Annotated in this window: 194 protein-coding genes and 3 riboswitches (2 of these 197 cut by a window edge); of the genes, 102 read left to right on the forward strand and 92 right to left on the reverse strand. The window is 61.9% G+C overall.

Annotated features, from left to right (window positions below; all coding sequences use genetic code 11):
- Positions 1-236, reverse strand: the start of a protein-coding gene (locus AB4Z25_RS16125; RefSeq protein ID WP_442208491.1) for a LysR substrate-binding domain-containing protein. The gene continues 715 nt to the left of window position 1, outside the view; the window shows 236 of its 951 coding nt (coding positions 1-236); its start codon is at positions 234-236; the stop codon falls past the left edge of the window.
- Positions 237-376: 140 nt separating this feature from the next.
- Here AB4Z25_RS16125 and AB4Z25_RS16130 point away from each other — a divergent pair, with 140 nt between their 5' ends.
- Positions 377-2,545 (forward strand): TonB-dependent siderophore receptor, encoded by a 2,169-nt coding sequence (locus AB4Z25_RS16130; RefSeq protein WP_442208492.1) that lies wholly within the window; start codon positions 377-379, stop codon positions 2,543-2,545.
- Between the two features lie 27 nt (positions 2,546-2,572).
- Here the strand turns inward: AB4Z25_RS16130 and AB4Z25_RS16135 are convergent, their stop codons facing one another.
- The gene (locus tag AB4Z25_RS16135) at positions 2,573-2,734 is read right to left on the reverse strand and encodes a hypothetical protein (RefSeq protein WP_410704644.1); all 162 of its coding nucleotides are present in this window, start codon (positions 2,732-2,734) and stop codon (positions 2,573-2,575) included.
- 43 nt (positions 2,735-2,777) lie between these two features.
- Positions 2,778-3,935, reverse strand: coding sequence for a fumarylacetoacetate hydrolase family protein (locus tag AB4Z25_RS16140; protein ID WP_442208493.1), 1,158 nt, complete (start codon positions 3,933-3,935; stop codon positions 2,778-2,780).
- Positions 3,936-4,169: 234 nt separating this feature from the next.
- On the opposite strand from AB4Z25_RS16140, the gene AB4Z25_RS16145 reads away from it, so the two are divergent.
- On the forward strand, positions 4,170-4,568 hold the full coding sequence (locus AB4Z25_RS16145) for a VOC family protein (protein WP_442208494.1): 399 nt from the start codon (positions 4,170-4,172) through the stop codon (positions 4,566-4,568).
- A gap of 143 nt (positions 4,569-4,711) precedes the next feature.
- On the forward strand, positions 4,712-4,981 hold the full coding sequence (locus AB4Z25_RS16150) for a DUF2934 domain-containing protein (protein WP_442208495.1): 270 nt from the start codon (positions 4,712-4,714) through the stop codon (positions 4,979-4,981).
- Between the two features lie 2 nt (positions 4,982-4,983).
- Here the strand turns inward: AB4Z25_RS16150 and AB4Z25_RS16155 are convergent, their stop codons facing one another.
- The 3 genes from AB4Z25_RS16155 to AB4Z25_RS16165 are packed head-to-tail and all read right to left on the reverse strand — an operon-like array spanning position 4,984 to position 6,791.
- Positions 4,984-5,706, reverse strand: a complete 723-nt coding sequence (locus AB4Z25_RS16155) for a metallophosphoesterase family protein (protein WP_442208496.1) — start codon at positions 5,704-5,706, stop codon at positions 4,984-4,986.
- Positions 5,699-6,529 carry a hypothetical protein gene (locus AB4Z25_RS16160; protein ID WP_442208497.1) on the reverse strand — a complete coding sequence of 277 codons (831 nt, stop codon included), beginning with the start codon at positions 6,527-6,529 and terminating at the stop codon, positions 5,699-5,701. The genes AB4Z25_RS16155 and AB4Z25_RS16160 overlap by 8 nt, the downstream gene beginning before the upstream one ends.
- A 58-nt stretch (positions 6,530-6,587) precedes the next feature.
- Complete coding sequence (locus AB4Z25_RS16165) at positions 6,588-6,791, reverse strand: hypothetical protein (RefSeq protein WP_112388708.1); 204 nt, start codon at positions 6,789-6,791, stop codon at positions 6,588-6,590.
- A gap of 249 nt (positions 6,792-7,040) precedes the next feature.
- Between AB4Z25_RS16165 and AB4Z25_RS16170 the strand changes: the two genes are divergently transcribed.
- The 5 genes from AB4Z25_RS16170 (at position 7,041) to AB4Z25_RS16190 (ending at position 11,072) form a co-directional block, all read left to right on the forward strand.
- Complete coding sequence (locus AB4Z25_RS16170; protein ID WP_442208498.1) at positions 7,041-8,342, forward strand: hemolysin family protein; 1,302 nt, start codon at positions 7,041-7,043, stop codon at positions 8,340-8,342.
- Between the two features lie 108 nt (positions 8,343-8,450).
- A complete protein-coding gene (locus AB4Z25_RS16175) occupies positions 8,451-9,095 on the forward strand; it encodes a lysophospholipid acyltransferase family protein (RefSeq protein WP_442208775.1) in 645 nt (214 codons plus the stop codon).
- Positions 9,092-10,042: a phosphatidate cytidylyltransferase gene (locus AB4Z25_RS16180; RefSeq protein WP_442208499.1), complete on the forward strand. Its 951-nt coding sequence runs from the start codon at positions 9,092-9,094 to the stop codon at positions 10,040-10,042. Before AB4Z25_RS16175 ends, AB4Z25_RS16180 begins: the two co-directional genes overlap by 4 nt.
- The gene (locus tag AB4Z25_RS16185; protein ID WP_442208500.1) at positions 10,039-10,431 is read left to right on the forward strand and encodes a hypothetical protein; all 393 of its coding nucleotides are present in this window, start codon (positions 10,039-10,041) and stop codon (positions 10,429-10,431) included. The genes AB4Z25_RS16180 and AB4Z25_RS16185 overlap by 4 nt, the downstream gene beginning before the upstream one ends.
- Positions 10,428-11,072 (forward strand): CDP-alcohol phosphatidyltransferase family protein, encoded by a 645-nt coding sequence (locus AB4Z25_RS16190; RefSeq protein ID WP_442208501.1) that lies wholly within the window; start codon positions 10,428-10,430, stop codon positions 11,070-11,072. The genes AB4Z25_RS16185 and AB4Z25_RS16190 overlap by 4 nt, the downstream gene beginning before the upstream one ends.
- A gap of 4 nt (positions 11,073-11,076) precedes the next feature.
- Here AB4Z25_RS16190 and AB4Z25_RS16195 read toward each other — a convergent pair whose 3' ends face one another.
- Genes AB4Z25_RS16195 through AB4Z25_RS16220 form a run of 6 tightly spaced genes read right to left on the reverse strand, consistent with a single transcriptional unit; the run spans position 11,077 to position 16,755 of the window.
- Positions 11,077-12,024: a sugar kinase gene (locus AB4Z25_RS16195; RefSeq protein WP_442208502.1), complete on the reverse strand. Its 948-nt coding sequence runs from the start codon at positions 12,022-12,024 to the stop codon at positions 11,077-11,079.
- Positions 12,025-12,046: 22 nt separating this feature from the next.
- On the reverse strand, positions 12,047-12,868 hold the full coding sequence (locus tag AB4Z25_RS16200) for a carbohydrate ABC transporter permease (protein WP_442208776.1): 822 nt from the start codon (positions 12,866-12,868) through the stop codon (positions 12,047-12,049).
- Positions 12,868-13,806, reverse strand: a complete 939-nt coding sequence (locus AB4Z25_RS16205; RefSeq protein WP_112388703.1) for a carbohydrate ABC transporter permease — start codon at positions 13,804-13,806, stop codon at positions 12,868-12,870. Before AB4Z25_RS16205 ends, AB4Z25_RS16200 begins: the two co-directional genes overlap by 1 nt.
- Positions 13,806-15,137 (reverse strand): ABC transporter substrate-binding protein, encoded by a 1,332-nt coding sequence (locus AB4Z25_RS16210; protein WP_442208503.1) that lies wholly within the window; start codon positions 15,135-15,137, stop codon positions 13,806-13,808. Before AB4Z25_RS16210 ends, AB4Z25_RS16205 begins: the two co-directional genes overlap by 1 nt.
- A 53-nt stretch (positions 15,138-15,190) precedes the next feature.
- The gene (locus tag AB4Z25_RS16215; protein WP_442208504.1) at positions 15,191-15,850 is read right to left on the reverse strand and encodes a GntR family transcriptional regulator; all 660 of its coding nucleotides are present in this window, start codon (positions 15,848-15,850) and stop codon (positions 15,191-15,193) included.
- Between the two features lie 23 nt (positions 15,851-15,873).
- Complete coding sequence (locus AB4Z25_RS16220; protein ID WP_442208505.1) at positions 15,874-16,755, reverse strand: dihydrodipicolinate synthase family protein; 882 nt, start codon at positions 16,753-16,755, stop codon at positions 15,874-15,876.
- A gap of 185 nt (positions 16,756-16,940) precedes the next feature.
- On the opposite strand from AB4Z25_RS16220, the gene AB4Z25_RS16225 reads away from it, so the two are divergent.
- Both AB4Z25_RS16225 and AB4Z25_RS16230 read left to right on the forward strand, forming a co-directional pair.
- Complete coding sequence (locus AB4Z25_RS16225; protein ID WP_112388699.1) at positions 16,941-17,645, forward strand: GntR family transcriptional regulator; 705 nt, start codon at positions 16,941-16,943, stop codon at positions 17,643-17,645.
- 125 nt (positions 17,646-17,770) lie between these two features.
- Positions 17,771-18,733 (forward strand): dihydrodipicolinate synthase family protein, encoded by a 963-nt coding sequence (locus tag AB4Z25_RS16230; protein WP_442208506.1) that lies wholly within the window; start codon positions 17,771-17,773, stop codon positions 18,731-18,733.
- A gap of 268 nt (positions 18,734-19,001) precedes the next feature.
- On the opposite strand, the gene AB4Z25_RS16235 is transcribed toward AB4Z25_RS16230, so the two are convergent.
- The gene (locus AB4Z25_RS16235; protein WP_442208507.1) at positions 19,002-20,042 is read right to left on the reverse strand and encodes an Ldh family oxidoreductase; all 1,041 of its coding nucleotides are present in this window, start codon (positions 20,040-20,042) and stop codon (positions 19,002-19,004) included.
- A gap of 12 nt (positions 20,043-20,054) precedes the next feature.
- A complete protein-coding gene (locus tag AB4Z25_RS16240; RefSeq protein ID WP_442208508.1) occupies positions 20,055-21,230 on the reverse strand; it encodes a M20 aminoacylase family protein in 1,176 nt (391 codons plus the stop codon).
- A 174-nt stretch (positions 21,231-21,404) separates the two neighbouring features.
- Between AB4Z25_RS16240 and AB4Z25_RS16245 the strand changes: the two genes are divergently transcribed.
- Positions 21,405-21,749, forward strand: a complete 345-nt coding sequence (locus AB4Z25_RS16245; RefSeq protein WP_442208509.1) for a hypothetical protein — start codon at positions 21,405-21,407, stop codon at positions 21,747-21,749.
- Positions 21,750-21,865: 116 nt separating this feature from the next.
- A complete protein-coding gene (locus AB4Z25_RS16250; protein ID WP_442208510.1) occupies positions 21,866-22,789 on the forward strand; it encodes a DMT family transporter in 924 nt (307 codons plus the stop codon).
- A gap of 3 nt (positions 22,790-22,792) precedes the next feature.
- Here AB4Z25_RS16250 and AB4Z25_RS16255 read toward each other — a convergent pair whose 3' ends face one another.
- Together AB4Z25_RS16255 and AB4Z25_RS16260 are read right to left on the reverse strand one after the other, a co-directional pair.
- Entirely contained in the window at positions 22,793-24,403 is a 1,611-nt protein-coding gene (locus AB4Z25_RS16255) for a DHA2 family efflux MFS transporter permease subunit (protein ID WP_442208511.1), read from the reverse strand.
- 1 nt (position 24,404) lies between these two features.
- Positions 24,405-25,544, reverse strand: coding sequence for an HlyD family secretion protein (locus AB4Z25_RS16260; protein WP_442208512.1), 1,140 nt, complete (start codon positions 25,542-25,544; stop codon positions 24,405-24,407).
- Positions 25,545-25,778: 234 nt separating this feature from the next.
- Between AB4Z25_RS16260 and AB4Z25_RS16265 the strand changes: the two genes are divergently transcribed.
- A complete protein-coding gene (locus AB4Z25_RS16265) occupies positions 25,779-26,789 on the forward strand; it encodes a Gfo/Idh/MocA family protein (protein WP_442208513.1) in 1,011 nt (336 codons plus the stop codon).
- Positions 26,790-26,800: 11 nt separating this feature from the next.
- A complete protein-coding gene (locus tag AB4Z25_RS16270; protein WP_442208514.1) occupies positions 26,801-27,874 on the forward strand; it encodes a Gfo/Idh/MocA family protein in 1,074 nt (357 codons plus the stop codon).
- 104 nt (positions 27,875-27,978) lie between these two features.
- On the opposite strand, the gene uxuA is transcribed toward AB4Z25_RS16270, so the two are convergent.
- A complete protein-coding gene (uxuA, locus tag AB4Z25_RS16275) occupies positions 27,979-29,166 on the reverse strand; it encodes a mannonate dehydratase (RefSeq protein ID WP_442208516.1) in 1,188 nt (395 codons plus the stop codon).
- Positions 29,167-29,205: 39 nt separating this feature from the next.
- Positions 29,206-29,928, reverse strand: a complete 723-nt coding sequence (locus AB4Z25_RS16280; RefSeq protein WP_112597203.1) for a GntR family transcriptional regulator — start codon at positions 29,926-29,928, stop codon at positions 29,206-29,208.
- A gap of 207 nt (positions 29,929-30,135) precedes the next feature.
- Here AB4Z25_RS16280 and AB4Z25_RS16285 point away from each other — a divergent pair, with 207 nt between their 5' ends.
- The 4 genes from AB4Z25_RS16285 to AB4Z25_RS16300 are packed head-to-tail and all read left to right on the forward strand — an operon-like array spanning position 30,136 to position 34,192.
- Positions 30,136-31,311: an extracellular solute-binding protein gene (locus AB4Z25_RS16285; RefSeq protein ID WP_442208517.1), complete on the forward strand. Its 1,176-nt coding sequence runs from the start codon at positions 30,136-30,138 to the stop codon at positions 31,309-31,311.
- A 53-nt stretch (positions 31,312-31,364) separates the two neighbouring features.
- Positions 31,365-32,468: an ABC transporter ATP-binding protein gene (locus AB4Z25_RS16290; RefSeq protein ID WP_442208518.1), complete on the forward strand. Its 1,104-nt coding sequence runs from the start codon at positions 31,365-31,367 to the stop codon at positions 32,466-32,468.
- Positions 32,465-33,346 (forward strand): ABC transporter permease, encoded by an 882-nt coding sequence (locus AB4Z25_RS16295; protein WP_442208519.1) that lies wholly within the window; start codon positions 32,465-32,467, stop codon positions 33,344-33,346. Before AB4Z25_RS16290 ends, AB4Z25_RS16295 begins: the two co-directional genes overlap by 4 nt.
- Before the next feature lie 3 nt (positions 33,347-33,349).
- The gene (locus AB4Z25_RS16300; protein ID WP_112597194.1) at positions 33,350-34,192 is read left to right on the forward strand and encodes an ABC transporter permease subunit; all 843 of its coding nucleotides are present in this window, start codon (positions 33,350-33,352) and stop codon (positions 34,190-34,192) included.
- Here the strand turns inward: AB4Z25_RS16300 and AB4Z25_RS16305 are convergent.
- Positions 34,189-35,550 carry an APC family permease gene (locus tag AB4Z25_RS16305; protein ID WP_442208520.1) on the reverse strand — a complete coding sequence of 454 codons (1,362 nt, stop codon included), beginning with the start codon at positions 35,548-35,550 and terminating at the stop codon, positions 34,189-34,191. The two genes, AB4Z25_RS16300 and AB4Z25_RS16305, sit on opposite strands and share 4 nt — an antisense overlap.
- A gap of 147 nt (positions 35,551-35,697) precedes the next feature.
- Positions 35,698-36,411, reverse strand: coding sequence for a GntR family transcriptional regulator (locus AB4Z25_RS16310; RefSeq protein ID WP_442208521.1), 714 nt, complete (start codon positions 36,409-36,411; stop codon positions 35,698-35,700).
- A 269-nt stretch (positions 36,412-36,680) separates the two neighbouring features.
- On the opposite strand from AB4Z25_RS16310, the gene AB4Z25_RS16315 reads away from it, so the two are divergent.
- The 7 genes from AB4Z25_RS16315 (at position 36,681) to AB4Z25_RS16345 (ending at position 45,146) form a co-directional block, all read left to right on the forward strand.
- A complete protein-coding gene (locus AB4Z25_RS16315) occupies positions 36,681-37,763 on the forward strand; it encodes an ABC transporter ATP-binding protein (RefSeq protein ID WP_442208777.1) in 1,083 nt (360 codons plus the stop codon).
- A gap of 29 nt (positions 37,764-37,792) precedes the next feature.
- Positions 37,793-39,091, forward strand: coding sequence for an ABC transporter substrate-binding protein (locus AB4Z25_RS16320; protein ID WP_442208522.1), 1,299 nt, complete (start codon positions 37,793-37,795; stop codon positions 39,089-39,091).
- A gap of 241 nt (positions 39,092-39,332) precedes the next feature.
- Positions 39,333-40,247: an ABC transporter permease gene (locus AB4Z25_RS16325; RefSeq protein WP_442208523.1), complete on the forward strand. Its 915-nt coding sequence runs from the start codon at positions 39,333-39,335 to the stop codon at positions 40,245-40,247.
- A 1-nt stretch (position 40,248) separates the two neighbouring features.
- Positions 40,249-41,070 (forward strand): ABC transporter permease, encoded by an 822-nt coding sequence (locus tag AB4Z25_RS16330; RefSeq protein ID WP_112514511.1) that lies wholly within the window; start codon positions 40,249-40,251, stop codon positions 41,068-41,070.
- 1 nt (position 41,071) lies between these two features.
- On the forward strand, positions 41,072-41,806 hold the full coding sequence (locus AB4Z25_RS16335; RefSeq protein WP_442208525.1) for an aspartate/glutamate racemase family protein: 735 nt from the start codon (positions 41,072-41,074) through the stop codon (positions 41,804-41,806).
- A 109-nt stretch (positions 41,807-41,915) separates the two neighbouring features.
- Complete coding sequence (locus tag AB4Z25_RS16340; protein ID WP_442208526.1) at positions 41,916-44,360, forward strand: glucan 1,4-alpha-glucosidase; 2,445 nt, start codon at positions 41,916-41,918, stop codon at positions 44,358-44,360.
- Positions 44,361-44,423: 63 nt separating this feature from the next.
- Positions 44,424-45,146: an ROK family protein gene (locus AB4Z25_RS16345; protein WP_442208527.1), complete on the forward strand. Its 723-nt coding sequence runs from the start codon at positions 44,424-44,426 to the stop codon at positions 45,144-45,146.
- A 72-nt stretch (positions 45,147-45,218) separates the two neighbouring features.
- Here the strand turns inward: AB4Z25_RS16345 and AB4Z25_RS16350 are convergent, their stop codons facing one another.
- From AB4Z25_RS16350 to AB4Z25_RS16385, 8 genes are all read right to left on the reverse strand, one after another.
- Positions 45,219-45,599 (reverse strand): hypothetical protein, encoded by a 381-nt coding sequence (locus tag AB4Z25_RS16350; protein WP_442208528.1) that lies wholly within the window; start codon positions 45,597-45,599, stop codon positions 45,219-45,221.
- Between the two features lie 18 nt (positions 45,600-45,617).
- Positions 45,618-46,091, reverse strand: a complete 474-nt coding sequence (locus AB4Z25_RS16355; RefSeq protein WP_442208529.1) for a hypothetical protein — start codon at positions 46,089-46,091, stop codon at positions 45,618-45,620.
- Between the two features lie 21 nt (positions 46,092-46,112).
- Positions 46,113-47,321: a hypothetical protein gene (locus AB4Z25_RS16360; RefSeq protein ID WP_442208530.1), complete on the reverse strand. Its 1,209-nt coding sequence runs from the start codon at positions 47,319-47,321 to the stop codon at positions 46,113-46,115.
- Between the two features lie 48 nt (positions 47,322-47,369).
- The gene (locus AB4Z25_RS16365) at positions 47,370-48,143 is read right to left on the reverse strand and encodes a TfuA-like protein (protein ID WP_442208531.1); all 774 of its coding nucleotides are present in this window, start codon (positions 48,141-48,143) and stop codon (positions 47,370-47,372) included.
- A complete protein-coding gene (locus AB4Z25_RS16370; RefSeq protein WP_442208532.1) occupies positions 48,130-49,287 on the reverse strand; it encodes a YcaO-like family protein in 1,158 nt (385 codons plus the stop codon). The genes AB4Z25_RS16365 and AB4Z25_RS16370 overlap by 14 nt, the downstream gene beginning before the upstream one ends.
- 3 nt (positions 49,288-49,290) lie before the next feature.
- On the reverse strand, positions 49,291-52,278 hold the full coding sequence (locus AB4Z25_RS16375) for an ATP-binding protein (RefSeq protein WP_442208533.1): 2,988 nt from the start codon (positions 52,276-52,278) through the stop codon (positions 49,291-49,293).
- 224 nt (positions 52,279-52,502) lie between these two features.
- Positions 52,503-53,252, reverse strand: coding sequence for an SDR family oxidoreductase (locus tag AB4Z25_RS16380; RefSeq protein ID WP_442208534.1), 750 nt, complete (start codon positions 53,250-53,252; stop codon positions 52,503-52,505).
- A gap of 184 nt (positions 53,253-53,436) precedes the next feature.
- A complete protein-coding gene (locus AB4Z25_RS16385; protein ID WP_442208535.1) occupies positions 53,437-56,271 on the reverse strand; it encodes a M16 family metallopeptidase in 2,835 nt (944 codons plus the stop codon).
- A gap of 240 nt (positions 56,272-56,511) precedes the next feature.
- On the opposite strand from AB4Z25_RS16385, the gene arfA reads away from it, so the two are divergent.
- From arfA to AB4Z25_RS16415, 6 genes are all read left to right on the forward strand, one after another.
- Positions 56,512-58,032, forward strand: coding sequence for an arabinosylfuranosidase ArfA (gene arfA, locus AB4Z25_RS16390; protein ID WP_112514521.1), 1,521 nt, complete (start codon positions 56,512-56,514; stop codon positions 58,030-58,032).
- A 62-nt stretch (positions 58,033-58,094) separates the two neighbouring features.
- Complete coding sequence (locus AB4Z25_RS16395; protein ID WP_442208536.1) at positions 58,095-59,180, forward strand: ABC transporter ATP-binding protein; 1,086 nt, start codon at positions 58,095-58,097, stop codon at positions 59,178-59,180.
- 139 nt (positions 59,181-59,319) lie between these two features.
- Positions 59,320-60,588, forward strand: a complete 1,269-nt coding sequence (locus AB4Z25_RS16400) for an ABC transporter substrate-binding protein (RefSeq protein ID WP_442208537.1) — start codon at positions 59,320-59,322, stop codon at positions 60,586-60,588.
- 50 nt (positions 60,589-60,638) lie between these two features.
- Positions 60,639-61,523 carry a carbohydrate ABC transporter permease gene (locus AB4Z25_RS16405; protein WP_442208538.1) on the forward strand — a complete coding sequence of 295 codons (885 nt, stop codon included), beginning with the start codon at positions 60,639-60,641 and terminating at the stop codon, positions 61,521-61,523.
- 1 nt (position 61,524) lies between these two features.
- Positions 61,525-62,349: a carbohydrate ABC transporter permease gene (locus AB4Z25_RS16410; protein ID WP_442208539.1), complete on the forward strand. Its 825-nt coding sequence runs from the start codon at positions 61,525-61,527 to the stop codon at positions 62,347-62,349.
- Between the two features lie 167 nt (positions 62,350-62,516).
- Complete coding sequence (locus AB4Z25_RS16415) at positions 62,517-63,440, forward strand: ArsR/SmtB family transcription factor (protein WP_112388666.1); 924 nt, start codon at positions 62,517-62,519, stop codon at positions 63,438-63,440.
- A gap of 30 nt (positions 63,441-63,470) precedes the next feature.
- On the opposite strand, the gene AB4Z25_RS16420 is transcribed toward AB4Z25_RS16415, so the two are convergent.
- Positions 63,471-63,770 carry a YkgJ family cysteine cluster protein gene (locus AB4Z25_RS16420; RefSeq protein WP_112444142.1) on the reverse strand — a complete coding sequence of 100 codons (300 nt, stop codon included), beginning with the start codon at positions 63,768-63,770 and terminating at the stop codon, positions 63,471-63,473.
- 67 nt (positions 63,771-63,837) lie between these two features.
- Positions 63,838-64,713, reverse strand: a complete 876-nt coding sequence (locus AB4Z25_RS16425; RefSeq protein ID WP_442208540.1) for a helix-turn-helix domain-containing protein — start codon at positions 64,711-64,713, stop codon at positions 63,838-63,840.
- A 213-nt stretch (positions 64,714-64,926) separates the two neighbouring features.
- Between AB4Z25_RS16425 and AB4Z25_RS16430 the strand changes: the two genes are divergently transcribed.
- The 14 genes from AB4Z25_RS16430 (at position 64,927) to AB4Z25_RS16495 (ending at position 81,759) form a co-directional block, all read left to right on the forward strand.
- Positions 64,927-66,393 (forward strand): alpha-glucosidase/alpha-galactosidase, encoded by a 1,467-nt coding sequence (locus AB4Z25_RS16430; RefSeq protein WP_442208541.1) that lies wholly within the window; start codon positions 64,927-64,929, stop codon positions 66,391-66,393.
- 124 nt (positions 66,394-66,517) lie between these two features.
- A complete protein-coding gene (locus AB4Z25_RS16435) occupies positions 66,518-68,605 on the forward strand; it encodes an ABC transporter substrate-binding protein (RefSeq protein WP_442208542.1) in 2,088 nt (695 codons plus the stop codon).
- A 118-nt stretch (positions 68,606-68,723) separates the two neighbouring features.
- Positions 68,724-69,731: an ABC transporter permease gene (locus AB4Z25_RS16440; protein ID WP_112514527.1), complete on the forward strand. Its 1,008-nt coding sequence runs from the start codon at positions 68,724-68,726 to the stop codon at positions 69,729-69,731.
- A 1-nt stretch (position 69,732) separates the two neighbouring features.
- Positions 69,733-70,863 carry an ABC transporter permease gene (locus AB4Z25_RS16445; RefSeq protein ID WP_442208543.1) on the forward strand — a complete coding sequence of 377 codons (1,131 nt, stop codon included), beginning with the start codon at positions 69,733-69,735 and terminating at the stop codon, positions 70,861-70,863.
- Positions 70,864-70,873: 10 nt separating this feature from the next.
- Positions 70,874-72,541 carry an ABC transporter ATP-binding protein gene (locus tag AB4Z25_RS16450; RefSeq protein WP_442208544.1) on the forward strand — a complete coding sequence of 556 codons (1,668 nt, stop codon included), beginning with the start codon at positions 70,874-70,876 and terminating at the stop codon, positions 72,539-72,541.
- A 22-nt stretch (positions 72,542-72,563) separates the two neighbouring features.
- Positions 72,564-73,931: an alpha-glucosidase/alpha-galactosidase gene (locus AB4Z25_RS16455; protein WP_442208545.1), complete on the forward strand. Its 1,368-nt coding sequence runs from the start codon at positions 72,564-72,566 to the stop codon at positions 73,929-73,931.
- Between the two features lie 125 nt (positions 73,932-74,056).
- Entirely contained in the window at positions 74,057-75,004 is a 948-nt protein-coding gene (locus AB4Z25_RS16460) for a lytic transglycosylase domain-containing protein (protein ID WP_442208546.1), read from the forward strand.
- 226 nt (positions 75,005-75,230) lie between these two features.
- Positions 75,231-75,722 (forward strand): peptide-methionine (R)-S-oxide reductase MsrB, encoded by a 492-nt coding sequence (gene msrB, locus AB4Z25_RS16465; protein ID WP_442208547.1) that lies wholly within the window; start codon positions 75,231-75,233, stop codon positions 75,720-75,722.
- A gap of 15 nt (positions 75,723-75,737) precedes the next feature.
- A complete protein-coding gene (locus AB4Z25_RS16470; RefSeq protein WP_442208548.1) occupies positions 75,738-77,594 on the forward strand; it encodes a cytochrome c biogenesis protein DipZ in 1,857 nt (618 codons plus the stop codon).
- 12 nt (positions 77,595-77,606) lie between these two features.
- Positions 77,607-78,341, forward strand: a complete 735-nt coding sequence (msrA, locus tag AB4Z25_RS16475) for a peptide-methionine (S)-S-oxide reductase MsrA (RefSeq protein ID WP_442208549.1) — start codon at positions 77,607-77,609, stop codon at positions 78,339-78,341.
- Positions 78,342-78,369: 28 nt separating this feature from the next.
- Positions 78,370-78,819: a peptide-methionine (R)-S-oxide reductase MsrB gene (gene msrB, locus AB4Z25_RS16480; RefSeq protein WP_442208550.1), complete on the forward strand. Its 450-nt coding sequence runs from the start codon at positions 78,370-78,372 to the stop codon at positions 78,817-78,819.
- The gene (gene msrA / locus AB4Z25_RS16485; protein WP_112388653.1) at positions 78,816-79,322 is read left to right on the forward strand and encodes a peptide-methionine (S)-S-oxide reductase MsrA; all 507 of its coding nucleotides are present in this window, start codon (positions 78,816-78,818) and stop codon (positions 79,320-79,322) included. The genes msrB (AB4Z25_RS16480) and msrA (AB4Z25_RS16485) overlap by 4 nt, the downstream gene beginning before the upstream one ends.
- 142 nt (positions 79,323-79,464) lie before the next feature.
- Positions 79,465-79,761, forward strand: coding sequence for a hypothetical protein (locus tag AB4Z25_RS16490; RefSeq protein ID WP_112388652.1), 297 nt, complete (start codon positions 79,465-79,467; stop codon positions 79,759-79,761).
- Between the two features lie 198 nt (positions 79,762-79,959).
- The gene (locus tag AB4Z25_RS16495) at positions 79,960-81,759 is read left to right on the forward strand and encodes a diguanylate cyclase (RefSeq protein ID WP_442208551.1); all 1,800 of its coding nucleotides are present in this window, start codon (positions 79,960-79,962) and stop codon (positions 81,757-81,759) included.
- Between the two features lie 17 nt (positions 81,760-81,776).
- Here the strand turns inward: AB4Z25_RS16495 and AB4Z25_RS16500 are convergent, their stop codons facing one another.
- The gene (locus tag AB4Z25_RS16500) at positions 81,777-82,952 is read right to left on the reverse strand and encodes a vWA domain-containing protein (protein ID WP_442208552.1); all 1,176 of its coding nucleotides are present in this window, start codon (positions 82,950-82,952) and stop codon (positions 81,777-81,779) included.
- Between the two features lie 204 nt (positions 82,953-83,156).
- Here AB4Z25_RS16500 and AB4Z25_RS16505 point away from each other — a divergent pair, with 204 nt between their 5' ends.
- Positions 83,157-83,933, forward strand: a complete 777-nt coding sequence (locus AB4Z25_RS16505; RefSeq protein ID WP_442208553.1) for a DUF1194 domain-containing protein — start codon at positions 83,157-83,159, stop codon at positions 83,931-83,933.
- A gap of 3 nt (positions 83,934-83,936) precedes the next feature.
- On the opposite strand, the gene AB4Z25_RS16510 is transcribed toward AB4Z25_RS16505, so the two are convergent.
- The 5 genes from AB4Z25_RS16510 to AB4Z25_RS16530 form a co-directional block, all read right to left on the reverse strand.
- Positions 83,937-84,209: a hypothetical protein gene (locus AB4Z25_RS16510; protein WP_442208554.1), complete on the reverse strand. Its 273-nt coding sequence runs from the start codon at positions 84,207-84,209 to the stop codon at positions 83,937-83,939.
- Positions 84,210-84,364: 155 nt separating this feature from the next.
- Entirely contained in the window at positions 84,365-85,651 is a 1,287-nt protein-coding gene (locus AB4Z25_RS16515; RefSeq protein WP_442208555.1) for an HlyD family type I secretion periplasmic adaptor subunit, read from the reverse strand.
- Positions 85,652-85,682: 31 nt separating this feature from the next.
- Positions 85,683-88,310 carry a cadherin-like domain-containing protein gene (locus tag AB4Z25_RS16520; RefSeq protein WP_442208556.1) on the reverse strand — a complete coding sequence of 876 codons (2,628 nt, stop codon included), beginning with the start codon at positions 88,308-88,310 and terminating at the stop codon, positions 85,683-85,685.
- A 12-nt stretch (positions 88,311-88,322) separates the two neighbouring features.
- Complete coding sequence (locus AB4Z25_RS16525) at positions 88,323-90,059, reverse strand: type I secretion system permease/ATPase (protein WP_442208557.1); 1,737 nt, start codon at positions 90,057-90,059, stop codon at positions 88,323-88,325.
- 69 nt (positions 90,060-90,128) lie between these two features.
- Positions 90,129-97,193 carry a peroxidase family protein gene (locus AB4Z25_RS16530; RefSeq protein ID WP_442208558.1) on the reverse strand — a complete coding sequence of 2,355 codons (7,065 nt, stop codon included), beginning with the start codon at positions 97,191-97,193 and terminating at the stop codon, positions 90,129-90,131.
- A gap of 428 nt (positions 97,194-97,621) precedes the next feature.
- Between AB4Z25_RS16530 and AB4Z25_RS16535 the strand changes: the two genes are divergently transcribed.
- From AB4Z25_RS16535 to nrdF, 7 genes are all read left to right on the forward strand, one after another.
- A complete protein-coding gene (locus AB4Z25_RS16535; protein WP_442208559.1) occupies positions 97,622-99,031 on the forward strand; it encodes a sensor histidine kinase in 1,410 nt (469 codons plus the stop codon).
- Between the two features lie 156 nt (positions 99,032-99,187).
- Positions 99,188-99,862, forward strand: coding sequence for a response regulator (locus tag AB4Z25_RS16540; protein ID WP_442208560.1), 675 nt, complete (start codon positions 99,188-99,190; stop codon positions 99,860-99,862).
- 76 nt (positions 99,863-99,938) lie between these two features.
- Positions 99,939-100,134: riboswitch (cobalamin riboswitch) on the forward strand.
- A gap of 102 nt (positions 100,135-100,236) precedes the next feature.
- A complete protein-coding gene (gene metE / locus AB4Z25_RS16545; protein WP_442208561.1) occupies positions 100,237-102,564 on the forward strand; it encodes a 5-methyltetrahydropteroyltriglutamate--homocysteine S-methyltransferase in 2,328 nt (775 codons plus the stop codon).
- Between the two features lie 150 nt (positions 102,565-102,714).
- Positions 102,715-102,938: riboswitch (cobalamin riboswitch) on the forward strand.
- 252 nt (positions 102,939-103,190) lie between these two features.
- Entirely contained in the window at positions 103,191-103,412 is a 222-nt protein-coding gene (gene nrdH / locus AB4Z25_RS16550) for a glutaredoxin-like protein NrdH (RefSeq protein ID WP_112388640.1), read from the forward strand.
- Positions 103,413-103,424: 12 nt separating this feature from the next.
- Positions 103,425-103,835, forward strand: coding sequence for a class Ib ribonucleoside-diphosphate reductase assembly flavoprotein NrdI (gene nrdI / locus AB4Z25_RS16555; RefSeq protein ID WP_442208562.1), 411 nt, complete (start codon positions 103,425-103,427; stop codon positions 103,833-103,835).
- A complete protein-coding gene (nrdE, locus tag AB4Z25_RS16560) occupies positions 103,805-105,964 on the forward strand; it encodes a class 1b ribonucleoside-diphosphate reductase subunit alpha (protein WP_442208563.1) in 2,160 nt (719 codons plus the stop codon). Before nrdI ends, nrdE begins: the two co-directional genes overlap by 31 nt.
- 229 nt (positions 105,965-106,193) lie before the next feature.
- On the forward strand, positions 106,194-107,168 hold the full coding sequence (gene nrdF, locus AB4Z25_RS16565) for a class 1b ribonucleoside-diphosphate reductase subunit beta (protein ID WP_442208564.1): 975 nt from the start codon (positions 106,194-106,196) through the stop codon (positions 107,166-107,168).
- 6 nt (positions 107,169-107,174) lie between these two features.
- Here nrdF and AB4Z25_RS16570 read toward each other — a convergent pair whose 3' ends face one another.
- The 7 genes from AB4Z25_RS16570 to AB4Z25_RS16600 all read right to left on the reverse strand — a co-directional run bounded on the left by AB4Z25_RS16570 (position 107,175) and on the right by AB4Z25_RS16600 (position 114,273).
- Positions 107,175-108,062 carry an efflux RND transporter periplasmic adaptor subunit gene (locus AB4Z25_RS16570; protein ID WP_442208565.1) on the reverse strand — a complete coding sequence of 296 codons (888 nt, stop codon included), beginning with the start codon at positions 108,060-108,062 and terminating at the stop codon, positions 107,175-107,177.
- A complete protein-coding gene (locus tag AB4Z25_RS16575; RefSeq protein ID WP_442208566.1) occupies positions 108,059-108,268 on the reverse strand; it encodes a DUF1656 domain-containing protein in 210 nt (69 codons plus the stop codon). The genes AB4Z25_RS16570 and AB4Z25_RS16575 overlap by 4 nt, the downstream gene beginning before the upstream one ends.
- Before the next feature lie 6 nt (positions 108,269-108,274).
- Entirely contained in the window at positions 108,275-110,284 is a 2,010-nt protein-coding gene (locus AB4Z25_RS16580) for an FUSC family protein (RefSeq protein WP_442208778.1), read from the reverse strand.
- Positions 110,285-110,334: 50 nt separating this feature from the next.
- Positions 110,335-110,811 (reverse strand): MarR family winged helix-turn-helix transcriptional regulator, encoded by a 477-nt coding sequence (locus AB4Z25_RS16585; RefSeq protein ID WP_112388633.1) that lies wholly within the window; start codon positions 110,809-110,811, stop codon positions 110,335-110,337.
- A gap of 94 nt (positions 110,812-110,905) precedes the next feature.
- A complete protein-coding gene (locus AB4Z25_RS16590; protein WP_442208567.1) occupies positions 110,906-112,525 on the reverse strand; it encodes a GMC family oxidoreductase in 1,620 nt (539 codons plus the stop codon).
- 34 nt (positions 112,526-112,559) lie between these two features.
- Entirely contained in the window at positions 112,560-113,327 is a 768-nt protein-coding gene (locus AB4Z25_RS16595; protein ID WP_442208568.1) for an SDR family NAD(P)-dependent oxidoreductase, read from the reverse strand.
- Positions 113,328-113,367: 40 nt separating this feature from the next.
- Entirely contained in the window at positions 113,368-114,273 is a 906-nt protein-coding gene (locus AB4Z25_RS16600) for a helix-turn-helix domain-containing protein (protein ID WP_442208569.1), read from the reverse strand.
- Positions 114,274-114,359: 86 nt separating this feature from the next.
- Between AB4Z25_RS16600 and AB4Z25_RS16605 the strand changes: the two genes are divergently transcribed.
- The 5 genes from AB4Z25_RS16605 (at position 114,360) to AB4Z25_RS16625 (ending at position 120,547) form a co-directional block, all read left to right on the forward strand.
- Positions 114,360-115,634 carry an ABC transporter substrate-binding protein gene (locus tag AB4Z25_RS16605; RefSeq protein WP_112388629.1) on the forward strand — a complete coding sequence of 425 codons (1,275 nt, stop codon included), beginning with the start codon at positions 114,360-114,362 and terminating at the stop codon, positions 115,632-115,634.
- 77 nt (positions 115,635-115,711) lie between these two features.
- Positions 115,712-116,572 (forward strand): carbohydrate ABC transporter permease, encoded by an 861-nt coding sequence (locus AB4Z25_RS16610; protein WP_112388628.1) that lies wholly within the window; start codon positions 115,712-115,714, stop codon positions 116,570-116,572.
- The gene (locus AB4Z25_RS16615; RefSeq protein WP_112514553.1) at positions 116,569-117,405 is read left to right on the forward strand and encodes a carbohydrate ABC transporter permease; all 837 of its coding nucleotides are present in this window, start codon (positions 116,569-116,571) and stop codon (positions 117,403-117,405) included. The genes AB4Z25_RS16610 and AB4Z25_RS16615 overlap by 4 nt, the downstream gene beginning before the upstream one ends.
- A gap of 12 nt (positions 117,406-117,417) precedes the next feature.
- Entirely contained in the window at positions 117,418-118,500 is a 1,083-nt protein-coding gene (locus tag AB4Z25_RS16620) for an ABC transporter ATP-binding protein (protein ID WP_442208570.1), read from the forward strand.
- A 43-nt stretch (positions 118,501-118,543) separates the two neighbouring features.
- A complete protein-coding gene (locus AB4Z25_RS16625; protein ID WP_442208571.1) occupies positions 118,544-120,547 on the forward strand; it encodes an aldo/keto reductase in 2,004 nt (667 codons plus the stop codon).
- Positions 120,548-120,596: 49 nt separating this feature from the next.
- On the opposite strand, the gene AB4Z25_RS16630 is transcribed toward AB4Z25_RS16625, so the two are convergent.
- From AB4Z25_RS16630 to AB4Z25_RS16645, 4 genes are all read right to left on the reverse strand, one after another.
- A complete protein-coding gene (locus AB4Z25_RS16630; RefSeq protein ID WP_442208572.1) occupies positions 120,597-121,919 on the reverse strand; it encodes an HlyD family type I secretion periplasmic adaptor subunit in 1,323 nt (440 codons plus the stop codon).
- A gap of 11 nt (positions 121,920-121,930) precedes the next feature.
- The gene (locus tag AB4Z25_RS16635) at positions 121,931-124,432 is read right to left on the reverse strand and encodes a calcium-binding protein (protein ID WP_442208573.1); all 2,502 of its coding nucleotides are present in this window, start codon (positions 124,430-124,432) and stop codon (positions 121,931-121,933) included.
- A complete protein-coding gene (locus tag AB4Z25_RS16640; RefSeq protein WP_442208574.1) occupies positions 124,429-126,192 on the reverse strand; it encodes a type I secretion system permease/ATPase in 1,764 nt (587 codons plus the stop codon). Before AB4Z25_RS16640 ends, AB4Z25_RS16635 begins: the two co-directional genes overlap by 4 nt.
- A 72-nt stretch (positions 126,193-126,264) precedes the next feature.
- On the reverse strand, positions 126,265-135,192 hold the full coding sequence (locus tag AB4Z25_RS16645; RefSeq protein ID WP_442208575.1) for a peroxidase family protein: 8,928 nt from the start codon (positions 135,190-135,192) through the stop codon (positions 126,265-126,267).
- Between the two features lie 320 nt (positions 135,193-135,512).
- Between AB4Z25_RS16645 and AB4Z25_RS16650 the strand changes: the two genes are divergently transcribed.
- On the forward strand, positions 135,513-136,919 hold the full coding sequence (locus AB4Z25_RS16650) for a sensor histidine kinase (protein WP_442208576.1): 1,407 nt from the start codon (positions 135,513-135,515) through the stop codon (positions 136,917-136,919).
- Here the strand turns inward: AB4Z25_RS16650 and AB4Z25_RS16655 are convergent.
- Positions 136,916-137,575 carry a response regulator gene (locus tag AB4Z25_RS16655; RefSeq protein ID WP_112388619.1) on the reverse strand — a complete coding sequence of 220 codons (660 nt, stop codon included), beginning with the start codon at positions 137,573-137,575 and terminating at the stop codon, positions 136,916-136,918. The two genes, AB4Z25_RS16650 and AB4Z25_RS16655, sit on opposite strands and share 4 nt — an antisense overlap.
- A gap of 340 nt (positions 137,576-137,915) precedes the next feature.
- A complete protein-coding gene (putA, locus tag AB4Z25_RS16660; RefSeq protein ID WP_442208577.1) occupies positions 137,916-141,614 on the reverse strand; it encodes a trifunctional transcriptional regulator/proline dehydrogenase/L-glutamate gamma-semialdehyde dehydrogenase in 3,699 nt (1,232 codons plus the stop codon).
- Between the two features lie 189 nt (positions 141,615-141,803).
- Between putA and AB4Z25_RS16665 the strand changes: the two genes are divergently transcribed.
- Positions 141,804-142,295: an Lrp/AsnC family transcriptional regulator gene (locus AB4Z25_RS16665; protein ID WP_442208578.1), complete on the forward strand. Its 492-nt coding sequence runs from the start codon at positions 141,804-141,806 to the stop codon at positions 142,293-142,295.
- Between the two features lie 43 nt (positions 142,296-142,338).
- Here the strand turns inward: AB4Z25_RS16665 and AB4Z25_RS16670 are convergent, their stop codons facing one another.
- Complete coding sequence (locus AB4Z25_RS16670) at positions 142,339-143,442, reverse strand: saccharopine dehydrogenase C-terminal domain-containing protein (protein ID WP_442208579.1); 1,104 nt, start codon at positions 143,440-143,442, stop codon at positions 142,339-142,341.
- 132 nt (positions 143,443-143,574) lie between these two features.
- Between AB4Z25_RS16670 and AB4Z25_RS16675 the strand changes: the two genes are divergently transcribed.
- The 3 genes from AB4Z25_RS16675 to AB4Z25_RS16685 all read left to right on the forward strand — a co-directional run bounded on the left by AB4Z25_RS16675 (position 143,575) and on the right by AB4Z25_RS16685 (position 146,431).
- The gene (locus AB4Z25_RS16675) at positions 143,575-144,006 is read left to right on the forward strand and encodes an Lrp/AsnC family transcriptional regulator (protein WP_442208580.1); all 432 of its coding nucleotides are present in this window, start codon (positions 143,575-143,577) and stop codon (positions 144,004-144,006) included.
- Between the two features lie 143 nt (positions 144,007-144,149).
- Positions 144,150-145,577, forward strand: a complete 1,428-nt coding sequence (locus AB4Z25_RS16680; RefSeq protein WP_442208581.1) for an aldehyde dehydrogenase family protein — start codon at positions 144,150-144,152, stop codon at positions 145,575-145,577.
- 50 nt (positions 145,578-145,627) lie between these two features.
- On the forward strand, positions 145,628-146,431 hold the full coding sequence (locus AB4Z25_RS16685) for a PIG-L deacetylase family protein (protein WP_442208582.1): 804 nt from the start codon (positions 145,628-145,630) through the stop codon (positions 146,429-146,431).
- A 25-nt stretch (positions 146,432-146,456) separates the two neighbouring features.
- Here AB4Z25_RS16685 and AB4Z25_RS16690 read toward each other — a convergent pair whose 3' ends face one another.
- From AB4Z25_RS16690 to AB4Z25_RS16715, 6 genes are all read right to left on the reverse strand, one after another.
- Entirely contained in the window at positions 146,457-146,891 is a 435-nt protein-coding gene (locus AB4Z25_RS16690; RefSeq protein WP_442208779.1) for a response regulator, read from the reverse strand.
- 58 nt (positions 146,892-146,949) lie between these two features.
- Positions 146,950-147,720, reverse strand: a complete 771-nt coding sequence (locus tag AB4Z25_RS16695) for an SDR family NAD(P)-dependent oxidoreductase (protein WP_442208583.1) — start codon at positions 147,718-147,720, stop codon at positions 146,950-146,952.
- The gene (locus AB4Z25_RS16700) at positions 147,717-148,712 is read right to left on the reverse strand and encodes an ABC transporter permease (RefSeq protein ID WP_442208584.1); all 996 of its coding nucleotides are present in this window, start codon (positions 148,710-148,712) and stop codon (positions 147,717-147,719) included. Before AB4Z25_RS16700 ends, AB4Z25_RS16695 begins: the two co-directional genes overlap by 4 nt.
- A gap of 62 nt (positions 148,713-148,774) precedes the next feature.
- Positions 148,775-149,815, reverse strand: a complete 1,041-nt coding sequence (locus AB4Z25_RS16705) for a sugar ABC transporter substrate-binding protein (protein ID WP_442208585.1) — start codon at positions 149,813-149,815, stop codon at positions 148,775-148,777.
- A gap of 34 nt (positions 149,816-149,849) precedes the next feature.
- On the reverse strand, positions 149,850-150,617 hold the full coding sequence (locus AB4Z25_RS16710; protein ID WP_112388610.1) for an ATP-binding cassette domain-containing protein: 768 nt from the start codon (positions 150,615-150,617) through the stop codon (positions 149,850-149,852).
- On the reverse strand, positions 150,614-151,750 hold the full coding sequence (locus tag AB4Z25_RS16715; RefSeq protein ID WP_442208586.1) for an ROK family transcriptional regulator: 1,137 nt from the start codon (positions 151,748-151,750) through the stop codon (positions 150,614-150,616). Before AB4Z25_RS16715 ends, AB4Z25_RS16710 begins: the two co-directional genes overlap by 4 nt.
- A gap of 206 nt (positions 151,751-151,956) precedes the next feature.
- Between AB4Z25_RS16715 and AB4Z25_RS16720 the strand changes: the two genes are divergently transcribed.
- The 3 genes from AB4Z25_RS16720 to AB4Z25_RS16730 are packed head-to-tail and all read left to right on the forward strand — an operon-like array spanning position 151,957 to position 154,537.
- Positions 151,957-152,271 (forward strand): MocE family 2Fe-2S type ferredoxin, encoded by a 315-nt coding sequence (locus AB4Z25_RS16720; RefSeq protein ID WP_442208587.1) that lies wholly within the window; start codon positions 151,957-151,959, stop codon positions 152,269-152,271.
- 5 nt (positions 152,272-152,276) lie between these two features.
- A complete protein-coding gene (locus AB4Z25_RS16725) occupies positions 152,277-153,500 on the forward strand; it encodes an NAD(P)/FAD-dependent oxidoreductase (protein ID WP_442208588.1) in 1,224 nt (407 codons plus the stop codon).
- A 38-nt stretch (positions 153,501-153,538) separates the two neighbouring features.
- Positions 153,539-154,537: a Gfo/Idh/MocA family oxidoreductase gene (locus tag AB4Z25_RS16730; protein ID WP_442208589.1), complete on the forward strand. Its 999-nt coding sequence runs from the start codon at positions 153,539-153,541 to the stop codon at positions 154,535-154,537.
- On the opposite strand, the gene AB4Z25_RS16735 is transcribed toward AB4Z25_RS16730, so the two are convergent.
- Both AB4Z25_RS16735 and AB4Z25_RS16740 read right to left on the reverse strand, forming a co-directional pair.
- Positions 154,538-155,371 carry a sugar phosphate isomerase/epimerase family protein gene (locus AB4Z25_RS16735; protein WP_442208590.1) on the reverse strand — a complete coding sequence of 278 codons (834 nt, stop codon included), beginning with the start codon at positions 155,369-155,371 and terminating at the stop codon, positions 154,538-154,540.
- An 18-nt stretch (positions 155,372-155,389) separates the two neighbouring features.
- Positions 155,390-156,400, reverse strand: a complete 1,011-nt coding sequence (locus AB4Z25_RS16740; protein WP_442208591.1) for a LacI family DNA-binding transcriptional regulator — start codon at positions 156,398-156,400, stop codon at positions 155,390-155,392.
- A gap of 145 nt (positions 156,401-156,545) precedes the next feature.
- Between AB4Z25_RS16740 and AB4Z25_RS16745 the strand changes: the two genes are divergently transcribed.
- Entirely contained in the window at positions 156,546-157,580 is a 1,035-nt protein-coding gene (locus tag AB4Z25_RS16745) for a sterol desaturase family protein (RefSeq protein WP_442208592.1), read from the forward strand.
- A gap of 170 nt (positions 157,581-157,750) precedes the next feature.
- Entirely contained in the window at positions 157,751-158,680 is a 930-nt protein-coding gene (locus tag AB4Z25_RS16750; protein ID WP_442208593.1) for a sugar ABC transporter substrate-binding protein, read from the forward strand.
- Between the two features lie 74 nt (positions 158,681-158,754).
- Here AB4Z25_RS16750 and AB4Z25_RS16755 read toward each other — a convergent pair whose 3' ends face one another.
- Together AB4Z25_RS16755 and AB4Z25_RS16760 are read right to left on the reverse strand one after the other, a co-directional pair.
- Positions 158,755-159,000, reverse strand: a complete 246-nt coding sequence (locus tag AB4Z25_RS16755) for a hypothetical protein (protein ID WP_112388602.1) — start codon at positions 158,998-159,000, stop codon at positions 158,755-158,757.
- Between the two features lie 179 nt (positions 159,001-159,179).
- Entirely contained in the window at positions 159,180-159,812 is a 633-nt protein-coding gene (locus AB4Z25_RS16760; protein ID WP_112388601.1) for an outer membrane protein, read from the reverse strand.
- 141 nt (positions 159,813-159,953) lie between these two features.
- Positions 159,954-160,056: riboswitch (TPP riboswitch) on the forward strand.
- A gap of 111 nt (positions 160,057-160,167) precedes the next feature.
- Between AB4Z25_RS16760 and AB4Z25_RS16765 the strand changes: the two genes are divergently transcribed.
- From AB4Z25_RS16765 to minE, 5 genes are all read left to right on the forward strand, one after another.
- Positions 160,168-160,908, forward strand: coding sequence for an ABC transporter permease (locus AB4Z25_RS16765; RefSeq protein WP_442208594.1), 741 nt, complete (start codon positions 160,168-160,170; stop codon positions 160,906-160,908).
- 33 nt (positions 160,909-160,941) lie between these two features.
- Positions 160,942-161,880, forward strand: a complete 939-nt coding sequence (locus tag AB4Z25_RS16770; protein WP_442208595.1) for an ABC transporter substrate-binding protein — start codon at positions 160,942-160,944, stop codon at positions 161,878-161,880.
- Between the two features lie 131 nt (positions 161,881-162,011).
- A complete protein-coding gene (gene minC, locus AB4Z25_RS16775; protein ID WP_442208780.1) occupies positions 162,012-162,758 on the forward strand; it encodes a septum site-determining protein MinC in 747 nt (248 codons plus the stop codon).
- Positions 162,759-162,788: 30 nt separating this feature from the next.
- Positions 162,789-163,604 carry a septum site-determining protein MinD gene (gene minD / locus AB4Z25_RS16780; RefSeq protein ID WP_112388598.1) on the forward strand — a complete coding sequence of 272 codons (816 nt, stop codon included), beginning with the start codon at positions 162,789-162,791 and terminating at the stop codon, positions 163,602-163,604.
- Complete coding sequence (gene minE, locus AB4Z25_RS16785; protein WP_112388597.1) at positions 163,601-163,858, forward strand: cell division topological specificity factor MinE; 258 nt, start codon at positions 163,601-163,603, stop codon at positions 163,856-163,858. The genes minD and minE overlap by 4 nt, the downstream gene beginning before the upstream one ends.
- On the opposite strand, the gene AB4Z25_RS16790 is transcribed toward minE, so the two are convergent.
- From AB4Z25_RS16790 to AB4Z25_RS16810, 5 genes are all read right to left on the reverse strand, one after another.
- Positions 163,855-165,096, reverse strand: coding sequence for an amidohydrolase family protein (locus AB4Z25_RS16790; RefSeq protein WP_442208596.1), 1,242 nt, complete (start codon positions 165,094-165,096; stop codon positions 163,855-163,857). The genes minE and AB4Z25_RS16790 overlap by 4 nt on opposite strands.
- Positions 165,096-166,676: a gamma-glutamyltransferase family protein gene (locus AB4Z25_RS16795; RefSeq protein WP_442208597.1), complete on the reverse strand. Its 1,581-nt coding sequence runs from the start codon at positions 166,674-166,676 to the stop codon at positions 165,096-165,098. The genes AB4Z25_RS16790 and AB4Z25_RS16795 overlap by 1 nt, the downstream gene beginning before the upstream one ends.
- Positions 166,676-167,875, reverse strand: a complete 1,200-nt coding sequence (locus AB4Z25_RS16800) for an amidohydrolase family protein (RefSeq protein WP_442208598.1) — start codon at positions 167,873-167,875, stop codon at positions 166,676-166,678. Before AB4Z25_RS16800 ends, AB4Z25_RS16795 begins: the two co-directional genes overlap by 1 nt.
- A gap of 182 nt (positions 167,876-168,057) precedes the next feature.
- A complete protein-coding gene (locus tag AB4Z25_RS16805) occupies positions 168,058-168,756 on the reverse strand; it encodes a GntR family transcriptional regulator (protein WP_442208599.1) in 699 nt (232 codons plus the stop codon).
- Positions 168,757-168,900: 144 nt separating this feature from the next.
- Positions 168,901-171,462, reverse strand: a complete 2,562-nt coding sequence (locus tag AB4Z25_RS16810; protein ID WP_442208600.1) for a GcvT family protein — start codon at positions 171,460-171,462, stop codon at positions 168,901-168,903.
- Positions 171,463-171,710: 248 nt separating this feature from the next.
- Here AB4Z25_RS16810 and AB4Z25_RS16815 point away from each other — a divergent pair, with 248 nt between their 5' ends.
- Together AB4Z25_RS16815 and AB4Z25_RS16820 are read left to right on the forward strand one after the other, a co-directional pair.
- The gene (locus AB4Z25_RS16815) at positions 171,711-172,898 is read left to right on the forward strand and encodes an acetyl-CoA C-acyltransferase (protein ID WP_442208601.1); all 1,188 of its coding nucleotides are present in this window, start codon (positions 171,711-171,713) and stop codon (positions 172,896-172,898) included.
- Positions 172,899-172,909: 11 nt separating this feature from the next.
- Positions 172,910-174,037, forward strand: coding sequence for an acyl-CoA dehydrogenase family protein (locus AB4Z25_RS16820; protein WP_442208602.1), 1,128 nt, complete (start codon positions 172,910-172,912; stop codon positions 174,035-174,037).
- Between the two features lie 24 nt (positions 174,038-174,061).
- Here AB4Z25_RS16820 and AB4Z25_RS16825 read toward each other — a convergent pair whose 3' ends face one another.
- Entirely contained in the window at positions 174,062-174,655 is a 594-nt protein-coding gene (locus AB4Z25_RS16825) for an IMPACT family protein (RefSeq protein WP_442208603.1), read from the reverse strand.
- Between the two features lie 145 nt (positions 174,656-174,800).
- Between AB4Z25_RS16825 and AB4Z25_RS16830 the strand changes: the two genes are divergently transcribed.
- The 12 genes from AB4Z25_RS16830 to AB4Z25_RS16885 all read left to right on the forward strand — a co-directional run bounded on the left by AB4Z25_RS16830 (position 174,801) and on the right by AB4Z25_RS16885 (position 184,811).
- Positions 174,801-175,700, forward strand: coding sequence for an NUDIX hydrolase (locus AB4Z25_RS16830; protein WP_442208604.1), 900 nt, complete (start codon positions 174,801-174,803; stop codon positions 175,698-175,700).
- A gap of 67 nt (positions 175,701-175,767) precedes the next feature.
- Complete coding sequence (nadA, locus tag AB4Z25_RS16835) at positions 175,768-176,739, forward strand: quinolinate synthase NadA (RefSeq protein ID WP_442208605.1); 972 nt, start codon at positions 175,768-175,770, stop codon at positions 176,737-176,739.
- Complete coding sequence (locus AB4Z25_RS16840) at positions 176,736-178,274, forward strand: L-aspartate oxidase (RefSeq protein ID WP_442208606.1); 1,539 nt, start codon at positions 176,736-176,738, stop codon at positions 178,272-178,274. Before nadA ends, AB4Z25_RS16840 begins: the two co-directional genes overlap by 4 nt.
- Positions 178,252-179,133, forward strand: coding sequence for a carboxylating nicotinate-nucleotide diphosphorylase (gene nadC, locus AB4Z25_RS16845; RefSeq protein WP_442208607.1), 882 nt, complete (start codon positions 178,252-178,254; stop codon positions 179,131-179,133). The genes AB4Z25_RS16840 and nadC overlap by 23 nt, the downstream gene beginning before the upstream one ends.
- 219 nt (positions 179,134-179,352) lie before the next feature.
- On the forward strand, positions 179,353-180,195 hold the full coding sequence (locus AB4Z25_RS16850) for an alpha/beta fold hydrolase (RefSeq protein ID WP_442208608.1): 843 nt from the start codon (positions 179,353-179,355) through the stop codon (positions 180,193-180,195).
- A 225-nt stretch (positions 180,196-180,420) separates the two neighbouring features.
- Entirely contained in the window at positions 180,421-180,573 is a 153-nt protein-coding gene (locus AB4Z25_RS16855; protein ID WP_310290866.1) for a hypothetical protein, read from the forward strand.
- A gap of 28 nt (positions 180,574-180,601) precedes the next feature.
- Positions 180,602-180,838 (forward strand): 30S ribosomal protein S21, encoded by a 237-nt coding sequence (rpsU, locus tag AB4Z25_RS16860; RefSeq protein WP_112444127.1) that lies wholly within the window; start codon positions 180,602-180,604, stop codon positions 180,836-180,838.
- Between the two features lie 53 nt (positions 180,839-180,891).
- Positions 180,892-181,086 carry a hypothetical protein gene (locus AB4Z25_RS16865; RefSeq protein WP_112388587.1) on the forward strand — a complete coding sequence of 65 codons (195 nt, stop codon included), beginning with the start codon at positions 180,892-180,894 and terminating at the stop codon, positions 181,084-181,086.
- 158 nt (positions 181,087-181,244) lie between these two features.
- Positions 181,245-181,391 carry a DUF1127 domain-containing protein gene (locus tag AB4Z25_RS16870; RefSeq protein ID WP_112514601.1) on the forward strand — a complete coding sequence of 49 codons (147 nt, stop codon included), beginning with the start codon at positions 181,245-181,247 and terminating at the stop codon, positions 181,389-181,391.
- A gap of 245 nt (positions 181,392-181,636) precedes the next feature.
- On the forward strand, positions 181,637-182,659 hold the full coding sequence (locus AB4Z25_RS16875; protein ID WP_112514603.1) for an LLM class flavin-dependent oxidoreductase: 1,023 nt from the start codon (positions 181,637-181,639) through the stop codon (positions 182,657-182,659).
- Between the two features lie 156 nt (positions 182,660-182,815).
- Positions 182,816-184,219, forward strand: coding sequence for an aminotransferase-like domain-containing protein (locus tag AB4Z25_RS16880; protein WP_442208609.1), 1,404 nt, complete (start codon positions 182,816-182,818; stop codon positions 184,217-184,219).
- A gap of 199 nt (positions 184,220-184,418) precedes the next feature.
- Positions 184,419-184,811 carry a DUF983 domain-containing protein gene (locus AB4Z25_RS16885; protein ID WP_112389017.1) on the forward strand — a complete coding sequence of 131 codons (393 nt, stop codon included), beginning with the start codon at positions 184,419-184,421 and terminating at the stop codon, positions 184,809-184,811.
- Between the two features lie 73 nt (positions 184,812-184,884).
- On the opposite strand, the gene AB4Z25_RS16890 is transcribed toward AB4Z25_RS16885, so the two are convergent.
- The 18 genes from AB4Z25_RS16890 to AB4Z25_RS16975 all read right to left on the reverse strand — a co-directional run bounded on the left by AB4Z25_RS16890 (position 184,885) and on the right by AB4Z25_RS16975 (position 204,226).
- Positions 184,885-186,027 (reverse strand): M24 family metallopeptidase, encoded by a 1,143-nt coding sequence (locus tag AB4Z25_RS16890; RefSeq protein ID WP_442208610.1) that lies wholly within the window; start codon positions 186,025-186,027, stop codon positions 184,885-184,887.
- Positions 186,028-186,140: 113 nt separating this feature from the next.
- Positions 186,141-186,902, reverse strand: a complete 762-nt coding sequence (locus tag AB4Z25_RS16895; protein ID WP_442208611.1) for an iron ABC transporter ATP-binding protein — start codon at positions 186,900-186,902, stop codon at positions 186,141-186,143.
- Positions 186,899-187,840, reverse strand: a complete 942-nt coding sequence (locus AB4Z25_RS16900) for an iron chelate uptake ABC transporter family permease subunit (RefSeq protein WP_442208612.1) — start codon at positions 187,838-187,840, stop codon at positions 186,899-186,901. The genes AB4Z25_RS16895 and AB4Z25_RS16900 overlap by 4 nt, the downstream gene beginning before the upstream one ends.
- The gene (locus AB4Z25_RS16905) at positions 187,833-188,789 is read right to left on the reverse strand and encodes an ABC transporter permease (protein ID WP_442208614.1); all 957 of its coding nucleotides are present in this window, start codon (positions 188,787-188,789) and stop codon (positions 187,833-187,835) included. Before AB4Z25_RS16905 ends, AB4Z25_RS16900 begins: the two co-directional genes overlap by 8 nt.
- On the reverse strand, positions 188,789-189,691 hold the full coding sequence (locus AB4Z25_RS16910) for a siderophore ABC transporter substrate-binding protein (RefSeq protein WP_442208615.1): 903 nt from the start codon (positions 189,689-189,691) through the stop codon (positions 188,789-188,791). The genes AB4Z25_RS16905 and AB4Z25_RS16910 overlap by 1 nt, the downstream gene beginning before the upstream one ends.
- Positions 189,692-189,901: 210 nt before the next feature.
- A complete protein-coding gene (locus AB4Z25_RS16915) occupies positions 189,902-190,201 on the reverse strand; it encodes a DUF2218 domain-containing protein (protein WP_442208616.1) in 300 nt (99 codons plus the stop codon).
- Between the two features lie 43 nt (positions 190,202-190,244).
- Positions 190,245-192,569, reverse strand: a complete 2,325-nt coding sequence (locus AB4Z25_RS16920; protein ID WP_442208617.1) for a TonB-dependent receptor domain-containing protein — start codon at positions 192,567-192,569, stop codon at positions 190,245-190,247.
- A 125-nt stretch (positions 192,570-192,694) separates the two neighbouring features.
- The gene (locus tag AB4Z25_RS16925) at positions 192,695-193,678 is read right to left on the reverse strand and encodes a FecR family protein (RefSeq protein WP_442208618.1); all 984 of its coding nucleotides are present in this window, start codon (positions 193,676-193,678) and stop codon (positions 192,695-192,697) included.
- 102 nt (positions 193,679-193,780) lie between these two features.
- Positions 193,781-194,296, reverse strand: a complete 516-nt coding sequence (locus AB4Z25_RS16930) for a sigma-70 family RNA polymerase sigma factor (protein ID WP_112388573.1) — start codon at positions 194,294-194,296, stop codon at positions 193,781-193,783.
- A gap of 343 nt (positions 194,297-194,639) precedes the next feature.
- Positions 194,640-195,788, reverse strand: a complete 1,149-nt coding sequence (locus AB4Z25_RS16935) for a serine hydrolase domain-containing protein (protein WP_442208619.1) — start codon at positions 195,786-195,788, stop codon at positions 194,640-194,642.
- On the reverse strand, positions 195,785-196,672 hold the full coding sequence (gene aguB / locus AB4Z25_RS16940; protein WP_442208620.1) for an N-carbamoylputrescine amidase: 888 nt from the start codon (positions 196,670-196,672) through the stop codon (positions 195,785-195,787). Before aguB ends, AB4Z25_RS16935 begins: the two co-directional genes overlap by 4 nt.
- Positions 196,673-196,674: 2 nt before the next feature.
- Entirely contained in the window at positions 196,675-197,706 is a 1,032-nt protein-coding gene (locus tag AB4Z25_RS16945) for a histone deacetylase family protein (RefSeq protein WP_442208621.1), read from the reverse strand.
- 72 nt (positions 197,707-197,778) lie between these two features.
- Positions 197,779-198,813 carry an ABC transporter substrate-binding protein gene (locus AB4Z25_RS16950; protein ID WP_112388569.1) on the reverse strand — a complete coding sequence of 345 codons (1,035 nt, stop codon included), beginning with the start codon at positions 198,811-198,813 and terminating at the stop codon, positions 197,779-197,781.
- A gap of 23 nt (positions 198,814-198,836) precedes the next feature.
- The gene (locus AB4Z25_RS16955) at positions 198,837-199,634 is read right to left on the reverse strand and encodes an ABC transporter permease (RefSeq protein ID WP_442208622.1); all 798 of its coding nucleotides are present in this window, start codon (positions 199,632-199,634) and stop codon (positions 198,837-198,839) included.
- On the reverse strand, positions 199,627-200,547 hold the full coding sequence (locus tag AB4Z25_RS16960; RefSeq protein ID WP_112514628.1) for an ABC transporter permease: 921 nt from the start codon (positions 200,545-200,547) through the stop codon (positions 199,627-199,629). The genes AB4Z25_RS16955 and AB4Z25_RS16960 overlap by 8 nt, the downstream gene beginning before the upstream one ends.
- 1 nt (position 200,548) lies before the next feature.
- Positions 200,549-201,658, reverse strand: coding sequence for an ABC transporter ATP-binding protein (locus tag AB4Z25_RS16965; protein WP_442208781.1), 1,110 nt, complete (start codon positions 201,656-201,658; stop codon positions 200,549-200,551).
- A gap of 109 nt (positions 201,659-201,767) precedes the next feature.
- Entirely contained in the window at positions 201,768-203,438 is a 1,671-nt protein-coding gene (locus AB4Z25_RS16970; protein WP_442208623.1) for an amidohydrolase, read from the reverse strand.
- Between the two features lie 98 nt (positions 203,439-203,536).
- Positions 203,537-204,226, reverse strand: a complete 690-nt coding sequence (locus tag AB4Z25_RS16975; RefSeq protein WP_112388564.1) for a FadR/GntR family transcriptional regulator — start codon at positions 204,224-204,226, stop codon at positions 203,537-203,539.
- Positions 204,227-204,390: 164 nt separating this feature from the next.
- Between AB4Z25_RS16975 and AB4Z25_RS16980 the strand changes: the two genes are divergently transcribed.
- The 5 genes from AB4Z25_RS16980 (at position 204,391) to hydA (ending at position 209,359) form a co-directional block, all read left to right on the forward strand.
- A complete protein-coding gene (locus AB4Z25_RS16980; RefSeq protein WP_442208624.1) occupies positions 204,391-205,185 on the forward strand; it encodes a transporter substrate-binding domain-containing protein in 795 nt (264 codons plus the stop codon).
- A 70-nt stretch (positions 205,186-205,255) separates the two neighbouring features.
- Positions 205,256-205,930 carry an amino acid ABC transporter permease gene (locus tag AB4Z25_RS16985; RefSeq protein ID WP_442208625.1) on the forward strand — a complete coding sequence of 225 codons (675 nt, stop codon included), beginning with the start codon at positions 205,256-205,258 and terminating at the stop codon, positions 205,928-205,930.
- A complete protein-coding gene (locus AB4Z25_RS16990; protein ID WP_442208626.1) occupies positions 205,927-206,664 on the forward strand; it encodes an amino acid ABC transporter ATP-binding protein in 738 nt (245 codons plus the stop codon). Before AB4Z25_RS16985 ends, AB4Z25_RS16990 begins: the two co-directional genes overlap by 4 nt.
- 28 nt (positions 206,665-206,692) lie before the next feature.
- Entirely contained in the window at positions 206,693-207,964 is a 1,272-nt protein-coding gene (locus AB4Z25_RS16995; RefSeq protein ID WP_442208627.1) for a cysteine desulfurase-like protein, read from the forward strand.
- Positions 207,965-209,359, forward strand: coding sequence for a dihydropyrimidinase (gene hydA / locus AB4Z25_RS17000; RefSeq protein WP_442208628.1), 1,395 nt, complete (start codon positions 207,965-207,967; stop codon positions 209,357-209,359).
- A gap of 11 nt (positions 209,360-209,370) precedes the next feature.
- Here the strand turns inward: hydA and AB4Z25_RS17005 are convergent, their stop codons facing one another.
- On the reverse strand, positions 209,371-209,721 hold the full coding sequence (locus AB4Z25_RS17005) for a hypothetical protein (protein ID WP_112388558.1): 351 nt from the start codon (positions 209,719-209,721) through the stop codon (positions 209,371-209,373).
- Positions 209,722-209,868: 147 nt separating this feature from the next.
- Between AB4Z25_RS17005 and AB4Z25_RS17010 the strand changes: the two genes are divergently transcribed.
- Positions 209,869-210,792: an MYG1 family protein gene (locus tag AB4Z25_RS17010; RefSeq protein WP_442208629.1), complete on the forward strand. Its 924-nt coding sequence runs from the start codon at positions 209,869-209,871 to the stop codon at positions 210,790-210,792.
- A gap of 279 nt (positions 210,793-211,071) precedes the next feature.
- Positions 211,072-211,854, forward strand: coding sequence for a phosphodiester glycosidase family protein (locus AB4Z25_RS17015; protein WP_442208782.1), 783 nt, complete (start codon positions 211,072-211,074; stop codon positions 211,852-211,854).
- Positions 211,855-211,864: 10 nt separating this feature from the next.
- On the opposite strand, the gene AB4Z25_RS17020 is transcribed toward AB4Z25_RS17015, so the two are convergent.
- The 3 genes from AB4Z25_RS17020 to AB4Z25_RS17030 all read right to left on the reverse strand — a co-directional run bounded on the left by AB4Z25_RS17020 (position 211,865) and on the right by AB4Z25_RS17030 (position 216,275).
- The gene (locus AB4Z25_RS17020) at positions 211,865-213,955 is read right to left on the reverse strand and encodes a putative bifunctional diguanylate cyclase/phosphodiesterase (protein WP_442208630.1); all 2,091 of its coding nucleotides are present in this window, start codon (positions 213,953-213,955) and stop codon (positions 211,865-211,867) included.
- 175 nt (positions 213,956-214,130) lie between these two features.
- Positions 214,131-215,303, reverse strand: a complete 1,173-nt coding sequence (locus AB4Z25_RS17025) for an MFS transporter (protein ID WP_442208631.1) — start codon at positions 215,301-215,303, stop codon at positions 214,131-214,133.
- 150 nt (positions 215,304-215,453) lie between these two features.
- On the reverse strand, positions 215,454-216,275 hold the full coding sequence (locus AB4Z25_RS17030) for a helix-turn-helix domain-containing protein (RefSeq protein ID WP_442208632.1): 822 nt from the start codon (positions 216,273-216,275) through the stop codon (positions 215,454-215,456).
- Between the two features lie 192 nt (positions 216,276-216,467).
- Here AB4Z25_RS17030 and AB4Z25_RS17035 point away from each other — a divergent pair, with 192 nt between their 5' ends.
- The 5 genes from AB4Z25_RS17035 (at position 216,468) to AB4Z25_RS17055 (ending at position 221,285) form a co-directional block, all read left to right on the forward strand.
- Entirely contained in the window at positions 216,468-217,559 is a 1,092-nt protein-coding gene (locus tag AB4Z25_RS17035; RefSeq protein WP_442208633.1) for an ABC transporter ATP-binding protein, read from the forward strand.
- A gap of 22 nt (positions 217,560-217,581) precedes the next feature.
- Entirely contained in the window at positions 217,582-218,745 is a 1,164-nt protein-coding gene (locus tag AB4Z25_RS17040) for a polyamine ABC transporter substrate-binding protein (protein WP_112388553.1), read from the forward strand.
- Positions 218,746-218,831: 86 nt separating this feature from the next.
- On the forward strand, positions 218,832-219,698 hold the full coding sequence (locus tag AB4Z25_RS17045) for an ABC transporter permease (protein ID WP_112388552.1): 867 nt from the start codon (positions 218,832-218,834) through the stop codon (positions 219,696-219,698).
- Positions 219,698-220,510, forward strand: a complete 813-nt coding sequence (locus tag AB4Z25_RS17050; RefSeq protein WP_112597001.1) for an ABC transporter permease — start codon at positions 219,698-219,700, stop codon at positions 220,508-220,510. The genes AB4Z25_RS17045 and AB4Z25_RS17050 overlap by 1 nt, the downstream gene beginning before the upstream one ends.
- A 13-nt stretch (positions 220,511-220,523) precedes the next feature.
- Entirely contained in the window at positions 220,524-221,285 is a 762-nt protein-coding gene (locus tag AB4Z25_RS17055; RefSeq protein ID WP_112388550.1) for an SDR family NAD(P)-dependent oxidoreductase, read from the forward strand.
- A 1-nt stretch (position 221,286) separates the two neighbouring features.
- On the opposite strand, the gene AB4Z25_RS17060 is transcribed toward AB4Z25_RS17055, so the two are convergent.
- Positions 221,287-222,717, reverse strand: a complete 1,431-nt coding sequence (locus AB4Z25_RS17060; protein WP_442208634.1) for a family 16 glycosylhydrolase — start codon at positions 222,715-222,717, stop codon at positions 221,287-221,289.
- A gap of 377 nt (positions 222,718-223,094) precedes the next feature.
- On the opposite strand from AB4Z25_RS17060, the gene AB4Z25_RS17065 reads away from it, so the two are divergent.
- The 3 genes from AB4Z25_RS17065 (at position 223,095) to AB4Z25_RS17075 (ending at position 225,113) form a co-directional block, all read left to right on the forward strand.
- Positions 223,095-223,331 (forward strand): hypothetical protein, encoded by a 237-nt coding sequence (locus AB4Z25_RS17065; RefSeq protein WP_442208635.1) that lies wholly within the window; start codon positions 223,095-223,097, stop codon positions 223,329-223,331.
- A 226-nt stretch (positions 223,332-223,557) separates the two neighbouring features.
- Entirely contained in the window at positions 223,558-224,328 is a 771-nt protein-coding gene (locus tag AB4Z25_RS17070) for a 2-keto-4-pentenoate hydratase (RefSeq protein ID WP_442208636.1), read from the forward strand.
- Between the two features lie 50 nt (positions 224,329-224,378).
- Positions 224,379-225,113, forward strand: coding sequence for an SDR family oxidoreductase (locus tag AB4Z25_RS17075; RefSeq protein ID WP_442208638.1), 735 nt, complete (start codon positions 224,379-224,381; stop codon positions 225,111-225,113).
- A 45-nt stretch (positions 225,114-225,158) separates the two neighbouring features.
- On the opposite strand, the gene ydiJ is transcribed toward AB4Z25_RS17075, so the two are convergent.
- The 3 genes in view from ydiJ to amaB are tightly spaced (at most 33 nt apart) and all read right to left on the reverse strand, a layout consistent with a single transcriptional unit that may run on beyond the window.
- Complete coding sequence (gene ydiJ, locus AB4Z25_RS17080; RefSeq protein ID WP_442208639.1) at positions 225,159-228,188, reverse strand: D-2-hydroxyglutarate dehydrogenase YdiJ; 3,030 nt, start codon at positions 228,186-228,188, stop codon at positions 225,159-225,161.
- 33 nt (positions 228,189-228,221) lie between these two features.
- The gene (locus tag AB4Z25_RS17085) at positions 228,222-229,457 is read right to left on the reverse strand and encodes a pyridoxal phosphate-dependent aminotransferase (protein WP_442208640.1); all 1,236 of its coding nucleotides are present in this window, start codon (positions 229,455-229,457) and stop codon (positions 228,222-228,224) included.
- A gap of 12 nt (positions 229,458-229,469) precedes the next feature.
- Positions 229,470-230,686, reverse strand: the 3' portion of a protein-coding gene (gene amaB / locus AB4Z25_RS17090) for an L-piperidine-6-carboxylate dehydrogenase (protein ID WP_442208641.1). It continues 316 nt past the right edge of the window; the window shows 1,217 of its 1,533 coding nt (coding positions 317-1,533); its start codon lies beyond the right edge, outside the window — the gene reads right to left on this strand; it ends in the stop codon at positions 229,470-229,472.

A 230,686-nucleotide genomic window follows, 5' to 3' on the forward strand; every position in this document is an offset into this window, starting at 1 on the left:
CCGAGGACGCGGCGGCCCTGTTCGGCGAGCTCAAGTCCCGGCCGCGTCAGCCGCACCGAGCGGCGGCTGCGATCGAGCAGGGCTACGCCGAGCAGGGCTTCGAGCTTGATGATCTGCTGGCTGAGGCCGGGCTGGGCAATACCCAGCCGGGCCGCCGCACGCTCGAAATTCTGCTCTTCGGCAAGGGCAACAAAATATCGGAGATGCCTGAGCTCGAGCGCGGAGCTATTCGCCAATTGCCACCTGTTTTCATAACCAGCGCTTATGAAAAACGCTCGTTGCCTTATTGGATCAAAAAAACGAAAGCGTCTAGTAACGTGACTGAAATTGTCAAGTTTTAGACGGGTCGTCCCGTCCTCGTCTCCGTGAGGTTGCCGTGCGCGTGAAGAATCTATCGCTTGTCCTGTTGTCCACGGTTTGCGGGGCAGCGCTTCTTCCGGCAGCCGCGGCCGCGCAGGATGCGCAGACCGTGACCGAGCTCGCGCCGATCACCGTCAAGGGGCAGGCGAAGCAGTACCCGAAGGCGCCGGTGAAGGGTTTCGTCGCCAGAACGAGTTCGACGGCGACCAAGACCGGAACGCCGATTCTCGAAACCCAGCAGTCGATCTCCGTCATCACCGCCGATCAGCTGAAGGCGCAGGATGCCGAAACCGTCGGCCAGGCCCTCGATTACACGCCCGGTGTCGTCAGCCAGCCGGGCGGGTCCGATCCGCGTTTCGATGCGCCGCGCATCCGTGGGTTCGATGGCCGTCAGTCGCAATATCTGAACGGCCTGAGACTGATGCGGACGGCAGGCGCGCCGGCGATCGATCCCTACCAGCTCGAGCGTATCGAGGTGCTGCGCGGCCCGGCCTCCGTGATGTTCGGCCAGGGCAATCCGGGCGGCATCATCAACCTGATCAGCAAGCGGCCGACCTTCGACCGCTTCGGCGAGGTGGGCCTGCAGATTGGCAGCTACGATACCTATGGCACCTATTTCGATGCCGGCGGCCCGGTCAGCGACGGGTCGGATTTCGCCTACCGTGTGACCGGCCTGGCAAGAACCGCGAGCGCCCAGGTCGATCAGCTCGACAACGACCGTTATTTCATCGCCCCTGCCGTCACCTGGCAGCCCGATGAAGACACCAAGCTGACGATCCTGACCAGCGTGCAGCACGACAATCCGAGCACGCCGTCGGGCGTGCCTGCGCTGTTTGCCAATACGCTCAGCCCGGACTTCTATGTCGGCGACAAGAGCTTCGACCATTCCAACCGGACGCTGACCAATCTCGGCTATGAGTTCGAGCACAAGCTGAACGACACCTGGACCTTCCGCCAGAATGTCCGCTACTCGAATTTCGATTGGGATTATCAGGCGCTGGGGATGTCAACGACCGTCGCGAACGTAGCCTATGGTCCGGGTGTCGGCGCCGATGGTCACTCAATCCTGCGCAATGCGACTTTCCAGGACGAACTGTTCAACACCTTCAATGTGGACAATAGTCTGCTGGGAGAATTCGAGACCGGTGATCTGGAGCACAAGCTTCTGATCGGCTTGGACTATCGCTATTTCAGCAACAATGCGCGCACCCGGTTCTTCCGGGCAACGCCGCTCGATATCCTGAATCCCGCCTATGGTGGACCGATCAGCCTGCTGTCCCGTACGACGGACACGCTGGTGGACACGGACCTCAGTCAAGTCGGTATCTATGTTCAGGACGAGATGGCCTACAACAATTGGCGGGCGACATTTGGCGTGAGGCAGGATTGGGCAAGTACGGATGGCACCACGACGAATTTCCTGCCTGCAACGCCGGCGGTCAGATCTCTCGATCGCGATGACCAAAAGCTGACGGGACGTGTCGGGCTGGGCTATGTCTTCGACAATGGTATTGCGCCATATGTCAGCTACAGCACTTCGTTTGAGCCGGTTGCGCCCACGGCAACCTTTTCCGATGTCCGTCCCACGGAAGGCAAGCAGGTCGAAATCGGCGTGAAGTATCAGCCCGAAGGCTGGGACGGATTTTTCTCTGCGGCGGTCTACGATCTGCGTCAGCAAAATGTCCTGCAGACAGTTGGCGGCATTACCAGTCAGATCGGCGAAGTTCATGCCAAAGGCGTCGAGCTCGAAGGAGTGACGAGTTTGGCGGATGGCCTCAATCTCAGAGCGGCCTACACCTATACGGATACCGACACGATTGCCCCCGGAATGCTGACGAACCGCCTTCCACTGGACGGTGTTCCGGAGCATGCCGCCAGCCTCTGGATGGATTACAGCTTCGCAGAAGGCTCCCCGCTTGAAGGCGTCGGCATCGGCGCGGGTGTTCGTTATGTAGGCCAGCGCTATGGATACGCAAGCTATGGTACGCCCGCGGCCCTGCACACCTACGACCTCGACGCAGTCACACTCTTCGACGCGGCACTGACCTACAAGAAGGAAGGCGTCACCGCCTCGCTTAACGTTCGAAATCTGGCTGACAAGGAATATATCGCCAGCTGCAGCTCGTTCGGCTGCACCTATGGCGATGGCCGGACGGTGATGGGCAAGCTGACCTTCAACTGGTGAGGAAACGGCGGAACCGCGTCCGCATCCTTACGGCGCGGGCTGGCCGCCGAAGAAGTTGAAATAGCCCCAGGCGGCCGCAAAAAGCACCAGGATGGTCAGGACCACGATGAGCTTGCGCAGCGCCGGATTGATCTGGCGCGGTGGCTTCGGCTTGTTCGGTTTCTTAAACTTGATGACGTTGTCGTTCATGCTGCTCTTCTAACCCGATTGCGGCGCCAAGCACAATTGCCGCTCACAACAAGCCGCGCCTTGCGAGACTTTTGAAGAGGGCAGAGATGCCGAATGTCCAGGGCGGGCATTGCGTCGACAGGCGCACGGTGTTGCTAAGCGTTCCAAGCCCTGCCGAAGAGATCTCCACGACATCGCCGAGCTTGTGGGTGAAGCCCTGGTTCTTGGCGTCGCGGTCCTGGGTCGGGGCAAACAGGGTGCCGAGAAATAGCATGAAGCCATCGGGGTACTGGTGGTGCGCGCCGCAGGTCTGCCTGACGAGATCAGTCGGATCGCGGCTGATCTTCGACATTGAGCTCTTGCCGTGCAGAACGAAGCCGTCCTCGCCTGTTACCTTGAGGTCAAGCTCGGCTTTGCGCATGTCGTCGAGCGTGTAGCTGTCGTCGAACAGGCGGATGAAAGGGCCGATCGAGCAGGATGCGTTGTTGTCCTTCGCCTTGCCGAGCAGCAGCGCCGAGCGGCCCTCGACATCGCGCAGGTTGACGTCGTTGCCGAGTGTTGCGCCTTTGATCTCGGCGCGGCTGTTGACCGCCAGCACGATCTCGGGCTCCGGATTGTTCCAGGTGGAGATCGGGTGCAAACCGACATCGGCGCCCCAGCCGACCGACGACAGAACCGGTGCCTTGGTGAACACCTCGGCATCGGGGCCGATGCCGACTTCGAGATATTGTGACCACATGCCTTCATCGATCAGCGCCTGCTTGACCTTGGCGGCCTCGGGCGAGCCCGCCTTGATATTCGCAAGGCTGCCGCCGATCAGTGCGCCAACGCGATCGCGGATCGAAGCGGCGCGGTCAGGGTTGCCGGCCGCCTTCTCCTCGATGACGCGCTCGATCATCGACTGGGCGAAGGTGACACCGCAGGCCTTGATCGCCTGGAGATCGGCGGGCGCCAGCAGATAGGGCTTGCTCGTATCCGGAGCGCCGGTGCTGTTTGCGGCGATTGCCTCCAGCGTCCCGGCAGGCGTCCCGGCGGCCGCGCGGACGAAACCTGCAGGATCGGCCAGTTCCAGCAGCGCGCTCAGCGTCGGCACGTCTTTGGAAGTGATATCGATGAGCTGCCCGTCGCGGATCGTCACGATCGACGGGCCACCGGCCTCAGGGTTCCAGATGCGGCCGACGAAGAGGCCGTTTGCGGAAGCGGCGTCGAGAAGCTGGGACATGGTAACCCCTCCAATGCTGATGAGCGATTGCTCATGGAAATCGCGGAAAATTGCCGCCCTCCAGCAGCGCCGGAAATCGATCACATTCGGCCAGCGCGGGCAAGGCTGATCACCGGAAAAACTGACTGCACGTTTCGTTGAAGGCTAGATTTCGGACTTGCGGCGCGGTTGCAGAGGCGTAGGTTCGGCAGCGATTTTTCATCCGCCTGCCGGGGAGAGGAGGCCCCGCCTGCAATGCTGAAATCCTTCGAACACGTCGGCATGACGGTCAGCAACATGGATCGCACCGTCGATTTCTACTGTGGTCTGCTCGGCCTCAGGCTTCATCTTCGCAAGAAGCAGCCGGATGGCTCCGATCTCGTATTTCTGGATGCAGGCGGCGGCATGCTGGAGATCGTCGCGCCGTCCGGCGGCGCAGCCAGAGCCGCGGATGTGCCTGACGGCACCGCGGGGATGCGCCATCTGACCTTCCTGTTCGACAGCGTCGACGAGACTTTTGCAAAGCTCGAAGCCGCCGGCGTCGAGGTGAAGGAGCGGCCGCGTCTCGCCTTCAATTCCGAGGTGCTGCACAAGATCGCCTTCCTGCGCGACCCCGACGGCATCATCATCGAGCTTGCCGAGCGCAAGGAGTAGAACACGCACATTCTTCTGGCCTGATCTTGCTGCTGATAGTGCAAGTAAATCCGCTCAAATTTCGTCCATGCAAGTAACGACTCCGTAAGTCCGCTCTGGCAGTCTTCCCGGAGATTATTTTGCTTATTTCAGTTGGACATATCATGAGCCGTACGAAGGACGATTGGATCAATCAGCGTGCCTATGCCATCTGGGAGGAGGAGAGTCGCCCGCACGATCGGGGCGGCGCTCACTGGCAGCAGGCGATGGCAGAATACGAACAGCTCGAACGAACGCGCGCATCGGCCGACGGCAGTGAGCTGATCGACATGTTGCGCCGCACCGGCCGCCTGATGCGGGCTGCTGAAAACGACGCGTTTCGTGTCGTCCGGCCGGAACAGAAGCCGGTCCGGAAGATTGGTAAACGCGCCTAGATTTACAGCTCCAGCAGTGCGTAGGCCTTGCCGGTCGGTTTTTCGATATGGGCGGCAACATTATAGACTGGCGCTCCGCCAGGTGTGCGGCCCTCGTATGTGCCGCGATGGGCATGGCCGTGGACGACCGCGTTGACCTTGAAGCGGTCGATGGTTTCCGCCAGACGCGAGGATCCGAGAAACGGGTAGATCTCCAGCGGCTCGCCGACGACGGTCTCGGCGATCGGCGCATAGTGGAGGATCACCATCGATCTGTCGGCGCGCACCTGGCGCATGGCATTTTCAAGCCGCATCGATTCCTCGACGCTTTCGGCGACCATCGCCTTGATGGCGTTCTCGCCGAAGGAGCCGAGCATATGCCGGCCGAAGCCGCCGGCAAAACCTTTGACCCCGACGAAACCGACGCCTGCTATCTCCGCTGCCTGGCCGTTCAGCAGTTTCACCCCGGCATCGGTCAGGATCTGGGTCACGTCCTCGACAGATCCGCTTTCGTGGTCATGGTTCCCGAGAACGGCAATGACGGGAACCGTGCAGCTGCGCAGATCGGCAGCGAGAAGCTCGGCTTCCTTGGGCTTGCCGAGATCGGTGAGGTCTCCTGCCATGACGAGAACATCGGCGACACCGGAGACTTCGGCAAAAAGCTCCTTGTAGGATTTGGCGCCGTCTTCCTTCACATGCAAGTCGGCGACGGCGGCGACGCGGATCTTCTTTCTCGTCTCAGCCATCAGCTTCCTCCCATTCGCCGCGCGGCTGCCCCTCGCCGCCGACATCGGCAAAACCCCATTCCTTGACGTCGATTTCGAAATCGACGCGCGAATACATCCGTCCGCGGCAGATGCGCATCTGCGGCAGCGGCAGCTCGCGCTGGGCCGCAAGGCGCTCCAGTAGCTCGTCGATCAGCCATTGCGGGATCTTGTCGCGCTCGGTCGGGTAGATCCAGCGGAAGTTCAGGATAGCGATCAGCAGCACTTCCCAGTGCACTTCCATGTAGCCGAGCAGCTTGCGCCAATCGACCTTGTCATGGGCGCGCAGGATCACATGGGCAATATCGGCGCCGTCATAGCGGTGGCGCAGCTGGACGAAGAATTTCGACCAGAGCAGCTCTGTCGGGCTGATGATCCAGACCGGACAACCGCACATCTCCACCTGGCGCGCATCCTTGAACCAGTCGTCGCCGACAGGCATCGTGCCGTTGGACGATGCAAAAATGACATCAAAGAAATGCTTGCCCTTGAAGACCTTGCCGAGCCAGCGCTCATCCTCGACTTCGACGGCGTAACCCTTGTCTTTGAAATGCCCAAGGATGCGGCCGTAGTCGCCGGCCTTGCAGAAGATGTCGAAATCCTTCGTCTGCCGCTGGATGCCGGTATAGGCGCAGACAGCATAGGTACCGGCGACCAGAAACGGGATCTTGCAATCGACAAGCTCACGCACGGCTTCGGCGACGAACGGTTCCGCATCCGGGTCGATCAGCTGCGGAACCGCCCGCGCTTTCATCATCGCGGCGTTGGGCTTGGACTTCTTGCTGGCTGCGGTCGTGGCGTTCATCGTCCATTCTTTCGTCAGAGACTGCCGTTCGCGAGCCGCGTAGCCGGGCCGGGATCGATTACATCACCTGCTCGAGACGCACAGGCGGACGGCGCTTGGCGGCCATCAGCAGATCGAGTTCGATCGAGGACGGGCCGAAGCGCACGAAGAGATCTTCAGCCTGATCGTCTTCAAGGCCGTATTTCTTGGCAAATTCCGGAAGGCTATACGGGCGGCCGCGCAAAGTACGGCCACGGCGCTCGGTTTCTCGGATCTGTGTCATAAGGTATTCTCCCCAGGCTCGTTGAGCATGAAGAACCGATAGAACGCTTAAAAGTTCCGCTTTTCGGAAACGTGAAGGTTTTGGTTGTGCCGCGGAGATGATGCCCTGCGGCGTTCCGAAACATGCCAGATATCGCCATAGAAACGCTCCGGTCACGAAAAAATATCCGCCATTCAACGGATCGTTTGCTTTCAATGTCAGCGCTTTACCCTTATCTTGGGGCATCCTTGTCGATATCATAGGCTCCTTTTGTTAGTCGAAATCATTATCGTGGTCCTGCTTACCGTTCTGAACGGTGTGCTCGCCATGTCCGAACTCGCTGTCGTTTCTTCCCGTCCCGCCCGTCTTAAAGTTCTCGCCGATCACGGCAGCCTGGGGGCTACCCAGGCAATCAGACTTGCCGAAAATCCCGGACGCTTCCTGTCCACCGTGCAGATCGGCATCACCCTCGTCGGCGTACTCTCGGGCGCCTTTTCCGGCGCCACGCTCGGGGGACGCCTGACGCAGTGGCTGTCGGAGCAGGGCGTTGGCTCGGCGCTGTCGGATGCGCTCGGCGTCGGCACCGTGGTCGTCGCCATCACCTACCTGTCGCTGATCGTCGGCGAACTTGTGCCGAAGCAGATTGCGCTGCGCGAACCGGAAGCGGTTGCCGCCAAGGTGGCGCCTGCGATGGTCGTGCTGTCGAAGTTCGCGCTGCCGCTCGTCTGGCTGCTCGATGCATCGGGCAAGCTGGTGCTGAAGCTGCTTGGCCAATCCGGTAAGGTCAGCGACGGCGTGACCGACGAAGAGATCAAGACGGTTCTTGCCGAAGCGCAGAGTGCCGGCGTGATCGAAAGCGAAGAATCGGCGATGATTTCGGGGGTCATGCGCCTTGCCGACCGCACGGCCCGCGCCCTGATGACGCCGCGCCGCGATGTCGAGGTCGTCGATGTCGATGACACTCCGGAAGAAATCCGCACCCTGCTGCATGCGACGCGCCGCTCGCGGCTGCCGGTTCGCCGTGGCAGCTCGGACGAAGTCTTCGGTGTCCTGTTCGTCAAGGACTATTACGACGCGATGAATGCTAATGGCCATGCCGATATCCAGGCGCTGGCCCATGAAGTTCCGGTGATCTCGGATTTGTCGACCGCAACCCATGCGATCCAGGCGATCCGCAAGTCGCCGGTTCACATGGTTCTCGTCTATGACGAATACGGCCATTTCGAAGGCGTCATCTCGTCCGGCGACATCATGGAAGCAATCATGGGCGCGCTGCTGGAAGGTCCTTCGGAAGAGCAGGCAATCGTTCGCCGCACCGATGGCTCCTATCTGGTATCCGGCTGGACGCCGATCGACGAATTCGCCGAGTTCATGAGCTTCAAGCTCGACGACGACATCGAGTTCCAGACTGTCGCCGGTCTCATTCTCGAAGAGCTGAAGCACCTGCCGGAGCTCGGTGAGAGTTTCGTCAAGAATGGCTGGCGCTTCGAGGTCATCGACCTGGACGGTCGCCGCGTCGACAAGATTCTCGTGTCGGCGGAGGCCGACGAGGGCGAGGCACGGTCGGCGTGATGCCGGCCGCCTGTGGAAATCTTACCCGGCTTACGGCGCTGCTTCCCGTCTGCGCAAAAGGCAGCTAGGTTCCTGCAACCCTGAATGCAGGAAGCCTTGATGCAGGACATGCGGACATTGATTGCAAAGCCCGCCGCGGTGGCGATCGTGCTGTTTGCACGCGCCATTACCGCGGTGCGTGCCATCTGGTCGGGCGAAGGTCTGCCGCCGCGGCGCTGCGTCTATTTTGCCAATCACTCCAGCCATGGCGATTTCATTCTCGTCTGGGCGGTCCTGCCGCCCAGAATGCGCGCCGAAACCCGCCCGGTGGCCGGTGCCGAATATTGGCTGAAGTCCAAGCTCAGCACCTTCATCGGCCGCGATGTCTTCAATTCGGTGCTGATCCAGCGAGACCGCGAGCACCGCACGCAGGATCCGATTGTGCAGATGGCCGACGCCATCGACAGCGGCTCGTCGCTGATCGTCTTCCCCGAGGGCACGCGAAACCAGACCGAAGAGCCGTTGCTGCCGTTCAAGAGCGGCATCTTTCATCTGGCCGAAGCGCGGCCGGATATCGATTTCGTGCCGGTCTGGATCAACAATCTGAATCGCGTCATGCCGAAGGGAGAAATCGTGCCGATACCGCTGATCTGCACCGTGACGTTCGGCAGCCCGATGCAGCTGGAGAGCGGCGAGGCGAAGAAAGATTTTCTTGAGCGTCTGCGCGCCGCGATGCTGGCGCTGTCGCCGAAAACGGCCGGAGCTGGCGAATGAACGGGGCGCAACACGATCTGATCACCCTGGTTCTCGGCATTTTCGGTGTGCTGATCCTGGCATCCGCCATCGGCTATGTGCTGCACCGCAAGCTGTCGCCCGACGGTTCCAATAGCGCCATCGAAAACCTTAATGCCCGCATCAAGGCCTGGTGGATCATGGTGATCTTCATCGGCGTCGCCTTTCTGGCCGGGCGGGCAGGGGTCATCATTCTCTTCGCCTTCTGCTCCTTTGCGGCGCTGCGCGAATTCATCACGCTGACCAATACCAAGCGGGCCGATCACTGGGCGCTCGCCTCGGCCTTCTTCGTCGTTCTGCCGATCCAGTATTACCTGCTCTGGGCCGAGGAATACGGCATCTATTCGATCTTCGTGCCGGTTTACGCCTTCCTGCTGATGCCAATCATCTCGGTGCTGCGCGGCGATACCGAGCGCTTCCTGATCCGCATTGCCGAAGTCCAATGGGCGCTGATGATCTGCGTCTTCTGCGCCTCGCATGTGCCGGCGCTGCTGACGCTGACGATCCCGGGATATGAGGGCCGGAACGTCCTGCTGATCGCCTTCCTCGTTATCGTCGTGCAGCTGTCCGACGTGCTGCAATATGTCTGGGGCAAGCTCTTTGGCCGCACCAAGATTGCGCCGAAACTCTCGCCCTCAAAGACCGTCGAAGGCTTCATCGGCGGCATTGCCAGCGCCACGCTGATCGGTGCTTCGCTCTGGTGGATCACCCCGTTCACGCCGTTTCAGGCCGGCCTCCTGTCGCTCATCATCACCCTGATGGGCTTCTTCGGCGGGTTGGTGATGTCGGCGATCAAGCGTGATCGCGGCGTCAAGGATTGGGGCCACATCATCGAGGGCCACGGCGGTCTTATCGACCGGCTCGATTCCGTCGTTTTCTCGGCGCCGATCTTCTTCCATCTCGTTCGTTACTGGTGGTCGCTGACATGAGCGGCCTTGTCGCGCGGCTTGGCCGAAGCAGCGCCGTGCATGTCGCCTTCGCCTTTCTCGCCATGGGCGGCTGGGCGCTTTTCGCCAACCGAGATTATCCGCTGCCGCGTATGCTGATGGCAGGCGCCGTGCAGGGCATGCTCTCCGCCTGTCTGACGCTATTTCTGAAGCGGGCGGTCGAGGCTCTGTCCAATCTGTTTTCCGGTGGCGTCCGTCTCGTCGCGCCGCCGCTGATTGCCTGCCTGGGATCGGCGACCATTCTCGTCGTCTTCCATATGCTGAGCGGCACGCCCGAAATCCTGAAGACCATCGCCGTGCCGCTTGCCGTTTCCACCAGCTATGCGGCGATCTACAATTATTCGATCTCAAGAGGGAGAACTGCGCCGTGACCGAGGCCGGAGACCGCCGTCCGCTGACGAGCCGCAATACATGGTGGGCGCAGGCGATTGCCCGCTGGCTGGCGCAAAAGTCGGTGACGCCGAACCAGATCTCGCAGGCAAGCATCGCGGCTGCGGCGCTGGCCGGACTGTTCTTCTATTTCGCCGGACAGGATACCGGTACGGCCCGGATCATCTTCCTGCTCCTCGCAGCGCTTTCCTGCCAGCTGCGTCTGCTCTGCAATCTGTTCGACGGCATGGTCGCGGTCGAGGGCGGCAAGGCTGCGGCCGACGGTCCCTTCTGGAACGAGTTTCCGGATCGCGCCGCTGATATACTGATTTTCGCAGGCATTGGCCTCGGCATCGGCTTTGCCGGGCTTGGCTGGGCGGCGGCGGCCTTTGCGGTTCTCACCGCCTATGTCCGCGAGCTCGGACGGGCAACTGGGCAAGGCGCCGATTTCTCCGGGCCGATGGCCAAGCAGCACCGCATGGCAACCGTCACGGCGGCAGCCGTCTTGTCGATCTTCGAACCACTACTCGGCCTGCACAACGATGTTCTGTGGGCCGCGCTCTGGATCGTGGCTGTTGGCGCGGCCATCACCGCGTTGCGGCGCGGCCGCAACCTCGTTCAGGCAATGAAGCGCGGCGGTTGACGCGTCAGTCCTTTGACAGCAAGGTCATGACAGCAGCGCGATCAGGTGCGCCGAGGCGACCGCCGAAGACCGTGCATTTGAGCGCGGCGGCAGCCGAACCCAGCCGGATCGCATCTTCTGGCCCGGCGCCCTCGGCAATCGCCAGGGCATAGCTTCCGTGGAAAACATCGCCCGCCGCCAGCGTATCGACGGCCTTCACCCGAAAGGCTGGAACATGAGCGACGGCGTCTTCCTGCTGGTTCCACCAATAGCAGCCGCGTTCTCCTGCGGTCACGGCGATCAGGGCATGCGGATAGCGCTCGCGAAGGATCGGTACCATTGCAGCAGGGTCGTCGCATGCGCAGAGCAGACGCGCGGCGGGTTCCGAAAAAAGCAGATGATCGCCCTCTTTCGCCAGCATATCCAGTGTCTCTGCAGGCGCGACGTCGCCGTCAAGGATGGCGGGTTTGCCGGCCTGGCGGGCTGCCTGAAGTACCTTTTTGGCCAGCCCGGGCCAACGCACATCCACCATGACCGCATCGAAGATTGAGAGATCGGCGGGCGTCACATCCCGCACTATGTCGTGCAGCTGCTTGTCGTAGAAGGGAACGATGAGCCGCTCGCCATCATCGTCGATGAGAATACTTGAGACTGCGGAGCGTGCTCCCGGTACGAGCGTCATCGCTTCCACGTCTATGCCTGCCTGCTGCAGATCGGAGATGATCTGATGCCCGGCGGGGTCATCGCCAGCGGCGGCCCAGAGGCTTGCCATGCCGCCCAGCCTGACAATCGCATAGGCGGCGCTCGAGGCCATACCCTCGGCAACCTGCAGCATTTCGTAGGGAAGCACCTTGCCCGGCTTTTCCGGGATCGATCGCACCCTGAACAGCGTGTCGAGCACGGCTGCGCCAACGCAAAGCACATGGCGGCGGCCGATGGATGGAGGAGATGACAGGTTCAAGGCTGCGGTCACTCGTTTGGTTGAATTGTCCTGCCTAGCCGCCCTTGACCGCGCCTGAGGTCAATCCGGCAACGATCTGTCTCTGCGCAAACATCGTCAGCACCAGCACCGGCAAGGTGACGATCAGCGCGGCCGCGGCCAGCGGCCCCCAGCTCACCTGCTCGAAGGACAGCATGTTATAGACCGCAACCGGCAGCGTGCGCGTCTCGCGGCTTGCGAGCACGATGCCGAAGACGAAGTTGTTCCACGAGAAGATCACGGACAGGATGAAGGCGACGACGATGCCGGGCCTGGCGATCGGCAGCGCCACCAGGCGGAACACCTGCCAGGCTGTCGCGCCATCGATGCTGGCTGCCTCCTCCAGCTCCTTTGGCGTCGTCTCGAAATAGCCGATCATGATCCAGACAACGATCGGCACGGTGACCACGAGATGGATGATGATCTGCGGCCAGAGCGTCCCGAGCAGGTTCAGCCATTGAAACAGCAGGAACAGTGGGATGAGGAAGGAAAGACCCGGCGTCATGCGGGCGATCATGATCACCATCGCCGAGCGCTCTGCCTTGAGCCGGGCGATGCCGTAGCCGGCGGGAACGCCGATCAGAAGGGCCAGCAATGTCGCGCCGCCGGTGACCAGGATCGAATTCCAGAAATACAGGAAGAAATTGTTCTCCTGAAACACCTGAAGATAGTTCGACCAGGCGAAGCGTTCCGGGATCAGGATCGGCGGATAGGCGCCGTTGTCGATTTCGTATTTCAGCGATAGCGAGATCATCCAGAGGAAGAAAAGGACGACCGGCGAGACCATCACCAGGGCGACGAAGAAAAGGCCGATGCGGTCGAGCGTCTTGCGCTTCATCATCGTGTCTCCGTATCCGACCAGTTGGCGCGCTGACGGACCATCATCAAAACGAAGGACAGGACGACGATGATGACGAAGAAGATCACGGCCATCGCCGAGGCGTATCCGATGTCGTAGTAGGAGAAGGCGGTGTTGTAGAGATAGATGTTGATCGTCTCCGACGCCGTGCCGGGCCCGCCCTGCGTCATCGCATAGATGATGTCGAAGCTCTTGACGGCGTCGATAGAGCGGATGATGACGCCGATCATCAGGAAGGGCGCAATCATCGGAAGCGTCAGATAGCGGAATTTCTGCCAGACATTGGCGCCGTCGATCTCGGCACTTTCATAGGGTTCGCGCGGCACGGCGGCCAGACCACCAAGCACGATCAGCATGATCAGCGGCGTCCACTGCCAGGTCTCGACCAGCACCAGCGAAGGAATGACGCTCTTCTGGTTGTAGATCCATTCCTGCGGGCCGATGCCAGCGAGCGACAGAAGATAATTGAGCACACCGAGCTGCGGATGGAACATCATGGTCCAGACGAGCGCAATGGCAACAGGCGTCGCCATCATCGGCATGACGAAAATGCCGCGCAGCAGGCCTCGGAGCGGAAATTGCGCGTCGAAGATCAGTGCGGCCAGTGTTCCGAAGAACAGCGGGGCGACAACGGCAAGCAGCGTGTAGACAGCCGTGTGCCAGAGCGACTCCCAGAAACGGAAGTCGGTGAACAGCCGGATATAATTGTCCAAGCCGGCAAAGACGACGGCCTGGCCAAGTGTCCAGCTATTCACGCTCATCCACAGCGTGAAAACCCACGGAAAGACGATGACCGCGGCAATAACGATCAGTGCCGGGATCACGAAGGGCCAATAGTTCGGAGCAAGCCTGTTCGGCTTGCTCCTCGCTTTTGCGTCACGTCCGCTCCGCGCGGTTTCCATGCTCACGGATGCCATTATCCCTCGCTTCGTGCCAGGACCGGTTCGAACTGAGCGGTTGCCGTCTTCAGCTCGGCCGCCGGATCGGCGCCGCCGATCATGTTGGTGAGGCCGACGCCATAGATGTCGCGGAACTCGGTGACCGGAATGATGACCGGCAGGGCGAGCTGCGAAACCTTGGCGGAGCCTGCAACGGCATCGACCCAGGCGCTCGGCATCTTGACGCCTTCGCGAACCTTCGGATCCTCGAGCACGGAGTTGCGGAACGGAACGCCGGCACCAGCCTGGAGCAGGCGGGCACCCATTTCCTTGGAGATCACCCACTGGCAGAAGAGGTAGGCGGCTTCCTTGTTCTTGCTGGCGGCAACAACACCGATGCCGTCGCCCGTCGTCGCGGCTGCCTGCGCCTTCGGGCCTTTCGGCATGACCCCGTAGCCGACCTTGCCGACGACGCGCGACTTTTCCGGGTTTTCGATCGGCGGTGCGAAGCCGACGCCATCGAGCCACATGCCGATCTTGCCCTGCAGGAAGGCAGACTGCGCTTCCGCCCAGTTGAAGCCCGAGACGCCGACCGGCGCTGCGTTCGTCATCAGCTGCTGGTACATCTTGGCGGCAGCCACGGCATCATCGGAGGTCGTCCGCAGCTTGCCGTCCGGGCCGAGCGGCGTCGTGCCGTAGCCCAGCATCAGTGTCGTCCAGACCGGTACGTTGGCATTCTTCAAGCCGCGGGCGACGAAACCATAAGTGTTGCTGCTCTTGTCGGTCAGGGCTTCGGCAGCGCTGACCATCTCCTCGAAGGTCGCCGGATAGGACAGGCCCTTCTTCTCGAAAAGTTCCTTGTTCCAATAGACGATCCAGTAGTCGACCGAGAAGGGAAGCGAGCGCAGCTTGCCCTCGGAATCCTTGGCGAAGGTCATGCCGGCCTCGGCAAAATCGCTCTCCACCAGCGATGGGTCGGTAAGCGAGGGATCCTTGAGGAAGCCGCTGATATCGGCCAGCCAGCCGCCCTTTTCGAACTGGCGCTTCTGGACATGGTAGCTGAGGTGCACGACGTCAAAGCTCGGCTTGCCGGAGCTGAGTTCGATGGTGGTCTTCTGGCGTTGCTGCTGTTCGGGCGTCGCCTCGGCATTCACCTTGATGCCGGTCAGTGTCTCGAATTCGCTGAGGTATTTGAGGATCGTTTCACTGCGCGGGCTCTTGACCAGATTGACCTCGAGCGTCGTTCCCGCGAAGCGTTTCCAGTCGACCGCCGCCGATGCCGGCTTGACGCCCAGGATGCCGGCTGCCCCGACCGCGGCAGATCCCGCCAGAAAGCCCCGGCGGGTGGGATTGATGAATGAAGATGCCATGCTGTTTCTCCTCCTCCTTTGTGCCCTGCGATCTCCTCACCGCGGGCGGTCGTCTATAGTCTCAGCGCACGGCTTCGCGCGTGATTGATATGTGCGGCGAGGGCATTGACCGCCTCGTCCACATTGCGCCGTTCGATGGCCTCCAGCACCTTGAGGTGCTCGCCCATGACAGGACCGACGCGGCCGTCGATGCGGAAGCGCTCCTGGCTGATCAAGCGCATCTTGATCGAGTTGACGCGGTAGGCGTTGGAAATGATCGTGTTGCCGAGCGCGTCGATAAAGGCGTCGTGCATGCCCCAGTCGACCGCCTGGGCACGGACTTCGAGCTCATGCGATGCGTTGCCGCCCTCGATCGCCGCGACGATGTCGCGATGCTCGGCGAGCATAGCCGCAACGGTCGCGTCGGTGGCCGTCTGCGTGAACAGGGCGACGGCCTCCTTCTCGAGAAACAGGCGAAGCTGGAAGGCTTCGCGGATCAGGTTGAGGTCGATATGGGCAATCTGCAAACCGCGCTGCGGCACCGTCTTGATCAGCCCCTCCGCCTCCAGACGCGGGATGAGCTCCCTGATGGCGCCGAGCGTCAGTCCCGTGAGTTCGACCAGCCGGCGTTGGGAAACGAATTGCCCGGGACGAACGTCGCGCGCCAGCAGATGCCGGGTGAAGCTCTCATAGGCTTTCTCCCGTAGCGTCGGCTGCTCGTCGGCTCCATCCATGGGCTTCTCCTCGTACATTTCGCTCAGGCCGCCTTGGTGCGAAACAGGCTTTCGAAGGCAGAAGCGAGTTCGCGTCTGCCGCCGGCGGAGATTGACGTCAAAGGCGGACGGACTGCAAGCCATGTTTCATCGTTCGTCATGGTTGCCACCATGACTTTTACGGCGGGTGTCACGGGATGCTTCAGGAGCTCTGCAACGAAACGTTCGACGCGCGTATCGTCCTTGCCATCGACCGCCATGGCGCGGACCTCGAGCGGGGCGAAATTCGCCATGCCCGAAATCGCTCCCTGGCCGCCCAGGCGCACGCCCTTGGCGAGATGGCGCTCGTCGCCGATCAGGATGATCAGGTCGCCATGGGTCTTCAGCAGCGTTTCGGTATAGGGCCAGTCGCCGGATGAATCCTTGACGCCGGTGACGATCGCCGGGAAGGCCGTCTTGAGACGGCCGATCAGATCGATGCTGAGGGCAACCATCGTCACCGAAGGAATGTTGTAGACCAGCACATCGCGGGCTTTATCGCCCACCTGCGCGAAGACGTCGGCATACCAGGCAAAAAGCCCGTCGTCGCTGACGTTCTTGAAATAGGACGGCGGGGCAAGCAGGATGTTGCGCACGCCTTTCGAGAGTGCCTGCGCCATCTGATGGGCAGCATCCTCGGCGGCATCGACAAGCACACCGGCAACGATCTGCGACGGTTCGATCCCTGCTTCGATGAAGGCGTCGAGGATCCGTGCGCGCTCATGGGTGCCGATCGAGGCGCCTTCGCCGGTCGTGCCGAACAGCGTGACGCTGGCGCAGCCGGCTGCGAGGCTCCGCCTTGCCTGCTTCACCATGACATCGGCCGCAATCGCGCCACTGCTTTTGAAAGGCGTCGCCAGAGCGACCGACAAACCAAATCCCGCCACCGTTTTCTCTCCTGAAGTCAGCAATCAGAGAGCTAACATGTTAGTAATTTACTGTAAACCTGTTTGTTGTGGATGGGTGCCGGGCGTGAAGCGGCTTTGACGGGCCGATAGGGCGCCTGCGGAAAAAAGATTGATCCGGTGCGCGTGCCCCCTTACTCGATAGGTGAGAGACAAGGATTTCCGCGATGACCGAAACAGACCCGGCCTCCGTTCCCGAGCGCAAGCGCGGCTCAGGCGTGAAGATGGTCTACGAACTGCTGCGCGACGAGATCCTCGATCTGGTGCTGCCGCCGGGTAGCCCGATCGACGAAGTGCAGCTTGCCGAGCGCTTCAAGATGTCGCGCACGCCGATCCGCGAGGCGCTTGTCCGACTCTCGGGAGAGGGGTTGATCGATACGCTGCCGAACCGCTCGACGATGGTGGCGAATATCGATTTCCTCAATCTGCACACCTTCTTCGATGCGCTTGTCTTGATGTACCGGGTGACGACGCGGCTCGCGGCTCAATATCAACGCCCCGAAGACCTTGTGGCGATCCGCGCCGCGCAGGCGCGCTTCACCGCCGCCGCAGAGGCCGGCGATGCGCTGGCGATGATCGCCACCAACGCGGCGTTGCACGCGGCAATCGCCGAGGCCGGACGCAACCCCTATTATATCAGCCTCTTCAACCGGCTGCTCGACGAGGGCCGCCGTATCCTGAGGCTCTACTACCAATCCTACGGCGATCGTCTGCCGCAGCAGTTCGTCGATGAACATGAGGATATGATCGCCGCCATCGAAGCACGCGATATCGATGCCGCCGACAGGCTCGCCAAGGCGCATGCCGAACAGATCGTCGCGCAGATCCAGGCGCTGTTCTCGCGAAACCAGAGGCACGATATCGATTTGTGAGACGTTGGCGATTTCTTGTCGACAAATAAAATACAAAGTGCTAGATGATATATCAGAGCTTGAGGCGCTGATACGTCAGCGCCCGCGCTGCCCCGATCATTCGCTATCCGCTGAAGGAGTTTGACATGAAGGCCAAGATCTTTTCCGGCGTCATCCCGGCGCTCATGACCCCCTGCAAGAAGGACCGGACCCCGGACTTCGACGCGCTGGTGCGCAAGGGCAAGCAGCTGATCGCCGACGGCATGTCGGCCGTCGTCTATTGCGGCTCTATGGGTGACTGGCCGCTGCTCAGCGACGCGCAGCGCATGGAAGGCGTCGAGCGCCTGGTCAAGGCCGGCATTCCCGTCATCGTCGGCACCGGTGCGGTGAACACAGCCTCCGCCGTTGCCCATGCGGCGCACGCGCAAAAAGTCGGCGCCCATGGCCTGATGGTCATCCCGCGCGTGCTCTCGCGCGGTTCGGTCATCGCTGCCCAGAAGTCGCATTTCAAGGCGATCCTCTCGGCAGCCCCGGATCTCCCGGCTGTCATCTACAACAGCCCCTACTACGGCTTCGCCACCCGCGCCGACCTGTTCTTCGCGCTGCGCGCCGAGCATTCCAACCTCGTCGGCTTCAAGGAGTTCGGCGGCCCGGCAGACATGCGCTATGCGGCCGAGAACATCACCAGCCGCGATGACGGCGTTTCGCTGATGATCGGTGTCGACACCGCCGTCTTCCACGGCTTCGTCAACTGCGGCGCCACCGGCGCCATCACCGGCATCGGCAACGTCCTGCCGAAGGAAGTCATCACGCTGTGCAACCTGTCGCAGGCGGCTGCGAAGGGCGACGTCGATGCGCGTCAGCGGGCTCTGGAGCTGGAACAGGCTCTCGCCGTCCTCTCCTCCTTCGATGAAGGCCCGGATCTCGTGCTGTTCTTCAAGCACATGATGGTGCTGAAGGGCGACGAGGAATACACGCTGCATTTCAACGAAAGCGACGTGCTGAGCGAGAGCCAGCGTGGCTATGTCGAGAGCCAGTTCAAGCTGTTCAACAGCTGGTACGGCGAGTGGAGCAAGCTTCCGGGCGCGGTTGCGAAGTATAAGGCTTGAGACTTTTCTAGGTCTTGAGTTTTGAGGCGGCTGGAGGCAACTCCGGCCGCATTTGTTTTGAGCGGTTGTCTTTACGTCTCCCTCATTCCTGTGCTCGTCACAGGAATCCAGTCACCGCGCGTCTGCGCGGTGGGAAGAGTCTTTTAGGCCCAAGGGCTTGGGCCGGCTGGATCCTTGTGACAAGCACAGGGATGAGGGGAGTTTGCGGAGCGCTGCCCGCTTCAATATGCCAAGTCCGCGTTGGCGGTGAAGTACAGGCGTTGCCTACTTAACCAACAGAATCCAAACCCAGCGCAAGCTGCCGGTCCAGCTGCTCTATCTCCGCCTTCGTCAACACAATCCCCTCAGCAAGCGACTTGGCGCGCGCGCTATAGCGGCGTTGCGAGGGAAGGCGGGCGCCCTGGCCGGCGATGGCTTCGAAGAGAACTTCGGCGCGGGCGAACGGGTCTCCGGCGCGGCCTGATGCAAAGGCCTGTGGCGAGAACGCAAGAACCAGTTCGCCGTGGCGCGGCGCCAGCGTCGTGGTGCCGAGATAGTCGAGCACTTCGGGGCTGATGAGGTCGCCGATCATGATACCGGCCAGCAGTTCGACCATCGTGCTGATCGCCGAACCCTTGTGGCCGCCGAAGGGCAGCATGGCGCCGGCGAGTGCGGCTTCGGGCTCGATCGTCGGTTCGCCATTGGCGTCGATCGCCCATCCCTCCGGCAGTTTCTTGCCAGCGCGGCGATGAAGCTCGATCTCACCGCGGGCGGCGACAGAGGTGGCGAAGTCATAAACATAGGGCGTCTTGTCCGGGCGCGGCCAGCCGAAGGCGAGAGGGTTGGTGCCAAGCAGTGGCTTGTTGCCGCCAGCCGGTGCCACCGTCGCGTAGCTCGGGCACATGACGATTGCTGCCAGGCCTTCGGCGGCCACCGCCTCGACCTCCGGCCACAGAGCCGAGAAATGAGTGCAATCGTTGATGACGAGGGCCGCGAGGCCTGAGGTCCGGGCGCGCTCGGCAAGCAGCGGCAGACCAAGCTCGAAAGCCGGATTGGCAAAGCCGCCCTTTGCGTCCACCTTGACGATCGCCGAGCCATCGGGCTGGGCGAGCACTTCAGGCACGGCATCGGGTGTCACCTTGCCCGCCTTGATGGTGCGCAGCACGCCCTCGATACGATAGATCCCGTGCGACTTGCAGGCGTCGCGTTCGCCTGCGGCGATGACGCGGGCGACCGCCTCGGCCTGGACGCCGTTCATGCCGGCCTTCTTGAAGATTGCGACGACGCGTGCCTGCAGTTCGCCGGCCGTGAAAATCGAAGTGTCAGTCATCAATGCGGCTCCTCAGCCCTTGGCCCCGAGTTGCTGATCGACCAGCGTCAGCCAATAGTTGACCCCGTGGATGATCGCCTCGTCGTTGAAATCATAGGCGGGGTTGTGCAGGTCCGCACTATCGCCGTTGCCGAGCCAGATGAAGGCGCCGGGGCGCTTCTCCAGCATGTAGGAGAAATCTTCCGAGCCCATGGTCTGCGGGTAGTCGTCGTTCACGCGCCCCTTGCCGGCCACGCGTTCGGCTGCGGCGACTGCGACCCTGGTCTTTGCCACATCGTTGACGGTGACCGGGTAGCCGGGGCGCCAGTCAATCTGGGCCTCGGCGGAAAACACCTTGGCGGTCATCGTCACCACCTCGCGGAAGCGCGCTTCGACGGCCTTGCGCGTCTGCGGCTGCATCGTGCGGATGGTGCCGCCGATCTGGACGGCCGCCGGGATGACGTTGAGCGCCCGGTCGTTGCCGCCGTTAACATAGGTGATCGACAGAACCACCGGATCGAACGGATCGATGAAGCGCGAGGTTATCGACTGCAGCGCGGTGATCATATGCGCCATGACGATAACCGGGTCGTGGCTGAGATGCGGCGAGGCTGCGTGGCCACCTTTGCCGTTGATGGTGATGATGAAACGGTCGCCGCCTGCCATGATCGGGCCGCTGCGGATGGCAAAGGAGCCGACCGCAAGCCCGGGCTCATTATGCATGCCGTAGACTTCCTCGATGCCGAAGCGTTCGAGCACGCCTTCCTCGATCATCACCCGGCCGCCGCCGCCGCCCTCTTCTGCCGGCTGGAAGATCAGCACTGCCTTGCCGGCGAAGTTACGCGTTTCGGCAAGGTGCTTGGCGGTGGCGAGCAGCATGGCAGTGTGACCGTCGTGGCCGCAGGCATGCATCATGTTCTCGACCTTGGAGGCATGCGGCAGGTTGGTCTGTTCGGACATCGGCAGCGCATCCATGTCGCAGCGCAACGCGATCGTCTTGCCGGCGCCGAGCTTGCCGTTGATGACGGCGACAACGCCGGATTTCGCCAGGCCACTGACCACCTCGTCGCAGCCGAAGGATGTCAGCTTGTCGATGACGAGCGCTGATGTCACGGGCAGGTCGAAAAGCAGCTCCGGATGCTGATGAATGGTGCGGCGCCAGCCCTTTGCCTCATCGGCAAGGGCGGCGAGGGACGGATCGGATGTCATGGAGCCTCCAGGAAACGCATTCGCTTGACTGTCAGCAAGGGCATAGCCCGGCATCAGGCCGTTTTCCAGAACGCAGTCAATTAAAGCTGGACTTTTTCGCCATCTCACCCAATTGGGGGCGGCAGAATCGTTATGAATAATCAATTCTATTCTGATCGGCGGATGGGACAATCGATGTATCGCGAAGAAACAATTCCGGGACTTGTCATAAAGCTCGTCTCGGTTGCCAATAAAGTGACCGATCTTTCCGATGTGGGAAAGAGAAATCTGGTGAAGGATGCCGTCTCCCGGATCGAGACCATCTGCGAATTGCTTGATGACGACCAGGACAATCTCCGCGTGATCGCGGATGAGTTGTGGGATGCTGTGGTCGATCTTGGTGCCGGCAAGAGCACAAACGCCCAGCTGCGCGCAGCACTCCTTGGCCTCGCCGCCGCTGCCGCGGATCTGCATGGCGCCTCCAGGGATGGCGCTGCGCTATCACCCGCGCAGGATGTGCCGGTTCGCATCATTCATTAGTCCTGGCTGCGCTCGCCTGCATAAATTAGCGCCACCGAACGCTTGACATCGCGGCCGTTAAGGCCGAAGCCGCGAGCGGCATCGATCATGCCGCAGGCGCGAGGAAATATCCGACAATGAAACCGAATTCAGCCACGGCGGCCGCCGGCAATATCGTCATGACCGGCATCGTCTTCATGCTGATCGGCGATCTGCTTTTCGCTCTCAATGACGCGATGGGCAAATGGCTGGTGGCGAGCTTTGCCGTCGGTCAGGTCTTGGTCATCCGCTCGCTCGGCGCTTTCTTCGTGCTCGGCCCGATGATCGTCCGCCAGGGTCCGCGGGCGCTTTTCAATGTGGAGCAGAAACGCCTGCAGCTGATGCGCGTCTGCATGGCCACATTTGACGTCGGGCTCTTCTATGCCGCCGTCGCCTATCTGCCGCTGGCCGACGTCATGACCTTCTATATGGCCGGGCCGATCTATGTTGCCGCACTTTCGCATTTCTTCCTCGGCGAGAAGATCGGCTGGCGGCGCTGGCTTGCTGTTTTCATCGGTTTCGTCGGTGTCGTAATCGCGCTGCGGCCGTCGACGGCGATGCTCTCACTGCCATCGATCTTCGGCCTCGTCGGCAGCTTGGCCTTCGCGCTGACCCTCGTTATGAACCGCTATCTGCGCTCCACCAGCGATACGACCCTGGTGACGTGGCAGACGATCGCTGCTCTTGCGACCGGTATCTTGCTGGTCGTGCTAACCGGCGACTGGGGAAACGTGACGCTTATCGATCTCGGCGGCATGCTGCTTCTCGGCGTTGTCGCCACCTGCGCGCATCTGCTGATTACCCGCGCGTTGAAGCTGGCGCCCGCCTCGCTGCTGGCGCCGCTGCAATATACTCTGCTGCTCTGGGCGATCGTGCTCGGCTACGTCTTTTTCAACGATGTGCCGGATACGCAGATCATTGTCGGCGCCGCCATCATCGTCTTCGCCGGGCTGTTCATCTTCCACCGCAAGAATATCAAGGGCACCGTGCCGGCCGAAGCCGTGCCGCCGGATGGCCACTAGCTCTCAGTGCCCTCCGGGTGCCGCATCCTGCTTGAGATCGATGCGCCGAAGGATCAGCGCTAGCGGCACCATCAGCGCTGAGATCACCATCAGCACATGGAAGACATCGATATAGGCGAGATAGCTGGCCTGGGTCTGCACCTGCGTTCCGATCCAGCCCATCGCCTGCGATTGCGCATCGAGCAGGTTTGAGCCGCGATCGACGAAGAACTGCGTCGCTTGATTGAACGCGTTCGTATAGCCGGGTTCCGACGGAATGACGTGCTCGACCAGCCGGCTCTGGTGCCATTGCTCGCGGTGGGCTAGAACATTGGAGGCGATCGAGACGCCGATCGAGCCGCCGGTATTGCGCGCCGCGTTGATCAGCGCTGAGGCCTGGTCAGTCTGATCGGGCCGCAGGCCGTCATAGGATGCGGCGGTGATTGGGATGAAGATCAACGGCAGGCCGAGGCCGAGATAGAGGCGCGACCAGACGAAGAAGCCGAAGTTCAGATCGGCGTTCAGTCGCGTCATGTCCCACATGGCGAGCGCGATGATCGCCATGCCGATGGCAATCAGATATTTCGGCTGGACCATCGATGTCAGGCGTCCGGCCGCAAACATCATCATCATCGTCACAAGGCCGCCGGGCGACAGGGCAAAGCCGGCCCAGGTCGCGGTGTAACCGAAATTGGTCTGCAGCACCTGCGGCACGAATTGCGTCGTGGCAATCAGGATCGCGCCGGTTGCCAGCATGACGATGACGCAGGCGCCGAATTGGCGGCTGGCAAGCAGCCGGACATCGATCACAGGATTTCGATGGGTCATCAGCCACGGGATGGCAAAGGCAAGGGCCAGTAGGCAGACTGCGGCCGTGGCGATGATGAAGTTCGAGCCGAACCAATCCTCCGTCTGCCCGCGGTCGAGCGCCAGTTCCAGCGCGCCGAGGAAAGTTGCGACCAGTAGGAAGCCGGTAATGTCGAAGCGCGTGCCTTTGCTGCGCATTTCCGCGCGCTCCTTGCGAAGCGATTCCGGCTCCTGCACCAGCATGTACACAAGGATGAAGGCGAAGACGCCGACAGGTCCGTTGATCAGAAAGCACCAGTGCCAGGAGAAATTGTCGGAGAGATAGCCGCCGAGCGTCGGGCCGATCACCGGGGCGACGACGACGGCGACACCGAACATGGCGAATGCCTGTCCGCGCTTGGAGGGCGGGAAGGAGTCGGCGAGGATCGACTGCGATATCGGCACCATGCCGCCGCCGGCAAAGCCCTGGATCATCCGGAAAACCAGCAGCGACTCGAGATTCCAGGCAAGGCCGCAGCAGATCGAGGCGACGGTGAAGGTGGCAAGGCAGAGCAGATAGAAGCGCCTGCGGCCATAGCGCTTGGCGATGAAGCTGGAGGCGACCAGAATGATGGCATTGGAAACCAGATAGGTGGTGACCACCCAGGACGCTTCATCCGCGCTGACGGCGAGGCCGCCGGAAATATAGCGCAACGCCACGTTGGCGATCGTCGTGTCGAGCACTTCCATGAAGGTCGCGAGCGATACGACCATCGCGATCAGCCATGGGTTCGATGCCCCGGACGCGGCTACGGGCGCGCTTCCGGCCGTGGTTGCGGCGCCGCTCATCTTAGTTCCCCGGCCGGACCGTCACGGTGGGGATCACCGACATGCCGGGGCCGATGGCGATGTCCTTCGGCCAGTTGTCGACCACGATCTTAACCGGCACGCGCTGGGTGACCTTTACATAGTTGCCGGTGGCATTTTCAGCCGGCAGCAGCGAGAAGGCGGTGCCGGAGCCGGGCTGCACGGAATCCACCTTGCCCTTCAGCAGATGATCCGGGTAGGCGTCGATCGTCACATCGACCGGCTGACCGGGACGCATGTCGGTGAGCTGCGTTTCCTTGAAATTGGCGGTGATCCAGATCTCGTCTGGAACGAACATGGCGATTGCCTGACCCGCCTGCACATACTGGCCCTTCGAGCCGCTGAGCTTGACGACCCGGCCGGGCTGAGCCGCAGTGATGGTCGTGTAGTCGAGGTCCTGCTGCGCCGCTTCGACCTGCGCCTCAGCTTGGTGAAGGGTGGCGATCGCGCTCGCCTTCTGCGCTTCGGCGGCGGCCTGGTTCTTCACCGCGGAGGTGACGCTTGCCTGCGACTGGGCGAAATTCGCCTGGTTCTGCCGCAGCGTCGATGCTGCCTGCTGGGCGGACTGTTCGGAACCGGCGCCGCTCTTGACCAATTGCTGCTGCCGGCTGTTTTCATCATTGGCATATTGGAGGGCTGCGGCGGCCGAGGTCTGCTGCGCCTTTGCCTCATCGATCGCCGCACCGGCGGCGGCGATCTGCGCTTCGGCACTCGATATCGCGGCCTTGGCGACGCCGATCTGGCCGTTCGATTGATCGAGGGCAATCTGGTAGTCGCGTGGATCGATCTTGACGATGACGGCACCGGCATCGACATGCTGGTTGTCGGAGACGGGAACATCGGCAACATAGCCGGAAATCTTGGCAGCGACCGAGAAACTGCGCGCATCGATGAAGGCGTCATCGGTGCTCTCATAGGGATGGAAATAGACCAGCCAGACGAAGTAGCCGAGGACCGCGACGGCCGCGATCACGGCAACGATGAGGAGTGCCGCCAGAGGATGGCGCCGGACAATCGAAGGCTTCTTTTCCTCTTTGCCGGTGGGCTCAGCGTCTGCGCTGTCCTTCGGTTCCTCGCGTTGATCTTCGTCCAGTTGCGGTGCGGTGCGCTGTTTCTGGTCCACGGCGAATCTCGGTCGTTGATGGAGGAATAGCGCCAAAACGCATCAACCGGGCTTTCAGTTCCTAGTCCCAGGCTGCCGTCCCTGCGGCTTTTTGGGCACTGCAATTGCGCCAGAGAATTTGTCGCATTCTGCGGCTAAACATTGCTTGACACAGAATTGGCGCAAGTATCTGAATGGTTACAAGAGGAACGGGCGGGTCGCGGCGCGCCGTGCAAGCAGGAGGATTATTTCGAGATGTTGAGATTTGCGGTCATCGGGATCGATCATGGGCACACGTTCGATCACGTCAAAGGATTGCTTGCGGCCGGCGGAGAATTCGTTGGCTACTGCCCGAAAACCTCGGTTCTGGCGCTGCGCGAAAACTTCGAGAAAACCTACCCGGATACCCCGCAGATCGATCGCGAACAGCTGTTTGCCGATCCGTCGATCGATGTCATCTGCATCGCCGCCATCCCGCGTGACCGTGCAGGCCTTGCGATCCGCGCCATGAAGGCGGGGAAGGACGTCATGACCGACAAGCCGGGCGTCACCACCTTCGCGCAGCTTGAAGAGGTGAAGAAGACGGTTGCCGAGACCGGCCGCATCTTCTCGATCTGCTTTTCCGAGCGCCATTGCGTGCGTTCCGCCGTCAAGGCTGGAAAGCTGGTCAAGGAAGGCCGGATCGGCAAGGTCATTCAGACGATTGGCATGGGACCGCACAAGCTGCAGCTGCCGACACGGCCGGACTGGTTCTTCGATCCGGAAGCCTTTGGCGGCATCATCGTCGATATCGCCTCGCATCAGGTCGATCAATTCCTGTTCTATACAGGCTCGACGAAGGGCGAGGTCGTCGCCAGCTCGATCGGCAATTTCGGCATGCCCGATAAGCCGAAATTCGAGGATTTCGGCGAAGTGCTGCTGCGCTCCGACCGGGCGTCAGGGTATGTCCGCGTCGATTGGTTCACACCCGAAGGGCTCGGCACGTGGGGCGATGGGCGTCTGACCATCCTCGGCACCGAAGGCTATATCGAGCTGCGCAAGTACATCGATATTTCCGGGCGTCCCGGCAAGGACCATCTCTTCCTGGTCAACGGCAAGGAAAACATCCACATCGACTGCAGCGATGAGAAACTCGACTATTTCGATGCCTTCACCGCCGATGTGCGCGATCGCAGCGAGACCGCGATGCTGCAGACCCATGTCTATGAAGTGTGCCGGCTTTCGCTGGAAGCCCAGACTAATGCCGTCAGGCTCGGCGGACGATAGGAGAGCCTGCCATGACACAGAAATTGCGCGTCGGCGTCATCGGAGCCGGTATTGCCGCCCGGCATCTTGCGGGCTTTGACTGGAACAAGGATTTGTTCGAAGTGCCTGTCCTCTGCTCGCTGGACGAGGAGCGCGGACGGGAGCTCTGTGCGAGCCACGGCATCGGCGAATATACGCAGGATGTCGATACGCTTTTTGCCCGCGATAATCTCGATGTCATCGACATCTGCACGCCGCCGGATACGCATTTCGCGCTCTGCAAGAAGGCGATAGAGTCAGGCAAGCATGTGATCTGCGAGAAGCCACTGTTCGGCTCGATCGCCGAGGTCGACGAGATGGCCGGGATCGTCGCGCGCGCCGGCGGCAAGATGCTGATGCCGATCTTCCAGTATCGCTACGGTTCCGGCCTGCAGAAGCTGAAGCGGTTGATCGAACTCGGCCTTACCGGGCGCCCGTTCCTGACGACGATCGAAACGCATTGGTGGCGCGGCCCGGATTATTATGCCGTGCCATGGCGCGGCAAATGGAAAAGCGAGCTCGGCGGCGGGCTGCTCGGCCACGCCATCCACGCGCACGATATGCTGAACTATGTGCACGGCGCTTGCGCCGAGGTGTTTTCCTATGGGGCGACGCTGGTCAATCCGATCGAGGTCGAGGACACGTCGGCGATCTCGGTGAAGATGCAGAACGGCTCGCTGGCGGCGCTGTCGATGACGCTGGGGTCGCGCAAGGAAATCTCGCGGCTGCGCTTCTGCTTCCACGATGTCGTCGCCGAAAGCATTCTGGAGCCCTATACGATGGGCCGCGATCCCTGGACTTTCATCGCCGGGACCGAGGAACATCAGAAGCGTGTCGATGACGCCCTTGCAGGTTACGAGGTCAAGGAAGACGGCTATACCCGCCAGTTCGAGCTGTTCCATCAGGCAATCACTGATGGCACCGAGCCGCCGGTGACGCTGCAGGACGCGCGCAATTCTCTGGAACTGGTGACAGCAGCCTATCACTCGCAACGAACCGGCAAGCCGACTCCGCTGCCGATCACTGCGGAGCATCCGCTTTATCGTTCGTGGCTGCCGGAAGGGTAGCTCAATCCACCCCCATCTCTGTGACATCCCGTGGGCGCAGCCCCGAGGCAAAGAGATGAGGGTATTGGAGAGGGAAAGATCGCAAGATGCGGCCCTCGCAAGTCTTACGACGGGATAGACCCCAGCGCGTAGAGGATCCCGCGCAGCTCTGCCAGGCCGCGCATGCGGCCGATCGCCGGATAGCCGGGCGTGACGGTCTTGTTGAGGTCGTCGAGCATGCGGTGGCCATGGTCGGAGCGGAAGACGATCTCGTCCTTGGCGCCGCGCTTGCTGTCTTCGGCAACGAGTTCCTTCAGCACTGCGACCATGTCGACATCGCCCTCCAGATGGGCGCTTTCGTGGAAGGTGCGGCCGTCTCCTTCGCGCTTGGTGGCGCGCAGATGGGCGAAATAGATGCGCGAGGCGAAACGCCGTGCGATCGCGGGCATATCGTTTTCGGCGCGGACGCCGAGGCTGCCGGTGCAATAGCACATGCCGTTGGCAGGCGAGGGAACGGCATCGAAGAGCGCCGCATAATCCTCGGCATTCGAGGCGATACGCGGCAGGCCGAAGAGCGAGCGTGGCGGATCATCCGGATGCAGCGTCAGCTTGACGCCACGCGCTTCGGCTGCCGGCGTCACGGCCTGCAGGAATTCGATCAGATGCTGGCGAAGCTTTGCCGCATCGATGCCGGCATAGCTCGATAGCTTGTCGCGAAAGCCGGGGATGGTCAGCGGTTCGGTGGTCGAGCCGGGCAGGGCCGAGGTGATGATGCGGGTAATCTCGGAGATCTCTTCCTCGCTCATCTCGTCATAGACCTCGCGTGCCCGCTGCTGGTCTTCAGCCGAGTAATCGTTTCCGGCGCTCTGGCGCTGCAGGACGAAGAGATCGAAGGCCGCGAAGCGCTCGTGGTCGAAGCGCATTGCCGTCGCACCCGTCGGGGTGACGTAGTCGAGCTCGGTGCGGGTCCAGTCGACCACCGGCATGAAATTGTAGCAGACGATCGGGATATCGTTGGCTGCGACCGCTTCGAGACTGGCGATCCAGGCCTCTATCTCGGCCTTCGCCTTGCCGCCCTTGCGCTTGACGGCATCGGGGATCGGGATGCTTTCGACGACGGACCAGACGAGCGGCGAACGCCCGGCGGGTGTCGTCTCGATCATCGACTTGCGCTCGGAGACTTCCTTTTCCGTCCAGGCGCGGCCGATCGGGACCTGGTGCAGCGAAGAGACAATGTTGGTGGCGCCGGTCTGGCGCACCTCGTCCAGTGTCACCGGGGCCTCGGGCCCAAACCATCTCCATCCTTGCCGCATCGGGTTCCTCCTCGTCAGTCGTTTCTATATTTTTGGCTTCTAGCAGAAATAATCGGGATAGCGGGTGCGCAGCTCCGCCACGTCCGGGATGACGGCGCTGAGGTGATGCAGGATCGCCTCGCGGGCAGCATCGACGTCATGACTGGCGATCGCATCGCGGATGACGATATGCTCGCGCACCACATTGTCCATGCGCCCGAGCGCCGGCAGCGTCAGGCGGCGGGCGCGGTCGATCTGCACTTTCACGGTTTTCAGGATCGCCCAGATACCGGGATAGCCGGCAATCCGGGTGATCGCTTCGTGGAAGGCTTCGTCTTCCTCGTGAAAACCCGATGTGTCGCCCAGCGAAGCCAACGATTTCTGCCTGCTGATGATCATATCGAGCCGCTCGATATCTGCGGGTGTTGCGATGCGCGCTGCGGCCTCGATGGTCGTCGTTTCCAGCGCCTTGCGCACGACAACGGCTTCGGGAATGGCCGAAACGGGAACCCGGGAAACGACAGTGCCCGACTGCGGGTAGATATCGACGAGCCCGCCTTCGGCAAGCCGCAGCAGTGCCTCGCGCACCGGGGTACGGCTGACACCGAATTCTTCGGCGATCTTCTTTTCCTGGAGGGCCATGCCGGGCGGCATGCGCAGCGAGACGATATCGGCGTAGAGCTGGTTGAAAATGGCATCGGCCGTTGTCACACGGCGCAGCTTCGCCGGTCTTTCCACTGCGGGCGGAAAGTCGATCGCTTCGGAGCCGGATGCCTGCCGCATGCTATTTCCTGCACGTTGACTCTGTTGTGCATACTAGTATATCAATCCTCATCCATTGCCAAGGCTTGCCGATGAGGAGCGGTCCCTTTGCAAGGCTTTCAACCGCTTTTCGGCGGTTGGCCGGCGTTTTGATCTCGCCTGGCAGATCACGGGAGAGCAGGCTGTCTGGGCTCGTCCGCAGACGCCGCACAAGAGGAGGAGAGACCCATGAACATTACGCGCAGAACATTCGTGAGCACCGCCGCGGGCGTTGCCGTTGCCGGCATGCTGCCCAGCCATCTGTTTGCCCAGGCGAAGAAGCCGGCGAGCCCGGTGACGATCACCATCGCCGACGTTGCCGGCAATCTTGCGCTGACGCAGGGCATGTTCGAAGCCTATGCCGCCGAAAAGGCCGACTGGGTGTCGAGCTTCGCCTTCACCAAGGCGCCGGCCCCGGAACTGCCCGGCAAGATCAAGGCGCAGCAGGCGGCAGGCAAGGTCGATATCGATCTTGTGCTGACCGGCACCGACGCGCTTTCGGCTGGTGTCGACCAGGGTCTCTGGATCGATCTCGGCGCGCATAAATCCGAGCTTCCCAATCTTGAAAGCATCCTGCAGCCGCAGGCCTTCAAGATGCAGAGCCTCGCCAAGGATCAGGGCGTCGTCGTCACCTATTATCCGTCCGGTCCGCTGATCGAATACATGCCGGACAAGGTAGCGACGCCGCCGAAGACGGCGCAGGAGCTGCTCGACTGGACGAAGCAGAACAAGAACAAGTTCCTCTACGCCCGCCCCGCCAATTCCGGCCCCGGCCGCACGCTGCTGATGGGTCTTCCGTACCTTCTCGGCGACAGCGATCCGCGCGATCCGGCCAAGGGCTGGACGAAGACCTGGGAATATCTGGCCGCTCTCGGCGAGAATATCGAATATTACCCGACCGGTACCGCCGTGGTCTTCAAGGAACTCGGCGAAGGCACACGTGACATCGTGGCCACGACGACGGGCTGGGACATCAACCCGCGCGCCCTCGGCATCGTTCCGGCCGAGGCCAAGGTGCAGAAGCTCGACGGCTTCCATTGGGTCACAGACGCGCATTATGCGGTCATCCCGAAGGGCGTATCGGACGAGAAGATCGCGGTGCTGATGGATGTGCTGAACTACATCCTGCAGCCGAAGCAGCAGGCGATCGCCTATGACGCCGGCTATTTCTATCCGGGTCCGGCCGTCAAGGATGTCACCATCGACATGGCGCCGCAGGAAAGCCAGGACGTGATCAAGGAATTCGGCCGTCCTGAATATGCCGACTGGATCGCCAGCAACCCGCTGGAAGTGCCGCTGGAGCCCAAGCAGCTCGTCGAAGCCTTCCGCATCTGGGACGAAAAGATCGGCGCCAAGAAGGGCTGATCGCAATCCATGGCGCCGGTCATAGGGCCGGCGCCCTCATTGCCTCGATATATATGGAGTTTCGATTGAACGCGCCCGCCCAGACCGCAGCGCCGTCGTCGCGCAACAAGGCCCGTCTCGAACTGGACGGCCTTCGCCGCTCGTTCGGCGCCTACAACGCGCTCGACGGTATCGATCTTGCGATCGAACCCGGCGAGTTCATCGCTTTGCTCGGCCCATCCGGCTGCGGCAAGTCGACGGCGCTCAATTGTATCGCGGGATTGCTGGCGCTTTCGGGCGGGGAGATCCGTCTCGGCGGCAGCCGTATCGACCAGCTGGAGCCCGAAAAGCGCGGCTTCGGCATGGTGTTCCAGAGCTACGCGCTCTTCCCGCATATGAGCGTGCGCAAGAATGTCGGCTTCGGTCTGGCGATGCAGGGCATCAAGGGGCCGGAAGCGGACAAGCGGATCAACGATGCGCTGGCACTCGTCCGGCTCGAAAGCCAGGCCGACAAGTTGCCCGGTCAGCTTTCGGGCGGCCAGCAGCAGCGTGTTGCGATTGCGCGCGCCGTCGTCATCCGTCCGCCGATCGTCTTGATGGACGAGCCGCTATCCAATCTCGACGCCAAGCTCCGTCTTGAAATGCGCGCCGAAATCCGCGGCATTCACGACCAGATCGGCTCGACGACAATTTACGTGACGCATGACCAGGATGAGGCGCTGTCGCTGGCAGACCGCATCGTCGTCATGAGCCAGGGCCATATCGAGCAGATCGGTACGCCGCAAGACCTCTACCAGCGCCCGGTCAATCTGAACGTCGCCGATTTCATGGGCTTCCGCACCCGCATCCGTGGCCGCATCGCCTCGGTGTCCGGTGACGAAGCGCAGATCGAGGTTGGTCCGGCGCGGCTGACCGGCACGATGCGCACGCCGCTTCAGGTGGGCGATGCCGCAGTTCTCTCCGTGCGCCCCGAAGATCTGGTCGCGGTCAGCGGCGATGGCATTCCCGCCACCGTCAGCAGCATGGAATATCGCGGCCGCGCTTTCTTCGGCCTGGCTAACTCCGCTGACGGCTCCGATCTTTATTTCCGCTCAGACGATGTGCTGCCGCGCGGCGCGGCGACCTTCCTGCAACCGGCTGCAGGGCGGGCGCTGCTCTTCAAGGAAACGGCTGCATGAGCGGGCCATCGCTTCGCACCCGGCTTGCGGTCCGCGGGCTCGACGGCACGACGATGCTGGTGCTGCCCGGCCTGATCTTCATGCTCGCGTTGTTCGTCTATCCCTTCTTCTATGGCGTGGTGGATTCGCTGACGCCGAAGGATGGCGGCGCGTGGTATGCGAATTACGCCAAGTTCTTCAGCGATCCCTTCCAGTACAACACCATCGGCGCGACGATGTGGCTGGCGTTGCCTGTCACCATCCTCAATCTGGCGCTCGCCGTGCCGATTGCGTTCCGCGTCCGGCTGATGCGGCGCCAGCGCCTGCTGACGACGATCCTGGTGCTGCCGATCACGCTTGGAACGGTCTTTGTCGCCGATGGTCTCTTGACGTTCCTCGGCCCGCGCGGCTGGTTCAATCAGACGCTGCTGCTGATCGGCATTCTCGATGCGCCAGTGAAGCTGACCAACAATTATTGGGGCGTCTTTGCCTCGCTGCTGATCACCGGCTTTCCCTTCGCCTTCCTGCTGACGCTCTCCTACATCACCGGCATCGACCCGGCGATCGAGCAGGCGGCGGCGACGCTGGGTGCCAGTCCGCGCAAGCGCTTCTTCCGGGTCTTCCTGCCGCTTCTGGTGCCGGGTCTCGCCGTCACCTTTTGCCTGGCATTCGTGCAGGCTTTTGCAGTCTTCCCATCAGCGGTGCTGCTCGGCGCGCCAGCCGGTCCGACGCGCGTCATATCGATCGCGGCCTATCAGGCTGCCTTCGAGCAATATGACCATTCACTGGGCTCGGCGATCGCGCTCATCATGGGTGCCGTCGAGCTTGTCGTCGTGGTGGCGGTTCTCGCCGGCCGCTCGTTCTTCTATCGCGGCCCTGCCGGCGGCACGAAAGGCTGAGCCATGATCCGTGACCAGGGCCTCACATCGAAAATCTGGCGCTTCGCCGTCTGGGCCGTTGCAGGACTTTTCATCCTCAACCTCTTGGCCGTCATCGCCGTCGTCATCATCAATTCCTTCTCGACCCGCTGGCTCGGCACCTGGCTGCCGGCCGGCTGGACGACGCGCTGGTATTTCAGCGCCTGGAAGGAATTCCAGCTGTCGAGCGTCGTGCTCGTCACCTTCCAGATCGTCTTCACGGTCACGGTGATCTCGGGCATTCTCGGGGTGCTGACGGCCTATGCGCTGGCGCGTCGCGACTTCCCCGGCAAGAAGCTGATCGTTCTGCTCTTCCTGCTGCCTCTGCTGATCCCGCCTTTGACCTACGGCATTCCGCTTGCGACCGTGCTCTATCAGCTCGGCCTCGGCGGTACGTTCTGGGGCGTCGTGCTGATCAACCTCGTGCCGTCCTTCCCCTTCGTGGTGCTGGTGATGATCCCGTTCATCGAACAGATCGATCCGCGCATCGAGGCGGCGGCCCGGGTGTTCGGTGCCGGGACCACGAGCCTCTTCATCCGCATCCTGCTGCCGTTGCTTCTGCCCGGCATGCTGGCGGCGCTGCTTCTGGTTCTGGTTCGCACCATCGCGATGTTCGAGCTGACCTTCCTGATCTCGGGGCCGACGACGCAGACGCTGGTTGTCTCGCTCTATTACGCGGTCTTTGCCTCCGGCGTTCGTGCCGCGCAGTCGATCGATGCGATGGCGGTGATCTACATGATCACGACGCTCTTCTGGTTGGTGATCGCCCTGCAGTTCGTCAACCCGACGCAGATCGTCGCCCGCGCCAAGCAGCAGTCGTCACATTAGGCATTCTGGTTCCCGCTTCGCATGAAGCCGATCGTCGCGAACCAGAGGACCACGCCGATGCCGATCAGGCAGGCGGCGATGACGTACTGGATCGGGTCGCGGCCGGTCCAGGGGCCGACGAGGAACAGGCAGGTCGCCGCGCCGAGGATTGGCACGATGGTCGGCGTGCGGAAATGCGGGTGGTCGACCTTGTCGCGGCGTAGCACCAGCACGGCGATATTGACGACGGCAAAGACGCCGAGCAGCAGCAGAGCCGTGGTTCCGCCGAGCGCCGGCACGCCGCCGGCAAACAGGATCAGACCGACGGCGAGCAATGATGTAAAGCCGATGGCGATATAGGGCGTCTGGCGCGCGGCATGAACCTTGCCAAGCACTTCGGGCAGCACCTGCTCCCGGCTCATCCCATAGATCAGCCGGCTCGCCATCATCATGTTGATCAGCGCCGAATTGGCGACGGCGAACATGGTGATGATGCCGAAAACGCCGATCGGGAAGTTCGGCGCGCCCGCCTGCACTACCTTCAGCAGCGGCGTCTCGCCTTCACCTAGTTCTGCGGCGGGTACCAGCGTGATCGCCGAGATGGCAACCAGGACGTAGATGACGCCTGTAATCAGCAGTCCGCCGAGCAGCACTTTTGGAAAGATCCGGCTTGGCTCCTTGCATTCCTCGGCCATGTTGACGGAATCCTCAAAGCCGACCATGGCGAAGAAGGCGAGCGTTGTGGCGGCGATGACCGACCAGAACACGCCGTGCTCGCCGCTCGGCTGGAAGGTCCAGGCGCGCGACACGTCGCCCTCACCACCGGCAATCGCCCAGAATCCGATGCCGATAATGATCAGCAGTCCGGTCAGCTCGACCATCGTCAGGACAACGTTGAGCTTCACGCTTTCGCCGACGCCGCGGAAGTTGATTGCGGCGATCAGCGCGATGAAGGCGACGGCAATGAAGGTGACTCCATAGTCACCGAATTCGAAACCGAAGGCCTCGGAAAAATTGGCGGCAAAGGCGCGCGATGCGGTCGATGCCGAGGTGATGCCTGAGGACATGACGGCAAAGGCGATCAGGAATGTCAGGAAGTGAACGCCGAACGCCTTGTGCGTGTAGAGCGCCGCGCCCGCGGCGCGCGGATATTTGGTGACCAGTTCGAGGTAGCTCAGTGCTGTCAGCAGCGCCACGACGAAAGCGATCAGGAATGGCAGCCAGACGACCCCGCCGACTTCGGCTGCAACCTGCCCTGTCAGCGCATAGATGCCGGTGCCGAGAATATCGCCGACGATGAAGAGCAGCAGCAGGCCCGGTCCCATCACCCGTTTCAGTTCCGGCTGCTCCGGCAGGCTTTTCAACGGCGCTCCGCTCATCAGTTGCTCCTCGTCATTCCCGCCGCAAGCGGCTCCTCTTTTTGGAACTAGAGCGGGAATTCCGGAAGAAAAGCAGGGATTTGCTCGGAGAGCGTGCTGCATCCGCCCGACCGGTTAGAGCGGCCGACGGCGCCGAAGCGCGTTTGGCTAGATCGAAAAAGCTTCCTTCAGGCCGAAGCTCTTGCGCTCGCGAAGATCGAGGTCGGCCTCGATATGGGAGATGTGGTGGACCATCAGATGGCAGGCGCGGTCGAGGTCACCGGCCTCGATGGCGGTGACGATATCGCCGTGTTCGGAATGGCCGCAGCTGGAAACGGCGGACTGGCCGTAAAGGGCGATGACCAGCGAGGAGCGGGCGACAAGCTCCTCCATGAAGCGCTGCATGATGGCGTTGCCCGAGATCGACGCCAGCGTCAGGTGGAAGTCTCCGGAAGCCTTGATTTCCGCCCGGCGCGCCGTCTGTCCGCGCTCGCTGATCAGGCGTCCTTCTTCCTGCAGCAGCTGGCGGAGATGCTGGATCTGCGATGGCGTGATGCGGGCGGCTGCCTCGCGCAGGATGCCCGGTTCGACGAGCCGGCGAGCGGCGAAAATCTGTCGTGCCTCATCGGGCGAGGGATAGGCGACGAAGGCGCCGCGGTTTTTCTCGACGCTGACAAGGCCCTCGTAAGAGAGCGCCTGAAGCGCGGCGCGGGCCAGGGTGCGGCTGACATTGAAGAGATTGCCGACATCGGCTTCCGACAGTTTCGTTCCAGGCGCGAGCCGGCGTTCGACGATCGCGTCGCGGATTGCATCGCGGATCTGCTGGGTGCCGGTGTCGGCTGAATCGTCTGCCTGCAAAAGCGCGTTGGCTGAAGGAGTCATGAAAACGGGTACCTGATTGCAACCGCAATGATAGCCAGCTTTGGATCAAAAGTTAAACGAATTTTGCGCGCAAAGTGGCGCTCAAATTGTATACGATCGCTTGCGCAAATTGCAGACGAAAGCCTATTTCCTGTGCAAAGTTTTCGCTGCTTTTAATTTGCGCTTAAGTCACTCTAATCCTGTTTTCCGTTGAATCCCATGGCTTTGACGCAGTGCAGCAGAAACTGGCACGGCAGATGCATTGTCTTACTCGAACAGGGGAAGACATGATGTCGAAAGCGGCAGAGATCGATATTGCATCCGTTTCCAAGGTCTATGGCAGCACGACGGCCGTGCATGCTATCAGCCTCAAGATCCCGGCGGGATCCTACTGCTGCTTCCTCGGCCCATCCGGTTGCGGCAAGACCTCGACATTGCGGATGATCGCCGGTCACGAGAGCATATCCTCCGGCGATGTCCGCCTCGGCAATACTGTTGTTACCGACTTTCCGCCCGCCAAGCGCGGCACGGCGATGATGTTCCAGTCCTACGCACTGTTCCCGCATCTCGACCTGATCGACAACGTTGCCTTCAGCCTCAAGATGAAGGGCGTAGAGAAGGAAGAGCGCCGCGCCAAGGCGCTCGAGATGCTGAAGCTGATGCAGATGGAGGCCTATGCGACGCGCCGTCCGGCGCAGCTCTCCGGTGGTCAGCAGCAGCGCGTGGCGCTGGCCCGCGCGCTGATCACCGATCCGGAAGCGCTGCTGCTCGACGAGCCGCTGTCGGCGCTCGACCCGTTCCTGAAGATCCGCATGCGTGCCGAACTGAAGAAGCTGCAAAAGACACTCGGCATCACCTTCGTGCATGTGACGCACAGCCAGGAAGAGGCGATGGCGCTCGCCGATGTGATCGTCATCATGAACGATGGCAAGATCGAGCAGGCGGCGCCTCCGCGCGAGGTCTTCGAGCGTCCGGCGACAGCCTTCGTCGCCCGCTTCATGGGCGACCACAATGTTCTCTCGGGCCGCGTGACCTCCGTCAAGGACGACATGCTGGTGCTCGAGGCGCCAGAGGGGCAGACCTTCTCGGTGCGCGGCGGCGGCAGGCTTGCGGGCGAAGCTGTCGATATCGGCATCCGTACCGATCGCGTTCGTCTCGAGGCGGCCAGCGACAAGACGCTCGGCTTCGGCGGCGTCGTTTCCAACATCGAATATCGCGGCGCGACGGTGAAGCTCACCGTCATCGGCGCGGGCAGTGACGACTTCACGGTCATCGCGAGCGACGGCGATTATTTCGCCAAACCCGTATCGGTCGGCGATGCGGTGTCTCTGAGTTGGGCCATCGAGGACGCCGTCCTCCTTGGCCGTGCATGAACCTTGCCATCAAAAAAAGGGGAACTGACATGACGACTGAAAAGACGACAACCAAGACGGAGACCGGGATTTCCCGCCGTTCGCTTCTGAAGACCGGCGCTGCGGCGATCGGTGCCGCTGCAGGCTCCGGCCTGATCACCGGCTTCCCGACGATCTGGGCGCAGTCCAACATCACGCTGCGCCAGTTCGGTACCGGCGTTTCGAACCTCAACGACATCGCCGAGAAGTGCAAGGCCGATCTCGGCATCACGCTGGAGATGACGGCGACCGATTCCGATGCGGCGGCGCAGCGCGCCGTCACCCAGCCTGACAGCTACGATATCGCCGACATCGAATACTGGATCCTGAAGAAGGTCTATCCGACAGGCGTCATCCAGCCGATGGAAACCAAGAAGCTGAAATATTACGACCAGGTCGTACCGCTCTTCAAGACCGGCAAGCTGAAGGCCGACAGCGTCATCGCACAGGGCACGGCGCCGCACACCGTTGGCTATGTCGAGGCCAAGGACGCCAAGACCTTTGCCAAGAGCGAGACCGAATTCTTCACGATGATGCCGACGATCTACAATGCCGACACGCTCGGCATCCGCCCCGATCTCGTCGGCCGTGACATCACCAGCTGGGCCGACATCCTCGATCCTGCTTTCAAGGGCAAGACCTCGATCCTCAACATCCCGTCGATCGGCATCATGGATGCCGCGATGATCATGGAAGCCGCCGGCAACATCAAATATGCCGACAAGGGCAACATGACCAAGGAAGAGATCGACAAGACGATCGACTTCCTGATCAAGACCAAGGGCGACGGCCAGTTCCGCGCCTTCTGGAAGAGCTTCGATGAATCCGTCAACTTGATGGCCTCGGGCGAAGTGGTGATCCAGTCCATGTGGTCGCCGGCCGTCGCCGCCGTCCGCTCGAAGGGCATCGCCTGCAAGTTCCAGCCGCTCAAGGAAGGCTACCGCTCGTGGGGCGGCGGTCTCGGCCTTGCCTCGCATCTGAAGGGCAAGGAACTCGACGCCGCCTACGAATACATCAACTGGTACACGTCCGGCTGGGTCGGCGGCTACCTCAACCGCCAGGGCTACTATTCCGCCTGCATGGACACCGCCAAGAAGTTCATGTCGGAAGACGAATGGGGCTACTGGATCGAGGGCAAGGCCGCAAAGGGCGACATCAAGGGCCCGGATGGCAAGGTCATGGAAAAGGCCGGTGCGGTGCGCGATGGCGGCTCCTTCGAGGAGCGCATGGGCCACGTTGCCTGCTGGAACTCGGTGATGGACGAGGACCGCTACATGGTCCGCCGCTGGAACGAGTTCATCGCTGCCTAAGGTGGATGCGGCTTTCCCCTCCCGTTTCGGGAGGGGAAGTCTTGCCGCGTGACACCCCCCTCTGCCCTGCCGGGCATCTCCCCCTCAAGGGGGGAGATCGGCTCGCGGTAACGGAATCGCCAAACAGCCGGGGTTGGAGCGATCGAGCGCGCCCAGCCAATCTCCCCACCTGTGGGGGAGATGCCCGGCAGGGCAGAGGGGGGCGCCACGAGTGCAACGCTAACTGAAAAGGAGATCAACGATGGCGACGGTCGCTTCTGCAGAGACAAACGAGAAAATCGACCGCGTCCGCAGTGGCAGCTTCCGCCTGCCGCTTGCCGCCATCTCCTATCTGCAGGCGGTGCCACTCTTCATCATCCTCGGCATCTTCTTCATCCTGCCGATCGCCATGATCGGTGTCGTCAGCTTCTGGGACTACGACTTCGCCGGGCTCTATCCGGCCTTCCTGACCATGAACTACACCGATACGCTCGGCTCGTGGGTCACCTGGAAGACCTATCTCAACACCCTCAAATTCACCGTCATCGTCTGGGCGCTGACGCTGTTCATCGGCTTCTGGGTTGCCTATTTCCTCGCCTTCCACATCCGCAAGACCTCGACGCAGATGATCCTCTTCCTCGTCTGCACCGTGCCGTTCATGACGTCCAACATCATCCGCATGATCTCCTGGATCCCGGTGCTCGGCCGCAACGGCCTCGTCAATTCCGCCCTCGTCTCCGCCGGCATCGTGCCGCAGCCGATCGAGTGGCTGCTCTATTCCGATTTCGCCGTGGTGCTCGCCATGGTCCATCTCTACACGCTGTTCATGGTGACGCCGATCTTCAACACGCTGATGCGCATCGACCGCTCGCTGTTCGAAGCGGCACGCGATGCCGGCGCATCCGGCTGGCAGGTCCTCTGGAATGTCGTCATTCCGCTGGCAAAGCCCGGCATCGCCATCGGTTCGATCTTCGTCGTCACGCTGGTGATGGCCGATTTCTCGACCGTTCAGGTCATGTCCGGTGGCCAGAGCGCCTCGGTGGCGCTGATGATGAAGAACCAGATGTCGCTGCTGCAATATCCGGCCGCCGCCGCCAACGCCGTCGTGCTGCTGATCGTGGTGCTGTTGATGGTCGCCGCGATCCTGCGCGTCGTCGATATCCGCAAGGAGCTTTGAGATGAACGGTGATAGACGCGGCCTCGAATTCTACGCGCTGACGGCATTCTTCATCGTCTTCGTGCTCTTCCTCTACGGGCCGCTTTCGGCGATCCTGATCCTGTCCTTCCAGGGACCGGACGGCGGCCTGACCTTTCCGTTGAACGGCGTTTCGCTGCACTGGTTCGCCAATCTGTTCGAGAAGCAGGCGGTCGGCGATTTCGGGGCGTCGTTCAAGCGGTCCTTCACGCTCGGCCTGATGGTGATGATCGTCACGGTCGTCGTCTCGCTGCTGGCGGGCCTTGCCTTCCGCAGAAAATTCCGCGGCGCGACCGCGCTGTTCTACGCAACGGTTGCCAGCCTCGTCGTCCCCTCGATCATCATCTCGCTCGGCATCGGCGTGGTCTTTCAACAGAGCGGCCTGAAGCCCGCCTGGTATTCGTCGGCCTTCGGCGCCCATCTGACCTGGACCCTGCCCTTCGGCGTGCTGATCATGTTCGCCGTCTTCAACCGTTTCTCGCCGGCCTATGAAGAGGCGGCGCGCGATCTTGGCGCCACCTCCTGGCAGACCTTCCGCCATGTGGTTCTGCCGATGATCCTGCCGAGCCTGATCGGCGTCGGCCTCTTCGGCTTCACGCTCTCCTATGACGAATTCGCCCGCACGCTGATGACGTCAGGCAGCTACAACACGCTGCCACTGGAAATCTACGGGATGACCACCAATGTCACGACACCGGTGCTCTACGCGCTGGGCACGGTCACCACGGTCTTCTCCTTCACCATCATCCTCGGCACGCTTGGCATCATGATGATGCTCGGCCGCCGGCAGGCAAAGATCAGGTAAGATGCGCATACTATTGGTAAATCCGAATACCACGGCCTCGATGACGGAGAAGGCCGCGATCGCCGCGCGCGCGGTCGCCGCTTCAGGCACGGAGATCATCGCCGCGACGTCGCGCATGGGGCCTGTGTCGATCGAGGGCCACTATGACGGCGCCATAGCGCTGCCGGGGCTGCTCGCGGAGCTGAGCGACAGGCGCGCGGAAGGTTACGATGCCGCCATCATCGCCTGCTTCGACGACACCGGGCTGGAGGCGGCTCGAAGCTTCTGCGACGTACCGGTGCTCGGTCTCTGCGAATCCGCGGTTGCCACCGCCGGTTTTCTGGCCCAGCGCTTCACTGTGGTCACCACGCTGGAGCGTTCGCGGGTGCTGATCGACAATCTGGTTCGCCGCTATGGCATGGGCGACCGTGCCAAGGTGCGGGCCTCCGACATTCCGGTTCTCGAACTGGAGAACGAGGCATCCGGGGCGATCGGCAAGCTGCGGGCCGAGATTGAACGCGCCCTTGCAGAGGACGGCGCCGAGGCGATCGTGCTTGGCTGCGCCGGCATGACCGATCTCGCCCGCGAGCTGCAGGCGCATTACGGCGTGCCCGTCGTCGATGGTGTTGCGGCCGCAGTCAAGCAGGCCGAAGCGCTGGTTTCGCTCGGTTTGTCGACCAGCAAGCGCGGCTCCTATGCCTCGCCGTTGCCGAAACCCTATCTCGGCGCCATGAGCCAATTCGCACCTGCCGGCTGACATTCGCCGCGTCACCTTGCCGCCATCACGACTTCGCCGTTCACTCTGTCCTCGACAGGTCCCGTTTCAGGTGCTTTGCTGAGCCTGCACTCGCGCGTCCTTTCTCAGGATGCGGAGCGGTCCTTGCCTGAAGCGCGAACGAAGGATCAGACCATTGACGCAGCCGACCACGCCGCCGGGGGCACCCGGAATTCTGCCGCGCTGGACATCGAGCGACAAGTCCGCCGTCGGGCGCGCGCCCGGGGAAGCCGGTCAGGTCTGGTTCACCGCCAGCCACGGTATCCTCAACGAGGTCTACGCGCCGCGGCTCGATCAGGCGAGCATCCGCGATTTCGGCTTCGCCGTCACTGCGAAGGACTATTTCTCCGAGGAAAAGCGTGACGCCGATCATGTCGTCGAGACGCTGGAGGACGGCGTTCCGGCATTCCGGCTGATCAACACGGCGAAGGACGGGCGCTACCGGATCACCAAGACGATCCTTTCTGATCCCGACCGCGAAGTCGTGCTGCAGGAGATCCAGTTCGAGGCACTGGTCGGTACGCTCTCCGATTACCAGCTTCACGCAATCATATCGCCGCATCTCGTCAATGGCGGCGCCAACAACACGGGTTGGTACGACGATTTCAAGGGGCATCCGATGCTCTTCGCCTATGGGACAGGCCGGTCGCTGGCCGTTGCCTCGTCGGTGCCGTGGCTTGCCCGTTCGGCCGGTTTCGTCGGCTTTTCCGATGCCTGGCAGACATTGTCGCGCGGCGAGGGGCTGCGGCAGGAGTATCAACGCGCCGAAGACGGCAATGTGGCACTCGGCGGGACGCTCGATCTGTCGCAGACCGGGGGCCGGGCGCTGATCGCGCTCGGCTTCGGAACGCAGCCGGAAGAGGCGGCCTTCCGGGTGTTGCTCAGCCTGCAGCAGGGCATCGAGCCCGCACTCAAAGCCTACAAGACCGGATGGCGCACATGGCAGAGCGGTCTGCGGCCTCTCGATGAGCCGCATGATCCGCGCGAACTCAACCGCTACCGCGTCAGCACCGCCGTCCTCGCCACCCATCGTGACGATGCCTCGGGCGCAATCATTGCCAGCCTCTCCATTCCCTGGGGCTCGTCGAAAGGCGATGATGATCTTGGCGGATATCATCTTGTCTGGACGCGCGATCTCGTCGAAACGGCAGGCGGGCTGCTCGCGGCCGGCGCGCATGCCGATGCGCTCGAGGTTCTCGACTATCTGGTCGCGACCCAGGAGGCCGACGGCCATTGGGTGCAGAATTCCTGGCTCGACGGGCGGCCCTACTGGAAGGGTATCCAGATGGACGAGACCGCCTTTCCGATCCTGCTCTATGACATGCTGCTCAGAGCTAAGGTCATTGGTCCATCCGATGCCGGGCGCTATCAGGGCATGGTCAGGGCCGCGGCCCGATACGTCGTCCGCAACGGCCCGGCAACCCAGCAGGACCGGTGGGAGGAAGATGGCGGCTTCTCGCCTTTCACGCTCGCGGTCGAGATCGCCGGGCTGCTGGCCGCTGCGGACGCCATGGACGCTGCATCGGACCGCGATCTGGCGCGCTATCTGAGGGAAGTCGCAGACAGCTGGAACGAGCAGATCGAAAGCTGGACGTATGCGAGGAACACGGCGCTGTCGCAAAGCCTCGGCATCGACGGTTACTACATGCGGATCGGCAGTTTCACCGGCGAAGGTCATGCGCGATCACCGGCACTGGTGCCGATCAAGAACCGCGACAATGCCGGGATGACTCTGGAATCGGGACTGCTCGTCAGCCCCGATGCGCTGGCGCTGGTGCGTTTCGGTTTGCGGGCGGCGGACGATCCGCGGATCGTCAACACCGTGAAGGCGATCGACTCGCTGCTAAAGCGCGATCTTCCCGCCGGGCCCTACTGGTATCGCTACAACGAGGACGGCTACGGCGAAAAGGAAGATGGTTCGCCGTTTGACGGCGCGGGTATCGGCCGCCTCTGGCCGCTTCTGACAGGCGAGCGGGCGCATTTCGAAATTGCGGCCGGAAGAAAAGATGAGGCGGCGCGGTTGCTCGCAACGCTGGAAGCATCGGCAAGCGATGGCGGATTGCTGCCGGAGCAGATCTGGGACGAGGCGGACATTGCCGACAAAGAGCTATTCCTCGGCCGTCCCTCGGGAAGCGCCATGCCGCTCGTCTGGGCGCATGCCGAACATATCAAGTTGTTGCGATCGCTGAAGGATGGGGCGGTGTTCGACATGCCGCCGCAGACGCTGAAGCGCTATGTGCAGGGCAAGCCGGCACCGGCGCCGTGGGTCTGGCGAACGAATTCGACGACCGACTATGTGCCGTCGGGCCGGTTGCTGCGCTTCGAACTGTTCGAGCCGGCCTTGATCCATTGGTCTGCCGACGGCTGGAAAACGACGCAGGATATCGATACGGCCGATAGTTCGATGGGCACGCACCTCGCCGACGTGCCGACCGCCGCTTTCCCGGCGGGATCGGCGATCTCCTTCACGATTTTCTGGAAGGACCGCAACAGCTGGGAGGGCCGTGATTTCAGGATCGAGGTCACCACGCACTAGCCCGAATGCTAAACGCACCGCACCTTTTCAAACCAACTCCGTCGGAAGAAGCAGGATTTCCTCATGGACACGCCCAACAATGCTGCCGAAACGCCTCAGACCGCACAAACGGTGCTCGCCATCGATCTCGGCGGCTCACATGTGAAGGTCCACCTGAGCACCGGCGGCGAAAAACGCGCGGTCGTTTCGGGGCCTGATATGTCGCCCGACAAGATGGTGAAGGCCGTGCGCGAGATGGCGGAGGGCTGGAATTACGATGTCATCGGCATGGGCTATCCCGGTCCTGTCTCGGACAACAAGCCTTCGCTTGACCCGCACAATCTTGCGGCCGGATGGAAGGACTACGATTTCGAAAAGGCCTTTGGCAAGCCGCTGAAGCTGGTCAACGACGCCCTCATGCAGGCGATCGGCAGCTACGAGGGCGGGCGCATGCTGTTTCTCGGGTTGGGCACCGGGCTGGGCGCGGCGATGGTCGCCGACAGCGTCTGTCTGCCGATGGAACTGGCGCATCTCCCCTACAAAAAGAAAAAGACCTTCGAGGACTATGTCGGCCTCCGCGGCCTTGAGGCGGACGGAAAGGCCAAATGGCGGAAGTCCGTGGCCGATGTCGCCGAGCGCCTGCGGGCTGCCCTGCAGCCTGACTATATCGTCATCGGCGGCGGCAATGTCGACAAGATCAAGGACATGCCGGAAAACTGCCGCCGCGGCGACAACGAAAACGCCTTCAAAGGGGGCTTCCGGATATGGCAGGATCCGGCCTTGAAGCTCGGCAGTAGTCTGGTGTGAACAGGGCGCGCTGGGCACCTCGTCAGGGCCGTCCGGTTTGCGCTGAGGCCACCTCACGCAACTGCGCTATCGTCAACCACCGCCGCCAAGTCTTTGCTCCAGCCGAACGACCGCCGCATCGAGATCGTCAAGTCTAGCTCCGGCGATCGCGGCCGGTTTGGGATATTTGATTTCGCCGTTCGGTGCGCTCTCGGCAGGTATCTGGTACACGGCAATGTCTTCCACAATCTTGCCCGAGCCCTTCTTCTTTTTTGTGCTCTCGATGAAGATCTGTGTGGTGCCATCGTAAAGCGTCACTGAGATCTTGAAGGAAAAGCCTGATTTTACCGGCAGGTCTTCGACAGGGACTCTGTCTTTGCCGATGGTGACGACATACGGAACGTGACCATCGCTGACGGTAACAGTGTCGAAATCCTCGGTGAAAATGACTGTCACTTCGCAAGGCATTTTCATGTCCTCTCATGGTTTCCGCTAGTCGTTGCTCAAGCGCCCACCGCGGTGCGCCATCCTGAGCGTGATCGCATAGGAACTCGGAGATCTTTTGCCCGGAAGTTGAGCGTCAAGGATGAGTTCCTGCGCATCGCCGAGCGCCGTGGAGACTTCCAGAAGTTTCGTCGACGCGGTAATCCGCCACATCTTGTAACCCAGCCCGTCGAAGCCACAGCCGACGGCAGGTTCTGCATTCGGGCCAGTGATGATGAATATTCTGGTTGTATCCAGCCTGTAGCAGTGGCCTTCAAAAGCGTATCCGTAGGTAAGAACGGTGAAGCCGGTGATCCCGACCTTGCTGTCGAGTTTGATTTGCAAATCCGCGTTGCCGCCAAGCCCGGCGTCCATATGGGCAATGTGTTTGCCGTCGTTCAGATCCACGCCGTAGAGGATAATCTCGTCCGCGCTATACTGGGATCCGGCCAATGGCGGTGCTGGAATGCTCTCATATGTCATCGATGCGTCCCCCTCAGGTTGTCAAAGGATTTCACGCCACCTCATGCAATCTTCCAGTTGGTCGATATAGGCGGAGCCGCGGCCCTGCCATGCGGTCTCGAGGAATGCCCCGGCGGCATTTTGGAATGTCACGCTGTCGGGTTCGAGATCGTGCCACGAGCCGATCAGAGCCTCGCCGACAATGTCGCGAGCTTCCTGCAGGGCGGCTTTGGTGGCGAAATGGTTCAGATCGGCGGATCGGCTTGCGTTGCGCAGCGCTTCTTCGATCAGAGCCGGCGCCATCTGCTGGCGAAGGTCGCTGTAGCGGCGCGGATCGATCTTCGACAATCCGCGTTCGAAGAGCAGCGATTGATACACCTCGATCAGACAGTCGAAAATGCCGGCGGCAAACGGCTTCGACCTGTCGTGCACCTCGTTGCTGACGTCGCTGAGACGAAGCGCGTTGTTGAAGGATCGCAGCTGCTTTTCGGCGCTAAGCTCGGCGAAACGGTCGAGCTCGTTGTGCACGAGCAGGTTTCCGCCGGTCCGGCGCAGCAGGCGATCGACCGCCGTATCGAATTGCAGCAGGCCGAGCAGTGATATCACGTCGGCGACCGCCTCGTGATAGGAGAAGAAATCACTGCCGCGCCCGTCGCCTTGGAGAATGCCGAGTTCACTGAGTAGCACGAGATGCCCCATTTCATGGGCAACGGCGTCGAAATTCAGCGCGAAGCAGGATGCCGGGGTCTCCGGTTGTTCTTCTCCCAATTCCAGGAAGCCGAAGCCGGATTGTGCGTTTTCCCAATGGGCGATGCGCGGGACGATCTCCAGCCGTTCAAGCGTCGGCTCGAAGAACCAGCCGATGGCATGCCCGGCATAGCTCTCGCAGATATCGAGAACACGGCGGGCACAGGCATAGCTGTGCGTCGAGAGAAATTGCGGTGAGTCTGGACCGATATGATCGAAATGTCCGTCGGGGCCGGGCTCAACCGGCGGCAGCAAAAGCCCAGGATAGGGAGGAATATCCGGCGCCAGATACGGGATCTTCTCCTCGGCCGGGCTGACTACATACATGCGCTTGTCGGAAGGCCCCGCGATAACGGGACCGGCGGACGGGCCGATCCACACGACTTCGGGCTTCTCATACCCAGGGATGTAGGGAGGCTGCGGGAAAATGAGGAAGCGTGTCCCCAATGGCTGCGCTACGGCTGCCAGATGATCTGCGTTCTTCGGGTGAGTAACGGCATCCAAGGCTGCCTCCGTCGCTTCTGTTTACAGCAAGCAACAGGCGGCTTTATATCAGGGAAACTGTAGTTTCGGCAAGAGATTATCGAGTAAGTTGCATGACTCCATATCGTAAGCGAAGGCTTCCGTAAGCTCAAAATGGCAATGAATGGGTGTTTCTAAGCCTATTTTTCTCTGGCATTTCAAATAGTTTAGGAGAGAAATCGCGTCTTTCTTCTTCCGGCTGATTGCTCGGGTCTTCAGCCAATTCTTCAAGGGCGCTATTTCGCTTGTCAGCCCCAGATGGTTTTGTGCGGCTGCGATGAGGTTTGCGAACGACCGGTTGCGGAAATGAAGCGTGCGCGCGACCGCTTCAAGTTGGAGCCGGAGGGATGCTTCTATCACACCCTCCCGTTGCGCCTGCTTCAGCGTTAGCCGGATGTCGATCATGGCCTCCCCCAGCCTTCGCGAGCCAAGTTCGGTGGGTGCCATCGGCACGGCGACATCGGCATCGTCGGCAAGCGGAAACCGCCGGTACCAACGATAGATCATGCCATGCCCTATCATGCCTTCGCCTGCGAGTTCGGCGGCACGCAGGGCGCCGATGCTGGCCGCGCCATAGACGCTTACGCCCTTCGACATCGCCCACAGGATCTCCTGATGGCGCACGCCGGGCGCCTGCGCAAAGACGCCGTCGATGATCGCGATCGCAGCCGGAGCGTGCCTGATCACGGCTCTGATGATGTCGCCGCCGCCTGCCGGAGGTTCGTAGACTGCATCGAGATGTGTTTGCGCCTCGATCGCATCCAATGATGGGCCGAGGAAGACAACGATATCAGCGCCCAACATCGGCCTCCGGGTTCGTCTGTAGCGGTGGCGTGATGACCCGGACCACATGAAGGGGGATCGTCTCATCCGCATGAAGGCGGACCAGGATGGCTGCTCTTGCACCGGCGTGCCGAAGGGCGCGCCCGATCCGCCGGAGCGGGCGATCTTGTTCAGGCCTGCCGGTTTCGGCAAAAGCGCTCCCGCCACGGGAGAGCTGCCCGCGCCACTCCCCGAGTTCTGCCTCGTCAGGATAGCCGTAAAGTTCAGCGCTGATATCGTCCCGTGCGGCGGAGATCACGCCAAGCCGCGATTGGCAGGCCTCGAGCAGGGCGGATGTCAGGGCCGCGTCGTCGGCAAGCGCGCATCCGAAGCCTTCTGCGGGTAACGGCGCGAATGGAGCCCTACCGACGTCCTCCATCACATGACACCAATAGACAGGCAGATCGTGCGGCGCCGGAATTTTCCAGATGCCGATGATGAAGCCGGTCCCGGACAGGCGGCGCAGAACTTCCGAAGCCTTGCCGGCTTGAACGGAGCGCGCGTCGACCTGATAGCGATCGAAGAAATGCGGCGTGGCCATCGCCTCGCATCGCGCGTGACGCTCAAGACATTCGAGGCACGCATGCGCAACGGCACCTTCGAGGCTTGTCCCGGCTGCAAGGCCCGTCGTGTCCCGAGGCATCCAGGCCGGATGCGGCGATGGAAAGGTGTAGGCGGAATCGACGAGGCCAAGCGGAACCGGCATTGCCTGTCCCGAAAACAGATCGACGCCATCGATCCAGGATAGTGCGGTGTCCTTTGTTCCTTGAAGATGGGTCCAATATCCTTGAGGGTCCAGCGCCCCAAGCGTTCCCTCGAAAACGCGCGTGAGATCAATCCTTTCGGACGCCCAGCCTTCGAGAGCCTCCATCAGCCCCGAAATCGCCGCCAGTGGAACAGTCAACCCCTTGCCCTGGCTGACCGCGACGGAGAGCGAGCGCGGCCGCACCACCTGCACCACCGGGATGCCGATCCAGTCGAGTTCGGTCACCGAACCCAGCCTGGTGATCCCGTAGTCACGGTTTCGTTCAAGGATGCGCCGGACGGTCCCGGCGGGATCCGGCGGGGAGGGTATCTGCCCGTTCTCAAGCATGGCCGAAAACGCTTCGCCCGCGATCTCGTCCATGGCTCAAGGCCCTGCCAATTCATCGAGATCGCGTTTTGCTCGCCCGGCGAGCCAGACAGCTTTTTGTGTTTCCGCGATGCGGACTGCCTTTGTGAAATCCCTGATGACCTCGAGCGATTTGTGCTGCAGCTGGCGCTTGAGATTGGCGCGCCGCCGATAGAGCTCCGCGAGCCAGAACAGCTGGCCGCTTGCGCTTCCTGCCGCGATTGCAGTTTGCAGCGCTTCCATGGCTTCGGCAGGTCTGCCGGTGAGCTGCAGCACCTGCGCATGCATGTCGCTATGCATGGAGAGATTATCGTCGGTACCCAGCTGCTGCTGAAGCGTCAGCCCGTCTTGGAAGCGGTCTGCGCCGTGCTGCCCCGCGGAGCGCATCAGCTCGGCCCAGCCGCAATACATGTTGGCACGGGCCTGACTGGCCGAGAGACCGTGCCGGCCGGCCAGAGAATGCATCTGCTCGCCTAGGGCGTGGACGTCGTCAAAGCGGTCCTGGCATCGCCTGAGGACGATCGCATAATAGAGCGCGTGCACCATGGTGCCGGCATGATTGGTTGCTTCAGCCCAGTCGAGGCAGGTGGCGATCGCATTCTCGCTATCGTGCGGCCGGCCGAGAAGGAGATAGGAAAGCGCACTCTCGCCCAGTCCACACACCTTCGCATCGTGCCCGCCGAAGAAGGCACGATTCCTGACCGCCCGCTCGGGGTCGTAGAGATGAAGTCCCTTGGAAACGCAGTCGAGACAGAACTCATGCTCACCGGCATGGAAGCTCGTCGCCCACCCGCAGTGAAAAGACTGAAGTCTTGTCTCGTCATCTTCAACGCCCTGCATATCGGCGACGAGAATCCGGGCGCGGGTTTGCTGCTCTAGCACGGTGGGCGCGGTGAACCACCAGCCCCAATAAACCGGGAAGTGCCTTGCGCGGACCGGCGGCGGCTGCGTCCGCAACAGCTGCATGGCGCGCGAATAGACCCGCTGGGCAGCCTTCGAGCCCTCGCCTTCGAGCGCGGTCGCGACGACGCCCTGAACTTCCAGCAGTCTGAGCCGCAAGTCGGCTCGGCCGTTGCGTGCCGCGGTTACGCGCTTGAGTTCGTCCGCGCAGAGTGCGATCGAAATGCCAGCTTCATTCATGGCGGAGCGCGAGACGCTGGCCTCGGCTGCTTCCAGGGCGAACCTGGCCGCATCTTCGTGCAATCCCGCCTCGGCGCATTGCCAGGCGGCGATTGCGGCAGGCAGGCTTGGCACTTCCTCGCCGATCAACCGTTCTGCGATCAGCCGGTGGATGCGGCGCCTGTCGGTTTTCAGGAGGCTGCCATAAGCGGCCTCCTGCATCAGCACATGCCGGAACCGCAAAGTGTCGCGAGCCTCCGACACGCGCTCGATAATCCCCTCAGCAATAAGCCGCGCGACTGGATGGTCGGGCGGCTGCCGGGCAATGCTGTCGAGAAGATGCATCAGCAGCGGGAGGCTGAACTCACGGCCGATGACGCTGGCGATCTGGGCTGTCAGCCTGGCAGAGCCGCTTCCGGCAAGCCGGGCGGCCAGCAGATCGTTGAGTGACGTGACGCCGCCTTCCGTCAGCTGCCTTTTCCACTCTGCGGGCGATCCGGCCAGCGTATTGCGCGATCGGAAAAAGCTGGCCAGCTCCTCGCCGTAAAGCGGCATGCCATCGCTTTGGTCGAGAATGAAGTCTGATAATCCCGGTGGCGCCGGCTTTCCCCAGATCGAGGCGACGAGATCCCGCACCGCATCGGAAGCAAGACCGGACAAGGTAATTTCCGTGGCGCCTGCCGGTGCGCCAGATAACCTCGACGTCTGGATCACGAGGATCGGCTGCTCGGCGGCCAGCGCCCGAAGCCGCTCCAGAAGCCCCAGCGTCATGCCGTCGGCCCAATGAACATCCTCAAAGACGATCAGCGCCGGCGAGGCCGATGCATTGCATGTGAGAACATGCGCGGCGGCTTCGATGACGGACTGCCTGAACGCGCGCCCGGAGAGATCGGATGTGCGGAGACTGCCAGACATTGCGGTCGTCGAGCTGGCCGTGAAATTGGCGAGCGGCTCGATCAGCTTCCTATCGACAGGCCGCCCGGACAGAACCAGGGTGTCGTTGAATGCCGCTATCCCACCATCCCTGAGAGCGGGCGAAGCGCCAAGCCGGTCGATAAAGGCCGTGAATGGAAACAGCGGCTGCCCTTCCAGACGGCGGCCGCATTGCAGGATGGCAAGGTCCTGCGGCCGTGTCTTTGTGCTGCTGATGAACTCATCGACGACGCGTGATTTGCCGATGCCGGCCTCACCGGTCAGCGCGATCGAGCTGCCCCTTCCATCAAGGGCCGAACGCCACGCATCGGACAGAATGGCGAGCTCACCGGTCCTGCCGCGGAGCGGCGGCCGCTCGCTGGCGATAGACTGTTCGTTGGCCGCCGCCGGATGCCGGTCCTTGGGACGCCAGAGCGCGACCGGTTCGTCGAAACCCTTGAGATTGGCTTCCCGGATGAAGGCATAGTCGAAAGCCGTTTGTGTCAAGCGGACGGTCGAATCCGCCACGAGCACCGAATTCGGGTCTGCCTCGCCCTGTAGGCGGGCCGCCAGTATCGGAGCAGCGCCAACAATTTCGTCGCCCTCCGCGGAGAAGACGACGAAACTGGTGGCGATCCCGATCCTCAGTTTCAGCGGCCGCCCTGTCCGGCTCTTCGGCTTGGTCAGGGATCCGACCAGTTCCAGTGATGCCCGAACCGCGCTTTCGGCGGCGTCTTCGGATTGATTGGGAAAGCCGAAATAGCAACAGCCGCCATCGCCAAGCCGCTGATGAACGAAGCCGCCATGTTTGGCGATGATGGCGTCCGCGCTTTGATGAAGCGCCGAAACGGAGCGGAAGAACTGTTCGGGCTCGGTTCGCAGCAACAGCTCGGTAGAGCCGACAATATCGTAGAAAAGTGCCGTCACCTGACGGCGCTCGCCCGCAAACCGAAATCGCGCTTGAATCTTCTTCATGGCGAGCTTGCCCACATTCACGGCATCGCCAAGGACAACCGATTTACGGCCGTGACGCAAGCATTTCATGCCTTGTCGCTAATATAAAGCGCGGCATTCGCGGCTAATCGCTGATTGTTTCCTGTCTTACATAGAATAACCGCAACCGAAGCGTGATCATTGCCGTCGCGCTACTCGAAAGCGCCCGCTTCATTCACCGAGGGCGCTTCGAACGAGTTCGGTCTTCAGAGATTGCTCATGCCGCCGTCGATGATCAGCTCGCTGCCGACGATATAGGACGCTTCGTCGGAAGCGAGGAAAATGACGGTCTTGGCGACTTCACTGGCGTCGCCGAAGCGGCCAACCGGGATCTGGCTCTGAACCTGCGAAGCCATCGCCTTCGAGTCCGCTTCCGACATTCCGAGCTTGCCGTAGAGCGGCGTGGCGATGGGGCCGGGGCTGACGGCGTTGACGCGGATGCCACGGCCGACAAGTTCGCCGGATATCGTCTTGGCAAGCGTCAGAAGCGCGCCATTGGTCAGCGAGTAGACGCTCGAGTTCGGCATGCCGATATGGGCGTTGATCGAGGTGTTCAAAACAATGGCCGCGCCCTTAGCGAAGATCGGCAGCAGCGCCTGGATCAGGAAGTAGGGGCCTTTGACATTCGTCGCGATCGACTTGTCGAAAGCGGCTTCCGACCAGCCTTCGATAGGACCGAACTGGGCAACGCCGGCATTGACGAAGAGAATGTCGAGATGGCCGAACGCTTCCTCGATCTGCTGCGCGACCTTTTTCTGACCCTCGACGTCTCCGGCGTCGGACTGGATCACGAGCGCCTTGTCGCCCAGTTCCTTGCGGGCATTTTCGACGCCGGCCGCGCTGCTGCCGGTCACGGCAACGCGCGCGCCCTCGGCGATGAACTGGCGGGCCGTCTCCAGGCCGATGCCGCTGGTGCCGCCGGTGATGAGAGCGGTCTTGTTTGCAAGTCTGGACATGACGAAATCCTTTCGGTTGATCGATTGCCCGGCGCATTGCCGGGGTTGATGAGAATGATGTAGCCGAAAAGCAGTGTCCGGATTAGACAGCAAATTCCAATTCTGAAGTTCGGAAATTCCGAACGCGCAAAGGTGAGGCTGTGGTTTGCCACAGCGCCCAGCCAAGCCGTTCGACCGGACGCTTTTACTGTCCCGCTGCGGGCAGCACCTCGAATTTCCAGAATGTTTCCGGCTTCAGGTAGGCGATCGCGAACTGGCGGATGTCTTCGGCGGTGACATTGTTATAGCCGCTGAGGTTGTCGCGCACGCGCTGCAGTCCGCGGGGATCCGTCTGGGCATCCTGCAGGTGCTCGATCCAGTATTCGTTGCTTTGCTGCTGGTGCTTCATTGTTTCGATGACGGGGGCGCGGGCGCGGCTGAGCTCGTCGGCAGAGATAGCGTTCTTCCGCAGATCGGCCGTGACCTGGTCGACGAGTTCATAGAAACGCGCAAGCTTCCCTGGCGTCGTATCGACATAGATATAGGCGTAGCCGAAACCCGGAATGTCCTTCGACAGATCGACATCGGCCTGCACGCCGTAGCTTGCGCCTTCGGCGATGCGGAACTGGTCGATCAGCCTGTTCTGGATAACCTGTCCGGCGAGATTGGCGGTGAACGACCGCTTCAGGTCCGAGAGCATATCGCCGACCGGCACTCCGACGATGGCTGCAGCATTGTCGGGCCTGCCGCTATGCGTCTCGGTGATAGGCGACGCGGTCGGAGCGGGGAAGCTGACCTTGAGCGGGGCAGTGCTTGGAGCCGTATCCGGGCGTGGCGGCAGGGCGCCGAATGTCCGTGCGGTCAGAGCGATTGCTTCATCGGCCGTGATATCGCCGACTATGGTGATGTTGACCGGGCCGCTGGCAACCGCCGGTCTGAAAAGTTTTTCGAACTCGGCTGACTGGGCGGAGCCGAGTTCGGCCTTGCCGGGGAAAGTCCAGCGGGGGTCGCCGCCATGCGCAAATCCTGCGAAATCGCGGCTGATGACGCCGCCAGGGGTCGCGGCATATTGATTGAGATTGTTCAGGTAGGCCTGCTTGACCCGGTCGAAAACCTCCGGCCGGTATGCAGGGTCCGAGGTATAGGCGGCCATCAGCTGCAACTGTGTCTGCAGGTCGCTGCTCCGCGTCTGCCCGTTGAAGCGGAACGAGCTGTCGCCGACGGAGAAATCGATGCCGACAACATTCGCCGCCAGCACCCTTTGAATATCGGGATAGTCCATGGCCTTGACGCCGGAGAGAATGACTGCCGGTGAGGCCCAGAGCACCGAGGCCTGATCCTTGGGTAGGCCGATACGGCCGTGGCCGATATCTTCTCGCACCAGAACCTCGTCGGCCCGGAGCTTCGTCGGCTTGACGGTGAGCCGTACGCCGTTGGCGAATTTCACCATCGTCAGGCCGAGATCGTCAACGGCGCGGCGTTCGACGACTGTGCCCGGCGCGCCGAAATCCGTGTAGGGCCAGGCGATATCGGCCGCCTTCACCGGAGCCGTCACGGCGATGGCGCGCGATGCGTCATAAGTCTTCCGCAGCTCATCTGCGCCGCCCTTCGGAGCCGCAGGCGTCAGCAGCATCACCTGCGGGCCATTGCCGGAGAAGGTGACCGGGAGGGCTAGGTTGATCTCCCCGGCCTTGATGTCCTTCGTCATGCGTTCGAAGAGAGCCAGGTCTTCGGACGGCGAGGTATAGACCTGATCGCTATCGACGGTGTAGGCGAGCGTCGAGGCGATGCCGGTGCTCGTCCGGGTCGCCGCACCCGATGCTGCCGATTGAAGCAGGGCGCGATATTCGGTGATTTCGCGGTCGAGTTCAGGTTGGGACACGCCGAACTGCAGGAGCCGGCGCTGTTCCTGGTCGATACTGCTCAACGCCGCCTGCCATTTTTCCGGATCGCCGTTTGCGGCGATCATCACCGCATGGGCGGATTCGAGCAGATCCTGCGAGCCGGCGTCGGCGCTGGTGAAGGGCGCGTTCGGTTTGCTGGCAATGGTCGAAAGGCGGCGCCGCAGCACCAGAAGACCGAGGTCCTCGACCAGTTGCTGACGCCGCTTGGCATAGGTGTCGAGAGACGTATCGAACGGGCGTGTCCAGATGATCTGAACATTGGTCGCACTGCCCGGCACCGTGATCACATCGGCGCTTTCGGTCTTTGCCTTCAATGCACCGAGATCCGGTTCGGCAACCGCAGCGCCGCGAGGCTGCCAGTCGCTGAAGCGCTTGCGGATGTCGGCCTCCAGTGCAGCCGGATCGACGTCACCAACCACCATCAATGTCGCGCGGTCGGGACGGTAATTGGCGTTGTAGAAGTCGCGGACACGGTCGACAGGCGCATTCTTGATGATGTCGATCTTGCCGATTGGTGAGCGCAGGGTGGCGCGTTGGCCCTCGAGCAGCAGGTTGGTGACGCCGATCGACGCCCGGTATTGTGGCGTGTCGCGCAACCGCTCTTCCGAAAGGATGACGCCGCGCTCGCGATCGAAGGCGCCGGTGTCGAGCGTCAGCTCGCTTGCCGTTTCGCGCATCAGCATCAGACCGGTCGAGAGCGTGTCGGCATCGACCTCGGGAAGATCGAGCGAGTAGACGGTTTCGTCATAGGCGGTATTGGCGTTGGTATCCGGGCCGAAGGCCAGACCCTTGCGCTGCAGGATGCGGATCATCTCGCCTTCGGGGACATGGGTCGAACCCTTGAATGCCATGTGCTCAAGAAAATGCGCCAGCCCCTGCTGCTCGTCGTTCTCGTCTAGCGAACCGGCACCAATCCGGAAGCGGATCGCCGCCTGCCCCGGCGGAGTGGCGTTGTGCATGATGGCAAAGCGCATGCCATTGGGGAGAATCCCGAAGCGTATATCGGGATCTGCCGGAATGTCGCTGCGGCTCTGCGGCCAACTCTGCGGCTCCTGTGCGTGGAGGGTATTCCCTGATGCGGCGATGCAGCCGACGGCGACTGCTGCGATGAACCGCAGGCAGGTGAGATAACGCATATGGTTCGAATCCCGCAAATGAGAGGCGACAGGGTGTTTCTGTCAGGAGTCTTTCATAGGTTGCGGCTTGCAGCAATCTCTTCTGCCGCAGTTGAGCGATGCAGGCGTTTTGTCGCAACCGTGGTCGCGTTTATCGCCGTTCAAATCTGATTTTTTGATATAAAACAAAATGCTTGATTTAAAAAATCTCCCAGAATAGCGTGGCAAAAAATCAGTATCAATAAACTTTGAGGAACACCGATGCGGGCTAAAGCCACCCTGAACAGGGAATTCACGATCTCGACCGTCGACAAGCGCGTCTACGGCTCATTTCTCGAGCATATGGGCCGTGCCGTTTACACCGGCATTTATGAGCCGGGTCATGAAAAAGCGGATAAGGATGGCTTCCGTACCGATGTTCTTGATATGGTGCGCGATCTCGATATGCCGATCGTGCGCTATCCGGGCGGTAATTTCGTTTCGGCCTATCATTGGGAAGACGGCATCGGCCCGCGCGACCAGCGCCCGACGCGCCTTGATCTCGCCTGGCGGACCCGCGAAACCAACCAGATGGGCGTCAATGAATTCGCCGACTGGTCGAAGCTCGCCAAGACCGAGATGATGCTGGCGATGAACCTCGGTTCGCGCGGTCTGAACGACGCCCGTAACTTCCTCGAATATTGCAATCATCCGGGCGGCACCTACTGGAGCGACCTGCGCGCCAAGCACGGCTACAAGGATCCGCACAACGTCCGCATCTGGTGCCTGGGTAACGAGATCGACGGTCCCTGGCAGGTCGGCCACAAGACGGCGGCCGAATATGGCCACCTCGCCAACGAAGTTTCCAAGGCCTTCAAATATTTCGACAAGACGCTCGAAACCGTGGTCTGCGGCTCGTCGAACGACAAGATGAAGTCCTATCCCGAATGGGAAGCGACGGTTCTCGAAGCCAGCTATGACAGCGTCGATTACATCTCGCTGCACAAGTATTTCGGCAACGAAGAGAACGACACGCTGAATTACTACGCCAAGGCGATCGAGCTCGACCGCTACATCGTCACCATCGGCGGCGTCATCGACTATATCAAGGCGAAGAAGCGCTCGAAGCGCGATGTGAAAATCTGCTTCGACGAGTGGAACGTCTGGTATCACGACCGCAAGGAAGACGACCAGCGCTACAAGAACTGGGACTGGCCGGAAGCGCCACCGCTGCTCGAAGAGCTCTACAATCTTGAGGACGCGATCTTCGTCGCCTCGCTGATCAACGTCTTCATCCGCCGCTCAGACCGCGTCAAGATCGCCTGCATGGCGCAGCTGGTGAATGTCATCGCCCCGATTTTGACCAAGGCCGGCGGCCCGGCCTGGCGCCAGTCGATCTACTACCCGCTGCAGTTCGCCTCGAAATACGGCCGCGGGACGGCGCTGAACGTCTCCGCGTCAGGCCCGACCTACGATTGCGAAGTGGCGCAGGACGTTCCCTATCTCGACCTCTCGGCCGTGCTGCAGGAAGACGGCAAGACGATCGCGGTCTTCGCCATCAACCGCAGCCTCGACGAGGCGATGGATCTGGATGTCGATCTGCAGGGCTTCAAGGGCGCGAAAATCCTCCAGCATCACACCATGGTGGGCGACGACCTGAAGGCGCGCAACTCGGTCGAGGATCAGAACCGCATCGTGCCCAAGGCCGGTTCCGGACTGCAGGTCACGGATGAAGGCAAGCTCAGCGGTTCGCTGCCGGCCAAGTCCTATCACTTCATCCTGCTCTCCGTCGCTGCGGCGTGAGCTGATTGTCATCCGGGCGGCGGAGTAGGCCGCCCAGGTAGGAATGCCAATCGGGAGGATGTATGTCTGGAATCAAACTGACTGACGTCAGCAAGTCGTTCGGCTCGTTCAAGGTCATCCATGGCGTTGATATCGAGATCGAACAGGGCGAGTTCGCGGTCTTCGTCGGCCCGTCGGGCTGCGGAAAATCGACGCTGCTCAGGATGATCGCCGGTCTGGAGGAAACGAGCGGCGGCAAGATCAGCATCGAAGACGAGGACGTCACGCATACTGAAGCCTCGAAGCGCGGCGTCGCGATGGTCTTCCAGTCCTATGCGCTTTACCCGCATCTTTCGGTCTTCGAAAACATGGGCTTCAGCCTGTCGATCGCCAAGCGGCCGAAGGCGGAGATCCAGCAGAAGGTGAAGGCTGCGGCCGATATCCTGCGGCTCGAGGACTATCTTAATCACAAGCCGAGCCAGCTTTCCGGCGGCCAGCGCCAGCGCGTCGCCATCGGCCGGGCGATCGTGCGCGAACCTCGCGTCTTCCTGTTCGATGAGCCGCTCTCCAATCTGGACGCGGAACTGCGCGTGAAAATGCGCATGGAGATTGCCCGCCTGCACCGGCAGATCGGCGCGACGATGGTCTATGTCACCCACGACCAGGTCGAGGCGATGACGCTGGCCGACAAGATCGTCGTGCTCAAGGCCGGTGTCGTGCAGCAGGTCGGCGCGCCGCTCGATCTCTACCGCGATCCCGCCAATATGTTCGTTGCCGGCTTCATCGGCTCGCCGGGCATGAACTTCCTGAAGGGCAAAGTCGTCGCTTCCAGCCAGGGTTCGGCGACAATCGAACTCGACGACGCGCCGGGTAAGATCTTCGAGCTGTCGACACGGGCGCCTGTTGCAAACGGGGCCGTTGTCCATGTCGGCGTGCGCCCGGAGCATATCGGGCTTGGCGCGACGGAAGGCGGATTGCCGCTGCCCGTGACCGCCGAATTCACCGAGGAACTGGGCGGTACCGGCTATCTGCATGTGCTGACAGCAACGGGTGCCGAAATGACGGTCGAGTGCCGGGAAAGCCGGCCGCAGCCCAAGGAAAAGATCACCCTCTCGCTGAGGGTGCCTGAAATGCTGGCCTTCGATGCCGAAGGCGGAAGGCTCAGCTGATACCGAAATCCGGACGGATCCGGAACTCGGCGAAGACATGCGGGAAGGGGGACTGCAGGCCTTGGAGGAGGTCTGCGGCGACGGACGTCCCGTGCCGCGAGATGCCCATGAACAACACTTTTACTGAGGAGGAACCGACGTGAGAAAACTGGTAAAACTTGCCGTTTCGGCGGCCATAGCCTTGCTGCCCTCGGCAGCCGCATTCGCGCAGACAGACGTGACCTGGTGGGACTTCCTGAGCGGCGGCGACGGCGTTCGCATGAAGGCGCTGATCAAGGAATTCAACGACACCCACCCGGATATCAAGATCAACGCGACGACGTTGGAATGGGGCGTTCCCTTCTATACCAAGGTGCAGACGGCGGCTGCCGTCGGCCAGCAGTCCGATATCATGACCTATCATATGTCGCGCTATCCGCTGGCGGTGCCGACCGGCATCCTGCGGCCGTTCAGCGATGAGGAACTGGCCTCTGCCGGCATCAAGAAAGAAAACTATGTCGATGCCGCCTGGAAGCAGGGCACCTTCGACAACAAGGTTTACGGCATCCCCTTCGACGTCCACTCGATCGTTCTCTACTACAACAAGAACATCCTGAAGGAAGCCGGGCTGCTCGGTGACGACGGGCTACCGAAGGGTCTCGATGGCCTCGACAATTTCAATTCCGCGCTGGAGAAGATCAAGGCAACCGGCAAGGTCGAATATCCGCTGTCGCTGCATACGGACGAAGGCGGCTCGATGTGGCGCGTCTTCTATACACTGATCGCCCAGCAGGGCGCCAAGTTCATGGATGGCAACGAGATCCTGCCCGGTGATGCCGGCGTCAAGGCGCTGCAGGCCATGGCGAACTGGGTTTCAACAGGCTATTCGCCGAAGCTGATCTCCTACGAAGCCTCGATCGCTCTCTTCACCTCCGGCAAGGCTGCGATGCATGTCAACGGCGTCTGGGAGGTGCCGACGATGACCGACCTCGCCAAGAAGGGCGAACTCGGCTTCGAATGGGGTGCGATCGAGATCCCGAACCTGATGGGCACGCAGGCCACCTGGGCGGACTCGCATTCCTTCGCGGTTCCGAACAGTGACAGCAAGCCGATCACGCCTGAGAAACTCAAGGCCGTGCTGCAGATCATCGCCTGGATGAACGAGCACAGCATCTCCTGGGCCAGCGCCGGTCATATCCCCGCCTTCAAGCCGGTGACCGATAGCAAGGAATTCAAGGAAATGCAGCCGAACGCCACCTATGCGAAGCTTGCCGATACCGCTGTCTTCGACCCGGTCTCCAAGCTCGCCGGTGTCGCCGGTCCGATCTACGAGGCAACGCAGAACTTCGTGGTTCCCGCGCTCAACGGCCAGCTCGATCCGGCCGACGCCATCGATCAGATGCGCGAAGAGCTGAAGAGCCAGGAATAAGCCGTTGCTGGCCGGAGATTTCTCTCCGGCCAGCCTTCGCTTCGAAGGAGATGCCTGTGATCAACAATGAGAAGCGGCGCAAGACGCTGACGGCGGTGGCGATGATCGCGCCGTTCATGATCGCCTATGCGACGGTCTTTGCCTATCCTGTCTATAAGATGTTTGCGCTCAGCTTCACGGACGCTCCGTTGATCGGCGAGGGCCAATGGGTCGGCTTCGACAATTACGTCAAGCTGTTCCACCAGAAGCTCTTCTTCACCTCGGTCTGGAACACCGGCTATTTCGTGGTGCTCACCGTCATTCCGAACACGCTGATCGGACTTGGTCTGGCGCTGATGGTGGTGCGTCTCAAAGGCTGGGTGCAGAGCCTGATCCTGATACTCTTCTTCATTCCCTATATCCTGCCCGTTTCCGTGGTCACCCAGATCTGGAAATGGGTTCTCGACCAGCAGTTCGGTATCGCGCAGTTCGTCATCGAAGCCGTGACCGGCAAGCGCGTCAGCGTCTTCCGCGATCCCATCTGGGCCATGCCGATGGTGGCGCTGGTGACTGTCTGGTGGACCAATGGCTTCAACCTGCTGCTGTTCATCGCCGGGTTGCGCAACATTCCGCATGACTATTACGAGGCGGCGATGCTGGATGGCGCGACGCGCTGGCAATGCTTCAAGCGCATCACCTGGCCGCTGATCTGGCCGGTTACCGCGCTGGTATTGACCCTGCAGCTGATCCTGCAGCTGAAGATCTTCGACCAGGTCTATCTGCTGACCGAGGGCGGCCCTTTCAATTCGACCTATGTGCTGTTGCAGCTCGTTTACCGCGAAGCCTTCCGTTCGAACCACGGCGGCACGGGTTCTGCCGTCGCCGTCATTCTCTTCGCGATCATCGTCGTCGTCTCGGTGCTGCAGTACCAGCTGCTACGTGTGAGGGAGCGCTAGGATGCCCGGAAAAACAATCGGCAATGTGCTGCTCCTCGTCCTTACGCTCCTGATCGCCTGCATGTGGGCCTTCCCGATCTATTGGGCGGTCGTCACCTCGATCAAGCCGGAGCAGGAGGTCGTGGCGAAGACGACTTTCATCCCCGATGTGCTCAACTTCTCGGGCTACTACTATGCGCTGTTCGAAACCAAGCTGCCGACCTGGTATCTGAATTCGATCGTCACCTCGGTAACGGTGACCATCGTCGTCATCCTGATCAGCGTCATGTGCGCCTATGCGCTGTCGCAGATCGTCTTTCCCGGCCGCAAGCTGCTTTACGGCATCATTCTCGCAAGCTTCATGGTGCCGTCGCAGGCGCTGGTGATTTCGCAGTTCGTGCTGATGCACAAGCTGAACCTGATCAATACCTGGGGCGGCATCATCCTGCCGCAGCTGATCGTTCCCGTCGTCGTCATCGTCTACAAGCAGTTCTTCGATTCCGTACCGAAAGAGCTGCGCGAGGCTGCCAAGCTCGATGGCTGCGGCGAATTCCAGATCCTCTTCAAGCTCTATCTGCCCTTGAACTGGGGGATCACCACGGCGCTGGCGATCATCACCTATATCATGGCTTGGAACGCCTTCCTCTGGCCGTTCCTGGTCACCAACTCCGATGACATAATGACGATCACCGTCGGCATCACGCAGACCCGAGATGCCTTCGGCGTCAAATATGCGCGCGACATGGCGGTCGCCATTCTCGCCGCGATGCCCGTCGCACTTGCCTACCTTCTGTTCCAGAAACGCGTGACGCAGGCGCTGATGCTTTCGTCCGGCATCAAGGGATGACGTGCATGAGATTGCTTCAGGGCCGAGGTGAGAAGGCCCCTGCCGGTCCGCGAGAGTTCTCCCGAGGCGCGGACCGGCCCCTAGTAAAATTTGAGCAGCGACACAGTGCCTGCGGCCATGATATCAGCTGAAACCAACAAGAAAGACTGGAGAACCAGTATTATCATATGGAGACTAAGCTTCTAACCGTCGATCCGATGCGGGACGCAGATGTCGTCCAGGCACTCGGGTCTCCGACGCGGATCGAGATTCTCAACCTGTTGCGCCAGAAGGGGCCGCTGAATGTCAATGACATCGCGGCGCAGATGGGCTTGCCGCAATCGACGACGGCGACCAACCTGAAGGCGCTCGAGCAGGCGGGCCTCATCCAGACGCAGACGATGAAGGCGAGCAAGGGCAACCAGAAGGTCTGCTCCAGCATCTATGACGAGATCCTGATCCGCTTTGGCGCCAATGGCACCAAGGCGAGCGAGGACGTGGTCACCGTCAGCATGCCGATCGGCCTCTTCACCGAGTTCGAGGTGGGTGCGCCCTGCGGCCTCTGTTCGGTCAACAACGTCATCGGCATGCTCGATGTGCAGGAGGTATTCCTCGACCCGCAGCGCATGCAGGCGGCATTGCTCTGGTTCACCCGCGGTTATGTGGAATATAAGTTTCCGAACAACGCCAAGGTCTCCGGCAAGAAGATCCGCAAGGTGGAGTTCTCAGCCGAACTCAGCTCCGAAACGCCGGCTACCAACGCCAACTGGCCGTCCGACATCTCGATCTGGGTCAATGGTATCAAGGCCGGACACTGGACTTCTCCCGGCGATTTCGGTGACCGTCGCGGGATGTATTCGCCGGCCTGGTGGAAGCTCTCGGGCTCTCAATATGGCAAGCTGAAGACCTGGACGATCGACGAGACCGGAACCTGGATCGACGGCGCCATGGTCTCCACGCAAACTATTGCCTCGCTTGGTATCGCCGATCACCACTCGATCCGCTTCCGCATCGGCATCGACGAAAAGGCCGACAATCCTGGCGGCATGAACATCTTCGGCAAGGGTTTCGGCGATTTCGATCAGGACCTGATCATGTCGATCTATTTCTAGAGGGGCGTGCCATCGGCGGCGGTTGGCAGCTCAGTTGCCGATGCCGAAAAATTCGCGGGCAGAGAGACATTCAAAGTCTCCGGGGCTGCAGGTGCGGCAGACATGCGGCCGCACGGCGTAGATGGCGCAGGATGTCTTCGACCGTATCTCGCCGACCAGGGCGGAGCACCGGTTGCCTTCGCAGCGCATTCCCGCTTCATCGGCTGCGACATATTTCAGCGGTATCAGATCGAGCTCGGCATCCGACTCAGTCGAGAAGCGCGGCCAGTCGGCCGAGAACGAGCAGCAAGCGCCGCAAGTCTGGCAATCGAAGTCTGTTTGTGTGTCCATGGGCAGGGCATATCACAAACCGGGTGCGGATCGACAGCGGTTTGGCGATCACATCCGGGATAGCGCCCTACCGGCTGCGGCCGATGCTGGCATACATGCCGGTGGTGCGGAACTCCGTCGGCGTGATGCCGTAGACGCGGCGGAAGACCTTTGCGAAATAGTTAGCATCCTCGAAGCCGCACATGATCGATACTTCCTTTACCGGCAGGAAGTCGGCCTTGGTGAGCAGCTTGGCGGCGCGCTGCAGCCGTTGCTGCAGGACATACTCCGCGGGTGGTATGCCCTCGCTTTCGGAAAAGCTGCGAGAGAAGTGGGCGCGGCTGAGGCCGACGATGGCGGCGAGCTCGCTGACCGGGAGCGGTTTTTCCAGATACATGTTGATATGGTCGATCACCGGCTGCATCAGGCTCTGCTCGGCGATGAAGGCCGGCGAACCGAAGACGTCGTCATAGAGCGCCATGGCCGCCTCATAGGCGATGGCCGAAGCCGAGCCGGGGGTCGTTGCACCCTTGACCAGGCGCAGGCTGCAATCGGCAAGATGATCGATGGTAGATTGCTGCAGTTTGAGCACCGGACCGGCAAGCGCCAGCACCATCTTGTGGATGCGCAACGTCTCGTCGCCATTCATCGAGATCCAGAAATACTCCCAGCGCTCGCCCTTTTCGAGCCAGTAGCGGTGATTGTGCGGCACCAGCACCATCATCGTGTCGCCGCCCTGGAGCTTGTAGTTGCGGTTCAGATAACGCAGGTGGCCGCTGCCGCTGATCGTGTGCTGCAGCACCGTAAACGGCGTCTGGCCGCGCTTGCGGCCGTCCCAGTCATAGGTCTCGTTCTCGCGAACTTCGTAGCCCGCACTGGTCGGCATGGCGTGCAGCCTCTGGCGTCCGCGGGGCAGCGAAACGGTCCGCATGGCCTGTCCGTTGGCGATCAAATCGTGCAGCACAAAATTACCCTCGAAAGCATAATCCTTCTCTGGCCGCCCTGCCGAATATGCGCATAATCCCTTCGCATAAGAGGAAGAGATCGCGGCCGGACGAACGGCCGGGAGGAATACGGGTTTTAATTCCAGTGGTTTTCACCTGCATGTGCAAACATGCGGCCTGGTTCTCCCTTGTCTTCTCTCTACGTAACATTTGATCGGACCGAGGTGAAGGACATGAGTTTCAAAATCGCTATCATCGGAGCAGGCAGCGTCGGCTTCACCAAGAAGCTGTTTACCGATATCCTGTGCGTGCCTGAATTCAAGGACATCGAATTCGCGCTGACCGATCTCAGCGAACATAACCTCCAGATGATCAAGGCGATCCTCGACAAGATCGTCGAATCCAACAAGCTGCCGACCAAGGTGACGGCGACGACCGACCGCCGCGAGGCGATCTCCGGTGCACGCTACATCATCAGTTGCGTGCGCGTAGGCGGCCTGGAAGCCTATGCCGACGATATCCACATTCCGCTGAAATACGGCATCGACCAGTGCGTTGGCGATACGATCTGCGCCGGCGGCATTCTCTATGGCCAGCGCAACATCCCCGTCATTCTCGACTTCTGCAAGGATATCCGCGAGCTGGCCGAGCCGGGCGCAAAATTCCTCAACTACGCAAACCCGATGGCGATGAATACCTGGGCGGCGATCGAATATGGCAAGGTCGACACCGTCGGTCTCTGCCACGGCGTCCAGCACGGTGCCGAACAGATCGCCGAAGTGCTCGGCGCCAAGTCGCTATCCGAGCTCGATTACATCTGCTCCGGCATCAATCACCAGACCTGGTTCGTTGATCTGAAGCTCAACGGCCGCAAGATCGGCAAGGACGAGCTGGTTGCCGCCTTCGAGGCGCATTCGGTCTTCTCGCAGCAGGAAAAGCTGCGCATCGACGTGCTCAAGCGCTTCGGCGTCTATTCGACCGAAAGCAACGGCCACTTGTCGGAATACCTGCCCTGGTACCGCAAGCGGCCTGAAGAGATCACCAAGTGGATCGACATGTCGGACTGGATCCACGGCGAGACGGGCGGTTACCTGCGCCACTCGACCGAGACCCGCAACTGGTTCGAGACCGAGTTTCCGCAGTTCCTCGCCTCGGCCGAAAAGCCGATCGATCCGGCCAAGCGCTCCAACGAGCACGCGAGCCATATTCTTGAAGCGCTGGAAACCGGCCGGGTGTATCGTGGCCACTTCAACGTCAAGAACAATGGCGTGATCACCAACCTGCCATCCGACGCGATCATCGAGTCGCCCGGCTTTGTCGATCGCTTCGGCATCAACATGGTCTCGGGCGTCACCATTCCGGAAGCCTGCGCCGCCACCTGCATGGCATCGATCAATGTCCAGCGCATGTCGGTTCATGCAGCCGTGACCGGCGATATCGATCTCCTGAAGCTTGCCGTGCTGCACGATCCGCTGGTCGGCGCCGTCTCGACACCGGAAGAGGTCTGGCAGATGGTCGACGAGATGGTCGTCGCCCAGGCCCGCTGGCTGCCGCAATATGCGCATGCTGTGCCCGCCGCCAAGGAACGTCTGGCCAACAGCAAGGTCAAGACCAAGGAATGGGCAGGGGCCGCGCGCCGCAACGTCCGCTCGATCGAAGAGCTTCGGGCCGAAAAGGCGGCGCTGAAGCAGGCGGTCTGATTTTCCGGTGAAGCAAGCCGCGGCGGTCCTTCGGGAGGACGATCGCCGCGTAAAGGCTTGCTTCATCATTCCTAGAGGAGAAGCGGAGACGCCTGCAAGCGCTCCGGAACAAGAGGGAGAGACGATGACGAATTTCCGTAAGATCGGCATCCTGGCTGGACTGGCGCTTGGCGTTTCAGTCGCGGCTTTGAATGCCTACGCTTCCGAGCCGACCACTCCGCCAGCGCCGCCGCCGTTTCCGGCGGAAGGCAAGATAAAATACGTGTCGCGAGACTCCATCGAGGAGTTCAAGGCGCTTCCTTCCTATAACGAGCCGGATTGGGTCAAAAAGAACTTTGTCGATACCGGCAAGCTTCCCGCCGTCAAGGATCGCCTTCCCAAGGAACCCCTGGTCTTCAAGACCGAGAACATGGCTGACGGTATCGGCGTCTATGGCGACACGATGCGTCACGTCATCGGCGGCCGGCCCGAGGGCTGGAACTATGGCGCCGGCCAGACGCAGGGCTGGGGCGGCATCGATATCGGCCTTTCCGAATGCCTGACGCGTACCGCACCGCTCTTCCAGGTGGAAGCCAAGGATACCGAGCCGTTGCCGAATCTGGCCAAGGGCTGGGAATGGTCGGCCGACGGTCACAAGCTGACCATGCATCTGGTCGAAGGTGCCAAGTGGTCTGACGGCGCGCCGTTCAATGCTGACGACATCATGTTCTACTGGGAAGACGAAGTCGTCGACCCGAACGTCTCGCCGCTTGGCGGCGGAGCATCGCCGGAAGCTTTCGGCGAGGGAACGACGCTCACCAAGGTAGATGACTACACGGTGGAATGGACCTTCAAGGAGGCCTTCCCGAAGCAGTATCTCTACACGATGGCCTACCCGAACTTCTGCCCGGGCCCGTCGCATATCCTGAAGCCGCAGCACCCGAAATATTCGAAGAACACCTACGACCAGTTCAAGAACGCCTTCCCGCCGGAATATATGAACATGCCGGTGATGGGGGCCTGGGTGCCGGTCGAGTATCGCCCTGACGATATCATCGTCATGCGCCGCAATCCTTACTACTGGAAGGTCGATGAGAAGGGCAATCAGCTGCCTTACCTCAACGAGCTGCACTACAAGCTCTCGACCTGGGCTGACCGTGACGTTCAGGCTGTGGCCGGTTCCGGCGACTTCTCGAACCTCGAACAGCCTGAGAATTTCGTGGCATCGCTGAAGCGTGCTGCCGAAAAGACCGCTCCGGCGCGTCTCGCTTTCGGTCCGCGTCTGATCGGCTATAACCTGCGCATGAACCTCTCCGCCAATGGCTGGGGCGATCCTGATGCGCGTGGCGAGGCGATCCGCGAGCTGAACCGCAACGAGGACTTCCGCAAGGCAGTCACCATGGCGGTCGATCGCAAGGCCATCGGCGACTCGCTGGTCAAGGGTCCGTTCACGGCGATCTATCCGGGTGGCCTGTCCTCGGGCACGAGCTTCTACGATCGCAATTCCACGGTCTATTATCCCTACGATCTGGCAGGTGCCAAGGCGCTGCTCGCCAAAGCCGGCCTGAAGGATACGGATGGCGACGGCTTCGTGAACTTCCCGGCCGGAACGGCCGACGGCAAGGATGTCGAGGTCGTGCTGCTGGTCAACAACGGCTACGCCACCGACAAGAGCCTTGCAGAAGGCGTCGTCGGGCAGATGGAAAAGCTCGGTATCAAGGTCATCATCAATGCCCTTGACGGTCCGAAGCGTGACGATGCCCATTACGGCGGCCGCTTCGACTGGCTGATCCAGCGCAACACGCCGGAACTGGCTTCCGTGGTGCAGAACACCGAGCAGCTGGCTCCGATCGGTCCACGCACCAGCTGGCAGCATCGCGCCGGCAAGGATGGCAAGGTCGATCTGATGCCTTACGAAGAAAAGCTGGTCGATCTCGTCACCAAGTTCCAGGCGAGCCAGAACAACGACGAGCGCGTCGATCTGATGAAGCAGTATCAGAAGGTCGCGACCGAGAATGTCGATACCGTTGGTCTGACGGAATATCCGGGCGCCTTGATCGTCAACAAGCGCTTCTCCAACGTCCCGCAGGGTACGCCGATCTTCATGTTCAACTGGGCTGAAGACTCCGTCATCCGCGAGCGTCTGTGGGTGGCCGCCGACAAGCAGGGCAAATACGAGCTGTTCCCGCAGCAGCTGCCCGGCAAGCCCGGAGACAAGGGTCCGATTAACTAAGAGCTCCCTCCCAACCGAATGAGCTTCCGGCCGCGCGTGCTGCGCGCGGCCGGGCATAATCAACAAGCCGGCCGCGCTAGAGACGAGCGACTGGCGGCAAGGAGAAGCGAACCGTCCGATGCTACGATTCCTGCTCATGCGCATCGCCTCGGCGATCCCCGTCCTCTTCATTCTGAGTGTGGTGACATTTGCGATCATTCAGGCGCCTCCCGGCGACTACGCAGATTACATCCGCTCTCAGCTGATCAATCAAAGCGGTGCTTCCTTTGCGCAAGCCGATGCGCAGGCCCAGGCCTACCGCGTCGAGCATGGCCTCGATAAGCCGATGGTCATCCAGTACGTGAACTGGATGAAGGGCATCATCACCGAAGGCGATTTCGGCTATAGCATGTTCTACAATAAGCCGGTCGCCGATGTCGTCGCCGAGCGCCTGCCGCGCACCCTGGCGCTGGCCCTGGTCTGCCACATCTTCGCATCAATCCTCGGCATCAGCTTCGGCATATGGGCGGCAACGCGCCAGTACACCTGGATCGACAGCCTCCTGTCCGGCATCTCGTTCCTCGGCATGACCGTGCCGCGCTTTCTGATGGCGCTGATCATCGTCTATCTCTTGGTCTTCCAGTTCAACGTCACCGAGATCGGCAGTTTCTTCTCGCCGCAATATGGCGGGGCGCCGTGGTCCTGGGCGAAATTCATGGATCTCGTTAGCCATGTCTGGCCTGTCGTCGCCATCGCCACCTTCGGCGGCCTCGCCTACAACATGCGCGTCATGCGCGGCAATCTGCTGGATACGCTGAACGCCCAGTATGTCGAAACCGCGCGTGCCAAGGGATTGTCCGGCAGTGCCGTCGTGTTGCGCCACGCCGTTCCGAATGCGCTGCATCCGCTTGTCATGTATCAGGGCGTCGTGCTTCCCTACATGCTGACCGGCGAAATCGAGACGGCGATCATCTTCTCGCTGCCGACCGTCGGCCCCGCGATCGTCGGCTCCATGGCGATCGGCGACGTCTATGTCACCGCCACCTTTATGCTGGTTCTCTCGGCAACGCTGATCGTCGGCAATATCATCGCTGACATGCTGCTTGCGTTGCTTGATCCCCGCGTCCGTCAATATGGAGGAGCCTGAGATGCTGGCATTCGACTCTTCCCCGCCGCCTCCGCACGAGGAGACCGTCAAGCACGCGCCGCATGGCAACGAGAGCTATATGGCGCTCGTCTGGCGCCGCCTGCGCCGGTCCTGGACCGGAATGATGGGGCTGATCCTGGTTGGCCTGCTGATCATTATGGCGATCTTCGCGGATTTCTTCGCGCCGATGGACCCGAAGGCCACGGATGTTGGCTTTGCGCCGCCGCAGATGATGAGCGTCCACGACAAGGACGGCAATCTCGTCTGGCCGCGGGTCTATGCGCTCGGCGATTCCGAGGAGCTCGATCCCGTCACCTTCCAGCCGATCGTCGGCCCTGACTATGACAATCCGCGTGTTCTTGGCTTCTTCGTCAAGGGTGCGGAATACCGCCTGCTCGGGCTGATCCCGGCCAACCGGCATTTCTTCGGCACTGTCGGCGGCGAGCCGGTGCATTTCCTCGGCACCGACAAGTTCGGCCGCGATGTGCTGTCGCGCGCCATCATCGGCTCGCGCATCTCGCTGATGATCGCGCTGACCGTCGTCTTTATCGTCACCATCGTCGGAACGACCGTCGGCATGGTCTCCGGTTACTTTGGTGGCAGCTTCGATGTCTGGGTCCAGCGCTTCGTCGAGCTGGTGCTCGCCTTCCCGCAATTGCCGCTCTATCTGGCGTTGACTTCGCTGATCCCGATCACCGCGCCGACGAACGTCTTCCTCGCATTCGTGATCTTCGTGATGTCGGCTCTCGGCTGGGCGCAGATGTCGCGCGAGGTGCGCGGCAAGACGCTGGCTCTCGCCCGCATCGACTATGTGCGGGCGGCGATGGCCGTCGGCGCCACCGACCGGCGCATCATCTTCCAGCACATTTTCCCGAATGTGATGAGCCACGTCATCGTCGCCGTGACGCTGCATATTCCAAGCGTCGTGCTCCTGGAATCCTTCCTCGGCTTCCTCGGCTTTGCGGTGAAGCCGCCGCTGATCTCCTGGGGCCTGATGCTGCAGGATACCGCAAACTATTCCGTCATCGGGACCTATCCCTGGATCCTTGCTCCCGTCGGCTTCGTGCTCGTCACCGTCTTCGCGTTCAACGCGCTGGGTGATGGTCTGCGCGACGCAGTCGATCCTTATTGAGGTGATGCAGATGGCTCTCGCTCTCGTCAGTTCCTTCGCTCCACCCGTCCGCCACGACCATGATGGCCGCGACGAAACACCGATCATCGATGCGCGCAATATCGGCGTGAACTTCAAGGTCGAACACGGCACCGTGGAAGCGGTGAAGGACATTTCCTTCCAGCTCTATCGCGGCGAAACGATCGCCATCGTCGGCGAATCCGGTTCTGGAAAGTCGGTGACGGCGCGCACCGTCATGGGTCTGTTGTCCAAGCGCGCCGTCGTCGCCCCGCAGTCCTCGGTCGATTACGACGGCAAGAACATTCTGAAATTCTCGGAGCCTGCCCGCCGCAAGCTGCGCGGCAACCGCATCTCGATGATCTTCCAGGAGCCGATGAGCTCGCTGAACCCGATCTATACGATCGGCAGCCAGATCGTCGAAGCCATCCGCGTCCACAACAAGGTCAGCCGCAAGCAGGCCGAGGCGCGGGCGCTGGAGCTTTTGAAGCAGGTGCAGATTCCCGATCCGGAAATCCGCCTGCAGCAATATCCGCACCAGCTTTCCGGCGGGCAGCGCCAGCGCGTGATGATCGCCATGGCGCTCTCCAACAATCCCGATGTGCTGATCGCCGACGAGCCGACAACGGCGCTCGACGTCACTGTGCAGGCGCAGATCCTCAATCTCATCCGCAACCTGCAGAAGGAACTGCGGATGGCGGTGATCCTGATCACCCACGACCTGACGGTCGTCCGCCAGTTCTCCGATTACGTCTATGTGATGCAGCATGGCGAGATGCGTGAGCACAACACGACCGAGCAGCTCTTCGCCAATCCGCAGCATCCCTACACCAAGCATCTCCTGGCATCGGAGCCGCGCGGCCAGGCCAATCCGCTGCCTGAGGGATCGGATATCATTCTCGACGCCCGCGGCGTGCGCGTCTCGTTCATGATGCGCCATGGCGGTTTCTTCAAGCCGGAGCTGAAGGAGCTGGTCGCCGTCGACAGCCTCAACCTGACGCTCCGCCGGCACGAGACGCTAGGTCTCGTCGGCGAATCCGGTTCGGGCAAGACGACCTTCGGCCAGGCCCTGGTGCGCCTCAACGACCCGGATACCGGCGAGATCTATTTCGACCGGCAGCCGATCCATGGCAAGTCGCGATCCGAAATGAGGCCGCTGCGCTCGCGCATGCAGATCGTCTTCCAGGATCCGTTCTCGTCGCTCAATCCGCGCATGACGATCGGCCAGATCATCGAAGAAGGCCTCGTCGTCAACAAGCTCGGCGCCACCAGGGCTGAACGTCTCGAACGCGTGCGCGAAGCGCTGATCGCCGCCGGCATGCCGGGCAATATTCTCTCGCGCTTCCCGCACGAGTTCTCGGGTGGTCAGCGCCAGCGTATCGCCATTGCCCGGGCCATCGCGCTCGAGCCCGAATTCATCCTGCTCGACGAGCCGACCTCGGCGCTCGATCTCTCCGTCCAGGCGCAGATCATCGAGCTTCTGCGCAAGCTGCAGGACGAGCGCGGCCTGAGCTACCTGTTCATTTCGCACGATCTCAAGGTCGTGCGTGCCCTCTGCCATCGTGTGATCGTCATGCAGCATGGCCGGATCATGGAAGAGGGTCCCGTCAACGAAGTTCTCACCAATCCCAAGACCGCCTACACCGAACGGCTCGTGAAAGCCGCTTTCGAGGTAGCCTGACTGCCTGACGCCGGAGGTTCATATGGCAAATCCCAGAATTACGTTCATCGGAGCTGGCTCCACCGTTTTCATGAAGAATATCGTTGGCGATATCCTGCAGCGCCCGGCGCTGTCGGGCGCCACGATCGCGCTGATGGACATCAATCCGCAGCGGCTTGAAGAAAGCGCCATCGTCGTCAACAAGCTGATCTCGACGCTCGGCGTCAACGCCAAGGCCGAGACCTATTCGGACCAGCGCAAGGCGCTGGCAGGCGCCAATTTCGTCGTCGTCGCCTTCCAGATCGGTGGCTACGAGCCCTGCACGGTGACCGATTTCGAAGTGCCGAAGAAATACGGCCTGCGCCAGACGATCGCCGATACGCTGGGCGTCGGCGGCATCATGCGCGGCCTGCGGACTGTCCCGCATCTCTGGAAGATCTGCGAGGACATGCTCGCCGTCTGCCCCGAGGCGATCATGCTTCAATATGTCAACCCGATGGCGATCAACACCTGGGCGATCTCCGAGAAGTATCCCACCATCAAGCAGGTCGGCCTCTGCCACTCGGTGCAGGGCACGGCGATGGAACTGGCCCATGATCTCGACATTCCGTACGAAGAGATCCGCTACCGCTCTGCCGGTATCAACCACATGGCCTTCTATCTGAAGTTCGAGCATCGCCAGCCTGACGGCTCCTACCGCGATCTCTATCCGGATCTCGTCCGTGGTTACCGCGAAGGCCGAGCGCCTAAGCCCGGCTGGAACCCGCGTTGCCCGAACAAGGTGCGTTACGAGATGCTGACCCGCCTCGGCTATTTTGTCACCGAAAGCTCGGAGCATTTCGCCGAATATACGCCCTATTTCATCAAGGAAGGCCGCGAGGACCTGATCGAGAAGTTCGGCATTCCGCTCGACGAATATCCGAAGCGCTGCATCGAGCAGATCGAGCGTTGGAAGGGCCAGGCCGAAACCTACCGGACGGCGAACACGATCGAGGTCAAGCAGTCGAAGGAATATGCCTCCTCGATCATCAACTCGGTCTGGACCGGCGAGCCCTCGGTCATCTACGGCAACGTCCGCAACAACGGCTGCATCACCTCGCTGCCGGAAAATTGCGCCGCTGAAGTTCCCTGCCTCGTCGATGCCTCCGGCATCCAGCCGACCTATATCGGCGCCCTGCCGCCGCAGCTGACGGCGCTGATGCGGACCAACATCAACGTCCAGGAACTGACCGTTCAGGCCCTGATGGCGGAAAATCGCGAGCATATCTATCATGCCGCGATGATGGACCCGCATACGGCCGCCGAACTCGATCTCGACCAGATCTGGTCGCTGGTCGACGATCTCCTGGTCGCCCACGGCGACTGGCTGCCGGAATGGGCTCGCGGCAGCCGCAAGGTCCGCGCTGCTTAATCATCGGAATGACCGGCGCTGGGAGACGCCAGCGCCGGTAATCGTCTTGACTGGAGGCGGCAAAGCATTTCGTATGGCTACATTAGTCATGCGATGGCGGCGCTGTATGCCGGCGCCGGAACCAGATGAAGGCAGGCAGGCAGTCATCACAGAAAATCTTGCCGGCGCTCTTTGCGGCGTTGCTTCTCGCGTGGCAGCCCACGCCGCCAGCGCTTGCCGCCGGCGACCCGGAAGGGCCAGCCCCGGCCGGGTGTCTCTACACCCGTTCGGCTGCCGGATCGGGCGAGACGCTCTGCATCAAGAAGGACAGTTTCAACCGCGATCTCTGCAATGCCATCGAACGTTCGGCTGCAGATTTCCAGCTGCCGCCGGATTTCTTCGCGCGGCTGATCTGGCGCGAAAGCCGCTTCCGCGCCGATGCCCTGAGTTACAAGGGTGCCGAGGGCATAGCCCAATTCATGCCGGGAACGGCGAAACTGCGGGGCCTCAGAAACAGTTACGACGTTCTGGAAGCCCTGCACAAATCGGCGGAATATCTCGGCGAACTGCGCGACCGGTTCGGCAATCTCGGCTTCGCCGCGGCTGCCTACAATACCGGCGAGAACGGGCTGTCGAACTATCTCTCCGGCGGCAGCCTGCCATCCGAGACCCGCGCCTATGTGATCGGCATCACCTCCTACAGCGTCGACGACTGGAAGAGCAGCGCGCCCGAAATCGCGGCACCCGCGCTCGACAAGACCAAGACCTTCCTCGACAGCTGTGTTGCCCTTGCCGAACGCCGCAAGCTGCGCGAGCCCGCCTGGCAGACCGAGGGGACATGGATGCCCTGGGGCGTGCAGATCGCCGCCCATGCGAGTCCGGAGGCTGCCCGCCGCCTGTTCTTTGCCGCTGTCGGCAGGCTGCCGGCGCCCCTCAATGCCGAGCAGCCGCTGGTCATGCGCCAGCGTGACCGCAGCTTCGGCTTCCGGCCGCGTTATGTGACACGCATCGCCCGTCAGACCCGCGACGAGGCCAATCAGCTCTGCGCGCAAATCCGGAAAAGCAACGGCACCTGCCTCGTCTTCAGGAATTGAACGAAGGGCTTCACGGCCGCTCGCGATAATATGACCGGCGGTCTGCTTGCCGTCCACGAAAGAGCGGAATAGCGTCGTATTCTAAAAGATATAACGTCCCAGCGATATCCGCGAAATCAATTGCCCAGAGTGTCCAGCACTTTTCCTGTCCTGCCGTGTAACAAAATGCGCGCCGCGCCCGTACCTATCTGCAGACAGGACCAATTTCGGACAAGGAGGTCTGAAGATGTTGAATAGACGCATGCTGCTCCTGAATACGGGACTGGCCGCCATCGGCTTGCGGCTGGCGCTATCGGCGAGAAGCGCAAGTGCCGACGAGACATTTGCTGTCACGCATTCGGATGCCGAATGGCAGTCGCTGCTGTCATCCGACCAATATGCGGTTCTTCGCAAAGAGGCGACCGAACGGCCATTCACCAGCCCGCTTCTCAACGAACACCGCAAGGGCAATTTCGCCTGCGCCGGGTGCGATCTGGAGTCCTTCGCATCGACGACGAAGTTCGACAGCGGGACCGGCTGGCCGAGCTTCTGGGCACCGATCGACAACAAGGTCGTCGGCACGACGCGTGACGCCTCCTTCGGCATGGTCCGCGAGGCTGTCCACTGTGGGCGCTGCGGCGGTCACCTCGGGCATGTGTTCGACGACGGCCCGAAGCCGACAGGCCTGCGCTACTGCCTGAACGGCATCGCATTGAAATTTCATCCGGCCTCGGCCTGATAAACGGAAAATATCATGATCCTCTTTGTCCTCGCCTATCTGGGCGGCGTGCTGACGATCGTCAGCCCCTGCATCCTGCCGGTCCTGCCTTTCGTCTTCGCGCGGGCGGGGCAGCCGTTCATGCGCTCGACGCTGCCGATGCTGGCAGGCATGGCCGCAACCTTCGCAGCCGTCGCCAGCCTCGCCGCGATCGGCGGCGGCTGGGCGGTACAGGCGAACGAGTATGGCCGCTACGCCGCGCTCGTCCTGCTTGCCGTCTTCGGCATCGTTCTGCTCTTTCCGGCGCTCTCGGATCGCCTGACGCGGCCGCTTGTTTCGCTCGGCGCCCGCCTGTCGCAGTCCGCCGATAAGGGGAGCCGCAGCGGCGGTTCGACGGTTGTCGCCTCTCTGCTTCTCGGCGTTGCCACCGGATTGCTCTGGGCGCCCTGCGCCGGCCCGGTCCTGGGTCTGATCCTGACCGGTGCTGCCTTGCAGGGCGCCAGTGTCGGCACGACCTTGCTGCTGCTTGCCTACGCGCTCGGCGCTGCGACGTCGCTGGCGTTGGCGCTGCTCGTCGGTGGCCGCGTCTATCAGGTGATGAAGCGGTCGCTCGGCGCCGGCGAGTGGGTTCGCCGCGGCGTTGGCGTTGCCGTTCTCGTCGCGGTGGTGGCGATTGGGCTCGGGGCCGATACCGGCTTCCTGACGCAGGCATCGCTTGCCAGCACCGGCACTCTGGAGCAGGGTCTGATCGACAAGCTGCACCCCCAGCAACAGCAGGCTGACAACTCCGGTTCCTCGGTCCTCATGCAGGGTGGTGACGCGATGATGAGCGGCAACAACCAGATGATGATGAGCGGCAATCCGGCCATGAGCGGCTCGAACGCCATGATGATGAAAGGCGCGCCGAAAGCGGGCGGTGCCGAGGCGCTTCCCGTCGAAGCCACCATGCCGTCGCTCGACGGCGCCGTACAGTGGCTGAACTCGCCGCCGCTTTCCATGCAGGCTCTGAAGGGCAAGGTGGTGCTCGTCGATTTCTGGACCTATTCCTGCATCAACTGCATCCGCGCCATTCCCTATGTCAAAGCCTGGGCCGAAAAGTACAAGGATCAGGGCCTCGTCGTCATCGGCGTCCACGCCCCGGAATTCGCCTTCGAGAAGAATGTCGACAACGTCAAGAAGGCGATCGGCGATCTTGGCATCACCTATCCCGTCGCTATCGACAACGACTATGCGATCTGGCGGGCCTTCGACAATCAGTACTGGCCGGCGCATTATTTCATCGACGCGGAGGGCCGGGTGCGTCACCATCATTTCGGCGAGGGCGACTACGACGGCTCGGAGCGGGTCATCCAGCAGCTGCTCGCCGAAGCAGGCAAGGCGAACGTCTCGTCCGATATCGTCGACGTGAAGGCAACGGGCGCCGAAGCCGCATCGAACCAGGCGGACGTTCAGTCGCCGGAGACCTATGTCGGCTGGCAGCGTTCGCAGAATTTCGTCGATGACAAGGGTACGGTCAACGATGCCGCACATAGCTATGTTGCCGCCACGCCGCGTCTGAACGAATGGGGCCTGACAGGCAACTGGACTGTTGGCGCCGAACAGGCGAAGCTCAACGACAAGGACGGCAGCATCTATTACCGGTTCCATGCCCGTGACCTGCATCTCGTGCTTGGGCCGGGAGAAGACGGTAAACCGGTGCGCTTCCAGGTGACGGTCGACGGCAAGCCGCCCGGCGATGGGCATGGCGTCGATACTGACGCCGATGGCAACGGCACGGTCACCGGCCAGCGTCTCTACCAGCTGGTTCGCGAGACCGGCGCGGTCGGTGATCATACGTTCGAGATCCGCTTCCTCTATCCCGGCGTCCAGGCATTTGCGTTCACCTTCGGCTGAAAGGAGCAAACCATGACCAGCCAACAGGACAAGAACAGATCCAGCGGTGCGATCCGCACCATCGCGCTCGGCGCCGCCGCGCTGCTGATGACCGGCGCTGCCTTCTATTTCACGCCGTCATCGGCTGAAGAGGCGCGCGTTATCCCGGCGCCTGCCGTCGATGAGCAAGCGGCGTCAGGCATGGAGACGGCGACGTTTGCCGGCGGCTGCTTCTGGGGCGTGCAGGGCGTGTTCCAGAATGTAAACGGCGTGGTCAGCGCCACCTCAGGCTATGCCGGCGGCAGCAAGAGCACGGCGCAGTATGAAACGGTGAGCGGCGGCGATACCGGCCACGCAGAGTCCGTGCAGGTCGTCTTCGATCCGAAGAAGGTCAGTTATGGGCATCTGCTGCAGATCTATTTCTCCGTCGCCCACGATCCGACGCAGCTGAACCGCCAGGGGCCGGATACGGGCACGCAGTACCGCTCGGCAATCTTCCCCGCCGGCAACGAGCAGGCCAAGGTCGCCAAGGCCTATATCAGCCAGCTCAACCACGCCCGGGTCTTCGATGCGGCGATCGTCACCACCATCGAGCCGGGCAAGAATTTCTATCCGGCCGAGAATTATCACCAGGACTTCCTGACAAATAACCCGACCTATCCCTATATAGTGATCAACGATCTGCCGAAGATCGCAAGCCTCAAGCAGATGTTCCCTTCGGACTATCGCGACAAGCCCGTTCTCGTCGCGTCAGCCGGAGGCAATTGAGGCGGCAGGTCATTGCTAGGAGAAAATCATGCAGCACTATAAGAAGAGTGCCGAATCCATTGCCAAGCTCACGCCGGAGCAATACCGCGTGACGCAGCAATCGGGAACCGAGCGTCCCGGCACCGGCGAATATCTCGATAACAAGCAATCTGGCGTCTACGTCGATATCGTTTCGGGCGAACCGCTTTTTGCTTCTGCCGACAAGTTCGAATCCGGCTGCGGCTGGCCGAGCTTTACCAAGCCGATCGAGCCCGCCAATGTCAGCGAGCTGACCGATATCTCGCATGGCATGGTGCGCACCGAGGTGCGCTCCAGCCATGGCGACAGTCATCTCGGGCATGTCTTCCCCGACGGCCCGCGTGACCGCGGTGGCTTGCGCTATTGCATCAACTCGGCGTCGCTCCGTTTCGTCCATCGCGACCGGATGGAAGCGGAAGGATACGGCGCCTATCTCGACCAGGTGGAGGAAGTTCAATGACGACCGAACGCGCAGTTCTCGCAGGTGGCTGCTTCTGGGGCATGCAGGATCTGATCCGCCGCTACAATGGCGTGATCTCGACCCGTGTCGGCTATACCGGCGGCGAAGTGGCCAATGCCACCTATCGCAATCACGGCAACCACGCCGAGGCGATCGAGATCATCTTCGATCCGGCCAAGATCAGCTATCGCGAGCTTCTGGAATTCTTCTTCCAGATCCATGATCCATCGACCCTGAACCGCCAGGGCAATGACCGGGGCGCCAGCTACCGCTCGGCGATCTTCTACACGAGCGACGAGCAGAAGCGCGTCGCCGAAGATACCATCGCCGATGTCGATGCCTCAGGTCTGTGGCCGGACAAGGTCGTGACCGAAGTGACCGCCGACAGCGATTTCTGGGAAGCAGAGCCCGAGCACCAGGACTATCTGGAGCGGATTCCGAATGGCTATACCTGCCATTTCGTCCGTCCGGGCTGGAAGCTGCCGAAGCGCAACGCTGCCTGATCGCAGCGGCGATCGATGTTTGGGAGGAGGGGCGGCCGGCAGGCTGCCCCTTTTCATATGATCACAAATATTAGCGAAGCCGCTTTTTCGTTGGCGCGAATATTCGGTTCGGGTTATTCGGATTCCAAACGGGATTCGATTCATGGCCAACAAAGATCAAGTTCTCGTCACGCTGCGCACCTACATGCAGGTCAAGCGCGCGCATGACCGGAACCAGGCCGAATATCTCGCGATCCTTCAGGAGAAATCCAGGGAAGAACCGATCGATACCGCTGCGATTGCCGAGTTGACCGCCGCGCATCATGAGCTGCAGCGGCCGCTGATCGAAGAAATGAGCTACCGCTGGCAGGTTCTCGAAGCCTGGTATGATGACATCGAGGTCGATCTCGTTAGCTGGGCGATCCGCAATCCAAAATTTGCAAGCACCGCCCGGGGCTAGGCGGTTCTGTCTCTCCAGCCGGAGGATTTTGGTATTGTTGCGCCTGAAGCAGTTGTGGTATCGCCCTGCCGTGTTCCGGTGTAGCCGCTCAACTTTCACGCTTATTATTAAATACTCATTTAATGCTCGATCGATAAGATCGGCACATCAACGTACGATCCAGAACGCTGACTTCCATCGTGCAGACGAGATTTCGACATGCGGATTAGCACCATCACGAATTGGGCCTATGGCGTCACCGTCGGCCTGACGCTGCTATCCGGCGGCGCCTTCATCCTGTCCGCACGCAGCGCAGATTTCGAGCGCCGGGCCGTAGTCGAAAGCCAGGTTTTCGACGAGTTGTCCGAGCAACTGGCGATGGCAGCCGAGCAGACGAGCGAGGATGCACGCCTGTTCGTTATGCGGGGCGAAGACCGCCATCTTCAGGCCTTCAGGGGCGATGAAAAGGGCGAGCGGGATCGCGAGCAGGCGATAAAGTCTCTCAAGTCCGCGGCACTGTCTTCGCGGGAAGCAGCCTTGATCCAGGAAGTGGAACAGGATGGCGAGGCGCTGGATGCGCTCGAGGAGCGCGCCGTTGCCGCCTATACCAATGGCGACCGGGACGGGGCGCGGCAGGCGCTGTTCGGGCCGGAGCACGAACGGGTCCAGGGCGATCTTCTCACCAGTGTCCGCCAGTTCACCGATCTCGTTTCCACGCGCACCAGCGATGCGCTTGCGCAAGCCAAACAATGGAGCGACTTCTGGGGCGCCGTGGCCAAGAGCCTGCTCGGGCTGACCGCGGCGGTTTTCCTCGGCGTACTCTACTTCGTCCTCAGGCGCCGTGTCGCCATGCCGCTGATGCGGATGACTGGCATCGTCAACCGCCTCGCAAAGCAGGATTATGCCGTCGAAGTGCTGCCCGATAACAGGCGCGACGAGATCGGCGAGATGAATGATGCGATCCAGATCTTCCGCGACAATGGCCTTGAGCGCGAGCGGCTGGACGCCGAGCGGCGCGAGGACCAGCGCACCAAGGATCTCATCCTGCAGATGATGCACCGGCTGCAGGCCTGCCAGCGCCAGGAGGAGCTTGCAGAGGTCGTATCGCTGTTTGCGCCGCAGATCTTCCCGAATTTCGCCGGGCACCTCTATGTCATGAACGATAGCCGCACCGCCTTGAGCTCGATCGGCAGCTGGCGCGAGCCGCGCCGCGCCGGGCCGGCGCTGACCTCGGCGGAATGCTGGGCGCTGCGCCGCGGCCGGCCGCATGTCAGTGATGCCGCCGCGGGCGATATCCCATGCCAGCATCTTTCCCATGCAGAAGAGATGGGGATCTGTGTTCCGCTCTCGGCTCAGGGCGATACCGTCGGCCTTCTCTATTTCGAGGGCGCATCCGACGGCCAGGCAATCGCGGCGGCGCGTCTCTATTTCGAACTGATTGCCGAGAATATCGGTCTCGGCGTCGCCAATCTCCAACTGCGCGACCGGCTGATGGGGCTGGCGATAAGAGATGGTCTGACCGGGCTTCTGAACCGCCGCTCGCTGGACGAGGCGCTGAACCGGATCGCCCGGGACGGGGCAGGTGATGCGATCGCCATCATGGCGGATATCGATCATTTCAAGCGCTTCAACGACGAATTCGGCCATGACGCCGGAGACGAAGTCATGCGCCGGGTTTCCGCCATCCTCTCGGAAGCGGTCGGCGATGCCGGCATCGTCTATCGCTTCGGCGGCGAGGAGTTCGCAATCCTGCTGACCGGGACTTCCGAAGACAGCGCACTCGATCTGGCGGAAAAACTGCGGACGCTGATTGCGGCAACTCCTGTGACCTATCACGGCCGCCTGCTTGGCGCCGTGACCATCTCGGTCGGCGCTGCATCGACTGCGCGCGATGCGCCATCCGCAGACTTGCTGCTGCGTGCCGATGCGGCCCTGCTCAACGCCAAATCGAAAGGGCGAAACAGGACGATCGCCGACTGGGTGGAGCGCGCCGCATCCGACCGGCGCCGGGCGGTCTGACAGCTTTAGCTGTATCGCTAATTGGTCAGGCGGCTCACGGATTTGGTGGCGGTCTGGGCAATGGAAGCAAAGGCGGCGACAAGTCCATCCATGGTTTCCGGCTCATAGTAATTCGCCGTCGTTGATGCGCAATATTTGAGAAGGTTTTTGCCGTTGGCAGGGGCCATGAACGCGACGGTGTAGATCGTGATGCCGGCGCTCTTGGCGGCAGCGCATTCATCGCGCACCGACTGGTCGAGCGCCTTGCTCCACTGGTCGGTCATGCCGGTCATTTCACCGTCGGTCATCAGAACGATCACCCTGTCGGAGTTGGCATTGTCCTTCTTCTTCTGTTCGACACTTTCAGTGTCAGTGCCATAAATGTTCTTCTTGATGGTTGTGGTCGCTGTATTCACGGCCGAGGTCGCATCGGTTCCGCTGAGCGGAGCGACCACGATATTCGAAACGTAGCGGCGCGAATCCATTGTTCCCCAGGCCATCGCCGATTTCCCCTTGATACCCGCAGTATAGGAGATCACGCCTGTACGGACGTATTTTGCAGAAGGATCGGATTTGTCGAAGGCATCGAAGAGCGCGGTTGCGGCCTGCTTGAGGGCCTCGATCTTTGTGACATAGACCGGCGGGCCGTAAAGCAGGCAGCCATTGAAGATCGGGATGATGCATGTTGCGCTTTTCAGCGTCGTGGTGTTCTGCGACATCGAGGTGGATTCGTCGATGAGCACTTCAATCGACAGACCGCTTTTGGTGCTGCCGGATCCGCTGGTGGTGTTGCTCGCTGCCGCGATCGTCTTGCTGCTACCGGCAAGAAACGCGATCAGCGGCGTCAACGTCACCGTCGCGGAAGAATTCACTGCAACGGTGAAGGACTTTCCGGTCGCGCTCGTCGTCGTCGTGATCGTCGCATTGGTGGCGTTCTTGATCGCGGTTGCTGAGGTGGAACTGACATAATTGGCCATCTGGCCGCCGACGAAGTCTTTCGCCAGAGCCTTTCCGGAAGTCTCGTCGGCCTTGCCATCGGCAAGTGCTGTCGAGACCGCGAGCGCGGCGGAATCGGTTGCTTCCTGCAACTGGCGTTGAGAGAGCATGATGTTGCCGAGATCGATCGCCAGCCCTGCGGCGCCGATGAGCACAGGCAGGACGATCGCGGTCATCATCGCGAAGTTGCCATTGCGGCTGGTGCGTAGCTGCCGCATGTTTTGCAGAAAGCCAGACATCCGGTTGTAACGGCTTATATCCAGGATTGTGCCGTGCGATCTATCCGGGTGCTTAACACAATCAAAACGTGTTCAAAGAAGCGACCGTCTTTGAGACACGACAATCTTTCGAAGCCGCATTGGCGGACGCACGGTTCGGACTATATCCTTCGGCAGGGTCCATAGCCGGTGATTGGATTGCCGATGTTCGAGACGCTCGCGATACTCATGACGCTCACCGGAAGTGCGGCCGTGCCGGTACAGGCAGGCGCCGGCGAGGTCGACGTCAAGCTCGTGCTGGCCGTGGATACGTCCCGGTCGATGGACTTCGAAGAGGTGCGCATCCAGCGAGAGGGCTATATCGAGGCGCTCAAGCACAAGGAATTCATCGACGCCGTCAAAGGCGGTCTGACAGGGCGCATCGCCATCAGCTATTTCGAATGGGCCGGCTTCGTGGTGCCGGGCTCCGTGCTCGACTGGCATCTGATCGAGAACGAAAGCGATGCGATCGCATTTGCCGATAAACTGGAACAGCGGCCGCTGAACACCCAGAGGCGCACATCGATATCGACGGCGATTACTCAGGGGGCGTCGATGATCGTTTCGAGCCCCTATACAGCGATGCGGCAGGTGATCGATGTTTCGGGCGACGGCACAAACAATGCCGGCAACCCTGTTGCGCCAACCCGCGACAAGGCGGTGGAGGCGGGGCTCATCATCAACGGGTTGGCGCTGATGCTAAGGCCATCAGGGGCGCCGGGCGGCCTCGACAATTATTATGCCGACTGCGTCATCGGCGGCCCGGGCGCTTTCGTGCTGCCGGTCTACAAGATCGAGGATTTCGGCATCGCTGTCCGCCGCAAGCTGGTGCTTGAGGTCAGCGGCCTCAGCCCGGTTCCGGAAATCCAGAAGGCCGCTGCACAGCCGAAGAGCGATTGCATGGCCGGCGAAAAGCAGTGGCAGGATTTCTTCGATCGCTGAGGATCAATGCAGGCGTCCGCCGCTACTAGCTGCGAGATCCGCAGAAGTGATCCAGACGCGGCCGTCGAAGGCGACTTCGCCTCTGTCGGTTTTGCCGCTGGCGATACGCTCGATCAGCCCGAGATGCTGACGCACGGCGTCAATACGCTGCGGATTTGCCGCCTTCAGCGCTTCATCGAGCACGCAGACGGCCTGGCGCGCCGCGCCGTCGCCCATGATGATCAGCGTATGATTTGCCTTGGTGAGAATCTTGCCGGGAAGAGTGACGAGCCGCATCTTACCACCTCGATCTGTTTGCAAATGCCGCCTCAAGGAGAGGCCGCGACTGCCGCCAAGGCTGGTCCAATATGGTTAACGATTGGTTAACGCGCCGGAGCCGACGGGTGCGCGAACACGTAGCGTCCCATCGGCTCCCGGTGGATTTCCGGGCCCTATTCCTCGCGGAATGCCCGCATCATCTGGTCGGTGAATGGCTTTGCCAGATAGGACAGCGCGCTGCGCTCGTCGGTCTGGACATAGACTTCCACAGGCATGCCGGGAACGAGCTTGCGGCTGCCGAGCTGCAGCAGGTCCGAAGGCTTGATGGTGGCGAGATAGTAGGGCCGCCCAGTGGTGCGGTCGGTTGCCGTGGCAGCGGCCACGACATCTACGGCGCCGTGAAATTCGGGCGTCGTGCGCTGATTGAAGGCCGTGAAGCGCATGCGTGTCGGCTGGCCGGGGGCGATGCGGTCGATGTCGGCAGGCGGAACCTGGATTTCGACGGTCATCTCTTCGCTATCGGGAACGACGGACATCACCGTCGCACCGGCACCGACGATGCCGCCAATCGTGTGAATCTGCATGTCGAAGATCAGGCCGTCGACCGGCGCGCGCACTTCCATCCGCGACAGGCGGTCATCGGCGGCGACTTCCCGTTCCGTGAGTTCGGCAATCTTGGCCTCCAGCCCGACGATCTCCGTCTGCGCCTCCTTGCGGCGGTTCTGATCGAGCGACAGGAGCTTCATCCTGACTTCGCTGATCTCGTTTTCAGTTTCGGCCATGCGGGCGATCAGCTCGCCGCGGGCGCCTTCGATGCGCGCCTTCTGCCGGGCGGCGTCGCGCTGCTGGGTGATCTGAATCAGGCCTCTTGCCAGCAGCTGGTTGGTCTTTTGCAGTTCCAGATCGATGATTGCCTTTTCCTCATCGTTGGACTGCTGCTGGGCGCGATAGCCCTCCACCTGCTGCTGCAGCTGCGCAGCCTGCAGGCGAAGCTGTTCCTTCTGATTGGCGAGCATGCCGAGGTTTTCGGTAAACAGCTTGGTCTCGCTCCTGGCGAGCGCGACAGGCACGTTGAGCCCTGCGAAGCTGACGGTTTCGGCCCCGTCGCGTTCGGCGGAAAGTCGCGCCATCATCGCCTGCAGTTGCTGCAGCTGGATGCGGACGATCGTCAGTTCGACACGGGTCTGGGTTTCGTCAAGGCGGAAAAGTACGGAACCCTTGCGGACGGCGTCGCCGTTGCGCACCAGGATTTCCGAAACGATGCCGCCATCGCGGTGCTGGATCACCTTGACCTGTTGCGAAACGGCAACCTGCCCCTGCGCGATGACGGCACCCGAGAGCTTCGCCTGTGCGGCCCAGCCGCCAATGCCGAAGACCAGCGCCCCGGCGAGAAACGCCGAGAGATAGATGCGGCCCGAAATGCCGAACTGCTTTTGTGTTTCTTTCTTTGCCGGCTGCATGTGCTTTCCCCTAGCTTTTCTTTGATTGTGATCAGGCTTGATGCGGAGCGGTGCCATCCGCGCCGGTGTCGCGTGCCGCCAGGATGAAGTCCTGTTCGGTCAGTTCGTGGCGGCCATAGAGGAGGATCTCGAAATCCTCGTCGCGCTCGAAGTCGATGATCGCCTTGACGATAGTCCGGTCGCCGTCCTCGAAGCTCTCGTGATAGAGCATGATCCGGTTCACCGGCTGCTGCGGGCCGTCTGTATCGGAGGTGCCGAAGACCAGTCCGCCGATGCTGGCGGCAATCCCGGAGAAGTCGATCCGGTCGCCGACGGCGAAATCGCGAATCTGGTCGCGGCCGTCGCCATCGTTGGCGATCGATGACAGCGAACGGAAGACGAAGACGTCGTCTCCGGCGCCCCCGGCCAGGAAGTTGAGGCCATCTCCGGCGATGATGAAGTCCGCGCCGCTGCCGCCGATCGCGGCCTCGAAGCCTGCCAATGTGTCGTCGCCGATATCGATGCCGGTGGCGGTGCCTTGGTCGAGGTCGATGATGACGTCGTGCACGGCCCCGGCGGCACTGTAGGTGTCGAAGCCGTCACCGCCCTGATAGCTGTCGTCGCCGTCGCTCCGTCCGTTGCGGCCGTCATCGGCGGCGTGGACGGCAACGAGAACGATATCATCGCCACTATCGCCGGAGACGATGTCGTCGCCATCTCCACCGGTCAGCACATCATCGCCGGCGCGGCCGGAGAGGCGATCGTTGCCGTTGCCGCCGACGAGAATATTGGCGGCCGAATTGCCGGAAAGGCGATCGTCACCGGCGCCGCCGATCACGGCCTCGAAGCCTTCGATCGTATCGCGGCCGATCTCCTGACCCTCGGCCAGCTGCGCTTCGAGATCGGCGATGACCTCCTGGACCAGCGCAGCGAGATCGAGCGTATCGAAGCCATCGTCTCCGGAATAGTGATCATCCCCGTCGTCGTCATCATCGCGATCGCCGCTCCGGGCAAGCACGACGAAGGTGTCGTCGCCGTTTCCGCCGGAAATCGTGTCGTCGCCATCCTTGCCGCAAAGGGTGTCGTCGCCGTCGGCGCCGGCCAGAATATTGGCGGTGTCGCTGCCGGTGAGCGTATCGTCGCCCGCGCCGCCGGTGAGATTTTCGATATCGACGAGCCTGTCGCTGCCGATCTCTTCGCCGCTGGCGGTCCCAAGAGAAAGGTCGGCGGCGACGGCCTTGCGGGCGCTGCTCATGTCATAGGTGTCGATGCCCTCGCCACCGGAATAGCTGTCATTCCCGTCATGCGCCGTGGCTGCTGCCATGCGCGCTTCCTCGCCCGCGAGCCCGGCCCTGATCGTGTCGTTACCTTTGCCGGCGATAACGACGTCATTGCCGCTGCCGCCGGTCATTGCGTCGTCGCCATCGCCGCCGTCGAGATAGTCGTCGCCGGCTTCTCCGAGCAGGCTGTCATCGCCGTCTTCGCCGAAAAGCCGGTCCGCGCCGGTGCCGCCGCTGAGCGCGTCGTTGCCGTGTCCGGCGATCAGCGTGTCGTTGCCTGCCTCGCCGAACAAACGGTCATCGCCGTCGCCGCCGAAGAGAACGTCGTTGCCGGCACCACCGAAGAGCGTGTCGTTACCTGCGCCGCCATAGAGCGTATCGGCGCCGTCGCCACCGAGGATCACGTCGTCGCCGCCGTCGCCGGAGATAATGTCGTCGCCTTCGCGCCCATAGATCAAGTCGCTGCCGCCGAGGCCGGATATCAGGTCTTCGCCGGGCGTCCCGGTCAGCGTGTCGGCGCCTTCCGTTCCCTGGATTTCATGGGGCGGCGCCTTGCGCAGGTTGAACAGGGCGCCGGTGCGGATTTCGGCCTGACCGTCGGACACGTCATAGGTGAAGGTGACGTCGCCGATATAGCCGCGCTGCGGGGTATAGAGCCACATATCCTGCCCGTAGGCGCGGATCTGGCCACTCGATACCGAGATGTCGTTGATGCTGAGCTTGTCGCCATCCGGATCGTACATATGGGCGAGCAGGTCGTCGAGCATGACCAGCGCCGAGAGGTTCACGAAGCCGCTGGAGAATGTGTAGCGTCCGAGGCTGACCGGCGCCCGGTTCGGGTCCGGGTCGTCCTGGTCATCGGGATTGCGATTGCCACTGGAGGGCGCGCCGCTGGCGGAAGTGCCGCGCGTTGCGCGGGACGGCAGGTCCAGATGAACGGGCGGGCGCAGCGCCGGAAACTCGAAGCCTTCGCCGGTGTCGATGATGCTGCGCAGATTGTCGTTGGCCGTGCCGCTCAGGACGGTGCGCTGGAGGCGCGGCGGCATGTCCGTGACGTAGAACGTGCTGGTGCGGAAACTCAGCCGGACGGCAGGCTGCTGTTCACCTGCTTCCGGAGCGGCGGCCTCGCTCGCGAGCGTCTGGAGAAAGGCGGTGACGTCCTCGATGATCCCGTAATCGTCGTTGGAGGGTTGTTCCGGCTCCTGCTCCTTGGCCTCCGGCTGCTGGTTGCGTGCGCCGGGCTCGGTCTTTGCAAACATCATCGCCAGCGCCGAAAAGGCCGTCAGCGGCATGAAGAACTTGCGCGGTCCGCTCTTGCTCTCTTCCTTCTCGCGGTACTTGTTGATCGGCGCGATCGCTGCCTGCGCATCCGGCAGGCCAAGGGTGAGCTTCTCCTCCATAATAGCTCTCCCTTATTCCGCGGCCGTCGAGCGCGGCCGATGGCTGTCGCCGAACGACTTTTCGACGGCAAGCGGCTTGGCCTTGGTCTGTAGCAGCGTTTCCTTGGGGCCGAAGGAGGTGAGCTTGCCGCCCTGCATCAGCCCGACCATATCGACGGCCTGCAGCGCGCTGGGGCGGTGGGCGATGATGACGACGATACCGCCGCGGCGCCGGACCGAAAGGATCGCTGTCGTCAGGGCCTCTTCACCTTCGGCGTCGAGATTGGAATTCGGCTCGTCGAGTACCACCAGGAAGGGGTCGCTATAGAGCGCGCGGGCCAGTGCTACGCGCTGCCGCTGACCGGCCGAAAGTGCGGTGCCATTCGGGCCGAGTTCGGTCTGGTAGCCTTCGCGCAGGTGGACGATCATGTCGTGGATGCCGGCCGCCTTGGCGGCCAGAATGATCTTGCGTGGATCCGGCTCCTCGGCAAAGCGGCAGATGTTATCGGAGATCGTGCCGTCCATCAGTGCCACGTCCTGCGGTAGATAGCCGACGTGATCGCGGAAGAAATCGGCATTCCACTGGCCGAGATCGGCGCCATCGATGCGCACCGAACCGCGCAGCGCCGGCCAGATGCCGAGCAGACTCTTGACCAGCGTCGTCTTGCCGCCGCCGCTGGGGCCGATAAGACCGAGCGCCTGGCCGGCCTTCAGTTCGAAACCGACCTCGCTGAGCAGCACAGCGCCGGTGCTGGGCGCAACGGTTGTTAGCCCCTCGATCCTCAGGCTTTCCTTGGGTTCGGGAAGCGGGATAAACTCTTCCTTGCCGTTAAGGACAGCCAGCGTTTCCTGGATACGATTGTAGCTGCGGCGTGCGGAGACGACGCTCTTCCACTGCGCGATCGCCAGATCGACGGGGGCGAGCGCGCGGCTGGTGACGATCGAGGCAGCGACGATGGCGCCTGCCGAAAGCTCGCCGCCGATCGCCAGATAGGCGCCGAGGCCGAGGATCGCCGATTGCAGCATCATGCGCAGCACCTTGGAGAGACCCGACAGCGTGCCGCCGATATCGGAGGTTTTGGTCTGGTGCTCGAGGTGATAGCGATTGGCCCGCTCGAAGCGATCGACGGCGCGCTGAGTCATGCCCATGGCATGCAGGACTTCGCTGTTGCGGGTGTTGGAATCGAGCACGGCGTTGCGGGTGACGGCGGCCTTGATCATCGTATGGGCGTGACGCCGCGTCAGCACTTCGGCGAGGATCGTCAGACAGGCGAGCACTGTGGCGCCGCCCAGCGTCAGCATGCCGAGCACCGGATGCAGCAGCCAGACGAAGACGAGGTAAATCGGGATCCACGGCAGGTCGAAAAGCGCGATCGGGCCTTGGCCGCCGAGGAAGCTGCGCAGCGTATCGACGTCGCGGCCACGCTCAGCGGCCTCTGCTGTCGAATAGCCGTAGCGTGGCATTTCGACGACGACCTGGTGCGTCAGCGGCGCCAGCGTCGTATCCATCTTGGCGCCGAGGCGCACGAGGATCTGCGAGCGCAGGATGTCGAAGACGCCCTGGAAGAGGTAGAGGCCGATCGCCAGAACCGAGAGCGCGATCAGCGTCGAGATGCTGCCGCTGGCGAGCGCCCGGTCATAGATCTGCAGCATGTAGAAAGCGCCGGTGAGCGCCAGGATGTTGATGAGCCCGGACAGGCCGAACAGATAGGTCAGGATGCCGCGTGCCTTGTCGATCTTGTACTGCGGCTCTTTCTTCTTCGTTGCCATGATTTTCCCCTCCGGCAATGCATTCGGCATGCCCCATGGCCGTCACCGGCCATGGGGCAGAGCCATCGATCAGGAGACCCCGTTGAAGTCGGATGCCTTCAAATTGTGGGTACCGGCGATCATCAGTTCGAAGTCTTCCTCGGGATCGGCGTTGACGTTGCCGCGCAGCACCGTGAAGGCCTCGCCATCGATGGTTTCGTGGCTTACGGCGATCTGGCCGGCGGCGGTAATCGAGCCCGCCTTCAGCGCGAAGCCCTGGACACCGGCGACCGACGTGTTCGCATCGATGGCCGAGAAGTCGATCTTGTCTCCCGGCTGGAAGCCATAGATCTTGTCGCCGTTGGCCGCTGCCGCCGAGGTGAAGCGGAAGACATCCTCTCCAGCCCCGCCATCGATGATGTTGACGGCGAGCGATGCGGTGATCGTGTCGTGGCCGGAACCACCGATGAAGTTTTCGAAGCCGTAGACGGTATCCGTTCCTGTGCTCGACCCGGCGACACTGCCTCTGCCCATGAAGCCGTTGCCGAGATCGACCGTGAGGTTGGTGGTTGCCGCTGCATAGTCCAGCGTGTCGTTGCCATCGCCGCCCCAGTAGGTGTCGGAACCGTCGTTGAGCTTGGCGAGGATCAGGTCGTTGCCTGCACCCGCCCAGACCTGGTCGTCGCCCGCTCCGCCTTCGATAACGTCGTTGCCATCGTCGCCATAGAGCCGGTCTGCCCCTGCGTCGCCGAAGATATGGTCGCCATCAGCGCCGCCATGGACTTCGTCGTCGCCATCACCGCCCGACATCACATCGGCGCCTGCGCCGCCGGTGATGAGGTCGTGGCCGCCTTCACCGCGCAGGATATCGCTGCCGGCTTCACCGACGAGGATGTCGTTACCATCGCCTGCCAGGATGATGTCGGCTGCGGCTGCACCCAAAAGGGCCTCGCCGGCACCGGTGCCAACGAGCGCGCGGGGCGTGGCCGGAGCCGGACCTTCGCCGCCGGACGGCTGTTCGCCGTCGTCGTCATCATCGTCGCAGCTGCCGCTGCCTTCCTGCTCTTCTTCCTCTTCCTCGTGGTCGTCGTCGCCTGGACCAACCGGCGGCTCCGAACCATCGGGACCGACGAAGGTGATCGAGCTGCCGTCACGGGTCATCACCGTGCGTCCCTCGTCATCGACAGTCGTTTCGAAGTCGGCTGCGGTCAGGCCGTCGGGAAGCTCGATGACGTCCTGCGGGCGCAGCGTGCCGACGATCGTGTCGTGACCGCCATTCGAGCGGAAGACGATGCGGTGTGCCGACTGCAGTGCCGAGATGTCGATCACGTCGTCGCCGTCAGTGCCATCGATGGTGATGGTGTTGAGCGCCAGGCTGGTCTGCGAGAAGTCGCCGATGACGGTGATGGTGTCGCCACCCGTTGTCCCGCCAGTCGGCGTGCCGTCATCCAGCGTTATGTTGCCGACGGTGATCTCCTCGATATTGTCGAGTTCGGCGATGACGGAGGCGTTGTCGGTACCGTTGCGGGTGATGACGATTTCGGTCGTCGCCAGCAGACCGGTGATTCCGGCGAGCTCGGCGGCCTGCCGCGTATAGATGCGGAAGGTCTCGTTGCCGCCTTGGCCATTGCGGCCGTTGAGGTCGAACGTATCGGTACCCGCGCCGCCATCGACGATATCGCGTCCATCCGTTGCGCCGTTGTTGTTGGCGTTCCAGACGATGGTGTCGTTGCCGCCACCGGCGAGGATGATGTCGTTGCCGGTGCCGCCGTCGAACGTGTCGCCGGAGTTGTCGCCGATCAGGATGTTGTTGCCGGTTGTGCCGCTGACATCGTTGGTGTCGCGGGTGACGGAAACAGTGGCCGTATCGGTCGCCGCACCGTCGTTCACCGTGTAGGTGAAGTTGCGCTGCTGCGTCGTCGTGTGGGTGACGGTGATGTCGCCTGTCGGACCGACCGCGACGCCGAAGCTCGTCTGGTTCTCGGTGGCGCCTGTGATGTTGAGGACGCTGTCGACATCGGTATCGTTGGCGAGCAGTGCCCATTCCGGAATGACGAATGTGCCGGTTTCAACGTTGGTGATGACACTATCGTCACCGGCGACGGGCGCATCGTTGACAGCCGTGACCGCTATCGTTGCGGTCGACGGATTGCTGTTCATCAGGCCGTCGTTGACGGTGACGGTGATGACGCGTGCCACTGTTCCCGGCTGGTCCGAGCTATTGCCGAAGGTGATCGCCTGGATTGCGGCCTGATAGGCGGCAAGCGTGGCGGTCCCCGTCAGCGCGATAGCGATCTGGCCGGCAACCGAAGTGTCGGTCTGGGCGGTGATGCCTGCAGGAAGAGCGCCTGCATTCAGCTGGTCACCGTTCTGGGCATTGGTCAGAACGATCCGTGCGGAGACAATCTGGCCATCCTCATCGGTAATCGCAGGACCGGAGGCGATCGCAACCGGCTCACCATTCTCGATGAAGCTCGTTGCATAGTTGATCGATGGCGCCGCCGCAGGGCGGGTGAAGTCGATCGTGACATTGTCGATATCGACGATGTCATTATTGCCGAGTGCGGTGGATGTGAAGCGAACAATGGCCCCGGCGGTAAACGGGCCGGTCAGATCGATGCTCCGTTCGGCAACGTTTGTTGCAGAGTTGATGGTGTCGATCTGGATGAAATTGACGCCATTGGCCGCAAACCAGACGGTCACGGTATCGCCCTGATCGAGTCCGCTTTCGTTCACATCGTAGGTGAGACGGGCCGTCGTCGCGCCTGCAAGGTTAGCGGCGCGCTGCACGCTGGCCCCATTGCCGTTGTCGTCGAAACGCAACGTGCCGCCGGTCACGAGAACATCGCCGCTAGTGGCGCTGTTGTTGTCGCTAGACTCTGTCCAGGGTGTTGTCCAGAGCGTCGTGCCGTCGGAACCCGTATAGCTCGACGGGCTGAAGTCGTCGCGGTATTGGCCACGATCGAGCGTGTAGAGCTGGAGTTGCGGCGGGCTCAGCGCATATTCGCCGTCCGCAAAGCGCAGCCGCTCGATGTTGAACAGGCGGTCGGTGCCGTCGGAAACCGGATTGGCAACCGTCTCCTCATCTCCGTCGGGCCCCCCGTCTTCGTCGAAGCCGGTGTGAGCGACGGTGATGCTGCCATCCGCATTCTGGGTGATCGTATAATTGGCGCGGACGTCGGTATAGACGGCCGTATCGATATCGCCCTCTACCTCGCCGTCGATGATCTCGCGGACGATTTCGAGTTGGCTCGGGTTCAGCGTGCGGTCGAACATCAGGTCGCTGAGTGTGCGGCCGTTGAACATTGCGGCTCCGTTGGGCGCAAAGACGCCCTTCGACAGGCCGTCGGACGAACCGATCTCATTGCCGTTGAGGTCGTTGATGCGGATCCGGACGTTCAGCCAGCGGTCGCCGTCGATGATATCGTCTCCGGCAAGGCCGGTGATGATATCATCACCGCCGCCGCCGAGCAGGATGTCGGAAGCGTCAGCGGTATCCATGACGATTGTTTCGGTGACGCCGTTGACGGTCACCGAGGTACGGGCACGGTGGGCGACGAGCTGCGAGAGACCGGCGATGAGGCTGAGGTTCTTTTCGAGCAGCGCGTTCGAATAGCTTTCGAGCGGGCTGCCGGTACCCGGAATGGCTGCGGTATTCTGCAGTTCGGCCCGGGCATTGGTCGGCGCGACGCGTCCGGTCAGGATATCGTCATGGACCCAGCCTGAGAGACCTTCCACGAGGTCAAAGCGGTCGCGGAGGATGAAGGCTTCCTGGGTGGCGAAGAGCGGAATGCCGAGATCGGAATTGGCCGCCGTATCGTCGCCCTTGTGGATCGCCCAATCGAAACCGGCCATGCCGTTGCTGCGCTGGATGCCGTCGCCCTGGAACATGATGTCGTCGCCGGATTCGGCGTCGTAGTCGGTGTCGCTGCCATCGCCGTTCAGAACGTCATGGCCGATGATCGAGGAGTTGAAGAACAGCTCGGAGTTTTCGCCAGACAGCGTGTCGAAACGGCCGCCGCCCTCGATCCAGTCGTTGCCCTCGTTGCCCATCAGGAAGTCGCCGCCGTCACCACCGCGGATGAAGTCGTCGCCGAGGCCGCCGAGAACGTGCTTGCCATCGGGGCCCGCGATGATGAAGTCCTTGCCGTCATTGCCGAAGATCAGCGCCAGGCCGCTACCGCCGTGGATGACGTCGTTGCCGCCTTCGCCATGCAGGAAGTCGGCGGCGCCGATATCTGTGCCGGCATTGGTGATGATGTCGTCACCCTCTCCACCATGGACGTGGTCGACGCCGTAGCCGGCTTCGAGCGTGTCGTTGCCGCCATAGCCCCAGATCGTGTCGTCGCCTTCGCCGGCAATGATCGTATCGTCTTCCTCGGTGCCGCCCATGACGACGTGGTCGCCGCCGTGATAGGCCATGTAGTCGAGGTCGCCGTCGCCATCGGGGTCGCGGCGCACGACCAGCGGAGTCAGCGCCTGCAGGATCGGGTCGGTGAAGATCGGATCGGCGCCGACCTGCTTCGAGATGTCCATCTCAAGCGTATGGTCAGGCGTCGAGAAGATGTCGCCCGACAGCGCCGTCGAACCTTCGCCCAGATCGGTATTGCGCATGATGATCTTGCTCAGCGAGTTGTTTTCCAGCTCGTTGAGAAGGTTCAGGCCCTGGACGCGGGAGAGATAGTAGAAGCGGTCCGATTCCTGCAGGTTTTCCATCTGCAGTTCGAAGACGAAGGAGAAGGTGGAGCCGAGCATGCCGCCGAAATCCATCTTCTTCTCGGCAAGGCCGCCGATCCACAGATCGATGTCGTTGAGACCCGTCTCAGCCGTCGCCCAGGCGCCGGTCGAATTCAGGAATTCCAGACGGTCGGCAGGTGCGCCTGCCGTGCCGAGCACGATCGACGCGGCGGCGGCGCGCTTGGCGTCGAGCGTCGTTGCACTGGTGATCGAGGAGTGCGTGCCGTAGGCAGCGATGAAGTTGACGATCGACGCGGTGTTCTGCAGGTTCAGCGCGAAATCGGTCCAGCTGACATAGGGCTTCAGCTGGGTGTCCTGACCGGCTGCTTGGTAGAACTGCGCACGTGCGTCGTTCAGCGTCGGCAGGCCGACGTCGCGGCCGCGGGCGATGTTGAGGGCGGCAAGATCGAGCGGGATACCGACCAGCTGGTTGCGCAGGACGTCGGTGACGAATTCGTCGATCTCGTTGCCGCCCTGTCGGGACATGCCGCGGATGATGGCACCGGCTGCCTGATCGTGATTGACGAGCACGTTGCCATTGGCATCGACGGCGCCGAGTTCCAGCGGGTTCAGGAAGCCGTCGAAGAGCGTGATGTTATCGAAGCTGAAAGTACCATCCGCATTTTCCACGAGGCGGTCGATATCCTGGTTCAGCATCGAGTGGCCGAAGCGGTAAACCGCGTGGGCGAACTCGGCGAAGATCGCCGGATTGATGTCGGTCGACGGCTCGAAGACGAAGGCATCGATATCCGGCTGCATCTTGCGGCCAAATTCCTCGAAGACGAGGTGCTGATACTGCATTTCGGTGGTGAAGCGGCCTGCCTGGAACAGACGCTCGCCGTTCCAGACGAGTCCCTCAAGTTCTGCCTCGGTTGTCGGCAGCGTGGTAATCGGCTCAAGCAGCCACTGGTTGATAAAGACCAAGTCGGCGCTGTCGAGAACGACCTGCTTGGTCTGCTCGACGACGCCGTTGTGCTCCGAGTGGAAGATGTGATGGATCGACGTCAGGCCGATATTCTCGTTGCCGCGGCCGTCGCCGGTGATGTAGTGGGCGTCGAGCAACTCGTCATCGTAGGCAGTCTGCTGACCGCGGCTGTTGAAGCCGCCGGAATAGCCTACGGCGTCGTCACCGTCGGCCTGCAGGACGCCACCGGCGATGACCGGTACTGCAGCATGGGCGATGTCATCGAGGAAGGCGTGGCCGATGCGGACGGCTCCAGCGGTGCTGACAGGAGCGCCCGGCGTGCCTGAGACAACGATGTCGTCGGCGGTGTTCGGAATCCCGTCCGCGCCGATGCCGGTGATCACCTGGGCGAAGCCGTTGGCATCGGGGATGAAGCGGCCATAAGGATCGGTGCGCAGCAGTGGAATGTTGGTGACATCGGCATCGGTCAGGTCGATGCCGAGCATCTCGCGGGCCTGCGCCTTGATGTCTGCCCAGGTGGGCAGGCCACGGTCGCCGTCGAGCAGATGGCCGGTCGCGACAGGCTTGCCCTCATGCATGACATATTCGCGCAGGAACACCTGATGCGATGCATGCGAGGTGTAGGTCTGGTTCTGGTCGACCCAGGGAGTCGTGGTGTTGGCAGCCACTTCGCCATCGGCGTCGCGGCTGGCGCGGGTCAGGACCATGAAATTGGTGTGCGGCGTTGCGGGGTTGTAGAGCGGGTCATCCGGCGAGAGCGGAATGTAGACCGTTCCGGCACCGCCCTTGGCCACGAGGTCGAGGCCATGGTCGAAGAACTGGCCGAACAGCGTGAACATCGAGTTGTAAGGCGCGGAGTCGCCGATATCGGGCGAGACGTTCTCGAACGTGTAGACGTAGACGGGACTGCCCGCGGCGGCGAGAACGGTGCCATCGGGGCCGACGACGTTGGTTGCATGGGCGACGGGCGCGCCATTGGCGTCCTGCATCGGTACGCGCGTTGCCGTCTTGCCCTCGGCGAGCATGGCATCATAGACCATGATCGCGGCCGGGTTGTTGCTGGTCTGATCGACGATCAGGTTGGAGATGATGCGCGGATCGGCGTCGACGACTGTGCCGGGTGCAAGCATCGGGCTGCCGCTCGGTGTGCCCGGCGTGTAGTTGCCGTTGGTCAGGTAAACCGGATTTTGCGGTGTCCCGAACATCTGTGTGTCGTCATTTTCGTTGAGGTAGGTCGGCTGCACCAGCGGCGTGAACGGCTGGTCGGCGGCGCCCCAGGTTTCCTTGCCATCGAGCAGGTTGTTGTAGCTGCCGTCGACGGTTCGGAGGCCGTAGGGCAGGAGATGCGCCTGCGGTGCACCGGTGCCGGTCGCGCCGGCTGCTTCGCCGGCTTCGGCGACGAGCGCGGCAAGGTCACCACCGGCCGCATGCTGTTCGGCGATGGCGATCTGCTTCAGGATGAACTCGAGATCGTGTCTTACAAGCGTAACCATTTTCCCCTCCGTCGGCGCGCTGTCCTGGCGCCTGGTTTTTCGCAAACTTGTCCTGTCCGCCGGATCGCGCTGCGAGCCCGGCGGTTTGAATTGCCCCTGATGTCTTCAAAGCCCGCCTTGCAGGGCTGGCTTGGGATGATGCGATCTTGCGGAAAGTTGCCGGGGTTTTGAACGGCGCATGGTCGGACGATGTTTTCGATGTTCGTCCACGGCAAAAGCAGGTCTTCGGTCCTTATCCTTCCGGGAGTAAGGTCCTATGATGAATTGGCCTTTGGTCTGATAGAATTCATACGGGCCTATAGTACAAAAATGGTGCTTTATTTCCTTGGGTAATATTGCAAGGATGATAGCGCTATCGGCCTTGGGGGGACGTTTTGCCGGACGAATACTTAGGCGCCAGAAATGCTGGCGTAGATGAAAGCGCGGAAGTGCCGCGACTGTTTACGCGTATCCTTCGATGGGGCGCCGAGCGGACCCTTTCCACGCAGTTCCTGATCGCCAGCAGCTTGGTTATTCTGATCGCCACGGTTTCTGCGGGCTATCTGACGACGCGGCTGGTTGCCGACAAAGCGCTCAGCGGAAAGGCCGGCACGACGGCCTTGCTGGTTCAGAGCCTGACTGAGGCTGAGGTGCAGGAACTGGGCGGCTCGACGCGCCTTAAGGCCGCCAGCATCGCCCATCTCGACGCGCTGTTCGGCGATGCGGATCTCCAGGCGCGTTTCCCGCATATCGAGATATGGGCGCCCGACGGGACTGTTGCCTATTCCCGGACCAAACAGATGATCGGCCACCGCTTCAGTTTCCCCGAGGGCCTGCAGCGCGCCTTGAAAGGCGAAATTGTCGCCGTCTATGCCGATCTTCATGCCGACGAGCATACGTTCCGCAACATCAATACCGAATATCTCGAAATCTACAGCCCGCTGCATGACCAGGCCTCGGGGCGGATCATCGGCGTGGCCGAGATCCATGAGGATCCGAGCGGTTTTGTCGATGAGCTCGCGCGGCTGCGGGTGGTCACCTGGACGACGGTGGCGTTGTTCTCCTTCGTCGTCATGCTCGGCCTGTTCCTGATCGTCAGGCGCGGCAGCCGGACGATCGAGCATCAGCGGCAGGTTCTGAGCCACCGCGCCGAGGAGGCCGAGTCCGCCTCGAAGGAATTGATGGAGTTGAGGGATACGGCGCGCCGGGCCTCCATGGAATTCGCCAACCTCAACGAGACCTTCATCCGCCGCATCGGCGCCGATCTGCATGACGGCCCGGTACAGCTGATGACGCTGGCGATCCTGCAGCTCGACGAGTTGCGCGACCTGACCAAGAAGGATGAGCGCGCAAGGCTCCTCGACGAGACCAGCAAGACGCTCGGTGAAGCGCTGATCGAGGCCCGGACGGTCACCAAATCGCTGCTCTTGCCTGAGATCCTGCATCTCTGGGCCAAGGACGTGGTGGCCGAGGCGATCAGGCAGCATGAGGCGCGGACCAAGACCAAGGTCGCCTTTGTGTCCAGCGGCACCAATGCCGACCTGCCGCCGGCGCTGAAGACCTGCATCTACCGCTTCGTTCAGGAAGGGCTCAACAACGCCTACCGCCACGCTGGTGGCAACGGCCAGCGTGTCCGATGTCGGATCGACATGCCAGTCATCGCGATTTCGGTCGGGGATGACGGTTTGCCCTCCGGGACGGTGCCTTTCGCGGCGCGCGAGGGCGGAATGGGGCTCTATGGCCTCCGGCAGAGGATCGAGAGCTTCGGCGGTAAGCTTGCTGTTAACAAACGGCCCGGGGGCGGCATGATGCTGGAGATGGTGCTGGAGTTGCAGCAGGCCGACGCAACTGGCCTATAAGGCGACGGACTATCCGAATTGATAACTGGCTGAAAGCATAGAGATCGAATAGACAGAAATCCGATGAAGTTAACCAAGCATTAAAATCCGTCTTTATGTTTGGCTCTGTTTACTTTAGAGCTATCGGAAAGAAGACGAGGGGGTTTATTCGTCATCATGTCTATCTCTGTCGCATTCGTTGATGATCATCCAATATTGTTGGATGGACTAGTTAATCTTTACTCGGCGAAGGAAGATCTTCGAGTGACTGCCCGCGGGCAGAACGCCATCGACGCGCTGAAGATCGTCGAGGAGCACCGGCCCGACGTTCTTGTCACCGATCTCAGTATGCCGGGCGATACACTGGCGGCACTCGAGCTGATCCAGAAGAACTACGAAGGCACGAAGGTCGTGGTCTTCACCGCCACCGCCAATATCGACACGGCGATCCAGGTGCTCAATCTCGGCGTCTGCGGCTATGTGCTGAAGGGCAGCACGGCGCGCGATCTGTATGAGGCGATCAAGACCGTGCATGACGGCAGCACGTTCATCACGCCGGGTTTCGCCACCAAGGTGATCCTGTCGATGAAGACGGCCGAGGTGCGCCGCAAGGCGCAGATGCAGAAGCGCCTGAGCGCCCGCGAGGAGCAGATCGTCAACTACCTGCTGCAGGGCAAGACCAACCGCGAAATCGCCAGCATGCTCGATATCAGCGAGAAGACCGTCAAGCACTACATGACGATCCTGATGCAGAAGCTCGATGCCCGCAATCGCGTCGAAGTGGTGCTTGCTGCCCAGAAGCTGCAGTCTCCCGCGGAGACCGGCGCGCCATCCTCGATGCTGTTGTCGTAATCGGCGAGCACAGCCAACCAAAGAAACAAAGACATAAGCATATCTTTATGTCTATTGACGTGTGATCCGCGATGCGACATGCTCGTGTCATCGTGGTTCTGCGGACCTTTGGTCCGGAGCTAAGAGGGAATCCGGTGAAAATGCCGGAGCTGCCCCCGCAACTGTAAGCGGCGAGCGGCCGTCCATTCATGTCACTGGGGAAGACGCCCCGGGAAGACGGACGGCAGCGTTGACCCGCAAGCCAGGAGACCTGCCGCGATCGATAACGTCCACGGGCGGGGTGTCCGGTGTGCCGCTTTTGCGACCGGCACGCCTGTGTCCGCGCGCCGATGCGTCATCCCAAGCCTTGCCCATAACCCTCGGGGTAAGGAAACATGAGCATCAAGACTGCAAATCTCGGATTCCCGCGTATCGGAAAGCACCGCGAACTGAAGTTCGCGCTGGAAAGCTATTGGGCCGGAAAGGCCGATAGGACAGCACTTCTCGACGTCGCCAAGACATTGCGGGCCGAACATTGGACCCTGCAGAAGGCCAAGGGGATCGATATCATCCCGTCCAACGACTTTTCCCTCTACGACCATGTGCTCGACACGGCGGTGATGGTCGGCGCCGTACCGGCCGAATATGGCTGGAAGGGCGGCCCCGTCGATCTCGACATCTATTTCGCCATGGCGCGCGGCTCAGTGGGCGCTGAGCACAGCGATTGCGGCCATGCGCATCATCATGAGGGCGTTCCGGCGCTCGAAATGACCAAGTGGTTCGATACCAACTACCACTACATGGTGCCGGAATTCACCCGCGACCAGCGCTTCGCGCTGACCGAAAACAAGCCGCTGCAGATGTTCCGCGAGGCGAAGGCGCTCGGTATCCACACGCGCCCGGTCATTTTCGGCCCGGTGACCTTCCTGAAGCTCGGCAAGGCGACGCAGGCAGGCTTTGATCCGATAGAACTGCTCGACCGGTTGCTCCCTGTCTATGCGGCCATCCTCGCGGAGCTCAGCACTGCGGGCGCCGATTGGGTGCAGATCGACGAGCCAGCCCTGGTGCTCGATCTCACAGACGCTGAGCGGAACGCGCTGACCACGGCCTACAGCGCGCTTCACCAGCTGGTGCCGAACCTGAAGATCATGATCGCCAGCTATTTCGGCGCATTGGGCGACAATCTCAAGACAGCAGCGGCGCTGCCGGTTGCCGGTCTGCACGTCGATCTGGTGCGCGCGCCCGAGCAGCTTGATGCGGTCGTATCGGCGGTGCCTGATGACCGGGTATTGTCTCTCGGCGTCATCGATGGCCGCAACATCTGGCGCGCTGATCTTGAGAAACTGCTGGATCGGGTCGAGGCGCTTTCCAAAACGCGTCCAATCGAAATCGCGCCATCTTGCTCGCTTCTGCATGTGCCGATCGATCTTGCTCTCGAAACCGCTATTGATGCCGAGGTCAGGGGATGGCTGGCTTCTGCCACGCAGAAGCTGGATGAGCTGGCGGTCCTCGGCCAGGCACTTTCGCAGGGGCGCGATTGCGTGACGGATGCCATCGGCAGCTCTTCGAGGGCCGCGGCCGCCCGCGCGGCATCGCCGAAGGTCAATGATCCCGCGGTCAGGCAGCGGATTGCAGCGATCGACGAGACCATGAAGCGCCGCAAGGCCGGTTTCGCCGAGCGCAAGGCGATCCAGCAGACGGATATGCGCTTGCCGCTGTTCCCGACGACGACGATCGGGTCCTTTCCGCAGACGCCTGAAGTCCGCAAGGCCCGTTCGGCACACACGAAGGGGACGCTCAGCAATGCGGACTATGAGGCTTTCCTGCGCAAGGAAACCGAAGCAGCCATCCGCTGGCAGGAGGAAATCGGCCTCGATGTGCTCGTTCATGGCGAGTTCGAGCGCAATGACATGGTGCAGTATTTTGGCGAGCAGCTGTCAGGCTTTGCCTTCACGCAGCATGCCTGGGTACAGAGCTATGGGTCGCGCTATGTCCGCCCGCCTATTATCTTCGGCGATATCGCGCGGCCGAAGCCGATGACGACAAGCTGGTGGCAATATGCCCAGTCTCTGACAGACCGGCCGGTGAAGGGCATGCTGACTGGACCGGTGACGATCCTCAACTGGTCCTTCGTGCGTGATGATATCGCCCGAAGCGAAGCATGCCGGCAGATCGCGCTGGCGATTCGCGACGAGGTCGGTGATCTCGAAAAGGCCGGCGCCAGAATGATCCAGATCGACGAGGCAGCACTCCGGGAAGGCCTGCCGCTGCGGCGCTCGCAATGGAAGACCTATCTCGACTGGGCCGTCGAAAGCTTCCGCCTGTGCTCGACCGGTGTCAGCAACGCGACGCAGATCCACACGCATATGTGCTACTCGGAGTTCAACGACATCATCGATGCGATCGCCGCGATGGATGCGGATGTGATCTCGATCGAGACGTCGCGCTCGAAGATGGAGCTGCTGGAGGCATTCCGCGGTTTCGACTATCCGAACGAAATCGGCCCGGGTGTCTACGACATCCACTCGCCACGCGTTCCCGATATTGCCGATATGACCGGTCTGCTTCTTCTGGCGCGCGAGCGGCTTGGCGATTCGCAGCTCTGGATCAATCCGGATTGCGGCTTGAAGACCCGCAAATGGGAGGAAGTGAAGCCGGCGCTCGTCAATATGGTGGCGGCGGCGCGGTCTTTGCGCGAACGCGTTGCCACGGCAACGGCCTGATCGTCATCGCATTCGAGGAGCCGGCTTTTGCCGGCTTCTCTTTTCCACAGCCAATCCGCATTAATCTTCCGTTATCCACATCACATTCATTTTTTCGGCTTGCGGCACCCGAAACCTGAACCATCCATTGACGTAAAAATAGACTCGCGTACTATATCTAGTGTTCGAGGTTCCCTCGATTCGCAAGGATCGCGGGCTAAGACGGGAATTCGGTGAGATCTGCCGCAAGGCGGAGCAATGCCGGAGCTGCCCCCGCAACTGTGAGCGGCGAGCATATGTCCCATTTCGGGTCACTGGGTCATGAAGACCTGGGAAGACCGGGATGAATGTGATGATCCGCAAGCCAGGAGACCTGCCTTGAGCGAAAACGTCCACGGGCGGGGTGTCCGGCTGGCGAGCGATGAGATGTGGGCATGATGCCGCTCTTCGCTTCCTCCGGTGTGTCCCGCATGAGCCACTTCGGGGTGAAGTCTTATGTCTTTGAGTTTCAGATCATACCGGCGCGAATGACGGGCTGCTGACGCCCGGCAACCGGCAACGGCTGTCTTCCTTTTCGATCTTCCCAAGCGCGGACATCGGCGGATGTCCGAACGATATCCCATGCCTTCCAGTCACGAGGTTTTCCCATGAGCATCACCGTCTACAGCAAGCCCGCCTGCGTTCAGTGCACCGCAACCACCCGCGCGCTCGATCGCCAGGGCATCGACTACACCATCATCGATGTTTCCACCGATAGCGCCGCCTATGATCTGGTGCAGGGTCTCGGCTACCGTCAGGTCCCTGTTGTCATCGCCGGCGAGCAGCATTGGGCGGGCTTCCGCCCCGACATGATCAGCGCGCTCGCCTGAGCGGCGGCTGCGATGGGCGAGATCGTCTATTTTTCCAGCCGGTCGGAAAACACCCATCGCTTCGTCGAAAAGCTTGGCCTTCCCGCCCGGCGCATCCCGATATCAGGCGAGACGCTTCAAGCCGTCTCTCCCTATGTTCTTGTGGTCCCGACCTATAGCGGCGAGGGCGGCAAGGGAGCTGTGCCCAAGCAGGTGATCCGTTTCCTGAACGATGCGGCAAACCGTTCGAACCTCCGCGGCGTGATTGCCGCGGGCAACAGCAACTTCGGCGAGACCTATGGGCTCGCCGGCGACATCATCGCGAAGAAATGCCAGGTACCTTACCTCTACAGGTTCGAGTTGCTCGGCACCGCTGATGATGTTGCCAACGTCAAACACGGATTGGAACGATTTTGGACACGGCAGTTCTCGAGCGCCCCGTAAAGGCGCAAGCCGCGGAAACCGGGCTGGATTACCACGCGCTGAACGCGATGCTGAACCTCTATGACGAGGACGGCAAGATCCAGCTGGACAAGGACCGGCAGGCGGCGAAGCAGTATTTCCTGCAGCACGTCAACCAGAACACCGTGTTCTTCCATAATCTCCGGGAGAAGCTCGATTACCTCGTCACCGAGGGCTATTACGAGCAGGAGGTGCTGGATCAGTATTCGTTCAACTTCGTGCGCGATCTCTTCGATCACGCCTATGACAAGAAGTTCCGCTTCCCGACCTTCCTCGGCGCCTTCAAATATTACACCAGCTACACGCTGAAGACCTTTGACGGAAAGCGCTATCTGGAGCGCTATGAAGACCGCATCTGCATGGTGGCACTCGCCTTGGCGCAGGGCAACGAGGCATTGGCCCGCGACATGGTCGATGAGATCATTTCCGGCCGCTTCCAGCCGGCAACGCCGACCTTCCTCAATGCCGGAAAGAAGCAGCGCGGCGAGCTGGTCTCCTGCTTCCTGATGCGCGTCGAAGACAATATGGAATCGATCGGCCGCTCGATCAATTCTGCGCTGCAGTTGTCGAAGCGCGGTGGTGGCGTGGCGCTGTCGCTGACCAACATTCGCGAAATGGGCGCGCCGATCAAGCATATCGAGAACCAGTCGTCGGGCATCATCCCGGTGATGAAGCTGCTCGAGGACGCCTTCTCCTATGCCAACCAGCTCGGCGCGCGCCAGGGGGCAGGGGCCGTCTATCTCAACGCCCACCACCCCGACATCATGCGCTTCCTTGATACCAAGCGCGAGAATGCCGACGAGAAGATCCGCATCAAGACGCTGTCGCTCGGCGTCGTCATTCCAGACATCACCTTCGAGCTCGCCAAGAACAACGAGGACATGTACCTGTTCTCGCCCTATGACGTGGAACGCGTCTACGGCGTGCCGTTCACCGAAATCTCGGTGACCGAAAAATACCGCGAGATGGTGGCCGACAGCCGCATCAAGAAGAAGAAGATCAAGGCCCGCGACTTCTTCCAGATCGTCGCCGAGATCCAGTTCGAGAGCGGCTATCCCTACATCATGTTCGAAGACACGGTGAACAAGGCGAACCCGATCGCCGGACGCATCACCATGAGCAATCTGTGCTCCGAGATCCTGCAGGTCAGCGAAGCCAGCGAGTACAATGACGATCTGTCCTACAAGGTGATGGGCAAGGACATTTCCTGCAATCTCGGCTCGCTGAATATCGCCGCCGCCATGGACTCATCCGATTTCGGCAAGACGATCGAGACCTCGATCCGGGCGCTGACGGCAGTTTCCGACATGAGCCACATCTCCTCGGTCCCGTCGATCGAGAAGGGCAATGACGAGAGCCACGCGATCGGCCTGGGTCAGATGAACCTGCACGGCTATCTGGCCCGCGAGCGAATCCAGTACGGCTCCGAAGAGGGCGTCGATTTCACCAATATGTATTTCTACACGGTGACCTATCACGCCATCCGCGCCTCGAACCGTCTCGCGATCGAGCGGGGCCAGAGCTTCAAGGGTTTCGAGAATTCCAAATACGCGTCGGGCGAATATTTCGACAAGTATACCGAAATGGAATGGAAACCGGCTACGCAGACGGTTTCTGACCTGTTCAGCAATGCCGGTATCGAAATTCCCACCCAGGAAGACTGGCTGGCACTGAAGAAGGCCGTCATGGAGGGCGGGCTTTATAACCAGAACCTGCAGGCGGTGCCGCCGACGGGGTCGATCTCCTACATCAACCACTCGACGTCATCGATCCACCCGATCGTCTCCAAGATCGAGATCCGCAAGGAAGGCAAGATCGGCCGCGTCTATTATCCGGCGGCCTTCATGACCAACGACAATCTCGACTATTACCAGGACGCCTACGAGATCGGACCGGAGAAGATCATCGACACCTATGCGGCTGCCACCCAGCATGTCGACCAGGGCCTGTCGCTGACGCTGTTCTTCCGCGATACGGCGACGACGCGCGATATCAACAAGGCTCAGATCTACGCCTGGAAGAAGGGCATCAAGACCATCTACTACATCCGCCTGCGCCAGATGGCGCTGGAGGGGACGCAGGTGGAGGGATGTGTGTCGTGTACGTTGTGATCTGATTTCCGGCCGCTGGCCTTAGAGCGAGTAGCCCCCCTCATCCCCGGCGCAGCACGCTGCGCCTGACCTGCCGGCACCTTCTCCCCGCTGGGGAGAAGGGAACCGCAGCGCCCGTCAGCCCCTTGATTGAGGCGTGTAGGCGGGCACGTCCCCTCTCCCCAGCGGGGAGAGGGTTAGGGTGAGGGGGCCGCGTCCTCCAACAGAACTGATTGAGGAAAGATTTCCCATGAACATGCACGCCAAGCCCGTATCCCGCGTCCGCGCCATCAACTGGAACCGCATCGAGGACGACAAGGACCTCGAAGTCTGGAACCGCCTGACCGGCAATTTCTGGCTGCCGGAAAAGGTACCGTTGTCGAACGACATTCCCTCCTGGGCGACGCTGAAGCCGGAAGAGCAGCAGTTGACGATCCGGGTCTTTACCGGGCTGACGCTGCTCGACACTATCCAGAACGGCGTCGGCTCGGTGACGCTCATGGCCGATGCCTCGACCCAGCATGAAGAGGCGGTGCTTTCCAACATCTCCTTCATGGAAGCTGTGCACGCGCGCTCCTATTCTTCGATCTTCTCGACGCTGTGCTCGACGCCTGACGTCGACGACGCCTATCGCTGGTCCGACGAGAATGAGTTTCTGCAGAAGAAGTCGGCGCTGATCATGGAGCAATATGCTTCGGGCGATCCGCTGAAGAAGAAGGTTGCCAGCGTCTTCCTCGAAAGCTTCCTGTTCTATTCCGGCTTCTATCTGCCGATGTACTGGTCGAGCCGCGCCAAGCTCACCAACACCGCCGATATGATCCGCCTGATCATCCGCGACGAGGCGGTGCATGGCTATTACATCGGCTACAAGTTCCAGCGCGCCGTCGAGCGTCTGCCGGAAACCCGCCGCCAGGAGATCAAGGATTTCGCCTTCGATCTGCTGCTGGAGCTCTACGACAACGAGGCCAAATATACCGAGGCGCTTTATGACGGCGTCGGGCTCACCGAAGACGTCAAGAAGTTCCTGCACTATAACGCCAACAAGGCGCTGATGAACCTCGGCTACGAGGCGCTGTTCCCGCCGGAGGCCTGCAAGGTCAATCCGGCGATCCTTTCGGCCCTCTCGCCGAATGCCGACGAGAACCACGACTTCTTCTCGGGCTCCGGCTCGTCTTACGTCATCGGTAAGGCGGTGGCGACTGAGGACGAGGACTGGAACTTCTAGGCAAGGTCAGTCGAGCGAGGCGAGGTCGGACCTTTGGCTTCCGACTTCGACCGTCGCCGTCAATCCTGCGATCAGCTGCACACCGTCAGGCACCTTGTCGAGATTGATACGAACCGGAACGCGCTGCGCCAGCCGCACCCAGCTGAAGGTCGGGTTGATATTGGCCAGCAGCCCGGTTCCCGACGTGCGCTCGCGGTCCTCGATGCCGGTCGCGATACTGTCGACATGGCCTTCCAGCGTCTGGCGATGGCCCATCAGGTGGATCGTGACGCTGTCACCGACATGGATGCGCGGCAGCTTGGTTTCCTCGAAATAGCCTTCGACTCGCAGGGAGTCGGTATCGACGAGCGCGACCTTGGCGGTGCCGGCGGTGACATAGTCGCCTGGGCGCAGGCTGAGGTTCGAAACCGTGCCGTTGACCGTTGCTCTGACGGCGGAGCGGTCGAGATTGAGCTGCGCCAGATCGCGGTTGGCGACGGCCTGCAGATAGGTGGCTTCGGCCTGGTCGGCGGCTGTGCGCGCCTGTTCCTTCTGCTGCACGGAGGCGGCATCGCCGAGGCGCTGCTGGCGGTCGGTTTCGCGGCGGGCCTGTTCCAGCATGGCCTTGGCGCCTTCGAGCGCCGCTTCGGTCTGCGCGAGAGCAATCTTGAAGCGCTCGCCATCGACGCGGAACAGCACATCACCCTTCTTGACCGATTGGTTGTCCTTGACCGCGACGTCGCTGACGAGGCCGGAAACGTCCGGTGCGATGCCGACGACGTCGGCGCGCAGACGCGCGTCGCGCGTCCAGGGTTCATCCATGTAATGCACCCAAAGGCCGTGGCCGGCATAGGCGGCGGCGGCAACGAAGGCGAGGGTGACGATCAGGCGGGAGATTGATTTCAGCGTGTTCATGCGAAGTACCAGCGTGTCAGGGAGGAGACTGCTCCGAGAAGCAGCACATAGAGGGAGAGATCGAAGAGGCCGCGGTGCCAGACGAGCGAATAGGCGCCCACCCAGCTCAGTCCGCGACGGACGATCATCACGAGAAGAAGGGAAAGCACCATGAGAACGAGAAGGCGCGGCACATAGACGCCATAGAGATCGAATTCGGCAGGCATGACGGTTTACTCGGCTGCAATCTGAAGCGGGGTTGAGATGGTTTCGGGCGTGGGCCAATCTGGCGGCGCCGCCTCAGGGAAGAGCGCCCGGCGCAGACCGACCAGGGCATCGATATTGTCCCGGGTTTCCGTCCGTTCATGGGTAATGGTTCCGAGGCTGTCGTCGATAGCGGCACGCAACTCGTCGGGCGGGTCGATTGCCTGGCCGGCATCAAGCCGCGCCCGGTAGAAATCGGACACGCCTGAGAGCACCCGGCCGACAGACAGTGCGCTTGCGCCGGTCAGTTCCTTGCGCCGGGTCTGCAGCATCAGAACGTTAAAGCCGAGGCGCACATCGGCGAAGCCATCGACCTTTTTTAGTTCGCGATCCTCGACGGCGGCGAGGCGCGGCACCAGCTGGCCGAGGCGATCGAGGATGCGGCCGGAGAGCCGCTCATGGTCGGTGCGCCGTTCGCCGGCTGCCGTTTCGGCCAGATCCTTCCATCCGGCACGCACCAGCCGCCCGGCGGCGAGTTCGGCGCCGAAAGGACGGGCGATCAGCGTCCACACGAGGGCAAAGCCGATTCCGGCAAGGGCCGCGACCGCCTCATTGGTGAAGGTGGTGAAGTCGGATGTGTAGCGATCCTGGAGAGCGATGAAGCTCGCGCTGTTCACCGAAAGCAGCATCGCCAGCATGTTGAACTGCGGCCGGGTGATCAGCAGGCCTAGCAACAGGAAGGGCGGGGCGAAAACCACGGCCAGCAGCTCATAGGAGTTGACCGCCGGCAGGATGGCGAAAATGTAGACGAAGGAGATCACAAGGCTCAGAGCCGACCAGATGAACATCGACCGGATGAAGGGCGCGGGCCGGTCCATCGCGGCGAAGAACGAGCAGGCGACGGCGGCCATGGTGACGAAGCCCGCACCATTCTGCCAGCCGGTGAAGATCCAGAAGAAGCAGGCGACAGCGATCCCGGCAACGACGGAACCGGCAGCGAAGGCAATCAGCGCATAGTCATAATGCCTGACGCGGCCGACCACCTGGCGGTGGCGGAAAACCGGATGCCACGGACCGGCATGGCGGCCGCTGGCGATCTCGTCGCGCAGCGTCAGGCAATCGTGCCAGAGATCGACGATCTCGCCGAGGCGGGCAAGCGCGCTGCGATAAAGCAGGGCGTTCCAGCCGGTTTCGTGGCTTTCCGAGGTCTGGACGTCATCGATGCGGCGGCGCAAGTTCGCGCCTGTACCATCCGGCTTGCCTTTGCCGCCCTGCTGTAACCAGGCGGCGGCATCGTTGAGCAGCGCGGAAAGCGCCGGCGGCAGCTCCTGTCCGGAGGCTTTCAGCGCGTGAAGACGGTCGGCAAGCGATGAAAACAGCGGCAGCAGCATCAGCAGGCGGCCACGCAATTCGCGCGAATGACGGACGATATCGCGGCCATTCGCGTCATGGCCGAGCTGGCTGATGACGAGATCAAGACCAGTCACATCGGAGGCGAGCTTCTGGCGTTTCAGCGGCGTTGCCGGCGAGGCGCCTTCGCCGCGCAGGATCTCGTCGGCCCAGCTTCCGGCATCATCGAGCCAGGTGGTGATGCGCTGGCCGAGCAGCGAGCTGACGCTGGCCGGAAAGATGACGGCGCTGACGATGCTGGCGCAGACGATGCCGATGATGATCTCTTCCGAGCGGGCAAGCGCCGTGTCGAAGACCGTCTCGGGCGAGCCGACAGAGGGCAGGGCGATCATCGGCAGCGAATAGCCGGCAAGCATGAAGACATAGCTTCGGGCGCTGCGGTCGAGCATCGAGATGAACAGCAGCGTGCCGGTCCAGAGCGCCACGACCAGCGACAGCAGTTCGGGCGCGTTGACGAAGAGCGGAACGAAGAACACCGCGGCAGAAGCGCCGAGCAGCGTGCCGAGCGCGCGATAGAGGCCCTTGGAGCTTGTGGCGCCCGCCAGCGGATTGGCGACAACGTAGACGGCCGCCATCGCCCAGTAGGGGCGCGGCAGATCGAGCGACAGCGCCACGAAAAGCGCCAGCATCGAGGCAAGAAACGCCTTGCCCGAGAATAACCAGTCACGCCATACGGGTATCACGACGCTGCCTCGATTTCCTTTTCGAGGGCGCCTGTCTGCGTCACGTCTATATTGTCGAAGGCCTGCAGCACGCGCACGGCAGCTTCAAGGTCTGCCTTGCTGACATCCTGGAGAATGCGCTCGCGAAGCTCGTCGAGCACGGCTTCCATGCGTGCCGCAAGGGCACTGCCCTCATCGGTCAGATAAAGACCCTTGGCGCGGCGATCGGCAGGATCGTCCTTGCGGACGACAAGGCCAAGCGTTTCGAGCTGATCGAGAAGACGAACCAGCGATGGCCCTTCGATGCCGACATGGCCGGCCAGCACCACTTGGCGGACACCGCCGCCGAGGCGGCCGATCCAGAGAAGCGGGGCGGCGCAGGCCTCGGAGATTCCGTGGCTGCTGAGTGCGAGGTCGACGGCGCGGCGCCACTGGCGGCCGGTCGAAAGCAGGTTTGCGGTGAAGACGCGCTGAAGGCTGTTGTAGGTATCCATGCGTTGGATATAGCACCGAATTCGATAGGATTCAAATTATTCGCTATCTATTTTATTGGCTGCGGCAATCTGGCTATGCTGGTCGGCCTTTAGCTCAGGCGTGGCTGGCGGCGATCATCTCGGCAGCCTTCGAGCCGATCGCCATCGCCGGAGCGTTGGTGTTGCCCGAAAGAATGAAGGGAATGATCGAGCAATCGATGACCCGAAGGCCGGCGATGCCCCGCACACGAAGATCGCTGCCGACGACCGCCATGGGGTCGCTGTCCGGCCCCATGCGCAGGCTACCGGAGGGATGATAGTTGGTCTTGACCGTCTGCCCGGCAAATTTCGTCAGGGCTTCTTCGTCCTGAATGGCGCGGCCGGGAAGGATCTCCATGTCGATCTTGGACAGGAAAGGCTCGGTTTCCAGCAACCGGCGCGCTGTCTTCAGCGATGCCAGTGTCAGCCTCAGATCATCGGGATCGCCGAAGAAGTTGCAATCGATCAGCGGCTGGTCGGCAGGATTGGCGGAGCGCAGCCGGACGCTGCCACGCGCCTTCGGCCTGAGAAGGCATGAGGTGAAGGTCACGCCCCAGGTGGGTTTGGCCGAGGAGACGTCGCGGTCGAGATAGACGATCGGAGCGCAATAGAGCTGAATAGTGGGACGCTCGCCGCCATCCGGATCGTAGAACAGGCATGATTCGATCCCCGTGGTCGTCACCGGCCCGGAATCGAAGAACAGATATTGCAGGCCGTTGCGGATCATCGGCCAGCCCTTGTCCTCGCCGAAATATCCGGATTTGCCCTTGGTCGTCGCGATCACCGGGACTTCGTGATGATCCTGAAGATTGGCGCCGACGCCTGGAATGTCGGCTGCAACGGCAATACCGTGCTGGCGAAGGTGACCGGCCGGACCGAGCCCCGACAGCATCATCAGCTTGGCACTGTTATAGGTACCGGCCGCAACCAGCACCTCCCTGCCTGCGATCGCCGTCTGCGTCTCGCCATCCCTAGTGTAGACGATGCCGCGGGCGCGGCCGTTTTCGATGAGGATGCGGTCGACCCGCGCGCAGGTGATGATCTGCAGCCGCTCGTCCTTTGCCAGGGGATCGAGGAAGGCCTTTTTCGCGTCGGAGCGCTCGGTGCGACGGCCCCACTTGGCGAATGTATGTTGCATGATGCCGACGCCGTTCTGGCGCTCGCCATTGAAATCCGGATTGTAGGAATGGCCGAGCCCCTGGGCGGCACGAATGAAATCCTCGGTCGTATCCGAAATATGCTTCGGTTCGGAAACGCGAAGCTCACCTGATATGCCGTGATAGGCGTTGTTGAAGCGGCTGTTGGCCTCGATGCCGGTAAAGTGTGGCAGCATGTCTGCGTAGGACCATTCGCTGCCATTGCCGAGATAGCGCGCCCAGCCGTCATAGTCTTCCTTCTGGCCCCGCATATAGACCATCGCATTGACCGCGCTGCCGCCACCGAGTGCCTTGGCGACAGGCACGATCGGCCCGCGGCCGCCAAGCTGCGGCTGGGGAACGGTATGATGCATTTCGAGAAAATCGTCGCGGGCGAGATACTTCATGTAGCCCGCCGGAAAGGACATCAGCTTCGCCGTCTGGCTTGGGCCACGCTCGGCGATCAGAACCGAAAAGCCGAAATCGCGGACAAGCCGCATGGCCGCCACCGAAGCCGCTGATCCGCCGCCGGCAATGATGAAATCAAATTCGCGCGCCATCTATCCTCCCGGTGGACCTTTCTGTCTTCTCTCTTCAGATGGCGGTGAAGCCGTTGTCGACGAAGAGGTGGACGCCGTTGACGAAATTGGAATCGTCGCTGGCCAGGTAAAGCGCGGCACGCGCCACGTCTTCGGGCTCGCCGATGCGCCCCTGCTGGGCGGCGATCGCCTCGTCCGACACATCGACGCCGAGCGCCTGCAGTTCCTTGACCTCGCGCAACCCATGCGGCGTGCGGATGAAGCCGGGGCAGACGGCATTGCAGCGGATGTTGCGGTCGCGGAATTCGACGGCAACGGCCCGGGCAAACATGTGCACGGCGCCCTTGGTCGTGTCGTAGAGTACTTCCATCGGCGTTGCCGCGACGGCGGAGATCGACGAGGTGCAGACGATCGATCCTCCTCCGGCTGCGATCATCTTCGGCAGGACCGCCTTGGTCATCAGGAACATCGAGCGCACATTGACGCCGTGCAGCCACTCCCATTCATCGAGCGTCGTTTCCAGGAACGGCTTGATGACGATCGTTCCGGCATGATTGAAGAGGACGGTGACGGCGCCGAACTTGTCTTCCACACCTCTCACGGCATCGTTGACGGCCGTCTCATTGGAGACGTCGGCCACCCAGTAGTCGGCGACACCGCCGGCGTCGCGGATCGCCTTTGCGGTTTCTGCGGCGGCCTCCTCGTTCCGGTCGATGATCGCCACCTTGGCGCCCTCGGCGGCAAAGAGTTTCGAGGCTGCTCCGCCCATGCCTGTCGCCCCGCCGGAAATGATCGCAATCTTGCCTGCCAGTCTTCCAGCCATGGTGAGGTCTCCTCGATGGGGTGTGAGTATGGGTTGGGGATCAGTTTGCCGTGGAAATTCCCGATGAGCGCAGGTCACGGCGGAAATCGGATGGGGACATGCCGGCGATGTGGCGGAAGGATTTGTTGAAGGCGCTGATCGAGCCGAAGCCGCTATCCATGGCCACCTGCAGCACGTTGGCTTCCTCGCTCATCAGCATCGCCTGGGCTCGGGAGAGCCGCAGAAGGTTGACATATTTGCTCAGCGTCATGCCGGTCGACTTCTTGAAGAGGTTCATCGCATATTTCGGATGGAGATCGGCGGCACGGGCGATATCGATCGTGTCGATGTCTTCCATGAAATTGGCAGCGATGAAGTCGCACATGCGTGCCACGTTGCGTGACGACTGGGCGTAGGGCGGATCGTTTTCGGCAAGCTGCGTGCTGAGCCCGATCATTGAATAGGGTTCCAGCAGGATGCGCTCGATCCGCAGCAGCAGTTCGTCCACGGCATGCTGCGACTTTGCTGCATCGCCGGATGTCGCATAGCGATGCCAGCGGGCGAAATTTTCGCTGTCGGCGGCATCGGTCGCCGAGGTCAGCATGGTGGCGCCACGCATCAGCTGGCTGGAAATGGCGACCGGCAGGCGCATGCGGAAGAAATAGACGAGCGGCAGGTGGGCGCCGGCATAAATCGAATCATCGGACGATTCGTCCATCTGATGCGGCTGACCGCCCCAGAACAGGCACATCTCGCCGGCGTTGAGCGAAAATTCATGGTCGTTCATGCGATAATGCACGGTTCCATGCATCACGAAATTGACCTCGACCTGGGCGTGCCAGTGCGGCATGGCCATGACGGGCGGATGGGCGTGGAACATTTGCAGCGCGGTGGGCAGCCCCTCGATGCTGCTCGCACCGGGCTGATAGATGGCTCTTTGCGCAACCTTACTTTCCGCCAAATCCATATTCCCTTTTTAGGAGACAGCCGGTGCCTTCCGGTTAGTGTAGGCACGTTCGCTAAGGGACGGCAATTGAAAAGGGAGGATTTTCAATGCGCTTCAATCTTATCGGTGCGACGGCTGCTGTCGCGCTGCTTGCTTCCGGCTCCGCATATGCAGAGCAGGGCACGCTCACCATCTGGAGCTGGAACGTCGCCGCATCGGCGCTGAAATCCACTGTGGAAGGCTTCAACAAGAAATACCCTGACGTCAAAGTCGATGTGCAGGATCTCGGCAACCAGCAGGTCTTCGACAAGATGCTGGCAGCCTGCGCCGCCGGAGGAGACGGCCTGCCTGACATCGTCACGGTCGAGAATTTCGAAGCGGAAATCTTCTGGAACCGCTTCCCCGACTGCTTCACCAATCTGAAGGACCTCGGCTACAACGCCGATATCCAGGCGAAATTCCCTGATTTCAAGCGCACCGAGCTCGAAGTTGGCGATGTTGCCTACGCCATGCCGTGGGACTCCGGCCCGGTTGCGGTGTTCTACCGCCGCGATTTCTATGAGAAGGCAGGCGTCGATCCGACGACGATCAAGACCTGGGACGATTTCATCGCCGCCGGCAAGAAGATTTCGGCAGCCAATCCTGGCGTCGTCATGGCGCAGGCCGATTTCAACGGCGACAGCGAATGGTTCCGCATGATTTCCAACGAGCAGGGCTGCGGCTACTTCTCCGAGGATGGTCAGTCGATCACCATCAACAAGCCTGCCTGCGTCGCGACCCTGGACAAGGTCAAACAGATGAAGGATGCCGGCACGCTAACGGCCGCCATCTGGGACGAAAAGATCCAGGCGAATACCGCTGGAAAGGTAGCCAGCCAGATGTATGGCGGCTGGTACGAAGGCACGATCCGCTCCGGCTCGCCCGATCTGTCCGGCAAGTGGGGCGTTTACATGATGCCGAGCCTGACCGCCGACGGCCCACATGCCGCCAACCTCGGCGGTTCGTCGCTGGCGATCGCCGCCAATTCCGAAAACAAGGAAGCGGCCTGGAACTACATCAACTACTCGCTTGGTACCAATGAAGGCCAGGTGACGATGCTGAAGTCCTTCGGCCTCGTGCCGTCGCTTCTCTCGGCCGTCCAGGATCCGTTCGTCAACGAACCGCAGCCCTATTGGGGCGGTCAGAAGGTCTGGGCCGACATTCTCTCGACCCTGCCGAAGATCGTGCCGAGCCGCGGCACGCAGTACCAGACGGATGCGGATGCCATCTACAAGGCGGCGCAGACCAAATACTTCGCCGGTGGCTTCCCGGATGCCAAGGCAGCGCTTGACGACGCTGCCAAGCAGATCGCCACCGCGACCGGTCTTCCGATCGCAGAATAAGTGACGAAGCCGGGCGCTTTGCGGCGCCCGGTTCTCCATCCTCCGGGATGGCTCGTTGCGTCTGTGAGGAGGAAAATATGCCGATCCGCAACCGGAGCGCCTATGCGTTCCTCGCGCCCTATCTCATCGTCTTCGCCACCTTCTGGGTGTGGCCGATCATCAGTTCGTTTCTGATCTCGTTTCAGAACACGCGCGTCAATCCGTGGAAGTTCAGCCTCTCGGCCAATTGGGGACGCCTGTTCGGCGACCCGGCTTTCTACAACGCGCTCTACAACACGCTGATCATCCTGGTCATCCAGGTACCGGTGATGATCGCGATCGCCACCGTCATGGCAGTGCTCCTGAATTCGCCGCTCCTGAAGCTGCGGCCGCTCTTCCGTTTTGCCTTCTTCGCGCCCGTCGTTGTCGGCGAGGTCGCCTATGCGGCAGTCTTCCGCCTGATGTTCAGCATCGATTTCGGTATCGTCAACAAGCTGATCACTTCGGTCGGCCTGCCCGCCGTTTCGTGGTTCGACAATGCCAATGCCGCCATGGCACTGGTCATCATCGCCGTGACCTGGCGCTGGGCAGGCTATAACGCCATCATCATTCTCGCCGGGCTACAATCGATCCCTGAGGATGTCTACGAGGCTGCGACGCTCGACCGGGTCAGCAAGACGCAGCAGTTCTTCCACATCACACTGCCGCTCTTGAAGCCGATCATTCTGTTCTGCGTGGTTCTCTCGGTCATCGGTACGATGCAGCTCTTCACCGAACCGTTCCTGATCACCAATCGCGGCGGACCCGGCGGCGGCACTGAGACGCTTGGCCTGCTGCTCTACCGCCAGGGGTTCCTGTCGCTGAATTTCGGTTATGCGTCAGCCGTGGCTTACACAATAGCGGCACTGGCGGTTGCGATCTCGTTGCTCAACCTGTGGGTCGGGAGGGAAGCGAAATGAAATCCAAGTCGCAATCACTGCTGTTGAGGCGGATCGCGCTGCATGCGGTGCTGACGCCGCTGGCGATCATCTGGCTGTTCCCGCTGTGGATGATGTTCATCTTCTCGACCATGCCCGACTACGGCATCTTCAGCCCCGAGATCGTGCTGCTTCCGTCGACGAACTTCATTGCCAACTTCCAGGATCTGGAGGCGCAAACCGGATTCACCCGGGCGATGTTCACGTCGATCTCGGTGGCTATCATCTACACCATTCTGTCTGTGCTGCTGACCTCGATGGCAGGCTGGGCGCTGGCGCGCTACCGCTTTGCCGGGCGCTCCGTCGTCGTCGCCATCATTCTCGGGACCATCACGCTGCCCTTTGCGGTCGTGGTTATTCCGCAGTTCATCATGGTGGCGCGCGAGTTCAAGCTGGCGAATACCTGGGTGGCGCTGATCGTTCCGCCGCTCTTCAATTCGCTCGGCGTGCTCTTCATGCGCCAGTCCTTCTCGATGATGCCGAACGAGCTTTTCGATGCGGCACGCGTCGAAGGCGTCAAGGAATGGCAGATCTTCCTGCGCATCGCCCTGCCGCTGGCGCGGCCGACCATGGCGGCGCTGTCGATCATCCTCTTCCTGGTGTCTTGGAACAACTATCTCTGGCCGCTGCTGATCAACTCCAAGCCGGCGATGATGACCGCACCGGTGGCGCTCGGCACGCTGATCGGCCTCACCAAGGTCTCCTGGGGCGGGATCATGGCGGGGGCGACGATGCTCACCGCGCCGATCCTCGTCATCTTCGTGCTGCTGCAGCGCCACTTCATCGCCGGCATTGCTGCCGGCGCAATCAAATAATCGGGGAGCCGCATGGCAGAGCTTTCACTCAGAAACGTCGTCAAACGCTATGGTGCGCTGGAGATCATTCATGGCGCCAATCTGGAGGTCAAGGACGGCGAGTTCGTCGTCTTCGTCGGGCCGTCCGGCTGCGGTAAGTCCACGCTGCTGCGCATGATCGCCGGGCTGGAGGACATCTCCGGTGGCGAGATCGATATCGGTGGCAGGGTCGTCAACGATGTCGAGCCCGCCGACCGCGGCATCGCCATGGTCTTTCAGTCCTATGCGCTCTATCCGCATATGACAGTGGCCGAAAACCTCTCCTTCGGCCTGCGCATGAATGGCAATCCGAAGGAAGACACGGAAAAGCGCGTCAGCCACGCCGCCGGGATCCTGCAGATCAACGAGCTGATGCAGCGCCGCCCCAAGCAGCTTTCCGGCGGCCAGCGCCAGCGTGTGGCGATCGGCCGGGCGATCGTGCGCGAGCCCAAGGTCTTCCTGTTCGACGAGCCACTGTCCAACCTTGATGCCGAGTTGCGCGTGCAGATGCGCGTCGAGATTTCCAGGCTGCACAAGCAGCTCGGCACGACGATGATCTACGTCACCCACGACCAGACCGAAGCGATGACTCTGGCCGACAAGATCGTCGTGCTCAGAGCCGGCAATATCGAGCAGGTCGGCGCGCCGCTCGATCTCTACGACGATCCGGCAAACCAGTTTGTCGCCGGTTTCGTCGGCTCGCCGAAGATGAATTTTCTAAAGGCGGTCGTGACGGGCAGGGACGCCGCGGGACTGACGGTTGCGCTTGCCGCCGACCAGAACGTCCGCCTGACCGTGCCGCTGACTGCGGTCCTTGCCGAGGGAACCGACGTGACGCTCGGCGTTCGCCCCGAGCATTTCGGTGATGCCGGCAAGGGCGATGCCGACATGACCGTCAGCGTCGATGTCGCCGAGCATCTCGGCAATACCAGCTACATCTACGCGACGCTCGGCGGCGAGCAGCTGATCATCGAGCGGCCGGAATCCCGTACCACCGGCAATCGCGACAGCCTGGCCGTCTCGCTGTCGGCCAAACGCACATTTCTGTTCGACAGCGCGGGCCAACGCCTGCGCTGAGTATCGCAATCCCCAAGACGACCACATCGAAAGAGGAATAGTCATGAGTTCAGAGCAAACGATCCGCTGGGGCATTATCGGCCCCGGCACCATCGCCCGCACCTTTGCGGATGGCATCGCGCATTCGCGGACCGGCAAGCTTGCGGCGATCGCGACGCGCAATGCCGACAAGCCGGGCCTCGGCGACGGCTTCCCGGGCGCGCGTATCGTCAAGGGCTATGACGCGCTGCTCACTGATCCCGAGATTGATGCGATCTATATCGCCACGCCGCATACCGGTCATGCCGAGTGGGCGATCAAGGCGATCCGCGCGGGCAAGCACGTGCTCGTCGAAAAGCCGATCGCGCTCTCGGCCTACGATGCGGACGCGATCTATCACGAGGCGAAGAAGGCCGGCGTCTTTGCCGGTGAAGCCTTCATGTACCGCGTGCATCCGCAAACGGCGAAGATCGTCGAACTGGTGAAAAGCGGCGTCATCGGCACGGTGCGCATCATCCGCTCCAGCTTCGGTTTCAACATGGGAAGCTTCAAACCCGAGCACCGGCTGTTTTCCAACGACACGGCAGGCGGCGGCATTCTCGATGTCGGCGGCTATCCGGTTTCGATGGCCCGCTTGATTGCCGGTGCAGCCGAAGGCAAGCCGTTCCTCGAGCCGGAGAAGGTCTCGGGCGTTGCCCATCTCGGCCAGTCCGGCGTCGATGAGTGGGCTTCGGCGGTGCTGAAATTCCCGAATTCGATCATTGCCGAAGTGTCCTGCTCGATCATGGCGAACCAGGACAACACGCTGCGCATCATCGGCTCTGATGGCCGCATCGAGGTCAAGGATTTCTGGTTCGCTTCCGGCCACCAGGGCGGAACCGGCAAGATCGAGATCTTCAAGGGCAACGAGCAGGAAACGATCGAGGTCAAAGAAGACCGCTGGCTTTATTCGTTCGAGGTCGATGCTGCGGGCGATGCGATTCGCGCTGGACAGCATGAGTTCGCTTCGCCGGGCATGAGCTGGGCGGATTCCATCGGCAACCTCCGGGTTCTCGATCAGTGGCGCGCCTCTGTAGGCCTGGAATACGGGGTCGAGAAGGCAACGAAGCGGACGCTCAATCTCGCAGGCGCTCCGGTCAAGCTCGGCAACAGCATTCCGAAGCGCGAAATTCCGGGCATCCTGAAACCCGCTTCGGTGGTGACGCTCGGCTTCGAGTTCTTCCCGAACTTCGCTTCGGCATCGCTCACGCTGGACGCCTTCTACGAGGCAGGCGGCAATGCGTTCGATACGGCTTACGTTTATGGCGGCGGCAAGACCGAAAGCATTTTCGGCGACTGGCACACCAGCCGCAACGTATCGCGCGACGAGATCGTGCTGATCGGCAAGGGCGCGCACTCGCCGCTTTGCTATCCAGATATGATCGCCAAGCAGCTCGACCAGTCGCTCGACCGGCTGAAGACCGATTATGTCGACATCTATTTCATGCATCGCGACAATACCGCCGTGCCGGTCGGCGAGTTCGTCGATGCGATGGATGCCGAGGTGAAGCGTGGCCGCATCCGCGGCATTTTCGGCGGATCGAACTGGACGCGCGCCCGCATGGAAGAGGCGATCGCCTATGCCGACAAGAACCGCAAGACGGCACCGGCTGCCCTTTCCAACAACTTCTCGCTGGCCGAGATGCTGGATCCGATCTGGGCCGGTTGTGTTACGTCTTCCGACGACGAGTGGAAGACGTGGCTGAACAAGAAGCAGATCCCGAACTTCGCCTGGTCGAGCCAGGGCCGCGGCTTCTTCACCGACCGTGCGGGACGCGACAAGCATGACGACGAGGAAATCGTCCGTTGCTGGTATTCGGACCGCAATTTCGAGCGCCGCGACCGGGCAATCGAGCTTGCAAACAAGCTTGGCCGCAGCCCGATCCACATCGCGCTCGCCTATGTCATCGCCCAGCCATTCCCGGTCATTCCGCTGATCGGGCCGCGGACGATCGCCGAGCTGGAGGACAGCCTCTCCGCGCTCGATATCAAGTTGACGCCAGAGCAGGTGAAGTGGCTGGAAGGCTGATCTGAGTTGGCGAGGCGCGCTATCATGGCGCGCCCCGCAATTTTCTAATCTATTCCTCGCGGAACGCCCGGTTGAACTGATCCGTCAGTGGCTTGGCAAGGAAAGACATTGCCGTGCGCTCTTCAGTCGAGACGAAGACTTCGACCGGCATGCCGGGCAGCAGCTTGTTGTCCTCAAGCTTTGCCAGTTCCGCCGGAGGCACGGCAACATCGGCGAGATAGAAGATCTGGCCGGTGGCGGGGTCGGTGCTCGTTGCCGCCGAGACATAGGCGATATTGCCCTTGAGTTCCGGCGTTGCACGCTGGTTGAAGGCGGAGAAGCGCATTCTCGCGTCCTGGCCGACCGAAATCTGATCGATATCGGTGGGCGCAAGTCTCGCCTGTATCTTCAGCGCCGCGTCGGCTGGCACCAGGGTCAGAAGCTTTTCTGCCGGCGTGATGACGCCGCCGATCGTGTGGACGAAGAGCTCGTTGACGGTTCCTGACAGTGGGGCGCGGATATCGGTCCTCGATAGCCGGTCCTCGACGGCGACCCGACGCTCCCTCAACTCCGACAGTTTCGGCTCGACGACGCTCAATTCTCGCTGCGCCTCTGTCCGGGCCGCCTCGTCGATGGCGATGATCTGCACCTGTATCTCGCTCATGCGTGCCCGCGAGCGAGCGATATTGGCCTGAATCTCTCCGTTCTCGCCGGTCAGTTTCGCAAGTTCACGGTCGATGAAATACTTGCGGGACGTATCGATCAGCTTCTTGTCGGCGAGGCCCTTGATCTTGGTGTGTTCTGTTTTCACCAGTTCGAGCTCGCCGGTCTTGGCGTCATGCTGGGCGACCAGGCCTTTCAACTCCTCCTCGAGTTGCGAAATGCCATACTGAAGCTGCTGCTTCTGGTTCTGCCGGTTCTTGCGGTTGCCGTCGAAGAGGCGGCGCTCGCCTGCAGCAATGGCCGGGAACTCCGTGCCGAAATCCGGCGGGAAGACAATGGCCTCTTCGTTGTCGCGCTCGCCGATCAGTCGTGCCTGACGCGCCGTCAGTTCGATCAGCTGCGCCTTGACGATCGAGAGCTCCGCGCGGGTCTGGGCATCATCGAGGCGCAGCATGATCTGTCCCTTGGTAACGACATCGCCCTCCTTGATGGCAATTTCGCTGACGATGCCGCCGTCTCGATGCTGGATCGACTTCAGGTTCCGGTCCACCATGATGACGCCCGGGGCGATGATCGCGCCTCTGAGCTGCGTCGTCGCCGCCCATCCGCCAGCCCCGGCAAACAGCAGCACGCCAAGCGTCATGCCGGCGAGAACGCGGGCAGTCACAGGAAATGTATTGTTGTCCTCAGGTGAAAGTGCGGCCTGGGATCTTTGCTGGTTTCTAGACATGTCTTACCTTCCTAGGCCGCGGGATTTTCGACGATGACAAGCAGATGATGCCCCGTCAGGTTGATCGTCATTTCGTAGTGCTCGTCCTTGTCCATATCGACCTCGATGAAGGTGCGGCTCATCTCGTCGGTCCCCTCGTGGCGGACGCGGATCGGAAGGGGCTCGTCATCCGCCTTGTCGCCATAGATCTCCTCGAAACGATCCTCGATACCGTCCAGAACCTGCTCGAAGATCTTGTATTTGGAGATGTCGATGCGGTCCCCGACCATGAAATCGAGGATCTGGTGCACGACATCGGCACTGCTTTCACCAGCGGGCACAGTGAATTCGAACGTGTCTTCGCCCGCACCACCCTCGATGACGACAGCCAGCGGTCCCGCGCGGACCGTGTCGTCTCCCGCGCCGCCGATGACCTTTTCGAAACCCTCGATTACGTCGTGGCCGACATCGAAGCCGGTGGCGGTGCCGGTGTTCAGGTCGATCAGCACACCATGCGCTGCCTGCGAATAATCGATCGTGTCGAACCCGCCTTCACCGCGATACTCGTCATCAGATGCACCGGCTGCCGCGACCACGATATCGTCGCCGTCTCCGGTGCAGAGAAGATCGGCGCCCTCATTATCATGCAGGGTGTCATCGCCGTCCCCGGTCTTGATGATCTCGAAATTGCTGATGCTGTCGTTGCCGATCTCTTCACCCGTCGCATCAGCGGCCGCGAGATCGACGACGATCGACATGACCGCTGCGGAATAGTCGAGCGTGTCGATGCCGCTTCCGCCATCGTAGCGGTCGGCCACGGCATCGATGTCGCCTTCGACGACATCATCGCCGTCACCGCCTTCGACCAGGTCGGTTCCGCCGCCGCCGCTCAGATAGTCGTCGCCGGCATTGCCGTGTATCGCTTCGTCGGCAAGGCTGCCGGTCACCTCGTCGTCGTTCGCCCCGGCGCGGACGATCTCGAAATTCGAGACGGCGTCATTGCCGATCTCCACTCCGGTGGCGGTGCCATCGGCGAGGTCGATCTCGACCGCCTCGGCCAGCGCCGAATAGTCGAGGGTATCGATCCCGGCGCCGCCATCGTAGATGTCGTCGGCCCCGTCGGCGTCTCCTGCGACCGTATCGCCGCCATCTTCGCCCTTCGCCGTGTCCCGGCCGCTGCCGCCGCTCAGGAAATCGTTGCCAGTGCCGCCCTTCAGTGTGTCGGTGCCCGCCTGTCCGAAGAGTACATCGTCTCCATCGCCGCCGTCGAGGTCGTCATCGCCATCTTCGCCGTCCAGGATGTCGTTGCCGGCATCGCCGCTCATCCTGTCATGGCCGCCGCCTCCGCGAAGGATATCGGCATCGGCCCCACCGCTGATGAGATCGTCGCCTTCCTCGCCGTAGATGGTGTCGCGGCCCTCCTCGCCATAAAGGCGGTCATTGCCGCGGCCCCCCCATATGTGATCGTCGCCAAGACCGCCGAGAACGATGTCATTGCCGTTGCCTGCGCGGATCGTATCGTTGCCGCTGCCGCCGACGATATTGTCGTCTCCATCGCCGCCATCCACGGTGTCGTTGCCGTCTCTGGCGTCGATATTATCGTTTCCAGCCAGCCCGCCGATCTCGTCGGCGCATTGCGTGCCCGAAAGCAGATCATCTCCAGCCGTACCGATGACGGGTGCTGCCTTGACCACCGAGAAATGTGCGGTCTGCAACACGGAGGCGGTGCCGTCGCTAATCTGGTAGGTGATGGTTACCGGACCGAGACCCGCCGCGTCGTAGTTCCACCCGCCTGCCGTCTGTACCAGCTTACCCGATGAGACCGTCAGATCCCGCACGGACAAGACATCGCCATCGGGATCGAGCGCGCCGCGCAACAGGTCGGCAAGGCCGATCAAGGCAATGGCGCAACCGGAGACGTCAGCGAGGGTGACCGGGCTACCAATACGCGGGGCGCGGTTTTGTGGCTTTTCGTTTCCTGCTTGAGGGGTGGGGGAAGAGACTCTTTCGTTGCCGTTGCCGTTGCTGTTGCTCGTTTGCGGCCCGGCCGAGGCCGCTTTCGAAGCCTTCCATGCATTGTCGTTCGAGGCGTGGAAAGAAACCGAGATCCCGCCTGAGCTTTTCAACAGCGCGAGGCTCGGCAGATTAAGCCTGTTGAACTCGATCGCTGGAGAATCGGTCAGCGCGTAGCTCACGCTGTTCTTGTGGTTCGAGAGCGTCACGCCCGAGGCCTTCTTTCCGGCCAGCGCGGCTTCGTCCTCCTCGTCCTCGATCCCTGCCGCCGCAAGAGCCGTGACAGCGTCGGCCGCTGGCAACGGTTCTTCGCCGTCCAGCGCCGGCCGTGCGTCCCCTTTTTCGGCGGGCGGGTTTGGCTGCTGATGAGATAGCGCTGTCTTCAGATAGAGAGCGAAACCTGTGAGAAACAACGTCATGAACATCGGCACTTTCGACTGCTTGTCCTCGTTCTTCAGGACATAGCGATCGTGCGGGTCTTCTTCCGTCTTTGCGGTTTTGGTTCCTTTGACCTCGATCATTCTGACATCCTCGCTGTGATGCGTGATCCGATCTGTGCCGCTGCTGCCGGCCGGCTGGCCGGTTCGGCTGCCGTTGGCTTCAGGATCTCGTCCTTGGGTCCGAAGGCGACCATCTTTCCGTTCTGAATGACTGCAACCATATCGACGGCTGCTAGCGCACTTGGCCGGTGCGCGATGACGACGGCGATGCCGCCGCGGGCGCGCACCGCCTTGATCGTCTGCGTCAGCGCCATTTCGCCCTCGCCATCGAGGTTGGAATTCGGCTCATCCATGATGACGATGAAGGGGTTGCGGTAAAGCGCCCGCGCAAGGCCGATGCGCTGCCGCTGTCCGGCCGAAAGCGAGATGCCCTGCGGGCCGAGTGCCGTGCGGTAGCCATCCGGCATCCGCACGATCATTTCGTGGATGCCTGTCGTCTGCGCTGCATCGACGATCGCCCGGGCATCGACCTGCGGCTCCAGCCGCGCGATGTTCTCCTCGATCGTCGCATCGAGCAGCGCCACATCCTGCGGCAGATAGCCGACATGCTGGCCGAGGTCGTCATCCGACCATTGCGTCAGCTCGGCGTCGTCGAGACGAACGCTGCCGCGAAGGGTCGGCCAGACCCCCGTCAGGGCGCGCGCCAGCGTGGTCTTGCCGCCGCCGCTCGGGCCGATGATGCCGAGCGCCTGGCCGGCGGCGATCTCAAAGCTCACTTCGCTGAGAAGCACCCGTCCGGAACCCGGAGCGGCAACCGTTATCTTCTCGACCTTCAGCGTAAGGGCCGGTGCCGGCAGCGCCATCGGCGGCACGGCGCCTGCAAGTGCGATGACGGTCTCCTTCAGCCTGATGAAGGCGGTGCGGGCGGCAACAAAACCCTTCCAGTTGCCAATCGCCAGATCGACGGGCGCAAGCGCCCGAGCCGAGGCGACCGAGGCGGCAATGATGGCGCCTGCCGACAATTCTCCCTGGATCGTCAGCCATGCGCCGAGACCGAGGACGGCCGACTGCAGGATCATGCGCAGCACGCGAGAGATCGCCCCGAACGTGCCGCTTATGTCGTTGGTGCGGGTCTGCAGTTCCAGATGGTCCTGGTTCGCGCGGTTGAAGCGATCCACCGCGCGCCCGGCAAAACCCATGGCCTTCAGGATATCGGCATTGCGCGCGTTGGAATCGGCGATCGCATTGCGCTCGATACCCGATTTGTGCGTGGCACTGGCGAGCCGCCGCGTCATCAGCTCGGTCGCGATGGTCAGCATCGACAGCACGAAGGCGCCGGCGAAAGTGAGCGCGCCGAGATAGGGATGCAGCATGTAGACAAAGACGAGGTAGAGCGGCACCCATGGGAGGTCGAACAGGGCAACGGGACCCTGACTGCCGAGAAAGCTGCGAACGGTATCGACATCGCGCCCGCGCTCGAGCGCCTCTGCGGTCGAGAACCCGAAACGCGGCATGTCGATTGCCACCTGATGGGCCATGGGCGCGATCCGGCTGTCGAGCCGGGCGCCCATCCGCACCAGGATCTGCGAGCGGATGATGTCGAAAAAGCCCTGGAACAGGTAGAGGCCGATCGCCAGGGCCGAAAGCCCGAGCAGCGTCGGAACGCTGCCGCTGGTCAGCGCGCGGTCATAGATCTGCAGCATGTAGAAGGAGCCGGTCAGCGCCAGAATGTTGATGACCCCTGATGTGAAGAACAGGAAGACGAATATTCCGCGCAGTCCGTGAGTCAGTTTCTCGACCTGCTTGCGCTTGTTGCCGGTCAATGGAGTCTTGGGGCGCATGTCTTTCACCACTTCGTTCTGTTGTTGGGCTGTCAGGCGTACCGGAGGAGCCGGCACGCCTGACGTCGCGGATTACAGGTTGAAGTCGGAAGCGGTGAGGTTGTGGTTCCCCTTGATGTTGAGCCGGAGTTCGGCCGTGCTGTCGGCATCGACGCTGCCCTGGACGACCGTGTAGTCGCCATCGGCCCGGACCTCATGCGTGACGATCAGCTGGGCGGCACCTGTCAGCGCCGAACCGTTGACCAGCGTGAAGGCCTGGTTCCCGGCAACGCCGCCATTGGCGTCGGTGCCGCTGAGATCGATCTTGTCGCCCGGCTGGAAGCCGATGATCGTGTCGCCGTCGGCATCCTTTTCGGAGAGGAAGACGAACTTGTCGTTTCCGGCCCCGCCGTCGATGATGTTGACGGCAGCATTGGCGGTGATCGTGTCGGCTCCGGAACCGGTGACGACATTCTCGATACCCCACAGCGTATCGTTGCCCGAAAGGCTGCTCGATGCGCTGCCCCGGCCCATGAAGCCGCTGCCGAGATCGACGGTCAGGTTTGCAGTGATCGCCGCCATATCCAGCGTGTCGCTGCCGTCATCCCCATAGTAGGTGTCGTCGCCATCGCTTGCTTCGGCGACGAACATGTCGTTGCCGCTGCCGCCATGGGCGGTGTCGTTGCCGGCACCGGTGCGGATCATGTCGTCGCCGGCATCGCCGAAGACGCGGTCGGATCCGGCATCGCCATAGAGCATGTCGTTGCCGTCGCCACCCAGCAGGTCGTCATTTCCGGCGCCGCCGAAAACCATATCGTTTCCGCCTTCCCCATTGAGGAAGTCGTCGCCGTCATCGCCGCGGATGATGTCGGCCCCGGCGCCGCCTGTTGCCACGTCATTGCCGGCAAAGCCGACGATCGTTTCACCACTGCCCGTGCCGAGAAGCACGTCGGCGGCTGCAGTGCCTGCTATCGTCGCCCCTGCCGTTGCGGCCGGTGGCGTCGGGGCAGGCGGGTTCGGCGCCGGCGTGTCGTCTTCTTCTTCCTCGGCCGTGGTGCCATCGCCATTGAACTGCGGCAGCCCGCCTTCGCTGGTGAACTGGATGCTGTGCCCGCCGTTGGTCATCGTCGTCACGCCGTTGGCACCGGTCGTGATCTCATAGTCGTCGGCGGTGGTGCCTTGGGCCAGTTCGATGACGTCCTGCGGCCGCAACGTGCCGATGATCGTGTCGTTGCCGCCATTGGAGCGGAAGACGATGCGGTGCGCAGAGCCGAGCGCCGAGATATCGATCGTGTCATTTCCGGCATCGCCGTCGATGGTGATCGTGTTGAGGCGCAGGCTGGTGGTCGAGAAGTCGCCGACGATGCTGAAGTTGTCATTCCCGGCCGTTCCCGCCCCCGAAGGATCGACACCGTTGAGGCGGATTTCCTCGATCTCGTTGAGCTCCGCGATGACGGAAGCATTGCTGGTGCCATTGCGGGTGACGACGATTTCGGTCGCGGCATTGAGGTTCGCCGCGACATTGCCCGCAATCGCCAGCCAGGCTGCCCTGGTGTAGATCGTATAGGTTTCTGCCGAGGCATTGCCGTTGATGACGAAAGTATCGCCGGCAGTTCCTTCCGTCCCGCCATTGACGATGTCGCGGCCATCCGTTGCCCCGGAGGTATTGGCATTCCAGACGGCGGTGTCGTCACCGGCGTCGCCGTTGATGGTATCGACACCGAATCCGCTGCCAGTAACATTGACCGTGAAATTATCGACGAAGAAGTTGTCGCCGTCGTCCCAGTCGCCATTTGCCGTGAAGCGTATGGCTGATTGCGGTCCGATCTGCGCGGCAGATAGTGCGGCGCTGAACGTGCCACTTGCCGTGTTCAGCACACCGTTGGTCAGGGTCTGCCAGTTATTGGTCGTGTGGTTCCATGCCTGGACCGTAACATTCTCCGTCCCGGTGAGACTTGTATCGCCCACATATGTAAACTGGACGGTTGCCGAGGTGCCTCCTGTCAGATCGAACGAACGCTGAATGAATTCGCCGCCATCGATGACTTCCTCGAAGTGCAGGCGGCCGCCATTGTTAGGATTGATCTGGATATCGCCGTCGCCTGCGCCTGTTGTTTCGCCGCCGCCTTCGGTCCAGCCGCCCGCAAAGGCCAGCGTGCCGTTGTTGTTGGTGTAAGAGGACGAGGCAAAATTATCGATAAAAGTGCCGCCGTTAGCCCCGATGCCACCGGTCAGCGTGTCATTGCCGTCGCCACCGTTCAGCGTGTCGGCACCTTCACCGCCATTGATCACATCGTCTCCGCCGGCACCGCTCAAGGTGTCGTTGCCGCCAAGGCCGCTGATGCTGTTGGCCGCAGCATTGCCGGTGATCGTATCGGCACCAGCCGTAGCGGTGCCGAAGTTTGCGGGTGCCGCTGCGGCGAGCGTAAAGTCGGTGATCTCGATATTGGCGTTGGTGACGCCGTTGATCTGGATCGTACCCTGGACGGTAGAGGCCGGACCGTTTTCGCGAATTGTGATGATCGTATTGCCGCCGACAGCGGATTCAAACACCCGGTTGGCGAAGTTCGCAGCCGTCACACCAAGCCCGCTGAGATCGATGCGGTCCTGATTGGCTGGAGTGCCGCCCGCCGCGTCGAAGCTGTTGATGATATCAGCGCCGAAGCCGATGGTGTTGTAGACGATGGTGTTGAAACCGCCACCCACATCGATCGTATCGTCGCCGGCGCCGCCAATGATGGTGTCGTTGTCATCACCGCCGCTGATCGTGTCGTTGCCAGTGCCGCCATCGAGCAAATCATTACCGTCATTGCCGGTCAGGGTGTCGTTGTTGCCGCCGCCGAAGAGTTGGTTGGCGGCATCGTTGCCGATGATGGTGTTGATCCCGGCATTGCCGGTGCCATTGATGGCATCGGCGCCCGTCAGCGTCAGATTCTCGACCCCGGCTGCCAGCGTGAAGCTGACCGAGGACTGGACGGTATCGACATCGGCCGCGAGGCCGGTGCTCTCGTTGACCACATCGCCCACATCATCGACGACATAGGTATCGTTGCCTTCGCCACCAATCATGGTGTCGGCGCCGAGGCCGCCATTAAGAGTGTCGTTGCCGGCAAGGCCGCTCAGCGTATCGTTGAGGTCGCCACCGGTGATGACGTTGTTGCCCGCGTTGCCGGTGCCGACGAATTGGCTGGCATCGGCGCCGAGGAAGGCGAGGTTTTCAACATTGGCCATGGCCGCGATCGACAGGTCGGCGAGGAAGGTCTCGACCGTATCCGTGCCTTCACCTGCTGCTTCCACTACGACGTCAAGCAGATCGTCTACGCCATAGGTGTCGTTGCCTGCGCCGCCGACCATGGTGTCGGCACCGATCGCGCCTTCGAAGTCGTCGAGTGCAGCATTGAGCCGGTTGTCGAGGTCATCATTGCCTGCGCCGCCGACCAGAAGGTCATCGCCGAGGCCGCCGACGAGATCGTCATTGTCGCCGCCGCCGAAGATCAGGTCATTGCCGCTGCCAGCGGTGATGGCGTCGTTGTCGCCATCTTCACCGGCGATCAGGTTGTTGACGATAGAGGCCGCCAGGTTGACGGTACGCGTACCGCCCGTCGGGTCTGCCCGGCTGATGGCATAGTCACCGACCAGCTGGTAGCCGTTGAAGAAGGCGCCATTGAAGTTGATCAGTTCGACGCCGGTTTCTGCATTGGTTCCGTCGAAGTGATTGGCGACGGTGACCCTCTGGGCTACCGGGCTAGCGCCATTCGGCAGGCTGTAGTCGATGACGAGATCGCCATCGTTGTTGGTGCCGTTGTTGTCCACCACATTCAGCGCGGAGATGGTGTAGATCGGCAGGCCATCCACATCGGTCCCGGTGACCGGTGCCAGGATCGAGATCTTGTCCGCCGTGCCGCCGCTGGTGGCTGAGACGCCTTCGTTGACGACGTCGCTGCCGTCACCGAGCGAGAAGCAATAGGTGTCGTTGCCGAGGCCGCCGTTGAGGGTGTCGCCGGCAGGCGTGGAGGTAACGGTCGTGAAGTTGACGACAAGGTTGTCGATGGCAACAGTATCGCCACCTTCAAGGCTCGATGCGACGAAGCGTATCGCGGCGTTGTTGGTGAAAGGTCCTGTCCCAACGGTGCTGAGGTCAATGTTGCGCGGTGCGGCGGGAGTGTTGGTCGTACTGGTAATTTGATCGACCTGAGTGAAGGTGATGCCGTCTCGAGAGAAGAACACCGTCACGGTGTCGGTGTCTGTCATCGTGGCGTCCAGCCCTGTTTCCACGATTGAGTAGCTTAAGCTGGCAGTGGCAGCTCCTCCCAGATTGACTGTGCGCTGGATTTGCGCACCGTCGCCGGTGGTGAAGTAGAGCACATTGGCGAGGTCGTCGTCGATCTGGATCTGACCGTTGTTGGGATTGTTGTTATCTCCGGTCTCGACCCAGTCCGGCCCCCAGTTGGTCCCGCCGGTGGAAGTGCCGAAGCTCTGGGTGTTGAAGTTGTCGGCATACGACGAAGCCGTTGATGTTGTCGTCACACCATCGGCACCGCCGACCAGAATGTCGTCCCCGGCAAGGCCGTTGAGCGTGTCTGCCCCAGCAAGGCCGAGGATCAGGTCGTCCTGTGCCGTGCCGTTGAGTGGCACATCACTATTCGCCGTCCCCACAATGATGTTGAGCGCATTGCCCGTGGCGAATTCTACCTGTTCGATGTTGCGGAGGCGGTCGCTGCCGTCGATGGAGTCCTCGACCGCATGGGTGACGATGACTTGGCCGTCGGTGGTGGCCGAGAAGGCATATTCGCCGCGGTCGCCGCGGAAGACGGCGATGTCGGTATCGGCGACCGCGTCGCCGGCCGAGCTGATTTCGCGGATGATCTGCAGCTGGCCGGGATTGATCTTGCCTTCGAACATCCAGGCAGCCAGAGTCTTGGTGACCGGAGTGCCGCCGGTCGCCGCCGTGACCATGTTGCCATTAGCGTCGAGCCGCAGCGTGACGAGGCTCGTCATGCTCTTGATGTCGGGGTTACCGACGACCTCCGTTCCAATTGGGCCGTTGTCATTGAAGCCGCTCATGATGCCGATGCGGACGTTAAGCCACTTGTCGCCATCGATGATGTCATCGCCGCCATTGCCCTGGATGCGGTCGCTGCCATCGCCGCCGAGGATGATGTCGCCGCCGGCAAAGGAGGTGACGCCAGCGCCGAGCACGGCCTGCAGGCCGGCGATCAGGGCGATGCCCTGCGCGTCGAGCGTGCTGCCGAGATAGCCGCTCGTGCCGCCATTGGCGAGGCTGGCGCGGTCGGCCGCCACGTCTTCGGTGCCGCCAAGCACGTCAGCGAAGCGGGTGCCGGAGAGGCCTTCCATCGACTCATACTCATCGAGCGCCGCGTTCTGCGGCAGTGTCGGCGCTTCGTCGAAGACGATCGGACGCGACAGGTCGGCATTCACCCCGAGCGTGTTGTCCTTATAGGTCGCCCAGTCGAAGCCAGACATGCCCGCCATCTTGCCGCGGCCGGCGCTGCCGACCATGATGTCGTCGCCGCCTTCACCGATGAACTCGTCGAAGCCGCCGTCGCCAAGGAACACGTCGTTTCCGTCGATCCCATCATGGGCGAAGATTTCGTCGAAGTTGTCGCCAGGTGCGCCGTCGAAGGTGCCGGTCTCGATCCAGTCGTCACCCTCGTTGCCGAGGATGCGTTCGGCATTCTTGTTGCCGTAGATGAAGTCGTTTCCGGTGCCGGCAAAGACTTCCGAGCCCATGTCGGTGCCGAGGAAGATGAAGTCCTGGCCGTCGTTGCCCATCACGAGGTCGAGGCCCGGTCCGGCATGGACCACGTCATGGCCCTTGCCGGCCTTGATGTTGTCGTCGCCGCCGCTGTCGACGATGATGTCGTGGCCATCGCCCCCGTTGATGATGTCGTTGCCGAAGCCGCCTTCCAGCCGGTCGTTGCCGCCGTCGCCGAAGAGCGTGTCGTCGCCGATACCGGCGATCAGCGTATCAGCGTCCTCGGTGCCGCCGAGGACGACGTGGTCGCCGCCGGTGTATTTCAGGTAGTTGGTATCAACGGCAGCGGTTGCAGGGTTGTCGCGAATGACCAGTTTCGTCAGCAGGCTGGTGCCGACAGGGTCGATGCCGAGGTTGTCGGCGCTCTCATTGGCTGCCGTATTCGGGTCGTCCTCCAGGATGCCATCCGCGCCAGCGGTTTCGCCGAGCCCGGGATTATACTGTTTGGTGCGGTCGACCTCGAGAATGAGGCCGGGCGTCGAGAAGACGTCGGACGGCAGGTGGGTTGCGTCGGTATTGCGCATGATCATGGCGGCGAAGGAATTGTTCTCCATTTCGCCGAAGAGGTGCAGGCCGTCCAGGCGCTGCAGATAGTAGAAGCGGTCGCCGTTCTGCAGTTTTTCCATCTGCATTTCGAAGACGAAATTGAAGGTCGAGCCAAGCATGCCGCCGAAGGGCATGATCGCTTCCGCAAGGCCGCCGATCCAGAGATCGACGTCGTTGAGGCCGCCGAGCGAGCCGCCCGCAAAGGCGCCCGTGGCGTTGAGGAAAGCCTCCGCATCGGCAGGGACGCCGAGCCCGCCGACAGAGACTCCCGAAATGATGGTCAGCGCGGCGTCGCGCTTGCCTTCAAGGGTCGTCTGCGAGGTGATCAGCGAATGCGTGCCATAGGCCGCGATGAAGTTGATGATCGAGGCTTCGTGCTTGAGATGCCCTGCGAAATCGACCCAGCTTTCATAGGGCTTCAGCAGGACGTCCTGGTTGGTGGCGTTGTAGAATTGTGCGCGTGCCACGTTGAGTGTCGGCACGCCGGTGTCGCGGCCGCGCGCCAGGTTGATGGTCGCCAGATCGAGAGGCAGGCCGAGAAGGTTATTGCGCAGCGCGCTGGTGACAAACTCGTCGATCTCGTTGCCTGCCTGCCTCGTCATGCCGCGGATGATCGCGCCCGCAGAAATGTCGGCGTCTTCGACTGCATTGCCGCCATTGTTCTCGAACTGCAGCGGGTTCAGGAAGCCCTCGATCAGGCCGATGTGATCCGGGTTGAAATTGGGGTCGAAGCGGTCGATCGATTCCGTCAGCATCGAGTGGCCGAAGCGATAGACGACGTGCGCGAACTCGGCGACGATCGAGGGATCGATGGTGACGTCGAAGCCGTCGGGCACCAGGAACACGTTGATGTTGGGCTGGATCTTGCGGGCGAATTCTTCGAAGACGAGGTGCTGATACTGCATCTCGGTACCAAATTTGGCGGCCTGGAAAAGACGTTCGCCGTCCCACACAAGATTGGCGGCCGATGCGGGGACTGTAGCGACGTCATCGATCAGCCACTCGTTCAGGAAGGCCACGGCCTGCGCTTGCGTTGCGCCACCGACGACCATCGCTGTTGCGTCGGCGAGAACAACTTCCTTGGTATGCTCCACCAGACGATTGTGTTCGGAGTGGAAGACGTGGTGAACGGCGGTCAGGCCGATATTCTCGTTGGCGCGTCCGTCGCCTGCAACATAGTGGGCGTCGAGCAACTCGTTGTCATACTGGCCGTCAGTCGCGCTGCCGTCGCCATTGCCCAAACCGATTTCGATGTCGCCGTCGGCGAGGCCTTCCGGAACGGCATTGTGGGCGATATCAGCCAGGAAGGCGTGTCCGGTCAGGATTGCATTGGCGGGGACGAGGACGCCCAGGCCGTTATTGGCTGCCGGATTGCCTTCGACCAGGCCCGTGGCAGTGACCATCTGCGGGAAGCCATTCGGTCCGCGAATGAATTCGCCGTAAGGATCGGTTGCCAGCAGCGGCACATTGCCGACATTGGCGTCGAGCAGCTGGATACCGAGCAGATCGGCTGCCTGTGCCTTGAGATCGGCCCAGGTTGCCATGCCGCCATTGCCGCCCTCAATGAGCTTGCCGGTCGATACCGGATCGCCGGCGGCGTTGAGCTGGTAGGCGCGCAGGAACACCTGATGGGACGGGTGAGAGGTGTAGGTCTGATTCTGATCGACGAAAGAGGTCGTCGTGTTGACGGGGCGGTCGGTGTCATCTGCCGTGCCCATCACGCCGTCATTGCCCGGGCCGCCAAGTGTTGCGCGGGTCAGCACCATGAAGTTCGGCGGGTTCGGATTTTCCGCCGTCGGCGCAACATAAAGCGGGTCGTCGGGCATCAGCGGAATGAAGACCGTGCCGTTGCCACCCTTGGCGACGAGATCGAGACCGTGATCGAAGAACTGGCCGAAGAGGGTGAACCACGAATTGAACGGGGCCGAAAGCCCTTCGTCGGGCGCCGCGTTGGTGATTACCACGTTGACGCCATCGAGCTCGACGCCATTGGTGTCGAGCAGCGCCATCAGCTCGTCATCCGCAGCGTCTAGGGCCGCCTGCGCCGCGTCAAGATTGACCTGCGTCGCCGCAGCAGCATCCTGCAGCGCCTGATTGTTGGGGCTCGCGGATGCTGCGGCCTGGGCAGCGGCATTTTCACGCTCGGCAGCGCCAAGCGCATTGAAGAGCGGGCGCAGAGGTTCATAGGCTGCGGTGATCTGCGCCGTGACGGCCATCTGCTGGGCGGCGGGGACGATGCCCGCCCTCTGCAGGGCTGTCAGGATTGCCGATGGGTTGCCAAGCGTCTGATCGACGATGAGGTTTGAGATGGTACGGACATAGGGATCGAAGACGTCGCTCGGGCCGGCCGTTCCCGCCGGTCCGTCGTTGTCGACGCCCGGCTGGTACGTCACCGGCACTAGCGCGCCGCCGGGGCCAGCCGGAACCATGATCGTCTTGAACTGAGTTCCCAGGGGCTCCGGAAACTCGTTGTCGGCAGCCCCCCATTCCGGATGCAGCGGATTGTTGTAGGTGCCATCGACGGTACGAAGGCCCCAGGAGAGATTGTAGGTCGGGATCGATCCGCCGGGTCCAAAGAGCGGCTTTGCGAGGTTGTTGGGGTCGCCGGTCGACACACCCTGCCGGAACGCGGCATCTGCTTCTGCAATCTTGATCTGCGCCAGGATGAAATCGAGATCCGAACGGATATAGGTGACCATGGTACTCTCCCCTCTAATTGCACGGGAAACGATTATCGTTTCGGCAATGCTTGCTCCCCACAAAGAATTCGCAGGATCGAGCCGGGGCGGTGGGATTTTTTTACTCGGAGCGCAAAGTTGCGCCTCGAAAGAATCCAGTAGAAACCGATCGGCATTATCTGCGATGATCGGATGATGTCTCGGGGGGAGGCCACGGAATAGTTCCATAGGTCCGGGGACATCTAGAGACTTTGGTCTTTGAGGGGGGCGGGACTTTTGACCCGCAAATAAATGTGACTTACGTCCCTGGCAGTAAGAATGCCGAAGGCGGAGGGCCGGGCATGTCCGGCATCTGGCAAGGCCTTGATGTCACCCGGCAATTTCTCATTGTTGCGGGCATCGTCGTCTGTGGTTCGATGGCGCTGCTGGGGGAATGGCTGAGCGGACAGATTGCCGCCAACCAGCTGAGGAGCCGGGCCGAATCCGGGGCCCTCTACATGGAGGGTTTTCTGGCTCGCCATATCGAGGGAAATGCCGATAATCCTCAGGTGTCTCCGGCCCGCCAGGAGGAATTGGATGAGCTGCTGATCGGCACGGATCTCGCACGGCGCGTCGAAGGCTTCCGGATATGGCGCCACGATGGTCTGGTCATCTACAGCACCAACAAATCGCTGATTGGAAAGACTTTTCCCTCGGAGGATATCGAGCACGCTTTCAAGGGGCGGGTCGTGGCCCAGCTTGAGGATAGCCACGACGATGGAGAGGACGATGGTCCCGCGGCAACCCACCGGCCGCTCATCGAAATCTATGCCCCGATCTACCGGCCGGGCACGCGGGATATCATCGCCGTCGGAGAGCTTTATGAGGAGGCGGGCGAATTTGTCGTTCAGCGCAACAGGGTGCAGCGCCATACATGGGTGATTGTCGGAGCCACCTCGCTGGCGATCATGGCGCTCTTGTTTCTGATCGTCCGGCGGGCCAGCAGGACGATTGCCGGTCAGCGGGCGGTATTGAAGACGCAGCTCGCTCAGGCGCGGGCACTGGCGGAGCAGAATACGGAGCTTCGAAAGGCGGCGGACCGGTCCCGCATGGATGCCACCCAATCGAACGAGCAGCTTCTCAACCGGATTGGCGCCGATCTGCACGATGGTCCGGTTCAGTTGCTCAGTCTGCTGATCCTCAAGCTGAGCGGATCTGCGGCAAGCGCCAATTTGCCGAAGGTGGCGCTTGAACGCGTGCCGGAGATCAAGGGGGGCGAGCTCGCACCCGTTCATATTGCGCGTCTGGTGTTGACCGAATTGCGGGAGCTATCGACCGATCTTGTCGTGCCCGAGATCGAGCACATGCCGCTGGAGGCTGCCTTGCAGATGGCGGTCGAGCAGCATGAGTATGCGACGGGATCAAAGGTCTTATCGGCCTATGGGAAACTTCCCGAGCGCGTCGCGCATCCACTGAAAATCTGTCTTTATCGCGTGGTGCAGGAAGGGCTCAACAACGCATTCCGACACGGTGGCGGCCGGGGGCAGCGCGTGTCGGCATCATCCGATCTGTCCGAGATCGTCGTGACCATTGCCGATGAAGGTCCAGGGATTGCGCCAGAGAGTAGCACGGATCGGCACCGTCCGCTCGGCCTCCAGGGCATTCGCAACCGCGTCGCTGCGTTCAGGGGGCATGTCGATATCCGGCCGGGGCCGGTTTCCGGCACGGAGCTTCGGGTGACGGTGCCGATGGAGGGCAACAGTCTCTAGTGCCGCGGAATGGAATCGCCGGCACCCTCCAGCTTTTGTGCGGCGATCAGCACTTCCAGCCGGTTTCGGGCATTCAGCTTCTGCATCAGGATCGTCATGTAATTCTTGACGGTCTTCTCGCCGATCTTGAGGCCGATTGCGATCTGCCGGTTGGTGAAGCCCCGCAGAAGCATGCCGATGATTTGCCCCTCGCGGATGCTGAGCTTCAAATCCGCTCCGGCCTTCTTGCGCAGCGAAGCGATCTTGAGTTCTTCGATGACCTTGCAGGCAAAGGCCGGCGTGATGAACATGTCGCCGCGATGCACGGCGCTGATTGCCTGGACGAGCTCCTGAATGCTGCTGCCCTTCAGAACATAGCCGCTCGCGCCGGCATTAAGCGCACGCACCGCGTAATCGCTGCCCGTGTTCGCTGTAAAAACCAGTATTTTGGTGCGGATTTTTTCGACCAGTTTCGTGATCACGTCGAAGATGTTGCCGGGCATCATCAGATCGACGACAAACACATCCGGCGCCAGTCTTAGGCCGATATCCAATGCATCGTCGGCGCATGTGCCAGTCGCTGCGATAGTAAATTCCGGATTCTTTCCAAGAATTTCCGTCAGTCCGGCCACCATTAACGGGTGGTCGTCAATAACTACTACCGAGATCGGACTCATGATACGCGTCCTGTTCATAGTATCTGTGCAATTAGTATTCGTAAAATAATTCTATGTCCATCTAAGTCATTCTGACTATTTCCATAGTCGTAGCTAATATGGATTAATCATCCGATTTATTATTCAAGTAAATAAGGTTGTATTTGTAGAATTTTAGGAAATATTGAACGTATTGCTGTTGGCTTTAGGGCGTCTGCCACCCGTCGGAGCGTTGCCTCCCGCGTTACGGCCGTGGAAGACGATCATGCCGAGGCCGTCCGGCCCGTGTAACTGCACGCGCGAAACCGCGAGAATAGATCAACTTGCCCGGGCAGATGTCCGGGCAAGTATTCTATCCCATTCAGCCGATGGTCATCAGGCTGGCGTTGCCGCCGGCGGCGGCCGTGTTGATCGAGGTCGAGACCTCTTCGATTAGCCAGTTCAGGCAATAAGCCTCGATATCGCTTTCGATTTCGGCGGCCGTCGCCGATTGCACCAGGACAAGCGGTCCATCGAGTGCGGCGATCGCCTTGTTGAGCGTCCGGATGCGCTCTGCGCGGCCCTCCAAAAGCGCTGCGGCAAAGGGGCCGTCCTTGTTCCAGTCCGAAGTCCAGGAGACGCGCGCGGCGACGCTTGCGGGAATGTCCTTCAGTGCGGCGCGAAGGCCGGTGGCTTCGTCGATGACGGCCTGATTGCCGGTGGCGAGCGCGGCCGCCAGCTGGCGATAGAGGCCACCTTCGCTCTCGGGTGCAAGCAGAACCCGTCCGCGCGGATGAAGCGCATAGATGTTGCGCTCGCCGACAGGACCGGAAAGTTCCTTCTCAAGGCCGACGGCCGACAGGCTTCCGAGCTCGCGTGCAGCTTCGGCGTCGTCAGCCCGTCCCTTGCCCGATAGCCAGACTGCGAAGTCGGCAAGGGCGGGATCGGTGTGAACGGAGCTGTGCTGCGGCGGCACCGGTGCCTTCTGGACCAGGCGGCCGATATAGAGCGGACCGCCCGCCTTCGGGCCGGTGCCCGACAGGCCACGGCCGCCGAACGGCTGGACGCCGACGACCGCGCCGATGATGTTGCGGTTGACATAGAGATTGCCGGCCTGGATGCGGCTGGTGACGTGAGCGATCGTCTCGTCGAGACGCGTGTGAAGCCCGAATGTCAGGCCGTAGCCGGAGCCGTTGATATCGTCGATCAGGCGATCGAGATCTTCGCGGCGGTAGCGGATAACGTGAAGAACCGGCCCGAAGATTTCCTTCTCCAGATCCGACAGCTTCTTGAGCTCGATGATGGTCGGCGGAACGAAGGTGCCGAGGTCAGCTGTCTCCGGCAGAGGCAGCTGCTCGACCTTGCAGCCGTGTGCCTTCATCTTCTCGATATGGGCGTCGATATCGCCTTTTGCCGTCGCCGTGATGACCGGGCCGACATCGATGCTGAGGCGATCGGTACGGCCGATCGTCAGCTCCTGGAGGGCGCCCTTCAGCATCGTCAGGGTGCGGTCAGCGACGTCCTGCTGCAGGCAGAGCACGCGCAATGCCGAGCAGCGCTGACCGGCGCTGTCGAAAGCTGAAGCGATGACGTCGCCGACAACCTGTTCGGCGAGCGCCGAGGAATCGACGATCATGCCGTTCTGGCCGCCGGTCTCGGCGATCAGCGGGATCGGCTTTCCCGACGCCGAGAGACGGTTGGCAAGCTGCGCCTGGATCATCCGGGCGACGCCGGTGGAGCCGGTGAACATCACGCCGGCAGTCTCTTCCGCGTCGATCAGCGCGGCACCGAGGCGGCCACTGCCCGGGGTGAACTGAAGCGCTGCGCGCGGAACGCCGGCCTCATGCAGGATCCTGACGCTTTCGAAGGCGATGATCGGGGTGACGCCCGCAGGCTTGGCAATAACTGGGTTGCCCGCCACCAGTGCTGCGGCAACCTGTCCGGTGAAGATCGCCAGCGGGAAGTTCCATGGACTGATGCAGACGATCGGGCCGAGAGGCACATGCGACGGGCCGAGCGTGCGGCGGGCCTGTTCTGCATAGTAGCGCAGGAAGTCGATCGCCTCGCGCACCTCGCCAATGGCGTTGGCGGCTGATTTGCCGGCCTCGCGGATGATGATGCCCATCAGCGGCTCGATCCGCGACTGCATGATATCGGCGGCGCGATCGAGGCAGGCTGCCCTGTCTGCCGGCGGGACTGCCGCCCATTGCTTGGCGCCGTCAGCCGCAAACCTGGCGATCCTGGCGGCGGCTTCGATCTCCACTTCGGTTACCTGACCGACAACGTCTCCATGATCGGCCGGATTGAGGACCGGGCTGGTCGTGCCATCCAACGAGCCGTCGGCCAGAAGCGGCGTGGCATGCCAGGATTTCGTGGTTGTCTGAAGCAGGTTGCCGGCAAGGCGGGCCAGTTCGGTCTCGTTCGAAAGGTCGATGCCGGAGGAGTTGTCGCGTTCGGCGCCATAGAGGTTCTGTGGCAGGGAGATGAGATCGTGCGGCTTGCCGACGGGCGTGGCGGCTTCGACGAGATCGACCGGATCGGTGGTCAGGTCATCCACCGAAACCTTGGGGTCCGAGATGCGGTTGACGAAGGAGGAGTTCGCGCCGTTTTCGAGCAGGCGGCGCACGAGATAGGCGAGCAGCGTTTCGTGCGTGCCGACGGGCGCGTAGATGCGGCAGGGCCGGTCGAGATTCTGCTTGCCGACGACCTCGTCATAAAGAGGCTCGCCCATGCCGTGCAGGCACTGGAACTCGTACTTGCCGATCTGGAAGTCCGGGCCTGCGAGCTGATAGATGGTCGCCAGCGTCTGGGCATTATGGGTCGCAAACTGCGGGAACACGGCGTCAGTGGCGGCCAGCAGCTTGCGGGCGCAGGCGACATAGGCCACATCGGTGTGAATCTTGCGCGTATAGACGGGGAAGTCAGGCAGGCCGTCGAGCTGGGCGCGCTTGATCTCGGCGTCCCAATAGGCGCCCTTCACCAGGCGAACCATCATCCGGCGGCCGGAGCGGCGGGCGAGATCGATGATGTAATCGAGAACGAAGGGGCAGCGCTTGCCATAGGCCTGAACGACGAAGCCGAGACCGTTCCAGCCTTTCAGCCCGGCGTCGAGGCTGAGTTCTTCGAGGAGGTCCAGCGACAGTTCGAGGCGATCGGCCTCTTCAGCGTCGATATTGAGGCCGATGTCATAGGTGCGGGCAAGCAGCGCCAGTTCGCGAACGCGCGGCAGAAGCTCGGTCATCACCCGCTTCGACTGGGCGCGGACATAGCGAGGGTGAAGGGCCGATAGCTTGATCGAGATGCCTGGCCCGGCATAGACGCCACGGCCATCCGATGCCTTGCCGATCGCGTGGATCGCCTTCTCGTAGTCGCGGTAATAGCGATCGGCATCCTTTGCCGTCGTCGCTGCCTCGCCGAGCATGTCGTAGGAATAGCCAAAGCCGCGTGCTTCGAGCGGGCGCGCGCGCTTCAGCGCCTCGTCGATTGTCTCGCCGGTGACGAACTGCTCGCCCATCATACGCATCGCCATATCGACGCCGCGGCGGATCACCGGTTCGCCGCAGCGGGCAATCAGCCGGGTCAGTGCGGCGGCAAGGCTGCGGTCGTTGACGGTCGATGTCAGCTTGCCGGTGACCACAAGTCCCCAGGTCGCCGCGTTGACGAACAGCGAGCGTCCGCCACCGACATGCGACTTCCAGTCGCCTTCGGAAATCTTGTCGCGGATCAGGGCGTCGCGCGTGGCCGTATCGGGAATACGCAGCAGCGCTTCGGCGAGGCACATGAGCGCAACGCCTTCCTGGCTCGACAGCGAATATTCCTGCACCAGCCCCTCGACGCCGGTTCCCTTGTGCTTGGCACGCAGCGCCTCGATCAGCTTGCGCGCGGTATCGCGGGCTGCGGCCTTCAGGTCTGCGGGTACGCGGGCGGCTTCCACGAGGGGCGGCAGGCATTCCGTTTCCGGGCGCCGGTAGGCGGCGGTGATGGCCTTGCGCAGGTCCGATTGCTCGCGGATCGGCGGCGCAAACTCGGCAAATGGCGAATTGGAATCCGGACCTGGTGCGTTATCGGCGGCGTTGAGCATTGCGAGATCCTAGCAGCGGGACTTGTTTGAACGGCAACTGCCGGCGTCTGTTCGATACACAAGGCGCATGCGCCCATGCCCCAAACCACCGGCAGCGGCAATCTAGCATAAATGCGCCTGGTCGATCCAACTTGATTGAGGGCGATTTCAGTGGCAATTATCCATAGATATCGCGATTTGGATGCTAATATGCCTAAAGAGACCACCTTGTTTAGTGAACTCGACCAGCTGGACAGGAAGATACTGGAGGCCCTGTCGGAAGATGGGCGGATCTCCATCACAGACCTGGCAGCGCGCGTCGGTCTGTCGAATACGCCATGCCAGATCCGGTTCAAGCGGTTGATCGCGGAAGGCTATATCGAGGGCTTCCGGGCGGTGCTCAATCCGGCGAAGATGGAACTCGATCATATCGCCTTCGTCGAGGTCAAGCTCTCGAACACGACCGAGGGCGCGCTGAAGAGCTTCAACGATGCTGTCAAGAAGATCAAGGAGGTCGAACAGTGCCACATGATCGCCGGGCGCTTCGATTACCTGCTGAAGGTTCGCACCCGCGACATCGCCAAATACCGCCGTGTTCTCGGCGAAAAGATTTCGACGCTGCCGCATGTCGCAAGCACATCGACCAATCCGGCGATGGAAACGGTCAAGGAAGGCTGGGACAAATTCAATCCCAGCCTCTGAAACTGCGGCTTGATCGGCCGCAGTTCGATTTCTGAAGGCTGGTTCAGCCAGCTGCCTTCAGGCGCGCGGCTTCGGGGCTGTAGAACTGGCCGAAGCGGTTGTCGAGGAAGTCGGCGAGAGCGATTTCTTCCTGGCGCACGAAGCCCTTGGTCGGAAGCTTGCCGTTGGCAAGCAGATCGAGCACACCGGTGATGCCTGCCGCGGTGGTGATCTGGATCGCGCTCATCTTGCGGCCGGCAACGACGCCGGAATAGACCTTGTTGGCGTAGGTTTCCTGCAGGTAGCGATCGTCCTTCCAGCCGCAGACGGTCACGAAGACGATGACCACATCTTGCATGGTGGCGGGCAGCGCATGCTCGAACAGGTCCTTCAGCACGTCGCGGCGGTTCTTCAGGTTGAGATCGTTCAGGAGTGCCTTGATGATCGCCTGATGGCCGGGATAGCGGATCGTGCGGTAGTTCATCGTCCGCACGCGGCCTTCCAGCGACTTGGCAAGCGTGCCCAGTCCGCCGGAGGTGTTGAACGCTTCATAAGTCACGCCGTCGAGCGAAAACTCTTCGCGTTCTTCCATCGCCGGAACGGTGATGAACTTGCCTTCGACGATCGCCTCGCAAGGCTCGATATATTCGTTGATCAGCCCGTCGGTGCTCCAGGTCAGGTTATAGTTCAGAGCGTTGGACGGATATTGCGGCAGCGCGCCGACACGCATGCGCACGCTGTCGAGCTTGTCGAAGCGCTTGGCGAGATCGTTGGCGACGATGGAAATGAAGCCCGGTGCCAGGCCGCACTGAGGAATGAAGGCGCTTTCCGCATTTTCTGCCAGTGCTTCGACCTTCTTGGTCGTCGCGACGTCTTCCGTCAGGTCGAGATAGTGCACGCCGGCGGCAAGTGCCGCCTCGGCGATCAAGCCGGTCAGATTGAACGGCGCTGCCGACAGGACGGCGAATTTTCCCTTGAGCGTTGCCACCAGATCCGCATGGCTGGAAATATCAAGCACGGCGGTCGAAATCGCCGGATGCCGCTCGACCCGTTCGGTCTGTTCAGCGCTGCGGTCCACGACCAGCACCTTGTACGCGCCCGTATCGGCCAGCATCAAGGCGATGGCGCCACCGATCTTGCCTGCGCCTGCAACAACAACTTCTTTCATATCAGCCCTCGATGACGTTTATAGGATTTTTATAAGCCTAGCAGTGGACTTCACATAAAATAGCGGCAGAATGCGCAAAACGACGGACATATTAAATCAGTTTGCTGATCAATCTTTGCGGAGTGTAGAGCGATGGATCTGAGCGTGAAAGACCGGGAGCTGTTGGCGCTGCTCGGCGAAAATGCCCGTCTGCCGGTTGCCACCTTGGCCAAGAAACTGTCGCTATCGCGAACGACGGTGCAGGCGAGGCTGGAACGGCTCGAGCGCGAGGGCGTGATCGCCGGATATGGCGTCAGGCTGTCGGATGCCTATGCCTCGGGGCTGATCCGGGCGCATATCCTGATCACCATCGCGCCCAAGGCTCTGGCGCAGGTGACATCGGCCCTCGACAAGATGCAGGCGGTAACCGCGCTGCATTCCGTCAGCGGATCGTTCGACCTGATCGCGCTGATCGCCGCGCCGTCGATATCGGAGCTCGACCAGGTGATCGACAGGATCGGGGCGATCGATGGCGTCGATCGCACGCTGTCCTCGATCATTCTCTCGACACGGTTTGCCCGGTGAGAAACACCGCCGCGTGGCGGCGGCAGAGATTGCCTCGCAATTGCTGTTTCACATTTGCAAAGTTCGGCTAGTGTCCGTCAATGACACCGGTCGAGCGCCATCGCGCTGCCCGCGCCTGAGCTATCAACGGCATTGGAGAACACATGAATAACCACCTGAAATTCTTCATCGACGGCGCGTGGGTCGATCCTGTGGTGCCGAAGACGATCGAGGTGATCGATCCATCGACCGAAGAAACCTATACCTCGATCTACGGTGGCTCTGCAGCCGATGTCGACAAGGCTGTTGCGGCTGCGAAGCAGGCGTTCGAAACTTTCTCGCTGACCTCGAAGGAGGAGCGTCTGGCGCTGCTGAAGCGGATTCTCGAACGCTATAATGAGCGCTTCGAAGATATCGCCCAGGCCGTCAGCCAGGAAATGGGTGCGCCGCTGCCATTCGCCCGCGATTCGCAGGCCGGGGTGGGGCGCGCTCACATGGAAGCGACGATCGCCGCGTTCGAGGAGTACACATTCAGCGAAAAGCGCGGCACGACCACCGTCGTCAAGGAGCCGATCGGCGTCTGCGCGCTGATCACCCCCTGGAACTGGCCGCTGAACCAGATCGTCTGCAAGGTGGCTCCGGCGATCGCCGCAGGCTGCACGGTCGTTCTCAAGCCATCGGAAATCGCGCCGATCAGCGGCATCATCTTCGCCGAGGTGATGGCGGCCGCGGGAACGCCGAAGGGCGTGTTCAATCTGGTGAATGGCACCGGTCCCGATGTCGGCCAGGTCATGGCCGGACATGCTGATGTTGATATGGTCTCGTTCACCGGTTCGACGCGGGCAGGGATCATCGTTGCGAAGACCGCCGCCGATACGGTCAAGCGCGTGGCGCAGGAGCTCGGCGGCAAGTCGGCAAACATCATTCTCGACGACGCCGATTTTGAAACGGCTGTCGCCAAGGGTGTCGAGGGCTGCTTCGGCAACTCGGGCCAATCCTGCGATGCGCCGACCCGGATGCTGGTGCCGGCAGGCCGCCACGACGAGGTGCTTGCTATCGCCAAAAAGGCGGCCGAAACCTTCAAGACCGGCGATCCGCGCGCTGAAGGCGTCGATCTCGGTCCGGTCGTCAGCCAGATCCAATATGATAAGATCCAGCGCCTGATCGAGAGCGGCATCAGCGAAGGTGCGACGCTGGTCACCGGCGGTCCCGGCAGGCCGGAGGGGCTGAACCGCGGCTATTATATCCGTCCGACGGTCTTCGGCCATGTCACGCCCGGCATGACGATTGCGCGAGAGGAGATCTTCGGGCCGGTTCTCTCGATCATCTCCTACGAGAACGACGAAGATGCCGTTCGCATCGCCAACGATACGGTCTACGGTCTCGCCGCCTATATCCAGTCGACCGATATCGAGCATGCCCGCGCCGTGGCCAAGCGCATGCGCGCCGGTTCGGTCTATCTCAACTATCCGGAGTGGGACACATTCGCGCCCTTCGGCGGCTACAAGCAGTCTGGCAACGGCCGCGAGTATGCCGATTGGGCGATCCATGATTTCCTTGAAATCAAGGGTGTTGTCGGCTGGGGTGAATAATCCGGCGTCTTTTGTCTGTAAGGAAAATCGCCACACGAACGGATGCCGTAATGCTCGACAAGCTCACCGGGGACGACCGCGTCTTGATCCTCTCGCCGCACCTCGACGACGCGGTTCTCAGTGCGGGCGGGCTAATGGACAGGGCCGTGAAGGATGGCGCCCATGTCGTCGCGGCAACGATCTTTACCGGTGATGCCGATCTGCAGGGCGAGCCGTCACCGCTGGTTCGCGAGCTGCATGAATGGTGGGGGCTGGGCGCAAATCCCTATGCCGTCAGGCGCGAGGAGGATATCGCCTCAATCGCGCTCCTCGGCGCCGATTACTTTCATGGCGGCATGACGGATTCGATCTATCGCAGAGACCGCGATGGCATCTCCCTTTACGCAACCCGGGAGGCGGTCTTCTCGCCGCCATCGGATCAGGATCCGGCTTGGAGGCCGCTGGAGGATTTGCTGGCGGAATGGTTCGCCGCGGTGCGCCCGACGATCGTCCTCTGCCCGCTGGCGGTCGGCCGCCATCTGGATCACGTCGTCACCACCGAGACGTTTCGCAAATGCAGTGCGGCGTGGAACGCCGATATCTATCTCTATGAGGACATTCCCTATGCCGCCGGCTTCTTCCCGCCCGGTTATCCGGATAGCGTGCCGGCTGCACTGGAGCGGACCAATTGGACGGTCAGGAATCATGTCGATATCGACATCGATTTCGAGCGCAAGTTCGCGGCAATCTTGAAATATGAATCGCAGATCGCCGAAATCTTCCCCGGCCTCGATGCCGAGAGAGAGCTAAGGAACTACATGAGGGACGCGTCCGGAACCGGCTTCAGGGAACGGTTCTGGCGGGCGGAAAGCTGACGGCCTTCCGCTGCAGCGAACTACATCAGGCAGCCGTCGCGCCGCTGGACCTGGCATCCCGTTTGCGGGTTCTGGCAGCCAGGGCATCCATCAGCGCCGACTTCACCTTGTCGATGTGATGCGGTTTGGTAACGACGCCGACGGCACCCTCGAAGCCTGCGACAATTTCGGGATTGCCAGTCATGAAGACGACCTCGATGCCATAGAGATCGATCAGCGTGCGGGCGATCTGCGGCCCGGTCGGGCCGTCCGCCAGCTGTACATCGACGAGTGCGATATCGGCGCGCCGTGCCAGCGAGAGCGCCTCAATCTCCGTCCTTGCGAGTCCTGCAACCTCGAACCCGTTGTCGAGCACCATGCTCTCAAGGTCCCAGGCGATGATGCCCTCGTCCTCAACGATCAATACCTTCATGTCATTCCCAACTTCTTCGCCCGAGTTGCGAAGTAGGGAAGCAGTCACGAAGGTCAATAGACGGGCGGCCGACTTCGCTCACGAGACCGTGAGGACCGCCGCCAGCTCACGGAGGCAGGAGCCTGAAATCGCTTCCCTCCGGCAGAAGCTGCCCGCCATCGACGACAATCGTCGTACCGGTGATGTAGCTGGCATCATCGGAGGCGAGAAACAGAAAGGCGTTTGCGACATCGCGCGGGCTGCCGAGCCTGCCGAGCGGAATGGCATCCTCCATGTTTTTGATGAAGGCCGGGCCGCGGTGAAGCTGCATAGCCTCGGTCATTATGTTGCCCGGCTCGACGCCGTTGACGGTGATGCCATAGGAGGAGAATTCGAGCGCGGCAGCGCGGATGAAGCCGTTGATCCCGGCCTTCGTCGCCGAATAATGCCCATGGCCGGGGCTGGTGACGCGCGGCCCCGTGATAGACGAGGTGAAGAGGATGCGGCCATAGCCCTGCTGCCGCATCGGGTCGAGCGCTGCGCGCGCCGCATTGAAGGAGCCGCGCAGATTGACGGCGATGACGTTGTCCCAGTCCTCGGGGCTGGTATCCTCGATCAGCTGCCAGGGATAGACGCCGGCATTCTGGACGATGATGTCGATCCTGCCATAGGTCTCGACCGCGAAAGCGACGACAGCCTTGGCGTCCTCCATCTTCGAGATATCCACCTTGAAGAAGGTGACGCCGAGATCCTCCGCGGCGGCGCGGCCGCCTTCCTCCTCGTAGTCGGCGAGGATGATCGTGGCGCCTTCTTCCTGAAAGCGCTTGGCCGTCGCCTTGCCGATGCCGCGGGCGGCGCCGATGACAACCGCGATTTTTCCGTCCAGTCTTCCAGTCATGCGAGCCTCTGACGCAGTTTTTGCTTGAATGTATCGAGAAGGACCGCCGCCAGCACCAGGAAGCCGTGGATCACCTGGGTGAAATTGGCGGGCAGGCCCATGAGATTGATGGCGGTGTTGATCGACGACAGCAGCAGCACGCCGGCATAGACGCCGGGGAGCGCGCCGACGCCGCCCTTCAGGCTGACGCCGCCGATGACGACGGCCGCAAAGGCGTTGAACAGCAGGCCGACGCCGAGATTGGCGGTGGCGCCCGAGGTGCGGATGGCGAGCAGCCAGCCGGCGAGACCGGCGATCGCGCCTGCCATGACGAAAGCGATGATCAGGTTGCGCTGGACGGGAATGCCGGCGCGGAACGTTGCCGTCTCATTGCCGCCGATCATTGTCAGGTGGCGGCCGAACGGGGTCTTGGCCATGATCACCGAAAACAGCACGAAGCAGAAGATCGCGATCCATGCGGTCAGCGGCAGGCCGATCAGCCGCTGGATGCCGAACCAGCGGATGGCAGGGGCCAGATCCTGCGCGGAGCGGCCGCCCGAGACGGCAAGAACGATGCCGCGCACCCAGATATAGGAGGCCAGCGTGATGATGAAGGCATTCATCTTCACCTTGACGATGAGGAAACCGTTGAGCAGCCCGATCAGCCCTCCGACGGTAAGGGCGATCAGCAGCGAGACCGGCACGATCAGCCATTCCGGGCTCAGCGTGAAGCCGATGCCGATGCCGGCGGAGCAGAACAGGATGCCGACCGCCATGGCCGAAAGCGCCGCAACTGACTCCACCGACAGGTCCATATGTCCGGCGATGATCACCAGCGAAAGGCCGATCGACATGACGCCGAGGACGCTGGAAGCCTCGATGATATTGGCGAAGATGCCAAGCTGGAAATAGTTCGGGACGAACGCCGAAAAGACGGCGAGCACGAAGATGAGCATGAACCAGACGAGATTGTCGAGGACGAGCTCAAAGAATTGACGCGTGCGAGGTGTCATCGGGCCGTTCCGGTTGCTGGGGAGGGAGCCCGGGCTGTGAAGCCCGGGCGCTTGGATATCGCTCATTCGACCGATTTGACCTGTGCGGTCGGTGCTTTCTGGTTGCCCCAGAAAGCCGGATCGTCGACATTCTCCTTGGTGATGGCAGCACCTGGGATCTTGATGTTCGGACCCCATGCTTCCTTGGTGACGACGCCCTTCAAGCCGAGCACGTCATATTCGCCGGGCTTGATTTCTTGCTTCTTGGCGATCTTGTCCATGAAGATGGCGACGGCAGCGGCCTGTGCGTAAAGCGGCTGCTCGACTTCGACATTCAACCAGCCCTTGCGGATCAGGTCGAGACCGACGGGAGCGCCGTTCGAGCTCATCAGCATGACATCGCCCGGCTTCTTGCCGGCGGCTTCGAGCGAAGCGACGGCGGCGACCGAGAGATGCGCCGCATGGCTGAAGATCAGGTCGATGTCAGGATTGGCGAGCATTTGGTCGGAAACGATCGTTCCGGCGTTGCTGGCTTCCCACTGCATGGCAGGCACCGAGACGATCTTCACGCCCGGGAAGGCCTTCATCTTCTCTTCGAAGCCCTTCTGGATGTCGAGCGTGTAGGGGTCGCCGGGATCGCCGAGAACCTGGAGAACCTTACCCTTCACGTCGCCATTCTTTGCCTTCAGCAGCTTTTCTGCCTGTTCGGCGGCCACGTAGCCGATCTCGATCGTTCCGGCGACCGACGTGAAGTCCGACTGTGTCGAAGTGATCTGGCGGTCGAACTCGACGACCGGGATACCGGCGGCGCGTGCGGCCTCGATCGATGGTTTCAGCGCGTTGAAATCGACGGCGGCCAGAATGATCGCCGCAGGCTTCAGCGCGATGACGTCGTTCATCTGCGACTGCTGCGCATCCGTCTTGTTGTCGGCGTTCAGCGTCTTCATTTCGTAGCCGGTCTGCTTGAGAAACATCTCAAGCGCGCTGACCGAGCCTGTCTGGAATTCATCGAGCAGTGTCGGCACGAGGTAATAGACCGTTCCCTTCGATTGCGCGAAGGCGGTCGTCATCAATGAGATGCCGAGCGCCAGAACGGTCAGCGCGGCTAAGGCTATTCGCTTCATGTCGTTCTCTCCTTTTGCGCCGGACCCTCAATTTTTATGGTCTCACCGGTCCGGCACCGGCGAGGCTTTGTCCGGTGATCATTTCGATCACCGCGTCTGCATTTGTCTTGGATGTCTCGACGTCGCCCGCGACGACGCCCTGGCGGATCACCACGATCCGGTCGGCCACCTGGAAGGCCTGCTGCATGATGTGGGTGATGATGACGACGCCGATGCCCTGATTGGCAACATGGCGGATCATCTCCAGGCCGCGGCGCGTCTGCTCGACGCCGAGTGCGGCAAAGGGTTCATCGAGCAGCACCAGCTTGCCGCCCCAGTGGACGAAGCGGTTGAGCTCGATCGCCTGGCGCTGGCCGCCGGAAAGATGCTCGACCTTGGTGCGGAGCGACGGGATACGGGTGCCGGCATTGGCAAGCGCATCGCCGACGACTTTCTCCATCGCCCGCTCGTCGAGGAATGGAATGCCGAGGACCTTGCGGGTGATTTCGCGGCCCATGAAGAAATTGGCGACGACATCGACATTGGTGGCAAGCGACAGGTCCTGATAGACCGTCTCGACACCGGCGGCCTTTGCCTCGGCCGGGGTCTTGGCCACATAGTCGCGACCCTCGAACAGCATGCGGCCGGAGGATGGTTCCAGCCCGCCGGAAATGATCTTCACCAGCGTCGACTTGCCGGCGCCATTATCGCCCAGCAGCGCCACGACCTCGCCCTTGCCGATCGAGAAGCTGACGCCCTTCAGCGCTTCGATGGCGCCGAAATTCTTGCGGATATTGTCGAGCACCAGCAGCGGTTCGCTCATGCGGCGATCCCTTTCTCGTCGGGGGTGGAAAACATCTGGCCGAAACGCGGCGACAGCAGGCTGGATACGGCAAGCGCTGCCGCGCCGCGGAGCACCGAGTTCTGGCAGTCGCTCGCCATCACCAGCCGCGGATGCTTTCGATCCTTGCGGGCGGCGACGGAATTCGGCAGGCCGGCCGAGGCCACCAGCTTTTCGATGAGGTCGGGTGGCGCCAGTCCGCCGAGCACGATCGTCTGCGGGTCGAGCAGGTTTTCGATGGTGCGGACGGCGTTGTGGAAGATCGGCCGGATTTCCTCGGCCCACATCTGCTGCGACACGCCGCGGCGGTTGAAGGCATCGAGGGAAAGATAGCGTTCGAGGCAGCCGCTGTTGCCGCAGGGGCAGGGTTCGCCATCCGGCACTGCCGGGATATGGCCGATTTCGCCGGCATTGCCCCAGCCGCCGCGCATCACCGCGCCGTCATGAACCATGGCGCCGCCAAGGCCGACGCCGAAATAGAGATAGTAGTAGTTGGAGAATTGCGAGCCAATTCCATAGAGCTGCTCGCCGAGTGCCGCGCAAGCCATGTCGGTGTCGATGAAAGCAGGAAGATCGGCGGCTTCCGCCAGCCGCTCCTTGAGCGGCACGTCCTTCCAGCCTGCCATGGTGGTCGCACCGATGAAGCTCATGGAGTCGATGCCAAAGGGACCCGGCAGCGCCATGCCGGCCCCCAGAATGCGCTTGCTGCCGCCGGCGCGAAGTTCTGAGACCAGTTCGCCGATCAGCTGGAAAGCAAGATCGGGCGCGACGTTCGGCGCGGTGCGATAGGCGCTTTCGACGATATTGCCGTTGAGATCGACCAGTGCCGCGTCGATGCCGAGCGGGGTCAGATGGATGCCGGCGACATAGCCGCCCTGCGGATTGATCGTCAGCACGGATGGCGGAATACCGCGTCCCTTCGGCTCCTCACGGACCGAGAGGATGTAGCCCTGCTCTTCGAGTTCACGGACGATGGTGGAGACTGTCTGTACCGTCAGGCTGACGCGCTTGGCGATGTCTGCGCGCGTCACCGGGCCGTTCAACCGGATCGCTTCGAGAACGATACGCCGGTTGTACGGACGCCCTGATTCCTGATTGGTACCACGCAATGTCATGCCACAGCCCTCAGAATGTCATCAGCTTGGCACCGCATTTTTATTTAGTCAAATGGTTTTCATAAATAGCTCCGACATGCTGTTTTGGTCCTGTCGAGATGGTGTCCCCGCCGTTCGAATTGATGGGTTCTGATCAAGAATCTGACCGCGATTTTCCGAGCGATCGCCTAGGTTCTGATCAAACGCGATGAATTCGGGAGGATCGGATGAGCAACTGGGTGAAGGCCTGCGAGATCGATGATGTCGAGAACGAGGACGTGATCAGTTTTGATCACGGCGGAAAGACTTTCGCCGTCTACCGCAGCCCGGATGACAGCTTCTACGCGACGGATGGGATGTGTACCCACGAGAAGGTTCATCTCGCCGATGGTCTGGTCATGGACCACATCGTCGAATGTCCGAAACACAACGGACGCTTCGACTATCGCACCGGCGAGGCGAGGGGCGCACCCGTCTGCGTCAACCTCCGTACCTATCCGGTCAAGGTCGAAGACGGCGCTGTGTTTCTCGGACTGGAGTGACGCCGATGCAGCATTTCGTCATCATCGGCGGTGGCCAGTGCGGCGCGCGCGCCGCCTTCGCACTACGCGATCAGGGCTTCGATGGATCGATCACGCTTGTCGGCGACGAGCGGCATCTGCCCTACGAGCGGCCGCCGCTTTCCAAGCAGCATATGCTGGCGCCTAATGGCGCCGAGCCGCCGTTTATCGCAGGACAGCAGCAATATGAGGAACGCGGTATTGTTGTGATCGCCGGTGATGCCGCCACCGCGATCGATCGCGAGCGCCGCGGCGTCGAATTGGCAAGCGGCCGGCGAATCCCCTACGACAGGCTGCTGATCGCAACCGGTGCGGCCCCGCGGCGCCTGCCCGCGGCCGAGGGGCTCGACCATGTCTTCTATCTGCGAACCCATGACGATGCGGCGGGCCTTGCCGCGCGGCTGGCAGCGGGCGGCCATCTCGCGATCATCGGCGCGGGCTTTATCGGCCTGGAATTGGCGGCAGCTGCCCGCCAGCGCGGGCTTGAGGTCACCGTCATCGAGGCATTGCCGCGCATTCTGATGCGGGGCGTGCCGGAGGAGATCGCCGCAAAGGTCCAGGCGCTTCATCAAGGCAACGGCGTGCGGATCGTCTGCGGCGCCGGTATCGAGCGGCTATCCGGTGACAGCGATGGTGTCGTCCTGGCCCTCAGCACCGGTGAAATCCTGAAAGCCGGTACGCTGGTGGTGGGCATCGGCGCTCAACCTCGCGCCGAACTGGCTGTGAAGGCCGGTCTCACCGTCGAGAACGGCATTGCCGTCGATGCGAGCCTGCAAACCTCGGATCCGGCAATTTTTGCGGCCGGGGATTGCTGTTCCTTTCCGTATGAGGCCAGGCGAATCCGGCTGGAGGCCTGGCGAAATGCGCAGGATCAGGGCGCGCACGCGGCCGCCGGCATGCTGGGCGCCGTTAGCCCTTACGAGGCCGTCCCGTGGTTCTGGTCGGATCAATATGATTGCACGCTGCAGATCGCCGGTCTCGCCGACGGCGCGGTCACGAGCGTGCGCCGGGAAATCGAGCCCGGGACATTCATTCTCTTCCACCTCGGCGAAGACGGGCGCCTGCTTGCCGCCAGTGCCTTTGGACCAGGCAATCGCATCGCCAAGGATATCCGCCTCGCCGAAATGCTGATCGCCAAGCGGGCAAAACCAGATGCCGCAGCCCTTTTGCAGGTGTCGGTGAACTTGAAATCACTGTTGCCGCGCGCTTAGCTTGAATTCCCGAAAGCGGAATCCCGAAAGGAACGTCAATGGCAGAGGTCAAGATCGGTATCATCGGCACCGGCGTGATGGGGAGCGACCATGCGGCGATCCTTGCTGAAGGTGTCGCCAATGCGCGGCTCACCGCTGTTCAGGATCTCAGCCGGGAGCGCGCGATCGCCGTTGGCGAGGCCTCGGGTGCCCGTGTCTTTGCCGGCGCGGATGAGCTGATCGCTGACCCGGATATCGACGCCGTCATGGTCTGTTCGCCCGATGAAACGCATGCTGCGCTGGCGCTGAAGGCGATTGCCGCCGGTAAGCCGGTCCTGGTGGAAAAGCCACTTGCGGCCGGCATCGAGGATGCCGAGGCGATCATCAGTGCCGAAACCAATGCCGGGCGCCGTCTGGTGCAGGTCGGTTTCATGCGCCGCTTCGATCCCGGCTTTCGCGAGATGAAGCATACGCTGCAATCGGGCGAACTCGGCCATGCGCTGTTTCTCCACTGTATCCACCGCAACGCAGTGGCGCCCGATTATCTGACCTCGGATCTGGTGATTGCCAATTCGGCAGGCCACGAATTCGATATTGCCCGCTTTCTGCTCGACGAAGAGATCGCCTCGGCCTTCGTCACCAGTCCGCCGCCGACGCGGAATGCGCCGAACCGCCAGCCGCAATTCATCCTGTTGCGGACGGCATCGGGCGTCGTGATCGATATCGAGGTCTTCACCGACGCCCAATACGGATATGACGTGCGCGCCGAGCTTGTCTGCGAGGACGGAACGGTATCGCTGGATCCGTCGCCGCATACGATGCTTCGCGCAAAGGGCCATGACGGTTTCCGGACCCCGCCCGATTGGCGGCCGAGGTTCCGGCAGGCCTACCGGGCACAGCTGGAAGCCTGGACGTCCGGGATACTCACCGGGCAGCCAACCGGCGCCAGCGCCTGGGATGGCTTCATGGCGATGCAGGTCACCAAGGCCTGTCTTCAGGCCTGGAGGTCGGGCGAGCGGGTGGCGGTCCCGCAACACGAAAAGCCCGATTCTTACTGATCATGCGGCAGTCCGGGCCCAGAGCGCCCGGATCTCGTCCTTCAGAAGCAGCGCCTCCTGCCAGCGGTCGGTGCTGTCTTCGCCGTCGCGGCCGGTGATGGCATAGGGTTTCGGGCCGAGCTCGCAGGTAAAGGCGAGGGCGTCGCTGGCGCCTGCCCGCTGCCGCCAGCTGCGGAAACCGTAGTCCCACCAGCCCATGAACAGATCGACCCACGGCCTGTGATGCGGGAAGGAGATCTCGATCTGCACCTGCTCGCGCGAGGCGACGCGGCCATGAAAGGCCCAGGAGCTGTCGAGAACCCGCTGCATCAGCTCGTGGTTCTCATCGGAGACCGGCCAGGCGAACTCGCGACCGACGAGAAAATGCGAGAGATCGCCGAGCAGTTTCAGATCCGGAAGCCGGTCCATCAGGTCGAGGGTGAAGAACAGGTCGGTGGTCATCCGGTCGCGATGCGTCTCGATAAAGACCGGAATGCCGGCCTCCTCGGAAAGCCGATGCCAGCCCTCGAGCAGCGGCAGGCAGTCCTCGATCCGGCGCAGCCGTACGTCGGGCTGCAGGCAGAGATGGGCGACGCCAAATTCTGCGGCATTTTCCAGCGCCGGTTTCAGCTCGTCGATCGTCTTCGGAAAGCATTGCCCCTCCGCCTTCAAGCCGCGCTCCTTCAGCAAAGCGGCAAGTGGCCGGACATAGGCGCGGTCGTACCAATGCGCGCTCACGCCGTCAAAACCGGCCTCGGATATCAGGCCGATATTCTCCTCGAGCGAGCGCTCCGGCGTGAGTGCGCTTCGAAGCTCCATGGCCCACAGGGATTGGAAGACGGTGAGGGATTGCATTGCTGGCCTCGTCGTTGGTTAGAGGTTCTGGGCACTGACCGTCATGAAGCGCACCGGATCGGTGATGACCTCGGTGCGGATGATGTCGAGCTTGCGCAGGATGAGATCGACGGAGCGCCGCGCCTGCACCTCCGGCGCCTGGTCGAGACAGATATCCAGCAGGCCGGTTTCCAGATAGCGCTTCTTCTTCTCGGTCAGCTCGTGCCCGACCCAGAAGATATCACGCTGCCTGGCACATTGCTGCAGGACGATGGCAACACCTTCGTCGCCGCCGCCGGCCGAATAGACGCCGATGATTTCAGGATCGCGGCGGAGCGCCTCGCCGAGCAGTTCGGCGCATTGCAGATCATCGTCGCGTCCCATCATCACCAGCGATACCGCGTGGCCATTGGCGCCCTTCTCGGTGAGGTAATCGGAAAAGCCCTGGATGCGCTGGCGGTGGTTTGAATAGGCGCCGCTGTGACAGATCGCAGCGAAATGGCCGCGCCGGGCGGCAAGCATGCCGGACATGTAATAGGCTGCACTGCGTCCGGCCGCATAGTTGTCGATACCCAGATAGGGAACCTCCGGGTCGTCGCAGCGGGTAACGACCTGGGCGACCTCGACGCCGGCGGCGCGCACCCGCCGCAGGCTCTCGATAACTCTCGGGTGATCCTGCGCGCAGATGATCAGCCCGGAGCGGCGAAAGCTCGGATTGGCGATGTGATGCGCCATGCCGATCGGATCGCTTTCTTTGATGAAGGTGCGATGCAGGATGACGGCGCGGTCAAGCGAGGCGGCAATACGCTCGAAGGCCTGGTTCAACCGGGCGAAGAAGCTGGTTTCCGGACGCACCAGAATGACCTCGATGCGGATGGCGCCGCGATGCGTTTCCGTCGAGCGTTCGCCGTAGCCGAGTTTCTTGGCGGCGCGGATCACCTTTTCTGCCGTCTTCTCGGTGACGCCGCCGCGGCCGTTGATGACGCGCTCGACGGTGGCGATGCCAAGCCGGGCCTCTGTGGCGACATCCTGCAGTGTCGTCTTTTTCATCAAAACCTCCCCAAAACTCCGCTCGACAGTCAAGCATTGCAGCGCCTCTGGCGAAATCGCTCAGTTGATCAAAACACATCAAGACAGCGATGGGAAACGGCACTGTAGCTGCGGTAATTTTCCGGCACGAGTTGGAGGATATCAGATGGACGACACACTTTTCGGGAAGCGCAACAAACGCGGCGACTGGGCGCCTTCCAAGCTTATTCAATATCCGCCGGTGTTCATCTGGCCGGTCCAGCCGCTGCGTTTCCTGAAATGGGTGTTCGGCTATCCGGGCTACCTGATGCCGTGGAACGTGCTCTATGCGGCGATCGGCACGCTGCTTTGGCTCTACGCGACGCCGTCGCTCGAGACCGCAAAGACCTTCTCGATCAGCTGGATTGCCTATCTGCTGGTGCGCAACGCCGCAATCGTCTTCGTCTTCTTCGGCGCGTTCCACCTGCGCCTCTATATGCAGAAGAAGCAGGGAACGAGCTTCAAGTTCAACGCCAAATGGCCCTCCGTCGGCAATGATGCCTTTCTGTTCGGTAATCAGACGGTCGATAACGTCATCTGGACCTTCGCCAGCGCTGTGCCGCTCTGGACGGCTTTCGAGGTGCTCACGCTGTGGGCCTTCGCCAATGGCATCATTCCCTATGTCTCATTCGCCGAGCATCCGGTCTATTGCGCCGTGGTCATGCTCTTGATCCCTACATTCCGCGACCTGCATTTCTATCTGGTCCACCGGCTGATCCACTGGCCGCCGCTCTATCATGCCGTCCACAAGCTGCATCATAACAACGTCAATCCCGGCCCCTGGTCAGGTCTTGCCATGCACCCGATCGAGCACCTGCTGTATTTCTCCGGTGTGCTCATCCATTGGATCGTTCCGTCGAATCCGGTTCATGCGATCTTCCATTTGGCGCATGCCGGTCTTGCACCGGCACCCGGCCATGCCGGCTTCGACAAGATCGTCGTCGGCGAGGAAAGCGCCATCGATACGCACAGCTACGACCATTACCTTCACCACAAATATTTCGAGTGCAACTACGCCGATGGCGTGATCCCGCTCGACAAGTGGTTCGGCACATTCCACGACGGCTCATCCGAAGCGCAGGAGCGCATGGACAAGCGGTTCATGGAGCAGGCCAGGCGCCGCGCAGAAAAGAAGGCGCGCCGCGAACAGCAGGCTGGCTGATCCTCCCAGGTGAACGACCCGCAGGCCCGGCTTCTCCGCCGGGCCTTTTGCTATCCGGTTCCCCTGCAAATGAGGGATTTTCATCAATTTTTCCGCGGACCGCGCGATCTTCCCCGGCTAACGTTTTCGTGCGGCCGGCTGGCGCCGCCTTATCTCTGGGAGGAGAGAACATGCTGAAATTGCTGACCACCAGCGCGGTTGCCCTGGTGCTTGCTGCGCAGGCGCACGCGGCCGATCGTATCGGTGTTTCGATGGGGACGCTCACCAACAATTTTCAGACGCTGATTGTCAACGGCATGCAGGATTACGCCAAGTCCGTCGGTGTCGAGCTGCAGATAGAGGATGCGACGACGGACGTCAACAAGCAGCTCGACCAGGTCAAGAATTTCGCGGCCGGTGGCGTCTCGGCCATCATTGTCGATCCCGTCGATTCCGATGGCACGCCGGCTCTCAGCAAGGTCGCCGAGGATGCTGGCATCCCGCTGATCTATGTCAACGTTCAGCCGACCGATCTTTCGACGCTCGGCAAGCAGCAGGCCTTCGTCGGTTCCAACGAGGCCGAATCCGGCACGCTGCAGACCAAGGAAGTCTGTCGTATCTTGGGCGGCAAGGGCAATGTCGTCATCATGATCGGCGACCTGACGAGTCAGGCCGCACGTCAGCGCACTCAGGACGTCCATGACGTCATCGCGACGCCCGAATGCAGCGGCCTGAAGGTCGCTCAGGAGCAGGTCGGCAACTGGAGCCGCGTTAACGGCGCCGATCTGGTCTCCAACTGGCTGACATCGGGCTTGGAGTTCGATGCCGTTCTTGCCAACAACGACGAGATGGCGCTCGGCGCCATCGCCGCATTGAAGAATGGCGGCGCATCCACGGACAAGATCATCGTCGCCGGTATCGACGCCACGCCGGAGGCCCTTCAGGCGATGAAGGCGGGCGATCTGAAGGTCACGGTCTTCCAGGATGCCAAGGGTCAGGGCAAGGGTTCGATCGATGCGGCGCTCAAGGCGATCAAGGGCGAAAAGATCGACCGCGAGGTCTGGATCCCGTTCCAGCTGGTGACGGAGAAGAACATGGCGGACTTCGAACATCTGAACTGAGGCGCGGCTCGCCTCACGGGCCGCGTCATGAAGGCCACGCAGCGCTAACCCGCTCGTGGCCTTTTCACGCGCTCTCAGGTGGCAGGAAGCGGTTCGCTGATGACGACGAAATTGGCGCAGGAATGCTCGACATTGGCAATGCGGATGCGCAACTCGCGCCGCGATGTCAGCAGGAAGAGAAATACTTTCTTGGCGCGCTGTGCCCGCCGCAGGATCTCCTCGCCGCCAAACAGCAGGCCATCACGCTCGCCGAGTTCGAAGGCCACGTGCTCGCTGTAATTCTCGTCCGTAATGGTGATTGTCCCGAGACCCGACAGCATTGTGAGCATTCCTCATCATGAGGAATGACTTTTGTCGAAGTCCTAATTTAGTGCAACACAGCGTTCCGGTTTTCCACGGCGATGTTGGGACAGGCAAGCGTGATTTTCAGCCATGATCTATCCACGCGCCACGCCGGTTAAGGCGTGCGCGCCCACGCTCGCACATTGATCCCGTTCACTCAGAACTTGACGCCGACGCCGATCATGATCGTGTTCTGGTTCAGATCGAAATCACCGCCCGCCGCACCGCCGAAGTTGCCGCTGCCGTAGTCGGTATAGCGATACTCGCCGCGGGCAAAGATGTTCTGGGTGAAGGCGTAGTCGATACCTGCGCCGATCGTCCAGCCGTTCAGCGTGTCGGAAACATCTGAAGCCCCGGTCGGATGACCTTCTGCCCGTGCGATCGCCCAGCCGGCGGTTCCGTAGAGCAGGGCGTTGTCGAAGGCATAGCCGACGCGGGCGCGGACCGAGCCCTGCCATGTCGTCTCGACGGAGCCAAAGGCCGTGTCCTCTTCGTTCCAGTTATGGAGGACATCGCCTTCGACGCCGATCACCCAGTTATTGTCGAACTGGTAGTTGTAGCCGGCAAAGCCGCCCAAGATTCCGCCGTTGGCGTCGACATTGGATGCACCGTCAGGATCGAAGGTCGTCCAGCTATAGCCACCCTCGGCACCGATATACGGGCCAGACCAGGTGAAAACCGGCGTTATCGCCTCCGGTTCGACCGGCGCAGGCGGTGGTGTCAGGTCCGCGGCCTGGGCTGATATTCCCGCCAGCGAAGCAGCAAGAACGGTGAGAATAGCGAATTTCATATTCGGTCTCCCTAAATTGCATGACTGTTAGATAGGTAGCCCCGGGCCAAAAGTCTCTAGCCCTTTCGATCACAAATGCCTGCGCGCCGCGCAGGCGGCGGATCCACCATTGACAGTCCTTTGAAAACGCGACAGTTTCCCGCCCATTCCGAGGGGAGCATCTGACGATGCTGAGATGGCGCTGAGCTGGACCCTTGAACCTGATCCGGGTCATGCCGGCGTAGGAACGGAACAAGATGCCGCCGGTATCTCCCTTCGTCTTCGCTTTGCCTGGATCTCCATTGCCGTCTGGAGGTCGCTTCGCCATGTCTGTTCTGCTGCGCTCACGTCCTTCAGTTCTCGCCAAAGCCTGACGATGCGCCTTCTCAACGCTCTCTATGGTGCAGTCTTGCTGCTTGCGATCTGGCAGGCGGTCATCTGGCTGTTTGCGCCGGCGCATTTCATCCTGCCTTCGCCGCTGTCGGTTGCTTCGGTCTTTGTGCGGCAGCCGCTGTTCCTGCTGGAGCAGAGCCTGACGACGGCGCTCGAAATCGTGCTGGGATCCCTCTGCGGAGCGATCTCCGGTGCGGCGGCGGCCTTCGTGCTTGCGGTTGTTCCGGCCGCCGGTGCGCTGGTGTGGCCGCTGGTGCTGATCCTGCAGGCCTTCCCGGTCTTTGTGCTGGCGCCGATCTTGGTCATCTGGCTCGGCTTCGGCATGGCCTCCAAGGTCGCCATGGCAACGATCATCATCTTCTTTCCTGTCGCTTCGGCTTTTGCCGACGGGCTGCGCCGGACCGAGCGCGATATCCTCGATGCCGTGTCGCTGACGAATGCCAGCCACTGGCAGACGCTGGTGCGCATCCGGATGCCGCTTGCCGTTCCGGCCCTCGTTTCAGGTCTGAGGATCGCCGCCCCGCTGGCGCCGCTCGGCGCCGTGATCGGCGAATGGGTCGGCGCCTCGGCGGGCCTCGGCTTCGTCATGGTCCAGGCCAATGCGCGCATGCAGACCGACATGGTCTTTGCCGCCATGGCGGTGCTGGCAGCGATGACGCTGATCTGCCGGGTGGTGGTCGACAGGCTCACCTCCGGCTTGACGCCGTGGGCAACGACTCGCTGAACGATTTTCAAACTGCACATTCATGGAGCAAACATGCTGCGTCTGATATCCGCCACCTTCCTCGCCCTTGCGGCGCTCGCTTCGCCGTCGCTTGCCAACGACAAGCTGACGGTGATGCTGGAATGGTTCGTCAACCCCGACCACGCACCGCTGGTCATCGCCGGGCAGAAGGGCCTGTTTGCCGCGCAAGGGCTCGATGTCGAGCTCATCCCGCCGGCCGATCCCTCGGCGGTGCCGCGGCTGATTTCCGCCAAGCAGGCTGATATCGGCATCCACTACCAGCCCAACCTCTACCTCGACCACGAAGCCGGATTGCCGCTGGTGCGCGTCGGCACGCTGGTCGAGACGCCGCTCAACACCGTCACCGTGCTTGCCGACGGGCCGATCAAGAGCCTTGCCGATTTGAAGGGCAAGAAGGTCGGCTTTTCCGTCACCGGCTTTGAAGACGCGATGCTGAAGCGGATGCTGGAAAATGCCGGTCTCACGAAAGAAGATGTCGAGCTGGTCAACGTCAATTTCGCCCTGTCGCCATCGCTGATCGCCGGCAAGGTCGATGCCAATGTCGGCGGCTTCCGCAATTTCGAGCTGACGCAGATGAAGCTTGAAGGCCATGAGGGCAAGGCATTCTTCCCGGAAGAAAATGGCGTGCCGCCTTATGACGAGCTGATCTTCGTCACCCATCGCGATTCGATCGCCGATCCGCGGCTGCCACGTTTCCTCGCGGCCGTCGAACAGGCCTCGATCTTCATCACCAATCACCCCGAGGACGCCTGGAAGCTGTTCGTCAAGGCCTATCCTGCTCTCGACGACGAACTGAACCGCACGGCCTTCTTCGATACGCTGCCGCGCTTCGCCAAGCGTCCCGCAGCGCTCGATACCGGCCGCTACCAGCGGTTCGGTGCCTTCATGCAGGAGATGGGTCTGGTGAAGACCGCACCTGCTGTTGCGGACCTCGCCGTCGAGGTAAAATAGGCCTGTGGCGGCCCTGCCACGGCGCCGTGCAAATACCCCCGGCCGTTAACTGAACGTTGCGGCCGGGGCCTCGCGTTAACTATTTGTTAACCACGAAGCAGCTACACCGAAGCAATCAAAAATTAACCAAGATTGCTAATGTGTTAACCGACGCGCGCTCCATCCGTATCAAAGGCCGTTCGTTCCTGGCGGTCGTTTTGACGCCCGATCTGCCCTTCGATGAATGGCTGGTCCGGCTCGACGATCTGGCCAAGCGTTCGGCAGGCTTTTTCCTGGGAAGGCCGGTTGTCCTCGATGTCGCCGACCTCCAGGCGAACCGGGCTCAGCTGAAGTCGATGATCGCTTCGCTTGGCGAACGCGGCGTCCGGATCATGGGCATCGAAGGCGCGCGGCCATCGCAGCTCGACGCCACCATGCCGCCGGGCATGAGCGGCGGTCGCCCGGCACCCGATGTCGATGTCGCCGACGTGCCGCAGGCAAAGGAGCCGACGCCGAAGGGCGAGGCGCAGGTGCAGGCCACCGCGCCCGTTCAGGTAACGCGCGCCACGTTGTCATCGATGGTTCTGCACGAGCCGGTGCGTTCGGGCCAGTCGATCATCTTCCCGGAAGGCGACGTGACGATCATCGGATCGGTCGCTTCGGGCGCCGAGATTATCGCCGGCGGCTCGATCCATATCTACGGCGCGCTTCGCGGCCGGGCGCTGGCAGGTTCGGTCGGCAACTCGTCGGCCCGGATTTTCTGCCGCAAGCTGGAAGCGGAACTGCTGGCGATCGACGGCATCTACAAGACGGCAGACGATCTGCCTGCCGAACTGCGCGGCCAGCCTGCGCAGCTCTGGCTCGAAAACGACGCGATCCTCGCATCGCGGCTGATTTAACGGACGAATGGTTAGGACAGGAGAGGGGATATGGGTAAAGTCATAGTTGTTACCTCGGGTAAGGGTGGCGTTGGCAAGACGACCTCTACGGCCGCACTCGGCGCCGCACTGGCGCAGCGCAACGAGAAGGTCGTCGTCGTCGATTTCGACGTCGGCCTGCGCAATCTCGATCTCGTGATGGGCGCCGAGCGCCGGGTCGTCTACGATCTGGTCAACGTTATCCAGGGCGATGCCAAGCTCTCGCAGGCGCTGATCCGCGACAAGCGGCTGGAAACGCTGTTCCTCCTGCCGGCCTCGCAGACGCGCGACAAGGATTGCCTGACCGCCGAGGGCGTCGAGCAGGTCATCAACGATCTGAAGCGCAATTTCGACTGGATCATCTGCGACAGCCCGGCCGGCATCGAACGCGGCGCGACGCTCGCCATGCGCCATGCCGACATCGCCGTCGTCGTCACCAACCCCGAGGTTTCCTCGGTTCGCGACTCTGACCGCATCATCGGCCTGCTCGATTCCAAGACGGCGAAGGCCGAAAACGGTGAGCGGATCGAAAAGCACCTGCTGCTGACCCGCTACGACGTGACCCGTGCCGAGCGTGGCGACATGCTGAAGGTCGATGACGTGCTGGAGATCCTCTCGATTCCGCTGCTCGGCATCATTCCGGAGAGCATGGACGTCCTGCGCGCTTCCAATATCGGTGCGCCGGTGACGCTTGCCGATCAGAACACGGCGCCGGCAAAGGCCTATTTCGAAGCCGCCCGCCGCCTGGCAGGCGAAGTGGTGCCGGTTACGGTACCTGGCGAGAAGCGCGGCCTGTTCGGCAAGATCTTCGGACGGAGGGCAGCATGAACGTGTTCAACTTCTTCCAGAAGAAAAAGTCCGCGCCTGTTGCCCGCGAGCGGCTGCAGCTTCTGCTCGCCCATGAGCGCATCACACCCGGGGCCGACCTGGTCTCGATCCTGCGCGAGGAAATCCTCGCGGTGATCGCCAGGCATGTGGAAATCGACGGCGACCGGCTGCAGGTGAAGATCGACCGCGGCGAGCATGTCTCGGTGCTGGAGATCGACGTCGAAATTCCGGCGAAGGCAGCGCAGGCGGCTTAAGCACGCAAGATGCTCGGCCTTGGTGCCTCGAAAGTCCTGCGCCCGCGTTTGCATCCAAAGATGACGCGGGCGTTTTCGCGGATCGCCTGTTCCCGGTCTATGCAATCGATCAGGATGATATCGGCCGGCGCGCCGATTTCGATCGGCTGCTCATCCCTGCCCATGATCCGCGCTGCCGAGGTGCTGATCATCTCGAAGGCCAGCTGCATGTCGCCGCGCCGCGAAAGCTGCGCGACATTGGCATAGAGATTGGCCATTCTCAGCAGCGACGCATCGCCATAGGGCGTGAAGGGATTGAGGATATTGTTGCTGGCGATCGAGGTCAGCACCCCCTCGGATGCCAGCAGATGGGCTGGTGCCACGCCGCGCGGCACCAGCCGGTCATGATCGCGGCCATTCAGAAAAAGATCGGTGGAGGGCAGGACCGTGACGGCAATGCCCGCAGCCTTCAATTGCCGTGCGAGCAACTGAACGTCGTCCGGCGACATCGCGGAGAGGCTCGTCATGTGGCCGAGCGAGACACGCCCCTGATAGCCGCGGCGCACCGTCTCTTCGATGACTGCGGGTAAATTGGTCTTTTCCGGCGAAAGATCGAAATCGAGATGGAAATCGACGGCCGTGCCATGCTTCTCCGCCAGATCGAAGATCATCCGGATCTGGCCCTGCGGATCGGGGTCGATATAGGGCGCTCCGCCGACGAGGTCGGCTCCATCCGAGAGCGCCGCGTCGAGCATTTCAAGCGTCTGCGGCTCGTTTGTCAGTCCGTCCTGTGCGAAGGCGCAGATCTCGATATCGATCGCGAAGGCATAGTCTTGGCGGATCTGCTTGATCGCCTCGAAGGAGCGCATGCCGGCGCGCGGATCGGTCTCGACGAAGGTTCGCATGCGCATCGTGCCGTTGACGATCGCCTTTTCGACGACGCGCGCTGCGCGGGCATAGACGTCCTGCTCGGTGAAATCGGCCTTGGCTTTCGCCGTTTCGCTGATCGCCTCTCCCAGCGTTCCCTCGCATATGCTGCAGCGATCGAGGATGCAGGCCTTGTCGAGATGAACGTGGCTATCGGTAAAACCGCGGCTGGCAAGAGCGCCCTGCGCATCCGTCGTCTCGATGGCCTCGCAGACGAGGTTCGCACCGATCGCGGCGATGCGCTCTCTGGCGATGCCGATATCGACAGGCCTATCGAAACGCTCGAGGCGCGCATTGCGGATCAGCAGATCGAAAACGGGCGTGCTCATCATCAGAGACCGATCGCCCCGCCATCGCTGCGCGGATCGTGCGCGCCGGTGATCGCCTTGTCATCACCGATGCAGATGATCCCGGCCTGGCCGCCGATCTGGCTGAGGGCATCGATGCTGCTGACCTCGTGGCCGAGCGCCCCCAATTTTTCCAGCACCGAAGCGCCGGCATTGGCTTCGATCTTCAGACTGTCCCTGGCGTCCGAGAAGGTTCGTCCGAGCAGGAAGCGCGGTTGCGACAGGGCAGCCAGCGGGTCGAGCCCATGGTCGATGAGCAGCGACAGCAGCAGCGCCAGCGTCTGCGGCTGACCGTCGGCGCCCTGCGTGCCATAAAGCAGACGCGGGCGGCCATCCTTCAGCGCCATGCCGGGGTTCAGCGTATAGAACGGGCGCTTGCCGGGTCTCAGATGGTTCGGGCTTGCCGGATCGAGGCTGAAAGCCGCACCGCGGTTCTGCCAGAGAATCCCGGTGTCACCGGCAACCACGCCGCTTCCCCAATCGAAATAGATACTCTGCAGCATCGAAACGCTGCGCCCTTCGGCATCGACGGCAGCCAGGAACGCCGTGTCGCCGTGCTTGTATGGCTGCGGCCATGGTATCGCATGGCCGGGGTCGATCACCTGCGCTTTCGCCGACAGCCACCCGGGCGCCAGCAGCCGCTGTGGGTCGATGGCGGCGAAGAGCGGATCGGCAATCGCTGGCCGGTCGAGAAAGGCCTGCTTCACCGCCTCGACGAGATGATGATAGAAATTCGCTTGCCGGTGATCGAAGCCGGCCATCGCGAACTCGCCAAGCACGCCCATAATGCCGAGCGTCGTGATGCCTTGCGTCGGCGGTGGCGGGGCGAACAGCGTCAGGCCGCGGTAGGGGAGAGACAGAGGTTCGCCGGCGATCGTCCGGGTGCTGGCGAGATCGCTGGCTGTTACCGGCGACCCCGCTTCGGCGAGGCCCAAGGCAATACGGCGGGCGAGGGCGCCTTCATAGAACTCTCGTGGACCGTTCTCTGCGATGGCGCGCAGCGTTGCCGCCAGGGCCGGCTGGCGCTGGATGCCGTCATCAGCAAAGAGCGCCGAAAATCCGGGCCACGACGCCAGTTCGCCCTTGCGGAATTGGTGCCAGAAGCGCTGCGAAGGGCTGACAGGAAAGCCGTTCTCGGCAAGCGCGATGGCATCGTCCAGAAGGGCGGCAAGCGTTTCACTCCCGCCCCATGCCGTACCCGAATGATCGAGCAGGTGTTCCCAGCTGTCGACCAGACAGGCGCTGGTCAGCACCGACAACGGACCGCGGAGCGGCATATCGGTCAGCGCCGGCAGATGTTCGGCCGCCTGCCCGATGCCAAGAAAGGTCGTGGCCTTGCCCGAGGCGTCGGCGATCATCCAGATCGCATCGCCGCCAAGGCCGCAGAAATGCGGATAGACGACGGACAGCGCAGCGCCCGCAGCGATGATCGCCTCGATCGCGTTGCCGCCGCGCTTCAGAACCTTTTCTCCCGCCTCCGCCGCAAGCCAGTGCGGTGCCGTCACCATCGCCGTCTGCGAGGTCGCGTTGAAGCTCTGGCTCTGGCGGCGTCCGGCGGCCGACATCAGCGGATCACCGCCCCGCCCTGGGCCACCAGCCGGCCAGCCTTGAACACCTTGCGGTTCTTCGGCACGCTAACGACGGCCTGCGGTATGTGTGGCGCCTCCAATGTCACGAAATCTGCTTTGGCGCCGATCTCAAGCCCGTAGCCTTCAAGGCGGAGCGCCTTGGCACCCGCGGCGGTGACGACATCGAAGGCCGCGGTGAGTTCATCGTCGTTGTAGAAGCCGGAGCGGTAGCCGATGATCTCGGCACGGCGCAGCATGTCGCCATCGCCATAGGGCCACCAGCTGTCGCGAATGTTGTCGCTGCCGCTGAAAACCGTCACGCCTGCTTTGCGCAGCAGCGCGACTGGCGGAAAATTGTGATTGCCCGGCGCATTGGTCATGATCGAGACGCCGCTTGCGGCAATCAGATCGGCAACCTTGCGTGCTGCGTCCGGCGCAAGATCACCAAGCCCGTATGCGTGGCTGACCGTGACGTGGCCGTCCATGCCAAGTGCGCTCGTGCGGGCGCAGATCTCCTCGATGGTGAAAAGCCCGAGCGTGCCGGCGTCATGCAGATGGATATCGATATCGACGCCGCGTTTCTCGGCAATGCCGAAGACGACGGCGAGGTGGGCGGTGACGTCGCGGTCGAAGCTTGCCGGATCGAGGCCGCCAATCAGGTCGGCGCCGAGGCCGATCGCGGCGTCGAGTAGCTCGGGGGTGCCGGGGCTCTTGAGGATACCGCTCTGCGGGAAGGCGACGAGCTGGATATCGATCAGATCGCGATACTCTTCGCGAACTTTCAGAATGGTCTCCAGCGACCTCAGACCGACCGAGCCGTCGACCATGACATGGCTGCGCATCGCCGTCGCGCCATTGGCGATGCAGAGATCGAGCTGGTTGCGCGCCCGCTCCGCCATCGGCGCGGCCTGCGCCATGTTTTCGGCCTGAAAAGCGACACGCTGGTGGACATCGAAGCCATTGGTGCAAGGCTTATGCGGGATCCAGGCGTCGCCATAGAAGCTGGTATCGAGATGAATATGACCTTCGACAAAGCCGGGCACGACGAGGGCGCCTTCGAGATCGACAGCCTCCACCGGTCCGGCCGCCTTTCCGGCAGGCTCCAGCGAAGCGATCCTGCCGGCGGCGACGCCAATGTTCTTCAGCGAACCGTCCGGCAGCCGGGCGTTGGTAAAGACGGTTTCGATATCAGCCATCGTGTTCTTCCTTGATCTTGAGCGCCGTACCATTCCTAGCAAGCCGAGTGCCAGATGCCGTGCGCGTGCGAATGATGCGGCTTCGCAGGGCATGGCCTATATTAGGTCCCGGACGCAGCCCCTACAACATGTCTACAGAAAAGACAAAATCATGTATACATGATTACAAAAGTGGCAGCGGCTTAAGAGCTTGTGTCGCCGCTATAGCGCGCAAGAATGCTGCCGAGATCCGGGTGGTCGTCGCCTTCGTTCGCAATCAGCGCCCGGGTCTCGACCGAGATCAGATGCTCGTCCATCAGGCGTTCGGCGGCCGTCGCATCGCCGGTCTTCAAGGCGGCGATCAGGGCGGAATGTTCGCTGATGGCGCATTCGCTGGAATGCGGGCGGCTGTACATCGCCAGGATCAGCGAGCAGCGCGAGACGAGTTCGAACAGGTAGCGTTCGAGAAGGGCGTTGCAGGAAAGCGTTGCGAGCTTCAGGTGAAACTCGCCGGCAAGCCGGGTGGAGAGGCGGGCGTCCCCCTTGGTATGTGCCTCTTCCTCCTCGCTCACATGGCTTCTGAGCGCTTTCTCGATGGCCGGCGACCAGCGCTTGATGACCGCCTTCATCGCCTCTCGTTCCAGCGCCCGGCGCACGGCAAACACATCGCGAGCCTCTTCAAGGCTGGGCTGGGCAACGGTCGCGGTGCGCTTGTGGTAGGTGTCGACAAGCCCCTGCGTCTGCAGTTTCGCCAGCACCGCGCGGACCAGCGTCCGGCTCATCGAAAAGTGCCTGCCGATCTCATCTTCCGGCAACTTCGTCCCGGCTTTCAGCGCCTGTTCGACGATGGCCCGGCGCAGCGCAAGAGTGGCGGTTTCGACGCGATCGGAATTGGAAGACATAGGGGCCTGCTGGTTGCGGATTCCTGTATACATTACTGCGCCTCTGCGCATACGGCAATCGCTTGGACCGGCCGTTCTGAAACGCAAAACCCGCCGCGTCATGAGACACGGCGGGTTCGGTTTCCGCCTTAAAATGCGCCGTTGTTAGCTGCGCGGCTTCAGGTTCTCGGCGTCATAGAGCGGCTTGTAGCCGACGCCCGCCACTTCAACTGGATAGGTTTCGGCGAAATATTCGACATTCAGCTTGCGCCCGACCTGGCAATATTCCCAGGGCAGGTAGGCAAGCGCGATGTTCTTGCCGATTGTCGGGCCGAAGGCGACTGAGGTCGTGTAGGAGCGGCGGCCGAGTTCGTCGATCAGCACCTTGCCGGTCTCCGGATCCATGACCGGCATGGATCCAACGGGGTAGCGCTTGACGCCTGACTTGTCGGTATTTTCGGTCATGACAAGGGTGCAGAGCATGGCCGGCTGGTGATCGCGGGCCTTGTACTCGAGGTGCTTGGCCTTGCCGCGGAAATCGGCTTCCTTGACCTTCGGACGCGCCAGATCGCTTTCGATCAGGTTGTACTGGGTCAGAAGGTCGGCATTCTGCAGGCGCAGGCTCTTTTCCATGCGGCGCGAGTTTGCATAGGTTTCGACGCCGAAGGCCATGACGCCTGTCGAGCGGAGGGCATCCCAGACGGCAAGACCGTCCTCGTATTTCATGTGCAGTTCCCAGCCCTGCTCGCCGACATAGGAGATGCGGAATGCGGTCACCGTCTTGCCGGCGATTTCGATCGGCTTGATGGCGGCGAAGGCGAAGTTTTCGGCATCGAGGCCCGAAGGATCGGCAACCACCTTCTTCAGCGTCTCGCGGGCATTCGGGCCCCAGATGCCGACGGTGATGTACTTCTCCGCGACGTCGGTGATGGTGACATCGAGGCCGCGGTCCTGCGCAACGCGCTTCATGTAGTGGAAGTCGCGCGGGCCGGCATCGGCGCCGTTGATCAGACGGCAGCGGTCGGCCATGCGGATGACGGTGAAGTCGGCGCGAACCATGCCCTCGTCGTCGAGGAAGTGGGTGTAGATGCCCTTGCCGATATTGGCGTCGCCACCGATCTTGGCGGCGCAGAGCCATTCGAGGAGCTCGACGTGATCAGGCCCTTCGATATCGACCATGTGGAAATGGCTCAGATTGACGATGCCGCAATCCTCGCTCATCGCCAGATGCTCGGCATTTGAGACGCGCCAGAAGTGGCGGCTGTCCCATTCGTTTTCGCGGACCGGAACGCGGTCGCCATACTTTTCCAGAAGGTGCTCGTTGGCGGCGTAGCCGTGTGCACGCTCCCAGCCGCCAAGCTCCATGAAGTAGCCGCCGAGTTCCTTTTCGCGCTCGTAGAAGGGCGAGCGCTTGGCGTTGCGGCCGGATGCGTAGGGCTCCCGGGTGTGGACGGCCGGGAAATAGATCTTCTGGGCAGCTTCGTAGCAGCGTCCCTCGATGAATTCTTCGGTCAGCTGGTGCGGATAGAAGCGGGCATAGTCGATCGAGTTGTGGTCGATCTCGGTGCGGCCATCGGTCATCCAGTCGGCGATCAGCTTGCCGTAGCCCGGACCGTCCTTGACCCAGATAGCGACGCAATACCAGAGACCGCGAACCTTCTGGCTTTCGCCGCAGGAGGCGCCGCCGCCGGCCGAAACCTGCAGCAGACCGTTGAAGGAGTGGCCTTCGTTGTAGCCGAGTTCGCCCAGGATCGGCGTCAGTTCCATGGCGCGCTCGAGCGGCTCGATGATCTGTTCCATTTCCAGGTCGCGCTGTGACGGCGAAAGGCGTGCTTCGTGCTTTTCGAGCAGGTCGCGCGGATGGCACATGCGCGGATTGGTGGTCTCGTAATAGCCCCACTCGATCTGGCCGCCTTCGGTGGTCGCCGGGTCACCGGTGTCGCGCATATAGGCGGAGTTGCCCTGGTCGCGCAGCAGCGGGAAGCCGATTTCCTTGCCGGTGCCTTCGAATTCGTTATAGGGGCCGAAGAAGGTCAGCGGGTGATCGACCGGCATCACCGGCAGGTCTTCGCCGACCATTTCAGCGATCAGGCGGCCCCAGAGGCCGGCGCAGACGATGACGTGATCGGCCATGATCGTGCCGCGATGGGTGACGACGCCCTTGATGCGGCCGCCTTCAACGATCAGCGACTTCGCCGGCGTATTGCCGAACATCTTCAGCTTGCCGGACTTTTCGGCCGCATCGACAAGCTTGCCGGCAACCGTCTGCGAGCGCGGGATGACGAGGCCGGCATCCGGATCGAACATGCCGCCCTGAACCTGATCTTCCTCGATCAGCGGGAACATTTCCTTGATCTCGGAGGGCGAGACGTAGCGGGCGTTGGTGCCGAAGGCCTTGGCGGAGCTCAGCTTACGCTTGATCTCTTCCATCCAGGTGTCGTCGCCGGTGCGGGCAACTTCCAGACCGCCGATACGGGCGTAGTGGCCCATCTTCTCGTAGAAATCGATGGAGTACTGCGTGGTCCAGACGCTGAGATAGTCGTGGCTGGTGGTGTAACAGAAGTCGGAGGCGTGTGCCGTCGATCCGATATCGGTCGGGATGCCCGATTTGTCGATGCCGACGATGTCGTCCCAGCCGCGCTCGATCAGGTGATGAGCGATCGAGGCGCCGACGATGCCGCCGAGACCGATGATTACGACTTTAGCCTTGCTTGGAAATTCCGCCATCACTTGAACCCTTGAATCTTGGTGCGCCGAATCTAGTACAGGCCGAAACGGCACTACAGTCGATCCACGACAATAAGATGTAGCGATCCGCCAAGGGGCTTGTCTATTCGAGACGCGAACCCGCTGGCTCTTTTGCGACATCTCTGCACGATGCAATGGCATTTGTTTCGAAGAGCGATATGTTGAACGAAGCGCCACCCGGCGGGCGGCGCGTGATGCATGAGTTCAGGCAGGGAGGAGCCCTTCTCATGAAATCCGATGATCCGGTCGTCGTCGTCAGCATGGCGCGTACGCCGATGGGTGCCTTTCAGGGCGACTTCAAGGATGTCAGTGCAAGCGAGCTTGGCTCGGCGGCCATCCGTGCCGCGATCGCGCGCGGCGGCGTACAGGCAGAGGATATCGGCGAGGCGCAGATGGGCTGCGTCCTGCCTGCCGGGCAGGGGCAGGCCCCGGCGCGCCAGGCCGCCCTTGGCGCCGGTCTGCCCTATGCCTGCGGCGCGGTGACCGTCAACAAGGTTTGCGGCTCGGGCATGAAGGCGGCGATGATCGGCCACGACGAGATTGTCTCCGGGAGCCAGAGCGTCGTCATCGCGGGCGGCATGGAAAGCATGACCAATGCTCCCTATCTGCTGAAGCGCGCCAGAAGCGGCTATCGCATGGGGCACGGCACGATCCTCGACCACATGTTTCTCGACGGTCTTGAGGACGCCTACGACAAGGGCCGGTCGATGGGTGCCTTTGCAGAGGAATGTGCAGAGGCCTATCAATTCACCCGCGCGGCGCAGGATGCCTACGCCGTTTCCTCTCTCGACAAGGCGAAGCGGGCCGTCGATGGCGGGCTCTTCGATGCCGAGACGGTGACGATTGAGGTGAAGTCGGGAAAGGCGAGCCGCGACGTCCATCGCGACGAACAGCCGGGCAAGGCCGATCCGGCGCGTATTCCCTCTCTGAAGCCCGCTTTTCGTGACGACGGAACGGTGACGGCAGCAAGCTCGGCCTCGATCTCGGATGGCGCCGCCGCATTGCTGCTGATGCGCCGCTCGGAAGCGGAACGGCGCGGGCTTTCGCCGATTGCCGTGATTGCCGGGCACGCGACGCATTCGCAGGCGCCGCGCCTGTTTACCACCGCACCTGTCGGCGCGCTGCAGCAGCTTTCGGAGCGGACCGGCTGGGCGCTCTCCAGCGTTGATCTCTTCGAGATCAACGAAGCCTTCGCTGTCGTGCCGATGGCGGCCATGCACGATCTCGGCCTGCCGGCTGAAAAGATCAACATCCATGGCGGCGCCTGCGCGCTCGGCCATCCGATCGGCGCCTCCGGCGCCCGCATCATCGTCACGCTGCTGGCGGCGATGCAGCGCCACGATCTGAAGCGCGGCATGGCCTCTCTCTGTCTCGGCGGTGGCGAGGCGACAGCCATGGCTTTCGAGCGGATCTGAGGGAGGCGCCCATGCTGCTCAACGAGACACAGATCCAGATCCGCGACATGGCGCGTGCCTTCGCGCAGGAGCGGCTGGCGCCGGGTGCTGCCCGCCGCGATAAGGAGCATCTTTTCCCGCGTGACGAACTGCGCGAGATGGGCGAGCTCGGTCTGCTGGGCATGCTGGTTTCCGAGGACTATGGTGGTTCGGATACCGGGGCGGTGGCCTATGCGCTGGCGATCGAGGAAATCGCTGCCGCCGATGGCGCCTGCTCGACGATCACAAGCGTGCACAGCTCGGTCGGCTGCGTCCCGATCCTGCGGTTTGGCAGCGATGCCCAGAGGCGTACGTTCCTGCCGAAGTTGGCATCGGGTGAATGGATCGGCGGTTTCGCGCTGACCGAACCGCAGGCCGGCTCCGATGCCGCCAACCTGAGAACAAAGGCGGTGCGCGATGGAGACTTCTATGTTCTCGACGGTACCAAGCAGTTCATTACGTCAGGCAAGAATGGCAACCTGATCATCGTCTTTGCGGTCACCGATCCTTCGGCGGGAAAGAAGGGCATCACTGCCTTCATCGTGCCGACCGATACGCCGGGATACGAAGTCGTGCGGGTCGAGGACAAGCTCGGGCTGCATGCCTCCGATACCTGCCAGATCGCCTTTACCGGCATGCGAATAACGGCGGACCAGCGGCTGGGTGGGGAAGGCGAGGGATACCGGATCGCGCTTGCCAATCTCGAAGGCGGCCGCATCGGCATCGCCGCCCAGGCCGTCGGCATGGCGCGCGCGGCGCTCGAAGCGGCGCGAGATTATGCCCGTGAGCGCATCACCTTCGGCAAGCCGATCGCCGAGCATCAGGCCATTGCCTTCCGGCTGGCGGAGATGGCGACCAAGATCGAAGCGGCGCGTCAGCTGGTGCTGCATGCCGCAGCGCTCAAGGAAGCCGGCGAGCCCTGTCTCTCCGAAGCATCGATGGCCAAGCTCTTCGCATCCGAGATGGCTGAGAGCGTCTGCTCCGCGGCGCTGCAGATCCATGGCGGCTATGGCTATATGTCCGACTATCCGGTCGAGCGGATCTATCGCGATGTCCGCATCTGCCAGATCTACGAGGGGACCAGCGACGTGCAGAAGATGGTGATCGCCAGAAACCTGTGACGGCTGCTGCCGCGCAAGCTAAGCCTAGCCGCCGTCGTCGAGCTTCAGGACTGCGCGGCCGCGGGTCAGGTTGGTGACCAGCAGGATGGCTTCGGCGGCGTGTATTTCTGGGATTTCGAGTAGCAGCAGGCATCCCTCGTGATCGAACTGCTCGCCTGTAATCCGCGCCATGACCTGCGACGTCAGTTTCGAGCGAACCATCTCTAATTCCTGGAAATTCAGGTGCACGGTGCCGGTGACGGCAGGAATTGTCTCTTCCAGCGCCGCTTCTCTGAGGCAGGCCGCGGCCGTGCCGCCATAGGCGCGCACCAGACCGCCGGCGCCGAGCAGTACGCCGCCGAACCAGCGGGTGACGATGACGAGCGTCCTGTCGAGCTGGCGCCCTTCCATCACCTGGAAGATCGGCTTTCCGGCGGTGCCCGAGGGCTCGCCGTCGTCGCTGAAGCGATAGACGTTGCCGATCCGCCAGGCGTAGCAATTGTGGTTTGCCGAGGGATCGGAATGTTCGGCGAGTGCAGCCTTGACGGCGGCTTCGCTATCGACAGGAATGGCGACAGCGCGAAACCGGCTCTTTTTAATCACCTGCTCGGCGGCGATCTGGTCTTTCAGGACGAACATGCTGGCTGCCGGATCTGGTGCGTTGGACAGTCCGCCTCATAGCGCAAATGCGCTGCCGCCTCCAGCGTTGCGCAGCTTGCGGTTGGCGAAGCGGCGCGGCTGTGCCACAAGGGCTGACGGTGGCTGATAATCCAGGGGAATCAACGTGACGATCGGGCTCGCTCATGCCGAACTCATGGCCGTGGTGACGGCTGTGACAAAGGACGAGCCGCGCGTCATGACCGTGCGCGCCGGCGAGGCGTTGCCGTCCGGCCCCTTCGAGCTCGGACACCGGACACTGCAGAGCGGCCTGCGCGAATGGATCCAGGAGCAGACCGGCCACCCGATCGGCTATCTTGAGCAGCTCTACACGTTTGCGGATCGTGACCGGAACAACGAAATCCTCGGCGGACGGACGATATCGATCAGCTATCTCGGCCTGGTGCGCGAACAGGATGCGCCGGGTGCGGGTCGTCCGGCCTGGCATGGATGGTACGAATATCTTCCCTGGGAGGACCATCGCCAGGGGCGGCCGGAGGTGCTGGCCGAGGTGATGCAGAAGCTGCGGCTGTGGGCCGATGCCGATCCGATCAGACGCGATCAGCGTCACAAGCGGGCCGATTTCACCTTCGGGCTGGATGGCGGCGGCTGGAACGAGGATCTGACGCTGCAGCGCTACGAGCTGCTCTACGAAGCCGGCTTGCTAGTCGAGGCCGGTGTCGAAGGGGTGAATTTCGGGCGCCCGATGTTTGCCGATCACCGGCGGATTCTGGCGACCGGCGTCGCGCGGCTGCGCGCCAAGATCAAATACCGGCCTGTCGTCTTCGAACTGATGCCCGAAAGCTTCACGCTGCTGCAACTGCAGCGCACCGTCGAGGCGCTGGCCGGGCTAGGGCTCCACAAACAGAATTTCCGCCGGTTGATCGAGCAGCAGGAACTGGTTGAGGAAACCGGCGAAATGACCAGCGAAACCGGCGGACGTCCAGCCAAGCTCTTCCGCTTCCGTCCGACGGTGGTCGAAGAGCGCGCTCTCTCGGGAACGAAACTGCCTCTCTCCCGCAATTGACATATGCTCATTATGAGAATATCTGTTTGCTCTGTTAATGCTCAGTTTGAGCATAAAGGAGATCGCCATGAGCCGCCCCGTATCAGCAGCGTCCCTCTATGATCGCGTCAGCCGCGTCATTCCCAAAGCCGAATGGATGTCGTTCGAAGACGATGTCGAGGCCATCCTCGAACTCAAGCGCAAGCGCAATGCCGTCATCCTGGCGCATAACTATCAGACGCCGGAGATCTTTCACGGCGTTGCCGATATCGTCGGCGACAGTCTGGCGCTGGCGCGCAAGGCCATCGATGTCGATGCCGACGTCATCGTTCTTGCCGGGGTGCATTTCATGGCCGAGACGGCAAAGCTGCTCAATCCGGCAAAGACCGTGCTGATCCCCGACATGGCGGCGGGCTGTTCGCTGGCGGATTCGATCACGCCCGAAGACATCGCCCTGCTGCGCCAGGCCCATCCCGGCGTCCCCGTCATCACCTATGTCAACACGTCAGCCGCGGTGAAGGCGGCGTCCGATATCTGCTGCACGTCGGGCAACGCCAAGCAGGTCGTGGAGTCGCTCGGCGTCCCCCGGGTGTTGATGATCCCCGACGAATACCTGGCGCGCAACGTCGCCCGGGAAACCAATGTCGAGATCATCGCCTGGCATGGGCATTGCGAGGTGCACGAGCTGTTTTCGGCCGATGACGTCAGGCAGTTGCGCGAAAATCATCCTGGCGTCACCGTCCTTGCGCATCCCGAATGCCCGCCCGATGTGGTGGCGGAAGCGGATTTTGCTGGATCGACGGCTGTGATGTCCGACTATGTCAGCGCAAGGAAGCCGGCGCGCGTGGTTCTGCTGACCGAATGCTCGATGAGCGACAACGTCGCGGTGCATCATCCCGACGTCGAGTTTATCCGTCCCTGCAATCTCTGCCCGCATATGAAGCGGATCACGCTCTCCAATATCCGCACCGCGCTGGAAGAAAACCGCCATGAGGTGATCGTGGATGCTGGCGTTGCCGTCGCGGCGCGGCGGGCGGTGGAGAGGATGCTGGCGATATGATCGAGATCCTCGACCATCTCTCTGGCCGTCCCGTGATCGTCGGCAGCGGTCTTGCCGGGCTGATCGCCGCCTTGACGCTGTCGCCGGAGCCCTCCGTTCTCGTCACCCGCAGTACGCTGGGGGCCGAAACATCGAGCGCCTGGGCGCAGGGCGGCATTGCCGCCAGCGTCGGCGCCGATGACAGCCCGAGCCTGCATCTTGCCGATACGCTGGCTGCCGGTGACGGTCTGTGTGACGCCGAGGCCGCTGCGGACATTCTCGGCGACGCATCCGAGGTCATCCGGGTTCTGCAACGCCTTGGCGTCGTCTTCGACAGGAACGGCGATGGTGCGCTTTCCCTTGGCCTGGAGGCTGCCCATTCCCGCCGCCGCATCGTCCATGCCGGTGGCGACGGATCGGGAGCGGCGATCATCCGCGCACTCACGGCTGCCGTCCGCGCCGATCCGGCAATCACGGTGATCGAAGGCGCCGAAGCGCGCCGGGTTCTCACAGAAGACGGAGTCGTCTGCGGCCTCCTTTGTGCGGGACCAGCTGGCGGCATTGTCCTGTCCTCGTCGCGCGTCCTGCTGTCGACCGGCGGGATCGGCGGGCTTTACGAGGCGACCACCAATCCGGCCGGAAACTTTGGCCAGGGCGTTGCGCTTGCGGCGCGCGCCGGGGCATTTCTTGCCGATATGGAATTCGTGCAGTTCCATCCGACGGCGCTCGACAGCCGCCGCCGCCCGCTGGCGCTCGTCAGCGAAGCGGTGCGCGGCGAGGGGGCCGAGCTTGTCAACGAGCGAGGTGAGCGGTTCATGGCCAGCGTGCCGGGCGCCGAACTGGCGCCGCGCGATATCGTGGCCCGCGCCATCAGCGCCGAGATCGCCCGCGGCGGACGTGTGTTCCTCGATGCCCGCCGAACGCTCGGGACGCGGTTCGGCGCGCGCTTTCCCGCGATCGCCGCCCTTTGTCATGAGGCCGGTATCGATCCGGGCAGCGCGCCGATCCCGGTTCGCCCGGCGGTTCATTATCATATGGGCGGCATTGCCACGGATCGCGGCGGCCGCACCAGCGTGCCCGGACTTTGGGTGGCAGGCGAGGCAGCATCGACCGGCCTTCACGGTGCAAACCGGCTGGCAAGCAACTCGCTGTTCGAAGCGGCGGTGATGGGCATGCGTGCCGCCCGCGATATGGCTTCATCGGCAATCAAGGCGAGCCTCGGGGCGGTTCCCGCCTTGCCGCCGGACCCCGAAACAAGCCTGGTCCGGCCGATCGTCTCGCGCCATCTCGGGGTTCTGCGCAATGCAGGCGCGATCCATGGCGCGATCGCATCACTATTGCCTCTGGCGGAAAGCGAAGGTCCGGCCTCCGATCCCGCGATCGTGGCGCTTTCCATTGCCGTCTTTGCGAGCCTGCGCCAGGAATCACGCGGGGCGCATGCGCGGACCGATTTCCCGCTGCGTCAGGGCGTTGCACGCAGGCGGATGATGACGCTTGCCGAGGTGCTGGCGATCGCCCGCGCCGCCGCCTCCCATGACTTTGCAAGGAGTGCCTGAGATGAGCCTCGTTCCCCTGCCGCGCCTGATCATCGAACCGTTGGTCCGGGCAGCTCTTGCCGAAGATCTCGGTCTTGCCGGTGATATCACCTCGGCTGCCGTCATTCCCGCGGACCACCGCTCCACGGTCGTCATGGCTGCGCGGCAGCCGGGTATCATTGCCGGTCTGGATGCGGCCGAGCTTTCCTTTCAGCTCGTCGATCCCGCGATCGTCATGGAGCGGCACCCGCAGGACGGCATGGCGGTCAAGTCCGGTGACGTGATCGCAACGATATCAGGCCCGTCGCGGGGACTTTTGACCGGCGAGCGCACGGCGCTGAATTTTCTCTCGCATCTCTCGGGGATCGCCACGGTAACCGCTTCGATTGCTGAGGCGATCTCCGGAACGAAGGCCTCGGTTGCCTGCACGCGCAAGACGACTCCGGGGCTTCGGGCGCTGGAAAAATATGCGGTGAGGGCGGGCGGCGGCATGAACCATCGTTTCGCGCTCTATGACGCCGTGCTGATCAAGGACAACCATATCGCCATCGCAGGCAGCATCCGCGAGGCGTTGCGCCGAGCCAAATCTGCTGCCGGGCACATGGTCAAGATCGAGATCGAGGTGGATACGCTCGATCAGCTTCGCGAGGTGATGGACGAGGGCGTGGATGCCGTGCTTCTCGACAACATGCAGCCGGCCATGCTGCGCCAGGCCGTCGATATCGTTGCCGGCCGGGCGATCACCGAAGCCTCGGGGCGCATCACGCCGGCGACCGCGGCTGACATCGCTGCATCAGGCGTCGATCTGATCTCCGTCGGCTGGATAACGCATAGCGCACCGATCCTCGATATCGGTCTCGATTTCAAAAGCGTGAACTGATTGCGGGATCCCGTCCCGTCTCCATTCACCTACCTATAGAGCTGCTCGTGCAGCCTCGCTGCCGTTCGCGAAATCCAACCTTGATGTCTTCGCAGTCATCCGGGATGATGGCGCCGCGCGCGGGTAGGGACATTCGTTTGCGCGACATTTTCAGCTGCCATAACTCCATTTCGCTTGCCCTTTCGACAATCAACCCCGAACGACAGAGGACGACCGATCATGACCAATCATTTCGTCACGACCAAAGACGGCGTGCAGATTTTCTACAAGGACTGGGGTCCGAAGGATGCCCAGCCGATCGTGTTCCATCACGGCTGGCCGCTTTCGGCCGATGACTGGGACAACCAGATGCTGTTCTTCCTTCATCACGGCTATCGCGTCATCGCCCATGACCGGCGCGGCCACGGACGCTCCGCGCAGGTGAGTGAAGGTCACGACATGGATCACTACGCGGCCGACGCGTCCGCCGTGGTCGAACATCACGATCTGAAGAATTCCGTTCATATAGGCCATTCCACCGGTGGCGGACAGGTCGCGCGCTATGTCGCCAAATTCGGCGAGCCGCAGGGCCGCGTTGCCAAGGCCGTGCTTGTTAGCGCCGTACCGCCGCTGATGGTCAAGACCCCGGCCAATCCTGGCGGCCTGCCGCTCGAAGTTTTTGACGGCTTCCGCAAGGCGCTTGCCGACAACCGCGCCCAGTTCTTCCTCGATGTTCCGGCTGGCCCGTTCTACGGTTACAACCGTCCGGGCGCGGCGGTGTCGGATGGCGTGATCCGCAACTGGTGGCGTCAGGGCATGATGGGCAGCGCCAAGGCACATTACGAAGGTATCAAGGCCTTCTCGGAAACCGACCAGACCGAAGACCTGAAAAACATCTCGGTGCCGACTTTGGTGCTGCATGGCGATGATGACCAGATCGTGCCGATCGGCGCATCCGCATATGAATCGATCAAGCTTCTGAAGAACGGCACGCTGAAGGTCTACAAGGGCTTTCCGCATGGCATGCTGACGACCCATGCCGACATCCTGAATGCCGATCTGCTGGCCTTCATCAAAGGCTGATCGCTGAAAAACCATAGCCGCTGCGACCGCTTTTGTGCCGCAGCGGTCTTTCCGCGGTGGGTGCCGATGCTCTGCCCGGTCGCTGGCCCGCCTTGCAATACGGCGCCTCTCACCCTATCTTTCCGTCATCACTCACATAATAAACCGCGCATGACCGGCTCGAAAGCCGGTCGCCGGCGTTTTTGCCGGGCTGTGCCGGCCGCCAACGGCGGCAAAGGATTTCATTTGAATAAGACGAATACCGCGATTGCGCCTGCCGCGGCAGCGCCGCGCAAGCGCGAAGAGGCCGTGAAACGGCCCACCAAGAATTGGAAGCCCGATCCCTGCCTGCTGACGCGGCGGGAACTGAAGGCGATCATTGCCAGGCAGCTGGGCTGAGACATCACAAACGAAGAAGGAGAAGACCATGCAGGTTCTGGTCAGAGACAACAATGTCGAGCAGGCGCTTCGTGTGCTGAAGAAGAAATTGCAGAAGGAAGGCGTCTTTCGCGAGATGAAGGAACGCCGCGCCTACGAAAAGCCCTCGGAACGCCGGGTTCGCGAGCACGCGCAGGCCGTGTCCCGCCACCGCAAGGCTGCCCGCAAGCAGCTGCAGCGCGAAGGTCTCCTGCCTGCTGCAAAACGCAAAGTATCGGCACGGTAACGATCGCGCCGCCGGACTGCGGTCCGCCGGACGGGACATGAAAGGGTTGTGCGATGGAAGAACTTTACAGCTTGAATGTTTCGGACGAGAGACTTGAGGATTGCCGCGATGTGATCGAGCCCGATCTTCAGGATCTGATCCGCGCGGCGATCGCCTCGGGGTTCACGGCGGAAGAGGTGCTGATTTCGATCAGCGAGCTCGTGGCGGAAGATTTCGCCTTTGCGGTCAGGACACCAAGTGTTCATTAATTGCCCGCCAGATGGGCAAGCTATGCATCGTGCGCAATGCTGTCCAGATGTCTTAGCGCTGCAAATCCCGACCGGCTTAGATTATATATTTCTCATCGAAGCGAACGGAGCGCCGATTGGGGCAGCAGGGTTCGCAAAGCCCACGGAAGGGGACCGAGATGAACGTAGCACGCTCTTTCAATAACTGGCGCAAGTACCGTCAGACCGTTGCAGAACTGGGTCGCATGACGAACCGCGAACTGCACGACCTCGGCATCGACCGCGGTGATATCCGCTCGGTCGCACGCTCTGCAGCCGGCCGCTAATCGGCCCGCGAAATCTTCAGAATTTCTATCGGAAACGCCGGTTCATTCGAGCCGGCGTTTTTGTTTGTCCGTTTTTCCAGCGTCCCGCCTCATGCATGGCAGATCTGCGATTGCTGCGAATGCTCATAGCAGAGGCATGATGCGAGGCGCGCCGGAAGCGACACTCTGTTCAATGGCGCGCGGCTATATTCCGGCGCGCCGGCGTGGCAAGACAGCGGCAACGAAACCTTGCGGATGACAGCATCATGAAAAAGATCGGTTTTCTCTCATTCGGGCACTGGACGCCCTCCCCGCAATCGCAAACCCGCACGGCAGGCGACACACTGTTGCAGTCGATCGACCTGGCGGTGGCCGCCGAGGAGCTCGGCGCCGACGGCGCCTATTTCCGCGTACACCACTTTGCCCGCCAGCTGGCATCGCCATTTCCGCTTCTGGCGGCAGTCGGCGCGAAGACCAGGCGGATCGAGATCGGTACCGCGGTCATCGACATGCGCTACGAAAACCCGCTCTATATGGCCGAAGATGCCGGAGCGGCGGACCTGATCTCCGGCGGCCGCCTGCAGCTCGGCATCAGCCGTGGCTCGCCCGAGCAGGTCATCGATGGCTACCGCTATTTCGGCTATGCCCCGGCTGAGGGCGAGAGCGATGCCGATATGGGCCGCCGCCACACAGAGGTGTTTCTGGACGTGCTGCGCGGAGAGGGCTTTGCTGAGCCCAATCCGCGGCCGATGTTTCCGAACCCGCCTGGCCTCCTGCGCCTCGAACCGCATTCCGAGGGCCTGCGTGAGCGTATCTGGTGGGGATCGAGCTCCAATGCGACCTCCATCTGGGCTGCCAAGCTCGGCATGAACCTGCAGAGCTCGACGCTGAAGACCGACGAGAGCGGCAAGCCGTTCCATATCCAGCAGGCCGAACAGATCCGCATCTATCGCGAGGCCTGGAAGGAAGCAGGGCATGCGCGCGAGCCGCGGGTCTCCGTCAGCCGCAGCATCTTCGCGCTGATGAACGATATGGACCGCGCCTATTTCGGCGCCAGCGGCAACAGCCAGGACCAGATAGGCAACATCGATCCACAGACGCAGGCGATCTTCGGCCGCTCCTATGCAGCCGAACCAGACCGGCTGATCGCACAACTGAAACAGGACGAGGCGATCGCCGAGGCCGACACGCTGCTGCTGACCGTGCCGAACCAGCTGGGTGTCGACTACAACGCGCATGTGATCGAGAGCATCCTCAAGCACGTCGCCCCGGCGCTCGGCTGGCGGTAACGCTCGAAATTGGCATCCCCGTATTTGCGGGCATGTCAAGACCTCTCCGAAATCCGATGTTGCGACAATGTTTCCGCGTGACAGAAACTCGATGCAACAATATACAGTCAATGCGGGAGCCTCGTCCCGCATTGGCCCTGTATCGACGGATCACAGATGAAAGACTGGCACCCAGATCTCAACCGCTCTTCCAGCCCGCGCTATATGGCGATTGCCGATCTGATCGAGATGGATCTCAGAAGCGGTGTGCTTGCTGCCGGCGACCGGTTGCCGCCGCAGCGCGAGCTCGCCAAACGCCTCAATATCGATTTCACCACGGTCGCCCGCGGCTATGTCGAGGCGCGCAAGCGCGGGCTTGTCGGCTCGCATGTCGGCCGTGGAACCTTCGTAACCGGTGGTCAGGAAAAAGAGCGCCGAGGGTTTGCTGCCGAAGCCGTTGCCGATCCGCGGCGCGAAGCCGTCGCCGATTTCTCGATGAACCTTCCGCCCGAGCCAGATGACGCCGAGCTTCTGAAGCGAATGCGCGATGGCATGGCAACCGTTGCCGCCAATCTGATCCCGCTGCTGCGCTATCAGGGATTTGGCGGTTCGGCGATGGACAAGGAGGCGGCCGGCGTCTGGCTTGGCCGCCGCGGTCTGGCGCCGTCGCAGGAGCGCATCTTCGTTACGCCCGGCGCGCATCCGGCGCTGCTTGCTATTTTCGGCATGCTGGCGCGGCCGGGCGATACCGTTCTCTCCGAAAATATCACCTATCCCGGCATGCGCTCGATCGCTGCTCAGCTGCGGCTCAATCTGTCGGGGCTGCCGATGGATGAAGAGGGTATTCTCCCGGATGCGCTGGCCGATGCCTGCGAAAGGCTGAGGCCGAAGGCGCTCTATCTCAACCCGACCCTGCAGAACCCGCTGACGCTGACCATTCCGCGTCAGCGGCGCGAAGCGATTGCGGCGGTCGCCCGCAAATACAATCTGCCTATCGTCGAAGACGATGCCTATGGCTTCATTCCTGCCAACGGTCCGCCGCCGCTGGCGGCGATTGCGCCGGAGCTCACCTGGCATATCGGCGGACTCGCGAAATGCATCGGCGCCGGCTTGCGGCTGGCCGTCGTCGTGGCGCCCGATACCAAGGCGATCTGGCCGTTTATCAGCGCCATGCGCACTGGCAACGTCATGGCCTCGCCGCTCAATCTGGCGCTGGCGACCCAGTGGATCGAAGACGGTACCGCCGATTCCATCCTCCACTTCATCCGCACTGAGTCGACGGCCCGCCAGCAGATGGTGGCAAGGATCCTGCCTGCCGGCAGCTATAAGGCGGATCCGATCAGCTTCAACATCTGGCTGCCGCTGACGAATGGCTGGACCCGATCGACCTTCAGCAGCCATATGCGCAGCTCCGGTATCGGTGTCGTCGCGAGCGATGCCTTCACCGTCGATGGTCCGGCACCGGACGCTGTGCGTGTCTGCATTGGCGGGCCGATTACCAGAGAGCGTCTGCAGGGCGCGCTGGATTTCATGGCGCATGCCCTGGAAGGCTCGCCCGAGATGACGGCGTCGTTTTTCTGATCCCGTCCAGTCTTTGCCGCGCTGGCGGAAGCGGCGCGTGACGGCGCTGGAGATGGCTTCTTAACTTTACGATCAAATCACTGCGGCATTGTGCCCAATAGACTGGCAATTCGCCTTCAATGTAATTATATTGTATGCATACATTCAGAGGCATTGAATGCATATAAAAATGCCTCGCAACCTGAAAAGCGAGATAACCGTGGATACCGAATATCCTCCTCTTCCTCCCATGCAGACCGGCATTCGCGGCCGTTGTCCGCGATGCGGGCAGGGGCATATGTTCAAGGGCTTCTTGACGCTTCGGACGGAGTGCGAGGCTTGCGGACTGGATTACTCCTTCGCCGATCCGGCCGACGGCCCGGCCTTCTTCGTCATCTGCTTTGCCTGCGTCCCCAGCGTGCTGCTCGGCGTGTGGCTGGAGGTCGCCTTCTCGGCGCCGCTCTGGGTGCAGTTCCTGGTGACAGGCCCGTTCATGCTGGCGACCTGTATTCCGCCGCTGAGGCCGCTGAAAGGCTGGCTCGTCGCCAGCCAGTATTTCTACAAGGCCGAAGAAGGCAAACTCGCGCGGCGGGAGATCAGTCCCGCAAGCTGATTGATTTTTTGACCACATGGCCCGGCCATTCTCCTCTCGGAGGATGGCCGGGTTTTGCATTTTGCGCTTCGCGTCAGACCGACGACGGGCCGGTCGACGGCTCGGTAAACCAGTTGGCGCCGGTCTCCGACATGTAGATATGGTCTTCCAGGCGAACCCCGAACTGGCCCGGGAAGACGATCATCGGTTCGTTGGAAAAACACATGCCAGCCGCCAGAGGCGTCTTGTTGCCGCGGACGATGAACGGCCCTTCGTGGATCTCGAGCCCCAGTCCGTGGCCGGCGCGGTGCGGCAGACCGGGCAGCTGATAATCCGGGCCTAGTCCATGGTTGGCAAAAGTCTTGCGGGCGGCGGCATCCAGCGTCTCGCAGGCCGCACCAAGCGTTGCCGCACCGAAAACCGCCAGCTGTCCCTCGCGCTCGATCGACCAGGCGCGCTCGAATTCGCTGGTGGGATCAAGCATGTAGGTCCGGGTCAGATCGGAATGGTAGCCGTCGATCCGGCAACCGGTATCGACGAGAATGACGTCGCCACCCTGCAGGATCTGCTCGCCATCGGCGCCATGCGGCAGCGCCGTGGCGGCGCCGAAGGAGACGATGCAGAAGCTCGAGCCGTTATCAGCGCCTGCCGCGCGGTGTTGTTGATCGATGAACCGGACCACTTCGGATGCGGCGATGCCGGGCTTGATCATCTCGCGGACCTTGCCGTGGATGCCGAGCGTCAGCTTCATCGCATATTGAATGATGGCGATCTCGGCTGGCGATTTGGTGAGGCGCAACGCATTGATCATCGGCCCGGCATCGACGAGCCTTGCGGCGCCGATCTTTTCGGCGAAGGCATGGTAGAAGGCGAGCGGCAGCGCATCGTCGAGCGCCAGCTTGCCTGAAGCGCCTGCAAGCTGCGCGACGATGGCCGAGGGGCTTTCCTCTTCCTGCCAGACCAGCAGATCGCCCGGAAGATGCGGCAGCGTCTCGACGCGGCTAAGCTCGAAACCCGGCACGATATAGGTGAGCCTGTCTTCGGTGACGACAGCGCCGAGCAGGCGCTCGCTCAGATGCCAGACGAGGCCGGTGAAGTAGCGCAGGCTTTCCGTCGGGCCGAGAAGCGTGGCGGCAATGCCACGTTCCCGCATGCTCTGGCGAAGCCGGTCCAGGCGGGCGGCCCGCTCGTTTTCAGTGATGGCGGCTACCGGATGGCTCCATGCCTGCTGCGTCATGCTCATATCCACTTTTGATCATAGATCCCGCCGTCAAACCGCCGGGTGTTGGCGAAGACATGCATCCGATTGGCGCCGAAGGAAAGTGGTATTTTTTATTATTGCCGGGCGTTCTACCGGCAAAAATGCAGCGCGACCCGCATGCCCTCGGCTTCGTGTACCGGCATCGCGTAGCCGAAGACGGCTTGCAGCACATCGGTCTTCAGGACGTCTTCCGGCGCGCCGGCGGCGATGATCCGCCCGTCCTTCATGGCAATGATCCGGTCGGCATAGGCGGCCGCCTGGTTGATGTCGTGGATGACGATGACGATGGTGCGGCCGTGCTCGTCGGCGATCCGGCGCAGCGTCTGCATAAGCTGGCGGGCATAGAACATGTCGAGATTGTTCAGCGGCTCGTCGAGCAGCAGGTAATCGGTGCCCTGACAGAACGTCATCGCCACCATGGCGCGTTGTCTTTGGCCACCGGAAAGCGTGTCGATGAATCGGCTTGCGAGATCGTTGAGATCGAAACCCGCCAAGGCCTCGTCGATCAGCTTCTCGTCCGTAGCCGTCAGGCGGCCGCGGTGGTGGGGGAAGCGGCCGAAGCCGACCAGTTCGCGCACCCTGAGCCGGCTTGCCGTTGCCGTGTCCTGGCGCAGGATCGCCAGCACCTTGGCAAGCTCCCGGCCGCTAGTGGTGCCGACGGGAAGCCCGTCGATGGAGATCGAGCCATGCTGCAGCGGCTGGAGCCGTGCGATCAGCGACAGAAGCGTGGACTTGCCGGCGCCATTCGGCCCGACGAGTGCCGTGATGCCGCCCTTGGGGATCGTCAGCTCGACGGATTTGAGGATCTCGGCCTTGCCGATTGCCAGCGAGACATTTTCGATACGGATCATTTTCTGCTCCCGGCAATCAGCATCAGAAGGAAGACAAGGCCGCCAGCGAATTCGATGACGATGCCGAGCGTGGAGGCGCTGCCCAACGCATGCTGCAAGAGGGTCTGGCCGCCGACGAGAAGGATGATGGCGACCAATATGGCGGTGGGGATCAGCGCGCCGTGTCTGCTGCTCCCGCCGATCTTTTCCGCAAGGGCCGTGACAAGCAGGCCGAGAAAGGCAACGGGGCCGACAAGGGCGGTCGAGACCGAGACCAGGGCCGAGACCAGCAGAAGAATGGCGGCCACCGTCTTCAGCCAGTCGATGCCGAGGCCGGTGGCGCTCTCGCGCCCGAGCAGCAGAACGTCGAGCACATGCCGCAGGCGCCAGGCGGCGATGACGGCGGCAAGCGTCAGGACCGCCGCGATGCCGAGCAGGCCGGTTTCAACGTCGCTGAAATTGGCGAAGCTTACCCTCTGCGCGACGGCAAACTCGTTTGGGTCGATGAGACGGGCGACGAGCGAGGAGAGGCTGCGAAAAAGAATGCCGGCAACGACGCCTGCCAGCAACATCAGCCCGATATCCGTCCGAGTCTTCAGCATCGGAAAGAGCAGGGCACAGGACATCAGCATCAGAAGCAGCACTTCCATGCCGAACTTCGCTTCCGCATTCAGCGCCGAAAATCCGGCGCCGCCGATGGCGAAGACCAGCGCGATCTGGCCGAAGACGTAGAGGGCGTCGAGACCCATGATCGATGGCGTCAGGATGCGATTGCCGGTGACAGTCTGAAAAAGCAGCGTCGAGACGGCAATCGAGACGGCCACGACGACGAGGGCAGCAAGCCTGACGGCGCGCAGCTCCAGTGCAAAGGCGATGTTGCCGCGAAGGCCGATCGACATGAAGGCGATAAGGCTGGCGGCCGCGAGAGCTGCGAGGATGAGAAGGCGCGCCTTATGCATCTCTTCGGCGCCCGAATAGCAGCACAAGGAAAAGCAGCGCGCCTGCAACCCCAATGACGGTTCCGACAGGTATTTCATAGGGGTAACGGACGAGGCGGCCGATAATATCGCAGCCCAGCACCAGGATTGCGCCGCCTGCGGCCACCCATCCGATCGAGCTGCGGATATTGTCGCCGAGCAGACGGGAGGAGACATTCGGCACGACAAGCCCGGCGAAGGGGATCATGCCGACGACGGTGACCGTCAGCGCCGTGATGACCGAGACGATCACAAGCCCGGCCTGCAGCATCCGCCCATAGCTGATGCCAAGCCCGATCGAGGCATCGCGTCCGAGCGTCATGATCGTCAGCCGGTCGGCAATCCACCAGGCGGCGCCAACCAGCGGTACGGCGAGCCACAGCAGTTCGTAGCGCCCGCGCAGGATGCCGGAGAACTCGCCGTTCATCCATATTTCCACATATTGCAGCAGATCGGTCTGCCATGCGGCGAAGGTCACCGCCGCGCCGATCACCCCGCCATAGACGAGGCCGAACAGCGGTACCAGATAGGGCTGCTCCGGCGGCAGGCGATGGGCCGTCGCCAGGAAGACCGTGGTTCCCGCAAGGGCGGTCGCGGTGGCGACCAGCGTCTTTAGGGCAAGCGAGGCTGCCGGATAGAAGATGGTGGCGATGAGGATGCCGAGCGCTGCGCTCTGCGCCGTCCCGGCTGTCGCCGGTTCGACGAAGCGGTTTCTGGCGATGGTCTGCATGATCAGGCCGGCGATCGCGAGGCCCGCACCTGCCAGAACGGCGGCAAGCGTGCGCGGCAGGCGGCTGACGAACAGCAGCTGCTGTGCCGCCGGATCGAACGGCCCGGTCCCCGTTCTGCCAGCGCCGACACACAGGCTAACGGCAAAAAGCGCCGCGAGCAGAAGCGGCGCAATCCACGCATAGGCTATGCGACAGTTCATCACTGCGCGGCGGAGAAGGCTGCAGTGATCTGGTCCAGGACGCGATGCGTCGATTGAACCCCGCCCGCGGCAATGTAGAAGTCGGCGGCGGGCAGGTAGATCACCTGTCCCTTTTTCCAGGCGGCGGTCTCGGCGACAAGGGCGTTGTCGAGTGTTGCCTTGGCGTTCTGGTCGCTGGAGCCGATTGCCGCTGCCCGGTCGAGTACCAGCAGCCAGTCGGGATTGGCCTCCCGGATGAATTCGAAGGAAACAGCCTCGCCATGCGTCGCGGCGGTGACGTCCTTTACAGCGGATGGAAGCGCCAGCGCGTTATGCACCCAGCCGAAACGGGAACCGGCGCCATAGGCCGAAATCTTCGGGCCATTGGTCATGACGATCAGCGCCTTGCCCTTGCCTGCGATCGCCTGGCGGGCCTTGTCCACGGCCTGATCGAGTTCCGCAGACGCGGCCTGCGCCTCCGACACCCTGCCGAACAATGCACCATAGGCCGAGAGGCGTTGCTTCGCCTGCAGCAGCAGATCGTCGCCATCCATCGTCATGTCGATCGACCGGGCGACCTTCGAAACGGAAGAGAGCTTGGGTGAAGACCGGCCGCCGACGATGATGAGATCGGGGGAAAGCGCACTCAACGCTTCAAGATCGGGCTCGAAAATATCGCCGACCGGCTTGGCCGTACCGTTCAGGCGATCGAGTTCGGGGACGTAGAGTTTCGACGGCAGGCCGTCGATCCTGACGCCTAGCTTGTCGAGCGTATCGACCGCCGCGATGTCGTAAACAGCCACCGTTTTCGGTGCCGCATCGATGGTCACGACGCCTTGCGCCGTCTCGATCTCCAGCGCCTGCGCGGCAACGCCCGGGACCAGCAGAAAGAGGGTGGTGAGAAATGTCTTGAACATATGCATGGTCGATATCCGAAGTTAGAAATTGGCCGAGCGTTGAAGCGGGACCGTATTGTCGAGTGTGTCAGCAAGACGCCTGCGGTCGTTTTTCAACACCTCGAAGCAGTCGGAACCGAACCATGCCAGCGGGAAGACTGGCTCATGGTTCACCTTTATCGACGGCGGGACGTGCCGCGCGAAAACGCGCAGCGCTCCCGTGTCTCAATGCTGTGCTCACGCGTCCTGGTGCTGCTTCGTCCAGAGCAGTGGCTCCGGTTTCTCCTTGAAGGCGAAGCGAAGGAGATGGTCCTCCATCACCGCCCGGGTCTCGGCAAATTCCGCTTCGCTTCCGGCGCTGACCCTGAGAAGCAGGGCGTCCCGCCCCGCCTCCAGTTTGCCGATGCCGCAGGAGAAGCGGTATTCGGCATGCCCGTCCGCCTCGATGACCTCGACCTTATGGGCAAAGTGCTTGCACATCTGCTCGAGATATTTCTGGCCGTTTCCGGTTTCGAACCTGGCTGTCGCCTCGATCATCGGATCAACTCCCTGCTTTGCGCATGTTCATCGGCCGGCGTTCTCAGAACGTCGCCTTGGCGGTGATCATGAAGGCACGGCCTTCCTGGTAGAGCGGCTTCACGGTGCCGAATTCCTGTCCGTAAGACGCCCTTTCGGCATAGGTTTCGTCGAAGAGATTTTTGACGTCGGCGCGGAAGGTCAGATTGGAGTGGCTCGGCGGCTTGTACTCGGCGAAGACATTGACGACTTCGTAGGCCTTGTAGGCAGGAGCTCCGGACGCCACCCGATCATATTCCGGCGCAATCTCAACATCCCCGCCGATTGTCAGGCCCCATTCGCTAAACGTGTGGGCGGCGGTGATCGTGATGATATCGCCAACAGGAGCTGCGAGATAATTGCCGGTATCGGAATCGGCTGGCTTGCCGTCCACATCGACATCGATATGGGCGTATTTGACCTTGATGAAGCCGTCGAGCCACTCGTAACCCGCGCCGATTTCAAAGCCACGCGATTGCATGTCGTGCGCCAGCAGTGCGCCCGTTGCGGTCGCGTATCTGGCGACACGCGCATCGTGGATGTCGGTTCCGAAGACGGTGCCTTCGAGTGTAAAGCCGTTGTGACGTGCTTCGAGGCCAAAGGTGAAGTTGTTGGACGTGACCGGCTCTGGACCGTCGCCATAGTTCCAGATCGGATTCATGATGAAGCTCTCGGCCAGCGGTATGCCCGCCCAGACATGTGAGAAACCTGTCTTGGCCGTGAGGAAATCCGTCAGGTCGTATTCGAGGGACACGTTACCGCTCAGGCCTGCATTGTCCCACTTGTCGCCGCTGGTGCCGGTAAACCATTGCTGGTCGGCTCTGCCGCCGAACGACAGGCGGGTATGGTCCCAGGGCTCCAGCCGCGCCTGCGCGTAAAGGCCCACATTGGTTGCCTTTTCGCGCGAGGAGTCCGAGAAGCCAAGCAACGTGCTGGCGGCGTCGAGATCGACCTTGTCATTGTAAAAATCGAGACCGGCAGTGATGTCGCCAATTCCGACGTCGAAGCGGTTTTCGAATTTGCCGTTGAAGCTGGTGGTCTCGCCGATCGTCGGGAAGGTCGTCGGGATCGTGCAGCCTGGGCCAGGGCAGGCGTAACCCAGCGTGCCGACCTCGTTCTTGGCATAGGCCAGAACAAATGTCGGATCCCACAGGCCTTCGGGCGTTTCGTCCGTGTAGGTGAATACCGTATTCTGGCGCGTCAGCGTGTAGTCGCGAACCTTTGGCTCCCAAGGGCGCGCGTTGGTGATGAGCTCCATGTTCGCGCGGAACGGCCGGGGCGCATCATCCCTGACGCGCTCATGGCTCAGCTCGACGCGATCGCCGCTGTCGAACTCATAGGCGACCTTGCCGATGCCGCTGATGATGTTGGTGCTCGTGCCGAGCACCTCGTCGCCGTTGCCGGCCGTGAATTCGTCGCCGCGGCCGTAGTTGAGGTAACCGAGAAATTCCAGCCCGTCCTTCATGCCGTAGCCGGACACGCCGTTGGTGAAGGTGTTGCTGTTAAAATTGTAGGATGAGGTGACGAAGGCGCCGACGCCATCGCCCTGAAGCAGGTCGCGGGCATCCTTGGTTTCGTAGGCGATCGCGCCGGCAAGTGCGGCAGGACCCGCATCGGCAGGCGCGATACCGGCGTCGACGTCAACGAGCTTCAGGAGGCCCGGGTCGATCAGGGTCGTTGCGTTGTGATGGAACACCTTGTTGCCCTGACGGCCGCCGTCGATGGTGACCGCGAGATTGGTTTCCTCGACGCCGTGGACATAGACCTTCTGCGACATCGGCAGCGAGCTGCCGACCTGGATGCCCGGTTCGCCGCGGAAGACGTCGGCAAGGCTCGTCGGGTTGTTGCGCTCGATCTCCCGCTCGCCGATGATGATCTCACCTGCGCCGCCGCGTCCGCCTGCAACACCCTGGACCTGGATCGGTTGCAGCACGGTCGAACCGTCGGCGGCCGCCGCGCCGCCGACGGTTCCTGCCGTGGTTGCCGTGCCTACAACGACGGTGCCGTTCTGGATGCGGTAGGAAATGCCGGTGCCGGACAGCAGGCGGGCGAGCGCCTGTTCCGGCGTCATTTCGCCGGTCACGCTTGCTGAACTGACGCCGCGCGACGTTTCGGATGCCAGCGTCACCTGCAGGCCGGCTTGTCTGCCGAAGACATTGAGGGCGCCGGAGAGCGGCTGGGAGGGGATGTTGAATTCTTTTACGGCCGCCGCAGCGGTGTTCTGCGCAAATGCGGGCGTGGTCACTGCGGGTGCCAGCGCGCTGATTGCGACCACCGCCACCGTTGCCCGCAGCCATGCTGCACGATTCAGTCTAAGCCCCCGCCCGGTACGGCACGCCACTACGCTCATCTCGACTCTGTCTCCATTCTGACGCAGAGCCCCCCGGCCTACGTTTCAGCAGCAAAGACGATCGACCTTCCGGGTTTTTTCAGCAGCGATGACGATTTTTGAAAATAAATCGCATTTGCATCTGGCTAGAGAAGCGAGAGGACGCGGAGATAGGGAGAGAGGCGGTGCACCTTGCCGCCGAACGGCTCGACCAGCGCTTCGAGCGCATGATCTGGATCCTTGAGATCATAGAGACCGGTGACGCGCTGCGACGCAAGCGTGCCGCTCGGTATCCGGATCCAGGCAGGGTGATAGCGCTGCAGGGTCGCGACCACGGAGGCGATGGTGGCGTCGTTGACGAAAAGCTTCCCGTCCCGCCAAGCGCCGATTTCGGCGATGTCGATGCTATCGACGGTCAGCGTGCCGCTGGCGCGATCTGCCCGGGCAATCTGGCCGGGCGAAAGCTCGGTATCGGCTTTTCCGCCTGTGGCGGAGACGTCGACGATGCCGCGGGCGAGCGCCACGGAGGCGTGCTCGCTGGTCATCGACACGTCGAAGGCGGTGCCGACGACGCCGACCTTCATGCCGCCGGCATCAACGATGAAGGGGCGTTTGGCGTCATGTGCGACATCGAAGAACGCCTGGCCGGCGAGGAGCGTCACGTGGCGGGCGGCGCCCTCCATCTCTGTCTTGATGGCGCTGCGCGCCGCCATCTCGACGATACTGCCATCGTCAAGCGTCAGGGTCATCGTCTGCGCCGTGCCGGTCGTGTAGTCGGCGGTGAACAGGATCAGCAGCGAGGGCGCGAACAGCGCCAGGACGATGCAGGCGGCGGCGAGAAGCGTGCCCGTGGCCCAAAGCCGCAAGGATGTACGGCGCTTTCGGGAGCGCGCAGTGGCGAAATCGATGATATCGGGTGTGGCATCGGCCTGCTGACGCGGCATCGCTTCCCCGAGCAGAGCCCAGCTGCGGCAGGCGGCATCCCAGGCCTTGGCATGTTCCGGCGAACAGTGCAGCCATTGCTGGAAAGCGGCGTCGGGGGCCGGATCCGCGCTGCTTTCCCGAAGGCGCAGAAACCAGTCCATGGCCTCTTCGAGAATGTCTTCGGATCGATTGCTATGCTGTGTCAAATGTCGCCCCAGTGGGATACGGCCTCTCCGGCTCGTTATCCGCTTTTCCCTTTCGATCCTATAGACGATCGAGCGGGCCGATTTTTTCACGCCAGTTGTGCGTCATGACACGGGTGCGTCAAGGGCGAGCGCAATTTTCATCATCGCGCTTTTGACGTGGCGGTGCACGGTGGCAACCGAGACGTCAAGATGCCGGGCGACCTCTTCCAGCGTGTGGCCGCCAAACCGGTACATTTCCACCGCCGTCCGCGCATCGTCGGGTAGGCTCGCCAGCGCCTCGGAGGCGACGCGCACCTGGTCACAGAACATCAGCGCCTGTTCCGGATTTTCGGTCTCGACCGGGATCGTCCAGTGCAGCGGCTCGCCCTCCTGCTGTCTCGCCTCCACCTTGCGGCGCTTGAGCACGTCGAAGGACAGGTTGCGAACGACGCGATAGAGATAGGCAACGGTCTGGCGGGGTGAGCCGATCGGCGACTGGCCGGGCGTGAAACGCAGATAAGCGTCCTGCACGATGTCTTCGGCCGCCTCCCGTGAACCGAGAATCCGCGCGGCATAGTCGATCAAAGCCGTCCGGTGCTCGATATACAGGCCATGCCGGATTTCCGCTTCTGTCGTCATCCAAAACTACCGATGAAATTGTAGAACCGTCGAGCGCTGCGGCTTCCGGTTAGACGAAAAGAAACGTGGTGTCAAAAAACTTGTTAAAAATACTCATGTTTTATGGCCGGAGAATATACATCCGGGCTGCGCTGCGCTGTCTCGTCCACCGGTCAGGTGCTTCCGCGCATCTCCACATGCGGCTCGACGAGGATATGCCGGGCTTCCTGGCGCCCCTCGATCCTGCTCAGCAGCATCTCCGCCGTCTGGCGCCGACACCGTCGTCCATCTCGACGTGGCCGAATTACAGACGCAGTTCGCCTCTCCGGTTCAATCCAAGGAGCACCGGTTTTCCTGATCCTGGCTACGCGGACGCCCGGCAGATGTTGCGCAGCGCGCCGATGATCACCTGATCGAGTGGCGGATCGACGGGTAGCGTTTGCGATGACAGCTTGACGACGACGGTTTTCGTTTCCGGATGGATCCATATCCACTGGCCGTGGATGCCGATTGCTGCGAGTTCCCCGTGCCCGGTCTCGTACCAGTAGTTCCGGTAACTCCCTTGCGGAAACAGCTCCCGCTGATCGCCGCTCTCCCAGGCGGCGCGGCGCTTTCGCGACCAGAGGTCCGCCACGAATTCCGGTTCGACAAGGCCGGCGCCGTGCGTCCTGATAACCTCGCCGACGAGGGCAAGATCGCGCGCCGTCGCCGAAATGCCGCCGGCGGCGCGTGCTGTACCGATGCGGTCAACCGTCACCATCGCGTCGGCACTGGCGCCCAGCGGTTTCCAGATGTGGTCACTCATCAACGATGCGAAACGCGCGCCGGCCGCCCGCTCCAGAACAATGCCGGCGAGATCGGTGTTGGGCGAGCGGTAGGCGTGATGCTCGCCGTGCTGCTGCCCGCCTTTCGCGATGCTGCAGATGAAGCTCTTGAGATCGGGAGCCGGGTCCTCGGGCCTGTCTGGATTCCAGCCGGTGGCGCGCCTGTAGCGCTCGAAGCCACCCGACGTGTCGAGATAGTCCTCGATGAAGGCAACGCTGATCTCCATATCGAACAGCTGCTGCACCGTCGCATCCGCATAAGCGGAGCCTGCGGTCTCGGGCACGTAGTCGATGATCGGCCTGTCGAGCGTAAGGAAACCCTTACCGGCCAGTATCCCGGCGAGCAGCCCGGTGAGCGATTTGGAGACGGAGAATATGATATGCGGGCGTGCCGGATCGGAATGCGGTGCCGACCATTCGGCGACAATCTGCCCGTCGCGCATCACCAGCAGCTCGTCGGTCTGGCTCGCCGTCAGAAAGTTTTCGAGCGGCATCCGTGTCCCGTCGGAAGCGGCAACGTCGAGCTTTGCGAACGAGCCGAGGGGCTTGCGATCCTGTAGTGCCCTGCCGCCTCCGGCGGAAATGACGGCAGAAGGGACGATCTCGCTGACATTCTGGAACGACCAGCGGCTATAGGGTGCGGTTCGCCAGTTGGAGAGCGAGACATCGGCGCGGGAAAATTCCGTCATGGGCGTTGAGTTCCGTCGGCTGTTGCGAGTGTTCCGTAAAGGTCCGGGCGCCGATCACGGAACAGACCCCAGGCGGCGCGGTTGGCGGCAAGGGCCGAGCGGTCGAAGCTGGCGATCAGCACCTGCTCCTCATCTCGTGACGCGCTGGCAACGAGCTGGCCGTCGGGTCCCGAGATGAAGGAGGAGCCGTAGTAGGATTGAGATAGCCCGGCGATTGTTTCCGAACCGATGCGATTGGCTGCCGCGACCGGAACCATGTTGGCGGCAGCGTGCCCGCGCATGACCATCCGCCAGTGCTCCATCGTGTCGAGAGCGGGATTGGCGGGTTCCGAGCCGATTGCCGTCGGATAAAGGATGAGCTCGGCGCCCATCAAGGCCATGGCGCGGGCGGCCTCGGGAAACCATTGGTCCCAGCAGATGCCGACGCCGATGGTTCCGAAGCGCGTCTGCCAGACCTTGAAGCCGGTATCGCCGGGGCGGAAGTAGAATTTCTCGCTATAGCCGGGGCCGTCCGGAATGTGCGACTTGCGATAGACGCCGAGAATGCCGCCGCTATCGTCGATCATCGCCATGCTGTTGTAGAAGGCCTGGTTCTTCCGCTCAAAGAAGGAGACGGGCAGGACGATGCCGAGATCGCGGGCGAGCACGCGCATAGGCTCGATAACCGGGTGTTCTTCGACAGGATGGGCGCGGGCGAAGTGAACCGGATCCTGCGTCTGGCAGAAATACAGGCCCTCGAACAGCTCCTGAACCAGCACGATATTCGCGCCGTCGGCGGCCGCCTCCCGGATCAGCCGTGAGGCCGTTGCGATATTCTCCGCAACATCATCCGAGCAGGCGAACTGGACGACGCCGAGCGTGACGGTCGATCCTGCCGTTATCATGATCAGGCGCCTTCGAAACCCGTGAGAACGCTGACGGCATTGACGCCGATTTCAGCGACCGCATAGCCGCCCTCCATGACGAACAGCGTTGGCAGGCCGAGTGCGGCGATTCTCTCGCCGATCTTCGGAAAGTCTTCGGTCTTCAGCTTGAATTTGCTGATCGGGTCTTTCTCGAACGTATCGACGCCGAGCGAGACCACCACCACGTCCGGCGCGTAGGCGAGCAGCCTGGCGCAGGCGTCGCCGAGCGATTGGCTCCAGCGGTCCCAGGCCGTTCCGAAACGCATGGGGTAGTTGAGATTGAAACCCTCGCCATCGCCCGCGCCGCGCTCGTCGGCATGACCGAGAAAATAGGGATATTCCTGCATCGGGTCGGCGTGCAGATTGATGACCTGCACGTCGGCGCGCGAATAGAAGATTTCCTGCGTGCCGTTGCCATGGTGATAGTCGACATCGAGGATCGACACGCGTTTTGCGCCGCCGTCGCGCAGTGACTGTGCCGCAACAGCAGCGTTGTTGATGTAGCAATAGCCGCCCATGAAGCCCGCGCCCGCGTGATGGCCGGGCGGACGGCAGAGCGCGAAGGCGGAGCGCGCGCCGCCTTGCACCATCGCGGCGGCCGTGAGCGCCGTGTCGTGCGAAGACTTGATCGCATCCCAGGAGCCCTCGACGATGCCGCAGCCGGCATCGAAGGAATAATAGCCGAGCAGGCCGTCGATGAATTCGGGTCTGACGTCGCCGCGCAACCCCCGGGTCGGCCAGGTGAACGGCAAGGCCGTGCCGGAGCGGCCTTCGGCGGTCCAGCGGTCCCAGATCGTCGGCAGGAAATCCAGATAATCCTGGCGATGGATGCGGGCCGCTGTCGTGAGGTCATGTTCGGTTGGCTCGAGGATCTCGCCTAGTCCGATGGTCTTGATGCGCGCCGCCACATATTCGGCGCGCGATGTCAGCTCGAAGCCGGTCACGATGGCGCCTGCGACAAGTTCCAATTGCTCAGCATGCCCGCGATGGCGGGGCGAAAAAACGGTCTTCATGAAAAGCGTCCATCAACGGGAAGGTCAAAAGCGCCCCGCCGTTTCGGGCGGGGCGCGATGAGATAGGAGGGCCTACTTCTGGAGTTCGGTCCAGATCTTGGTGTAGAGCGCCTGAACCTCCGGTGGGCAGGTCATCGAGGGCACGCCGACCGAGGCGAATTCGGCCGGAATGTTGATTTCGGGCGCGCCCTTCATGTCGGCAGGCATGTATTTGTCAGAACCGGCGATGCCGTTGGCATAGCGATGGAAGCCCGAGTTCATGCCGGCGTTTTCAGGATCCATCATGAAGTTCTGGAAGAGCTTTGCGTTCTCGACATTCTTGGCGTCTTTCAGCACCGAGAGATTGTCGCTCCAGTTGACAAAGCCTTCCTTCGGATAGCCGAACTTGATGGCCGGGTTCTTCAGGCGCTGGCGGAATGCGGAGCCGTTCCAGTCGCTGGAGGCGGCGAAGTCGCCTGAGCCCATCTTCTCGATCGTGCCGTATTCCATCGCCACCCAGTTGGGCTTCGCCTTCAACAGCGTGTCGCGCACCTTCTTGAGGATCGTCAGGTCGCCGGTGCATTTCTTGCCGCCGTTGTAGAGGACGGCCGCGTCGATGACATCGGTCATTTCCGGGACGACGTTTACCTTGCCCTTCAGCTCGTCCGGCGTATCGAAGATGATGCCCCAGGTGTTGATGTCACCCTTGTAGACATCGGTGTTGACCACCGTGCCGACGATGCCCATTGCCCACGGTACGGTGTATTTGCGGCCGGGGTCGAAATCGGGATTGGCCCATTCCTTGGCGACGTTCTTGAAGTTTTCCATCTTGCCAGGGTCGGTTTCCAGCAGGAGGCCTTCGGAGATCCAGATCGGGATGTAGTTCTGCGACGGCACGACCATGTCGAAACCGGAGCCGCCCTGGCGAACCTTGGCCAGCGCCGTGTCGTTGGAATCGTAGTCGGTGATGGTCACCTTGACCTTGTACTTGTCCTCGAACTTCTTGATCATCTCGGGGCTGGTATAGTTGCCCCAGTTGTAGATGTTCAGCACGCCTTCCGCCCGGGCAAGGCCGGTGGACGCAAGAAGCGCTGCCGTCATGGCAATGGTCGCAGTCATCCGTTTCATGCTTATGTTCCCTCTCTTGTTGTTCAGGCACGATTTCGATTGACGATGAAGAACACGGTGACGACGCAGATCGACAGGCCGAGAAACAGCGTCGAAATCGCGTTCATTTCAGGGGTGATGGAACGGCGGATCTGTCCGAGCATGTAGGTCGGCAGCGTATCCTGGCCGGCCGATTTGACGAATTCGGTGATCACCACGTCGTCGAGAGAAATGACGAAAGCCAGCATGAAACCGGCGAGGATACCCGGCCAGAGCAGCGGCAGCGTCACATATCTAAAAGCGTTCCAGGGCGTCGCATACAGATCCGCCGCGGCTTTCTCCAGCGTCAGATCCATGTTCTCCAGCCTGGCGCGGATCGGCAGATAGGCGAAGGGAATGCAGAAAGCGGTGTGGGCGGCGATCAAGTAGCCAAGCCCGGAATAGCCGGTCCAGATCTTGATGCGCGCAAAGAAAATAAGGAGTGCGACGGCGGTGACGATTTCAGGGATCATCAGCGGCTGGTTGATGAATGCGTATTTTATCGTCAGGCCGCGATAGGGTTCCGTCCGGGTCGTTGCCAATGCCGCCATGGTTGCGGCGATCGTCGCGACGACTGCGGCAACGCTGGCGATCTGCAGGGAGCGTATCGAGGCATCGATGACCTGCTGGTTCTCGAAGGCTTTCGCAAACCAGCGAAGCGACAGGCCGTCGAAGGAGGCAAGCGATTCACCCGCGTTGAACGAATAGAAGACCAGCACCGCGATCGGCAGATAGAGAGCGGCGAAGCAAAGCAGCGCGATGGTCGTGAAGCCACGCTGGCGGCGGACGGAAAAGCTAGCCATGCCGGGTCTCCTGCGAGCCTGCATTGCGGACGTAAAACAGCAGGGCGACCATGACGATCAGCATCAGCGAGATCGACAGGGCGGAGCCGAGCGGCCAGTTCCGACCCTGCCCGAATTGCAGTTCGATGAGATTGCCGAGCATAAGGTTCTTGCCGCCGCCGAGGATGCTCGGCGTCACATAGGCGCCGAGCGCCGGAATGAAGACAAGGATCGAGCCGGCTATGATGCCGGGCTTGACGAGAGGAATGATGATGCGGCGGAGAACCTTGAAAGGCGTCGCATAGAGATCGTAGCCGGCTTCGACCAGGCGGAAGTCCAGCTTTTCCATGCTGGCATAGAGCGGCAAAACCATCAGCGGCAGGTAGACATAGACCATGCCGGTCAGGATGGCGCCATCCGTGAACAGCATCTGGATCGGCTTGGCGATCAGGTCGAATTTCAGCAGCAGGCCGTTGATCAGGCCGTCGTTTCGAATGATTTCGAGGATGGCGAAGGTGCGGATCAGAAGATTGGTCCAGAAGGGAATGGTGATCAGCAGCAGCCAGAGTTCACGTGTCGACTGCGGCCGTGTGGCAATGAAATAGGCCGTCGGAAAGCCGACGAGCAGCGTCAGGACCGTGGTGACGAGCGACAGCACGGTGGAGCGCAGGAAGATCGAGATATGCGCATCGGCAAGCGACAGCGTGTCGTCGAAGATATCCTTCTGCAGCGCCACATTGATCCAGCCATCGATGGAGGGCGTCCAGACGACATCGCCGTAAGGGCCGGGTGTCAGGAAGGAATAGACGACGACGATGAGAAGCGGGCCGGTGGCGGCGATCAGGATGATCAGCAGGGCTGGGAGCGAGAGAAGCCAGCGTTTCCGGATGTCCCGGCTCTTTTCCGCTTCGATCGTTCCAACCGCGTCTGCCATATCAGTTCCTCAAGATCCTGGCTGCGTTGGGCTCGATCGCAATGCCCACCCTGTCACCCTCGGCAAACCTGGCGCTCTGCAAGGGTTTGTTCTGTTCGCGCAGGGTGAAGACGGTCTCGTGGTCCGAGAGCCGCACGTGGTAATGCGTGTCGGTTCCGAAATAGACGACGTTCTCCAGCGTGCCCGTCATCTGGCAGTCCGGGCGTTCCGCAGGCGCGCAGAGCACGGCATGCTCGGGTCTGAGCACCAGCGTCACATCGCCGTCGGCGTTAAAATCCTTCGGTATCGTTGCCGAGATGCGCCCGGCCGTGGGTGTCTCGACCTCGGCTATTCCAGCGGTGACCGAGCGGATCCGCCCCTTCAGGAAGTTGGTCTCGCCGATAAAGTCGGCGACGAAACGATCGGCAGGCGCGTCGTAGATCTCGCGCGGGCCACCGACCTGCAAGATCTTGCCCGCTGACATCACGGCGATGCGGTCAGACATGGTCAGAGCTTCTTCTTGGTCATGGGTGACGAAGATGAAGGTGATGCCGGTTTCCGATTGCAGCCGCTTGAGCTCGATCTGCATGTCCTTGCGCAGCTTGTAATCAAGTGCGGAAAGGGGCTCGTCGAGCAGGAGCACCTTCGGCTGTGGGGCCAATGCACGCGCCAGCGCCACACGCTGCTGCTGGCCGCCGGATATCTGGCTCGTCCGCCGGCCGGCCAGGGCTTCCATGCGCACCAGCTTCAGCATGGTCGAGACTCGATCCTTGATCTCCTGCTTGGGTCTGCCGAGCATGGTCAGGCCAAAGCCGATATTCTCGGCGACAGTCATGTGCGGAAAGAGAGCATAGCTCTGGAACACAGTATTGATCGGCCGCTTGAAGGGCGGCATCGCGGCGATGTCTTCGCCGTTCAGCATGATCTCGCCGGAGGTTGGAAATTCGAAGCCGGCGATCAGCCGCAGCAGCGTCGTCTTTCCGCATCCCGAGGGACCGAGAAGCGTGAAGAATTCGTTCTGCCGGATGGAAACCGATGCGTTGTCGACTGCGGAAAAGGCGAACTCGCCAAACCCGAATACCTTGGAAACACTGCGAATTTCAATCGCGTTCAATTCCGCCATATGCGGCACACTCACCGTTGCAAAGCTGCTGTTCCCCGCCTTTTTAGGCTTTTGTTAAGGTGATCACACGGCCCGCGCGTTGACAACCGCTTTCTCTTTCCGAAGTGGAAAATATTTATCATACGGAAAAACTTATGTGTCCGCCGCAGATCGTCGTGACGGGTCTGACGCTGTCCAGATGCTCGGGATCGACGGTTTCGATATCGCGGTCGAGGATGACGACGTCGGCGACATAGCCGCTCTTCAGCATGCCTTTCCTGTCTTCCTTGAACTCGGCGAACGCCCCCTCGACGCAATAGGCCGAAAGCGCCTCGATCAGCGAGAAAGACTGGTCGGGATCGCCTTCGCTCCAGCGTTTGCGGGTCACCGCCGCCTTCAGGCCGACGAGCGGATCGATCGGCGAGACCGGCCAGTCCGACGCGAAGCAGATGTGTGCGCCGGCATTCTTCAGCGTGCGCCAAGCATAGCTGACTGGCCAGCGATCGCGGCCGATGCGCGAGATCGTCGGCTCCAGCGGCAGACCGGCGCAACCCGGCGGATGCGGGGGCTGCATCGACGCGATGACGCCGAGTTCGGCAAAGCGGGCGATATCGTCGGGGTGGACCACCTCGATATGTTCAATGCGGTGGCGACTGTTGCGGGCTCCGTTCTCCCGTCGCGCCGCCTCGTATCCGTCGAGCACGGCGCGCACGGCGCCATCGCCGATTGCATGCACCGCGATCTGCAGCCCGCGCCGGTCTGCCTCGACGGCGACAGCGCGAAAGCTCTCGGGCGTGAACAGGCCTTCGCCGCGATCGCCCGGTTTGTCGGCATAGGGCTCGACCATGACAGCCGTGCCGCTCTCTATCACGCCGTCATAGAAGAGCTTGACGATACCCGACGACAGCCAGTCGCTGTTGAACCTGGCGGCAAGGCTGGAGGCCTTTTCCAGCATCTCGAGCTGCATGAAGTTCTTGAAATGGAAGGGGATCTGCACGCGGCAGGGCAGGTGGCCATCTTCCTGTTCGATGGCTTGAAGCAGTTGCAGCTGGTAGAGATTCCCGTCCATGTTCTGGACGGTGGTGATGCCATGGCTGGCGCAATAGGCGAGGCCGCGCCGCATGACGGCGATGTCCTGCGCCCACTGCGCTGCATCGGGATAGGGATCGGGTTCGCCGCCGGTCGAAAGGCCGAGACGATAGCGATCGAAGCCCCCGGCAGCCTGCAACGGGCTAAAGGCTTCCATTTCCCTGAGCTCGCCGGTCGCCAGCCCGTCTGCGCCCATCACCACCTCGTTGCCGGGGCCGAGGTTTGCACCGTGCAGAATACCGACAAGCTCGAGCGCGCTGGTGTTGGCCCATGCGGTGTGATGATCCGGGGCGAAGACGACGAGTGGCTGATCGGGCAGGATCTCATCGAGATGCCGGCGCGTCAGCCCCTCACCATGGCCGAGGATCTCATAGTCGGTGCCTTGCCCGAACAGCACTTTCTGCGCCTTGCGGCTGGCAGCATAGGTGCGAACCGCCTCGGTCAGGGCAGCAAGGCCCTTCACGCCGGTCAGCTGCAGATGGTCCAGTTCCGCAGCACCCGAAAAGAGATGCATGTGATTTTCGGAAAATCCGGGCAGCACGGAGCCGTTCTGCGCGTCGATCACGCGGGTGTGCGGGCCGCGCAGGCGCTCGATGCCGGCATTCGATCCGGCGGCGATGACCTTGCCGCCTGAGAGCGCCACGGCCTCGGCCCGCGGAGCGTCCGGGTCCAAAGTCAGAACCCGTCCGTTGCTGATGATGATATCGGCCGTCTCTGTCATCTTTTGCTCACCGGTTGCGCTTCGATGCGCGCAACGTAGGCCGGTATGGGCAGCGAATTCAATCGCTAAGACGCGATCCGATCGCGTCGCGGATGACGTCAGGGATTAAGCCCGGCGCAGCGCGCGGTGTTCAGCACGTGGTTTTCCATTTCCTGCCGGGCGCGGGCTGCATCGTTGTCGCGAAGGGCGGCGATGATGCGGCGATGTTCTGAAATCGAAGCTTTCATGCGGGCCGGTTCGGTGATCGGGATCGGCTGGCGCTGGGTCTCGGTCAGCTGTTCGCGCACGACCTGATAGAGCGCGCGCATCATCGTGTTGCTGCAGGCGGATGCGATGATGCCGTGGAATTCGAGATCGGCCTCGACATTGGCGAGAAGATCCTGCTTCGCCCAGCAATCCTCCATCTGCTTGGTTGCTGCTTCCATTGCCTGCAGCTGGTTCCCCGTCAGCCGCCCGGCGGCCAGACCGGCAATGTTGCCTTCGAGCATGATGCGCGTCTGGAAGACGTCGAACACCGAGTAGCTGTCGGAGTAGCGCCATGGCGCCATGCCGGTATTTGCGGCGCTGCCGCGCTCGGCGACAAAAGTGCCGCGCCCTGCCTCGGTCTTGATGAGGCCCAGCGTCTCCAGGGTCAGCAATGCTTCCCGCAAGGAGGCGCGGCTGATGCCGAGTTTCGTCGAAAAGTCGCGTTGAGACGGAATCTTCTGGCCGGCGGCAAGCTCGCCGCTCTGAATCATGTCCTGTATCAGGCGCGCTGCGGATTGCGGTACCAAGGTCCTGTTCAGCATTCTTTCCATTCTCTTGGCGCGCCGGTTCGGCGCTTACATTGCCCGTAACATTTAAATCCATCAGTCGCTTGCAAATGACAAGAGACCATGCTTGATTTGGCCTGACTGGTCAGACCGGTTAGACCAATAGCAAAAATGCGCACCATAAAACAAGGGGAACCTAAATGCGTCGTTTTTCAATTCTGAAGACAGCCTTGCTCTCCGGCGTTCTGGCATTCGCCGGAATGGCGGCCCATGCAGCCGATCTCGCCGTCGGCGTCAATATCGGCAACGTCCCGTGGGAGTTCCAGGACGAGACCGGCAAGACCGTCGGTTTCGAGGTCGATCTCGTCACCGAGGTCGCAAAGCGCCTCAACAAGTCAGTCGAATTCGTCAATATCCCGTTCAACGGGCTGTTTTCGGCCGTGCAGTCCGGCCGTATCAACATGGCCGTCTCGTCGATCACCATCACTGAAAAGCGCCTGGAATCCGTGAGCTTCGCCCAGCCCTATTATGATAGCGACCAGTCGCTGACCGTGATGGCCGCAAGCGGCATCAAGGATCTGAAGGGCATGAGCGGCAAGATCGTCGGCGTCGATACCGGCTCGACCGGCGACATGTGGGCCACCAACAACACGGCCAAATACGGTCTCGGCGAGATTCGCCGCTTCGAAGGCCTGCAGCCTGCGATGCTCGATCTGGCGGCCGGCCGCATCGACGGCTATATCAGCGACATCCCGGCGCTGCAGTATTACGTCAAGGACAAGCCGGAGATCAAAGTCGTGGAGCGCATCCCGACCGGCGAAAAATACTCGATCATGTTCAACAAGGGCGATCCGCTTGCCAAGCAGGTCAACGACGTGATCACCACGCTGAAGGGCGAAGGCTTCATCGCCAAGCTGCATGAGACATGGTTCGGCGCCAAGGCCGAGGACACGACCTCGACCGTGAAGGTCGCCGACATGCCTGCCGCAAAATAAGACCGGATGGTCCAGGTTACGGATGGCGGGTTCGCCCGTCATCCGCCCCGTAACGACTGACCGGTGCCTCATGGATATATTCACGACCTTCTTCAATCTGGCGGTGCTGGAGCGCTCTTTTCCGCTTCTGCTGTCAGGCCTCTGGATCACGCTTCAACTCGGCGTCGTCAGCATCGTGGGCGGCCTGATCGGCGGCCTCGTTCTTGCGCTGCTGCGGCTCTACGGCCATCCGGTGGTGCAGGCGATTGCCAAGATCTATATCGACATCTTCCGCTCGATCCCGCTGCTCGTTCTGTTGATCGTCATCTACTATGCCCTGCCGTTCGTCGGCATCCGGCTTTCGCCGTTCCTTTCCGCGGTCAGCGCGCTGACGCTGGTCTCGACAGCCTATACGGCCGAGATCTTTCGTGCCGGGATCGAGGCCATTCCGCGCGGGCAGTTCGAGGCTTCGGAAGCGCTTGGTCTCTCCTACCGGCACATGATGGCGGAGATCATCCTGCCGCAGGCGATCAAGATCGTCATTCCGCCGCTCACCAACAATTGCATCAACGTCATGAAGGATACGGCGCTCGCGTCCGTCGTGGCGATGCCCGATCTTCTCAAGCAGGCAACCCAGGCTCAGGCGCTGACCGCCAACCCGTCGCCGCTCATCGGTGCTGCCATCATCTACGTTGCCTTTCTGTGGCCGATGGTCGTCATCGTTGCCCGTCTCGAAAAACGCTTCAGTGCGGGGAGGCGCAGATGAAAACCATCGTCAGCATCCAGAATCTCAACAAGTCCTATGGCGACTTCCAGGTGCTGCACGGCATCGATCTGGCGATCGCCGAAGGGGAAGTGGTTTGCGTCATCGGCCCGTCCGGTTCCGGCAAATCCACGCTGATCCGGTGCATCAATCACCTTGAGAGCTTCGCCAACGAAAGCCGTATCGAAGTGGATGGCATCAAGGTCGAGCGCGGCAGGAACCTGGCGCAGGTGCGGGCCGAAGTCGGCATGGTCTTCCAGTCGTTCAATCTGTTTCCGCATCTGAGCGTGCTGAAGAACATCATGATCGCGCCGATGCGGGTGCGCGGCACGCCGCAGAATGAGGCTGCCCGCAAGGCGAAGGAATTGCTGGCCCGCGTCGGCATCACCGAACAGGCCGAAAAATATCCCGAGCAGCTGTCCGGCGGCCAGCAGCAGCGCGTGGCGATCGCCCGGGCACTGGCTATGGAACCGCGCGTGCTGCTCTTCGACGAGCCGACATCGGCGCTCGATCCTGAGATGGTCGGCGAGGTGCTCGATGTCATGCGCAAGCTCGCCGGCACCGGCGTGACGATGATCGTCGTCACCCATGAGATGGGTTTTGCCCGCCAGGTCGCCGACCGCGTCATCTTCATGGACAGCGGCCGCATCGTCGAAGCCGGAACGCCGGCCGAGATTTTCGACAACCCGCAGGAGGAGCGCACCAGGAGCTTCCTGCGCGCCGTTCTCAATCACTGACAAGAAAGACAAGGTTCCGGAGGACCCCATGGAAACGCAACGCCAACTCGACATCGATTTCGTCCGGAGCCAATTCCCGGGACTGGATCACGGCTGGGTGTTTTTCGACAATGCCGGCGGCTCGCAGATCCTGACGCGCGCGGTCGATCGGATCACCACGTTCCTTTATGATAAGAACGTGCAGATCGGCGGCAGCTATGATGTCTCGCAACAGGCGGCCAAGGCGCTGATGGACAGCCGCATTGCGGCGACGCATCTCGTCAATGCCGCGCGGCCGGAAGAGATCATCTTCGGCAGCTCGACGACCGTGCTGCTGCAGAACCTCGCCCGTGCCATGCGCAGCCAGCTTTCGGCGGGCGATGAAATCATCGTGACGATTTCGGATCACGAATCGAATATCGGACCCTGGGATGGTCTGCGCGACATGGGCATCGTCATCAAGTTCTGGCCGCTGGACAAGACGACCTATGAACTCGATATCGCCGAGCTGAAGCCGCTTCTGACGGAGAAGACCAAGCTCGTCTGCGTCACGCATGTGTCGAATATTCTGGGTGCCATCAATCCGATCACCGAGATCGCAGCCGTTGCGCATGCGCATGGCGCGCGCATCTGTGTCGATGCCGTCGCCTATGCGCCGCACCGTGCCGTCGATGTTCAGGCCATGGATGTCGATTACTACGTCTTCAGCTTCTACAAGACTTACGGTCCGCACTACGCGATGATGTACGGGAAATACGATCACCTTCTGGAGCTCGATCCGCTTTACCATTTCTTCTATGGCCGCGATAAGGTTCCGGGAAAGCTCGAGCCCGGCAATCCGAACTATGAACTTGCCTATTCGGTGACCGGGATCGTCGATTACCTCTGCGAACTCGGCACCAGGTCGGGCGGATCAGGTTCGCCGCGCGAGCTGATCCTTGCGGCCTTCGAGGCGATCACCGTCCAGGAAAATGCCCTGACCGAGCGCCTGCTTTCCTATCTGCGCAGCCGCAACGATTGCCGCATCATCGGCGAGACCGCGAACTGCAACGGCCGCCGCATTCCGACGATCAGCTTCGTCTTCGAAGGGCAGAATTCCGAGGATATCTGCAAGGCGATGGATGCCTACAAGATTGCCATCCGCTTCGGCGATTTCCATGCACGCCGGCTGGGCGATCATGTCGGCCTGCCGCAATATAACGGCGCCGTCCGGGTCTCGATGGTCCATTACAACACGATCGAGGAAGTCGATCGTCTGACCGCTGCGCTCGACGAGATACTCGGCAGCAACGGTGCACTTCAAAATAGGGGTGCCGCCTAGATGCAGTTCGACACGATCATCAAGAACGGCACGGTCGTCACGGCCAGCGACACGTTTCGAAGCGATGTCGGTATCCGCAACGGAAAGATTGCGGCGCTGGCTGACGATCTTGGTGATGCCGGCGAGATCATCGATGCCACCGGCCTCTATGTCATGCCCGGCGGTATCGACAGCCATGTCCATCTCGCCCAGCCGTCCGGCGACGGTATCGTCATGGCCGACGATTTCGCCAGCGGCACGCTGTCTGCAGCCTTTGGCGGCAACACGACCGTGCTGACCTTCTGCATGCAGGAGAAGGGAACGACGCTGCGCGAATCCCTGAAGGACTACCATGCGAAGGCCGACGGTGAGTGCTATGTCGACGTGTCCTTCCATCTGGTGGTCACCGACCCGACTTCCTACGTGCTCGGCCAGGAGCTGCCGGCGCTGGTCGAGGACGGTTACACGTCGATCAAGGTCTTCATGACCTACGAGAACCTGCGTCTTCGCGACGACCAGATTCTCGATACGCTGGACAGTGCCCGGCGTTCTGGCGCGATCGTCATGGTTCACTGCGAGAATGAAGACGCGATCCGCTATCTGATCGGCAGGCACGAGGAGAACGGCGAGCTCGCGCCGAAATTCCACGCACTGAGCAGGCCGGTCGCGGCCGAGCGGGAAGCGACGCATCGGGCGCTATCGCTTGCCGAAATCACCGATACGCCCGTCGTCATCGTCCACGTTTCGAACCGTCAGGCGATGGAAGAGATCGAGCGCGCCCGCAAGCGCGGCAGCAAGGTGGCGGGCGAAACCTGCCCGCAATACCTGCTGCTGACAGCCGACGATCTCGATGCCGCCGAACTTGAGGGCGCAAAATTCGTCTGCTCGCCGCCGCCAAGGGACAAGGAGAGCCAGATCGCCTGCTGGGAAGGGCTCCAGAACGGCACGTTCGAGCTGTTCTCCTCCGACCATTGCCCGTTCCGCTATGATGACGATAGCGGCAAGCTGAACGAGAGGGGAAAGCGGAATTTTCGCTGGATCCCCAACGGGATCCCCGGCGTCGAGACGCGGCTCCCGATCCTGTTTTCCGAAGGTGTCAGCAAGAACAGGATCGACATCAACCGCTTCGTCGCGCTGTCATCGACCAATCATGCCAAGCAATATGGGCTGTATCCGCAAAAGGGGACGATCGCCATCGGCTCGGACGCCGATATCGCGCTCTGGGATCCGCAGAAGACGATGACGATCACCAACGACATCCTGCATCACGGCGCCGACTACACGCCCTATGAGGGGCTTGATGTCACCGGCTGGCCGGTGCGCGTTCTGCTGGGCGGAAAGACCATCGTCGATGGTGCTGCAACGACAGGCGAAATGGGCCAGGGCAATTATCTCAGGCGCAAATCGCTGGCCTGACCAGCGCTGTCCTAGATATAGCCCGCGTGATCGCCGAAGGGCACATCCTCATCTAGATTGCCGGTGCCGATGCGCTCGCTCTCGCCGGAAAGACGTTCCTCATCGGACTCATCACCTGTGGCGCTTTGCTCTGTCGCGTGAAGATCCAGGTGGCGGCTGGCGTTGCCGCCATCCTCTTCCGTCTCTTCGGCGGGCGAGGGCCGGTGGCCGCCGGACCCATGGCGGCGATGCAGCGCCTCGTCGATTGCCGCCTGGCGATCGGCGGCCCAGGCGACATCGGGCTCCGCGACGGAGGTACTGTGCTGGATCTGTGTTGCCGCGGTCGCTGCCGTCGCGGAAACTCTGGAAATCTTGTCGACCACGTTTCCGCTCCCTGCTGCTGATGAATATGTAGGAAAGCGCGGCCCACAAAGCCATAGTCCGCGAAGCATCGGGGCTTGCGTCTTGAGATATTCATCGATCGCGGCTATTCGCTCGATCGCAATCTCCCCGTCTAGAAAGACCTTGAAGTGAAAATTGAATTTCTGGTGACCCATTCCGGTGGCTTCCATGCCGATGAGCTGCTGTCGAGCGTGGTGCTGACGCAGCTATTTCCCGCTGCCAAGCTGATCCGGACGCGGGATGCCGAATGGATAGCGCCGGCTGCGGGCCGCATCATCTATGACGTCGGTGGACGCTACGAACCCGAAAACGCCATCTTCGACCATCACCAGCGCGGCGCGCCGGTGCGTGAAGACGGTCGGCCCTACAGCTCCTTCGGACTGATCTGGAAGCACTACGGCGCCGATTATCTGGCGGCGGCCGGTGTGCCGGAGGCGCATGTCGCGCGGGTGCATGCGGCCTTCGACAAGAAGTTCGTGCTGCCTGTCGATCTGGTCGATAACGGCGCGCTCGACCCGTCCTTTGCCGGAGAGTTGGCCGGGCTGACGCTTCCGGCACTGCTGGAAACGCTGAAGCCGCCGTTCGACGCGAAGGGTGCCGATGCCACCGATCAGGCGTTCCATTCGGCGTTGGCGATCGCCCGCCGCTTCGTCGAGGCTGGCGTCGCCGTGCAGGATGCCAAGCTGCGGGCCGAGGCCATGGTTCTCGATGCGATCGTTGCGGCAGGTGACAACAAGGTGCTGGAACTGCCGATGGGCATGCCGTTCCGCCCGGCGATCGTGAAGGCGAAGGCCGAGCATCTGCTGTTCGTCGTCCATCCGCGCGACAATGACTGGTGCGTTACGGGCATTCGCCGAGGCGATGAAGGATTTGAACTGCGGGCCGATCTGCCGCTGGAATGGGCGGGCCTGAGCGGCGCCGATCTGGAACGCGCCTCCGGTGTGGCGGGCGCAAGCTTCTGCCACAAAGGGCGTTTCATCGCCGCTGCAGCAACCCGCGAAGCGGCGCTGGAACTGGCGCGGATCGCTGTTGCAGCGGTTGCAGCGGAGTAACATTCAAGCCGTGGCCAAAAAAATGGGCCATCAACCGATGGCCCAAATTTGGAGAGTTCAAAAAACCTCCAGAGGGGAACCGCCGACGAAAGACCGGGAGGACTGGCCTTCATGTTCATCGGCAACACCATAATCGCCCGATCGCGCAATTATTGAAAATGCTTTCAGCCCAATCGAGCGGTCAGACGAGGTATATTCTCTTGCTGAATGCGGTGATCGTGGAACGGTGTGCTATGGAGGTCTAACCCTCCTCTCTGACGTCACGGAGCTGCTTTGAAAATCGATCGTTTGGCCGCATTGCTCTGGGCCGCATTGGTTTCTGCCGCGGGAAGTGCCGCGGCGCAGCCTGCGCCTGCACAAGTTTGCGAGCGGCAGGTCTTTGAAAATTCAGGCTATATCGTCTGCTCTGTCACGCCGGGAAAAGATGACCTCAGGCTTTTCTGGAGGGGCGCCGACGGGCAGCCGTTTCGCACATTCTCGAATCTGGCGGATGCGCTGAAGAAGGACGGGCAGGTCCTTTTCTTCGCGATGAATGCCGGCATGTACCGAGACGATTTCACGCCGATTGGTCTTTATATCGAGCACGGCGCGGAACTCCGTTCTGCCGACACCACCGAGATCAAGGGCCCTCCGGGCAAGGTGCCGAATTTCTACAAGAAACCCAATGGTGTCTTCCTGCTTGGCGATAACGGCGCTGAGATTCTGACCACCGAAGAATTCCTGAAACGTCGCCCCAAGGCGGCATTCGCGACGCAATCCGGACCGATGCTGGTCATCGAAGGCAAGCTGCATCCTGCATTGATTCCCGGATCGACGGACCGGACGCGGCGGAGCGGGGTGGGGGTCTGCGGCAGCGGGATCGTTCGCTTCGTCATCAGTGACGGCGACGTCAATTTCCACGATTTCGCCCGTCTGTTTCGCGACGAGTTGGGGTGCCCTAATGCGTTATTCCTGGATGGCGGTCATGGCACCGGCATCTATCAGCCGGCGCTCGGGATGAACGACTTCTCGTGGCATGGCGGGTTTGGCCCGGTCGTGGGCCTCGTGCAGAGCGGCGGATGACGCCGTATCGCTATGCGGATGCTGAGAGGCTGTTGGCTTGCAGCATGCCGGCGATCTCGGCTGCCGGTAGCGGCTTGGCGAAAAGATAGCCCTGGAACATCTCGCAGCCCGTCTCCGCCAGGAAGCGCGCCTGCTCTTCGGTCTCGACGCCCTCGGCAATCACTTCCAGATCGAGCGTCTGCCCGAGCGCGACGATCGCCGCGGTGATCGCCATGTCGCCCGACTGGCCGGGAATATCGGCGATGAAAGACCGGTCGATCTTCAGCCGGGACAACGGGAATAGCTTCAGTGTGCTGAGGCTGGAATAGCCGGTGCCGAAATCGTCGATGGACAGGCTGACGCCGAGCGCCTTCAGCTCCAGCATGCGCGATATCGCGCCTTCGACGTCCTCCATGATCAGGCTCTCGGTGACCTCAAGCTCAAGCAGCGCGGGGTCGAGCCCCGCAGCCGAGAGAGCGGCCGAAACCTTGTCGCAGAGCGACGGCTCGCGGAACTGCCGCGCCGAGACATTGACGGCAACGCGAATGGCCGGAATGCCCTGATCGAGCCACGCGCGCATCTGCCTGCAGGCTTTGCCGAGCACCACTTCGCCGAGTTCGACAATAAGCCCGGTTTCTTCAGCAAGCGGGATGAAGTCCGCCGGTGCAAGCAGGCCCGCCTGCGGATGCTGCCACCGGACCAGAGCCTCGACGCCCGAAATTCTTCCGGTGGCGATGTCCTTCTGCGGCTGGAAATGCAGCACGAATTCGTCCTGTGCCAGCGCCCGGCGAAGCTCCTCGATCCGCAGCAGCTTGTGGCGGGCTTCCTCGGCCATCGACGGAGTAAACATCTGTATGCCGTTGCGGCCGGCCGCCTTGACGCGATAGAGCGCCATGTCTGCATTGGCGATCAGTTCTCCGGCGATCGAACCATGGGCCTGCGAGGAGGCGACGCCGACGCTGCAGGTCACCTGCATGTCGACGCCGTCGATACTGCAGGGGCGGGCGATATGCGCCGAGATTGCCTGCAGACGGTTCAGCGCGTCGTCGATCCCGGCCTCAAGCACGATGATGAACTCATCGCCGCCGATCCGCGAGACGATGCCACTTTCGCCGATTTCACTGAGGATGCGCGACGCCACGACCTTGAGAAGTTCGTCGCCGGCGGCATGGCCGAGGCTGTCATTGACGAGCTTGAAATGATCGAGGTCGAGAAAGGCAACCGCCACCGCGCGGGTCCTGCCAGCCAATAGCGCGCCGAGTTTGCGGTCGAGCAGCGTCCGGTTGGGAAGGCCGGTCAGCGCGTCGTGTTCGGCCAGATAGGCGATCCGGGCGATGTCGCGGTTCCGGTCGATCGCGATGCCGATGGTCTGCGCCACGCCCGTCAGGAACTCGGCAAGCCCGGCGTCGATCTCGCCCGGCTGCAGCGACACGGCAAGCGCGCCCTGCCTACTGCCGTCGCGGCAGTTGATCGGAAAGTCCTTCCGCGGCGCTTCGACATGGCTTTGCGCCGTGCCGTCCAGGTCGAAGCCGGTGGCGCGGCCGGGCAGAAGCCGTTCGAGGATTTGCGCGGCATCCTTTAGAAGCGAGTTGAGTTCGACGCCGCGGGCGACATCGTGGAGCAGCTTCGTCTGCGCTGCCATCAGCTCTTCTGCACGCTTGCGCGCGGTAATGTCGCGCGAGGCGCCGACGACGCCTATCACCGCTCCCGTCCGGTCTCGCAATGCGACACGCGACATCATCAGCCAGCCTTCGCCCTTCAAGCGAGGCTCCTCGACGCCGAGATCGGGCCGGCCGGTTTCCATGACCCGCTGTTCCGTTTCGTCGATGTCATGCGCGTCGGCTTCGAGATGGATCTCGCCATCCGTCAGGCCGATGAGGTCATCGACCTTGGCGAAGCCGTTGTTGGCGACTACCGCCCGGTTGGCGAACAGAAAGCGGCCCTGCAGATCCTTCGCATAAATGAAATCGGGCACATGATTGATCATCGCCTCCAGCCACTCGTAGCGTTCGGCGAGATTGGCGTGCTGGACGCGCAGAAGATCGATCATGTTTTGAAGGTCGCGTGCATCATCGGAGGGGCTGACGATCTCTGCCGGAGAGGGGGCCGCTTGCTCTGTCATTGCCGTGTTCTCGCTCATTTTGCGGGAACAATATCTGCAACCTCTTATGCAACCATGAAGGAAAAATGGCCTTTTTCACGCGCATGAACGCTCCGCGTGCAAAGCCTGTTTGTGATTGCCGCCGGTGGTCGAGACGTCAGGTCAATATGGGGATAAGCGGCGTCTAAAGCCTGTCCTATTCCGCCGCCCTTTGCTTTTCCGCGTCCATGGCGATGCGTTTCGGGGCAAGCGCCCGGGTGGAGAAGAGAGCCGCAAGGATGATCGGCAGGCAGACGAGATAGGACATGCGGATACCGGCATGCTCAGCCACGAAACCAAGCAGTGGCGGTGCCAGGAAGAAGACGACGAAGGACATCTGGGCGAGGGCGGCGACGTTGACATGCGCGCTGCGGTCATCGCGTTGTGCCGCAGCAGAAACCGCCAGCGGATAGACTGCGCTGCAGCCTGCGCCCATCATTGCAAAGCCGGCGAGCGCGATCTCCGGGACCGGTGCGAGCCAGACGCAGGCGATGCCGATCGCAGCAAGAGCAAGCGAGACCAGCGCAACGATCCGCGAGCCATAGCGATCGACGAAGCGGTCGGCGAAAAGCCGGACCAGCGCCATGAAGAATGCAAAGAGCGTGAGACCCATTCCGCCGACGAAAGGCTCGACCGCAAAGACGTCGCGCATATAGATCGCCGACCAGTCGATCCCGGCACCTTCGACGAGAAAGGCCCCGACGCCGATGACGCAAAGCGGCAGCATCCCCAATGTCGGCAACGCCATATGGGCGCCTTCCGCTTGAGAGGGCGCGGGCGCCGAAGCGTTCTGCATTCCCCTGATGGCGATCGTTCCGGCCACGACGACGATGGCGAAGGTTATGGCCAGATGCAGTTGGATTGAGATGCCCGCCTGCCGGATGAATGACGATGCCAGCGCCGTGACGAAAAAGCCGAGGCTCCAGAAGCCATGGGCGCGATTCATCACGCCGCGGCCGAGCTGCGCCTCGATACGGTCGATCTCGACATTCAGGTTGATCTCAAGCGCACCGGCGAGTAGCCCCTCGCAAAACAGCACGCAGAACACCAGCGGCGCATAACCGAGCCAGGGAACGAGCGCGATCATCAGTGAGGTTCCGAGAACGGTAGCGAAGGCCGTGTTGCGGGCGCCGAGCTTCATGATCAGCGGCGACGAGAAGGTCAGCGAGATCAGGGCGCCGACGGCTGCGCCGATCAAGGTCAGCCCAAGCTCGGATTTGTTGATCCCGAGCGACACCTGGAGATCGGGAAGCCGCGACAGTAGCGCGCCCATCGATACCGCAAATAGAAAGAAGCATATGTAAATGCGCTGCTGCGGCTCTATGCGCATCTCTGATCCCCCACCTTATGCTGCTTGTCTCATGCGTTCGGCTGGGTTGGTTGCACGACCCGGCGGGCGATAGCAAGGTGCCGTTGTTGCCGGATGGCCCTGGCGCGGCTTCAATCCCATCCGGTGTCTCTAATCAGCCACGGCGGCCCGCTATCCTGACGATAGCAGGTTGTTGAAATAGATCGACAAAAGCTGCGTCTGCGAGGAGATGCCGAGCTTGCGGTAGACGTTGCGGCGGTGGACCTTCACGGTGCCGGTCGAAATGTTGAGCTTCAGCCCGATCGACTCGGACGAATGGCCCTGCAGCACAAGATCGACGATCGCGGTTTCGCGGCCCGTCAGGTTGAGGTCCCGCCAGACAGTGTCGGCGGCGGGAAGATTGCCGCTCTGGCCCTGCTTCCGGCGGCTTTTGCTGCCGGCGGTCAATTGCGCGTCGAAACGCGGCGCCAGCCCGGCCCAATAGTGGCGCACCATACTGGCCACCAGCGGCTCGACCTTCTTCAGCGTGGCGAATTCGGCCGCCGGAAACGGTCCTGTCTTTTCCCGCCGCATCAGCGACAGAACGACTGTGATCTCTTCATCGGTGTTGATGAAAAAGCCCACCTCTTCCGCAAGCCCGGTCTGAACGTAGTAGGTCCTGTAATATTCGCTGGAGAAGAACCGGTCGGGCGCCAGTTCCCGCATTCGGAGCACGCCTTCGCGGCGCTCGCGGGCGGTATGATAGAACGGGTCGAGCAGGTATGGCCCCGCTTGGTAGAGGGTGACGAAGACGACGTTCTCTTCCGGGTCGAAGGTGCTGTAGAGGTCGATCGGCCGTTCCTTGCCGCGATAGGCGAAGACGACCACGTAGTCGAAGCACACCAGCGCCGCCATCATCTGACGGAAGGTCTCGCCGAATTCGGCATCAGTCATCTTCGGACAGCCGATCGTGGCGTTGAATGCACCAAACAGCGCTTCCAGGTCGGTGCTCATCTGACGGGCTCCCTCTTCCGCCCCACGCCATTCCGCGTGTCCCTATATACACCTTCCACGAAGCATCGTGCGCTAAAATACCTCTCTCGGGGTATATACCGTGCGGGAAGCTCAGGCTTACTCTTTCCTTAACGACGGTGGCAATAAGGCGGCGATAGACTGCCAATTCCAAACCAACCGCAGGGAACAGACGTGGCATCCGCTTCGACGAACGATATCGAATTCCGTTCGGTCACCAAGAATTATGGCGCGGTGACCGCCGTGACGGACATCAATCTCAATGTGCCCAAGGGCGCGTTTCTGGCGCTGCTCGGCCCTTCGGGCTGTGGCAAGACCACATGCCTGCGCATGATCGGCGGCTTCGAGCAGCCGAGTGAGGGCACGGTGCTGATCGACGGGCGCGAGATGAACGGCGTCCCCGCCTATCGCCGCCCCGTCAACATGGTGTTCCAGCACTACGCGCTGTTTCCGCATTTCAACGTCGAGCAGAACGTCGCCTATGGCCTGCGGCAGATGCGCCCGAAAATCGGCGCTGCAGAAATCAACCGGCGGGCCGCCGAGGCGCTGGAAATGGTTCGTCTGGATGGTTTCGCCAAACGGCGGATCCATGAAATGTCGGGCGGCCAGCAGCAGCGCGTGGCGCTGGCGCGCGCCATCGTCAATCGACCGTCCGTCCTGCTGCTGGATGAGCCGCTGGCGGCGCTCGACAAGAAACTGCGCTCGGCTATGCAGATCGAGCTGCAAACGCTGCAGCGCGAACTCGGCATCACCTTCGTGCTCGTCACCCATGACCAGGAAGAGGCGCTGTCGATGGCCGATGCCGTCTGCGTCATGAGCGCCGGGCGTATCCGCCAGCTCGGAACGCCGCAGGAGGTCTATGACCGCCCGGCCGATCTCTTCGTCGCCGATTTCGTCGGCAAGACGAACCGGATTGCTGCGACCATGGAAGCCGACGGGGTGACGCTTCGCCTGGCAGATGGTTCCGCCGTTGCGTCCAGCAGGCAGCTTTCACCGGGAGAGGTGATTGCCGCCCTGCGCCCCGAAGCGATCCGCATGACACGCAGCCAGCCGGCTTCGGGCTCATCGTTCAAGGGCACGGTCACGCATCGCATCTTCCTGGGCTCGTCGGCGGAATATGCGGTGAACGTGCCGGGCCTCGGCGATTTCCTGATTACCGCCGATCGCCGCAGCATGAGCGAGAGCGATCTGGTGGAGCCCGGCGAAGCGGTTTTCCTCTGCTTCGACCCGTCAGCAATACATGTCTTTCCAGCATCGAATGCATAAACCAAAACAAGGGAACAGCATCATGAGCAAGGATTACAAGGACAATCTCCCCATCTCCGCCGAAGGCTTCATGGACGAGTTCATGCGCCTGAAGCGCGGCTCCGTCAGCCGCCGGCATTTCCTCGGCATCACCGGCCTCGGTCTGGCAACGGCCGTGATGTCGCGCTTCCCGGGCGCGCTGTCGACGCCTGCCTATGCCGCCGAAGATCTCGGCACGCAGATGTCGATCGCCACCTGGCCGAACTATCATGATCCGGCGACCTTCGAAAATTTCAAGGCCGCGACCGGCGTCGCGGTCGAAGTCAACGTCTTCGGCTCGAACGAGGAAATGCTGGCCAAGCTGCAGGCCGGCGCTTCCGGCTGGTCGCTGTTCGTGCCGACCAACTATACGATCTCGACCCACCACAAGCTGGGCCTGATCGACGAATTGGATCTCTCGAAGATTCCGAATTTCAGCCAGGCGACCGAAAGCCCGCGCTTCACCAAGGAAGGCCAGATCGACGGCAAGACCTATGCCGTGCCGAAGAACTGGGGCACGACCGGGTTTTCGGTCAACACCTCGAAGATCAAGACCAAGCTCTCGAGCTGGAAGGATTTCTTCGAAATCGCCCAGACCGAGGGCGACGGCCGCACCATGGTGCACGACTACCAGCTGACGACGATCGGCAGCGCGCTCGTCTCGCTCGGCTACGGCTTCAATTCGATCAAGCCTGATGAACTTGCCAAGGCCGAGGAACTGCTGATCAAGGTCAAGCCTCATCTCTTCGCCATCAATTCCGACTACCAGCCGTCGATGCGCTCCACCGATGCGTGGCTGACGATGTGCTGGACCAATGACGGCGCGCAGCTGAACCGCGACATGCCGGAGCTCGCTTACGTGCTCGGCACCGATGGCGGCGAGATCTGGACCGACTATTACGCGATCCCGAAGGATGCGCCGAACAAGGCAGCCGGCTACGCGCTGCTCAACTACCTGATGGATCCGCAGAATGCGGTGAAGGAGCATATCGCCAACGGCGCGCCGACCACCGACAGCCGCGTTATCGCGCTGCTGCCGAAGGAAGTCACCTCGAACAAGATCGTCTATCCGGATGAAGCGGCACTGACACCGCTCGAATTCGGCGCCGCCGTGACGCTGACCGACCCGGGTCGTGCCGAGCTGATGGCACGCTTCAAGTCGGCCTAACCTGCCGTCATGCAACTCCGGTCCCGGCTGCCTCGGCAGTCAGGGACCGGTCTAGCGCCCAGAACCGCCGGATAAAGAACGTTTCGATGCCCCTGACCCTTGCCACAAAACGGCGCCTCGTCACTGCCGCCCTTGTCGGGCCGGCCAGCATCTGGCTGTTCGTGTTTCTGGTGCTACCCTTCATCGCCATCATCGTCTTCGCCTTCGGCGAGCGGGCACCCGAGGGCGGCTATCAGGCGGCGTTCACCTTCGCGCAGTTCGCCAATTTGGGCTCGCGCTCGGCGGCCTTCGTCAACACGCTGATCCTCGCGCCGATCGGGGCCGCAGCCTGCCTGCTGGTTGCTTATCCAGTCGCCTATTATCTGGCCGTCAAGGCCAGTCCGAAACGTCGGCTGCTGCTGGTTTCGCTCGTCGTCGTTCCCTTCTGGACGAGCCTGCTGGTGCGCACCTATGCCTGGATGTATCTGCTGGGTGCCCGCGGTATTCCGCATTTGCTCGAAATCTTCGGTATCGAGAATGTCAGGCTGATCAACACCCCCGGCGCTGTGCTGCTCGGTATTGTTTATGGCTATCTGCCGCTGATGATCATGCCGATCTATGTCAGCCTCGAAAAGCTCGACCGGCGGCTGCTCGAAGCGTCCGCCGACCTGGGCGCCAAGCCGGTCTCGACCTTTTTCGGCATTACCCTGCCGCTGTCTCTTCCAGGGGTGATGACCGGTGTCGCGCTGGTGACGATCCTGCTGCTTGGCGAATACCTGATCCCCCAGCTTCTCGGCGGCGGCAAGGTGTTCTTCATCGGCAATGCGCTTGTCGATCTCTTCCTCCAATCGCGCAACTGGCCGTTCGGCTCGGCGATCGCCGTGACGCTGGTCGCCGTCGTCGTCGTCATTCTGCTGGTCGCCATGCGCATCGCCTGGCGTGTCGCCGGCACCCGTCAGGTGGATCTCGTCTGATGCGCGCGCTCGTCACCTTCGTTTATCTGTTTCTCTACACGCCGATCGCGCTGGTCGTGCTGTTCTCCTTCAACTCCGGCCGCAATGCCAGCGAGTTTGTTGGCTTCTCGACCGAGTGGTATGGCCGGGCGCTCTCCAACACCTTCCTGATGGAAGCATTGCAGAACAGCTTGATCATCGCCTTCACCAGCGCGGCGCTGGCGGCGATTTTCGGGACCATGGCGGCAATGGGCATGGAGCGGCTCGGGCCGCGGGCGCGCGCTGTCTTCGACGGCCTGTTCGCCGCGGCGATCGTCGTTCCCGGCGTCGTCATCGGCATTGCGACGCTGGTCGCACTGGTCGAGGTCTTCGGCTTCATCAATCCGGTGATCGCGGCAATCTGGCCGGGCGCTCAGCCGCCGAAGCTGGCGCTCGGCTACGGCTCGATCATCGCCGCACACGGGCTTTTCACCATGGCGCTGGTGACGATGATCGTGAAGGCGCGCATCGCCAGCCTCGGCCGCGACATTGTCGAGGCATCGAGCGATCTCTACGCAACGCCGCTGACGACCTTCCGGCAGATCGTGCTGCCGCAGATCATGCCGTCGGTGCTGGCCGGCTTCCTGCTCGCCTTCACCTTCTCTTTCGACGATTTCATCATCGCCTTCTTCGTCGCCGGCTCGAACACGACGCTACCGATCTATGTCTTCGCCTCGATCCGCCGTGGCGTGACGCCTGAAATCAATGCGATCGCGACGATGGTGTTGATCGCCTCGCTCATTCTCATCCTGATCGCGCGCTTCCTGATGCGCGAAAAGGCAACAACAAACTGACCGGGGAAATGCCATGATACTCAAGGATCGCGTTGCAATCGTCACTGGCGCCGGCTCTGGCATCGGCCGGGCGGGAGCGCTGATCATGGCGCGCGAGGGCGCCCATGTCGTCGTCGCCGATATCGATTTCATCAATGCCGAAGAGACCGTCACCCAGATCGCTGACGCCGGTGGAAGCGCCGAAAGTCTGGTTGTCGACGTTACCGACGACCGGGCGCTGGAAACCGGCATCTCGGCGATCGCCGCCCGTCACGGGCGGATCGACATTCTCCACAATCATGCCGGCGCGCAGGTGGCGGGCGATCTGGAAGAGGTTGCTGTCGAGGGCTTCGACAAATCCTGGAGCCTCAATGTCCGGGCGCATTTCATGGCGGCGCGTTTCGTGATGCCCGTGATGAAGCAGGCGGGCAAGGGGGTGATCCTCAACACCTCGTCTTCATCTGGCGTGCTCTACGACCGCGAAATGATCGCCTATACGACGACGAAGCATGCCGTCATCGCCATGACCCGGCAGATGGCGGGCGACTACGCCAGATCGGGCGTTCGCGTCAACGCGCTCTGCCCGGGCTGGGTCGACACGCCGTTCAACGAGCCCTTCATCGCCCAGATGGGCGGGCGTGGCGCGATCGAAAGCTACATCGCCGACAAGGTGCCGCTCGGCCGCTGGGCGGATGTCTCCGAAATCGCCGAACCGATCCTCTTTCTAGTCTCCGACCGGTCATCCTATATGACCGGCCAGATCCTCGTCGTCGATGGCGGCGAGACGGTCGTCTAGACTACAGCGTCCAGTCGATCGTCCGCTCTTGGTCGCCGTATGGCTGAGCCGATGCATCGGCCAGCTGATAGGCTCTGATATAGTCGATTGACATCTGCGATCCGTTCTTGAGGCCGTCCTTGGGCGAACCGGCGGCGCCGCCGATGGCAAGATTGGTCAGCATGTACATCGGGCTGTGCATATCGGCGGGCGTTGCCTTCTGGGCGACGGCAACGTCGTCGAAATACCAGGTGATATGATCCTCGTCCCACTTCATGCCATAGGTGTGGAAACCTTCCGTGCTGGCCACCTTCACCGGCGTCGTATCGATCAGATGGGAGCCGCCGTGATCGCTGTGGACGGTGACATTGACGGTGTTGGGATCCTGTCCGCGCATCTCGACGACATCGAGTTCGGGCGGCCACGAGCCGTCTTCGGGCAATAGCCAGAATGCCGGCCATGCCCCTTGTTCCGAGGGCATGTCGGCGCGGATCTCGAAATAGCCGTAGGTCTGGGAGAAGGACGAATGCGTGTTGAGCAGGCCTGATGTATAGTCGTAACCGTCGATCTGCTGCTGAAGCGCTGCCGGGGCCGGCTTGGCCGTTATCGTCAGCACCCCATTCTTGACCGAAAACGGATTGGCTGACGCTGTCGGCCCGTAGGACGGGTTGACATACCATTGCTGCTCGCCATTGCCGGTCAGCGGGCTGCCGCGATCCGCGGCCCACCAGAATTTGGCATCCCAGGTTCCCTTGTCGCCATTGCGCAGCGACAGGGTGTCGAAGTTGTCCTCGAAGGTGAGGGCGAGTTGTGATCGATCGAGCGTCAGCTGAAACTGGTTCGCCTTCAGTGCCGACATCTGGGTATTGGCGAAAACCAGGCTCTCGCCGCCGCCGATGTCGAGCCGGACATTGCTGCCGTCCTGCTTTGCATGCGACAGCAGCTGGGCAAAGGACGAGAAACTGTCCAGCCGCACGACATCGTCGGAACCGAAGTCGGTGATCAGGTCGCTGCCATTGCCGCGATCGATGACGAACGTGTCGGCGCCGCCGCCGCCGATCAGCACATCGTTGCCGGCACCCCCGTTGATCGTCTGGCTGCCGGACGCGCCTGAGATGATGTTGTCCTGATTGTTGCCGAAAGCGTAGCGGCCATTCCCGGTGACCGTCAGGTTCTCGAAATTATCCGGCAGCGTATAGTCCATCCAGGTGTTGATGGTGTCGGTGCCGGCATTTGCCCCCTCGGCGGCGCGATTGATGTTCGAATAGAGATAATAGACATCGTCGCCGGTTCCGCCCTTCATCGTGACGTTCACGGCGCTGTCGCCCCACATGGAGTCGTTTCCGGCAGTCCCCGTCTGCACCGGGCCGGATTTGGTGGCGGAAAACCATGCGGTGGAGGTGCCGCTATAAGCAAGCGGTCTGCCGACGGCGTTGTTGATCGCGTTTATCATGTCGTTTCCCTTCGATCCGGTGGAGGAATGGTTCAATCAGCGCGAGCACAATCTCGGTGTCGAAGATGCGGCAATTTCGCGGATGACGCGACCGGAAGATCGCCGGGCAAGATCAGGGCCGCTTTGACTGACCAGCAAGGCGTTAAGCCGCGAGGCGCCGCATGATTGCGCCGGGAACCGACTGTAAGGTTCTCAGACAGGCTATGTCTGGTTCTCAATATCGCTGCGGAAACGGAAGTCTTGCTCTGGAACGTCTGCAGCATTCCGAGACGGGCAGCCGGGTGCAGATGAATTGTTCTGGCTGAATCCGATATTATGAGTTGATGCTCAATTAGAGTAGGATGGAAATATAGCGATATCGGCTTTGGGGAGAGTAGATGTTCAATATCGGTGAAAAGTATTCCTTCGTCCTGATCGAGGGGACGTCTGATGGGTGGGGCGAACTCAGCTTCACGGATATTGTGGTCGATATCGACGGACCGCTCCTGAAGCTTGAAAGCGGCCGGATCATCAATTCGCACTCATCGCTGTTTGTCCGTGCGGCCCCGGCCGTGATGCTGGCTTCGGCCAGTGCCCTGTCTGCGGACGAGGCTGCTGAACCGCTCATCGCGTAGGGGCGGCATCGCTTGGCCCATCGGCCTCCCGCGGCCATGCGAATGCACAGGAATGCTTCAGAATTCACTCGGCACCATCAGGGCCGGCACGCTAAGCTTGCGGACCAGGGCGAATCGGCGCAGCGAAACGGACAGCTGGGCCGGTCTCCTTTCGGTGTGCCGCGACGGCGCGCGGACGGCCTTGGAAATTGTGATTGCCAGTCCGTTCATAATGGGAGGATGACTATTGACAGAGACGATCGCCGATATTGCCGGCCAGCTTGTTGCCGAACATCGCAACAGCACGAAGTTTCACAGGATCGACGGGATAAACGACCTCGAAGATGCCTATCGGGTGCAGGACGCCTATATCGCTGCGATCCGTGGCGGCGAAGAGACCGCGGGTTACAAGATCGGCCTGACATCGAAGCGCATGCAGGCGATGTGCGGTATCGATCAGCCGATCCAGGGCACCATCTTCTCCAGCCGCGTCAGATCAACGGGAGCGCAACTGAAGCTTTCCGACTATCACCATCTCGGCCTTGAGTTCGAAATCTGCGTCCGGCTCGGGCAGGACTTGTTGCCACGCGCCACGCCGTTCACGCCCGAGAGCGCCGGTGCGGCGGTCGATGCGGTTGCGGCGGCGATCGAGCTAGTGGAAGACCGCCATGCCGACTATAGCGTACTGCATTGCGGAACGCTGATCGCTGATAATTCCTGGAACGCCGGGATCGTGGTTGGTGCATTCACCCCGCCGCCTGAAGGTCTCGATGGCGCAGAAGGCATCGCCTATCATAACGGCGAAGAGATTGCCCGCGGCCTGGGTGCCGATGTTCTCGGACATCCCTATGTGCCCTTGGCGTGGCTTGCCAATCATCTTGCCGCCAGCGGCCGAATCTTGCGCAAGGGTGATCTTGTAATGACCGGCAGCATCGTCACGACGCGCTTCCCGTCAGGACCATTCACCTACCGGTTCGACATTTCCGGAATCGGCAGCGTCGAAGTCAGCGGCAGCTGACCCCGGCAACCGTGCTTCGATTTTGGATGACGTAATAGGAAGGCTGTAAAATGGATTTTGGTTTGAGCGGCAAGTCGGCCCTCGTCATGGGCGCTTCCAAAGGGCTCGGATTTGCGATTGCCAGGGAACTCGTTGCCGAAGGTGCAAAGGTTGCCATCTGCGCCCGCGATGCAACCCGGCTGGATGACGCAGCAGAGCGTCTCGGGGCCGTTGCCCTGCCTGCCGATCTGCGGCAGCCCGCGGCCGGACGGCAGGTGGTCGAGCAGGCTGCGGCCAAGCTCGGAAAGGTCGATATTCTCGTGGTCAACACCGGCGGCCCGCCGACCATGCCCTTCGAGAACATCGGTTCGGACGATTGGCGCAACGCCTTCGAGGGCTTGTTCGTCAGCGCGACCGACGCCATCGCCGCGGCGATGCCGGGCATGCGCGAGCGCCAATGGGGCCGCATCCTTCTGGTGACATCGATCGCCGCCAAGGAGCCGATCAACAACTTCACGATCTCGAACGCGCTGCGCGCCGGGTTGCATGGTCTGACGAAGACGCTGAGCCGTGAATTCGCCGCAAGCGGCATTACCGTCAATGCGCTGATGCCGGGCTACACGATGACGGAGCGGCTGGCCGAGGCGAAGCTCGACCTTGAAAAGGTCAGCAAGATGATCCCGATGGGCCGCATCGGCCGCCCGGAAGAGTTCGCCGCCCTCGTGACCTTCCTCGCCTCCGACCGTGCAAGCTACATCACCGGCCAGGCGGTTGCCTGCGACGGTGGCGCTCTCTGGTCGATCTGAATGAATGCGGAAGGCCGCAATCTTGCGATTGCGGCCTTTTGCCGTTCAGCCGGTGAGAGCGTCGATAATCGCCAGCGGATGGGGGATCGACTTGCTGTCGATGGCCTTGACCTGAGACCGGCAGGAATATCCAGTCGCCATCTTCACCGTTTCGGAAGACGTGCCGGCAATGTGACTGCTCCAGCTCATCGCATAGAGCGCTTCGGAGGTGGCACGGTTGTGGACCTCGTGGCCGAATGTGCCGGCCATGCCGCAGCAGCCGGTGCTGGCAATTTCAAGGGGGATACCCAGCGCCTTGAAGACAGTCTTCCATTGAGCCGTCGCCGACGGTGCATTGCTGCGCTCGGTGCAGTGGGGGAGAAGGCTGTAAGACGATGATGCCGATTGTTGGGGTTGGGCGGAGAGCGTGTCGAGATTGGCCGCGAGCCATTCCTGCGGCAGGAGCACCGGCGCCTCTGTGCCGCTGCCCCATAATCCCTTGTATTCGCTGCGATAGACGAGCGTCATCGACGGATCGAGGCCCACCAGTGTGGCGCCGGCGCCAGCGAGGCCTTGAAGGTAACGGGCGGTCTTTGTTGCACTCGTCTCGAAGCGGCCGAGATATCCGTGGACATGCATCGCCTTGCCGTTCTGCTTGGCTTCGGCGAGATAGGGGATCAGCCCCATTTTTCGCGCCAAACTGATTGCCGAAAGCGCAACGCCCGGATCGAAATGGGCCGTGAATGCGTCGGCGACGAAGACCACGGCGCGCTTCTTCTCCTGCTCCGGCAGGCCTTCGATCAGCTCTTGCGTAGCAACGGCTACGCCGAGCCTGCGGGCTTCGGCTTTGAGCGACCGGGGCGGCAGCAGCGGCAGCGCCGTCAAACCGGAAAGCCGCATCACGCGTCTGCCTGCTTCGGTGCCTGCCATCAGATTGTAGAGCGGCCGCGCCCGAGCCATCCAGGGCAGTGACGTCTCGATCGCGGCCACGAGTAGGTCCTTCAGCGGGCGCGCATACCTGCTGTAGTAAAGCTCGAGGAATTTCGAGCGGAAGGCCGGCACGCTGACCTTGACTGGACACTGCCCGGTGCAGGCCTTGCAGGCGAGGCAGGTATCCATGGCTTCGCGGACTTCGTGTGAAAAGTCGCCGCGGTTGCGCGGATCGAACGAGTTGAAGAGCCGCCTCGGCAGGGCTGCGAGCGAACTGCCGCGGCGCAGCCGCTTTGCCTCGGCGCGTGGGTCGATACCCTTGTCCGCCAGCAGCCTCAGCCACTCGCGCATCAGCGCCGCCCGGCCTTTCGGCGAAAAACGCCGGTCACGCGTTGCCTTGTAGGAGGGGCACATCGGGCTCGTTTCGTCGAAATCGAAACAGGCGCCGTTCCCGTTGCAATAGGCGGCATTGTCGAAGGCGGCTCTGATCTCGTTGCCAATGGCACGATCGACGCCTCCGCGCAGGGGCACGCCGTCGATCTTCAGGAGGGGCTCGACTGACGGCGCAGCGATCTTGCCGGGGTTCAGCTTGTTCTGAGGATCGAAGGCCCGCTTGATCTCCTGCAGGCAGGGATAGAGATCGCCGAAGAATTCGGGAACATATTCCGAGCGCACGCCCTTGCCGTGCTCGCCCCAGAGGACGCCGCCATATTTCTTCGTCAGGGCGACGACGGCATCGCTGATCTCCCGGACGAGGGGGATGTGATCATCGCGTGTGAGGTCGAGCGCTGGGCGTACATGCAGAACGCCCGCATCGACATGGCCGAACATCCCGTAGGACAGCCCGGCGCTATCAAGCAGCGCGCGAAATTCGCGGATATAGGCGGCCAGATTCTCCGGCGGAACGGCGGTGTCTTCGACGAACGGGACTGGGCGCACCGGACCGTCGACATTGCCAAGCAGGCCGACGGCGCGTTTGCGCATCGTCCAGATTGCCTCGATGTCGCGATGCTGGCGTGCGATCGTGTGGCCGAGGCGATCCGGGTTGTCGTTATCAAGCGCGGCCGTCACCTCGCCAAGCTTCCGCTCCAATTCGGTTTCGTCATCCGCTAGGATCTCGACGATGTTGATGCCGTTCGCACTGGAGGCCGCGTCATCGGGAAAGAACTGGCCGATGTCGTTCCAGACGATGTCCGTCTTGGCAAGCCCGAGCACCTTTTCGTCGACGGTCTCGACGGACGCGACCTTCAGTGCCGTCAGCGTCCGGGCATCTTCCAGCGCCGCGTTAAAATCGTTGTAGCGGATGTTGATCAATGCGGTATGGGCGGGGAGCGGCAGAAGATTGAGCTCCGCCTCTGCGATCATCGCCAGCGTGCCTTCGGCCCCACAGAGGATGGCATTGAGATCGAAACGCCCGTCCGGCTGGCGGATATGGGCCAGATCGTAGCCGGTCATGTAGCGGTTGAGCTTCGGAAAGACCGCTTCGATCCGCTCACGCTTTTCCCGCGCGATGCCATCGACGGTCCGGTGGATCTCGCCGATCCTGTCCTGGCGTCGAAGAATCTCAGCAAGGCCCGTTTCGCTGAGCGCGCGCGACCACCATTCGGAACCGTCGGCCAGCACGATGCGCAGGCCGACAACGTGGTTGGAGGTCTTGCCATAGAGGCAGGAGCCCTGTCCGCAGGCATCGGTGGAAACCATGCCGCCGATCGTTGCGCGGTTAGAGGTCGACAGTTCCGGAGCGAAGAACAGGCCGTAAGGCTTCAGGGCGCGGTTCAGCTGATCCTTGACGACTCCGGACTGGACGCGTGCCACGCGTCTGATCGCGTCGATCTCCAGGATCTTGTTCATGTGCCGTGAGCAATCGACCACGAGGCCCGAGGTAAGCGACTGACCATTGGTGCCGGTGCCGCCGCCGCGCGGGGTGATGGTCATGCCGCTGAAAGCCGGCTCGCTAAGCACCTTCGCGAGGATCTTCAGATCATCAGCACCCCTCGGAAACAGGATGCCCGCCGGTTCCAGCTGGTAGATCGAATTGTCGGTCGCATAGACGGTGCGGGCGCCCGCACGGCTCTCGGCATCACCATTGAAACCGGCCTCGACGAGACGCTCGAAGAAGCCGGCTGGAGATGCGGGAGCAAGGTGCGATGTGAGGCGCGGGATCATGCGTGCCGGTCCAAGGTCGCTAGACCGCTTCCATCAGGGCTTCAAAGCCGCGCATGCCCGTTCGATGCGGTCGAGTGCCTCGGCAAGCTCGGCTTCCGATGTCGCATAGGAAATCCGGAAGAACGGCGACAGACCGAAAGCCGAACCCGGGACGACTGCGACATGCGCATCCTCGAGGAGGTAGTCGGTGAAGTCGTGATCGGCTTCGATCCGCTTGCCTTTCGGCGTCGTCCTGCCGAGGATGCCTGCACATCCCGAGAAGGTGTAGAAGGCGCCTTCCGGTGTGCGGCATTCCAGGCCATCGATCGTGTTCAGCCGGCCGACGACCAGATCGCGGCGGCGCTGGAAGCTTTCCTGGCGTTCTTTCAGAAATGTCTGCGGGCCGTTCAGGGCCTCGACGGCGGCTGCCTGGCTGACTGAGCTCGGGCAGGAGGTCGCCTGGCTCTGGATCACGGCCATGGCCTTGATCAGCGGCTTGGGCCCGCCGGCATAGCCGATGCGCCAACCGGTCATGGCATAGGCTTTCGACACGCCGTTGATCGTCAGCGTGCGTTCCTTGAGGCGCGGCTCAAGGGCGACGGGCGTGACGAAGTCGAAACCGTCATAGACGATGTGTTCGTACATGTCGTCGACCATCAGCCAGACATGCGAATGGCGCAACAGAACGTCGATCAGCGGCCGATAGTCGGCTGCGGCATAGGCCGCGCCCGATGGGTTCGAGGGTGAGTTCAGCAGCACCCAGCGGGTCTTCGGCGTGATCGCCGCTTTCAGCTGCGCTGCCTGAAGGCGGAATCCGGCCGCCGCATCGCAGGGAACCAGAACCGGCACGCCGCCGCAGACTTCGACGATATCCGAATACGAGGTCCAGTAGGGCGTCGGGATGATGACCTCGTCGCCGGGATCGAGTGTCGCCATGAAGGCATTGAAGAGAATCTGCTTGGCGCCGGTGGCCACCGTTACTTCGTCGACGGTGTAATCGACGCCGTTTTCGCGGCGAAATTTTTCGACGACGGCCTTTTTCAAGGCCGGCGTGCCGTCGAGCGCGGTGTATTTCGTATCGCCTGCATCGATTGCGGCCTTGGCCGCCTGCTTGACGTTATCTGGCGTGTCGAAATCCGGCTCGCCGGCGCCGAGAATGATGACCGGCAGGCCGTCGCGCTTCATCGCCGCCGCCTTGGCGCCGATCTGCAGGATCTTCGAAACGCCAACGGTGGCGATGCGCGAGGCCGGGCGGAACCCAGCCTCCTTGATCTCGGTGGTGACGGTCATTTTCTCAGAGCCCTATTCGATGTCGAAGGAGACGCCCTGTGCCAGCGGCAGGGCCTTCGAGTAGTTCACCGTGTTGGTGGCGCGGCGCATATAAGCTCTCCAGGCATCTGAACCGGACTCGCGCCCACCGCCGGTTTCCTTCTCGCCGCCGAACGCGCCGCCGATTTCCGCACCCGATGTGCCGATGTTGACATTGGCGATGCCGCAATCGGAGCCTTCGACCGAAAGGAAACGCTCTGCCTCGCGCATGTCAAGCGTGAAGATCGACGAGGAGAGGCCGGCGCCGACAGCGTTGTGATCAGCGATGACGGCGTCGAGATCGCTGTATTTCATCACATAAAGGATCGGCGCGAAGGTTTCCTCGAGGACCGGTCCCTCATGCTCCGGCATTTCGACCAGCGCCGGCTTCACGTAGTAGGCGTTCTCGCTGCCGGTATCGACCCGCTGTCCGCCATGAACAGCGCCACCATGCTTGGCAGCTTCGCCGAGGGCCTTCTGCATGCCGTCGAAGGCTGCCTTATCCACCAGCGGGCCGACAAGGGCTGCGCCATCCAGCGGGTTGCCGACCGAGACGCTCGCATAGGCCTTCTTGAGGCGCGGCACGAGCTGATCGTAGACGCTGTCGTGAACGAAGAGGCGGCGCAGTGTGGTGCAGCGCTGACCGGCTGTGCCCATGGCGCCGAAGGCAATGGCGCGCAGCGCCATGTCGAGATCGGCCGACGGGCAGACGATGCCGCCATTGTTGCCGCCGAGTTCGAGGATGGAGCGCGCGAAGCGCTTGGCAAGGCGCGGCCCAACTTCGCGGCCCATGCGGGTCGAGCCGGTTGCGGAGACGAGAGCGACCTTCGAATGGTCGACCAGCGCTTCGCCGATCGTGCGGTCGCCGATCAGCACCTGCGACAGGTCTTCAGGCGCATCGCCGAAGCGCTTCAGGGCGCGTTCAAGGATCGCCTGCGATGCCAGCGCCGTCAGCGGCGTCTTTTCGGACGGCTTCCAGACGATGCTGTTGCCGCAGACGAGCGCCAGCGCCGCATTCCAGGCCCAGACGGCGACCGGGAAGTTGAAGGCGGAGATGATGCCGATAACGCCGAGCGGATGCCAGGTTTCCATCATCCGGTGGCCGGGACGCTCGGTAGCGATGGTGAGACCATAGAGCTGACGGGAAAGGCCGACGGCGAAATCGCAGATGTCGATCATTTCCTGCACTTCGCCGAGACCTTCGGACGGGA

The organism is Rhizobium sp. RAF36, assembly GCF_052114105.1.
Taxonomy (GTDB): Bacteria; Pseudomonadota; Alphaproteobacteria; order Rhizobiales; family Rhizobiaceae; genus Rhizobium.

What these genes read in the sequence shown, in the direction of transcription:
- AB4Z25_RS16735 (WP_442208590.1), bottom strand. Translation starts at nt 155,371, where the DNA reads ATGCAATCCCTCACCGTCTTCCAATCCCTGTGGGCCATGGAGCTTCGA.
- AB4Z25_RS17065 (WP_442208635.1), top strand. Translation starts at nt 223,095, where the DNA reads ATGTTCAATATCGGTGAAAAGTATTCCTTCGTCCTGATCGAGGGGACG.
- AB4Z25_RS16145 (WP_442208494.1), top strand. Translation starts at nt 4,170, where the DNA reads ATGCTGAAATCCTTCGAACACGTCGGCATGACGGTCAGCAACATGGAT.
- AB4Z25_RS16655 (WP_112388619.1), bottom strand. Translation starts at nt 137,575, where the DNA reads ATGAGTCCGATCTCGGTAGTAGTTATTGACGACCACCCGTTAATGGTG.
- AB4Z25_RS16715 (WP_442208586.1), bottom strand. Translation starts at nt 151,750, where the DNA reads ATGACATTGCGTGGTACCAATCAGGAATCAGGGCGTCCGTACAACCGG.
- AB4Z25_RS17085 (WP_442208640.1), bottom strand. Translation starts at nt 229,457, where the DNA reads ATGACCGTCACCACCGAGATCAAGGAGGCTGGGTTCCGCCCGGCCTCG.
- AB4Z25_RS16295 (WP_442208519.1), top strand. Translation starts at nt 32,465, where the DNA reads ATGAGCGGGCCATCGCTTCGCACCCGGCTTGCGGTCCGCGGGCTCGAC.
- AB4Z25_RS16280 (WP_112597203.1), bottom strand. Translation starts at nt 29,928, where the DNA reads ATGCGGCAGGCATCCGGCTCCGAAGCGATCGACTTTCCGCCCGCAGTG.
- AB4Z25_RS16880 (WP_442208609.1), top strand. Translation starts at nt 182,816, where the DNA reads ATGAAAGACTGGCACCCAGATCTCAACCGCTCTTCCAGCCCGCGCTAT.
- AB4Z25_RS16365 (WP_442208531.1), bottom strand. Translation starts at nt 48,143, where the DNA reads ATGTTGGGCGCTGATATCGTTGTCTTCCTCGGCCCATCATTGGATGCG.
- AB4Z25_RS16685 (WP_442208582.1), top strand. Translation starts at nt 145,628, where the DNA reads ATGCTCGACAAGCTCACCGGGGACGACCGCGTCTTGATCCTCTCGCCG.
- AB4Z25_RS16185 (WP_442208500.1), top strand. Translation starts at nt 10,039, where the DNA reads ATGAGCGGCCTTGTCGCGCGGCTTGGCCGAAGCAGCGCCGTGCATGTC.
- AB4Z25_RS16740 (WP_442208591.1), bottom strand. Translation starts at nt 156,400, where the DNA reads ATGAAAAAGACGACACTGCAGGATGTCGCCACAGAGGCCCGGCTTGGC.
- AB4Z25_RS16525 (WP_442208557.1), bottom strand. Translation starts at nt 90,059, where the DNA reads ATGGCAACGAAGAAGAAAGAGCCGCAGTACAAGATCGACAAGGCACGC.
- msrA (WP_112388653.1), top strand. Translation starts at nt 78,816, where the DNA reads ATGACGACCGAACGCGCAGTTCTCGCAGGTGGCTGCTTCTGGGGCATG.
- AB4Z25_RS16970 (WP_442208623.1), bottom strand. Translation starts at nt 203,438, where the DNA reads ATGACAGAGACGGCCGATATCATCATCAGCAACGGACGGGTTCTGACT.
- AB4Z25_RS16415 (WP_112388666.1), top strand. Translation starts at nt 62,517, where the DNA reads ATGGAGACTAAGCTTCTAACCGTCGATCCGATGCGGGACGCAGATGTC.
- AB4Z25_RS16605 (WP_112388629.1), top strand. Translation starts at nt 114,360, where the DNA reads ATGCGCTTCAATCTTATCGGTGCGACGGCTGCTGTCGCGCTGCTTGCT.
- AB4Z25_RS16350 (WP_442208528.1), bottom strand. Translation starts at nt 45,599, where the DNA reads ATGAAAATGCCTTGCGAAGTGACAGTCATTTTCACCGAGGATTTCGAC.
- AB4Z25_RS16135 (WP_410704644.1), bottom strand. Translation starts at nt 2,734, where the DNA reads ATGAACGACAACGTCATCAAGTTTAAGAAACCGAACAAGCCGAAGCCA.
- AB4Z25_RS16435 (WP_442208542.1), top strand. Translation starts at nt 66,518, where the DNA reads ATGACGAATTTCCGTAAGATCGGCATCCTGGCTGGACTGGCGCTTGGC.
- nadC (WP_442208607.1), top strand. Translation starts at nt 178,252, where the DNA reads ATGACTTTGCAAGGAGTGCCTGAGATGAGCCTCGTTCCCCTGCCGCGC.
- AB4Z25_RS16455 (WP_442208545.1), top strand. Translation starts at nt 72,564, where the DNA reads ATGGCAAATCCCAGAATTACGTTCATCGGAGCTGGCTCCACCGTTTTC.
- AB4Z25_RS16790 (WP_442208596.1), bottom strand. Translation starts at nt 165,096, where the DNA reads ATGATGAGCACGCCCGTTTTCGATCTGCTGATCCGCAATGCGCGCCTC.
- AB4Z25_RS16345 (WP_442208527.1), top strand. Translation starts at nt 44,424, where the DNA reads ATGGACACGCCCAACAATGCTGCCGAAACGCCTCAGACCGCACAAACG.
- AB4Z25_RS16945 (WP_442208621.1), bottom strand. Translation starts at nt 197,706, where the DNA reads ATGAAGACCGTTTTTTCGCCCCGCCATCGCGGGCATGCTGAGCAATTG.
- AB4Z25_RS16650 (WP_442208576.1), top strand. Translation starts at nt 135,513, where the DNA reads ATGTCCGGCATCTGGCAAGGCCTTGATGTCACCCGGCAATTTCTCATT.
- AB4Z25_RS16440 (WP_112514527.1), top strand. Translation starts at nt 68,724, where the DNA reads ATGCTACGATTCCTGCTCATGCGCATCGCCTCGGCGATCCCCGTCCTC.
- AB4Z25_RS16640 (WP_442208574.1), bottom strand. Translation starts at nt 126,192, where the DNA reads ATGCGCCCCAAGACTCCATTGACCGGCAACAAGCGCAAGCAGGTCGAG.
- AB4Z25_RS16765 (WP_442208594.1), top strand. Translation starts at nt 160,168, where the DNA reads ATGCGCCTTCTCAACGCTCTCTATGGTGCAGTCTTGCTGCTTGCGATC.
- AB4Z25_RS16670 (WP_442208579.1), bottom strand. Translation starts at nt 143,442, where the DNA reads ATGAAAGAAGTTGTTGTTGCAGGCGCAGGCAAGATCGGTGGCGCCATC.
- AB4Z25_RS17075 (WP_442208638.1), top strand. Translation starts at nt 224,379, where the DNA reads ATGGATTTTGGTTTGAGCGGCAAGTCGGCCCTCGTCATGGGCGCTTCC.
- AB4Z25_RS16805 (WP_442208599.1), bottom strand. Translation starts at nt 168,756, where the DNA reads ATGTCTTCCAATTCCGATCGCGTCGAAACCGCCACTCTTGCGCTGCGC.
- hydA (WP_442208628.1), top strand. Translation starts at nt 207,965, where the DNA reads ATGCAGTTCGACACGATCATCAAGAACGGCACGGTCGTCACGGCCAGC.
- AB4Z25_RS16975 (WP_112388564.1), bottom strand. Translation starts at nt 204,226, where the DNA reads ATGCTGAACAGGACCTTGGTACCGCAATCCGCAGCGCGCCTGATACAG.
- AB4Z25_RS16695 (WP_442208583.1), bottom strand. Translation starts at nt 147,720, where the DNA reads ATGACTGGAAGACTGGACGGAAAAATCGCGGTTGTCATCGGCGCCGCC.
- AB4Z25_RS16795 (WP_442208597.1), bottom strand. Translation starts at nt 166,676, where the DNA reads ATGTCGGCCGCCGGACGCCGCCAGAGCCAGAGCTTCAACGCGACCTCG.
- AB4Z25_RS16570 (WP_442208565.1), bottom strand. Translation starts at nt 108,062, where the DNA reads ATGAACACGCTGAAATCAATCTCCCGCCTGATCGTCACCCTCGCCTTC.
- metE (WP_442208561.1), top strand. Translation starts at nt 100,237, where the DNA reads ATGAGCATCAAGACTGCAAATCTCGGATTCCCGCGTATCGGAAAGCAC.
- AB4Z25_RS16230 (WP_442208506.1), top strand. Translation starts at nt 17,771, where the DNA reads ATGAAGGCCAAGATCTTTTCCGGCGTCATCCCGGCGCTCATGACCCCC.
- AB4Z25_RS16865 (WP_112388587.1), top strand. Translation starts at nt 180,892, where the DNA reads ATGGAAGAACTTTACAGCTTGAATGTTTCGGACGAGAGACTTGAGGAT.
- AB4Z25_RS16645 (WP_442208575.1), bottom strand. Translation starts at nt 135,192, where the DNA reads ATGGTCACCTATATCCGTTCGGATCTCGATTTCATCCTGGCGCAGATC.
- AB4Z25_RS16575 (WP_442208566.1), bottom strand. Translation starts at nt 108,268, where the DNA reads ATGCCTGCCGAATTCGATCTCTATGGCGTCTATGTGCCGCGCCTTCTC.
- AB4Z25_RS16900 (WP_442208612.1), bottom strand. Translation starts at nt 187,840, where the DNA reads ATGCATAAGGCGCGCCTTCTCATCCTCGCAGCTCTCGCGGCCGCCAGC.
- AB4Z25_RS16320 (WP_442208522.1), top strand. Translation starts at nt 37,793, where the DNA reads ATGACGACTGAAAAGACGACAACCAAGACGGAGACCGGGATTTCCCGC.
- AB4Z25_RS16180 (WP_442208499.1), top strand. Translation starts at nt 9,092, where the DNA reads ATGAACGGGGCGCAACACGATCTGATCACCCTGGTTCTCGGCATTTTC.
- AB4Z25_RS16580 (WP_442208778.1), bottom strand. Translation starts at nt 110,284, where the DNA reads ATGCTGGCGCTTTTCGTGGCGCTGTCGCTCGATCTGCCGCGCCCCTAC.
- AB4Z25_RS16420 (WP_112444142.1), bottom strand. Translation starts at nt 63,770, where the DNA reads ATGGACACACAAACAGACTTCGATTGCCAGACTTGCGGCGCTTGCTGC.
- AB4Z25_RS16175 (WP_442208775.1), top strand. Translation starts at nt 8,451, where the DNA reads ATGCGGACATTGATTGCAAAGCCCGCCGCGGTGGCGATCGTGCTGTTT.
- AB4Z25_RS17045 (WP_112388552.1), top strand. Translation starts at nt 218,832, where the DNA reads ATGCCCCTGACCCTTGCCACAAAACGGCGCCTCGTCACTGCCGCCCTT.
- AB4Z25_RS16700 (WP_442208584.1), bottom strand. Translation starts at nt 148,712, where the DNA reads ATGACACCTCGCACGCGTCAATTCTTTGAGCTCGTCCTCGACAATCTC.
- AB4Z25_RS16710 (WP_112388610.1), bottom strand. Translation starts at nt 150,617, where the DNA reads ATGAGCGAACCGCTGCTGGTGCTCGACAATATCCGCAAGAATTTCGGC.
- AB4Z25_RS16245 (WP_442208509.1), top strand. Translation starts at nt 21,405, where the DNA reads ATGTATCGCGAAGAAACAATTCCGGGACTTGTCATAAAGCTCGTCTCG.
- AB4Z25_RS16285 (WP_442208517.1), top strand. Translation starts at nt 30,136, where the DNA reads ATGAACATTACGCGCAGAACATTCGTGAGCACCGCCGCGGGCGTTGCC.
- AB4Z25_RS16635 (WP_442208573.1), bottom strand. Translation starts at nt 124,432, where the DNA reads ATGATCGAGGTCAAAGGAACCAAAACCGCAAAGACGGAAGAAGACCCG.
- AB4Z25_RS16520 (WP_442208556.1), bottom strand. Translation starts at nt 88,310, where the DNA reads ATGGAGGAGAAGCTCACCCTTGGCCTGCCGGATGCGCAGGCAGCGATC.
- AB4Z25_RS16160 (WP_442208497.1), bottom strand. Translation starts at nt 6,529, where the DNA reads ATGAACGCCACGACCGCAGCCAGCAAGAAGTCCAAGCCCAACGCCGCG.
- AB4Z25_RS16915 (WP_442208616.1), bottom strand. Translation starts at nt 190,201, where the DNA reads ATGATCGAGGCGACAGCCAGGTTCGAAACCGGAAACGGCCAGAAATAT.
- AB4Z25_RS16675 (WP_442208580.1), top strand. Translation starts at nt 143,575, where the DNA reads ATGGATCTGAGCGTGAAAGACCGGGAGCTGTTGGCGCTGCTCGGCGAA.
- AB4Z25_RS16850 (WP_442208608.1), top strand. Translation starts at nt 179,353, where the DNA reads ATGACCAATCATTTCGTCACGACCAAAGACGGCGTGCAGATTTTCTAC.
- AB4Z25_RS16310 (WP_442208521.1), bottom strand. Translation starts at nt 36,411, where the DNA reads ATGACTCCTTCAGCCAACGCGCTTTTGCAGGCAGACGATTCAGCCGAC.
- AB4Z25_RS16665 (WP_442208578.1), top strand. Translation starts at nt 141,804, where the DNA reads ATGCCTAAAGAGACCACCTTGTTTAGTGAACTCGACCAGCTGGACAGG.
- AB4Z25_RS16265 (WP_442208513.1), top strand. Translation starts at nt 25,779, where the DNA reads ATGTTGAGATTTGCGGTCATCGGGATCGATCATGGGCACACGTTCGAT.
- rpsU (WP_112444127.1), top strand. Translation starts at nt 180,602, where the DNA reads ATGCAGGTTCTGGTCAGAGACAACAATGTCGAGCAGGCGCTTCGTGTG.
- AB4Z25_RS16430 (WP_442208541.1), top strand. Translation starts at nt 64,927, where the DNA reads ATGAGTTTCAAAATCGCTATCATCGGAGCAGGCAGCGTCGGCTTCACC.
- AB4Z25_RS16755 (WP_112388602.1), bottom strand. Translation starts at nt 159,000, where the DNA reads ATGCTGTCGGGTCTCGGGACAATCACCATTACGGACGAGAATTACAGC.
- AB4Z25_RS16920 (WP_442208617.1), bottom strand. Translation starts at nt 192,569, where the DNA reads ATGAGCGTAGTGGCGTGCCGTACCGGGCGGGGGCTTAGACTGAATCGT.
- AB4Z25_RS16875 (WP_112514603.1), top strand. Translation starts at nt 181,637, where the DNA reads ATGAAAAAGATCGGTTTTCTCTCATTCGGGCACTGGACGCCCTCCCCG.
- AB4Z25_RS16870 (WP_112514601.1), top strand. Translation starts at nt 181,245, where the DNA reads ATGAACGTAGCACGCTCTTTCAATAACTGGCGCAAGTACCGTCAGACC.
- AB4Z25_RS16210 (WP_442208503.1), bottom strand. Translation starts at nt 15,137, where the DNA reads ATGGCATCTTCATTCATCAATCCCACCCGCCGGGGCTTTCTGGCGGGA.
- AB4Z25_RS16760 (WP_112388601.1), bottom strand. Translation starts at nt 159,812, where the DNA reads ATGAAATTCGCTATTCTCACCGTTCTTGCTGCTTCGCTGGCGGGAATA.
- AB4Z25_RS16615 (WP_112514553.1), top strand. Translation starts at nt 116,569, where the DNA reads ATGAAATCCAAGTCGCAATCACTGCTGTTGAGGCGGATCGCGCTGCAT.
- AB4Z25_RS16490 (WP_112388652.1), top strand. Translation starts at nt 79,465, where the DNA reads ATGGCCAACAAAGATCAAGTTCTCGTCACGCTGCGCACCTACATGCAG.
- AB4Z25_RS16410 (WP_442208539.1), top strand. Translation starts at nt 61,525, where the DNA reads ATGCCCGGAAAAACAATCGGCAATGTGCTGCTCCTCGTCCTTACGCTC.
- nadA (WP_442208605.1), top strand. Translation starts at nt 175,768, where the DNA reads ATGAGCCGCCCCGTATCAGCAGCGTCCCTCTATGATCGCGTCAGCCGC.
- AB4Z25_RS16955 (WP_442208622.1), bottom strand. Translation starts at nt 199,634, where the DNA reads ATGGCTAGCTTTTCCGTCCGCCGCCAGCGTGGCTTCACGACCATCGCG.
- arfA (WP_112514521.1), top strand. Translation starts at nt 56,512, where the DNA reads ATGCGGGCTAAAGCCACCCTGAACAGGGAATTCACGATCTCGACCGTC.
- AB4Z25_RS16140 (WP_442208493.1), bottom strand. Translation starts at nt 3,935, where the DNA reads ATGTCCCAGCTTCTCGACGCCGCTTCCGCAAACGGCCTCTTCGTCGGC.
- AB4Z25_RS16325 (WP_442208523.1), top strand. Translation starts at nt 39,333, where the DNA reads ATGGCGACGGTCGCTTCTGCAGAGACAAACGAGAAAATCGACCGCGTC.
- msrA (WP_442208549.1), top strand. Translation starts at nt 77,607, where the DNA reads ATGACCAGCCAACAGGACAAGAACAGATCCAGCGGTGCGATCCGCACC.
- minD (WP_112388598.1), top strand. Translation starts at nt 162,789, where the DNA reads ATGGGTAAAGTCATAGTTGTTACCTCGGGTAAGGGTGGCGTTGGCAAG.
- AB4Z25_RS16315 (WP_442208777.1), top strand. Translation starts at nt 36,681, where the DNA reads ATGTCGAAAGCGGCAGAGATCGATATTGCATCCGTTTCCAAGGTCTAT.
- AB4Z25_RS16305 (WP_442208520.1), bottom strand. Translation starts at nt 35,550, where the DNA reads ATGAGCGGAGCGCCGTTGAAAAGCCTGCCGGAGCAGCCGGAACTGAAA.
- AB4Z25_RS16335 (WP_442208525.1), top strand. Translation starts at nt 41,072, where the DNA reads ATGCGCATACTATTGGTAAATCCGAATACCACGGCCTCGATGACGGAG.
- AB4Z25_RS16840 (WP_442208606.1), top strand. Translation starts at nt 176,736, where the DNA reads ATGATCGAGATCCTCGACCATCTCTCTGGCCGTCCCGTGATCGTCGGC.
- AB4Z25_RS17050 (WP_112597001.1), top strand. Translation starts at nt 219,698, where the DNA reads ATGCGCGCGCTCGTCACCTTCGTTTATCTGTTTCTCTACACGCCGATC.
- AB4Z25_RS16445 (WP_442208543.1), top strand. Translation starts at nt 69,733, where the DNA reads ATGCTGGCATTCGACTCTTCCCCGCCGCCTCCGCACGAGGAGACCGTC.
- msrB (WP_442208550.1), top strand. Translation starts at nt 78,370, where the DNA reads ATGCAGCACTATAAGAAGAGTGCCGAATCCATTGCCAAGCTCACGCCG.
- AB4Z25_RS16450 (WP_442208544.1), top strand. Translation starts at nt 70,874, where the DNA reads ATGGCTCTCGCTCTCGTCAGTTCCTTCGCTCCACCCGTCCGCCACGAC.
- uxuA (WP_442208516.1), bottom strand. Translation starts at nt 29,166, where the DNA reads ATGCGGCAAGGATGGAGATGGTTTGGGCCCGAGGCCCCGGTGACACTG.
- msrB (WP_442208547.1), top strand. Translation starts at nt 75,231, where the DNA reads ATGTTGAATAGACGCATGCTGCTCCTGAATACGGGACTGGCCGCCATC.
- AB4Z25_RS16935 (WP_442208619.1), bottom strand. Translation starts at nt 195,788, where the DNA reads ATGACGGAATTTTCCCGCGCCGATGTCTCGCTCTCCAACTGGCGAACC.
- AB4Z25_RS16155 (WP_442208496.1), bottom strand. Translation starts at nt 5,706, where the DNA reads ATGGCTGAGACGAGAAAGAAGATCCGCGTCGCCGCCGTCGCCGACTTG.
- AB4Z25_RS16825 (WP_442208603.1), bottom strand. Translation starts at nt 174,655, where the DNA reads ATGTTCGTCCTGAAAGACCAGATCGCCGCCGAGCAGGTGATTAAAAAG.
- AB4Z25_RS16820 (WP_442208602.1), top strand. Translation starts at nt 172,910, where the DNA reads ATGCTGCTCAACGAGACACAGATCCAGATCCGCGACATGGCGCGTGCC.
- AB4Z25_RS16995 (WP_442208627.1), top strand. Translation starts at nt 206,693, where the DNA reads ATGGAAACGCAACGCCAACTCGACATCGATTTCGTCCGGAGCCAATTC.
- AB4Z25_RS16355 (WP_442208529.1), bottom strand. Translation starts at nt 46,091, where the DNA reads ATGACATATGAGAGCATTCCAGCACCGCCATTGGCCGGATCCCAGTAT.
- nrdI (WP_442208562.1), top strand. Translation starts at nt 103,425, where the DNA reads ATGGGCGAGATCGTCTATTTTTCCAGCCGGTCGGAAAACACCCATCGC.
- AB4Z25_RS16380 (WP_442208534.1), bottom strand. Translation starts at nt 53,252, where the DNA reads ATGTCCAGACTTGCAAACAAGACCGCTCTCATCACCGGCGGCACCAGC.
- AB4Z25_RS16990 (WP_442208626.1), top strand. Translation starts at nt 205,927, where the DNA reads ATGAAAACCATCGTCAGCATCCAGAATCTCAACAAGTCCTATGGCGAC.
- AB4Z25_RS16910 (WP_442208615.1), bottom strand. Translation starts at nt 189,691, where the DNA reads ATGCATATGTTCAAGACATTTCTCACCACCCTCTTTCTGCTGGTCCCG.
- AB4Z25_RS17030 (WP_442208632.1), bottom strand. Translation starts at nt 216,275, where the DNA reads ATGAGCACCGACCTGGAAGCGCTGTTTGGTGCATTCAACGCCACGATC.
- AB4Z25_RS16395 (WP_442208536.1), top strand. Translation starts at nt 58,095, where the DNA reads ATGTCTGGAATCAAACTGACTGACGTCAGCAAGTCGTTCGGCTCGTTC.
- AB4Z25_RS16895 (WP_442208611.1), bottom strand. Translation starts at nt 186,902, where the DNA reads ATGATCCGTATCGAAAATGTCTCGCTGGCAATCGGCAAGGCCGAGATC.
- AB4Z25_RS16515 (WP_442208555.1), bottom strand. Translation starts at nt 85,651, where the DNA reads ATGCAGCCGGCAAAGAAAGAAACACAAAAGCAGTTCGGCATTTCGGGC.
- AB4Z25_RS16530 (WP_442208558.1), bottom strand. Translation starts at nt 97,193, where the DNA reads ATGGTTACGCTTGTAAGACACGATCTCGAGTTCATCCTGAAGCAGATC.
- AB4Z25_RS16270 (WP_442208514.1), top strand. Translation starts at nt 26,801, where the DNA reads ATGACACAGAAATTGCGCGTCGGCGTCATCGGAGCCGGTATTGCCGCC.
- AB4Z25_RS16905 (WP_442208614.1), bottom strand. Translation starts at nt 188,789, where the DNA reads ATGAACTGTCGCATAGCCTATGCGTGGATTGCGCCGCTTCTGCTCGCG.
- AB4Z25_RS16770 (WP_442208595.1), top strand. Translation starts at nt 160,942, where the DNA reads ATGCTGCGTCTGATATCCGCCACCTTCCTCGCCCTTGCGGCGCTCGCT.
- AB4Z25_RS16950 (WP_112388569.1), bottom strand. Translation starts at nt 198,813, where the DNA reads ATGAAACGGATGACTGCGACCATTGCCATGACGGCAGCGCTTCTTGCG.
- AB4Z25_RS16200 (WP_442208776.1), bottom strand. Translation starts at nt 12,868, where the DNA reads ATGAAGCGCAAGACGCTCGACCGCATCGGCCTTTTCTTCGTCGCCCTG.
- AB4Z25_RS16600 (WP_442208569.1), bottom strand. Translation starts at nt 114,273, where the DNA reads ATGGATTTGGCGGAAAGTAAGGTTGCGCAAAGAGCCATCTATCAGCCC.
- AB4Z25_RS16460 (WP_442208546.1), top strand. Translation starts at nt 74,057, where the DNA reads ATGAAGGCAGGCAGGCAGTCATCACAGAAAATCTTGCCGGCGCTCTTT.
- AB4Z25_RS16300 (WP_112597194.1), top strand. Translation starts at nt 33,350, where the DNA reads ATGATCCGTGACCAGGGCCTCACATCGAAAATCTGGCGCTTCGCCGTC.
- AB4Z25_RS16800 (WP_442208598.1), bottom strand. Translation starts at nt 167,875, where the DNA reads ATGGCTGATATCGAAACCGTCTTTACCAACGCCCGGCTGCCGGACGGT.
- AB4Z25_RS17060 (WP_442208634.1), bottom strand. Translation starts at nt 222,717, where the DNA reads ATGATAAACGCGATCAACAACGCCGTCGGCAGACCGCTTGCTTATAGC.
- AB4Z25_RS16750 (WP_442208593.1), top strand. Translation starts at nt 157,751, where the DNA reads ATGCTGAAATTGCTGACCACCAGCGCGGTTGCCCTGGTGCTTGCTGCG.
- AB4Z25_RS16330 (WP_112514511.1), top strand. Translation starts at nt 40,249, where the DNA reads ATGAACGGTGATAGACGCGGCCTCGAATTCTACGCGCTGACGGCATTC.
- AB4Z25_RS16625 (WP_442208571.1), top strand. Translation starts at nt 118,544, where the DNA reads ATGAGTTCAGAGCAAACGATCCGCTGGGGCATTATCGGCCCCGGCACC.
- AB4Z25_RS16205 (WP_112388703.1), bottom strand. Translation starts at nt 13,806, where the DNA reads ATGGCATCCGTGAGCATGGAAACCGCGCGGAGCGGACGTGACGCAAAA.
- AB4Z25_RS16385 (WP_442208535.1), bottom strand. Translation starts at nt 56,271, where the DNA reads ATGCGTTATCTCACCTGCCTGCGGTTCATCGCAGCAGTCGCCGTCGGC.
- AB4Z25_RS16705 (WP_442208585.1), bottom strand. Translation starts at nt 149,815, where the DNA reads ATGAAGCGAATAGCCTTAGCCGCGCTGACCGTTCTGGCGCTCGGCATC.
- AB4Z25_RS16585 (WP_112388633.1), bottom strand. Translation starts at nt 110,811, where the DNA reads ATGGATACCTACAACAGCCTTCAGCGCGTCTTCACCGCAAACCTGCTT.
- AB4Z25_RS16500 (WP_442208552.1), bottom strand. Translation starts at nt 82,952, where the DNA reads ATGCGGCAGCTACGCACCAGCCGCAATGGCAACTTCGCGATGATGACC.
- AB4Z25_RS16890 (WP_442208610.1), bottom strand. Translation starts at nt 186,027, where the DNA reads ATGACGCAGCAGGCATGGAGCCATCCGGTAGCCGCCATCACTGAAAAC.
- AB4Z25_RS16620 (WP_442208570.1), top strand. Translation starts at nt 117,418, where the DNA reads ATGGCAGAGCTTTCACTCAGAAACGTCGTCAAACGCTATGGTGCGCTG.
- AB4Z25_RS16470 (WP_442208548.1), top strand. Translation starts at nt 75,738, where the DNA reads ATGATCCTCTTTGTCCTCGCCTATCTGGGCGGCGTGCTGACGATCGTC.
- AB4Z25_RS16250 (WP_442208510.1), top strand. Translation starts at nt 21,866, where the DNA reads ATGAAACCGAATTCAGCCACGGCGGCCGCCGGCAATATCGTCATGACC.
- AB4Z25_RS17055 (WP_112388550.1), top strand. Translation starts at nt 220,524, where the DNA reads ATGATACTCAAGGATCGCGTTGCAATCGTCACTGGCGCCGGCTCTGGC.
- nrdF (WP_442208564.1), top strand. Translation starts at nt 106,194, where the DNA reads ATGAACATGCACGCCAAGCCCGTATCCCGCGTCCGCGCCATCAACTGG.
- AB4Z25_RS16630 (WP_442208572.1), bottom strand. Translation starts at nt 121,919, where the DNA reads ATGTCTAGAAACCAGCAAAGATCCCAGGCCGCACTTTCACCTGAGGAC.
- AB4Z25_RS17025 (WP_442208631.1), bottom strand. Translation starts at nt 215,303, where the DNA reads ATGCGCATAGAGCCGCAGCAGCGCATTTACATATGCTTCTTTCTATTT.
- AB4Z25_RS16235 (WP_442208507.1), bottom strand. Translation starts at nt 20,042, where the DNA reads ATGACTGACACTTCGATTTTCACGGCCGGCGAACTGCAGGCACGCGTC.
- AB4Z25_RS16255 (WP_442208511.1), bottom strand. Translation starts at nt 24,403, where the DNA reads ATGAGCGGCGCCGCAACCACGGCCGGAAGCGCGCCCGTAGCCGCGTCC.
- AB4Z25_RS17040 (WP_112388553.1), top strand. Translation starts at nt 217,582, where the DNA reads ATGAGCAAGGATTACAAGGACAATCTCCCCATCTCCGCCGAAGGCTTC.
- AB4Z25_RS16980 (WP_442208624.1), top strand. Translation starts at nt 204,391, where the DNA reads ATGCGTCGTTTTTCAATTCTGAAGACAGCCTTGCTCTCCGGCGTTCTG.
- aguB (WP_442208620.1), bottom strand. Translation starts at nt 196,672, where the DNA reads ATGATAACGGCAGGATCGACCGTCACGCTCGGCGTCGTCCAGTTCGCC.
- AB4Z25_RS16680 (WP_442208581.1), top strand. Translation starts at nt 144,150, where the DNA reads ATGAATAACCACCTGAAATTCTTCATCGACGGCGCGTGGGTCGATCCT.
- AB4Z25_RS16370 (WP_442208532.1), bottom strand. Translation starts at nt 49,287, where the DNA reads ATGGACGAGATCGCGGGCGAAGCGTTTTCGGCCATGCTTGAGAACGGG.
- AB4Z25_RS16725 (WP_442208588.1), top strand. Translation starts at nt 152,277, where the DNA reads ATGCAGCATTTCGTCATCATCGGCGGTGGCCAGTGCGGCGCGCGCGCC.
- AB4Z25_RS16505 (WP_442208553.1), top strand. Translation starts at nt 83,157, where the DNA reads ATGTTCGAGACGCTCGCGATACTCATGACGCTCACCGGAAGTGCGGCC.
- AB4Z25_RS16815 (WP_442208601.1), top strand. Translation starts at nt 171,711, where the DNA reads ATGAAATCCGATGATCCGGTCGTCGTCGTCAGCATGGCGCGTACGCCG.
- AB4Z25_RS16590 (WP_442208567.1), bottom strand. Translation starts at nt 112,525, where the DNA reads ATGGCGCGCGAATTTGATTTCATCATTGCCGGCGGCGGATCAGCGGCT.
- AB4Z25_RS16510 (WP_442208554.1), bottom strand. Translation starts at nt 84,209, where the DNA reads ATGCGGCTCGTCACTCTTCCCGGCAAGATTCTCACCAAGGCAAATCAT.
- AB4Z25_RS16745 (WP_442208592.1), top strand. Translation starts at nt 156,546, where the DNA reads ATGGACGACACACTTTTCGGGAAGCGCAACAAACGCGGCGACTGGGCG.
- ydiJ (WP_442208639.1), bottom strand. Translation starts at nt 228,188, where the DNA reads ATGATCCCGCGCCTCACATCGCACCTTGCTCCCGCATCTCCAGCCGGC.
- AB4Z25_RS16405 (WP_442208538.1), top strand. Translation starts at nt 60,639, where the DNA reads ATGCCTGTGATCAACAATGAGAAGCGGCGCAAGACGCTGACGGCGGTG.
- AB4Z25_RS16595 (WP_442208568.1), bottom strand. Translation starts at nt 113,327, where the DNA reads ATGGCTGGAAGACTGGCAGGCAAGATTGCGATCATTTCCGGCGGGGCG.
- AB4Z25_RS16340 (WP_442208526.1), top strand. Translation starts at nt 41,916, where the DNA reads ATGCGGAGCGGTCCTTGCCTGAAGCGCGAACGAAGGATCAGACCATTG.
- AB4Z25_RS16930 (WP_112388573.1), bottom strand. Translation starts at nt 194,296, where the DNA reads ATGACGACAGAAGCGGAAATCCGGCATGGCCTGTATATCGAGCACCGG.
- AB4Z25_RS16720 (WP_442208587.1), top strand. Translation starts at nt 151,957, where the DNA reads ATGAGCAACTGGGTGAAGGCCTGCGAGATCGATGATGTCGAGAACGAG.
- AB4Z25_RS16215 (WP_442208504.1), bottom strand. Translation starts at nt 15,850, where the DNA reads ATGGATGGAGCCGACGAGCAGCCGACGCTACGGGAGAAAGCCTATGAG.
- putA (WP_442208577.1), bottom strand. Translation starts at nt 141,614, where the DNA reads ATGCTCAACGCCGCCGATAACGCACCAGGTCCGGATTCCAATTCGCCA.
- nrdH (WP_112388640.1), top strand. Translation starts at nt 103,191, where the DNA reads ATGAGCATCACCGTCTACAGCAAGCCCGCCTGCGTTCAGTGCACCGCA.
- AB4Z25_RS16240 (WP_442208508.1), bottom strand. Translation starts at nt 21,230, where the DNA reads ATGACATCCGATCCGTCCCTCGCCGCCCTTGCCGATGAGGCAAAGGGC.
- AB4Z25_RS16540 (WP_442208560.1), top strand. Translation starts at nt 99,188, where the DNA reads ATGTCTATCTCTGTCGCATTCGTTGATGATCATCCAATATTGTTGGAT.
- AB4Z25_RS16610 (WP_112388628.1), top strand. Translation starts at nt 115,712, where the DNA reads ATGCCGATCCGCAACCGGAGCGCCTATGCGTTCCTCGCGCCCTATCTC.
- AB4Z25_RS17020 (WP_442208630.1), bottom strand. Translation starts at nt 213,955, where the DNA reads ATGACAGAGCAAGCGGCCCCCTCTCCGGCAGAGATCGTCAGCCCCTCC.
- AB4Z25_RS16225 (WP_112388699.1), top strand. Translation starts at nt 16,941, where the DNA reads ATGACCGAAACAGACCCGGCCTCCGTTCCCGAGCGCAAGCGCGGCTCA.
- minE (WP_112388597.1), top strand. Translation starts at nt 163,601, where the DNA reads ATGAACGTGTTCAACTTCTTCCAGAAGAAAAAGTCCGCGCCTGTTGCC.
- AB4Z25_RS16730 (WP_442208589.1), top strand. Translation starts at nt 153,539, where the DNA reads ATGGCAGAGGTCAAGATCGGTATCATCGGCACCGGCGTGATGGGGAGC.
- AB4Z25_RS16495 (WP_442208551.1), top strand. Translation starts at nt 79,960, where the DNA reads ATGCGGATTAGCACCATCACGAATTGGGCCTATGGCGTCACCGTCGGC.
- AB4Z25_RS16150 (WP_442208495.1), top strand. Translation starts at nt 4,712, where the DNA reads ATGAGCCGTACGAAGGACGATTGGATCAATCAGCGTGCCTATGCCATC.
- AB4Z25_RS16375 (WP_442208533.1), bottom strand. Translation starts at nt 52,278, where the DNA reads ATGAAGAAGATTCAAGCGCGATTTCGGTTTGCGGGCGAGCGCCGTCAG.
- AB4Z25_RS16810 (WP_442208600.1), bottom strand. Translation starts at nt 171,462, where the DNA reads ATGGCGGAATTTCCAAGCAAGGCTAAAGTCGTAATCATCGGTCTCGGC.
- AB4Z25_RS16985 (WP_442208625.1), top strand. Translation starts at nt 205,256, where the DNA reads ATGGATATATTCACGACCTTCTTCAATCTGGCGGTGCTGGAGCGCTCT.
- AB4Z25_RS16165 (WP_112388708.1), bottom strand. Translation starts at nt 6,791, where the DNA reads ATGACACAGATCCGAGAAACCGAGCGCCGTGGCCGTACTTTGCGCGGC.
- AB4Z25_RS16290 (WP_442208518.1), top strand. Translation starts at nt 31,365, where the DNA reads ATGGAGTTTCGATTGAACGCGCCCGCCCAGACCGCAGCGCCGTCGTCG.
- AB4Z25_RS16960 (WP_112514628.1), bottom strand. Translation starts at nt 200,547, where the DNA reads ATGGCAGACGCGGTTGGAACGATCGAAGCGGAAAAGAGCCGGGACATC.